We start from the raw sequence: 230,686 nt of genomic DNA, 5'->3' as shown, positions 1-230,686 counted from the left end.
TACGGTAGAGCATTAAGTGATTTTGATATCTATGATGAGACATGTTGGGAACGCTACCGATTAGGTCCTTATAAAACATCAATCAGTTCAGCACAGAATCAACGGGTAAGAGAGGCTTTGGCACAAAATCTACAATGTGCTAAACGCTTTACTGATGCGGTTTCAGGAATTAATACTGATGAACAATCCGTGCCACAAGTGTGGTATTTGAGTGATAACAATATCACGTTAAAAGCAGCTATTTATGGGAGAGAACGCTGGTATTTACAAGCCAAAGATATTAAACGTGAATTTCCACAATTAGTTACTCAAGCATTAACCGTTGGAGACGATCACTTGCCTTTAGAAGGATTATTGCAACATTGGCGCGCACCTATTGTACGTGATCGTTATCAACACCCTTGGGGAAAAAGTTTTGCCTTTATCAGCCAAGCGTCAACACATCGTGCATTAATAAATCATTCACCTAATTTAAGAAGCTTGGCATTTGATATTGCCACTGAGAGAAGGAACAAAAAATTATAAAATAAAAACCTCTTTCCTTTTATTTTGTGTAAGATACTCTTTTAAGCTGATTTTTAGGAATACTGTATGATTATAAAGTCAATCAATGGCATCATTCCATTTACAGAACAAAACATTTCAATTGATTTAGATGATAAAAAGAGTGTAGTAATTATAGGTAATAACGGCTCAGGAAAAACATCTTTATTGCAAGAAATAAATAATTACTTTGAAAGTATTTTCTCTAACAAGACTGGTAATTTTATTGAAAAAATAAAAAGAGATATTGATAACTACACTCAATGGATGAATGAAGCAGAGTCAAAAAATGACTATACTTCTTATTATAGATATAAGAAAAGTATAGATCAAGAAAATTTAAAATTAAAAGAATTTCAATTCAAAATAAATGTAGAAATAGATGATATTGATGAGATGGTTAAAGAATCTTATTACAAAAAGTTTATCTATTTCTATTTCAGAGCATCAAGACAGATAAGCATCAATGAATCTCATGGTACAAAACCCATTTCGGAAATAAAAGAATCTTGGTTGTCAGTAGATCAAAGTGCAATGTTAAATAAGTACGCAAACCAAGATTTAGAATCCTATATCATTACCTTGTATACGCAAGAAGCGCTTTATAATAAAAACAATGAACAAGAAAAGGCAAATAAATTATCATTATGGATAAGTGAATTAGAAGAAAAAATATCTATTTTAATGGAGTGTCGTGTTAATTTTGAATTTGATTATGAAAATTATAAATTGTATATAGTAAGAGACCAATATTATAGTTCATCATTTAGAGAGTTATCTTCTGGCTATTCAGCAATACTGGATATATTTACCGAAATACTATTTAGGGCAAGCCTTTACTCAATAGAACCTTCTAAAATGAAAGGTATTGTATTAATAGATGAAATAGATGCCCATTTGCATTTATCGATACAAAGAAAAGTATTACCTATGTTAATATCAACTTTTCCTAAAATACAATTTATAATTACCACACATTCACCTTTTGTACTTGGATCCAGTGATGATTTTATTATTTTTGACATAACAAAAAATATAAACATTCCATCATTAACCATGTATTCTTATGAAAATATAGTAAAAAACATACTTGATGTGGATGTTATTCCTAATACAGTGAGAGAAAAAATACAAAAATTAAAAGAACAAATTGAAGTTGGAGGTAAAGATAAAGATTTATTGAGCTCTATTTTTTCAGAATTAGAATCTTCATTAAGCATTTTAGATTCTGAATCAAAAGCAATATATTATACAGCGTTAAATATGTATATAGGTGAGTGATTATGTTTAATACAAAAAGAGATAATATCACACCTCAAGGTTGTAGAGATAAAACAAATTACAAATCACCTGAAATAATAGAAGCATTAAATAAAATGTTTCATGGAAAATGCTATATATGTGAAACTAAGAACTTACAATCACCCAGAGTGGAACACAGGGTTCCACATCGAGGTGATGATAATATAAAATATGACTGGAATAATTTATTTTTATCATGTGAACGATGTAATAGCATTAAATCTGATGATTTTGAATCAACAATAGATTGCTGTTCAGAAGATTTTATTATTTCTGATAATATTTTTATTAAATTGGAATATTGCCCGCACTGGAAAATCATCGCTAGTGAAAAACAACAGGATCCCTCTGAAGAACTATTAGAAACCATCAAATTAATCAATCTGTGTTGTAATCAAGATAACACACCTACCAGAAAATTAAGTAAACAAACACTACAAAATGATATTAATGAAAATTATTACTTATTTATGCTTCACAAAATGAAGATTATAAAAGGGAATGACCATCCGGATGAAATAAATAGATCTAAAAAATTTATTATTAATATGAGAAATCCATCATATCCATTTTCAGCAGTATGGGATGGCATGATCCAATGTGATAGTATTTTGAGTGATAAATTAGATGAAATAAGTGAGACTAGTGATAACTAGTGCTACTGAATGACTCTACACTTTTACTTTCAGCTTGTGGCTCAAGTAATACTTTTTTTGCAACAAGCATAATGCAGGTATCTCGTCGTTAAACTCTTAATTTGTGCATAAACATATGACATCACATATAAATGGAATTATCGATAGCATTCGTAAAGCTATACAATGCTCAACACAAGGTATGATTGGCCGTGAACAACTTGCTGAGTTAGTTGTTTTAGCTGCCGTTGCTCAGGAGCATTTGCTAGTTATTGGCCCTCCAGGAACCGCAAAAAGTGCTGTTGTACGTAGAGTTTCTCAAACATTGGGTGGGCGATATTTCGAATATCTTTTAGGGCGCTTTACCGAGCCTTCTGAGCTATTTGGGGCGGTTGATCTCAAAAAACTCAAAGAAGGTAAAGTTGAAACCGATATCACAGGAATGTTACCTGAAGCAGATATCGTGTTTCTTGATGAAGTCTTTCTAGGATCGACTGCGATTTTAAACACCTTATTAGGTATTTTAAATGAACGCCGATTTAAACGTGGTCATACCGATATTATTAGTCCATTAAAAGTGTGTATTGGTGCTGCTAATAGTTTGCCTGATGATCCAAACCTTGCCGCATTCTCAGATCGCTTTCTTATTCATCTTTTTATAGATCCTGCACCCAATCACCAATTAGAAGCTATGCTTGAAGGCGGATGGGCCTCAAGTTTGACTCCACTTTCAGTGCAACTCGATATTATGCGATTAGATGAACTACACCTTGCAGTGAAAAATGTCGATTTAACACAAGTCAGACCGTTAATTGCGAATGCTGTGCGTTCATTAAGAAATGCAGGAATCACGCTTTCAGATAGACGTATTGTTCGTGTTCAGCGTCTTATTGCTGCCGCAACCGTACTCAATAATCGAGAGATTGCGACAGCGCAAGATCTCTGGCCTTTACTGTATGTACTGCCTACTGAAGATGCGCAACAACAAGGACGTGAAATCTTACGACAAGAACTTTCACTTTCAATGAATTCTCGGTTATTTAGCTCCGTAGAAGAGGCAACATTACAACCTCAATCTCGTATGAACCGTTTAATTGAAAGAGCAACAGATGTTCTAAATGCACAACCTGTTTCTAAAGCGGATATTGAACTGACGTTACGAGAAATAGATGCGAATTTTTCGACAGAGATGTTAAGTGAAGAGCTTGCCACATTACGTACCCAATTAGCGATACAGTTTAGTCACTTATTATGAGCCTAACATTTCCACTGACTTGGCAACCTAATGCAACGCCCACTAAACCACAAGGGGTGTTTGCAACAGGTGTAACGGCTAAACAGCTTATTGAGCGCATTATTCATTTACCTGATGTTCAGCAACAACGGCTAAAAGTGATCACCAGTCAACATCGGCTTATTGTGTTAGGAAAACAGACTGATTTACCTTGGGCTGAAAATATAACGCTGATCGCACCGTCTACTGAAACAGCAAAATTATGGCTCCCTATACATCAACAGCTTTTATTACCTAATGGGCTGGTGGAGCAAGCCTTAGTGCAACATTTTAAACGCCAACCACTATTACTTTTACCATCACCTCAAACGGTGATCCCTTTAGATAATCAGTGGACGTTAACACCAACGCTACGGGATACACTCACCCAATTGTGTTTTGAGTGAAATATAATGTGATACAAGGATCGGTTTATCATCATGTCATTACCCACAACACAACCCACCACGTTGCCCAAAGCGCTACAACCTTGGCAAACTTGGCTTAGCTGGTTAGATCCTGAATTAATTCCTGCCTTTTCTGATCTATTACAACGTCTAAGTCGTGCATTAGGTCCTGTACAGGGAAAGCAACTCGGTGGTTTACCTGAACAAGATGGTATAGGGCAAATACAGCGTAAAGGGGATTATCAGAACCTGCTACTTAGTGAATGGTTAATGGCTGATGAAGTGCCTGATGAATTTATGAGACGTGCCATTAATGCAGAACATCTCTTTTTGGCACCAAACTATAAATCCCAACAATCTTTAAATCAGATCACCGTACTTTTTGATACGGGTATTTCGCAACTAGGTGAATGCCGCTTAGTGCATATTGCAATGCTTATTATACTGGCACAACGGGCAGAAAAAGTGGGTTGCACATTAATGTGGGGAACGTTGCAATCAATCATTCCATTAATGCCGTTAAACAGCATTAATGATCTATACGAATTATTGACACGTCGGACTTATTCGCCTGTTTTAAACGAAAATATTACACATTGGCAAAACGTTATTGCTGAAGATATAGATGTGCAAAACGGTGAGATTTGGTTAGTTACGGGCGCTCATCAACAATCTATATTAAAACAACTTATATTGAAACAGACTGCATCAAGTCATCATATCGAATTAATGGCAGATGATTGTTTCAATAAAACGATTGATGTCAAAATTCGCACGCCTCATTTTCAACGCCATATTGTATTGCCAACGCCACCTAAAGCATTAAGTTCACAATTATTGAAAGGGCAATTAAGACCGCCTTCTGTGCAAAATACACATCAACATGAACACAAAATATCACTGATGTTTTCACCCGTTATCTCATTTCATGGTAGTGCGGTTGGTGTCACTTTATTAGGTAAACCCGGATTAATGGTTATTAAAATCCCACCGCTCAATAGATTAAATCCAAACAGTTCACTTAAAAAAACGTTTGTATACCAAATATATCCTGATGGTTACACTATTTTAGCGTTACAGTGTCATGGGAAAAAGGTAGGTGCATTACTTTCCAATAACAATGGCCTCTATTTTTGGCAATTACCCAAACTCTCTTATATACCTCGACCTTCCGATGAAGAGTTCTCTGCGGGTATTGGGCGAGGTAATACGCTTACCAGTGCTTATTTATCTAATCGAGAATATACCAGTTTATTTGTTCATGATAGAGCAAGGCGGTTAGTCGCTTTCTCATCCAATATTTATGCTGAAGAAAAAAATAGCTTTAAGATTGTTGAAGAGAAAGTCCTTGGCATAGAGAAAATAGCAGACAACCTACTTGTGTATATTTATCTCAATGGCAGTAGTGAATTAGTCCAAATGGTTACTGGTGCAGACTTTTCTCGAAATAAATACCAACATCGACTCTATTTTACTCAATTTATTTCCTATCAAAGAGCTGTCTTATTTGCTTATCGCCATAAATATACTGATGGTTCTAAATCCGTATCTTGCGCCATTTCATTAGGCACTAATCGACAAAGTTGGCATGTTTATAATATGGAAATTGATGAGGTTTATGGCTATCAAATAGATTTACCTCAAGGATGGCAAGGTATAGGGCTTTTTTATCCAACACTCGATGGCTCCTCAGAAGAAGATTTAACCACCTTAAATATTTTGATGATCAGCCCAAACAAACGAAATATTGCCAATTATTCAAAAGGTGAGATAGAAATCTTATATCGTGCAGATAATCCGTTTACACGTTACTCATTTAGCCCCTCTAAAGGCCTTTTTGCTGCATTAACGGATCATGCACAAGTCGTTGTTTATGATGTATACCAAAAACAATTACGCCTAAATCTGTATACCATTGCACAAGAAGGTGATATCCAAAATGCATAATGATTATATTCGTCATCCAATGTTATTAGGATATCGTCAAATCGAAGGTTTATGGCTGCCGAATGACTGGTTTAACGAGACTCAACGGCTGACTTATTTAATAAAACATTGGCAAGCTAATTGTCGTATTTATCGATTCGAACAAGGGGATGTTCTCTGTTTTACTGAAAATAAAACGGTGAATTGCTCATCCATTGAAGGATGGCCTTTAATTCGTTACGGTCGCCTTTATAGCACAGCACCTTTAGATAATGATGAGATAAAAAAACTGCCTTATGCAGATCTTGCTTTAGTTCGTAGTGGTGTTGTAACAACGCTTCTATTTTCACAAGCTGAACCTCTATCACTTGCTAATTATCTCGATATAAAAGAGATTAATTTTGAAGAAACAGATAACTACGCCAGTCTGTATGAAATAAAACCCCAAGCCTTGTCAGAAGAGAAAAATATTAGAACGATTATAGGTGACAATATTCCACTGGCAGATGATAAACAAAAACAATTTATAAAAACGGTATTTGAAAATACTTCGTCATCGTCTCAAACACAGACACCTCGCGTAAAAACGTCATTATCACTGACTCAGAAAATCATTAATAAACTTCTGACACCTCAAAATCATGAAGCTATGCCTTATTCGCCTGAAAAAACAATTCAATTATCCCCATGGCAACGCTGGCTAAATAAACTCTCAGTAAAAAGCGGCTTAGCGTCTGTAATGAGTAAACAGCAGGCTGATTACATTAAAAAAATGATGAAAATGTTTGAAGACGGTAATGTCGATCAAGCATTGCGCCATGGTATTCCGCTTAGTCAATATCAAGAAAACCAAGAAACAACGCCTTCACCTTATTTGGGGAGATTAAAAGGGCGAAATAAACTGGAAATATCAGCCAATCAACAAGGGCGTAAAAGTCTTTATTTTGGAGATGAACTGCAAAATTATTTAAAACAACTTTATCGTCAACAGTTTATAAAGCTAGATAAAGCTGGTTGTAATGAAGAAGCACTATTTGTTCTCGCTGAATTGTTACAAGAAAAAGAAGAAGCACTGAGTTATTTAGAAAGCTTTCAGCGCTATCAACATGCTGCGGAACTGGCGCGGATGTGGGGAATGCGGCCTGATCGTATTATTCGTTTATATTGCTTAGCGGGCGATATTGATTCTGCTGTTATTTATGCTCGCCTACACAATACTTTTTCCTACGTCGTATTACAGTTACAAGAAAAACATCCTGATATTGCAGATAAAATGCGTGAAGAGTGGGCTGAATATCTGGTGGACTGTGAAGATTATTTACAAGCTATCGATGTTATCTGGCAATTAAACAATGAGGACAGCCACAATAAAGCCAAGCATTGGTTAGAAATTGCCTATCAAGCTGGTGGAGAATTAAGCCTACGCAGTCTTGTGAAATCAATATTTTTATTACCTGATACTTTCCATTTATATCAAAGTGATATTAAAAAGACATGTAACGATCCTCTTGCAACTATTCAACGCGCCATTTTAGCAAGAGAGCTATTAGCATTACCTAAGCAGACTAAATTAACAGAACAACTAATTAATCAACTTATTCGACCCATTATTGTTGATCAATATGGTGCTAATTCTGTGCTAGAAAAAAAAGAAATTAGCCAACTTATTCATAAAAGTACCAATAAACTATTAAAAACAGATATACCTCATAGTGATATTCCAGAGGCTAAACGCTATTCATTAGATGCGCAAAATCACTTTATTTCAGCGACTATTCCCGAACAAGGCCTTTACGCAATTTATGATGTGATTGCCTTAAGTGATCACCGATATCTTATTGCGTTAGGTGAATCTGGGGTGTTATTAACCGATAAAGCAGGGAAAAAAATTTGGTATAATTTAACGCCAACTTATCATATTGTTATCGCAGAAAACCACCAAAGCGCTTTATTATTAGCACCTAGAGGCGATTATTTCCAAATTAATTCATTAGCACTCACAACACAGTCCATTCAAGAGCTTGGTACATTGAAATGCACTGTTTTTACTCGTATTTTTGATGGTATTTTTTGGACTATTGCCATTAATAATACGGTACAGGTTGTTGATACTAAAGGTGACTTTAAAATCGTTTGGAATGTAGATACCTTGAATGGTGATGTTGTTGAGCTTCTGCGCCACAATGATACTGAGCATTGGCTAATTAATAGTGAACCCAAAGAACGCTGGTCGTATATTTTACCTGAACGTCGATTAACTCAACGAGAAAACCTGCCTCATCATTTAAATGAGGGATTAAAATATGATCTTATGTCTAACTCATATTATGGTGTAAAGCATGATAAATGCGTGCTCACATCAGCAAATTCACACTATACCCAACGTTTACAGCTGCCTAATACTCAATCTATTGAAGAACAGCAATCTTTTCATTTAACGTCAAGAACAGCGAAACTAATTGATTGGCAAAAAGATGAATTAACGATCTTTCGTTTATACAATAATAAAAATCACTGTAGCTTTGAATTAAAGTGGCCGACAAAATTTACACCCAGTTATCGTCATGAGTTTAACCAGTGGTATTTTTTCGATAACACAGGGCGTTTAGTGCATTTTAATTGGGATAATGGACGAGTAAATACATTGAGTTTGCTTTGAAAATAAAGACCAACCAAAAGAAGAATTTGATTTTTTATTCTTCTTTTAAAAGCGCCACAATGGTATTTCTTAACCAATTAAGCGCATTGTCATTATCACTACGTTGATGCCAGATCATCTGAAATTCTAATTCGGGAATATCAATGGGAGGGGCAAATATAGAAAATTTCTGGCGCATATCTTGAGGGATCGCTTTTTCAGCAATAGTTAATATTAAATCGGTATTTTCTAATAATTGAGGAGCAATTTGCCAATAAGGTACTGTAACCGCAATGCGGCGTTGTTGATGTATTAATTGAAGTTGATGGTCTATTTCATTGGCATCGAACGGTTTCATACTGACTAAAATATGGGGTGATAACAGCCATTCTGTTAGATTTATTGTTTTTTCGGGATACACCGTTTTATCGACCACACTGACCATTTTATCAGTAAAAATAGATTTTGAACGTAATGTATTATCGAAAATATTAAACACCCCAAATGCTAAATCTAAACTTCCTTCATTTAGCTTACTTTGCATTTCTTCTCGGCTACTGTGCCAAATTTTTAAATCAACATCAGGTGCATGAGTATGTAAATAATGAATTAACTTGGTTGAAATTAGCGTTGCACCATAATCAGACATCGCAATATTAAATCGTCTTTTACAATCCTTCGGCTGAAAGTCTTGTTGTGCAATAAGATTATCGAGTTGTTCCAATGCTTGAGTCAGCGGTTGATAAAGTGATTCCGCTTTACTGGTTAATTGATATTGCCCATTTTTTCTCACTAAAAGCGGATCTTGAAATAACTCTCTTAAGTTATTGAGAGTATGGCTTACCGTTGGCTGACTTTTATGTAATCGCTCTGCTGCACGACTCACATGGCGTTCTCGTAATAGATAAAAAAGAGTAACCAATTGATTTAAATCTAGTTTCCGTAAATTATTCATATCACGAATAGTGCCTTATAAAATTGTTCATTTCCTCAAAATAACATCATTGATTAACATCCCCTTAATTTATTTTCATCCGTAATTAATTAAGAGGTTATTATGTCAACACTTTCATTATCTGGGCTTTTACTTGCTGCTTTGGCTTTACTTGCTGGTGCAGTAGTGCCCATTCAAGCCGCCAGTAATGCTATATTAGCACGCCAATTAGGCCATCCTTTATGGGCAAGTGCAATATCGCTGTTAATCAGTATTGCGGTTTTAATTCCACTCTTATTTATTTTTAAAGTTCCTAAGCCTAATTTCAGCACTGAGCTTTTTAGTCAACCTATTTGGATCTGGTTTGGCGGTATTGCAGGTATGCTTTATTTAACGTCTGCTTTAATTCTAGTGCCTAAAATTGGTAGTACGACCTTTTTTGTGATGGTGATTGCAGGGCAACTGATTATTTCTGCTTTAATTGAACAATTTGGTTGGTTTGGTATGAGCCAAAACTCTATTCCATTGAGTAAGATCTTAGGGATTGGTTTGGTTATTTTAGGGGTTTTATGTGTCCAATTCTCACGAAAATAAGACTAAGTTATAGTGCAGATCTCTATAAACGTTGTACGCTATTAGTAATAATTTGCTGTTAAATTTACTGAGAGTCTATATATGTTGCAAAAAGATCACCAATACCACCTAACAGATCTTATATTGGCAATGAAACAAATTGAGTCGCGAGATGATAATTTTTGTTTATACGGCGAAGATGATATTGAAGATAAATTAAAAATAGGGCAGCAGTATTTTATTGCAGATTATCCTGACGTTGATGATAGCGATAACGAAATCTACCCAAATATTGTACAAATGAATCATCTCGTTTATTTATATTCTGGTCAGCAGTTTGCGGATGTTATTGATTTAGCATTAGAACAAAAACCATCTGCAACATTAGATGATTTAGTTAATGCACTTAACTATTATTCAGAGCATGATGATTTTATGGATCTTTAATTATCTTAGAGCCTCGGCCACAAGGCACAGCATTAAGTACACCTTAAGTCAGTGGTCTTTGCTATCTCGATGATGGTCACTTATCTATGTGGAGAGGATTGATAAAATGGCTAAGGTTCCCTTAAAAAATAGATTATGGTTTAACTATGTAATTTGTATAATTTTTTTTGTATTCACAAGATATATTTTGCAGATTATAACTAACTATATATTTAAAGATCCTCAACCAGGCGTGGAAATGCTGTATCTTGTAAACATTATCTTTTATGTTTTATTATTTTTTTGTGGTTGTTTAGCTGGTTATTTAATAAATAAACGAACCATTCTGCATGCTTCATTAGCTCCTGCTATCGCTATTATGTTTACTATTCCTCTTATGGGAATAAATTTAAGTAATTATACAGGACTTATCTATCTATTAATACTTGGCACTGTTATAGGTGGAATTGGAGGTGCAACAGCATTATTAGTGAAAAAACTTTGTCAATCACATCAGAAGATTTAGTTTCATCAGAAGATGTTCATAGTATCTTTCTGCTTTATTTTACAAATCGATAATTGCTCTCATTTCAACAATGAGCGAAGTGTTGTTTATTTTTTATCAATACACTCACTATAAACCAATAAAGGAGAGCACTAATGATTGCCGTGATATTTGAAGTAAAAATTAAACTAGGAAAACAGGATCGTTATTTATCTTTAGCTGCCGATTTAAAACCATTACTAACAGATGTTGAGGGGTTTATTTCAATAGAGCGTTTTCAAAGTTTATCAACCGAAGGAAAATTATTATCACTTTCTTGGTGGGAAAATGAAGAAGCTGTTTTGCAATGGAAGAAAAATATTTCACATAAAAGTGCGCAACAAGAAGGTCGAGAGTCTATTTTCGATTTCTATAAAATTAGTATTGCTTCTTTGGCCCGCGAATATTCATTTGATACAGAAAGTCTGTAATTAAATAGGCTCCCGATCTTGCTACAATAACGTTATTACACCATTCATGACATGCTACTAAAAGGCTCAATTTTTAAATGGCTAAATCTGAGATAAAATCGGAATATCAGCACACGGTAGAATCCGCAATAGCTACTGTTGGTGCAGCGATATCTGATATTTCTAGAGTCAAAATACTTTGTGCATTGATGGATGGAAGGGCGTGGACAGCTACTGAGTTGGGTGTTGTGGCTGATATTTCTGCTTCTACAGCCAGTAGCCATTTATCAAAATTACTGAATAGTGGTCTAATTTCTGTAATATCCCAAGGTAAATATCGTTATTTCCGATTAGCTAACGATGAAATTGCAAAAGTTATTGAAAAATTAATGAGCTTTTCAACTGACCATATTTCACAAGCAAAAATCACAACGCCGAAAAATCTAAGAAAAGCAAGAACTTGTTATAATCATTTAGCAGGTGAAGTGGCCGTTAATATTTATGATTCTCTTTGCCAGCAAAAATGGATAACAGAAGACGGCCGTGCTATTACAACGCTAGGTATTGAGCGATTTAAAAATATGGGTATTGAATTTCAAGCAAAGCATTCACACAATATTTGCTGTCCATGTTTGGATTGGAGTGAACGTCGTTTTCATTTGGGTGGGAAAATTGGTACTGCTTTTCTTCATTATGCAGAAGCGCAAGCGTGGTTAACACGACATCAAGGATATAGAGAAGTGACTATCAGCGAGAAAGGTTATAAAGCGTTGATGTTCTACTTTAATATAAAAAAGGAATAACGCGAATTTGAGTTATAAAACAAAAAACCGGCTTTCACTAATAATAAAAAGCCGGTAGCTTAATTAAATTAGATTATTTTAAGATTTTAACCTTACCATCTAACACCTGACCTTTGTTAATAACTTTTCCGTTTTCATCATATTGAGTAATGACGCCAATAAGAGCTCTGTTCTCCATATATCCCTGCAAATTAACGTTATTTTTAGGTGTGTTATGATAATATTTAAAAGCACCATGAGGTAAGCCATTACGCATAGCGATTTCACTGTATATGTTACCATTAGTCTGATAACTTTTTACCACACCATTAACTTCACAATTTTTCAATGGTATGACCATTTGTAGTTTACCATTTTCATAATAAGCATTAACGTAACGGTCATAACAACCTTTAGTTACCCATGACTTATATTTTAATTGCCCACCTGGATAATAACGTAAATATTCACCATCTTTTGTTCCTGGCGGTATAGCTGGCACTTTTAGTTTAGTGGTATTTTCCATCAACTTTACATTACTCAGTGACATTTCTGGATTACTACCTAAGCTAAAAAGGAAGGCAGAACAACCAGAGAGCAAGAGTGTTGAACTCAAGATCAAAGCAAGTACAATTCTCATATTCATCCTCGCACAATATAAATAAAAATAATTAATTTCCGTTTATAAATATTTATTTTCACATTAAATATATGTATCAGCGTAAAGTAGGCTAATTGAATTGAATATAGGAAATAACTGACACTAGCGTGTTTTTTTTGTGATTTTTAGGTCATTAACAATAGAATTAAACAAATCCGACTAGTAAGTTGATAACAGGCTCACACTTAAATAAATATTCTTTATTTTTATGTTTATAATATAGTTATGAAACTTATTCCTTTAATGATTAGTTATGATAAATCATAAAAATATCACCCAATATGTTAGTGAAGTATAAGAGGTAATCATATGACTAAAAATTTTGGTGTTTTTACTCTAATGCTATTTTTTTCGTTAAACGTTGGAGCCAAGCAAACTAATACATCTGATCTCGCCATCCATCAACAAAAAGAGAGCGAAAGCATAAATAAACAATTTACGGCTGATGATAGGAAAATTATTTTAGATATCCTTGCTCAAATTCTTAACGTTATGAATAAAGAAAAAGAATTAACGGAAGCAGAACCTCTATTTGGTAGATATATTCATGTTGAGCCTAAAATGGGAATTTTAAAATGGATGCGTTATAACAATAAACTTGCTTCCACAAATTTTTATAGAAAAAATAGGGAATTAGGGTGGATTTATGCCAGTTTGTCATTAGATATAAATAATTTCACTATCACAGACTTTAAGCAAAATGATTTTGACTCACTCGATTTAGCTTTTGATAGTATCTTTGAAGATACTTATGTTGCGATCAAAGCGCCCAATGGAATGCGTTTGAAAGAATTAACAAATTTACCATCTTACATTTATAGGTTTAGATTTAAATCCAATAATAAAATTAGGCTGGAATTTAGGGTATTTCCGGAAATGATGAACATGAACGAAAAATTCCCTCGAAATTTCACATCTGTTTCAATTTATAAAGAAGAATAGAGAGGGTATTACTTGTAATATTTCAACTTATAATTTATGTAATATTACTTCCCTCTAAATCTCAATTTTTCAAATTAAACGGTAAAGCCAGATCACGATGAATACCGTTTAATTATATTCTTTATTTTTTACGAGTTGATAACAACCTTAATGTCTTCAATTAGCTTATCTATTATTTGCAAGATAAAACCCCAAATATCATTAAAAAAATTACCTTTTTCAATACGTTCGGTGGAAATTAATTCTTTTGTTGCTATTTGTTTATCATCAACAAGAAATTCAGCATAGCCAACAACATCTCCTTTATTAATAGGGGCTGAAATATAGTTATCGTTAAATATAAAGTTAATTTTTATTTTATCTATATCTTTCTTTTTTATATCTATCGCAGTACCTTCGGGATAAGTCACTTGCATTTCTGTTTTATCACCGTACCAAACTCGCACAGGTATGGTATTTGTAAGATCTGGTTTATAAACAGTGTAATTATCGAACCCCCAAGACAGTAATTTATCCGCCTCATTAAATCTTGTTGCGGATGAATCTGCATCTAATACAACAGCAATATATCTAATATGATTGTTTGTGGCTGATGAAACAATATGATATTTATTATAGGATGTTGTTCCTGTTATTAATCCATCAACATCAAGTTTGCTTTGATATAAAAGTTTATTGCGATTGTACTGCTTAATTCCATTATGTGAGAACGTAGCCTCTTTATATAATTGGTAATCATTAGGCGAATCTTTAATTAATTGTTTGGCTAAATATGCCATATCTGAGGCAGAAGTGTATTGATTACCTGCATTTAATCCATGTACATTTTGAAAAATAGAATTTGTCATGCCAATATCTTTGGCGGTTTTATTCATTAATTCAACAAAGCCATCTTGACTATTGGCCATATACTTCGCGAGTGCAATTGCGGCATCATTAGCGGATTGGATCATTAATCCTTTTTTCAGAGAAGCCACATCGACCTGTTCACCAGCCTTAAGAAACATTAATGGCGAACCATTTAAAACGGGATTAGCATAAGCCCATGCTTCTTTATCTATAATAACGACATCTTCATTTTTGATATAACCTAATGATGTTGATTTTGCTACCAAATATGATGTCATTAATTTGACTAAACTTGCTGGTTCAATATGTTTTGTCCCTTCTTGTCCAACTAATATTTCTCCTGTTTCATAAGACATTAGCACCCAACTACCAGCAGAAATAATCGGCTTTTCTTCATTAGCATAAAGTGTCGTGGCAGAGATTAGGGCGATTAAAGGAATAGCAATTATAGGGGTGATTATCTTTTTATTCATAGTATTCAGTTTTTATTTAACAATGGGAAGGTTAGTGATCGAGATATTTTTAGATTTCACTGACTGACATTGGATACGTTCTCCATCATGAAACATAATCAGATGAAACTGGCTATTATCTATTTGATTAATATACATATCTCCATTTAAAAAAGGGTATAGGCTATATTTCACACCATTTATCATTTTTGTTTGCGAGCCTGGTGATACATAAAATTCATTATTATTTTTCAGTGTGCTGATTTTGTAATTAGTATGAAAAATAATAACTTCCCCTTTATTCATACAATCCAGTGTGATTTCCTTCATGGCATATGAAGCACTGCATAAAAAGCAACAAGAGAAAGATATTAATAATAGTAATATCTTATATTGGTACATTACGTATTCCTGTTTATTACTTAGAACAAATAGTGATTTCATTACTACTTGTTTATTATGAAAATATTTTTCAATAATAGATAAAATGAATCTCTATGTGAAAGTTGTTATTATGATGAAGATATAGCCTAAAATCTTCAACAGTAAATAGAGACTATCTAATATGAATAAAATTGATATCGAGTCAGTTGATTTAAATTTAATGAAAATATTTGAAGCGCTATTTGAAGAAGGTAGTGCGACAAGGGCAGCAATTAGGCTAGGTTTAACTCAATCTGCGGTTAGTGCATCATTATCAAAATTAAGAGTTATTTTTCACGATCCTCTATTTGAAAGAACAGGAAGGGGGTTAAAACCTTCGCCATACGCTAATGAGTTAGCGCCGATAATCGAGAGCGCATTAAGTCAATGTCGTTTAGTGGTAGCTTATGCTGTACCCAAAAATTATTTTGAAGGAAGAACCATTACGATTGGATTATCAGATGATTATGAAATTTCGATTGGTAAGCAGCTATTAGATACAATTAATGATGCATTACCAGGAATTCATGTTATTTATCGGCAAACACACTCGCGTGTTGTACAGGATATGCTCTTACAGCATCAAATTGATTTAGCCATAACTGCCGGCGGTATAGCATCTCATCTCATAAAAATACATCGTTTAGGCAAAGGTAATTATCTTTGCATTACAGATAAAAAAAATCCATTACCTCAAACTATTGAACAATATGCCGATTATCCTCATTTATTAGTGTCGTCTGGGGGATTTGTGGGGGTAGTGGATGAGGCACTAAAACCATTAGGACTAAAGCGAAAGATAAAGGTTTCTACGACACATTTTTCTGCTGTACCATTTTTGCTATCAGGTAATTATTTATTAACAACCATTCCATCTCATGCTGCATTAGCCATTGCTAAATTAACAGGAATGGTCGTGTTTGAACCGCCAGTTAATATGCCTTGCTACGAATTAATGATAGGTAATCGTATTGGAGGAAAACATGATGATGTTATCGATAAGATTAAAAAACTGATCATTGAAACATGTTCTACCTCTGAGTATCTAACGCTAAATATATAAAAATATTGATAAAGATCGAATGTTTGTGCTGAACAATCTATTATTCGACGCTACAACTATTACTTTGATGACTTTGTCAGAAATATATGATGAGTGAACAGGTAAGGGTACTTATCCAATGAAGCGTTTTATTCTCTTCATGGTGATAGGAGATAACCACATTTAGTAATTTTATTTACCATCAATGTTTGGGTAATAAACTAAAACATATGTCATTGTAAGCTATGTACTATAAGCGTACGATCATTGTTTTAGGTGGAAAATTTAATGAATAATGTAGATCTTTTATTTAACAGATTATCCAAATCAACTTTTCGACAAAAGTTTAAATTAGGGCCAAAAGAGCGACAATACTGTATTGATAAAGGCCCTGATACTATCGATCAACACGCTTTAGATTTTATTCAAAAACGCTTAGCTGCTGAAGAACCCAAAAATGATGGTAAGCAAACTCCAATGCGAGGACATCCTGTGTTTATTGCTCAGCATGCCACGGCGACTTGTTGTCGAGGATGTTTAAAAACCTGGCATGGTATAGAAAAACATCGTCAATTAACGGATGAAGAGCAAATATATATTGTTCAAATAATTCATCGTTGGCTAGTTAATCAAATGAATTCTTAAATTAATCAATAGAGTTAGATAATACATTTCTTAACACGTATCTGAGGCAAGAGGGTTTTAAAGCTAAATCCTTGAAAGGATCCATCTCATGATGGTTATTGGTTATTATATTCAATTTAACATAATATACATTATGCGAATCTTGGTATCTAAATACAGATAGGCTCTTAAATCTCTGTTTTGGTCTGGTTGATTATGTTGGTTCATTCTTAACTTAAGGCTTATTCGCCAATGCTTTTTCTAAGTCTTGAATATAGGTTTTCTGTCTTTTCTTCAGATACCACTTCACTAAGGGTTTTAATAAAATCTTTTTGGATATCACGACTTCAGTAAAATCCATTTCAGCAATTCCATTATCAGAAGTAAAAACACCAATCCAATGATGACCTTTGATGTTTTCATTTTCCATATCAAACTCCCATCGCTGATCTTATTCTGATAAGTGTTATTGACTGGCATTTGATGCCAAACAAAAATATAACCACACATTACTTCTATAATTACCAGCTTATTCCTTTACACAGATGTGGTCACATGGTTAACAAACTGAATCTTAACTGGCCTGAATTTTTAGAAAAATACTGGCAAAAAAAACCTGTTGTATTGAAAAATGCATTTCCTAATTTTGTCGATCCTATTACTCCAGATGAATTAGCTGGTTTGGCAATGGAGCCAGAAGTTGACAGTCGTCTTGTCAGCCTCACAGACAACAAATGGCAGGCAAGCCATGGTCCATTTGAAGATTACAGCGAATTAGGCGAAAAAGGATGGTCACTACTGGTACAGGCTGTCAACCATTGGCATATGCCGTCAGCTGAGTTGGTGAAACCATTCCGTGTGTTGCCAGAATGGCGTCTTGATGATCTAATGATCTCCTATTCAGTACCCGGAGGTGGTGTCGGACCACATATTGATAACTATGATGTTTTTATCATTCAAGGAATGGGTCGTCGTCGCTGGCGTGTAGGTGATGCCCTACCAATGCGCCAGTTCTGCCCTCATCCTGCATTACTGCATGTTGATCCATTTGAGCCCATTATTGATGTAGAAATGGCACCGGGAGATATTCTGTATATTCCACCTGGATTCCCTCACGATGGCTTCACTTTCGAAGATACCATGAACTATTCTGTCGGCTTTCGTGGACCAAATGGCCGTGATTTGCTGAGCAGTTTTGCAGATTACGCACTGGAACAAGATCTAGGTGGAATAAATTATAGCGATCCTAATCTGACAGTACGCGACAATGCAGGAAGAATGGAAGCTCACGAAGTTGAACGCCTACGCGCCATGATGATTGAAATGATCAATAAACCTGGTGATTTTGAACAATGGTTAGGTCGTTTTGCTACCACTCCACGCCATGAACTGGACATTGCCCCTGCAGAACCACCATATCAGCCAGAAGAAGTATTAAGCGCGCTGAATGATGGTGAAAAATTGATCCGACTAAGCGGACTGCGCGTCCTACATATCGAAGATAATTTCTTTGTGAATACAGAAGCTTGGGCTACCAAAGAAACAAAAGGCGCAGATGCGCTGTGTCAGTTTACGGAAGTTGGAGCAGATGAACTCGGTGAAGCATTGATGGTTCCAGCCTTCGTTGCAGAATTAACCGAATTTATCAATCAAGGATATTGGTACTTCGACGAATAAACAACGCTTACCACATATAACATAATAAAACACCTGCTTGCGGGTGTTTTATCGTCTACGCATTCCTTTTACCTTATACCTCAAGCTATTTGGTTTTAGCTTAAAGTTCCTAATATTGCTTCTTATATTCCTTTTTTTGCCAAGATATTTAGAAACTCTAGCAGAGATTAGATGGATCACCTTTCCTCAAAGAAAGCATATCCTGTTGACTTATATCAAACCAACCAAAGTTAAACGAATCGATTCATCTCATTGATGAGCTACCTCTCTTGACTTAACAATCAATGAGGTGAGAATGCACTAATACTTTAATTTATCTGAATAATAATCTGATATTGGAAGGTTTATCATGAGCTATCGTATGTTTGATTACTTGGTACCGAATGTTAACTTTTTTGGTCCTGGTGCTATCTCTGTTGTTGGCGAACGTTGCAAACTATTGGGGGGTAAAAAAGCCCTGCTGGTAACGGATAAAGGCCTAAGAGCAATAAAAGATGGCGCCGTAGATAAAACTATTGGTTATCTAAAAGAAGCGGGTATTGATGTTGTCGTATTTGATGGCACAGAGCCTAACCCAAAAGACACTAATGTGCTTGAAGGTCTTGCAATGTTCCGTAAAGAACAATGTGACATGATAATTACAGTAGGTGGCGGTAGTCCACATGACTGTGGTAAAGGTATCGGTATTGCAGCTACTCATGAAGGTGATCTTTACAATTATGCAGGTATTGAAACACTAACAAATCCACTGCCACCTATTATTGCCGTAAATACTACTGCTGGTACAGCAAGTGAAGTCACCCGCCACTGTGTTCTGACCAACACAAAAACTAAAGTCAAATTCGTTATTGTGAGCTGGCGTAATCTCCCTTCCGTTTCTATTAACGATCCTCTGTTAATGATTGGTAAACCAGCAGGACTGACTGCCGCAACCGGTATGGATGCGTTAACTCACGCAGTTGAAGCTTATATTTCTAAAGATGCAAACCCCGTCACTGACGCTTCAGCTATTCAAGCAATCCGTTTAATTTCTCGTAACTTGCGTCAAGCCGTAGCCTTGGGGACAAACCTAAAAGCTCGTGAAAATATGGCTTATGCTTCACTTTTAGCAGGAATGGCATTTAATAACGCTAACCTTGGTTACGTTCATGCAATGGCTCACCAATTAGGTGGTTTATATGATATGCCTCATGGCGTAGCTAATGCGGTGCTATTACCACATGTACTGCGTTATAACCTGATTGCTAATCCAGAAAAATTTGCTGATATTGCTGAATTTATGGGTGAAAATATCACAGGGTTATCAGTGATGGATGCAGCAGAGCGCGCTATTGCAGCTATCGCTCGCCTATCTGCGGATATTGGTATTCCGCAACATTTAGGTGAATTAGGTGTGAAAGAGTCTGATTTTCCATATATGGCAGAAATGGCACTTAAAGACGGTAATGCATTCTCTAATCCTCGTAAAGGTAATGAAAAAGAGATCATTGAGATTTTCCGTCAAGCATTCTAATTTTTCTGAAAAATACCCGTCAGCTATGTTTTCTGTTGGCGGGTTTTTTAATGATATTTTATCTGTTTCTACTAGCCTGTATATTTAACTCATTAATATATAAAAATATATGTATATTATGTTTATAATAAGAGATAAATTAACGACTGTTTTATTTTCTTTTACAGGGAAATTCAATGAGTAGAAGTGGTAAAAATTATACCAAAGAAAAAATAACACGTCATAACATATTGATAAAAAGAAAAAATCACCCTATTCGTCTTTTTGTTAAAAGTTGGGATTTTTTAGGAAAACTACTCCTTAGCCTTTTTATTTTTATCCCTTTGATTTATGCATTAAGTGATCATGGAGATAAATTTATTTTAATGATTGTTTATGCTTGCCTTTGTACTCCGTTATTTCCATTTGCTAAAAGATGCAGTGATAATATACTGCTCCACTATTTTTCAAAATATACCTTTAATGAATATATTAATAACTCAGGTGCTAGAGGTGGGATAATATTTTACATTATCCTAATTATTCCATTTATTATTCCATTGGCAATAGGCTATTTTATTTATCAGATCAAAAAATATAATTCAAAACATCACATCTAATTATAGAAACTCATGCATTTACTAAAATTATGTTTTGATAAAAACAGATGATATGAGGTAAACAATAAAAAAAGAAATACTACAGATATTTTCAGTTTTCAGGGATATATTTTCCAATCTAAGGAACAAAAACCTTCGACAAAATCGAGTAAGTCTAAAATAGTGTCTTCATCCTCAATAACTCGTAATTGATTTAAACAATCTCGCATTATATCTTGAGTCATTCCATTGTATTTATAGGATAAAAGTAATTCCCTTAATACTAGTAAATCTCGATTTAAAGCAATGCCCTTTTGTATGTCATCAACGAGAGCTTGCTGTTGCTGGTAGTATTGCTGTTTTATTTTATCCATATCTAACCTAAACCTGTCTTTTTACCCTTTTATTTTTTAAATCATTAATAATCAACAATAAATTAGCTTTATTCTGACTCTACTGGCTTTATAAATTTCAAAATGCTTTCCATTGATCTTGGTATTCTAATGGCACTAACTCTTTGTTATAAATTTTATCGTGATAAATCACGCGTCCATCATGTCTACATTGAGGCACCGTCACAACACCAGCCTCAAAAGTGGCATGGCGCCAATCTTCTTTAATTAAATCGCGTCGCCATAAGCGATAATATCGATTTGCTTGTGACTCTAATTCACTTTCTTTTAAAATAACTGTTAGTGGTGCAAATAGTTGTTGTGAAAGGTGATATTTTTCCATCAACCAACGTTTATTTCTTTTGACTAGTTTTCTTTTCATCGTTATTAGCCCTATTTCCCCTTATACTCTTCTTATCTTAAAGCAACTTATTGAAAAAGAAATGAAGATTTGCATTATGGGCCCTTCTGGCGCAGGGAAAACAACGCTATCTAAAGAACTCGCTATCGCATTATCTTTACCTGTATATCCGTTTGATGCCATTTATTGGGATATGACTGGAGATGAATTCCATAAAAATAGTGAGAATTTTATAACATCTCAAGTAAATGCTATTAGAGAAACAGATAAATGGGTCGTTGAAGGTGCTTACGACAAACGTTTATTACCCTTTCTTAATGACTGCACTGTTATTTTTAGAATAGACATTCCTTATTGGAAACGTGTTAATTACTTAATAAAGCGTTTATTTATTAATAGAATTAAGCGCCAATTACCTAAAGAAACATTAGTGAATACGTGGGAACTTCTTTGCTTTTCAAAGCAATATGATAAACGTTTAGATGCTTTCTTTAATAACCACCCTGAATTATCTTCAAAAGTGATTGTTATTAATGATATTTCTTTATGCGTAGAAATATTTAATAAGAAATTTAAAAATAAATAGATAATTAATAATGTCACATTTTTTAAATATTAATGAGTTATTTACCTATATGTGTATTTATCTATTTCAATTTATCGCTATAATTTAAAATCTTATCTTTATAAAAATATCATTACTCATTGTGTGCTTTATTTGACAAGGAAAATAAATAATGAAAAGTAATATGATGTCTTTTACTTCTGCATTATGTTGGTTAAGTTTTTGGTTTGGCTCTGTTCTTGTAGGTGCTTCATGGTTATATGCAAGATTACAAGAAAAAGTATTTTTAACTGGATTAGATAAAGGGTTTTTAGAATTAACATCACCAGATCCCACAGTGGCATTGATGTTATCGATTGGTATTATGATGGTTGCGTTAGGTTTGATTTATGTTCCTTTATATTACTCTGCCATGTTTATCGGTAATACTGTCGCTATTTTAAGCAGGAAGCCTATTAGAATTTAATACATGATAATATTAGATTTCTAACTTATTTTTTTGATTATTCCCTGTATTAAACAAAAAGAGCCTAATTTTTTACTTAGGCTCTTCTCCTTTTTTATGTGATATTCATACCACTTTAGAAGGGCTATATAATTGTTTCAATCCTTTAAAAACCCATAATAATGAATGAAAAATAAGTAATAAAATAATGGCATTAGCAAAAACAAATAAAGCCATTGATAATAACTGCATAAAATGACTATTAGATGTCATGCTCATATTTAATGAGGCTTTTGCTAATGCTGAAACACCAAAAGAAAAACTCCAAAATGGTAATGAAAACGGTTGTTTCACAAACCAAGGAATTAATCTCATCATAAATAAGAGTTGTAATAACCCATAACCTAATAACATTTTTGCGAAGAAATCGATATGGTTGTCGTTGATAGCCAAATAAGCACTACAGGCAACCAAAGCGGGTGCTAATTGAATACCAAATGATAGCCGTGATTTTTCATCCATTAATCCTTCACTACGTATTCTTTTTAAAATAGCAGGTTCTAAACTTAACCACGAAAATACGCCAGCCCCAAAAAATAAAATACCCAAATCATTAAAACCAAATGCACCACATGCCATGGCACAGATAAAGTTATTAGCGACAGTTGGTAAATATAACACTGGTGTGGTCGCCATTTTAGGATATTCACCCTTCCATTGATAACCAATCAACCAACTGGAATACCCAAGCTGGGCAATAGCTCCGATGCTAAACAGTATCAAAGAAAATAAAGGTAAATATGGGCTTAGTCCTATCGAGACTAAGACTGTCGTTGCGGGAAATAAACTAGTAAATCCACTGGCAACCGGATGTTTAATTTCATTAAGAATTGCTTGTCGATGAAATAGCCATTTACTAAGCAAAAACAGCGTAAGCATTAACCAAACCAAGCAACCCACACCAATAAATATTTCACCAATATAAGCTGGATAATTATGCTCTTTAGCTGCATAGCGCCATGCCATTCCCGTACCAATCATCCCTAATACAACACCAAAATAGCCTGATGCAAACTGTGAAGAGAGTGCTTTTAATTTATTTATCAATATCATATTGTTACGTTAACTCATGTAAATGACATAATACATTGATGCTTTATTCTGAACATCAAATAATAATAGAGATAATAAAATTTATTTTTATAAAATGCATTTAAAATATGTGTTATCAATAACAACTCATTTTAAGACTATTCCCTTTTTGTGTTCCCGAATATTCTGATGCTTGTATGAATACGATAACGATATCTTTATATTGTCCTTTATTTTGGAGTTTATAAAAATGAATATCATGCTAAAAAAGATTGGAACACTGTGTGTCGCTTCTGTTCTACTTTTTTCTCTTGCTGGCTGTTCCAGCATGACAAAACGCGACCGTAATACAGCAATTGGAGCCGGTGCAGGTGCTATTGGTGGCGCTATTTTAACTGACGGTAGTGCATTGGGTACTATTGGCGGTGGTGTTTTAGGTGGCGTTATTGGCCATCAAGTTGGTAAAAAATAACCTTTCTATCCTTATTCTCTGCTAGACTGGGTCTTCATTATTTCGGCTCAGTCTAGCAACGAGTCACAATCAGATAATCTGCATTTATTTTGGTGTGATATGAATAAATCGTTTCTCTTTCAATTAAAAAAAACTGCCGTCGTTTTATATAAGTCGTTTAGTGATTTGATTCATATCGTAGTGACCCTTATTTTGTGTTACTTCTGTTTTCTTTTATCACCCACCTTGGTAATTGCCGTAATTGGCAGTATCATTATTATTATCGCCCTATTTTTACTTAGTTTATTTGTTTTGCCGTGATGCAAGGCATTCTCTTTGTCTCCCTTATTTTTTAATCAAAAATTGACTAAATAAACACCTCTTGTTCTGTCAGTTAAAAACAAAAATACAAGTTACTATTAAAGATAAAAATCTTTCACATCATAAAAGAACCTTGTTTTTAGGCTGATTTATCACAATCCTTACTTTTAAACTTGACTCTTTTTAGTGATAGCCTTTTACTTTCAATTATTATAACTATCGAGGGTAATTAAATGATTATTTTTATCACGGGTGCTTCTGCTGGCTTTGGTGAAGCCATTGCTCGTCATTTTATCAGCCATGGACACAAAGTTATTGGTACTGCTCGCCGTTTAGATAAGCTTAACAACTTACATAAAGAATTAGGTGAGCAATTTTATCCATTACAGTTAGATGTTACAGATAAAAAAGCCGTTAGTGAGGTTTACACTCAATTACCTGAAAAATGGCGCGAAATCGATGTGTTAGTGAATAACGCTGGTTTAGCGTTAGGCTTAAACACCGCAGATAAAGCCAGTCTCGATGATTGGGATACGATGATCGAGACGAATAATAAAGGTCTTGTTCATGTTACTCGTGCCATTCTTCCTTTGATGGTGGAAAGAAACAAAGGCCATATCATTAATATTAGCTCAACCGCTGCATCCTGGCCTTATATGGGAGGTAATGTTTATGGGGCAACTAAAGCTTTTGTTAAACAATTTAGCTTAGGGTTACGAGCTGATCTACAAGGTAAAAAGGTACGTGTTACCGATATTGAACCTGGCCTTGTTGGTGGTACCGAGTTCTCATTAGTTCGTTTTAAAGGTGATAGCGACAAAGTTGAACAAACGTATGCAAATGCAAATGCGTTAACCCCAGAAGATGTTGCAGAAGCCGTGTATTGGACAGCAACATTACCTGCCCATGTTAATATTAATACCTTAGAAATGATGCCCGTTAGTCAATCATTTGCCGGGTTAAGTGTTCATCGTCAAAACTAAACGCACTGAAAACTCATTTTTTATTAAGGCATCAGCTATAATTATTAAGATATAATAGTCATTGACAGTAATAGCGACATAACTTTAGAGGATAGCAACTATGATCAATACACTAACTAAGAAACCAACGGTAAGAACCGTATTGTTCTCCTTATTTCTTGGTTTATCTGTGTCTTCTTTTTCTTCTATTGCCGCCTCTACCAATGTAACCATTAATGGTAATGGCTATGACAATGTCTTAGATAAAGAACAAGCTCGACAACTGAAAGAAGACTGGGATCAAAAGCGTGAGCTTCGGACTCAAGTCAATCAGCGAGAAAAAATTGAATTTAATAAAGTAGATAAAGCCATTGATGAGCGAGATGCTTGTCTGAAAAGTGCAAATGTCTACGCTTATTGGGAGCCTGAAACCCGCCGTTGTTTAGACAGTAATACTGGGCGCCCTGTTAATCCATAAGAAAATCGTGTAAAACAGTGATGTTTTGCGTTGTAAAACAAGGAGAATGTAATATGAAAAAATATATCTTTGCAGTAATGGCAACCCTCGTAGCATTTGCCCCTTTAGCAGCAAATGCAGGTTGTGATGAAGTCGTTGAATCTATTCAACAAAAAATCGTTAATAACGGTGTGCCCGCAGCTAACTTTACTTTAACTGTCGTTGAAAACGACCAAGTTGCACAAACAGAAGGTAAAGTGGTAGGCACTTGCGAGAATGACACTAAGAAGATCATCTATACTCGCCATTAATGTACTGCTGATAAAAACTTGTAATTAAAAAAGGGCGCAATTATTAGCGCCCTTTTCTTTATCATTCAATATGAATGAGTATCTTACTGATTTAAAATCATTTTATTTATTTTTTTCCATATTTACTTTAATTCTGTCGTTTTTTTTCATCATTATTCCAGTTTTAAGCAAAGTTCAGAAAAAACAAAAACACCCAATGAATTTACTCATCAGGCGTTTAAAAGTAACAAGTTTGGCTCCGTTAAAAAACAGGCAACTCAATCCACTTCGTTACTTATTTATATTCTCTCTTAAGCAGGTACAGCGATTTCCAACTGACTTAAATCAAGGTAACAAGAGAGATCACGTTCTTCAGGACGTAATAAATACGGGATTTCACCAATCAGCGGCGCAGGAATATGCTGAGACAGCCTTTCCACAATTTTCGCATAATAAGGTAATCCTGGATTTATTCTGTTAGCAACCCAACCGACTAATTTCAAACCATCGTTGATAATAGATTGTGCTGTTAATATTGAGTGATTAACACAGCCTGGTTGAATACCAACAACCAAAACAACTGGAATTTGTTCTTTTACCACCCAATCAGAATAAAAGGTATTATCATCGAGTAGATAACGCCAACCGCCATTACCTTCGATAACAACACACTCTGCTTTTTTACTTAAATTATCGAGCTCATTTGAAATTTTATTAAAATCAATTTCATTTTCGCTAACATAACAATTATCAAGCAAAATAGGATTAATTTCGTCGTAGCGAACTTCAACTGGCGATGAATTATGAATAATCATTGCATCACGATTACGCTCACCATCAGCCGTTTCATGTAATTCTGTTGCAATAGGCTTATAACCCACTGCCGTTGACCCGCCACGATTTAATGACTGAAGAAGTGCTCGGGTTACAACAGTTTTACCCACGTTGGTATCTGTCCCCGTAACAAAAAAGCGTGTTAACATATAATTTACTTCCGTTATGACAGATAAATCAGGTTCATAAAAAATGACAGAGATTAGAGTTTAGGGTAACACTGTTTCTGGTGGCTTGAGGTAGCTCAATTTTTTAGTTAATTGGTCGAAAATAGAGAATTCGTTAATGATCAATTGAGGTATTTACGCTTGCAAAACACTTCTGTTACGATTTTTTGCACTTCATTTAGCCTTGCATCAACTCAATTAACAAAGAACCGTTGTACAGAGCCTCTTTAACCAATGAGGCTGCTGGTAAAGTACCTTTATTTCTTAATTCTGTTTCTTCAATAATTAATGATTGGGCGTAACGAGGCATGGCCTGATTTTGAACATGACTTAAAATCAATGGAAAAAGAATAGATTTAGCTCGACAAAGTGGCGAACCAATTAATATTTTTTGTGGATTAAAGATATTAATCATCACAGAAAGAATAAAACCTAATCGCTGTGCAACTAAATGCACGACTTCAAGGGCTTGTTTATCTCCAACTAATATTGCATCACACAATGTTTCTATGGTAATAGGATATTTGTTTAGCAACGAGGTGGGATCTTCTTGTGCCAATAATTGAGCTTTTTTAATTAATTGAGGAATAGCAATTTCGGTTTCTAAACATCCTTTCGCCCCACAATAACAGCTATTTTCAGAGTCGATGACTTTAGTATGCCCAATTTCAACCGCACTGTGACTATGAGAATGTAATGTCCTCCCATTACTAATCACTCCGGCACCAACAATGTCATCAATGACAATTTGCAAAATATCTGTATTGTTTTTTGCCGCACCATATAAAGATTCAGCCATTGTCCAGGCCGTGACACTATGCTGTAAGAAAACAGAAACGCCTGTTTTTTCATGAATTTTATCAGCAAGAGGAACATCTTTAATATCATAATAAGGAGAACTATGAATAACCCCACTAATGGGATCAATAATCGCATTCATAGTAATACTGATGGCCGTCAGCCTTTCAACATGTGATTGATAGCGTTCGAAAAATTCATCAATAGCAAGTAAAAAATGAGTAAGAAAGTTATCACTGTTCTCTTTAGGAAAATCAAACGTGTCTTCAGTAACAAGTTTACTGTCTAGTTCTCTTAAACTAAAAAGTAAATTACCTTTATTGACTCGGATACAGAGAAATTGCCACCCTTGGCTTTCTAATTTTAATCCGACCGCAGGTCGGCCACGAAATCCCACATCCGGAAACTCTGTTTCATGAATAAGATGAGCTTCAACTAATTCCCGCGTAATTTTGGTAATACTCGCTGGAGCCAGTTCTGCTTTTTTTGACAGTGAAATACGGGAAATGGGGCCATGTTCATCAATCAAACGAAAGACTGTGCCAAGGTTAAACTGTTTCACGTGATCGATGTGGCTAGGTTGGTTCCCCATTGAATGTCATCCTTAATTAAGAAGCCATAATTAATTCGAGGCTCCAAATAATTCATTACCGATTATGTCGTCAATTTGTGATAATTGTACAATACTTACATAAAAAGCGTGATCAAAAACACAGATAAATCAATATTTTTGGTGATCTAAGATATTTTTTAACAACAATTGCGTTAATCGATTTGCTGCCGCGGGTATTGTGCGTTTTTTATGAGAAACTAACCAAACTTCAGAAAATGCTTGTGAATTAGCGAAGTGTAAATAATGCACACCATCGACTTTCATTCGAGTAAAAGATTTAGTCACAATTGAGATGCCTAGTCCTGCAGCAACTAACCCTAAAATCGTCATAGCTTCACCGGCTTCTTGTGCAATAGTTGGCGTAATTCCTGACAAACTTAGTAATTGAATAATTTCATCATAAAGGGCTGTACCAACATCTCTTTCAAAGAAAACAAAAGGATACTGCCCAATATCTTGAATATTAACGCCTGTTTCTTTGTAAGCAAGTAATGGATGCCCTTCATAAACAGCCAAAATAAAAGGCTCTCGAAACAATAGCTGGTGGTGTAAATTTTCGGGTAACGTGGTGTTTCGCATGATACCCAGATCAATACGCCCTGTAAGCAATGGTGATATTTGTTGCTTTGTATTCATTTGATGCATATGAATACCAACTTCAGGATAATTTTCTCTAAATTGCCTTAAACTCAACGTTACTAAATGCATAAAAGGTGTCGTTGATGTAAAACCTATAGATATTTCACCTAACTCACCTTTTTCCATTCTAGCTGCACGTGTTGCAGCTGCGTTGACCTGCGCCATAATTTGGTAAGACTCTTTTAAAAACATTTGCCCTGCTGGTGTTAGTGCAACAGAACGATTAGTTCGTTCTAAAAGCCTGGCCCCTATTTCACTTTCAAGTGCTTGTATTTGTTGGCTCAGCGGTGGTTGAGAAATATTTAATCTTTCTGCTGCTTTGCCAAAATGAAGCTCTTCCGCTACAGCAATAAAATAACGTAAATGCCTCAATTCAATATTCATATTTCTCTCACTTTAGCATTGATACTTTAAAAGTCTTATTTCTAATGATTAATATATTAGACAAAAAAATCAAATATTTCTAACATTGACATAAATCAAATTTAAGTAATGGAAGTTTAATCAATATGGATACTCACGAAATAGACAGTAAAAGTATGAGCTTAGGCACTGATATTTCAGACAATACATCATGTATAGAAAAGCCAGCTCATCGCCAATCTAACCCAAAACACTATATTCAACGTGATGATGCACTGTATATAAAAGTGACAGTGTCATTTTTTATGGTGGGTTTAGCGACATTTGCCTTACTCTATTTTGTGCAACCCATATTGCCAGTGTTATCTAACGAATTTTCTGTTAGTCCAGCAACCAGTAGTCTAGCGCTCTCACTTTCAACCGCATTAATGGCATGTGGTTTATTAATCACAGGTCCACTTTCAGACGCTTTTGGGCGTAAAAATGTCATGGTCATTGCATTATTTTGCGCTGCATTTTTTACATTATTAAGTGCAACAATGAATAGTTGGACAGGCATCTTAATTACTCGCGCCTTAGTGGGGCTTTCATTAAGTGGCGTTGCTGCGGTGGCAATGACTTATTTAAGCGAAGAGATCCACCCTGCCTACTTAGCTCTATCAATGGGGTTATATATTAGTGGTAATTCTATTGGAGGAATGAGTGGTCGTGTTATTACTGGGGTATTAAGTGATTATTACTCTTGGCGTTTATCTGTCGTTATTCTCGGTATTTTTGCCCTTTTTGCTGCGATTACTTTTTGGAAGATATTACCTGCTTCAAAGCACTTTAGACCTACCACATTAAAACCGCGCAACCTTCTTATTACCACAAAATTGCATTTTAGAGATAAAGGATTACCTCTGTTATTTATCGAAGGTGGTTTATTAATGGGCGGATTTGTCACTTTATTTAACTACATTGGCTATCGTTTATTAGATGCCCCCTATTCATTAAGCCAAACAACTGTGGGATTGATTTCCATTGTCTATTTAAGTGGCACTTATAGTGCATCAAAAGCGGGATTACTAACCACTAAATATGGCTTAGGCAAAGTATTTATTGCGGGTATCTCTATGATGTTAATAGGTATATTGATTACCTTAATTGAATCATTGCCAGTTATCTTCGTCGGTATGCTTATCTTAACAACAGGTTTCTTTGCTGCACATGCTGTCGCAAGTAGTTGGGTTGGTCGCCGTGCAAAACGAGGACGAGCTCAAGCCTCTTCACTTTATCTTTTTACTTACTATGCGGGCTCTAGCCTTGCAGGTACTCTAGGGGGATTATTCTGGGTGAGTTTCGGTTGGTTGGGTGTAGGATTATTTATAGCTCTTTTAATGTTAATTGCCTTATTAATAGCATTACACTTAAACAAAGTTGCCCAGTAAATTCATTGATAATGAATAAAGTGCAAAAGCGGATTAATACGGTTTAATGTTGTCGATTTTGCACTTCTTTCTTAAGGTATAAACTTATTCTTTAAGAAGGAACAACGATTATGCCAATTATAAAACTATCCGTTACTCTGCTATTTCTCTTTTTTACATCTCTTACGAGTGCGTTTACAGAACACTGCCCACCAACAAAACCAGATTGTGATGTTACTCATGATTCATTAGCACAACAGAGTGAAAAACAGACTGTCTTTGATTTAAAAACCATCAAATAATCCCTTTTTAGGAAAAACACCATCCTAATATGCCCTTTTTACGGTATGCTGTATAAATAAACAGTATACCGTGTTTTTGACATTTCCCTCTGCTAAGCGATGTACTTTTCACTGAATTCAATGTATTGTTTTAAATAAAGGCTAATTGTATGTTGTAACTAAATAAGGATATTAGATGAGCAAATATGATTTAATTGAACAATTTAATCTCTGTTTTAAGCAGTTAGAGAACGAGATAAATACTCTGACAGAAAAGCTACAAAAACTAACATTATTACCTTCTGCTGTTTTTGAATTACCCGATGTAACGAAAGAAGAAGAACATGATGATGTTATACACGTGACGGTGTCACCTAGTTATGATGAAGAGGCCCGCGAGATTGCCTTAAAACTAATGGCCAACCTATTTATTTATGATAATGCACCGCATATCAGCAGTAAGCGTGCTATTCGTTTACCTGGTGTGCTTTGCTTTAGTACCAGTAACAATGAATTTAAGTCAGTAAAAGAAGACGTTGAACGTATTAACTCATTAAAAAAACAGCTTTCTGATATCGTGACTAAAAAATCTGGGATTTCTAAAGAAGAACGTTTTGATTTTGTTCATAATCAGTTAAAAGGCTTAATTACGCTAAATGCTTATCGCACCCTCACCTTGTTGTCTGATCCTGATACTGTACGCTTTGGTTGGGCAAATAAAAATATTATTAAAAATTTAACGCGCAATGACGTATTGGCTCAATTAGAAAAAAGTCGTGAAGCCAATCGTGCGGTTCCGCCATATACCAGTGAACAATGGGCAGAACGTATTGATAAAGAGATAATCACCCTTTCTCAATTACCTGAAAATGCAAAATTAAAAATAAAGCGCCCTGTAAAAGTACAACCTATTGCTCGTGTTTGGTACTCGGAACTTCAAAAACAAGTACAATATGCTTGCCCATTGCCTTTATTGGCTTTCTATATTGATAAAGAGAGCGATTTTAAACCGATTATTGGCGAATTACCTGATTATGATGCCGATAACATTCAAATTCGTCATCGCCCTAAAGCTAAGAAACTACAACTGATTATTCCAAGAATGCATTTATATCTTGAAATATAATCAATTAAAAAGTTAATTAATGAGCTTAATTGAACTTCCTTTAAGAATTTGTATGAGATAATCATTAATATGAGCAAATTGATTATCTTCAATTTTCAAATCAATAGAGATCATGAGATTATTCTTTAATACAAAAATAATTTTCTCTCGTGTTAATGTAATATGTTCAAGGCTATTAATGGCTTCTATATCAGATAAATGCGTCATTAAACCGATGGAATTATCAATATCTTCTTCTTCCTCATCAAATCTTGAAAGAATGACAAAGTGCTCAGGTGAAACAGGATCATCCCCTATTCCAATAATAGTAACATCATCTTCAACGTAACAATTTACTTCGGTTGCAGTAAAAATAATTTCTTCATTCATTATTGTCGTCCCAAAACGATCTAAAAATCCCGCCATGATAGCGGGATTTAATTTCTGCATTAAATAAGTGTTATATACACTTATTTTTTCATGCTACCAACCATATCTTCTGGACGAACCCAGCTATCAAATTCTTCCGATGTGAGGTAGTTCAGTTTCAGCGCAGATTCTTTCAGCGTTAAGCCTTCTTTATGCGCTTTTTTCGCAATTTCAGCTGCTTTATCGTAGCCAATATGCGTATTTAATGCAGTCACTAGCATTAATGATTCATGCAGTAATTTATTGATACGCTCACGATTTGGTTCAATACCAATTGCACAGTGCTCATTGAAGCTACGCATACCATCAGCCAGTAAACGAACTGATTGTAAGAAGTTATCAATGATCATTGGACGATAAACGTTCAATTCAAAGTTACCTGACGCACCACCAATATTAATAGCAACGTCATTACCCATTACTTGAGCACATAACATTGTTAATGCTTCACACTGTGTTGGGTTAACTTTACCTGGCATGATGGAACTACCTGGCTCATTTTCTGGAATAGCAATTTCGCCAATACCACAACGAGGGCCTGATGCTAACCAACGCACGTCATTAGCAATCTTCATTAATGAAGAAGCCAGACCTTTTAATGCACCATGTGAATGAACTAATGCATCACAAGTTGCTAAGGCTTCAAATTTATTAGGTGCAGTGACAAATGGTTGACCTGATAATTCAGCGATACGTTTAGCCACACGAACAGCATATTCAGGATGAGTATTTAAACCTGTTCCAACGGCTGTACCACCCAGTGCTAATTCGCAAACATGAGGAACAGAGTCATCGATATGTTTGATGTTGTGCTCAAGCATAGCAGCCCAACCAGAGATCTCTTGGCCTAATGTCAGTGGTGTCGCATCTTGCAGGTGAGTACGACCAATTTTAACGATGTCATGGAAAGCTTCTGCTTTCTCTTTGAATACTTTCAGCAGTGATTTTAATTCTGGCAATAAATCCTGACGTAATGCAATAACAGCAGCGACATGCATGGCAGTTGGGAACACATCATTTGAACTTTGACTTTTATTAACATCATCATTCGGATGGATTTTGCGCTCCATGCCACGGATACCACCAAGTATCTCACTACCACGGTTAGCTAACACTTCATTCATATTCATGTTTGATTGAGTGCCAGAACCGGTCTGCCAGATTGCTAATGGGAATTCAGTTGGGTGTTTACCTGCAAGCACTTCATCTGCGGCTGCGATAATTGCATCAGCGCGCTCTTTTGGTAATAAACCTAAATCCATGTTAACACCTGCGGCTGCTTTCTTTGTGATAGCAAGCGCATGGATAAGTGCAACAGGCATTTTCTCAACTGAAATACGGAAGTGTTCAAGAGAACGCTGCGTTTGAGCTCCCCATAACTGGTCAGCTGGTACTTCGATTTGTCCCATTGAGTCTTTTTCAATGCGAGTGGCTGCCATTTCAATCTCCTTAAGTACACAGAATAATTGATTAATTCCGAATCACTTTCTAGTAAATAACTCGGATACCAGTATCATGCCATAAACAGAATAATAAATATGAGAGCTAAAGCGAGCTTATGAAATTTATAACAGAATGAAATCTGTTGATTTTTTGGGGAAAGTACGATTAGCAATCTTATTTTATTGCCAATGTTATTATTTAAGCTTTCATATTTATATCCATACTTATTATGAGCCTTTATTATTCATCATAAATAGAATCACATCACAATTAAATATTGTCTAAATCGAAAAATGAGTAAAAAAAGAGAGTTTTAATGATTATTTGAATTATCTTATAAATCATATCCATTTTGCTTTAAACTCATTATGTTAGCGAGTAACTAAGTAAGTTCTGATTGCGATTTTATTCCACTAAATCTATATTTACAGTTAATATAGGTGGCGATGTATATATGTGGATTATCTATATTTAAATTTAGTAAAATTTATCACCAATTTATCGGGTTGTTTAAGGGTTACAAAACAGCCTTTATAACGTACATCGCCAGATGTACACAGAGGATGGACTAGAATTATGAAGAAATCGCTTGTCGCTGTTGGTGTTATCGTCGCACTAGGTGTTGTTTGGACTGGTGCGTCGTGGTACATGGGCAGCAAAATTGAAAGTCGCTTACAGGAAGAAACGAAACTAGCTAATGTCCAATTAGCGCAACTTGCTAAAAATGCACAATTTGGCGCTGATATTAAACTTGAAATTCGTGACTATAAAAAAGGGGTATTCACCTCTAATGCAGACTTTGCTGTCGTGATTTCAAAAGATGCTAGTGAAGTCGTTGAAGACCAGGATAAAAAAGTAGAAGAGATTATCTTCACTACTGATATTGATCACGGCCCATTCCCTCTTTCTGATTTGGCTAAATTTAATTTAGCACCAAAATTAGCGGCCATGAATAATACGTTGGTCAACAATGATACAACTAAAGAATTATTCAAACTGACTAAAGATAAATCTCTTTTTGATATCCATACATCTTTAGCTTTTGATGGTGCAGTATCAGGTGAAGCTAAACTAAATCCTATCGATTTCGCTGAAAACGGTGGCACAGTTAAAACGACACCATTAACAATTGAATTCTCATCAGATAAAACCGCAACCAACTTCACTACCTCTGTAAAAGGTGATCAAGTTGTTGTGACTAAAGATGGCGAAGAAACTTTCACAATTAAAAATATTGCAGGTTCTGTTGCTGGAACTAAAGTTAATAACGATCAATATTTATTTAATGAGCAGTTATTAAGTTTTGCTGAAATTGCACATACCAGTAAAGACAAAGCCTCTGATTTTTCACTGAAAGATTTTTCTCTGACAACCAAAAGTGATATCAAAGATAAGCTCTTTAACATTTCTCAAACTTATTACTTTAAGTCACTGAATGTTGCAGGACTTGAATTTGGTGCAGGTAAATTCGGCTATTCAATTGATAAAGCTGATACTGATGCAATGTTGCTATTAACCAAAGTTTATAACAATTCGTTATTGCCTTGGAATAAATACCATTATGGCAACGATGATATTGTAGAAAAAGCCGTTCGTGATGTACTGGAGAAAGGCTTAGTTTTCCGTATCGATGAGGCGTCTTTAACCAATAAAAGCGGTGTAAGTAAACTAAACTTTAACTTAGACTTAAATGCATTTAACGTTAAAGTATTAGAAAGCCAAGAAAAATCACCAGCAGAATTATTTAACTATCTGTTTAAAAACATCGATTTCAATATTGATTTATCTCTTCCAATGTTAGCTGAGTTCCGTAACACCACTCAATACCTTGATGCAGCTCGTTACCAAGAAACCGCATTAACTGATGAAGAGAAAAAAGAAATTGAAACAGCAACAGCGACTGATATTGAACAGTTAAAAACTGAATTACAGCAAAATATCAATCAAATTTCTCAAGATGAGAAAGATGCATTACCTCTGATGCTACTTGCACAAGATGGTAAAGCATTAAGCCTGAAACTGAACTATGCTGCTGATAAATTTACCATGAATGGTAAAACCTATACTTTTGATGAGTTTATGGATGTTACTCAAGCTCCTCAAATGTTAGGTTTAGCAGCTATGTTATTCGGCATGGGTGCATCATCTTACGATTACGATGATTCTGATTATTCAGAAGAAGGTTATCAAGAAGAGATGACTGAAGATCCAGCGATTATCGAAGAGCAAGAAATCTTAATTCCTGAGCAACAACCAGCACAATAATTAAGTTTCTGTTAAAATAAATAAGTAAATAGAAACACCCCATTTGTCAAAACACAATGGGGTGTTTTTTCTTCGTATTTTAATTAACAATCACAATCTTTAGCTGGAAGATGACGGTTGCCCCATTCATCTTTACAGCAAGAATCAATGGTTTTATTAATTATTCCTGCAAGTGTATTTACTGTTGAAATAATAGAAGTTAATTGTTCACAAACATGACCACAGTTAGATTTTTTATCATTCGGTTTAGGAATGTTTGGTAGTGTTAAACTATCACAGAGGATCTCTTGTAACACTAGAGAGAAATTCGCAATACCTGTAGTGTAAATATAAGAGCGCCCCCCTGTCTGCTCTGCTAAACGCACATACTCTTTTGTTACACGATCTCTATCAGCCACACTTGGGAAACGATCGAGGTTCGTTGCACTATCGTCTGGCGTTCCTTGGTAGGTATATACTTTGACTTTTTCCTGTTGGGCAACGGCAATCGCTTCATCATTTTTTATCTTTGCTGCGTTGGTCAATACACCTCCGCCACCTTCCATACCTTCATCACCCAAAACAAAAACTGCACGACGAGCACCATCACGCCAATCAAAATATTTACTTAAATCAATCACTGCTCGGCATAAATCTTCTTTATTACCCGCATGATCACGTCCATCAGCTTCTTTAAAGGGTTTTCTTGCCTGTAAACGACTTTCGGGTACACCTAATGCTTTTAAGTAGTCACTCGCTGATTGATCAAATTTAGTATCATCCCATGTACCTTCAATACCTAAAAAAGTTACCCGAAGTTTTGATGGGCAATTTTCCAGCGCTTTTTGTATTGCAATATCAATATCTTTACTCAAATCTAACGACTCATCAGCCATTGAACCACTGGTATCAATTACAACAACTAGATCTAATGCAATTGCACCATCACCAGTAACGACTTGCGATCCATAAGTGAGATTATTTGCCGATGAAGGAGGTAGTATTTTAGAAACTAATTGGTGTTGTATTGCATTATTTCTCTTTCCAAGATTTAAATTTGAATTCTCATTCATATTTATACGCCTTAAGTTTTAAACAATTAGGATTTAATTAAAAATAATTATTATGCAAATAATTATTTGCTGTTAAATATATCCATCAAACAGCAATTTATTATGGCGTCAATTTTCTATTCTTTATTCCTTATTTAATAAAAGAGATATATTGTTTTTTATTTTAATGAATAAAATATAAGCATAAATAATTTTTTATATTTATAAAAACATCTCACTATCGTTTACTCAAAAGTATTAGAAATCATAAAATGAGTAACTCATTGGGTAAAGTGATAAGAAAATCAAGATTTAAACTGTTTTTTGCTTAACCTCCACTTTCAAATCTATCAGAATAATTGATAAGATATTTCAATTATCATGATAACTCTGTTTTCAGCTTAATTTTTAATGTATCAGTTATCTTGATAATACACGTCAATTGCATTGAATATTGTAGCTAATAAATAAACATCTCTCTTTTTCGTTTTCTATTTTTTAACTTAAAATTGAGAAAAAACGGCATTTTTAGTTTTAAAAATAACCAATTTAAGTTTATTCATTAGTGAATAAAATAAAAATCAGTCATAATAATCTGCAACTCATTTATATTTACCCGATTATAAGAAAATCACTATAAACGATAGATTTTCATTATTTCTATTAAAAGGAAAATAACACGTGATTGACACACAGTTGCCTTTAACCGATTTACATCGTCATTTAGATGGTAATATCCGCCCACAAACTATTTTAGATTTAGCAAAACAACACAATATTGCGCTCCCCGCTTATGAATTAGAAGCTTTGCGTCCTCATGTGCAAATTACAAAAAATGAGCCAAGTCTTGTGAGTTTCTTACAAAAATTAGATTGGGGAGTAGCAGTTTTAGCAGACTTAGATGCGTGTCATCGTGTTGCTTATGAAAACGTGGTGGATGTGGTTAATGCGGGTATTGATTACGCTGAACTGCGATTCTCTCCTTATTATATGGCAATGAAGCACCAGTTGCCTGTTGAAGGTGTCGTAGAAGCCATTGTTGATGGTGTACAAAGCGCACTGCAATCACACGATGTAGATATTCGTTTAATCGGTATTTTAAGCCGTACTTTTGGTGAAGATGCTTGCCAACAAGAATTAAATGGATTGTTGAAACATCAAGATAAAATTACTGCGCTCGATTTAGCGGGTGATGAATTAGGTTTTCCGGGTCACTTATTCCAACCTCATTTTAATCGTGCTCGTGACACAGGCTGGGATATTACAGTTCATGCCGGTGAAGCAGCAGGTGCTGAAAGTATCTGGCACGCAATTAAAGAATTAGGCGCAAGTCGTATCGGTCATGGTGTTAAGGCTATTGAAGATCCTCGTTTAATGGATTATCTCGCAGAGCATCAAATTGGTATTGAATCTTGCTTAACCTCAAACATTCAAACCAGCACTATCAATTCATTAGCAGAACATCCTCTAAAAACTTTCTTAGAGCATGGCATTATTGCATCGCTTAATACAGACGATCCTGCTGTTGAAGGCATTGAATTAAAACACGAATATAACGTTGCAGCACCAGCTGCGGGATTAACACTAGAGCAAATTCGCCAAACTCAAATTAATGGTTTAAAAATGGCGTTTATTAGCCAAGCTGAACGTGACGCATTAATTAAAAAAGTAAGCTTACGTTAATATTTAATGCTTTTTTCATCAAAACCATCTGTTAATCAGATGGTTTTTTTATATTCATAAAAAATAGATAGGATCATTAATGACGCTTAGACTAAAATTAATCTTCGTCAGAGATTATTTATCATTAAGGAAGAATTATGTGGAACATTCACCCAACAAGAGGTCATTATAAATTATTAGCTCAATACTTATCGCCGATTGATGCTTCAATTGAAGCAGGACTTCTCCAATCTGAAGGTATTGATGCTATTCTTTTAGATGAAAATATTGTTTGGAACAATCAGGTTTATGCTCAAGCAACCGGAGGTGTAAAACTGCTCGTTAATGATAAAGAATTTGAACAAGCACAAACCATACTTAATGAGCTTTACCAAGGTAAATATAATATAAACGATCAACTAGAACCGATTGATTGTGAATTAGAGACAACGGTAAAAAATAATAAAACAGATTATTTGAACATAGGTTTTGTTTTCTTAATTTACTTTGTGTTAGGTTTGCCTCTTCCGTTAAAGTCACAACCTTCTTCATTGCTAGATAAAAAAGAAAACAACAAAGATCATAGTGAATAAAAAAAGCATCGATAAATAATCAAATCGATGCCTTTTTTATATTTGGCTCATAATCAATATTTAAACAATACTATTAATTATCCATCCAACTTAAATATGTTATTTCTTTTCAGCTTCTTTAGCTTGATTAGCGTAGCGCTGTGCTAATACAGCACAAACCATTAATTGGATCTGATGGAATATCATTAATGGTAATAACATTACCCCCACCGTTGCCGCAGGAAATAACACGTTAGCCATTGGTACACCATTTGCTAAACTCTTTTTAGAACCACAAAAAACAATGGTGATCTCATCTTCTTTATTAAAACCAAGCAACCTTGCACTGTACACGTTCACAAAAATGACAATCGCTAATAAAATACAGCTCACTACAGCAATCGTTAGTAACGACCAGCCGTCAATTTTATGCCAGATCCCTTCAACAACCGCTTCACTAAACGCCACATAAACCACCAGCAAAATAGAAGAACGATCTGTTCTATTAACTAATTTCTTATGCTTATCAACCCAACGACCAATTAAAGGGCGAGATAAATGACCAATAATAAAAGGCACCATTAATTGCAGTAAAATCGACTGAATTGCTCCAGCAGTATCAAAATCATCTGCTGAGCCTTGCGTTTGCATTAAAAAACCCACCAGCACCGGTGAAAGAAAAACACCTAGAATGCTCGATGCTGATGCACTACAAATAGCTGCGGCGACATTTCCCCCTGCCACAGAAGTAAAAGCAATGGCGGATTGAACGGTTGCAGGAAGAGCACAAAGGTATAAAAAACCCATATAGACTGTTGGTGACATCCATTCAGGCACAATCACTTGTAATCCTAGCCCCAAAATAGGGAAAAGAATAAAAGTGCTAGCAAATACGGTTAAATGTAATCGCCAATGCCCAAGCCCTGCCAGTATTGCTTCTCTAGAGAGCTTTGCACCATGCAAGAAGAAAAGTAGCGCAATAGCGCCTGTTGTTAGATATTGAAACAGGACTTTAATATCCCCTTGTGCGGGTAATAGCGTTGCTAGGGTTACCACACAAATCATTATCATGAGAAAAGGATCAAGTTTTAATTTTTGCCACCAAGACATTAGATTTAGCGCTCCCTTTAGCTTATAGCGTAATAGTTTGTTTTAAACGATTTGAAATTTCGCCCGCTTCAATCAAACGCATAATGGCAGTTGCTTGTATTGGCGTAACGGGGTTTTCTTCACCCAATGTAATTGCACGATAAATTTGTTGATAATACGCAGGATAATTACCAGGGAGTGTAGCAAGCGTGGTTGTTTCTAACTCACCGGATGCTGATAATGTTGTTAATTCACCATCTTTATTATCCATTCCCCAATTATAAGTTTGATTAGGAAGATAACCGGCTTTTAAGGCATCTTCTTGAGTATCTAAACCGTATTTAACATAACTGCCTTTTGTTCCATGAATAGCAAAAATAGGTGTTGGAGATGCGACTAGCATAGAAGCATGAAGAATAACTCTAAGATTGTCATATTCTAATAACGCATGAAAGTAATCGGCATTTTTTGCATTAGGACGTAATTGAGCAATATCTGCCGTAATTGCTTTAGGCTCACCAAATAGGCAAACGGCTTGATCAAGAACATGGGGTGCTAAATCATACCAAAGTCCGCCACCAATTCCGGCATCTTCTCGCCAACGTTGACGCACGGTTGGGCGAAAGCGATCAAAATGAGCTTCATAGGCACTAATCTCACCGAGTGTTTTATCTGCTAAAAGTTTTTTAACCGTTAAGAAACCCGAATCCCAACGACGATTATGAAAAACAGAAAGTAGCTTACCGGCATTTGTTGCTTGTTGAGATAATTTTTCTGCTTCTTCCAGTGTTAGTGTAAACGGTTTATCAATAACAACATGTTTACCTTTTTCCAAAGCCTGTGAAGCTAACGAATAGTGAGTATTATTCGGTGTAGGGATAATAATTAAGTCTATTGAAGGATCATTAATAAGTGCTTGAGGAGCTGCATAAACCGTGATGTGAGGAAAATCTTGTTTGACTTTATTTTCATCAGAGCTTGAAATTGCACTGAGGTTTAAGCCTTCGGTAGTTGTAATTAAGGGAGCATGAAAGGTTTTACTTGCATAGCCATACCCGATAATCCCAACATTGAGTTTATTTGCCATAACCCTATCCTATTTTTATCTGCTTTTTTATTAATAAAAATCACTTTCACTTTTGTAGCTAAATAAATAATAACAAAGTTTGTGATAATATCTCGTTTAGTTCTATACACACGAGTAGGAATAATTAATTAATGAAATTTGATCTCAAAGCAAACACGCAGAATAACCTTTCAGGAAAGGCGCCTATAACTGGATGGCTACTTGCGCCATTGGCTTATATGATCTTATCAATTATTGGCTCTGGCTTGATGTCTGTTCTCTACGTTCTTAAATATTTTGCGGATTTTTCGATCCTCCACCAGCTTCCTTTTCATTTAATATCAAGTTGGTATCTCTCTGCGTTAACCACGTGGGTGATGTTTGGTTTTACGGTATATCTACTACGCCAGTTTTTTTATCGCGCTAAAAACTTTCCACGTTTATTTATTTTATGGTTACTTATCAACTTACTATTAGCGATCAAAAGCTTTGGCTTTGCGCCTGTAGATGACCAAACAGCGTTAAAATCTCTTCTATGGTCTGTCTTCTCGACTGTCTGCTTTGTGCCTTATATCAAGTACTCTAAACGTGTTCGTGAAACTTTCACACAAGTTCGATAACTTCGTATCTTCACCCTTGATATTATATACGCTTGTTTAGCCTCTTTATTTCAGGAGGCTTTTTGTTTCTCTGTTTAACAATTTTGGCATAACAATGACTGATTACTTGCTTCTATTCGTCGGCACCGTATTGGTGAATAACTTTGTACTCGTCAAATTCCTAGGTTTATGCCCATTTATGGGTGTATCAAAAAAATTAGAAACCGCGATCGGTATGGGATTTGCGACGACCTTTGTTATGACTCTCGCCTCTATTAGTTCATGGCTGATGGATAACTTTATTTTAGTTCCTTTGGACTTACTTTATTTACGCACACTGAGCTTTATTTTAGTTATTGCAGTAGTTGTACAATTCACTGAAATGGTTGTAAGAAAAACAAGCCCGACACTCTATCGTTTGTTGGGGATCTTCTTACCTTTAATTACCACAAACTGTGCTGTCTTAGGCGTTGCGTTATTAAATATCAATCAAGCACACACGTTTATGCAGTCGGCTGTTTATGGTTTTGGTGCAGCAGTAGGTTTTTCTCTTGTGATGGTATTATTTGCCGCCATTAGAGAAAGGTTAGCAGTGGCAAATGTCCCTGCGCCATTTAAAGGTGCATCAATTGGTTTAATTACCGCAGGTTTAATGTCTCTCGCCTTTATGGGTTTTAGTGGTTTGGTGAAACTGTAATGAATTCTTTATGGATAGCAATTGGCGTACTTGGTGCGCTAGGTCTTATCTTTGGGCTAATTTTGGGCTATTCCGCGCGTCGTTTTAAAGTGGAAGAAGATCCTATTGTTGAAAAAATAGATGCTATTTTGCCACAGAGTCAATGTGGGCAATGTGGACATCCTGGTTGTCGCCCTTATGCCGACGCGGTTGCAAACAATGGTGAGATGATTAACCGTTGTGCGCCGGGTGGCGAACAAGTGATGTTAAAAATCGCAGAACTAATGGGTGTTGAACCTCAACCGCTTGATGGTGACGAAGAAGCATTAAATCCCGTTAGAAAAGTCGCCTTAATTGATGAAGATAATTGCATAGGATGTACTAAGTGTATTCAAGCTTGCCCTGTTGATGCCATTGTAGGTGCAACACGCGCAATGCATACGGTTATTGAAGACTTATGTACTGGATGTGACTTATGCGTTCCACCTTGCCCTACTGACTGTATTACCTTAGTGCCAGTCAAAGTAACAACCTCAAATTGGAAATGGGATTTAAATACCATCCCTGTTAAAAATATTCCAGCAGAGCCTGAAGAAACACCTGAAGATGAACCGTCATTAAAGACGGAGGATAACGCTCATGTTTAATCTCTTTTCGTTATTTAAAAAAGATAAAATCTGGGATTTTAAAGGCGGTATTCATCCTCCTGAAATGAAATTACAGTCAAGTCGCACACCAATGCGTATAGCACAATTGCCTGATGAAGTAATTGTCCCTATTCATCAACACTTAGGCGTACCTGGTCAACTTTGTGTTAGCGAGGGTGAACATGTTTTAAAAGGCCAACCTTTGACTAAAGGTGTTGGCAGAACACTCCCTGTTCATGCGTCTATTTCTGGTACTGTCACTGCTATAGAGCCTTTTCCAAGTGCTCACCCTTCGGGATTACCTGAAATTGCCGTAAGAATTCAATCTGACGGTAAAGATGAATGGCGTGAACAGTTCCCGCTCACTGATTACCAATCGCAAAGCAAAGAGACTTTACTCGCTCGTATCCATGAAGCGGGTATTGCTGGATTAGGAGGCGCCGGATTCCCGACTGCTTCAAAATTAAAAGGCGGTGGTGATTTAGTTAACACACTGATTGTCAATGCAGCAGAATGTGAACCTTATATCACAGCGGATGATCGCTTAATGCAAGAGCATGCTGATGAAGTGATTGCTGGTTGTCAGGTATTAATTCACCTTCTCTGTCCTGATGAAGTGTTAATTGGTATTGAAGATAACAAACCTGAAGCTATTGAAGCATTGAAATTGGCATTAAATGCCGTCCCTGATGAGAAACGAATTTTTATTCGTGTCATTCCCACAAAATATCCCTCTGGCGGTGCTAAACAACTGACCAAGATCTTAACAGGTAAAGAAGTGCCATCAGGTGGTCGTTCATCTGATATTGGTGTTTTGATGCAAAACGTGGGTACTGTTGTTGCTATCAAGCGTGCCATTATTGATGATGAGCCTTTAATTGAACGTGTTGTCACGATCACTGGTAATGGTGCCAAAACACCGGGTAACTTCTGGGCACGTTTGGGTACCCCTATTTATTCATTGCTAAAACAAGCGGGATTTGTTGCAGGCTCTGAACAAATGGTGATTATGGGTGGGCCATTAATGGGCTTTACCTTACCTGACTTAAATGCCCCTGTTGTTAAGATAACCAACTGCCTACTTATCCCTTCAGTTGAAGAAATGGATACAGATAATCTTGAAGAGGCGTGTATCCGTTGTGGTCATTGTGTTGATGCTTGCCCTAGTGGTTTATTACCTCAACAACTTTACTGGTTTAGTAAAGGTAAAGAGCATGAGAAAGCACAACAGCATAATTTATTTGATTGTATTGAATGTGGTGCTTGTGCGTTTGTTTGCCCAAGTAATATTCCGTTAGTTCAATACTATCGCCAAGAAAAGGCTGAAATACGTGAAATTGATGCAGAAGCAAAACGAGCAGCTGAAGCTAAAGCGCGTTTTGAAGCCAAAAAATTACGCATGGAGCGTGAAAAACTTGAGCGTGAAGCAAGGCATCAACGTGCGGCGGTTAAACTTGATGATAATGAACATAATGAAGTTCAATCTGCGCTCTCTCGTGTAAAAGAAAAACAGAGTATCGGTAAAATTATTTCTGTGAAAGCAGGTGAAGAGCCAGATAACGCAGCTGCTATCGCCGCACGTAGAAAGCGTAAAGAAGAAGTCAGAGCAAAACAAGCAGCCAAATTAGCACAGCAAAAAGCATTAGAAGCCTCAAATGATAATACAGTAAGTGACAACGAAGATGCTGATCCACGCAAAGCAGCTGTTGCGGCCGCATTGGCTCGTGTGAAAGCGAAAAAAGCACAACAAGCTTCTCAAGCAACGCCAACCGTTGAAGCTCCTGTTGAAAACGCAGAAGCCGAAGATGTCGATCCACGCAAAGCAGCTGTTGCTGCCGCACTGGCTCGTGTGAAAGCCAAAAAAGCACAACAAGCTTCTCAAGCAACGCCAACCGTTGAAGCTCCTGTTGAAAAAGCAGAAGCCGAAGATGTCGATCCACGCAAAGCTGCCGTTGCGGCCGCTATTGCCAGAGCGAAAGCGAAAAAAGCACAGCAAGCTTCTCAAGCAACGCCAACCGTTGAAGCTCCTGTTGAAAAAGCAGAAGCCGAAGATGTCGATCCACGCAAAGCAGCTGTTGCGGCCGCATTGGCTCGTGTGAAAGCGAAAAAAGCACAGCAAGCTTCTCAAGCAACACCAGCCGTTGAAGCTCCTGTTGAAAAAGCAGAAGCCGAAGATGTCGATCCACGCAAAGCAGCTGTTGTGGCCGCACTGGCTCGTGTGAAAGCGAAAAAAGCACAACAAGCTTCTCAAGCAACGCCAACCGTTGAAGCTTCTGTTGAAAAAGCAGAAGCAGAAGCCGAAGATGTCGATCCACGCAAAGCTGCCGTTGCGGCCGCATTGGCTCGTGTGAAAGCGAAAAAAGCACAGCAAGCTTCTCAAGCAACACCAGCCGTTGAAGCTCCTGTTGAAAAAGCAGAAGCCGAAGATGTCGATCCACGCAAAGCTGCCGTTGCGGCCGCTATTGCCAGAGTGAAAGCGAAAAAAGCACAGCAAGCTTCTCAAACAACACCAGCCGCTGAAGCTCCTGTTGAAAAAGCAGAAGCCGAAGATGTCGATCCGCGCAAAGCAGCCGTTGCGGCCGCTATTGCCAGAGTAAAAGCGAAAAAAGAAGCCGAACAACGTCGAGCTAAAGAAGAAGTTACCTTGGATTAATCACAGATGAAATTTAGACCGATACAAAATAACAACAGTAAATTAAAAATTGCGAGTTCCCCTTTTACGCATAATCAACAATCCACCAGCCAAGTTATGCTATGGGTTACATTAGCAGCATTACCGGGGATCATCAGTCAGATCTATTTTTTTGGTTTAGGCACTATTTACCAAATTATATTAGCCATCATCGTTGCGCTTGTGGCTGAAACTGTATGCGTAAAACTCAAAAAAGAAGATCCATTACTTTACCTTAAAGATAATTCCGCACTGCTTACTGGTGTATTGCTCGCAATTAGCATTCCGCCTTTGGCACCATGGTGGATCATTGTTTTAGGTACCTTTGTTGCTGTCGTTATCGCAAAACATATTTATGGCGGTTTAGGGCAAAATCCATTTAACCCCGCAATGGTAGGTTATGTAGTTTTACTTATCTCATTCCCAGTACAAATGACATCGTGGATGCCTCCTGTTGAATTACAAGCAGTCTCTTACAATGTCATGGACAGTTTAAGTATTTTCTTTACAGGTCATACATCATCAGGCTTAACACTTGAAGATTTAAGACGCTCTGTTGATGGCATTACACAAGCTACACCTCTTGATAGTTTTAAAACTGGATTATTAACTCATTCTATTGATGAAGTGTTAGCGACACCTATTTTACAAGGTGAGTTTGCCGGCATTGGATGGCAGTGGGTGAATGTAGCTTATTTAGTAGGTGGATTAGTTCTGCTCTATAAACGCATTATTAGCTGGCATATCCCTGTTGCGATGATCTCAATGTTAGCCTTATGTTCGGTTATTAGTTGGGGGATCGATCCTACTCGTTACTCGCAACCCCTATTACAAATCTTCTCAGGGGCAACAATGTTAGGGGCTTTCTTCATAGCGACTGATCCTGTAAGTGCCTCTACAACCCCTAAAGGTCGTTTAATTTATGCGGGAATGATTGGTTTATTAGTTTGGGTTATCCGTGTTTATGGTGGATATCCAGACGCTGTTGCCTTTTCAGTATTACTTGCCAATATCGCTGTACCTTTAATCGATAGCTATACACGCCCTCGTGTTTATGGGCATTAATGTGCCAAGGAGAAAATGATGATCGATATCTTAAAACGTCATGGGCTAACATTAGCTGTCTTTGCGGCTTGTACAACAGGTTTAACCGCTGTGGTGTACCACTTAACCGCAGATACCATTGCAGAGCAAGTGGCTATAGAAAAACAAAAATTATTGGATCAGGTGATCCCTCAAGCAATGTATGACAATGAACTTTCTAAAGATTGTTATCTACTTACGGCACCGGAATTGGGAAATTCAAAACCTCATAAACTTTATGTCGCACGTTTAGAAGGTAAACCCGTTGCAGCGGCCTTAGAATCTACCGCGCCAGATGGCTATTCAGGTGCAATTGAACTTCTTGTTGGCGCTGACTTTAAAGGCAACGTTCTAGGTGTTCGTGTAACCGCACATAACGAAACTCCTGGTCTGGGTGATAAAATTGAGACACGCATTTCCGATTGGATCACAACACTGAGCCATAAATTCATTTCCAGTGAAAACGATCCACATTGGGCGGTAAAAAAAGATGGTGGCGATTTTGATCAATTTACAGGTGCGACGATCACCCCCCGCGCTGTCGTTAACTCATCAAAACGCACAGCATGGCTAATACAATCATTACCAGAGAAATTAGAAACTCTCTCTGTCTGTGAGGCGAATTAATATGAACTCCATTAAAACGCTCTTTGCTCAAGGGTTATGGACAAACAACTCAGCTCTAGTGCAATTACTTGGTCTATGCCCTTTACTGGCGGTTTCCTCTACAGCAACTAACGCGCTAGGCTTAGGACTTGCGACAACATTAGTGCTATTTTGCACCAATGTGGCAGTTTCAAGTTTACGTCGTTGGGTTCCTTCTGAAATTCGTATCCCAATTTATGTTATGATAATCGCGTCTGTCGTCAGTGCTGTGCAATTACTGATCAACGCATACGCCTATGGTTTATACCAATCGTTGGGGATCTTTATTCCATTAATAGTCACCAACTGTATTGTTATTGGCCGTGCTGAAGCCTTCGCTGCTAAAAATGAAGTCTTTCCTTCTGCCATTGATGGTTTAGCAATGGGATTAGGGGCAACAGCCGCACTCTTTGTGTTAGGCGCGATCCGTGAAGTTTTAGGTAACGGAACATTATTTGACGGTGCAGATTTACTGTTAGGTGAATGGGCTCAAGTATTAAGAATCGAAATAGTTCATTTAGATTCCCCCTTCTTACTTGCCATTTTACCGCCAGGTGCTTTTATCGGTTTAGGCTTTATGTTAGCGGGAAAATACCTTATCGATGAAAGACAGAAAAAGCGCAGCGCTTCGATAATGAAAACTTATGAAAAAGAACAAGGCTGTGGTAGTCATATCGTTAAAAATTAATTTGTGAGCATAATGAATCAAGCAAAACGTATTGAAATTCTAACTCGGTTGCGTGATAACAATCCGCAACCTACGACAGAGCTAAAATTTGACTCTCCGTTTGAACTATTGATCTCCGTGTTACTCTCTGCACAAGCGACCGATGTGAGTGTCAATAAGGCAACTGCTAAACTTTATCCAGTTGCCAACACACCACAAGCTATCCTGAATTTAGGGGTGGATGGACTTAAGAAATACATTAAAACCATTGGCCTATATAATACCAAAGCTGAAAATGTGATTAAGACCTGTCAAATCTTGGTGGATAAACATCACAGTGAGGTTCCTGAAAACAGAGAAGCCCTTGAGGCTTTGCCTGGTGTTGGTCGCAAAACTGCAAATGTTGTTTTAAATACTGCATTTGGCTGGCCAACAATTGCTGTCGATACACATATCTTTAGAGTGAGTAATCGTACAGGCTTTGCCCCTGGCAAGAATGTCAATGAAGTTGAGCAAAAACTATTAAAGGTTGTTCCGGCAGAATTTAAAGTTGATTGCCATCACTGGCTTATTCTTCATGGTCGTTATACCTGTATTGCACGAAAACCACGGTGTGGCTCTTGTATTATTGAAGATCTGTGTGAATTTAAAGAAAAAACAGATCCTGAATAAAAATTTGCCGATTTGTCTGTTTTTCTGATGCAATATTACTTGCGTCGCTACGCACAATCGAATAAAACTATTGCCCACTTTTATTATTAAAACTGCCGACTTTCCGGAAAAATATGTTTCAAGACAATCCGCTGCTTGCACAGCTAAAACAGCAACTCCATGCCCAAACACCGCGCGTGGAAGGCCTTGTAAAGGGAACAGATAAAGGCTTTGGCTTCCTTGAAGTTGATGGTCAGAAAAGCTATTTTATTCCCCCTCCGCAAATGAAAAAAGTGATGCACGGTGACCGTGTAATTGCTGCTGTTCATACCAATAACGACAAAGAATCCGTTGAACCTGAAGAATTAGTTGAGCCCTTTTTAACTCGTTTTGTCGGCCGTATTCAAAGAAAAGAGGGTGATAACCGTCTGTGGATAATACCAGACCATCCTCTACTAAAAGATGCAATTCCTTGCCGTCCAGCTCAAGGTTTAACCCATAACTTTGTCAATCAAGATTGGGCTGTTGCGGTTATGCGCCGTCACCCACTTAATAAAGGTGATAAAGGTTTTCAGGCAGAAATCACCGACTATATTACAGATAAAGACGATCACTTTGCCCCTTGGTGGGTAACCTTAATGCGTCATCAACTTGAGCGCGATGCACCAGAAATGGGCAACGAAGCACTTACATTACATGATGCATTACCTCGTGAAGATCTGACTTCTCTCTCCTTTGTCACTATTGATAGTGCATCAACAGAAGACATGGATGACGCACTCTTTATTCGTAAAGAAGAGAACGGTCAATTAACGCTATTTATCGCCATTGCCGATCCTACGGCTTATATTTTGCCGAATAGTGAATTAGATAAAATTGCGGCACAACGCGCTCTAACTAACTATCTGCCGGGCTTTAACATCCCAATGTTGCCTCGTGAGCTATCTGATAACATTTGCTCATTACGCCCTAATGAAAAGCGCCCTGCATTAGTCTGTCAAGTCAGCATTGCCCAAGATGGTGCATTACATGAAGATATTCACTTCTATTCTGCATGGGTAGAATCAAAATCCAAACTGGTTTACGACCATATTTCAGATTGGTTAGAAGGCGCTAACAGCGATTGGAAACCAGAGAATGACATCGTTCATGAACAAGTAATGTTATTAAAAGAGATGTGTGAAAAACGTCATGAATGGCGTGAGAAACATGCTCTGGTCTTTAAAGAACGCCCTGATTACCGCTTTATTCTCGATGAAGGCGGTAATGTATTAGATATCGTGGCTGAAAATCGTCGTATTGCAAATCGCATTGTCGAAGAGGCAATGATCACAGCCAATATCTGTGCAGCTAAAGTGCTGGCGAAAAACTTAGGCTTCGGTGTTTATAACGTTCACACTGGTTTTGATCCACTTTATATCGATCAAGTTGTACAAACTTTAAAAGATAATGGCATTGAAACCACTTCTGAAAGTTTGTTAACCCTTGAAGGTTTCTGCCAATTACGTCGTGAGCTAGATAACCAACCTAATCAATTCCTTGATAGCCGTATTCGTCGTTACCAAAACTTTGCTGAAATCAAATCAGAGCCAGGCCCACACTTTGGTTTAGGACTGGAAGCTTACGCAACATGGACATCACCGATCCGTAAATATAGTGATATTTTAAATCACCGTTTACTAAAAGCGATTATCAGTAAAGAGCCTGCTGAAAAGCCACAAGAAGAAGATGGTATTCGTATTGCAGAACGCCGTCGTGCTAATCGTATGGCTGAACGAGATGTGGGTGATTGGTTATATGCACGTTTCTTAAAACCTTTTGCGGGTACTGAAACACCATTTAACGCTGAAATTATCGATATTACACGTGGTGGTATTCGCGTTCGCTTAGTTGAAAATGGCGCAGTAGCCTTTATCCCGGCTCCTTTCTTACATGCTGTGCGTGATGAAATTCAATGCAGTCAAGAAACGGGTACAGTGATTGTGAAAGGTGAAAGTGCTTATAAACTCAATGATATCATTCCTGTTCGCATCGAAGATGTAAAACTTGAAACTCGTAATATCGTTGCTCGCCCTATCTAATTAGTCTGTAGTCGGTATACAATAAAGCTGATGGTTCATTTTGAGCCATCAGTTTTTTTATGCCTATTATCTTTGCTAGACATAACACTAGAAATTTAAAGGGAATAAAAAGGGAATATTTTTATGGTATTAAGGAAATAAAACACTCAGACCATAAATTTAGTAAATAACAAATGGATTGAATTAATGAAAGATAAAGTGCAGATTAGCCGTTTTTTAAGCTATATATTACGACACTCCCCTGAAAGTATTGGTTTATCACTTGATGAGCAAGGATGGGGTGAAATATCACAACTGATCTTGTTAGCGCAGAAAAAAGGCACGCAACTAACCCTTGAACTGATTAACGATGTAGTTAAAACGAATGATAAAAAGCGTTTCGCTATTTCAGAAAATGGGCTTTTTATTCGTGCCGTTCAAGGGCACTCTCTTAAGACTACGGTTGATTACCAAGCTATTACTCCTCCTAAAATACTTTATCACGGTACAGCAACTCGTTTTATCGACAGTATTTTTAATCAAGGTTTAATACCGAATGGTCGCCAATATGTTCATCTATCACAAGATTATAAAACAGCCGTGAATGTCGGCAATCGTCATGGAAAAGCCGTTGTTTTAATTGTTGATAGTGAAAAAATGTTTAGTGAAGGTTTTGAATTTTATCAGGCTGATAATGGTGTATGGTTAACGCTTTCCGTGCCTGTGAAATATCTAAAAATCGAAGAGAAAGAATAGAATGAAATATAAACAAGTAGGTGACATTGTCACCTATAATCTTGCTTATGGTGTTCTCTGTTTGACTAATACTTAATCAGGATGACCTGTGATGGTTATTTTAGTGCCCTTCTGATCTTCTTCTAACAAAATTTCGGTAAAACCACCTGCAAACTGCTGTTCTATTATTAATTTTTTGGGGTTTTCCCAATTATAGTCCACAGAAACGGCATCATTTGTGTACTCTTTTTGGATGTTATTATTCACTCTAATGACTTTTTCAAGATAAGCTTCATCGTGTTCGCTGACATATTTTTTATACGCATCAGTGATTGAAAGCCCAGTATAAATACAGTTGGTTATTGCCCCATGCTCGTAAATTTCATCCATTGTCTGCTCTGGTGAAGAACAATATTTATCATGGACAATCACTTTATCTATTTTGCTTTCTGCCAAAAGCACAGAAGAATACAACAACGTTACAATCATCAAATATGCTTTCATAAAACACCTTTAAAAAGACATCTATTAATAACAATAAAAAATGCGCTAATCTCAATAGAAAATCAGCGCACCCTTATTCATTTCATTGCTATCTAGCTAGCTAAATCAGCCACCAGCCAGTTTAACTTTCATTCCTTTGGCTTCTAATAGCGATTTAATTAAATCACGTTTGTCACCTTGGATCTCAATTAAACCGTCTTTTACACTACCACCACAGCCACATTTTTTCTTTAGTTCAGCGGCAAGTTTGGCCAGCTCTGCATCATCCAGATCGATACCTGAAACAACACAAACACCTTTACCTTTACGCCCACTAGTTTGACGCTGAATACGCACAATACCATCACCGACAGGACGTACAGGCTTTTGTTCTTCTTCTTTAATGCGACCCGCATCTGTGGAATAAACCAAACGAGAGTTATTATCCATGTTAATTACATACCTTGTATATATTCGTCATACTATTAAGATGCAGTGTATTGTCACTTAGCTACATCTTGAGTTATTTAGAGTATAGAACGATTAATTTGTTGCAACGTTTCAAGAGGATTATCACTACGTGTAATAGGACGTCCAATCACCATATAATCAACCCCTGCTGCAATGGCTTGTTCTGGCGTCATGACTCGACGCTGATCACCAACATCACTTCCTGCAGGGCGAATACCTGGTGTCACTAATAAGAAATCATCACCACAAACTTGTTTAAAACGTGTAGCTTCATGTGCAGAGCACACAACACCATCAAGGCCACAAGATTTTGTCAGCAACGCCAAGCGCTCGGCTTGTTCTGCGGGTGTTAATGTTATACCCAACTCAATCAAATCGGACTGATCCATACTCGTTAACACTGTTACTGCTGTTAAAAGTGGTGCATCTTTGCCATAGGATACAAGGCTTTCTTTAGCTGCACGCATCATGCGACTGCCACCACTTGCATGTACGTTCACCATCCATACACCTAAATCAGCCGCAGCTGCAACGGCTCTTGCAACGGTATTGGGAATATCATGAAATTTTAGATCCAAGAAAATGTCAAAACCGTCTTTTTGTAACTGCGTAACAAATTGAGGGCCAAAACGGGTAAACATCTCTTTACCAATTTTTAAACGGCAAGATGAGGGATCGATACGTTGTGCAAAATCTAATGCACTTTTTTGATCTTCATAGTCTAATGCCACAATAACGGGCGCGCAGGTGAACTCGGGCGATTTTTTATCACAATGAAATGACATTTTAGGGCCTTTATTTATAAAGAGACTATTAAAAAAGTGACATCGTCACTGACCATCTAAACCGCGAATAGGTTTAACGGTATCCCATGAACGACAGGATGGACAATGCCAATATAATGCATGAGAGGTAAAACCACATTTATGGCAACGATAATCTGGTTTGGTACGAATTTGTTCACCAACCATATAACGCAATAAAATAAGACTTTCTTTGGCTCGACCTTCTTCTGCTTCAGCTAAATGATAACGCATTAAGCGATAGAAAAGTCGCATTGTAGGATGGCGTTCTAATTGGCGGTTAATATAAAGCTGAGCAGCTTCAATACCTTCTTTGGCTTCAATGATATCTGCAAGGTAGAGTTCAGCAATAGCACCGCTATTACTATCAACACATTGGCGTAAATACGCCTCCCAACGAGAATTATCTTCTTGCGTCTGAAAACATTCAAAAAGCATAGGTAATGTTTCACTTACCATCTCTTTATCTTGCTCGATAACTTTCATCAGCACTTCAATGGCTTTTTGTTTCTCATCACGAGCAATATAAATACGACCATACATAATTGAAACACGAGCACAGAGGGGATCTGCTTGGCCTGCTTTTTGTAGAAAACTAAGTGCACTATCAAGATTATCACTACTCATTTCTTGAAGTGCCAACTCACAGTAAAAATGTGATATTTGTTCTTTTAATTCATGCTGACCTAATTTTACTAATTTTTCAGCTGTTTCGATGGCTTTGCCCCAATCACTAGTTAACTGGTAAATAGCCAGCAAAGATTGTAACGCGCTTTGGCGAAACTCTTGCTCATCAATAAGTTGCTGAAACATATTTTCAGCTCGATCGTAAACTCCCGCAGCAACATAGTCACGGCCAAGTTGTTGAACAGCTAGGAGACGTTGATCAAAAGAAAGCGCTGCACTTTCCATTAAGGATTGATGAATACGAATTGCGCGTTCAACTTCACCACGAGAACGGAAAAGATTGCCTAACGTAAGATGTGCTTCAAAAGCAGAACTATCTTCTTTAAGCATTTCAAGGAAGAGATCAACAGCTTTATCTTGTTGATCCGAAAGTAAGAAGTTAACACCCGCCACGTATTCTCGTGACAGGCGATCGGCATTCTGCTGTTTATCCTGTTGGGCGCCACGACGCCCCATATACCAGCCGTAAGCTGCCGCGACAGGTAATAACAGAAACAGCAATTCTAGCATCAGCTATCGTCCTTATTTCGTAGCAGAAGCAACCGTTGGGCGACTTTCTTGGCTTTCTTGTTTGGTTTGAGCGCTTTCAAGACGTTTAATTTTACGTTTTGCTCGGCCTAGTGATAAACGGGCGCGCAAATAGAAAACACCACTCACAATCCAACCAAGAACAAAGCCGACACCAAACAGTGTGGCTAACAAGGTAGAAATACGATATTCCCCTTGAGCAATAAGGTAATTGAATGTGACTACCTGATCGTTATTTGAGCCTAAAGTCATGGCAATGACCACGATGGCAAAAACAAGAATAACCAAAATAAAAAGTAGGACTTTTTTCACATTATTTCCTTTTTTATTCTCTTTTCTTTAGTGGACAGATAAAGGTAGCATTTTCACTGCGCACAAAGAAAGTCATTTCTTAGAATCAACTGATTTTCGTATATTTTTTCACATAAATACTGAAAAAGACATTCTGTATCTCAAAAATAAAGGCTATCGTCAGGATTTGAGTAATAAACGTCGCTCAATCACCTTAAATGCACACCAAACCAGCATAGTACTTATAAGAATACCCACAATCACATCAGATGCCCAGTGCATTCCCAACACAATACGCCCTACAGTGACATCGATTCCCCATAATAACCCGAGTGTTGCTAAAAAATAATGACCGCGCAACATAAAAAGGACAAAAACAAACAAGCCGAGTGTTGCTGCAAATAAGCTATGCCCGGATGGAAAAGCATAACCCGTTTCCGCTTTCCAATGTTTAAGTTGCCATTCGGGGATCATAGGGGAATTTGCCAATCCATTTTGGAGTAATTGTTCCCGCGCTGATCTGGGAACTTGATAAAATGCCTCTGGTGTAATGTGTAAATTGTCACTGACCCAAACAACATAAGGACGAGGTTCTTTGACTGTATTTTTAACTGCAACCTTAACTAATTGCCCAACGGCTAAGGTCGCAACAATTATCACCGCTAATTGAATAAAATTATTACGTTTTAATTTCAAAACCATAAACAGTAATGCCAAAAACACAATAATACTAATAGTTCCCCAAGGTTTCGCTGCACTATCTGCTATCCACAATGTGCTAATTCCCCCTAAAGGGTGATCAGTCGGTTGCCATTGCCAACCCAGCATTAACACTACACTAGGTATGATTAAGAGTAATATACTGCCTAATGAAATTAATCTTGTTATCTTCTTATTCAATATATCGACCCTTCTCAAATACAAACACTGTCTTTCGTTTATCTTTAAAGTTTATCAGTATAAACGATGCTCGTTTAGCAATAAATCATTATGCAATAAGGCTCAAAATCTGATAATTTGTAGTGGTGTGAATTTATAAGTGTGTGTTATCCCATTTCCTTGCCTATCAGACATGGAAACATTTCAGTGTTTTATTTCTCTTTGTTCTCGTTATAAAGTGTATAATCTTGAACGAGAGTTTCACCTGAAATTATGAGTCAAAAATAATGAAATTAAGACGTATCGCAGAAGCAAAACTACCTACTCCTTTTGGTGAGTTTTTAATGGTCGGTTTTGAAGAAATCGCAACAGGTAAAGATCACGTCGCCCTAGTCTATGGCGATATCTCAGGCTCAGAGCCTGTATTATCTCGTATTCATTCAGAATGCTTAACGGGTGATGCCTTATTTAGTTTGCGTTGTGATTGTGGTTTCCAACTTGAAGCTGCACTTTCACAAATAAGCAAAGCGGGTCGTGGTGTCTTACTTTATCATCGCCAAGAAGGCCGTAATATTGGCTTACTAAATAAAATAAGAGCTTATGCATTACAAGATAAAGGGTTAGATACTGTTGAAGCAAACCTCGAATTAGGTTTTAAAGCTGACGAACGCGATTTTACCCTTTGTGCTGACATGTATAATCTATTAGGTGTTCATGAGGTGCGGTTATTAACCAATAATCCGAAAAAAATTGAAATCATGAAAGCCGCAGGTATTAATGTTATCGAGCGAGTTCCTCTGATTGTCGGACGTAATCCAAGTAATGCACATTATCTTGATACCAAAGCCGATAAAATGGGACATCTTTTATTTAAGAAAGCGCAATAATAAAGTAACAGCACAGCATTAATAATTTTCAAATCCGAGTCTAAGTTGCTCGGATTTTTATTTAGCTCTTTTTATTCTATTACCTTGTAAATTCATTCTTTATCTATTTTTCTTTGCTTATATTTCCTTCTTTTTTACAGATCATTCGTCATTAAATTATATCATGTGAAAATTTGTCATATGCGATTCCATTGACTATCTATCTGATTCTAAGTTATTTATTAATAAATAAATTTTGATAGGAAAACATTATGCCATTACATTTTTCTGGTAGGATTTTCGGCGCGCTATTATTAGTGGGAACATTATTAACAGGCTGTGATAATAGCGATAAAAACAGCTATTCAATCAAAGTTGGTGTGATCAATGGCGCTGAACAAGATGTGGCAGAAATTGCCAAAAAAGTCGCTAAAGAAAAATATGGTTTAGAGGTTGAATTAGTAGGTTTTAGTGGCTCATTATTACCTAATGATCCCACAGCAAATAAAGAATTAGATGCGAATGTTTTTCAGCATCGTCCTTTTCTTGCTCAAGATAATCAATCTCGGGGTTATAATTTAGTGGCTGTGGGCAATACCTTTGTTTTTCCTATGGCCGGCTATTCAACAAAAATCAAACACCCTTCTGAATTAAAATCTGGCGATACCATTGCAGTTCCTAACGATCCAACCAACTTGGGCCGAGCTTTACTGTTATTAGATAAAGAAAAACTTATTGCATTAAAACCAAATAGTGGCTTGTTACCTACTGCCATCGATATTATTGATAATCCTCTTAAATTAAAAATTATGGAGTTAGAAGGCGCACAGTTACCACGAGTGTTAAACGATCCGAAAGTCACCGTTGCCATTATTAGTACCACTTACATCCAACAAATTAATTTATCTCCGACAAAAGACAGTATTTTTATTGAAGATAAAAACTCGCCTTACACCAATATTATAGTGGCAAGAGAAGACAACAAAGACGCTAATAATGTGCGTGATTTTATCAAGGCTTATCAATCCCCCGAAGTTGCAACAGCCGCCGAAACCATTTTTAATGGTGGTGCAGTTCAGGGTTGGTAAAAATTTATTAGCTTTTTTATGGCAGACGCCACTTAAGCAACCTAAAAAAACGCCCCATTTTTATAATGAGGCGTTTAGCGATATCAATAAGACCTAATTAAAGCATATTACGAATAACATAATGTAATATGCCACCATGTTGGAAATAAGCGAGTTCGGTTTGTGTATCAATACGGCAACGCGCCATAATAGTTTCAGTGCGATTATCCGCAAAAGTAATATTAACCGCGACATCTTGACCTGGTGTTAATGCATTAAGCCCAGTGATCTCAATTTTCTCATCACCTTTTAATCCTAATGTTTGACGTGTAACACCTGCTGGGAATTCTAACGGTAAAACTCCCATACCAATCAAGTTAGAACGATGAATACGCTCAAAAGAACCCGAAATCACGACACGAACACCTAATAAACGCGTTCCTTTTGCTGCCCAGTCACGGCTAGAGCCTGAACCATACTCACTTCCTGCAATGATCGCCAATGGGGTATTTTCTTGCTGGTAACGCATTGCAGCATCATAAATTGCTAACGTTTCCCCCGTTGGAATATGTTTGGTAAAACCACCTTCAATTCCCGGTACCATTTCATTACGAATACGAATATTGGCAAAGGTGCCTCGCATCATAACTTCATGGTTACCACGTCGAGAGCCGTAGGAGTTAAAATCTTTCGGTTCTACCCCATGCTCACGCAAATAACGTCCAGCGGGACTATCAGCTTTAATATTTCCAGCAGGTGAAATATGGTCAGTTGTTACCGAATCACCTAAAATTGCCAAGATACTGGCTTGGTGAATATCGTTAATTGGTGCTGGCGTTTTTGTCATTCCTTTAAAGAAAGGAGGATGACGAATATAAGTAGAATCTGCCTGCCAAGTATACACTGGCGTATTTTGTGTTTTCAGTGATTTCCACGTCTCATCTCCTTCAAACACCGCAGAGTACTCTTTATGGAACATCTCTGTTTTCACTTTTTCAACCGCATCTGCAATTGCTTTACTGTCAGGCCAAATATCTTTTAAGTAAACAGGGTTACCCTGCTTATCTTTACCTAAAGATTCTTTAGTAAGATCGATACTCATATTCCCTGACAATGCATAAGCAACCACCAGCGGAGGCGAAGCTAACCAGTTAGTTTTTACTAAAGGATGAATTCGACCTTCAAAGTTACGGTTACCTGATAATACCGCTGCAATAGTTAAATCATTGTCTTTAATTGCGCTTTCAATCGGTGCTAATAAAGGCCCAGAATTACCAATACAAGTCGTGCAACCATAACCCACAAGATTAAAACCTAAGTCATCAAGATAAGGCGTTAATCCCGCTAAATTAAGGTAATCTGTGACCACTTTAGAGCCGGGGGCTAAAGAAGATTTTACCCAAGGTTTACGCTGTAATCCCTTTTCTACCGCATTTTTAGCCAGTAACCCCGCGGCCATTAAGACATTCGGGTTTGAAGTATTAGTACAAGATGTGATCGCTGCAATCACGACAGCACCATCAGTTAACTCAAATTCAGGGTAATCATCAATTTTTACTTGAGGTAACTGCGCCAGTGGTTTCTTATTGGTTTCAAGATCTACTGCCGCTTTAAATGCATTAGGAACACTTGCTAAATTCACTCTATCTTGAGGACGTTTAGGCCCAGCTAGACTTGCTTCAACTGTTCCCATGTCAAGAGATAATGTAGAGGTGAAGATAGGCTCATCACCAGCATGACGCCATAAACCTTGCTCTTTACTATAAGCTTCAACTAAAGCGATTTCTTGCTCTTCTCGCCCAGTTAAACGCAAATAATCAAGCGTAATATTGTCTATTGGGAAAAAGCCACATGTTGCTCCGTATTCTGGCGACATATTCGCTATCGTTGCCCGATCAGCTAAAGGTAATGAGGCTAAACCATCTCCGTAAAACTCAACAAATTTTCCTACTACACCATGGGCTCGTAGCATTTGGGTGACAGTAAGTACAAGATCTGTTGCTGTAATACCTTCTCGTAGTTTGCCTGTTAGTTTAAAACCAACAACATCAGGAATAAGCATTGAAATAGGCTGACCTAACATTGCAGCTTCAGCTTCAATACCTCCAACCCCCCAGCCTAAAACACCAAGACCATTAATCATGGTGGTGTGAGAATCTGTTCCTACTAAGGTATCTGGATAAGCTACATAACGGCCATCTTTTTCTTCAGACCAGATAGCTTTACCTAAATACTCAAGGTTTACCTGATGGCAAATCCCTGTTCCTGGTGGCACAACACGAAAACGTTCAAACGATTGTTGCCCCCAACGCAAGAAAAGGTAACGTTCATAGTTACGTTCCATTTCTATTTCAACGTTTTCAGCAAATGCATTTTTACTTGCGTATTCATCAACCATCACAGAGTGATCAATAACTAAATCAACGGGCGATAATGGATTGACCTTTTCCACTTGTCCGCCTAATGATTTTACGGCTTCTCGCATTGCAGCTAAGTCAACAACAGCAGGCACACCTGTAAAGTCTTGCATTAAAACTCTTGCTGGTCGATAAGCTATTTCACGAGATGCATGGGCTGTTTTTTGCCAATCAACTAACGCCTTAATATCATCTTCAACAACCGTATCATTATCGAGATAACGTACTAAATTTTCTAACAGTACCTTCAGAGATTTAGGAAGACGGGTAATATCGCCTAATTGACGAGCAACTTCAGTAAGGCGGTAATACTCATATTCACGAGATCCAACTAAGAGCGTGGAATGGCTCTCTTTTTTCAAGTGTAACGACATAGCTCCTCCTTCTTATTTTTATACTGACAGCATGTTTAAACCATCAAAATAGGTAAGGTTATCTATTAAACATATCATATAACTCATAATTTCGCTTAAGGATCACACAATTTGTTAACGTAATGTTATGGCTATCATGGTGTTAATAAATTTTAGTCTCAAGCTTTTCATCTAATTAGGATTTAATAACGGAGGTATAACTGTGAAAGGATAATATTTATGAATAATAAACAATCTGAGTTACTAAAGAATATAATAAGTGCCGATCGTTACTTTGCTGAACCTATCAAACCTCCTTTTCCGCAAACTTTATCGATAAACTCATTACATTCTCAAAATCTAAAAGATACTGAAGGTCTGGTGCAATTTATCATCGCCTCACCAAAATTGTTTGAAGAATTCGAAATAGAAAAAATGTCACAACTTAAAAATATTCAAATTGGACTTATTTCTATCATAGCGAACCATCTGGCCGCATTAAAAAAAGAAGACAATGAAGCCTATTATCGTCCTGAACATTGGTTAGAAACGCTGAATCATCTTCCCCTTTTAGGGCACAATAAGGTGGAAACAAAAAAACTCCATAAACAGACATTTGATTTTTCTGTTGCTCAAGCTTTTATTCAGTTATTACTTGGTACAGCAATTAATGCCACTTCACCTGCTTTAGGTGAATTTATTGATTTTTTACGTACTCAAGGCCAAAAAATAGAAATTGGATTACGACAATCATTAGATAGTTATCAAACAATAACCATTGCAGGAGTGACCGAGATCCTTAATCATAATAACCATCTTATTTTTGTACCTAAGTTAAAAATCCTGAGCTTACGTTTTTCATATAAATCTGCAAAAATGCTTCTTGCTAGTTGTATTGGACGTAAATTTACTGTGTCTTTAGAGTACAGCACGATCACCTCTATCTTTGATGCTAACGCACTGGATGATCCGAAAATTAATCAACAATTTTATGATTTTTTAAATAAGTATCGTCAACTAAGCATTACAAAGTCAGACGCTTTCTTTAGTGGGGATTTTTATTTGAAATAAGTTATACGGGGTTAAGATTGATGATTACGCTTGAAGGCGGGAATTACCCGCCTTTCAGTATTACACTAATGGCAATTCAATATCTTTAAATAGCTCTTCAATTTCTTCATGTGTTCGCAATGTAACGGCTTGTTCAATTAAATTACGAGTTAAATGTGGAGCGAAACGCCACATAAAGTCATACATGTAACCACGTAAGAAACCACTGCGACGGAATGCAATTTTAGTGGTGCTATAGCTAAATTTATCACGCATATCAATCGCCACTAAATCACTGTCTAGCACAGGATCAAACGCCATACTAGCAATTACACCAATACCTAAATGTAATCTTACATACGTTTTAATGACATCAGCATCTGTTGCAGTGAAAACAATTTTAGGTTTTAAACCTACTTTGCCAAAAGCATCATCGAGATCAGAACGCCCTGTAAAACCTTGGGTATAAGTCACGATGTCGTAACAAGAAAGTTCTTTCAGTGTGACTTCTCTTTTTTGTGCTAAAGGATGATCTTTAGGAACCACCACAATACGGTTCCAACGATAACAAGGTAGCATCACTAAATCGTTATAAAGATGCAGTGACTCTGTCGCAATAGCGAAATCACTTTTACCTCTGCAAACATCTTCAGCTATTTGTGTTGGTGAACCTTGATTCATATGTAAAGAAACATCTGGGTAGCGCTCAATAAAGCCTTTTATCACAGGTGGCAATACATAACGAGCTTGAGTATGTGTTGTTGCAATAGACAGCGAACCTCTGTCTGGATAAGTATGTTCACCAGCTGCAGATCGAATGGCTTCTGTTTTCGACAATATTTCTCTAGACAGCCTAACAATCTCTTCACCTGCGGGTGTCACATGCGTTAAATGTTTACCACTACGAGAAAATATTTGTATACCTAATTCATCTTCTAACATGCGGATCTGCTTACTTATCCCCGGTTGAGATGTATACAAACGCTCTGCCGTGGTTGATACATTTAAATCGTTATTCACCACTTCAACGATATAACGCAACTGTTGTAATTTCATAGAGAGGCTATCCCTTCAACAAAAGACTTATTATTCCGTTATTCTATTTATATTCATATAACTAAAAAGAATAATAAAGATGTAATATATAACCACTATATCACTTATTTCATTTCGGTCTAACGTAATTAATAGGGTTATTTAGGTTTTGTTATATCGAATAGTTATAAGCTATAAATAAGCATAAAAAAAGCTGACTCGATGTCAGCTTTTATTTCAGAACAATAATGGCCTTAGATTATTTAATAACACCGCATGCCATTCTTGCACCACCACCGCCAAGTGCTTCTGGATTATCTGAATAGTTATCACCACCGACATGCACCATTATGGCTTTATCTTTCACTTGCTCAAGTTTAGTCAGTTTTGGCGCTAATACTGCGTAATCAGCAACACCTTTATCATTAACAACCAATCCAGGTAAATCACCTAAGTGCCCTTCTTTATTATAAGGTCCCAAGTGAACACCGGTTTTTTCCGGATCTAAATGACCCCCCGCTTTTAAAGCAGGAACAGGTTTACCCTCTTTCATATCTGGCTCACAAGAGCCATTAGCATGAATATGAAAACCATGCACACCAGGTGTTAATCCTGTCAATTTTGGCGTAAATAACAGTCCATAATCGGTTTCAGTGATAGTAACAACACCAATATCGTTACCGGCACCTGTAGGAAGTGCTTCTTTTAACGTGACATCTAATGTGGCCGCACTCGCCACTGAGGTGAAAAGTAAACCAGAGAGTAACAAAGGCATCAGTTTCATAGTATCTCCGTCTTATTATTAGCAAAGTAAAATATCAGACAAATAGAAATTAACCACTTACACTGTTTCAATGTACATTAATTAGCATATCTTCTTCATGCAAAAAAAGCGACTAACTCTCATTAGTCGCTTTTTTATTTATCACGCAATGCCAATATTATTTGGTTTTTTCAACCCATTTACCATCGACATAAAACGCAGACCAACCCGTTGCTTTGCCATCTTTTTCAGAAGAAACATATTGTTGTTTAGTTTTACGACTAAACCGCACAATAGTTGGATTTCCTTCTGGATCAGCCACAGGCGCTTCAGCTAAATAGCGCATTTTCTCTGCTAATCTGTCTTTAAAGCGAACCAATTCTTCTACTTTTGGTGCGCGCGTTTCTCTTGATTTAGGGAAGGTATTTGCGGCTAAGAATACACCCGCGGCACCATCACGTAAGACAAAATACGCATCAGATTTTTCACATGGTAACTCAGGAAGCGGTACAGGATCTTCCTTCGGTGGCGCAATTTCACCACTTTTTAAGATTTTACGGGTATTTTTACATTCATCATTAGTGCAACCCATGTATTTACCAAAACGCCCCATTTTCAGGTGCATTTCAGAGCCACATTTATCACACTCAATAACAGGCCCTTCGTAACCTTTTAAGCGGAATTCACCCTCTTCAACTTCATAACCATCACATGCAGGGTTATTACCACAAACATGTAATTTACGATGCGTGTCAATCAGGTAACTGTCCATTGCAGTACCACATTTCGGGCAACGGCGACGAGCTCGTAATGCGTTAGTTTCTGCATCTTCCCCTTCCAGAATATTCAATAATTCATCTTCAGGAATAAGGTTAATAGTCTGTTTACAACGTTCTTTGGGCGGTAATGCGTAACCTGAACATCCCAAGAATACCCCTGTTGTCGCCGTTCTAATTCCCATATGACGAGAACAAGTTGGGCACTCAATAGAAGTGATTACCATTGGATTTGGTCGCATTCCTCCTTCTTCTGGATCTTTTTCAGCAACTTCTAATTGCTGACTAAAATCAGTAAAGAATGCATCTAATACCGCTTTCCAATTTTCTTCGTTGTTTGCAACATGGTCGAGGTGATCTTCCATTTGCGCAGTGAAATCGTAATTCATTAAATCGCTAAAATTCTCTTCTAAGCGATCTGTGACAATTTCACCCATTTTTTCTGCATAAAAACGGCGGTTTTCAACTTTTACATAACCACGATCTTGAATAGTGGAAATAATAGACGCATAAGTTGAAGGACGGCCAATACCGCGTTTTTCTAATTCTTTAACTAAAGTCGCTTCGCTAAAACGTGCTGGTGGCTTAGTAAAGTGTTGAGTCGGTTCTAATTCAGCTAAAGCCAGTTTCACCCCTACATCAACAGCCGGCAACGTTTTATCTTCATCTTTATTACGCATTGCAGGCATCACTTTCGTCCAACCCGCAAAACGTAAAGTACGGCCTTTAGCACGTAATTTATAATCACCTGATTCGACAGTTAATGTCGTTGAATCATATTTTGCTGGTGTCATTTGACACGCCACAAATTGATTCCAAATTAGTTGATATAATCGTTTGGCATCGTTATCCATATCTTTTAAAGATTCTGAGATAACATTGATATCCGAAGGACGAATAGCTTCGTGCGCTTCTTGCGAATTTTCTTTGCTCGAATAAACATTTGGTTCTTTCGGCAAATACTTAGCACCAAATTGCTCGCTAATATAATCACGCGCCATTTGAATTGCATCCTGACTTAAGTTAGTCGAGTCAGTACGCATATAGGTAATATAACCAGCTTCATAAAGGCGTTGAGCTAGCATCATTGTCTTTTTCACACCAAAACTTAAACGCGTACTGGCCGCTTGTTGTAAAGTTGATGTGATAAGTGGTGCGCTTGGCTTGCTTGATGTTGGTCTATCTTCACGATCTTTTACTGTGAAGGTTGCATTTTTTAATGCATTAACCGCAACCTGCGTTTCATCAGATGAAACAGGATTGAAGGCTTTATCATTATAATGCGTGACTTCCATACGCAATGGTTGTTCATCAGGTGTTAATAATGATGCGTGTAACTGCCAATATTCTTCAGGAACAAAGGCTTTAATTTCACGTTCACGTTCAACCAATAGACGAACAGCTACAGATTGCACTCGACCCGCAGATAATCCACGAGCGACTTTTTTCCAAAGTAAAGGTGAAACCATATAGCCCACAACACGATCCATAAAACGACGTGCTTGTTGCGCGTTAACGCGGTCTATATTTAACTCACCTGGAGTTTGGAAAGCTTGTGTAATGGCATTTTTCGTGATTTCGTTAAAAACCACTCGACTAAATCTTTCATCATCACCGCCGATAACTTCGCGTAAATGCCACGCGATAGCTTCTCCTTCGCGGTCAAGGTCCGTTGCGAGATAGACATGATCAGCTTTATCAGCCAATGCTTTTAGTTCAGCCACAACCTTTTCTTTGCCGGGTAGAATTTGATAGTTCGCATTCCACCCATTATAAGGATCGATTCCCATACGGCTGACTAAGGCTGATTTCTCATCCTTTTTAACTTTTTTCACGCCTTTCGTGGCGGATGAGTTTTCGCTCTTCTGGCTGCCAGAACCACTCTTGGGCAAATCACGAATGTGACCCACGCTAGATTTAACTACGTAGTCATTGCCAAGATATTTATTGATCGTTTTGGCTTTTGCCGGGGACTCCACGATTACAAGAGCTTTACCCATAATTACCTTTACCTAATTAAACTTTGTTATGACGGTATTGTTTAATACCCTCAACTAAAAAAATGTTTAAAATCTCTTTTTTATATTGCGTTAGTTTTGCAATATATCAACCTGTTTTTATTCAAAGCTTTTGTTTGAGCTCAAAACTCATTACTTTTTTTGAGGTATTTTAATCACCTCACAGCTTTGATCGGGCAACGGGCAAATTATATTTGCTACATATAGCGTAGCTAAGCTTTTAAAAATGCCACACTCTACCTGATAAAAAGTGAGGCGCAACAAATTATTTTTCTAAGGAGCACAGATTATGTCAACACAAACTACACCTATTACAACAGAGATGCTACTTGAAAAAGCGAATAAAATCATATGCGAACATGAAGATTATTTACAAGGTATGCATGCAGATTCTGTTGAACAAAAAGGTAATGTCCTCGTATTTAAAGGTGAATTTTTTTTAGATGAGCAAGGTTTACCTACGGCAAAAAGCACTGCAGCTTTTAATATGTTTAAGCATTTAGCACATGTGCTATCAGATAAGTATCATTTAGAATAATCGCCATTAGGATTATTTCACACTTAATCTCACTATCGAGAAAGAGACGTTACTTGCCAGTTATTGTTTTTCCAATAAAAATAGCTGGCATAAAAAATCACCTTTAAAGAATAAAAATGCAAAAAGTGGAGACTGTTTATTATTCTCTTATATTTAGGATTACACTCACCTATTAATACAATCAGTAATATCAATTATTTTTATTTTGTTTTTACCGTTATATTGATACTTCCTAGAAAGAGGAAATATTTACCCTGTTGTTGTTAAGCAATATCAATTATTTCTTTGATTGCCAGTGAATACTTCACTGGCTTTTTTTTGCCTTATAGCAATACGATTTGCCAATAAAGCATCAAAATATCTGTGTGAAGAATTCAAGAAGTATTGATGAACAAGAAGGGAAAATGGCAGCGATACCAAGCTTTAGGTTTTAAATTCTCGGTATCGCTAATAAAACTTAACTTTGTGTACTCGGTTGGGTTATAGCAATGGTTTCTTACTTCTTTGAACCCAGCGCATCATCAATTTATCAACGCTTTCCATTGCACCACTTGTAACACGTTCAACCATTTTCTTTTTAAGAACATATCGAACAGAAAAGACTTCATAGTCGTTAATGTGATTAATTAACCAATCATCACTCACACCAACTTCATCAATTAAGCCTTTATTCAATGCTTCTGTGCCATACCAATATTCTCCAGTAGCGACACTATCAATATCAAGTTGAGGGCGATATTTATGTACAAAAGCTTTAAATAGCAGGTGTGTTTCATTTAAATCTTGTTTAAATTTCTCACGACCTTCTTCTGTGTTTTCACCCAATAAAGTTAATGTACGTTTATATTCACCAGCAGTATGTAACTCAACATCAATGTCGTTTTTCTTAAGCAATCGGTGAATATTAGGGATTTGAGCAACGACACCAATTGAGCCAATAATCGCAAAAGGTGCTGCGACGATTTTATCAGCCACACAGGCCATCATATACCCACCACTTGCCGCAACTTTATCGACAACTGCAGTAAGTTTAATATCTTTTTCTTTTAAACGTGTTAATTGCGCGGCTGCTAGTCCATATCCGTGAACCATGCCACCAGGGCTTTCTAAACGGAGTAAAACTTCATCACCAGTTTGGGCAACAGAAAGAATGGCACTGATCTCTTCACGTAATGCACCCACTTCATGAGCATCCATGCTACCATTGAAATCAAGAACATATAAACAAGGTTTTACAACGCCTTTCTTACCTTCTTTCGCATTGTTTTTACTTTGTTTATTTTCTTTTTTCTGCTGTTTTTTAAACGCTTTGTACCAGACCTTTAATTCAGCATCGTCCATTCTCGCTTGTTGCATTACTCGCTGTTTTTCTTCATAAGCTTCAGCAAGATCTGTCACTTTTAACGTGCCTTTTCGATTTTGCTTCTTATTTCCAATAACAATAAAAAACAACACAATAGCGATAATAGCCACGACAACTGTGGCAATCTCTGCTAAAAACAGTCCATATTGTAAAATATACTCCACAAAGACCTCTTTTTAAGGTTAATAACACTGACTAAAACCAATATGCCTAGTTTAACGAAATTCTGCTTTAGCGCTAGTCACAAAGGCATAATTATGGGTAACACCATAAAAAAATCAGCTATAAATTGTAAACAAAAAACCAGACTAAACTGGTCGCTAGACAAATAAGACGTTACACTTTATTTACTTTTTACTAGACAGGATATCAATATGTTGCAATATCAACCGGATCATAGCGTGCTAAAAGATAAAATTATTCTAGTAACTGGTGCTGGTGATGGCATAGGAAAAGAAGCCGCACTAACTTATGCGCAATATGGCGCAACACTTATCTTATTAGGCCGTACTTTATCAAAACTTGAAGATGTTCAAGAAGAAATCATTACATCAGGTGGACAACAACCCATGTTGTATCCCCTTGATTTACTTACAGCAACGGAAAACGATTTTCAGCAATTTGCTGATACACTTGTTAAACGCTTTCCTCACCTTGATGGTGTGCTACAAAATGCAGGTCTGCTAGGTGTTGTTGAACCTATCATTAATCAACCAAGTAACCTTTGGCATGATGTTATGCAAGTTAACGTCAATGCGACATTCATGCTGACCAAAGCACTGCTACCTTTAATGCTAAAAGCCCCTCATGCAAGTCTTATTCTCACCACATCCAGCGTGGGTCGCCAAGGTCGTTACGGTTGGGGTGCTTATTCTGTTTCCAAATTCGCAACAGAAGGCTTTATGCAGGTACTCAATGAAGAATATAACGACAGCACCTTACGAATTAACTGCATTAATCCTGGTGGCACTCGTACCGCAATGAGAGCCAGTGCATTTCCTGATGAAAATGCACAAAAGCTAAAAACACCTAAAGACTTGATGCCGTTATATCTCTACCTGATGAGTGATGACAGCATTGATGTGAAAGGACAATCTTTAGATGCCCAACCAGGCCGTAAAGCAGGCCCTGCTGAATAACGTAAATTCGAGGTCAAAAATGAATGATGCACAACACCAAAAACGCCAACAACGCTTAAAAGAGAAAGTAGATACCCGAATTGAGCAAGCTCAACGAGAACAAGGTATTTTGATGATCTTTACAGGTAATGGTAAAGGTAAAACGACAGCAGCGATGGGTACAGCAACACGTGCTGTTGGTCATCAAAAAAAGGTCGGTGTTGTGCAGTTTATTAAAGGAACTTGGGAAAACGGTGAACGTAATTTATTAGAGCAATTTGGTGTGCCTTTTTATGTCATGGAGACAGGCTTTACTTGGGAAACTCAAGATAAAAGTGCCGATACAACGGCTTGCTTAAATACATGGCAATATGCACTCAAACTGCTTAATAACCCAGAGTATGATTTAGTTATCCTTGATGAAATAACTTATATGATTAGCTTTAACTATTTACCATTAGATGAGGTTATTTCAGCAATTAGCTCTCGCCCTGCACACCAAAACGTTATTATTACAGGAAGAGGCTGCCATAGAAAATTAATTGAGTTAGCTGATACAGTGACAGAAATGCGTCCTATCAAACATGCTTTTGATAGTGGGATAAAAGCACAAAAAGGTATAGATTGGTAATAATTACCTATTGTCTTTTTAATCACATAAAAAGTGAATAATTATTTATATTAAAGCAGGTTCACTTAATATACCTGCACCAAATATACGCCCTGTTTCATTTATCAGTTTGAAATAAGCTTCTTTATCATCAAATATATCATTTTGTATCTGCTGACTATAAACCATAGCCATTGCCATTACATGAAAATGATATTGATTATAGTAATTTATCTTTTCACTTGGATCACGAGAAGCTAAATAGGAATTGGTTATTTTATAAATATTTTTAGCTTCTTTAAGCATCTCACTATTATTAAACGTAATATTACTTATTGTCGGTATAAAATCATCTGTTCGCGTGTTCTCATTATTTATCCAGTTATATTTATTTTGTTCCTTATGCGCTTCTAATAAAGATAGATCAGAATAAACATGAATGTCATATGGTTTTTTTGATAAAAAATCTTGAAATTCGGATTGGGAAAAACACTTAGTTAATACATTTCCCATTCTCTTATTATCCCAATCAGATAAATACGTTGTAATAGGTTTATTTAAAGGAATTTCACACTGGAAGATATTATTATCAATGAATGTGGCATCAGAGCTATTAATAGCCCCACTCACAAGCTGTCCATCAATCCAAATGGAACGAATTGTTAAGTATAAGTGTTCGTCATTTCCTTTAGGTGAAAAAGCAGAGGTAAAACTATAGTAGATATCCCTAGATGGATTAATTATCCCCCCATGATTGCCAGGATAAATCATAAAAATTTTCTTTTCTCCATCAGCATTAACTAATACATGTTTTCCATTCTCTAATTTTATTTCTTTTACTTCACCTGTATTAAGCCAAAAAGAATTTTCATCAATTTGAAAGACTAACGGTACGGTTTTATTGTTACTGATATAAAACACGCCAGATTGTGAATTTGAGTTAGCTTCTGGCTCACAACCCGTAGTAAGAGTAGTCGCACATAACATTGTTGTTAAATAAAAAAAACGATGCATATATCGCGTATACCTTATTGTAAAATATACAAACAAAATATTATTTTAATAAAAATGACTTCTTATCTTATTAATCTATGCATCATAGTTTTATTTATAGAAAAAAGAAAGCTATCAAAAAAGAGGCACCCAATGTTTATTGGCTGCCTCTTAATGAAATATGATATTTTAATTTAAAATAATAAATAATTATTCAAAAACTACTTATTATTTCCAGTTGACTGACGACGACTTGACGCTCTTTTTGCAGGTGATGTAGAGGTGCGAGCTGATATTTTAGTATGACGCTTAACCGCACGACGAATTTGATTTGCTTTAATTCGACGTTGGTCTTTTTCTACCGCTACTTTTGTTACTGTTTCATCATTTAACTCAACCAGTTGACGCAAGTAGTTAATCTGCTCTAACCCAAGCTCTACCCAGCCACCGCGTGGTAGACCTTTAGGTAAATCAATATCACCATAGCGAACACGAATAAGACGGCTTACTTGAACACCAACCGCTTCCCACATACGGCGAACTTCACGGTTACGGCCTTCTGTCAGTGAAACGTTGTACCATTGGTTAATCCCTTCACCACCACGATAAGAAACAGAGCGGAATGACGCTGGGCCATCTTCTAATTGCACACCACGAGTTAATTGACGAATTTTAGCATCATCAATTTCACCGAAAACACGAACCGCATATTCACGTTCCACTTCTCGGCTTGGGTGCATTAAACGGTTAGCTAATTCACCATCTGTTGTAAATAGCAATAATCCACTGGTATTCACATCAAGACGACCAACAGCGATCCAGCGAGCACTGTTAAGACGTGGAAGACGTTGGAAAACGGTAGGACGGCCTTGTGGATCACTACGAGTACACAGTTCACCTTCAGGTTTGTAGTACGCTAACACTCGACAAACATCTTTTTGGGCTTCGCGAATATTTAAAATACGACCATCTAAGCGGATTTTTGCTGTTGTGGTGACATCAATACGATCACCTAATTTTGCTTTTGTACCATCAATGCTGATACGTCCTTCTTGAAGGTAACCTTCAATCTCACGACGAGAGCCGTGGCCAGAACGAGCAAGGATTTTTTGTAATTTTTCAGTACGTTGCGATTTATCGCTCATGAAACAACCTCATGTGTCGCCTTCACAGGCGTCATAAAAATAGAATTAATTTTTAAAAATCAATTAAGTAAAAAATAACCCATGTTTATTAAATTCACTAATAAACACAGGTTTATTGATTCAATAGTGAACAATGTTGATGATTTTCACATCAACATTGTGATAAATAGTTTCGATAAAATAGCATGACGGTTTTAACTGCTTCTTTTGTATGCATATTAACGCATCAACGAAAACGCTCATTGACATAACCGATGTTAAAAACAAGCACCGTGATTTTTATCGCAATGTATAAATTTAACACAAGCGATAAATCCCTTCACCTTTTATCTCTTTATCTCACGATAAATTTCTTCACTATGCATCTATCGAATCGATATTTAGTTTAATCGACCAAATCATTTACTGAAATGGAGTAATATCTCCGGTACCTTCTCGGATTATCACTGGGCTATCTTCTGTTAAATCAATTACTGTTGTAGGTTTTTGACCTAAATAGCCACCATGGATCACTAAATCAACTTGTTTGCTTAATAAATCGTTGATTTCTTCAGGATCAGACTCGGCAAAATCATTACCCGGTAAAATCAGGCTAGTTGACATCAATGGCTCACCAATATTTTCTAACAATGCTAATGCAATAGGGTTAGAAGGAACACGTAAGCCAATCGTTTTACGTTTATCATTCATCAAACGCTTTGGTACATCTTTAGTCGCTTTTAAGATAAAGGTGTAATTACCTGGGGTATTATTTTTTATTAAACGAAATACCACGTTATCAACATAAGCGTAATTAGCGATTTCTGACAGATCACGACACATCAGTGTGAAATTATGGTTTTTATCTAATTGACGAATACGACAAATCCGCGTCATTGCATCTTTGTTTTCTAAACAACAGCCAATAGCATAGCCAGAATCTGTTGGATAAATCACCACTCCGCCTTTGCGTAAAATATCAGCACTTTGTTCAATTAAACGAGCCTGCGGATTATCAGGGTGAATATAAAAAAGTTGGCTCATACATCCCTCAACGAATTTCTGATGTTACTCCTGCCATAGCGACCAAACTGGTTCAACGCCACCGGGTAACCATAAATTACGCCCCAACTCTATCCACGAGCAAGGACGATGAAAATCAGAACCTAACGAAGCTTTTAACTCATAAGATTGAGCTAATGCCGCGTGTTGTTCTCGTTCTTGTGGTGGTTGTTGGCATTGTGCCACTTCGATTGCATCACCACCTTGTTGTTTAAAATAAAGTGTTAATCGTTTTAACCATTTAGAAGATAGACCATATCGACCCGGATGTGCTAACACTGCAACACCACCAGCAGCATGAATTGCTGTGACCGCGTCACCTATTGAGCACCATTGCGGGGGTACATAGCCTGTTTTTCCTTTCGCTAAATAACGTTTAAATACTTTATTAACTGAGGCAACATGTCCGTCATTCACTAAAAATCGGGCAAAGTGCCCTCTTGTTATTTGCCCACCATGCGCTAGCGCTTTAGCGCCTTCAAAAGCATTGGCAATACCTGCTTTTTCTAATCGCTCACCTATCATTATCGCACGTGTTTCACGACATTGGCTTTGTGATGAAAGGAGCGATTTCATTGCGTTATGGTCGATATCCATATTTAATCCAACAATATGGATTTCTATATTCTCCCACAAAGTCGATATTTCGACACCTGATATCAGAGTAAGAGGCAGATTTTTTTCTGCAATATAATGCTTAGCAGGTGTAATTGCCGCTGTTGTATCGTGATCCGTAATCGCTAAAACATTAATTTGACGCTCTATCGCTCTATCAACCAGTTCTTCTGGTGAAAGCTCGCCATCTGACGCGGTAGTGTGGCTGTGTAAATCATAAATCACTCTTAAATCAGATAGCCCTTCAGTCATCACGTCTCCCTTTTCACCTTAGCAAGATAATAATTTTTAAAGAGTATGCCATAAAGTACTTGACGAACCTAACGCAATCCAGTTAACTAGTACGCAACACGAGCTAGTTCACTTTCTGTTTATTTGTCGTTAGCTGTAAGGAGATCTTATGAATATCAATCAACATCTTATCGCTCTTTGGTGGCGCAACACTCTTTTATGGGCGGTTTGATCTCCTGCTTAACGTCAGTGATATCTAAAACCCGCCTACGCGGGTTTTTTTATGCTTTAAAAACAGTAAATAAAGAAAATAATATAGAGCGATAACAATGAATACATCACTTGCATTCTCATTTAATACCAAGGCAACGCCACTGCCTTATCACAGCGAACCAGCTTTGCTTTTCAATACATTATGTGAAAATCAACATTACACATTATTGCTAGAATCCGCACAAATCGACACTAAAGCAAACCTAAAAAGCTTATTAATTGTTGATAGTGCATTACGCATCAGTGCAGTAAAAAATCAAGTCACTATTGATGCACTAAGTGTTAATGGACAAGCGTTATTGCCCGCATTAAAAATCGCACTAAAAGAAAAAGCTAATTTAACGTCAGAGAGCGACAAACAGTGTGTTTTTACTTTTGCTACACCTTCACAAGAGACCGATGAAGAAAGCAAATTAAAATCGGCTAGCGTATTTGATGCGTTGCGTTTCTTTCTTGTTAATAAAGACACTAAAGATGCAAACTTTATCTTTATTGGTGGCTTATTTGCGTATGACTTAGTCTGCGGGTTTGAATCTATTCCTGAATTAGAAAGTGATTTTTCTTGCCCTGATTATTGCTTTTATTTAGCCGAACAATTAATCGTGATCGACCATCAAAATAAAGATAGTCAGTTGGTTTCCATTGCATTTACTGATGATAAAACAGAATGCCAACGTCTCGCTTTACGACAAACTGAATTAATTTCACTGGCTAAACAACCATTAAAACACCCTATTCGCCACGCTTTAACAGCGGAAGGTTCAACAATACACACCAATATGGACGATAAAGGCTATGGTGATATCGTTGAGGCAATGAAAACTTATATTCGTCGTGGTGATATTTTCCAAGTCGTACCATCACGTCGTTTTCAAATAGCTTGCCCTTCACCACTTGCCGCATATCAAGTGTTGAAACAGAAAAACCCAAGCCCGTATCTGTTTTATATGCAAGATGCTCTATTCACTGTTTTTGGTGCATCACCAGAAAGTGCACTGAAATATCAAACCAGTGATCGCCAAATTGAAATCTACCCAATTGCAGGAACTCGTCCTAGAGGACGCAATGCTGATGGTTCAATTAATGCAGATTTAGACAGCCGCATTGAGCTAGAAATGCGTACTGACACCAAAGAACTTTCAGAGCATTTAATGTTAGTTGATTTGGCGCGTAATGATTTAGCACGTATTTGCCAAGCAGGCAGCCGCTATGTTGCAGAGCTAACAAAAGTTGATCGTTATGCTTTTGTAATGCATTTAGTATCTAGAGTGGTTGGAAAATTACGTGATGACTTAGATATTTTCCATGCTTACCAAGCATGTATGAATATGGGAACACTATCAGGTGCCCCTAAAGTCAGTGCTATGCAATTAATTGCTCGTTATGAAAAAACAAAACGTGGTAGCTATGGTGGAGCCATTGGTTATTTTACTGGTACCGGTGATTTTGATACTTGCATAGTTATTCGCTCCGCTTATGTTGAAAATAATATTGCCACAATTCAAGTCGGAGCCGGAATTGTGCTCGACTCAGATCCCAAAATGGAAGCGGAAGAAACCCGCAATAAATCACAAGCTGTAATCAATGCCATTTTACAAGCTCATACAGAAATACAAATACAGGAGGCTTGCTAATGGCAACGATCTTACTTCTCGATAACATCGACTCTTTTACTTATAACCTTGTCGATCAATTACGTAGCCTTGGCAATAACGTTGTCATTTATCGCAATAGCGTCACTGCTGATTTTATTGAACAAAAACTATGCGAACTCGATAACCCGATTTTACTGTTATCCCCAGGGCCAGGTGCACCTTCACAAGCAGGCTGTATGCCTGAATTGTTGAAACGTGTACTAGGTACATTACCTGTTGTTGGTATCTGTTTAGGTCATCAAGCCATCATTGAAGCTTACGGTGGCAAAGTTTCTTCATGTGGAGAGATCTTACACGGTAAAGCGACATTGGCTGAACATGATAACAGCGAAATGTTTGTGAATTTACCTAATCCTTTACCCGTTGCTCGTTATCATTCGCTTTCAGGAGAACACGTTCCAGAACAACTTATTATTAATGCTTGGTGCGATAACACTGTTATGGCGGTGCGCCACCGTCAACATAAAACTTGTGGTTTTCAGTTTCACCCAGAATCAATTTTAACCACCAAAGGTGCACAACTCTTAGAACAAACAATCGCATGGGCATTAACTCCTAAAGGAGACAAATAAAATGGAAACTATCTTCAACAAATTATTTAGCGCACAGCAGTTAACATTAGAAGAAAGCCAAACCCTGTTTAGCGCGATTATCCGTGGTGAATTAACAGAATCACAATTAGCTGCTGTATTAATTAGCATGAAAATGCGTGGTGAACATCCACAAGAAATTGCTGGTGCTGTACGAGCATTACTTGAAAATGCACTGCCATTTCCTCGTCCTGATTACACCTTTTGCGATATTGTTGGCACTGGTGGCGACGGCGCGAACAGCATCAATATCTCAACAGCTAGCGCATTCGTAGCGGCAGAAGTCGGTATCAAAGTGGCGAAACACGGTAATCGTAGCGTATCTAGTCGCTCAGGCTCATCAGACTTACTCGCTGCTTTTGGTATTCCATTAGACAGAAGTGCGGATGATGCACGTCAATTATTAGATGAAGTGGGACTTTGCTTTTTATTCGCACCGCAGTATCACAGTGGTTTTCGTTTTGCAGCCCCAGTGCGCCAACAACTAAAAACACGCACCTTATTTAACGTATTAGGTCCCTTGATTAATCCAGCTCGCCCACCATTGGCATTAATTGGTGTTTATAGCCCTGAGTTATTAATGCCTATTGCAGACACGCTAAAAGTATTGGGTTATGAACGCGCTGCTGTGGTACACAGTGGTGGTATGGATGAAGTGTCGTTACATGCACCGACTCAAGTCGCTGAATTACGTAATGGTGAAATTACACGTTATGAACTCACACCAAGTGATTTTGGTCTTCGTCCTTGTTCAATGGCCGATTTAGAAGGTGGTACACCTGAAGTTAACCGCCAATTATTGGCAAGTTTACTGCAAGGTGAAGGAAAAAGAGCACATACCGAATCTGTCGCAGCTAATGTCGCTTTATTAATGCGTTTACATGGGCAAGAAGATTTAAAAATGAATACTGAAGTTGCTATGCACACCATTTATAGCGGTAAAGCAATAAATCGTGTCACCGCATTAGCAGCAAGAGGATAAAAACATGACTGTATTAAACGCCATTGTAAAAGATAAAGCAGAATATCTGATTGCACGTAAAGCAAGCCAACCATTATCAGAATTTGTGCATCAAATAGTGCCATCAACACGCTCGTTTTATCAGGCATTAACTCAACCTAATACTGTTTTTATTTTAGAGTGTAAAAAAGCATCGCCCTCAAAAGGATTAATTCGTGCTGATTTTGATCCCGCTACAATTGCAAAAATTTATCAGCCTTATGCTGCGGCAATTTCGGTATTAACTGATGAAAAGTATTTTCAAGGAAACTTTGATTATTTACGTCAAGTCAGTCAAGCCGTACATCAGCCCGTTTTGTGCAAAGATTTTATTATTGATGATTACCAAATCTATTTAGCACGTTTTTATCAAGCAGATGCGATTTTATTAATGCTCTCTGTCTTAGACGATGAACAATATCGCGCGCTATCAACGGTTGCTCATCAATTAAATATGGGTGTATTGACCGAAGTCAGCACAGAAGAAGAGCGTCAACGAGCAATTAAGCTTAATGCCAAAGTTATTGGTATTAATAATCGCGACTTGCGTGATCTCTCTATTGATTTAGCACGTACTCCGCAATTAAGCCAAGGTTTACCTGAAGATACCATCGTGATCAGCGAGTCAGGTATTCATACCCATCAACAGGTCCAAGAGTTAAGCCAATATGCTAATGGTTTTTTGGTAGGTAGTGCCTTAATGTCACAAGAAAATATTGACCAAGCAGTAAGAGCACTCGTTTTGGGAAAGCATAAAGTGTGCGGGTTAACTCGTACACAAGATGTAAAAGCGGTTTATCAAGCCGGTGCTTATTATGCGGGATTGATTTTCGCAGAGGAATCCCCGCGAAAAGTGACATTGTCACAAGCCCAAGAGCTGATAACACAAGCTCCCTTAGCATTTGTAGGTGTTTTTCAAAACCAGCCCATTGCACTTATTTGTGACTATGCTGAAAAACTTAATTTATCTGCCATTCAATTACATGGGCAAGAAGATGCTCAGTTTATTGAGCAACTTAGACAAAAAATTCAGCCTAGCTGTGAGATTTGGCAAGCAATAAACATGGCAATCCACAGTGATATTCCTCCTGTTTTACACGTTAATAAATATGTACTTGATAACGGCACAGGCGGTACAGGAACAACGTTTAATTGGCAAAAAATTCCAAACACAATACGTGAAAAAGCATTACTTGCAGGTGGTCTTAACAGTGAAAACTGTTTAGATGCAGTTAAAACAGGCTGTATCGGGCTTGATTTTAACTCCGGAGTAGAATCGGCTCCTGGCATAAAAGATACGCAACGTCTGAACCAAGTATTTGCACAATTACAGCGAAACTAAATTTCATAAAGATAAAATTTTAAACAGGATGACATCACAATGAGAAAACTTAACCCCTACTTTGGCGAATTTGGTGGCCAATATGTACCTGAAATCTTAATTCCTGCATTGGATCAACTCGAACAAGCTTTTATTGATGCACAAAACGATCCGTCATTTCAGCAAGAATTCCAAGATTTATTAAAAAATTATGCAGGTAGACCAACAGCATTAACCCTTTGCCGTAATTTAACAGAAGGCACGCGAACTCGTTTATATCTAAAACGTGAAGATTTACTGCATGGTGGCGCTCATAAAACTAACCAAGTATTAGGTCAAGCATTACTGGCAAAACGTATGGGGAAAACCGAAATAATTGCGGAAACGGGTGCAGGTCAACATGGTGTTGCAACTGCTTTGGCCTGCGCACTACTTAATATGAAATGTCGTATCTATATGGGTGCAAAAGACGTTGAACGTCAATCACCTAACGTCTTTCGTATGCGCTTAATGGGTGCTGAAGTTATTCCTGTTCATAGTGGCTCATCTACCCTAAAAGATGCCTGTAATGAAGCATTACGCGACTGGTCTGGTTGTTACGATCGCGCTCACTATTTACTAGGAACCGCAGCAGGCCCCCATCCTTACCCAACAATTGTACGCGAATTCCAACGTATGATTGGTGATGAAGCTAAAGCACAGATCCTAGAGCGTGAAGGCCGTCTACCCGATGCAGCTATTGCCTGTATTGGTGGTGGTTCAAATGCTATCGGGTTATTTGCTTCATTTATTCCTGAAACGTCAGTACAGCTAATTGGTGTTGAACCTGCAGGTAAAGGCATTGAAACGGGTGAACATGGCGCACCACTAAAACATGGTAAATTAGGGATCTATTTTGGGATGAAATCCCCTATTATGCAGACAGATGAAGGACAAATTGAAGAATCTTATTCAATTTCAGCAGGTCTTGACTTCCCATCTGTCGGGCCTCAGCACGCACATCTAAATAGCATTGGTCGTGCTGATTATGTTTCTGTTACAGATGATGAAGCCATAGAAGCATTTAAAGCACTCTCACGCCGAGAAGGTATTATCCCAGCATTAGAATCCTCTCATGCTCTAGCTTACGCACTTAAATTAATTGCTCAAAATCCTGATAAAGAGCAATTACTGATTGTGAACTTATCAGGCCGTGGCGATAAAGACATTTTTACTGTAAACGATATTTTAGCAGCAAGAGGAGAAATCTAATGAGCCGTTATCAAAACTGCTTTGATGCATTAGCACAAAAACAACAAGGTGCATTTGTTCCCTTTGTAACATTAGGTGATCCTTCTCCTGAGCTATCACTACAAATTATTGATGCGTTAATTGAAGGTGGTGCAGATGCTTTAGAGATTGGTATTCCTTTTTCCGATCCTCTTGCAGATGGTCCTACTATTCAAGGCGCTAATTTACGAGCCCTCAATGTTGGCGTAACCCCCACTGAGTGCTTTGCGCTATTAACCAATGTACGTAAAAAACATCCTAATATTCCTATTGGTCTATTAGTTTATGCCAACCTTGTTTTTAGTAATGGGATTGATAATTTTTATGGTAAATGCCAACAAGCTGGTGTCGATTCTGTCTTAATTGGTGATGTGCCCTTACGTGAATCAAAAGAGTTCCGAGAAGCAGCCCAGCGAGTGAATATCGATCCTATCTTTATTTGCCCGCCTAACGCTGATGATGAGCTTTTACAAGAATTAGCCATCTCAGGTAAAGGCTATACCTATTTACTCTCAAGAGCTGGCGTAACAGGAACAGATAAACGTGCTGAACAATCGCTAACACACCTTACTGACAAATTAAAAACTTATAATGCACCACCTGCATTACAAGGATTTGGTATTTCAGAGCCAAAACAAGTCAAAGAGGCTATTGCAAATGGTGCCGCGGGTGCTATTTCAGGATCAGCCGTTGTACAAATTATTGAGAAAAATCTTCATCAACCTGAAGTGATGCTTAAAGCGCTTACTCAATTTGTCAAAGAAATGAAAGCGGCTACACTCGCATAACTATCGTAATCAATCCGCTTTAGGAGAATAGTTTGCTATTTTTCTAAGCGGATTACTCTTAATTCATCATTTATTGACTCTCGCTTTTGAAAGCCCGTTTTTGGGCTTAGTCTGCATGAAATGGCGCAATCCCTCTTCTTTCTCCAGTTAAAGTAACACAATTAATACCTATAAAAATTTGGCAATATTTTATTTTTTGCACATACTTTATAAAGTGCTTTATATTTTCTTTTCAGAAATACTCAATCAATTACGCAATGTATAAGGAGTTTGATAATGAAACTATGGGCAAAAATCTCTGCTGTCATGGCGGCATTACTGATGGCATTTACGTTGTCTGCATGTTCTCCAACTGCAACGTCAGAAGGTACTGGGGGTTATTTTGATGACTCCGTGATCACCACCAAAGTTAAAACAGCACTAATCGGTGAAAAAAATCTTAATTCAACACAAATTAGCGTTGAAACTTTTAAAGGTAAAGTTCAATTAAGTGGTTTCGTTTCTTCTCAAGCGGATGCTAATCGTGCCATTGAAACAACACGCAAAGTTACAGGCGTAAAAGGCGTTATCAACTCTATGGTTGTTCGCTGATCCCTTTTTTATTCTAGTCTTTCTTTAGCTTTACGTTTAGACCACTTCGGTGGTCTTTTTTCGTTTATAAGTTTATGTTTATTTGTAGCGATTATCATAATTCAGATCAAATTTTGCAAAAAACTAAAATTAATCAAAAATAGCCTGCTTTTGTCGAGCTTTAAAAATAGCTCACAAAAAGAGCAAAACAAAAGAATTGCTAATCATTTTTCATTCAAAAACCAACCGCTTTGTTATTATCAGTGTGAGACCTTGCTAATCCTTTTTATTTCTCTATAGATTTTATCTATCCATTGATAGATAACGCACTTTTACTAAAATTAAATATAAAGATGTATTTTAAATGCATCTATAAAATACCCAATTTTATCAATTACAATGCTATTTATTATTAATAAATAGAAATAAATAATTTTTAATTTATTTATATCCAAGCATTAAGATGTATATTAAATACAACTTAGAAGATATTTAAATATAAAATGTTCCATTTTAAATACACCTTTATTTATTTAACATTATTTAAAAATGACTCTTATTTTAAGTATTAACAATAAAATGATATCTTTTGATAATCTAAAAATGAGTGTTGTCTGTGAATTTAAAACATAAAAAAGCGAAGATAATCTTCGCTTTTCATTATGAGATATTCTTTTAAAGAAAGAATAATTAGAAACGGTAGCCCACACCAAACATAAATACAAATGGGTCTAAACGTGTACTGATTGATTGTCTATCATCACCCGCTTTAAATTTAACATCCGTTTCGATATTCATCCACCAAACAGACGCATTCAACATCCAGTTTTTATCGAGGTTATAATCTAAACCAGCTTGTGCTGCAAAGCCCCATGAATCCTTGAGGTCTAAGTCAGATAAACCAGCATCTTTACCCGCTGAATTGAATTTTTCATCAAAGAAAGTAGTAAAGTTAAGACCTGCACCTAAATAAGGACGTAATTTATCTTCACCATTACCAAAGTAATATTGTGCCATTAATGTTGGTGGTAAATGTTTAACTGTCGCAATTTCACCAAAGTTTGTTAATGATACTTTGTGCTCAAAAGGAGTCGCTGCTAATAATTCAACACCAATATTATCAGTGATCATATACCCGAAAGTTAAACCTAATTGGGTATTATTATTAGCTTCAAAATGACCAATATCTAATACATTATCAGAGCCTGCATTAGGACGAACAGTTGCAGTACCTGCACGGAATAAGAAATCACCCGCTTGGTGAGCGAAAGAAATAGAAGGCGCAAGAGTTGCAGCCGCTAAAATAAGCGCAGAAAGTTTTTTCATTATTTAACCCATTCCTGTAATAAGTAAAATCTCCGCTAAAAATATAACCATTTATTGATAATTATGATCTAATACCGATCACAACTTTGGAATTATTTTTGCAGAAAGTGTTATTTCTCTTTTTATTATTTATCAATATGATTATTTATAATTGATCCACATCAAATTACCCATTAATACAATTTTTTCTTATAATTAAATTTATTATTAGTAATATTTTTTGAATAAAAAATATCCTAAAAAGACACATTTAAAAATAAGGTTATTTTTATGTTAAAATAATGTTTGGTTTAATTTAAATAATGAGTGTGCAGTGACTATCAAGATCAAGAAATAAGCTTAATAAGCGGTTTGATAGAAAATATCCCTTTTTGCTGTTGTAAAAGGTACAATAGCGCGCATTGACACAGTCTATTTTTATAGGAGCAGTTTCATGCCTACCACGGCACGCACAATCTATCGAGACAGTCTTAATTTTTATAAGAATGAACGACGTAGTATTGTTACCCTTTCCGCTATCCTTGCTGTTGTTTTAGCAATAGTTCATGTCTTAATTGGCCCTAATCCTCAAGAATACCAATTGATGATTGAATTTGTGGCTAATTTTAAAAATACACAACTTTCTTCTGCTTCTCCTGCCGAGTTAGAAGCAATGTCAAACAGTGTCGTGGGTGTTGCCAAAAAAGTATTATCACTGTATGCATTCGAAACATTACAGCAAAGCATCTTGGTTCTCACCTTATTGATGTTCGCTATGGCAATCTCTGCAGGTCATAATGTCACCTTAGGGCAAACATTTAACGCCTGCTTACCTCGCTTACCAAAAATGTTTTTACTGATTGTCCTGTGCTCTATTTTAATTAGCGCTGGTTTTATGGTGATGATTATTCCTGGCATCATTTTGCTCATTGGTTTTGCATTAGCCCCCGTTGTTTTAGTGCGCCAACAAAATATGGGAAGTGCAATACGTTTAGGTTGGAAAATTGGATTTAGTGAATCAGGATCACTTATTCCTGCATTAGGCATTTGGATCTTATTGCAGTTTGGTATTGGTTTTGTAAGTAATCTTACAATTCAACTACCTGATCTTGTCCATAATTTCTTATTCTATCTTTTGAAAAATATGGCTTCAGCGTGGATGATTATTTACCTATTTCGTTTGTTTATGTTGGTTGAAAACAAATACACAACACAACAAACTCGCTAATTTGTTCAAAGCATAGCTATCTACAAAATTTACCGATAAAAAATCCCGTGTATAAGCTAACAACTTATCACGGGATTTTACTTTGTATTCATCACCACTGGTAAAACTTAACCAAAATGCTTAATGTGTTGATGCATGGCTCTCTATTGGCACTTCTAATATCGAGTCTTCGCTATTCTCAGCTTCTTGCTTTAATGCCTCTTTTCTTGCTTCTTTTTGCTTCTCTTTAATTTGTTGTCGGCTTTGATAAAGTCGGATCACAAAATAAAGATCGGGAGCAATAATCAAATCATCTTCATTGAGTGAAATCTTATTACGTTCAATCCAACGATTTAATTCTGTTCTGCGCCCAGCTAAAACTAATTTAACGCCTTTTATTCGCAATTCTCGTATTAGTTCATCAATAGCAGCAAACACACTGACATCGTCATAGGTAAAGCTTACAGCTGCATCTACCGCTAACCATGCTGGTCGTTGAGGTGCATTATCAACAAGTTGGAGTACCCGTTTTTTAAAATAACCCACATTAAAATAAGTCAGTGGTGAATTAAACCGATACATCATTAAGCCATCAATAGGCTCAATGCCATTATCTTTATTCATTGAGTGAACCATACCCTGTTCATCAACACCCAATAATTGATCGCTTGGACGAAAAACAATACGTAAAAATTGTAACAAACCTAATAAAACGGCAAAACCGATACCATTAATTAGCCCTGCCAATAACACAGCTAATAAGGTGAATGATGCCAAGGTAAATGCTTGTTTATTACGTTTACGATAAGACCAAATATGACGAATACTTAGTAAAGACCATGAAGAAACAATCAAGACTATGCCTAATGAAGATAATGGAATATAGGCGAGAAAATCAGTCATAAATAATAGTACTAGCAGAATAACCAGTGCTGCGATAATAGAAACTAACTGCGTTTTCCCACCAACAGAGTCATTGACTGCAGTACGACTACTTGCCGCACTAACCGCAAATCCTTGAGAAAGCGCTGCCGCAATATTGGCAATACCTAACGCTTTTAACTCTTGATCTGCATCGACATCATAACCGTTCTTACTGGCAAAACTGCGGGCCGTCATCATAAAACTCACGAAGCTAATAACTGCCAAGTTTATAGATGGAACTAACAATTCTCTCAAGACACCAGGATGGAATCCCGTCATAGATACAACAGGTAAAAACAGATCAACATTTCCTGCATCTTTATCTACGATAGCAATACCAAAGCTTGCTAAATCAAATTGCCAACTTAAATACGTCATCACGACCATCGCAATTAAAGGGGCTGGCCATCGACTACGAAAATAACGAATGCCTAATAAGAGTGCTAATGTTATTGCAGACATTAACACTGTGGGTAAATGCGCATCCATTAATCGAAATGGAACTTCAATTAATTTTTCAATTAGGTGATCGGGGGAAGTATCAAAACCAAATACTTTGCTGATTTGCCCAACCATAATGGTGATCGCGACACCATTTAAAAGTCCTTGTAAAATAGGTCGAGATAGAAAATCAGTAAAAGCCCCTAACCGAAAATGGCTGGCTAAAATACACCAAAATCCCGTCATTGCCGTCATAATAATTGCAAGTTGCCATCTAGCATTCTCGTCACCAGCAGATAATGGAATAACAACGGCAGCAATAACAGCACAAGTTGCGGCATCAGGCCCTGTAATTAACTGCCGCGATGTGCCAAATAACGCATAAATAATCATCGGAAAAATACAGGCATATAATCCAACAATTGGGTTAATCCCTAATAATTCGGTATAAGCAATTGCGACTGGCAATGCAACGGCGGCAACAGAAAGCCCTGCTTTTAAGTCATAGCCAAAATAATCACGCTTATAATTAAACAATAAGCCTAATCCTGGCATCCATTTTATTATTCTTTTTCCGTTCATTGATTTCCTCTTATCAGAAATACTTTTTTATCTATGCATTCATCAAAAAGTAGCGATAATGTTGATGAGTTACTGAATCATATACTAGAGTGATATTAAAATCCCCTTTCATAACTCAAGCTTTAATTTTAATTCCCCCTAAATGCAATTATGTTGATTTTTCATTGAGTTATTTCAGAGGAAAACCGTGTTTTTTATATAAATCAGCACTTCATAATTAAAGATATGCAATTGTTTACCCATTTCCTGTCGCTTTGCATTAGAATAGCCTAGTTTATGAATTTAATTACCATAGGTTCCTATTTGTTATGAAAAATGGCTGGCTTAAGCAATTACTTGATTTCGCTCCACTATTAGTGTTTTTTATCTTCTATAAATGGCAAGATATTTTCTACGCTTCAGGTGCATTAATTGTCGCTACGTGGATTTCAGTCGGCTTGACGTGGCTTATTTTCCATAAAGTTGAAAAAGCACCACTCATTACGGCTATTGTTGTCACTATTTTTGGCTCATTAACTATCTTCTTCCATTCGGCTGATTTTATTAAATGGAAAGTCACGGCCATATATGCCATTTTTGCCGTTGTATTAATTGGTATGCAACTATTTACACCTAAAACATTAATGGAAAGAATGTTAGGTAAAGAGCTTGCCATGCCTGCGGCTAATTGGAAAAAAGTAAATATAGCTTGGGTGATTTTCTTTTTTGCTTGTGCCTTAGGTAATATCTACGTGGCATTCTCTTTACCAGAAGAGACTTGGGTTAATTTTAAAGTCTTCGGTTTAACCATTTTGACCTTTATCTTTACTATCGCCAGTGTAGTTTATATCTGGAATAATCGTTTACCAGAAGAACAAACTGAAGAAGAAGCCCCGCAAAATGGTGAAAACCTATTATCAGATGATATGACAAAACAAGCATCTAAACCGACATCACATGATGCTCATTCAAAATCTGAATAATCATTTTTATTTTATTGGGAGATGTGAACTCTAAATAACTCAAGTACAGCTAGGCGACAAATAAATGAGTTGCTACGAGTAACGCTACGGCTTGAAGTATAACGAGTAAATATCTCCTTGGTTTCAACATTAATAGATACATTATTCCCCATGACTGAACAACAATCTTTGCCTAATGGTGAGCTCGTTTTACGTACCCTTGCCATGCCTGCTGATACTAACGCCAATGGTGATATTTTCGGTGGCTGGTTAATGTCTCAAATGGACATTGGTGGTGCAATTTTAGCAAAAGAAATTGCGTTAGGTCGTGTCGTTACTGTAAGCGTAACGGGCATTACCTTTCTTAAACCTGTTGCTGTTGGCGATGTCGTCTGTTGCTACGCACGTTGCTTAAAAACAGGCAACTCTTCAATTACTGTTAATATTGAAGTCTGGGTTAAGAAAGTCGCCACAGAACCTGTCGGCCAACGCTATCGTGCAACAGAGGCTGTATTTACCTACGTTGCTGTTGACGAGAACAATTCAGCTCGTCGCTTACCTGAAGGTAAAGCGCACTTCACGCTAACAAGCACAATGGAATAAAAAGCTATTACGACAATTCGATTACGGCGAATAGCGTGAAAACATTAAAAATTAAATACTAAAAAGGCACTTATTAAAGTGCCTTTTATTTATCTGGTATCAAATAATGATATCACTTTGTTTAACCACTAATTTTATAAAAATTAGCTTGCTGATATTCCTGTCATTTTGAACTCAATCAGAACCACTTTTCCTTTATAAGGAATTTTTTCATAACGCCATTGGCGCATCGCTCTTTTTACTTCGCGCTCAAACACATTTTTAGGATCAGCTGAAATAATTTCTACATTATCAACTCTTCCATCAGCATCAACATCAAAACGAACTTTAATTGAACCTTCCATCCCCACAGCGCGTGCTCGTGGTGGATATTCAGGTAAACCTTGACGTACTGCATTAGGTACTTTGCCTTCACCGCTACTTGCCACTGCAACTGGTTTTTCGTCACCTTTATCACTTGGCTTTGCCGTCGGGTTAAGATTTTTGAGATCATTACCTTTATTAACAACTAAAGGTTGTGGTCGCTCAACAGGCGGTTTGGGTTTGTCCACTGGTTTTGGCTTAGGTTTCGGTTTTGGTTCTGGTTTTTTCTCTATTGGTTTTTCGATAACAGGCTTCACATCTGGAATAGGCTCAGGCTCTGGTTCGGGTTCAGGCTCGACAACCGGTTCAGGCTCTGGAGGTGTGACTTCTTCAACCACAGGTTCTGGTTCGCCAGCAGGCTCATCTGCAGCAAATGCTAACATTTGTATAGAGATAGGCTCAGGTGTAACTGGCTTATCTTCTACAACATACAACATCGCTGCCGCAACAAGTGAGGCATGCAGACAGAGTGATATGAATACCCAAAGCTTCCAACGCATAACTGATCTTATTTCACCTAAAGAAAAAATAATGCCCCTAGTTTAAATGCAAATAGCAATCATATTCAATAACGTTTAGCAAAATGATTGATATAAAGTGTTAAAAAGTGGAATTATGAGTTCCATTCTATGTGTTGAACAAACAAAAGCGCTCTATGTTTTTTAGAAGTATCAAGTTTACGCAGTTTATAAATTCGGAAATTACGACGAGATTGCCCTTCTAACCATCGACGACGTTTACGTAATACCTGTCTCATCATTCGCCAACGTGCAACTTCATTCCTACTGTGTCTCATGCTATCAGCACCTATTTTTTCGAATAAGTGGTGTATTATAAGACGTTCATTTTGTGATCCAAGGGGCGATTTATAATTTGCTTGAATTTCATCCATTCTTTGAGCATTTCTCACAAAGAAAAAATAAATAATGGGTTGTATCTTATCGCTTATTTAATGCTTATCTCTCAATAAAGAGATTTGACAGAGATAATAATCCTGATTTAATAACAACATTCGGCAAATAACAAAAATAATGAACTATTTTTAGTAAATTGCCTTTTGCTCATTCATGCAATTCATTTTCAACGGAAAATAGCTCTACTATGACAACATTTTATACTGTATTAAGTTGGCTAACCTTTTTCTTCTATTGGCTATTAATTGCGGGGGTCACATTTCGTGTCCTAATGCACCGACGACCTGTCACATCAACCATGACATGGTTATTAATCATTTATATCCTGCCACTAGTTGGGGTTATCGCTTATTTTGCCTTTGGTGAATTACATCTTGGTAAACGACGCGTTGAGCATGCTAAACAAATGTGGCCTTCTGTTGTTGCATGGCTTGAAGACTTAAGAAAATGCAAGCATATCTTTGCGACAAGTACGAGTGATGTTGCAACGCCTCTTTTCCAATTAACGGCTAAACGCCAGGGCATTAAAGGGGTTAAAGGTAACAAAATTGAACTTTTAACAACCTGTGAAGATTCTCTCAATTCGATTACACGTGATATTAACAATGCACGCGACAACATTGAAATGGTCTTTTATATTTGGCAATCAGGTGGTTTAGTTGATGAAGTCACCGAGGCATTAATTAGAGCGGCTAAACGTGGCGTAAAATGTAGGATCATGGTTGACTCAGCTGGTAGTTGGAATTTCTTTCGAACTAAAGGCCCTGATGTGATGAGGGCGGCAGGTATTGAGTTTGTCGAATCATTGCATGTTAATTTATTCCGTTTTTTCTTGCGCCGTATGGATTTGCGCCAGCATCGAAAAATCGTCTTAATTGATAACTATATTTCCTACACAGGAAGTATGAATATGGTTGATCCTCGTTATTTCAAACAAGATTCAGGCGTCGGTCAATGGATTGATATTATGGTAAGAATGGAAGGCCCTGTTTCAACCACTTTAGGGATGATTTATGCCTTTGATTGGGAAATGGAAACCGGAGAACGTCACTTACCACCACCGCCTGATGATAATATCATGCCTTGTGAACAAGAAAGTGGTCACACAACACAGGTTATCGCATCAGGCCCAGGATTTCCTGATGAGCTTATTCAACAATCCTTAATCACAGCTATTTATTCTGCAAGAAAAGAATTAGTACTCACAACACCTTATTTTGTACCTAGTGACGATCTTGCACATGCCATCTCAACCGCAGCAATGCGTGGTGTTGAGGTAAGTATTATAGTGCCTCGTAGTAATGACTCTTTTCTTGTGCGTTGGGCAAGTCGTGCATTTTTTACAGAAATGCTTGAAGCAGGTGTGAAAGTCTTTCAGTTTGAAGATGGCTTATTACATACCAAAAGCGTCATGGTTGATGGGCAACTCAGTATGGTAGGTTCAGTAAATCTTGATATGCGTAGTTTGTGGTTAAATTTTGAAATTACCGTTGTTATTGATGATGAAGGTTTTGGAAGTGATTTAAGCATTGTTCAGTATGATTATATTGCCCGCTCTACAGAATTAACCATGGATGAATGGGAAAAACGACCATTTTTAAATCGTGTATTAGAGCGTATCTGCTATTTCTTTAGCCCTCTGTTATAATCAGAATGGTAACAATATATTTTGCTAAATGAGCAAAAATATCATACAAACAACGCGATAATTATTGGAATAATAAACAGGCATTACCATGAATGAACCAACCTTAATTAGTGAAGATGAAGCGCTAGAACAAGCTTATGATTTATTTTTAGCTCAAGCAGTCGATAATTTGGATGTTGCAGATCAATTACTATTTAACCTGCAATTTGAAGAAAGAGGCGCAGCTGAAGTGGTTCCATTAGGTAATGATTGGCAGTTTATTGTCGGCCTTCCTGTTACACCTGCTCGCTTTAGCGAAGTGATTATTGGTCTTGCACCTGATGACGATTCCGATATTGATGATATTTTTGGTCGTGTCCTAATTAGTCGCGATCCATTACAGCCTATGTTCCATATTATTTGGAAATCTTGATATCCGCCCCCTGAAGAACGCGGTTTTACTGCGCACCTGATAATTACCTTTATCTTCACCTGCTTATGTTTTAGTAGGTGATTTTTTATGTCAGAGAGAAATAAATGAGTGATAGTCACTTTATTATTGATGCTATTTTTGCCTTAGCTTTCTTTGGAGCATTTTACTGGTATATCTGCGTAGCAGTTATTATCGTCATGCTCTATGCCACAATAAAAACACAAAAAATATTATTTCGTCTTTTGTTTATGTTCATCGCTTTAGTTTTTGCTTATTTACCCTTTATGCAATATCTTTGGTAATAATGGTATAGAAAATGAAAAACACTATATAAGCATAAGCAATATAAGCATAAGCAATTAGTACCTTTCACCTATTTTTACCTTTGATATGGGTAATTCACTCAAAGCATTTTGATGAATGAGCAATAGTTAAAAACATTGTACCTTCTCTTGTGAGCGTACTATCTTGTTTTATTGGTGGTGATTTGATCATTCTATCAATTTCAGTTGAAGAAAATTTATCACGCGCTTCATTATAAAAACACAGACACTGCTCGTTTGTTACTGTGCTATAAATATTCAATGTATCCATGCAATATTCAATAACTCTATTTTCTTGTGACTCAGAGCAAGCCGATAGGGTGAATAAAGATAAAATAATCACTAAATTTTTTTTCATAATAATTCCACTATTATATTATTTATTAATTTATGAAAAAATTATTTCATTAAATCATGAGTGTTATTACGATATAAATCAAATTTAAGTGGATAATTATTATTTATATAAGATAAATAATAATAATTTTCACTGTCTCTTCTATTTTATATCTTTAATATTTTTCTCAGTATTTATACTTACTTTTATTTAATCTTAAATGCAATAATGGAAAAGGATTTCCTTGCCCATCTACTTCAGAGCGCCCTACTTGCTCAAATCCAATATAAAGATAAAAACCAATTGCTTGAGGATTTTGCTCGTTTACATCTAACTCATCAATATGCAATGTATTTATCGCAAAAGTTGTAAGCAATTTACCACAACCATTCCCTCTAGAATTTGCATCAACAAAGAGCATTTCTAATTTATTTTCTGCCACACCCAAGATCCCATGAATAACATTATTATTGTCTATCGCAATATAGGTATTAAGCATAGGAAAATACTTTTCTACAATATTTTTTTTAAGCGAGAAAATAATATTTTCAGATAGAAATGCATGCGTAGCTCTAACCGATGACTCCCAAACTGTAATCATTTCATCATAGTGTGAAGGTTCTGCTTTTATTATAGTTAACATATAATTTCCTAATAAAAATTATTTTTTAATATGATTTATTATATCTGAATAAGAATAATTAAAAATTATAATTTTTGTGTATGTTAAGTTATAGCGATGAACTTATATTTTTCAAATAAAGGTTGATAAACATATTACCAACCCTTTTTATCAAAAAGAAAATTTATCTATTTTTTATAATTAACCGTAATAAAATTAGAATCGATAACCAAGCCCGATCACCCATGTACCAAATTCGATATTATTTAACTTTGAGTATTCGTAAGATGCATCAATAGCAAGTTTTGCAACCGGGTTATATTGTAAGCCCGCACCATAACTATTTGATATCTTATTGAAATGAATATTACCAGAGTTATTTTCACAGTTTAATTTCATGTTAATTGAGCTAATACCAATCAAACCATATAAATTTATATATTCATTAAAACGATAACTTGGGCCTATAGAGAATAAGTAATAATTATAATTTATATTCCCTTTACTATCATTAATATCAAAAGAATACTTTTCTTTATTATATGTAAATGAGCCAAACATGCCCCAATCATTCATTAATTTATAATTATATTTAACATTAATACCTTTAGGCGTATCAGTTACATTATTACTATCCATTTTTAATTGACTTTGTGCATAACCTAAAGAAAATGTATTTTTCAATGTTGCCGATGTACTAAAAGATAGTGTTGACAAAACAATCATAATCATTGAAATAAATAATTTATATTTCATTATATTTCCCGATAAATTAAATTCTACAATAAAATAAAACACCAAAATATAATTAGCATTAAAATTAATTTAGTGTTATAAAGTGAAATTCACACTTAAATAATAAATAAAAAATTGAAGAAAATAAATATATTGTTATTTATAAATTAATAATAAATATTATATTTTAACAAATAGACAAAAAATGATATTTAAACTGAAATAGAAACAAATGAAAAGTATTTAAATTTAGAATAAAGTGTTAAATGGAATGTTAATTCTAATTTTATGATGTGATTTTTAAAAGGCCACATAATGTGACCTTTTAAAAATATTATTTATCAGCTTAATATTAGAAACGATAACCGACACCTAATACCCAAGTACCGAATTTTGCATTATCAAATTTTGAATATTCATAAGATGCATCAATTGCTACGTTTGGGATTGGATTAATTTGCAAACCTAATCCATAAGCCATGGACGTTTTGCTGTATGTATCATTAACATAATAATATTTATCTTCTTGACTAACGTGACCAAGACCAATTAAACCATATGCACTAAAATAGTCATTAAAACGATAACTAGGGCCAGCCGTTAATGAAACATAGTCAATTTCACTTGAACCAATTTTTCCCCAACGACTATAATAATTATAGGTTAATTTTGTATACGTCAGTGATCCAATAACCCCCCACTCATTATCAAATTCATGGTTATACTTAAAGTTAACCCCTTTAGGATTATCATCTATTTTATCATCATTCAATTTAATTGAACTTTGAGCATAACCTAATGATAAAGTATTATCTAACGCGGCTTGTACATTAAAAGAAAGTGTAGAAATAGCTAACAACGAAGTGGATAGAAATAAATTACGATTCATTTTTATTCTCTATATAAAACAAAGGATAGAAAAAAGGAACTAAACTAGAATTTAGCTCTCTTATTAAATTGAGTTTAATACTCAATAAATTTTATTTATAAATAATACGTTATTAATTTATTTTTATAAAGAAATTATTATGGTTAAATTGATAATTAAAAGACCATCTGTCTCAACAACAAACTTACCTTATTTTTCTCTATTATTAAGGGAATATTAAGTCTATAAATTATAAAAAAACTTATTTTAAATTTTAATTAGATTTTTTATTTTCCATCTATTATTAATATTTTATTATTTATTAAAAGTAAAAAACTTAACTGCCAACTAAAGTAAATATATTTTATTATTAATACAATATGGCTTTTATTTTAAATAATTTAAATATTTATGCTACGAAGTAACCTCAAATTAAATATCACTTAACTCTCCATGGTGATTAATCGATCAATTTAATATCAAGATATTTAAGTAAATCGAGTGCTTCTATTTTAGAAAAAATTGCTTTCGTCATTTTATTTTGCCGAATATCAATATCAAAAGAATGCGAATGAGTAAAATCAACCCCTTCTAAATTTGTTTGCATAAACAAACTATTAGAAAAATCAGAACCAACCATAAGTGATCTTTGAAGCTCCGCATTTCTAAAATCCACATCATGTAATCTACACTCTTCAAAAATAGATTCGCTCAGTTTTAATCCAAAAAAGTTACATCCGCTTAAAATGCTATTTTTAAAACTGAGTTGAGAATAAAGATCGAATTTTGGCCAATGCGCTTTTGTCCAATCAATACCAACAAGTTTACATTCAACAAATTCAGTATTAGAAAATCGAGTATTAGGAAAATTAGCTAAACTTAAATTACATTGTTCAAATAAGCAATGTACAAACTTGCAATGCAATAGCTCAGCAGATAAAAAATTACACTGGTGAAATTCACATTCCTCAAAAATAACATTGCTAAGTGCCAATTCATTAATATCAAGTTTAGTAAAAGTTCTATCTAAATATTCTTGATTACTCTTTAAATTTTCCATATATGAACTCAATAGAAATGTATATTAATCTAGAGATAAAACAGGCCTAGAGTAAAGTTTATTTTATGTTTATATATTATTAGCAAGTTGCATTTTTAACCAAAAACTTTGCTGACATAAATTAAAAAATTCTTTCCGACAAGGAGAGATAATTTTGTTATTCGATTCTACAATTTCCCAAGTGATCCAATGTTCGGGACATTGAGCGTCATTATCATAGAACTCTGTTTCTATCTCTTCTGTGCATTTCAAGATGACACCATCAGGAAATAACCAGCTATGAGTTGCTCTGGTTATTTCTGCTAAGTTATCCCAAAGTTTCTGAGTACTTAAAATTTGATAATTATCTTCTTGGTTTACAATTTGAGATATATATTTCGCTAACATCATCATCTCTCTTGTTTTATTTCTTAAAATTTAGTGTATTCACTATAATTGAGACAAGGTTTATTACTTTTAATTTTCATCAAAAGCATCTGCCATAAGCAAAAATTTAGGCTCAGCTTTTTTATATGCATTGATCATCGGAACTAGCCGCTGAAAATGTTCACTAGCACAATGTGTATCAAGCGCAGCATGATCTGGCCATTGTTCAACAAAGACAAAGTGGCCTGGATCTTTTTCATCAACATATAAATTATAGCTAATACAAAGAGGCTCTTTTTTAGTCGCTTCAACAAGCTCACGATAAAGAGGTAAAACAATTTCTATCGCTTCTGTTTTAATAAAATCTTCAGCAATCACTTTTAACATCACATTTTCCTTACCGTAATTGAATAACACAAGATGCTGTATAAAAACACAGCCAAATATAGTCTAGTTGACTTAAGAGATCTAGACTTTTTACAAAAGAAAAATGCTTCTTTAAAAGAATAAAAACCGCCTTAGTTTTTCAGGCTATCCTCTTTATCTTTCTTTAAACACTCGACTTCTAACCAATGAGTAAATAGCTTTGCTTTTTGTATAAACACATTTATATCATCGATTGGGTTTATGCTTTTAGATAAAAGATAATTAATACTTTTTTGTTGATCTGGATAATTTGCTTCTACTATTTTTACAAAGTCTTCTAGTATTTCAGGCCAATATTCATCTTTTTCACTACGTAAAATATTTGTTGAGCGAATAAGTTTACGCGCTATTGCCCTTTGTAAGTGATGTTTTTCAATAGCCAACTGCCTTTCATCTATCTGTTTAATATAGCTATCTATAACTTGTACAAAATCACCATTTATTGCCAAGGCAATTTTTCTTGATGGTGAGAATGGTAAAAAATATTGAGTTAAATCATCACCAAAAATACAACGACAGTGATGTTTTAACCAATAGCCCCAACTGTATAAATTGTTAGGCGCCAATACCTCGCTTAAAACACCAATATCGAAATCAATTTTGCTGACAATAGAGTGTTGTTTTTCTAATATTGCTCTTGCATTATCTAACAGGTGAATTTCGCTTTCGTTTATTTCATGATTTAAAATTAAGCAAATATCTAAGTCTGATATTCCCTCTGTTGCGCATCCATTGGCCACACTGCCATAAACATATATGCTATGTAACCTTTCTTTTAACAATTGAGAAAGTTGCTCAGTGACATCAGTAATAACAGATTGAAATGATGATTGAAAACACTTTGTGGAAGGTAACTTTATTTTACCTACTTGAGAAATTGTCATAGCTTACCTTTATGGAAAATCTATATATAATTAAACCCTAACTCTTTCTTAGCAAGACGCAATGCATAAAAAACAAAACGATGCAGCAACCTGTTTTGAAACAATAAAAAAGGTCTGTTTCTCACACAGTAGGCAGTAAATATCAAACATTTATTCTCAATATCGATAAAAATATACGTTTAAATAATACTGATTCTCTTTATATAATAACCATTCATTAAGTAATACAGAGAAAGTAAGATTTTGGGGGTTAACGTGTGGCTTGAACAATTTGGTGTACTCAATATCTGGACATACCTTGCAGGCATGTTTTTTATTATCCTGGTTCCTGGCCCTAATACACTTTATGTGCTAAAAACAAGCGCATCAGGGGGCGTCAGGGATGGCTATCGTGCTGCATTCGGTGTCTTTTTAGGTGATGCTATTTTAATTTTTCTCGCCTTTATTGGTGTCGCATCTGTTATAAAAGCCTCTCCTGTACTCTTTACTATTGTCCGTTTTTTAGGTGCTTTTTACCTCCTTTATTTAGGAATAAAGATTATCCATGCAACTTTTTTCTCCAAAAAAGTATATTCAGAACAAACAACGACAGTACAGAAACACGTTTTCAGAAAAGCGCTTACATTAAGCATGACCAATCCTAAAGCGATTCTATTTTATATTTCATTTTTTGTTCAGTTTATAGATTTTAATTATGCACATACTGGATTATCTTATTTAATTCTTGCTTCCATGCTTGAAGCGTTTAGCTTTATTTATCTCTCTTTTCTAATATTTGGTGGTGTAGCCCTTGCCCGCTTCTTTGGCTCACGTAAAAATATTGCAAAATTAGGCAATGGTGTTATTGGGCTTTTCTTTATGGGATTCGCGACTAAACTAGCAACATTATCATCCTGATTTTTAATAACAATCCTTATTAAAGAGATGGCAATCAGAATAAGATTGCCATTTTTTAATATACGATTATTTACGTATATTTGTAAAATTCTACTCCTATTATTTTATTAAATAATATTCATTCTCATTCTATTTTAGTTTTAAAGGCTATTTTTATTTTATTATTATTTAACCTCATTTATTTAATATAAATTTGATTAATATTATTAAAACACTCCCATTATCGATATATCATAAAATACATATCCTTATAGATAGGTATTGAGATGAATAGCCAAATTGTTATTGATTCTAAAAAATGTATTGGCTGTAAGACGTGCGAAGTCGTTTGTTCAGTCGGTCACACATCAGAAAAAGATGGAAATGATTTTCTCAATAAAAAGAATTTTCATCCTAGAATACATATTATTAAATTAATGCATCAGTTTACTGCTTCTGTTTGCCATCAATGTGAAGATGCACCTTGTGCACAAGCTTGCCAAACACAAGCATTAGTACGTGGTGAAAACTTTGTTGAAACACACCCTGAAAATTGTATTGGATGTAGAGCCTGTCTTTTAGCTTGCCCTTTTGGCGCCATTGAGCTTGAGAAAAAAAACAACACCTCCCCAACTTCATTTTTAGATCTTGGCCAACATTTCCAAGTTGATATCATCAAATGTGATTTATGTAATCATAGAGAACAAGGGCCTGCCTGTGTTGAATATTGTCCTCAAGACGCCTTAATTTTAGTCTCTGATAACGATCTAACACAATTGACTGCTGAACGTAGAAAAAACTCGATTTTACGCGAAGATCTTAATATACAGGGAATATCTATTTAAAATTACAATAGCCTTATCCATTTCTATAAGGCTATTACTTCTTACTTTTTACTACCTTGAAATCGCTTAACTGTAGTTATCTATATCGAAACTACCCTGCCATCTGCTATCATTAGCGACTTATCCATTTTCTTGCCATAAATAACTTTGTTTTCCAAACCACTCATCAAATGAGTTATAAAACATTTTATTGATTTATATAGCTTTTAAATCATTCAACGTTCGAGATAGAAAACAAAGCCTTGGTTAGCAAGTTACAGAATAATCAGCAACGATATAGAACCGTAAAAATGAGCATTCCAAAAGAACAGTATAATTTCAACAAACTACAAAAACGCTTACGCCGCGATGTTGGGCAAGCTATCGCTGACTTTAATATGATAGAAGATGGCGATAAAATCATGGTCTGCCTTTCTGGTGGTAAAGATAGTTACACTCTACTTTCTATCTTAATGAATCTGCAAAAAAGTGCGCCAATTAATTTTTCACTTATTGCCGTGAATTTAGACCAAAAACAACCTGGATTTCCTGAGCATATTTTACCAGAGTATTTAAATGAGCTCGGTGTGGAATATAGAATTGTTGAAGAAAATACCTATGGAATTGTCAAAGATATTATTCCTGAAGGTAAAACAACCTGCTCTTTATGCTCTCGTTTACGTCGTGGTATTTTGTATCGTACAGCGACAGAGTTGGGTGCTACTAAGATTGCGCTAGGACATCATCGTGATGATATTTTAGAAACATTATTCTTAAATATGTTTTATGGTGGAAAACTTAAAGGTATGCCACCTAAATTAATGAGTGATGATGGTAAACAAATCGTTATTCGCCCTCTTGCTTATGCTCGTGAAAAAGATATTGAGCGTTTTGCACAAGCAAAACAGTTCCCAATTATCCCGTGTAATCTTTGTGGTTCACAGCCTAATCTACAACGTCAAGTTATTAAAGAGATGCTAAGAGATTGGGATAAGCGTTACCCTGGACGTATTGAAACTATGTTTAGAGCAACACAGAATATTGTTCCATCACACTTATGTGATACTCAATTATTTGATTTTGCTAATATCAAACATGGGGATGAAGTCATTAATGGTGGCGATTTAGCTTTTGATAAAGATGATATTCCAACCGTACCCGTGATGTTCCAAGAAGAAGATGATGAACGTCCCGACTTTAGCCAAAATAAACTCGATATTATTGAAGTGAAATAAAACACGATATCCTAATCCTAAGTCTTGTTTTCAAGGCTTAGGACTTTTATGACCAAATAATCACCAATAATAAATTTGAGCAAAAAAAAACCGATGTTAATAAACATCGGTGTAATAATGGTCAATTATTCTGTATTAAGAACTCAATATGAGAAAAACTACAATTATGGAGCACAACGTTCATCGCTCAACGTTGTATTCACCTGCGAGAGTTATAATGCCAGATGTTCTATTTTAAAAAATTGATATATCTCAAACAGGGTTAGAGAATTCTTTTTTAAATCCATTTAGTTACGATTAATTTGCTGAATTTTTACAACCATCTACTACGCTTTAACCACCAAGTAACAATCACAATCAAAACAAAGAGAGATAAACAAAAAATGGCAAAACCATAAGGGAATTCATTTCCAGGAATTCCGCCTAAATTGACACCAAATAGCCCTGTTAGAAATGTCGTTGGTAAAAATAACATCGCCATTAATGACATAGTGTAAGTACGTCTATTCATCGCATCTGCCATCATTGATGTTATTTCATCAGCGATCACCGCTGTACGAGAAATACTACTGTCCAAATCCTCTAAACGTCGAGAAAGTCTTTCTGATATTTCGAGCATTGTGACTCTATCACTATCACTCATCCATGGTAATTTTTCGATAGAAAGCCTAGAAAATACATCTCGTTGCGGAGCCATGTAGCGACGTAAAACTATTAACTGTTTTCTTAATAATGCGAGTTCACCTCTTGCTGGTATTTGTTGATCAAGGATCATATCTTCGAGTTCAATTAATTGGTCATGCAAAGTTTCAACAAATTCACCTATTTCATCAGTAACAGCATCTGCCATAGTTATAAGCCAATCACCACTGCTTTCAGGTCCACTGCCTAACTCTAAGGTATGAATAACAGAATCCACTGAATTAACTCGACGATGACGACTCGAAACAATTGTTTGGCTGTTAATATAAATTCTGAATGCGACTAGTTCATCAGGTCTATCATTAGGATTATTATTAATTGTTTGCAAATTGATGACGACACCTTCACCAATCCTTTGTGCTTTTGGTCTGATGTTCTCTGCTAATAATACATCTTTGGCAATAGGTGGAAGTGCTTCTGTTTCCTCTATCCATTTCGCACTTTGTGGCTTACGATAGTCCAAATGTATCCAATAAGGATTATCGTTTGTAGCGATTGTATCTGCTGTTATTTCTATTACTCCACCATGACCATCAAGTTGCGCGGTGTAAATTGCATCTGAATCTTGCAAAATAGAGTCATTAATTGTTTTCATTTAGTTTCCTCCGTACGCTTGCTTTAGTCGCAATAGATTAATTTATCGTCTCTTTATCTAATTATTTTTCAATGTTTTATTTTATACTTTTTTCTAGCTCACTGTATATCAACACTATTTTTGTATAATTAATCTAAAACTTCTATTTATATTCTCCACTTTAGGATTATTACACTAAATCCAATTCGGATAATTACGTTAGTATATTAATACTAGAAATATCTATAGGTAACTTACTTTATTTATAGGAAAAATTTTATCTACTGTAATTTATAATAATTAGATCCCTAGTGTATACTAAATATTATCTTATACATTTATTGCAACCTAAAAATAAGGTCATCAATATGAAAAAATTTCTCGCTATTCCTTTATTTTTGCTTTTAGCTGGATGCAATGATGCAACATCGACTGAAAGTGCTAATACTGCCTCTACTTCTGATATAACAAAAACACTTCTAGTCGATTCACAACTTTATGATTGTGTCGGTGTTGCACCAATGAAATGCATGAAGGTGAAAGAGCTCCCTTCAGGCGAATGGTCCCTTTTCTATCAGAACATTGAAGGTTTTGAATATAAAGCAGGTACTGAATACACATTAAAAGTAAATGTTACAGATATTCCTAATCCACCAGCTGATGCACCTAGCGTAAAATATACACTGGTAGAAATTGTCGATAAAAAATAATTTTTTACTTAATTTAAACTCACAATAGACCGTATTCGCTATTGTGAGTCATTTATCTATTGATATTATTCTTCTGATAGTTTCTTATTAACAAATTAATAAAACTTATTAATAAGCTATTTATGTGATCTCATTTTTTATTATGTATTAAAGATAAGTCTGCTAATTTTTTTTAAGAGTAATTTCAATCAATTAACATTGAAATTGTGTTTGAATTTACTAAAAATAGAGCTCTTCACATCAACATAGAACCTCTATAATGAATAAATTAATACTTATTTTAATTAGCTTAATTTTACCTTACTCTTCTGCATTATATGCTTACAATGAATCACATACTGTCTATAGTGGCTATATTTACGGAAAACTAAAAGGAGATACCGCCAAAGGCCCTATAATCAATTATCGTTATGAAACAGAAAATGCTTGGGGTTTATTAATTTCTCTACTCTATTTAAATTCAAATTATAAAGAACCCTTTAAAGATCCTCGTTTTATCACTCCATCAATAAAACAATATAAAACTAAAACCACAGCTCTATTAATCGGCCCTACTTATAGAATAACGCCTAAGTTTTCTGTTTATGCCCAAATGGGGCCCAATAAATTAAAGTATCAAGAAGATAAATTTCACCCTGAAATAAATACTACAGACACGCATAGAGTGGATACAACAAGTGTTATTGGTCAAATAGGCATCGATTATAACCCCATAAAAGAGGTCGCAATTAACTTTGGTTATCTTTATTCCGATACCACTGCAAATAAACGCCATATTGAATTAAATAGCATACAATTATCTTTAGGTTATCGCTTTTAACCCCCCCTTATAAACTATAATTTAATTTAACAATTTATAGATTGCTAAGAGGTGGTTTTACCTATAAAAGGCTTAAATATAACAATAAACTCATCAATTTTTATTGTCTCTAAGGAGTTATACCTATAAATAATATGAAATATAATATTTAACATCGAACACATTGCACAATTAGTCAAAACAAAGTAGCAAAAATGTATTAACATCTCTTCTGCAATGTTTATTCCTTTTGAGTCTCCTTCTGTTTTTATAACAGAGGGACTTTTTTTATACATATATTATTAATTGCTGTAACAGTTCGATACAATAAAAAGCGTGCAAATAGGGCATTAAAAATATAATTTATATCCAGACAATAAATTAACCTGCTTTATTTTGCTACGCCCCTTTTTAAAGGGGTTCTTTTTTATTTATATGCCCTCTTATTTTATACACTCCTCTATTTATTCAAGATTAAAACTGAAACGATAACTGTTTAGCTTTTTATTTATTTTTTAATAAAAAAATACCTCAAAGCAAGGGTATTAACTTTGAGGCATTATCTATTTTCTCTTATTCTTTTACGCAGCCAGAGTTCACTGATGGCTATTTTCAAGTAATCTATTCATTACTATCTTAATGCTGTAATATATAAAGTGTATGGCTATAAGCGACATCTTCAGGATTCTCAATAGGATAACCCTTCAACCAAGGTTTTATCAATCGCCCATTAGTATATTGATAAATAGGTGCTATTGGTGCATCCTCTGCGATAATTTGTTCTGCTCGGTTATATAGACTATTTCTTTCATTTGCATCAATCGCCATACCTGACAATGTCAAAATTTCATCATATTGCTTATTTTGATACTTAGGTATATTACCCGCATGTTTAGAGCCTAATAAACTTAAGAAAGTAGAAGGTTCATTATAATCACCCACCCATGATGCTCTTATCACATCAAAATCCCCTGAGTTTCGGCTGTCTATATACGTTTTCCATTCTTGATTACGTAGCTCAACTTTAACCCCTAGCTTTTTCTTCCACATAGAAGCGACTGCAATGGCAATTTTCTGATGATTTTCCGAATTATTGTATAACAATGATAATTTTAATGGATTATGAGGCCCATATCCCGCTGCCGCTAACAATATCTTGGCTTGGCTATCTAATTCATCTTGATTATATTCATCATAAATAGTTGATTCAGGGGTAAAATTAGCCGTAACATCTGGTGTAAAACGATTTGCTGGCTTTTCACCTGTGCCTAACACTTTATCGGTAATGATTTTTCTGTCTATTGCCATTGCCAATGCTTTACGTACACGAATATCTTTTGTTGGCCCTGATTGAGTATTAAAAGCATAATAATATGTTCCTAATTGATCGGGTATATAAACCTCATTAGGAATATCTTTCATTAGTTTGTGGTATAAATTTTTAGGAAATGACTCTGTTATATCGATATCACCTGCTAAATAGCGTTTAGTTGCATGTGATTCATGGTTTATCGGTACAAACGTGACTTTTGTTAATACTGTATTTTTATGATCCCAATAATAAGGATTAGGTGTTAATACAATTTTTTCATTAACCACTCTATTTGTTAAAACAAAAGCACCATTTCCAACCAAATTACCAACTTTGATCCAACCAGCACCATATTTTTCAATGCTATGGCGAGGAACTGGATATAAAGAAAAATTCGTTGTCAAACTTGGAAAATAAGAAACAGGTCGCTCTAACGTCACCTTTAACGTTTTTTCATCTATTGCTTCTACACCCAATGAGCTTGGTTTTAATTTTCCATCAATAATTTTTTGAGCATTTTCAATAGAAGCGAGCGAAGCATACCATGCAAAAGGAGAAAGATTTTTAGGATCAACTAATCGTTGCCAACTGTAAACGAAATCAGTTGCAGTGACTTTTTCTCCATTAGACCATTTCGCATTATCACGCAAAGTAAAGATCCATACACGATTATCTTCAGTACGCCAACTCTGAGCGACACCTGGAATAGCTCGTCCATGTTCATCTTCTATCGTCAATCCTTCAAATAAATCACGTTGCACCTGAGCTTCAGTTAACCCCACGGCATTAATAGGATCAAGTGACGCTGGTTCATCTTTTAAATGTCTAACCACTTCTTGTTTTTTATCGAGTATCGTTCCTGCTGGCACTACCGCCGCATTTACCTGCGATACGAGTAATCCTTGAACGACAAGTGCACATGAGATGACGAATATTTTGCGCATGTCTGTTTCGTCCTGTAATCTGTATGAGAATGAACTGCATAATTATAAGAGCCTGATAAAAAGGCACAATCACTGATTACAAATATTTTATAAATTTTTATGTTTTTCATGGTCACTATGCAAACAGTGGCAAATTTTAATAATGGTTAAGCATTAACAAGATTTTTCGTTAATAATTTAGTATTAATAACAATTAGTCTGACAACTAATAAAGGAGAACAACAATGGCACATCAAGTTACTTTACAAGGAAATGCAGTGACTCTGGCTGGTAAATTCCCAACAGTAGGTCAAAAAGCTGCTGATTTCTCTCTCGTAGGTAAAGATCTTAATGACATCTCTTTAACAAGCTTTGCAGGTAAACGTAAAGTTCTAAACATTTTCCCAAGCGTAGATACTGGAGTTTGTGCTGCGAGTGTTCGTCAATTTAATAAAGTTGCAAATGAACTAAATAACACGGTTGTTTTATGTATTTCAGCTGACTTACCTTTTGCCCAAGCGCGTTTCTGTGGCGCTGAAGGTTTAGATAATGTTGTAACATTATCTACAATGCGCGGTGCTGAATTCAAAGAAAATTACGGTGTTGCAATTACATCAGGCCCATTAGCAGGCTTAACTAGCCGCGCAGTGATTGTGTTAGATGAAAACAATACTGTTCTCTACACCCAGTTAGTTGATGAAATCACAACTGAACCAAATTATGATAATGCATTAAATGCACTAAAATAATATTCATTATAAAAAAAAAGACGAGCATTACGCTCGTCTTTTTTATGCAGAAAATCCTACAACCAAATTAACCTTCAGACTTTTCGGTCTTTTTATTTGTTAAATTATATTCTCTCAGTTTATTGGCAATCGCTGTATGAGAAATACCTAAACGTTTTGCAAGTTTCCGAGTGCTTGGATAATCACGATATAAGCGCGTTAAAATTGAAGCCTCAAAGCGTTTTGTCATTTCATCTAATGAGCCTTCTAATAAATCCACATCAAATAGAGTTTCATCTGTATGCTCAGGTAAAGTAATATCCTGAATTCGCAGAGTGTTTCCTACTAATTGCGCCATTGCTTGATAAACAGTATTTCTTAATTGGCGAACATTACCAGGCCAACCATACTGTGTTAAATAAACTGATAACTCCGGTGATATTACAGGTTTAGTTGCTTGCTGCTCAATGCAATATTGGTTAATAAAATGCATCGCTAACGGCATAATATCGGCTTTTCTTTCTCGCAACGGAGGTAGAGTTAACGTTAATACATTCAGGCGATAATAAAGATCTTCTCTAAACAACCCTTTTTGTACCAGTTCCCACAAATTTTTCTGCGTTGCACAAATAATGCGAACATTGACATTAACCTCGTGCTCCTCACCTACACGACGAAATGTCCCGTCATTTAAAAAGCGTAGAAGCTTAATTTGCATTTGAGGAGACATTTCGCCAATTTCATCAAGTAAAACGGTTCCTCTGTCGGCCTGCTCGAAGAAGCCTTTTTTTCCTTCAACAGCATTAGGGTAAGCCCCTGCCGCATAACCAAATAACTCACTTTCTACGACATCATCAGGCATTGAAGCACAATTGAGTCCCAAAAAAGGATTTCTAGCACGGGAACTAAGGAAATGACAGGCTTTAGCAAATAAATCTTTTCCTGTACCGGTATCACCTACCAATAACAGTGGCGCATCCATTTTTGCCATTTTTTTTGCACGTTCAACAAGTTGTTTCATTTGAGAACTAACAGCAATAATTTTCTCAAATTCATGATTATCACTGACAATTAATTTTGAATGATCGTGAACAACATCTCGATATTTCAATAAAATAAGCGCACCAACACAATGGTTAGATTGGTTATCATCTGCAAGTTTTATTGGTACTATTTCCATATCAAAATTTTGTTTTTTTAAATTGATTGGAATAATTTCAGCAGAAGGATCTTTTTGTTCTAACCAACGATGAATATTAAAATTAGGGATTAGTTGATTGAATGATTTTTCACTATTATCGTTAGCATCCAATTCAAACAGTTGGCGAGTTGCCGGATTTTGTAATTTTATTTGGCCTTTAATATTAATAGAAAAAACCGGAACTGGCACAGATTCAAGCAGTGTCCACATGGCTCGATGCTCTTGTTCTGATGGCATAAATGCAACTGTCCGCACATCAATAACACCATTTATTCGCCGTATTTCCGCCATTAGCGGTTGAAATATATCAAAATCAATCTGTGAAAAATTCAGGTAGATAAGACCTATTGGAAATATTTCAATTCCACGTAAGTCAATATTTTTTAATACTAGTAGATCCAATAATTCACGGGTTAACCCGATGCGATCTTCACAAGTGATCTCTAAACGCATTATAAACCTTCTTAATACTGAGTGACCCTGAACTTATTCTAGATATTATACATAAATATCAACCAAATAAAGAGCCTTGTCAGCAAAAGTTGACACCACTAGCATTTATTTTTACACAGATAAGCTTGTATTTTGATTTTAATACCTGAATTATTTATGCTTTAAAAAAATCAAATAATGAAAATGAAGAGTTTTTTATTATTTTTTTCAGCTCAAAATCAATAAGATATTCGATATCTTTTATTAAGGGGCCTAATTCCCGGCGTATTACTTTCTTAATGGTTTTACAGCCATTATCAAAACAAAAAAGAAGATACTCTAGAGCACTGATTGCCTGTTCTTTTTTATCTGTCTCTCTCAGATATTCAAAAAATTCTGATGTTTCTTTTATTTGAAATGGTTTAGATTGTTTTTGATACTGCTTTTTTTTAATTTCATCAATTGTTTCACTAAGAATAGGGATCAAAATACTCAATTGTTTATCAATATTTGAAACATTAAGAGCAGAGCTAAGATAAAGTTGGCGTCTTTTCTTCGAGAGTTTTTTTATTACTGACATCTGTATTTCTTTCATTTTTCAACCTGATTAAAAGTATTATTTGTTAACTCTTTTCCTATTTTTTATAAATAAAAAACCATCTCTATTTTTTAATAGAAATTTATCTACAAAGTAAATTTTACAAATATATTGAGATAATATTTCTGTGGTAAACTTCTTACCGTGATATTTAACGCCATTTATCACACTAAACTCAATACTATTTTCTATCAAAAAGGGAATATTTTTATAGAAATTACGAGTTTTTAACTAGAGATGCATGTATTTTCAAATAAAAACAATGGGTTATAACCTCTTTTCTTTTTGGATGTTTTTACTCTTTTTAAAGATATTTTATTTATCTAATTTCATTTGAAATAATTACACTATAATAAATAAAATATAGATAGTACTTTATAGTATGAATTTATTTGTTTAGATATAAAATATCGACACCTAAGCCACTTGCATGATTTTATACAAACTATTTTTTGCTAAATTTTTATACAAAAAAACCGTAGAAATAACTCTACGGTTTTTTATTTAAAATAACTCAACATTAGGAATTTTATTTTATTCTTTTTTCTTGCCACTAATTGTATTTTTTAATTTTCCTATAAGCTCTTTTCTAAAATCACCCAACTTAGGTTTATTATCATCGATCCAAGGCAGCGGTCGACATAATTCCATTGCCTTGAGCCCTAAACGTGCCGTTAATAAACCAGCGCCAATTCCTTGAGCTGCTCGTGTTGATAGTCGTGCGGCGAGATCTTGAGAAAGCCAATCCATCCCGACTTCTCTTACTAGTTCAGTAGCCCCTGCAAATGCAATATTGACTAATACAAGGCGAAATAATTTTAAGCGACTATAGTACCCTAGCTCTATACCATAAATTTCAGCGATACGATTAATTAAACGAATGTTACGCCAACCAATAAAAGCCATATCGACCATCGCTAGCGGACTTACTGCTATCATTAATGTTGATTCTGCAGCAGAGCGACTAATTTCAGCTCTCGCTTGTTTATCTAAAATAGGTTGAACTAATTGACTATAAAGCTCTAATACTTCCTTGTCATTATGCGTATCATGTAATGCACTCTGCCAACGAATTAGTGCAGGATGTTGTGAATGAATACCCGCTTGTTTAGCCAATTTCTCACAAAAAGGTCGACCATTACCCATCGCATGACTATAAAGTAATTCTTTTGCTCTATCTCTTTCATTTGCTCTTTGACGTAAGCGATAAATACGACGCCATTCTGTTATTACAGAGCCAATTCCTGCAATAACAATTAATCCCCCCGCACTTGCTGCACCTAATGCAATCCAATCAGAGTTTATCCAAGACTCATAAATCCATTGCCCTGTTTGAGCGATAACACTAATCCCTAAAATAGTACTTGCAACTGTGATTAAGCGTTTCCATACACTTTTTTTAGGTTTTAAAATAGATTGGATATCACCTTCTAACTGCCCTTCGTTTTCTTCATCTACTTGAGGATCAATAGGTAAAAATGCTTCATTTTCCTGAAAATCAATACCTTTTTTTAAGCTTACTTCATCTTGAAGTATGGGCTCTTTAAAATCAATTCGTGATTTTAATGGCTCATTCATTTTAATTTATCCCCTAACAAGAATTCCATTGCACTATCCATGCGAATATGAGGAACTGCGCTATCTCTTGATATTTGTTGTGGTCTAAAAGATTCGAAACTAAACCCTTGTTTTTCCCAAAATTCTTTTTCAGGCAATCGTTTAGGAACTTCACCAGGGAAATACACCAAAGGTTTGTTATCACTTAAACGAAAACCTTTTAATGCTGGAATTTTTTCACCATGGTGATCCACAATGCCACTTTCAGTTGCAGCTATAGAGGCAAGCCCCATACAATCAATGCTGATCCCTTCAAAAATAGCATTTTGTTTAGCATCTTGAATAAGTTGTTGAAGCAATGAAACTAAATTTTCGTGCTGATCAACTGTAATATGATCAGCTTTAGTCGCTGCAAATAATAACTTATCAATGCAAGGTGAAAATAAGCGTCTAAGTAAGGTTCTTTTTCCATAATGAAAACTGCGCATTAATTGTGTTAATGCTTGGCGCATATCATTAAAAACATCAGCACCTTGATTTAAAGGTTGTAGGCAATCCACTAAAACAATTTGTCTATCAAATCCTTGGAAATGATCTCGATAAAAACCTTTTACCACATGCTGGCCATAATATTCATACCGTTGCTTTAGCATGCCAATATTAGTCCGTTTATCAGCATTCTTTAATTTGGCAATATCATGCTGTTGTAAATCAGGCCAAGGAAAAAACTGCAAAACAGGCGCACCGGCTAATTCACCAGGTAAAACAAAACGCCCCGGTTGAATAAAATGAAGCCCTTCTTTTTTACATGCTAATAAATAGTCAGTGTAAGCAGAGGCAATATCCGCTAATAATGTTTCATCAGCAGGTGCAAAGGGATCGCATTTTTTAAGTTGTGTTTGCCAATTTTGTTCTGGCAATCTTCTTTGGCGATTTACCTTATTCATTTGCTCTGACCATTCAAAATAATCTTGCTCAAGCATCGGTAAATCTAATAACCATTCGCCAGGGTAATCCACAATCTCTAAATAAAGCGAAGATGTTTCTTTGATAAAACGTGTTAATGACTCATTTGAGCGATAACGTAATTGTAAACGAATTTCACTCACTCCTTTGGTTGGAACCGGCCAACTTGGAGGTGTGTGATAAAGCGATTCCATTCCTTCGTCATAAGTAAATCGGGGGATATTTAAATTATGCTGAGGAATACGTTTTACACCCAATAGTTGCTTATCTCGTGCCGCTGAAAATAACGGTAAACGCGCACCAGTATGCACATTAATAAGTTGATTAACTAAAGAAGTAATAAATGCCGTTTTACCACTTCGGCTTAATCCAGTTACCGCTAAGCGAAGGTGCCTATCAACACCACGATTAATAAAAGCTGTAAGTTCATTTTGTAGGCGTTTCATGTTTCTCCCAAGACATTTGACGCGATAGCTTATTTAAACCTGCTTTAATAACAGGCTCTGCTATCAATAGAACCAACCAACGTAACGGTTTGCTACTTACGCGTTTTATTATACTGCCAGTTATTGCGGCCGGCCCAAATAAAGTCAATAACATTAACCCAAATGTTAACCCTTTTTTGGCAAAGTAGGTGAGTTTATTTGTTTTTAGCGAGATATAAGCTTGATTGATATTCACAGCACTCTCCTCAATCAGGAATTTTGCTCATTTATAATACATTTAGTAGAAAATAGACCGACTTAACGAAAGACGCTCCTAAATCGGAGCGTCTTATCGGATTAAATGGTGAAAATATTACAGATCGCGAAAGCGTTTATTTAACTGATAGCTGGAAGAAGTAATATATCGTTCCATTTGCTGTAAACGTTTTTCACCTTGCATTAATTGATTATCAACACCGCTTAAAATTTCTTTTAAACTCTCCTGTTGCTCATCACCTTGTTGATAATTAGCAGGCGCAGGCTCCATAAAGAAACTCAAAACAAGATAAGCAACAATCGTTAAGCCAAAAAATCCAGCAAAGAGTGCAATCACCGCAATAACCCTGACAAGTAAAACAGGAATATTAAAATAATGGGCAAGGCCTGCGCATACGCCACGGATCACGCCCTCTTGTGGCAAGCGATACAATTGTTTGCTTTGTACCGTCATTATGATTGCCTCCAGTTAGGATGTTCTGCATCAAGTATTTGTTCTAGCGTCTTAATGCGTTCCTGCATTTGCTGAGCCTTATCCACCAGCGCGCTCAGTCGCTGCATTTCTTGTTGGGTTAACTGAACATTCCCTCCACCTTTCTGATTGCTGTAATGCAACCACAGCCAGATAGGGAGAACAAATAAAATAAAAATGGTCAGTGGTATTCCCAGAAATATATAGCCCATTACATATCCTTTATAAGATGGTTATTACGCTTGCTGTTACTCTTTATTGATATTGATTTTAGCTTTTAATGCCGCTAATTGCGCGCTAATTTCATCATCAGCTTTTAATTCAGCAAACTGTTGGTCTAATGATTTCTCTTTACCTAACCCGTAGCTTTGTGCTTCACCTTCCATATGATCAATACGGCGCTCAAATTGTTCAAAACGCGCCATTGCTGCATCCATTTTACCGCTGTCTAATTGACGACGAACTTGACGAGATGAATTTGCTGCTTGATGGCGAACAACTAAAGACTGTTGTTTAGCTCGAGTTTCTGTCAATTTATTTTCTAATTCACTGATTTCACCTTTCAAACGAGTCAAGGTTTCATCAATGATAATCAACTCATGTTTTAGCGTATCATTAACTGAAGCAACACGTTGTTTTTCAATTAATGCTGCACGCGCTAAATCTTCTTTGTCTTTAATCAGAGCTAGTTCAGCTTTATCTTGCCAATCTTTAATCTGTTTTTCCGCTTGTTCAATACGACGCTCTAATCCTTTCTTTTCAGCTAAAGTACGTGCAGATGTTGTACGTATCTCAACTAACATATCTTCCATTTCTTGGATCATTAGGCGGATCATTTTTTCAGGATCTTCCGCTTTATCTAATAAAGAAGCGATATTGGCATTAATAATGTCAGCAAAACGTGAAAATATACCCATGATGTCATCCTTAATAGCTATGCTAATTAGTAATGTTAAATATTTCATTAAATGGCGTCATCTAATCATAACGCCCGGCTTACTTTAGTTAATACAATTAACGTGCCAACTTTTAAAGTTCACCTAACCTATTAATAATAGTTAATTTATATTGTTCGCCTATTTTTCGAACACCTGATAAGCTGGTAAAAAATACCTTACTATGGTGAATTTAACCAATGAATGAGAATTTAGAGACAATAATCGGTGTTGATAGTCAATTTATTGATGTTTTAGAACAAACATCAGCACTTGCTCAATTAAAAAAGCCAGTATTAATTATTGGTGAACGAGGTACAGGTAAAGAGTTAATCGCTCATCGATTACACTACCTTGCGCCTTGGTGGCAAGGCCCTTTTATTTCTATCAACTGCTCTGCGCTTAATGATAACTTGCTCGATTCTGAACTTTTTGGTCATGAAGCTGGTGCTTTCACTGGTGCTAAAAATCGTCATCAAGGGCGTTTTGAACGTGCTGATGGTGGCTCTCTTTTTCTTGATGAACTGGCAACAGCACCAATGCTTGTACAAGAAAAATTATTACGAGTTATTGAATATGGTCATTTAGAGCGTGTTGGTGGCAGTCAATCTTTGCATGTGGATGTTAGGCTTATCTGTGCTACAAATGCAGATTTACCTGCAATGGCTGAAGAAGGTAAATTTCGCGCGGATTTACTGGATAGATTAGCTTTTGATGTCATCCGATTACCCCCGCTAAGGGAACGCCGAGCTGATATTATGTTACTTGCTGAAAACTTCGCGATTTCAATGTGCCAAGAATTGGGATTACCTTTTTTTCCTGGTTTTAGTGATAACGCATGCCAAATTCTTTTAGACTATTCATGGCCTGGTAATATTCGTGAGCTAAAAAATGTTGTGGAGCGTTCGGTTTATCGCCACGGAACCAGCGATAGAGAATTAGACAATATTATTATTAATCCTTTTGCAGGCTTGCAAACACCGATATCGAAACAATCACCATTAGAAAAAAAGATTTCGTCTTTTTCACCACCTGATTTACCTCTTGATTTGCGACAATGGCAAAATGAAATGGAAAAAATATTAGTGAGCAATGCGTTGAAAGAGAGTTTATATAATCAAAAAGAAGCTGCTGAAAAACTGAAATTAAGCTACGATCAATTTAGAGGATTGATTAAAAAGCACCAAACAACAACATAACACAATGATTAATAATCATTTTTATTTTACAGGGGGAGTGTTTTTAAAAAAGAGGCAAAAAAAAAGCCAGCACCCGAGCTGGCTAGTAAAAAAATACTGGAAGCAATGTGAGCAATGTCGTGCCTTCTGCGGAAAACCTCTTACCGCTGAAGGACAATACGGATGATAATCTTTATCATTAGCATTTGTAAAGCTTTTTGTTGAGAATTTTTCTCACTTTGTTTTTTTGACTATTTGGGGATAGAAAGTTTTTTAAGTTACAATAGCAAAATCGTTTCTCTAAAAGACATTATTATGCGCCCTATTTTACTTATTGGTACTCTGCTAGTTAGCTTAACAAGTGCAACTTGTATCGCAGATGTAGCACCAAAAACACAAGCGCTATCGATAAAACAAGAGCCAACTCCAATTAATCAAAATGGCTTTGTTTATTGTGTTGATGGCAGTGTGAATACCTTTAATCCACAATTATCAAGTAGTGGATTAATCATCGATCCCCTTGCCGCGCAACTTTATGATCGTCTTTTAGATGTTGACCCTTACACTTATCGTCTTATTCCTGAAATAGCCGCTCGTTGGGAATCGCTAGATAATGGCGCAACATACCGCTTTTATTTGCGTAAAAATATCTCGTTTCAACAAACATCATGGTTTACACCTACACGAAAACTCACAGCAGATGATGTGATTTTTAGTTTTGAACGGATGATCAACCCACAAAATCCTTATAATCAAGTCAATGGTGGAAAATATCCCTATTTTGATAGCTTAAGTTTTGCCGACAATATCCAATCAGTTAAAAAGTTGGGTCAATACACAGTCGAATTTAGTTTAAAAGAGCCTGATGCCTCTTTTTTATGGCATTTAGCAACACATTACGCCCCTATTCTTTCCGCTGAATATGCACAAAGCTTAGAGAAATCGGGCAACCAGACACAACTTGATTGGAAACCAGTAGGTACGGGCCCTTTCTTTCTAGATGAATATCAACCGGGACAATTTGTTCGTTTATTTAGAAATAACGACTATTGGAAAGGTCAGCCTAAAATGCAACAAGTTGTTATTGATATGGGAGCTGGAGGTACAGGCCGTATATCTAAACTATTAACAGGCGAATGTGATGTTTTAGCCTATCCTGCGGCTAGCCAATTAAAAGTTTTACGTGATGATCCTCGGTTAAGATTAACATTGCGCTCAGGTATGAATATCGCTTATTTAGCCTTTAATACTAGTAAGCCTCCACTCAATGATCTTAAAGTTCGCCAAGCTATTGCTTATGCCATAAATAATGAACGTTTAATGGAATCGATTTATTATGGTACTGCTGAAACAGCCGCATCGGTACTTCCTCGTGCATCTTGGGCTTATGATAATCGTGCAAAAATCACAGAGTACAATCCTGAGAAATCGAAACAAATACTAAAAGAGCTAGGGCTTGATGGGCTTAAATTGAACCTTTGGGTACCCAGCGCATCACAATCTTACAACCCAAGCCCATTGAAAATGGCTGAGCTCATTCAGGCAGACTTAGCTCAAGTAGGCATTCAAATGAATATTCGCCCAATTGAAGGGCGATATCAAGAAACCAGTATGATGGATAGGACTCATGATATGACATTATCTGGCTGGTCAACAGACAGTAACGATCCTGATAGTTTTTTCCGTCCTCTCTTTAGTTGTGCAGCTATTAGTTCACAAACTAACCTTAGTCATTGGTGCCTACCGAGTTTTGATGATATTTTAAAAAAAGCGCTTTATAGTCAGCAACTTGCTTCAAGAATGGATTATTATCATCAAGCACAAGATATTCTCGCTCAAGAACTACCTGTATTGCCTTTAGCTAATTCTTTACGTATGCAAGCATATCGCTATGATATTAAAGGATTACTATTAAGTACTTTCGGTAATGCGTCTTTTGCTGGTGTTTATCGAGAAGCAGAAGTGGATGAACAAAATCACAAGAAAGAGGCTATAAAATAATCTATGATTATTTATTCAATACGTCGATTGCTTTTATTACTTGTGACACTGTTCTTTTTGTCACTGGTGAGCTTTAGCCTGAGCTATTACACGCCAAATGGTCCATTAAGTGGTGCATCACTAATAGATGCCTACTTTTTCTATGCTCACAATATGACTCATTTTGATTTTGGTATTTCTTCTATTAATGGAGAACCCATTAAAGCGCAATTAATTGAGGCATTGCCAGCAACAATGGAACTTTGCACCTTAGCTTTTCTTTTTGCCTTAATTGTGGGTATTCCTGCTGGGATCATTGCTGGTGTTTGGCGTAATAAATCTGCTGATATTATTATCAGTAACTTTGCGCTCTTAGGTTTTTCTGTGCCTGTTTTTGGACTTGCCTTGTTATTAACACTTTTCTTCTCACTAAAACTGGGTTGGCTTCCTGTTTCTGGTCGTATTGATTTACTTTATAACTTACAGCCTATTACAGGTATTGCATTAGTTGATGCTTGGTTATCTAATTCACCTTATCGCCAGCAAATGATTATTAATGTATTACAACATCTGATTTTACCTGTAACAACACTTGCTATTGCACCCACAACAGAAGTTATTCGATTAATGCGCAATAGTACGGAAGAAATTATGTCAGAGAACTACGTGAAGGCAGCCGCAACTCGAGGTCTCTCACGTTTTACAATTATTCGTCGCCATATTCTTCATAATGCTTTACCCCCTATCATCCCTAAATTAGGCTTACAGTTCTCCACCATGCTTACACTTACCATGGTGACAGAAATTGTATTTAATTGGCCGGGACTCGGCCGCTGGTTAGTCACAGCAATCCGCCAACAAGATTACTCTGCGATTTCCGCAGGAGTGATGTTAGTAGGTTCAATGGTCATTGTTGTTAACGTCTTATCAGATATTGTCGGCGCTATGAGTAATCCAATGAAACACAAGGTGGGATATGCCTTTAGATAGCCAATTTTATAAAGAGAAAAAAACACCAACACCCGTAGCGGTGATTTGGCAATGTTTTTCTAAAGACGTTATCTCAATGGTAGGGTTTTATGGTGTTCTTTTTCTCTTAGTATTGAGTGTAATTGGCCCTTATATTGCGCCTTATGCTCTTGATCAACAGTTTTTCGGACATCAATTAACGCCACCATCTTGGTATCAAAACGGGAACGTTTCTTACTTTTTTGGTACAGATGACTTAGGCAGAGATGTTTTTAGTCGAATTTTAATTGGGACAAGTATGACCTTTGGTGGTGCATTTATTGTCACTTTTGCTGCGACATTAATGGGGTTAATTATTGGTTGTTTTGCGGGGATGACTCATGGTTTAAAATCCGCCATTCTTAACCATATATTAGATACCTTATTATCAATTCCATCACTACTTCTGGCCATTATTGTTGTAGCTTTTGTGGGAACAAGCCTTGGTCATGCCATGATAGCGATTTGGCTAGCATTGTTACCTCGCTTAGTCAGAATGATCTATTCTGCGGTCAATGATGAATTAAACAAAGAGTATGTCATTGCTTCTCGACTTGATGGCGCATCGAATATTTCCATTTTATGGTATACCGTATTACCTAATATTACCCCTGTATTGGTCTCTGAATTAACGCGTGCTTTTTCAATCGCTATTCTTGATATTACCGCATTGGGTTTCCTCAATTTAGGCGCTCAGCTTCCTTCTCCTGAATGGGGTGCCATGCTGGGCGATTCACTTGAGTTAATTTATGTCGCCCCATGGACTGTCTTAATTCCAGGCGCCACAATCATGATCAGCGTTTTATTGGTGAACCTATTAGGAGATGGTTTACAGCGTGCAATAAATGAGGGAGTTGAATAATGCCTTTATTAGATATACGCAATTTAACCATTGAATTTATGACGCCTGATGGGCCAGTTAAAGCCGTCGATCGTGTTTCTATTACCTTAAATGAAGGTGAAGTCAGGGGGCTTGTCGGCGAATCAGGATCAGGTAAAAGCTTAATTGCAAAAGCCATTTGTGGCGTCACTAAAGATAATATCAACGTAACTGCTGATCGTTTCCGATTTGATGATATTGATTTACTTAAATTATCCCCAAGAGCGCGACGTCGTGTCATTGGTCATAATATTTCAATGATTTTCCAAGAGCCACAATCTTGTCTTGATCCTGCGACAAAAATTGAACAGCAGTTGATACAAGCTATCCCAGGTTGGACATTTAAAGGCCATTGGTGGCAACGCTTTCATTGGCGAAAACGCCGTGCAATTGAATTATTGCACCGTGTAGGTATTAAAGATCACAAAGATATTATGCGCAGTTACCCTTATGAATTAACAGAAGGTGAATGCCAAAAAGTGATGATAGCTATCGCCATTGCTAATCAGCCTCGATTGTTGATTGCGGATGAACCGACTAACGCAATGGAACCCGCAACACAAACACAAATATTTCGTTTACTTACTCGACTTAATCAAAATAATAATATGACAATTCTTTTGATTAGCCATGATTTGCAATGGATGAGTAAATTGGCGAATAAAATTACAGTGATGTATTGTGGTCAAATGGTTGAAACTGCCTCTCCCGATGAACTATTAGTAACACCTTATCATCCTTATACTCAAGCATTGATACGCTCTATTCCTGATTTTACCAACTCATTGGCACATAAGAGCCGTTTAAATACATTGCCTGGAGCAATCCCTTCGCTTGAACATCTACCCGTAGGTTGTCGTTTAGGCCCACGTTGCCCATATGCACAACGCCAGTGTATTGAAGCCCCTCGGTTACGTTTATTTAAAAACCATGCCGTGGCTTGTCATTTCCCGTTAAATGTGGAGCCAACTGATGTTCGATAAACTGCTTGAGGTAAAGAATCTTTCAAAAACCTTTCGCTATCGCACTGGATTATTCCGGCGTCAACAATTAGAAGCTGTAAAACCAGTTAGTTTTACACTTGAGCCAAAACAAACCTTAGCCATTATTGGTGCTAATGGTTCAGGAAAATCTACATTAGCAAGAATGTTATCAGGTGTAACTGAGCCTACCGGCGGGGATATTTTTATTAATGGGCATCAACTCCATTTCGGTGATTATCCTTATCGTAGCCAACGCATTAGAATGATATTCCAAGATCCCACTAACTCATTAAATCCGCGCCAACGTATTGGTCAAACATTAGATATTCCTTTGCGTCTTAATACGGATCTGAGTGCTATTGAACGTGAAAAGCGCATTTATCAGACATTACGCCAAGTGGGCCTTTTGCCTGAACATGCCAACTATTATCCCCATATGTTTGCATCAGGTCAGCGCCAACGTATTGCGCTTGCAAGAGCATTAATTTTACAACCTCAAGTAATTATTGCTGACGAGGCTATCGCATCATTGGATATGTCCTTACGATCACAAATTATAAATTTGATGTTAGAACTGCAAGAAACTCATGATATTGCCTATATTTATGTAACACAAAACTTAGGTATGACTAAACATATTAGCGATAAGATTATTGTGATGGATAATGGTGAAGTTGTTGAACGCGGTAATACAGCTGAAGTCCTTGCTTCACCTTTACATGAAGTCACACGAAGATTGGTTGCAAGCCATTTTGGTGAAGCCTTAACAGCCGAAGCTTGGCGTCAAGATTTAACTTAAGTGTAAACAATATAGGCCTAATGTTAATTGCACATTATTTCGCCCTTTTCCCTTAACTCCTCGGAGGTGCTAGGGAAATTAAACAAATTTACAAATGTCGTGGTAGAATCAGCCACGTTTATTAACAATAAGCGTGATAACCCAACAGATAAATAAAACTGTGAATGATGTTATTATCGCGATTTACGAAAAAACAAGGATACAGCTATGGGCTTTATGACCGGCAAACGCATTCTTATTACTGGTGTTGCTAGTAAATTATCAATTGCTTATGGTATTGCCAAAGCTATGCGTGACCAAGGTGCAGAACTTGCATTTACTTACCAAAATGAAAAACTGAAACCACGCGTTGAAGAATTTGCAGCATCATTAGACTCAAATATCGTATTAGAGTGTGATGTGTCAAAAGACGAAAGCATCGATACCATGTATGCAGAACTTGCAAAAGTTTGGCCAAAATACGATGGTTTTGTTCACTCTATCGGTTTTGCACCTGCTGACCAACTAGATGGTGACTATGTTAACGCTGTTACTCGTGAAGGTTTTAAAATTGCTCACGATATTAGCGCATACAGCTTTGTTGCGATGGCAAAAGCAAGCCGTGAAATGCTAAATCCAAACTCTGCTCTATTAACTCTGACTTATTTAGGTGCTGAACGTGCAATCCCTAATTATAACGTCATGGGTCTGGCTAAAGCGTCTTTAGAAGCTAACGTACGTTACATGGCAAACGCCATGGGTCCTGAAGGTATTCGTGTTAACGGTATCTCTGCTGGCCCAATCCGTACATTAGCGGCGTCTGGTATCAAAGACTTCCGTAAAATGTTAAGCCATTGCGAATCAGTAACCCCTCTGCGTCGCACTGTAACAACCGAAGATGTAGGTAATACAGCAGCATTCTTATGCTCTGACTTATCAGGTGGTATTACTGGCGAAATCATCCACGTTGATGGTGGCTTTAGCATTGCAGCAATGAATGAATTAGAACTAAAATAACTCTATTGCCTAAATAACAAAAGCCAGCCTAAAATCATTAAGGCTGGCTTTTTTGTGAGAATAACATTCCTGCGTATATTCATTTCATCCTCCCTGTTAGATTTTTTTAAGCTTTTTCTATGTTTAATTATTTGGCTCTTTTGTTGATAAACATCCATATTTCATCTTGTTTTCACTCTTTTTGAACTTCATATTTAGAGTAATTACTTTTTAGATAAATATAACTTTTGTTTTTTAGTTAATTCCTATAATCTTCTCACTTATTACAGATAAAATAATCACATATTAATAAAAGGATTTAATGTATGAAGAAATTTAAATTTCTGTTTTATATTTTTGCCATTATCGGCGTGATTATTTTTATCGTTGCTTTATTTGTTATTAAATCAGAATTACATTTAGTAAGAAATGGCATAGAAACAACGGGTATTGTTATTGATCAAAGTATGAGTCAATCCTCTAATGAGAGAAATGTTTATCACCCTATTATTCAATTTACTACTAATGATAATAGAAAAATTACTTTTCGCTCACTAGAAGGAAGTAACCCACCTCGTTTTCATCTTGGTGAAAACATTAGTGTTATTTATCTTCAAAATGATCCTCAAAGAGCGACAATTAACAACTTTTTAGGCTTATATGGTGCAGGCACTATATTAGGTATTTTTGGCTTGGTATTTGCCTCAACGGGACTTATCCCTCTGTATTTTATAAGAAGAAAAGCCAATAGAAATCAACGATTGAAACGTGATGGTATGCCTATTAATGTAAAAATATCTGAGGTCATTATTAATAATAATATTCGAATTAATCACCGTTCTCCTTATCAAATCATTGCAGATTATCATGACACATTAAATAATCGTTTAATTCGTTATAAAAGTGGTTATATATTTTTTGATCCCACTCCTTATATTAATAAAGAACTGGTTACAGTCTATGTTGATAAGAGAAATCCCAAGATTTATTACCTTGATATTTCTTTCCTACCTTCATTTGAAGAATGATAATTAATATAAAGAATACTTATTTTCTTATAATTTCATCAATTATCTGTCTTGTTCACAGATTTACAAAAGCCTTTTTCATTCGCATCATTTGAGTTTGCTAATTTCTTAGAACGCCTTATTATCTTATGTTAATGAAGATATTTTTTGATATCCGTAAGTCATTATCACCATCTCATTGATAGGGAGCTATTCAATATGAAATTGTACTACACACCGGGTAGTTGCTCACTTTCCCCTCATATCGTTTTACGTGAAACGGGCCTAGATTTCTCTATTGAACGCATCGATTTACGTGCTAAAAAAACAGAGTCAGGTAAAGATTTTCTAACCATCAACCCTAAAGGGCAGGTTCCTGTCCTTCAATTAGATAATGGTGATATTCTGACTGAAGGCGTTGCTATTGTTCAATACCTTGCAGACTTAAAACCAGATAGAAATTTAATTGCACCACCAAAAACATTAGAACGTTATCACCAAATAGAATGGTTAAATTTTCTTGCGAGTGAAGTTCATAAAGGTTATAGCCCACTATTTTCACCAGATACTCCTGAAAGCTACCTACCAGTGGTTAAAACCAAACTCAAAAGTAAATTTGCTTATATCAATGATATCTTAAGCAAACAAAAATTTGCATGTGGTGAGTATTTTACTGTTATTGATGCTTATTTATTTACATTAAGCCAATGGGCACCGCATGTTGGCTTAGATTTAACTGATCTAACACATCTACAAGATTACTTAAAACGCATTGCACAACGCCCTAATGTACATAGCGCACTGATTACTGAGGGGTTAATTAAAGAGTAATCTCTTTTCTATTTTTTAATTTAAATAGCTCAAGTGACATATAATTACTTGAGCTATTCTCTTTTAAATGCACAGACAATAAATGTGGTTATCTAAAGTAATACACTTTCATATCTGTATCTAAAAAGTACTCAGGGAAATGACTTTACTAGGCTAATAGGATATTACATGATTAACGTTTCGACTTACTTAAAAATAAGAGATAATTTTATTAATATCAATGACTATAATGGTTTATTAAAAGATACTTTCTATATTGAAGGTGCCATAGAATTATCTATTTATAATACTAAAATAATCGATATAAGCATGTGGGATTATGTTGACCAACTATGGAGCTATCTAGTCGAAGGTTTAGTTAAAATAAATGAAAATCAAGAGTTTAAAACCAACTTTCCTGACCAGCCTATTGAAATAAAATTTCAGCCTATCAATGAAAACGTGCTCATTACCATCAATGCTAACAGTTCAAGAAAATCGTTTATTAATAAACACCTGCTTATAAAAACAATGGCATTACATGCTCAAGGATTTTTTAATAAGTTAGTAACCTTTAAAGGTATTGTTCTTAATGATTATGCTATTGATTTTCAAAATATAGAAAACTTACTAAAAAAAGAAAGTTAATATAAAAATAAAGGAAATAAAATGAATAATAATTTCGAACACTGCGAAAAAAACATTTCTTTGTTTGAAATAGAACAATTGGAGAATAATTTAAAATATAAATTTTCTAATGATTTTGTTGAACATTACCTACAATTTAATGGAGGAGTCCCTTTAAAGAGTTGGTATTATATCAATAATGATATTGAACCTCTTGAAATTGCAAAGTTTAAATCCATAAAACACTGTAACTTAACTTTAGATAGTAGTACTTCATTACTCGATAATTGTTATTATTATATGATTGAAAAAAAAGTTATTCCTCAAAACATCATCCCCTTTGCTATTGATTGGGGTGGGAATTTTTTCTGCATTAATCAAGATGATAATAGTGTGCTATTTTATGCGATAGATCTCTTTAATGATGAACTAACTCTTGAAGAAAACCATAAAAATGCTCAACTCTATTTAGCTCCTTCATTTGATGTTTTTATCAATAATCTAATGAGTGAAGATGAGATAGACGGCTTATAATACGTATAATCCATTGATATCTTACAACTGGCTCCTAAAAAAACGGAAACTATTAAGCCTCCGTTCTGGTTCTAATCAAATTTGTTTTATTGCAATTAATCTATCTGTGTTGCGCAGAATCTATGTGTTGGATGCACCATTTGATCTTGTGCAGCAACGAGTTGCAATTCGTACTCATTCATTTCTTTCGTTTTGAGCATCACTTCATAAACTGCCGCGGCAACGTGTTCTAATGCAGTTTGTAACTCAACCCCTTTGAGTAAATCCACCAGCATTAAACCACTGGTTAAATCACCGACTCCCACGGGTTGACGCTCACCAAAATCAACTAATGGGCGACTAACATGCCAACTATGTTCTGCGGTTACTAACAGCATTTCAAAGCGATCATGGCGATATCCAGCACGTGATAAGTGTTTTACTAATACAATCTTAGGGCCTTGTTTACACAATTCACGAGCAGCGTTTACGCACTCATCAACGTTGTGAAGTGCTTTACCACCACTTAATGTTTCAAGCTCTAAAAGATTAGGGGCAATAATATCGCTAATTGGTAAAGCTTCTTCACACAGCACACCTGAAACTGCAGGAGGGACAATACAACCTTTTTCAGGATGCCCCATCACAGGATCACAAAAATACCATGCGTTAGGATTGGCTTGTTTTACTTTTTTAACGATATCAACAATACGCAAACCTTGTTCAGCCGATCCCAAATAACCACTTAGTACAGCATCACATTGTGAGAGCTTGCCGATTGCGGCAATACCATCAACAATTTCTGTAATATGTTCTGCTGACATAACACATCCAGTCCATTTTTCTGGGTACTGTGTGTGGTTTGAAAATTGCACTGTATTTAAAGGCCAAACGTTCACACCCATCCGACGCATTGGAAACTCAGAAGCACTGTTACCCGCGTGACCGAAAACAACATGAGATTGAATAGAGAGTATATTTTTCATGACATAAACCGATTATTGTGAATACACACAACACCCAAGCTTTATCATCATAGGCGAGGTATATACGTTATTTATTGTTATTAAGAAAAAGGGCAACTCACCGGCTGCCCTTTACTGTCAATTATTTCCAGATAACAAGGCAGTAGTGTTTTTTACCGCGACGTAAAATAGAATAATGACCAAATAAGAAATCTTTTTCTTCAAAGACGTATTCAGGATTGTCTTGTTTTTCACCGTTAATTGAAACAGCGTTAGAGCCAATCATTGTACGAGCCTGACCACGAGAAGGAACTAATTCTGCGTTAACCAGCGCTTGTTGCAAATCACTGCCTTTTTCTAATTCAATTGTCGGCATACCGTCTTGTGCTAATTGTTCAAGATCAGCTTGTGTTAAGTCTGCAATTGCACCAGAGAATAAGCTTTCTGTAATACGTTTAGCAGCGACTAATCCCTCTTCACCGTGAACTAAACCCGTAACTAGTTCTGCTAATACACGTTGAGCACGAGGCGCTTGACCGCTATTTTTATCTTCTTCTTCAAGTGCATTAATTTCTTCAATGCTCATAAAGGTGAAGAATTTTAAGAAGCGATAAACGTCAGCATCTGCTGTATTGATCCAGAACTGATAGAATTTGTATGGGCTTGTTTTCTTAGGATCTAACCAAACCGCACCACCTTCTGTCTTACCGAATTTAGTTCCGTCAGATTTAGTAATTAATGGTACAGTCATACCAAATACTTGTTTCTGATTGAAACGGCGGGTTAAATCGATACCTGAAGTGATATTACCCCACTGATCAGAGCCACCGATTTGTAATTCAACACCTAAATGCGTATTTAATGACGCGAAGTCATAAGCTTGTAATAGGTTATAGGCGAATTCAGTAAAAGAGATACCCACATCGTCACGGTTTAAACGCTGTTTAACCGCTTCTTTGTTGATCATTTGGTTCACAGAGAAGTGTTTACCGATATCACGCAGGAATGTCAGCACATCCATTTGACCAAACCAGTCATAGTTGTTTGCTAATTCCGCACTGTTTTCACCACTGTCGAAATCTAAGAAAGGTGACACTTGTTTACGAATTTTTTCTACCCATTCGTGAACAGTATCTTGGGTATTCAGTTTGCGCTCGGTGGCTTTAAAACTAGGATCACCAATCAGACCCGTTGCACCACCCACCAACGCCACAGGCTTATGCCCGGCTAGTTGGAATCGTTTTAAACACAGCAAAGGAACCAAATGCCCCAAGTGCAGGCTATCAGCGGTAGGATCGAAGCCACAATAGAGAGCGATAGGACCTTGCTCCAAACGCTCTACTAAAGCTGCCTCATCCGTGACCTGAGCGATTAGCCCACGCTCCTGCAATTGTGTGATTAGGTTCTTGCTAGACATCAATGACTCCATCGGTTTATTGTTTTTTGTCTATTTAAAATATAAGTGAAACACAAGTGGTATAGCATAAAGCGCCACTACGTTAAGTACCAGTAGAAAAAGACTTTTTGAGACAAATTTATTAGCACCATTAAGGTGCTAATCGCTCAATATCCCATCCTTGTGGTGATTTTTGGTAAATAAAGCGATCGTGTAGACGATTTTCTCGTCCTTGCCAAAATTCAACAGATTCAAATGTCACACGATATCCACCCCAGAAACTCGGTAATGGGACTTCTCCATTTTGGAATTTCTGTTTTAATTCCATAAACTTACTTTCCAACACGCCTCTTGCAGAAATGCGAGAAGACTGTTGAGAAGCCCAAGCCGCAATTTGACTATCTTTAGGGCGACTGTGGAAGTATTTTAAAACTTCAATAGGCGAAAGTTTTTCTGCCTTCCCTAAAAAACAGACTTGTCTTTCTAAGGGATACCAAGGAAATAACAAACTCACTCTTTGGTTATGCTCTAAATGACTCGCTTTACGACTGCCCAAGTTGGTGTAAAAAACTAATCCATGTTCGTCAAAGTGCTTTAATAACACGATACGCTGGTAAGGTTGTCCATTTTCATCAACAGTTGCAACACACATTGCTGTAGGATCGCTTAAACGCGCTTCACAAGCTTGTTTTAGCCATTTCTCAAACAATACCAATGGCTGTTCAGTTAGTTCATGACGTCGTAATCCACCTTTCATATATTCACGGCGTAAATCAGCAACATCAATAAAATCAAGATCTGTCATTTTTCATTCTCTCTCTTTTGAGAAACTGCATTCAGCATATCACGCTTAACGAGGATTTGTAGGGTAAATCGCCCCTAAAACGGTTTCTCTTGATGCCCCTGTGACAGAAGGTAAATTTCCTGATTCATTGGCAATAGTTCTAGCTGCGAGCCAAGCAAATGCAAGCGCTTCCATATCATCACCACTTAAACCATATTTATCTGTAGGTGCTACTTCTGTGCCTGGTAATAATGAGGCCAAACGATGCATAATTTGCCCATTTCTAGCACCTCCACCACAGACTAAAAGACGTTCACATCCCCCGCTTAATTGTATTTGTTGCACAATACTGATAGCGGTTAATTCAACTAAAGTGGCTTGTACATCTTCAGGGAAAACATTAGGTACTCTTGCTAAGTGATAGTTTAACCATTGCGTATTAAAATATTCTCGCCCGGTACTTTTAGGTGCTGAACGAGAAAAATAAGGATCAGACAGCATATCTTTTAATAATGCAGCATTTACTTTTCCAGTTGCTGCCCATTGCCCATTATCATCATAAGGCGTTTGGTTGTGTATCCAGTTCCAGCTATCTAACAACATATTGCCAGGGCCAGTGTCATAGCCTTTTACTGCAACACCAGGCAATAATAATGAAATATTGGCAATACCCCCAATATTTAAAATAATACGTCTCTCGATAGAATGCCCTAATACTGCAAGGTGAAAAGCAGGCACTAAAGGCGCGCCTTGTCCACCATATGCAATATCACGACGACGGAAATCACCGACAGTGGTGATCCCTGTCAATGCAGCCACACGATTGTTGTCACCGATTTGCATAGTAAATGGCATATCACTTTCAGGTTCATGCCAGACCGTTTGTCCATGGCACCCTATCGCCGTAATATCGCTTGCACTCAGTTTTACTTTTGCCAGTAACTCTATAATTGCTTGAGCATATAGCTCTCCTAATTGTGCGTCTAATAAGCCTAGCTCATGTAGAGTAGTGGGTTGTCCTTGGCAAACAGCTAAAATACGTTGACGTAGAAGTTGTGGATAAGGTAAAAAATGAGTTTCTTGTTGTGCAACGAACTTATTATTGATTGCAGCTAATACAACATCAACACCATCTAAGCTTGTGCCAGACATCACGCCAATGTATCGCCCTGCTCTCATGTTCTTTTCCTTATAATCAAGATGATGCAAATTTTTAACATATAATGTTATATTCTCTTTTTTCAGAAATCTCTTCTGTTTTTACTATCGGCCTTTACTATATAGTAAGCTATATATTATTAAAATCAGTGTCGACATAAGTAAAAAATAGTCTATAACTGATACTAGACAACATTGGTATAACCTGAACAATGTACCTCAGGTTTTCTTTAGGAGTAACTATGTTTAAGCATTTACTTATTGGTCTTTTTACGATGACCGTTCTTACTGGTTGTGTGAACACAAGTTCATTATCGGGCGACACTTACACAGCAAGCCAAGCTAAACAAGCGCAAAATATTACTTATGGTACGATTGTTTCTGTTCGTGCGGTTAATATTCAGGCAGGCAGTGATGAGAATATCTTAGGTGCCATTGGTGGTGCTGTTCTTGGCGGAATGTTAGGTAACACAATTGGTGGTGGCACAGGCCGTAACCTTGCAACAGCAGCTGGTGCAATCGCAGGTGGTATGGCTGGACAACAAGCACAAGGTGCATTAAATACTACCAAAGGTGTTCAAATTGAAGTTCGTCTAGATAGCGGTAAAACTGTGGCAATCGTTCAAAAAGCAGATAATACTGTTTATAGCCAAGGTCAACGTGTTGCTGTTATTGGTAATGGAAATAATTTAACTGTATCTCCTCGATAATTCATGGATAAAAAACAGGCAACTTAATGTTGCCTGTTTTTTTATGATCTATAATAATAAATTTAAAGAGAGATTAAATATATAACCTACCTATTTATTACCCTCACGTAATAATTATTATCACAATAGTAATTAATCTTTATTTAAATAGATTATATATTGATTTTGAAATTATTAGCTATTTAGTCTATTTATATTTTTTTCCAACTTTTGAATAATACCAATTAACGTTTCAATCTCATCTCGTCGAATATCACCCAATATCTCTCGTCTTGTTTGTTCTATAACTGCATAGACTTCATTAATAAAAGGTTCAGATTCGTTTGTTAATTTTATACGTTTTGCTCTACGATCATTTGCACATGTATGTCTACATATCAGTTTTTTTTCTTCCAGTTGATCTAGTGTTCTTACTAAAGATGGTTGCTCTATACCTATAGCTTTAGCCAATTGAATTTGTGACTGCTCTGGTGGTAATTGGCTAATATTATACAAAGTGATCCAATGGGTTTGAGTTAATTTTAATGGTTTGAGACGATGATCAATTAAAGCACGCCATAATCGAACTAAACGCGCCAAATCTGCTCCTAATGTTGATTCCACTTATCTCTCCTTAATTAGTATTTTCAGTCAACTTATTGCAAAGTTTAGATATTCATTTTTAATACAACATTTACCTATTCTTTTTAATTAAAATATTTACCTTTAATAACTAATATAATTATATTCCTATTTATTAGATAAGTAATTATTTTCAATACTTGATTAATTTATTTTCTTTCTGACAACGAAAGTTCATAAAGAATAACCTTGTTATAAAAACTAATCTATATTTTTTTACATAATAACAATCATTATTTCACGATTTACCCCCCCGTAAAGAAAAATATTTTTGTTATCATGCAATTACAAATAAATAGTCATTAGAAATATTTTTAATAGATATAATTATATTAATAAAGAAAAAATAATAAACCAACTAACTATAATAAATAACAAAAATGAATTAAAACAATACTTCATTTATTTTTCAAGATTAAAAAATAAGTGGAACATTTAAAATAAATTAAGTTGTTCATTTTCTTTTTCTATTGTCGCCCCTCCTTTTTTAAATGATCTTAAATAACGCTGCTGACAAAGGCGTAATACATTTCTTTTATCTTGTGTGCTCATTGTTGACCAATTAAATCGTTCTTGCCGATTACGATAGCATCCCATGCAGTAACCTTGAGCATTCATTTCACAACGTCCAATACAAGGGCTAGGAATATCAAAAAATTCTAATTGATCTTGCATTTGATTTCCCCCCCCTGTTGTTTGTTACTATAGAGTATAGTTAATGGAGAGATTATCTGCACAATGCACTGATTGAACTGTTAAGGGTGTAGTAAAATTGAACTTTAGGGCTCTAACGCGCTATAGTACTGCGCCATCAGTTTATCTGTAAGGTTTAACATTAAAAAACACGAGAGGTTTATATGCGAGTACTTCATACCATGATTCGTGTAGGCGATTTACAACGTTCTATCGATTTTTATACCAAAGTATTAGGTATGCAACTTCTACGCACTAGCGAGAATGAGGAATATAAATACTCGTTAGCTTTTGTTGGCTATGGTGATGAGAGCACCGGTGCGGTTATTGAGTTAACCTATAACTGGGGTGTAAACAGCTATGAAATGGGAACGGCTTTTGGCCATGTTGCGCTGGGTGTTGATGATGTTGCAGCAACCTGTGAAGCTATTCGTCAAGCTGGCGGTAATGTTACCCGTGACGCAGGCCCAGTTAAAGGAGGCTCAACTATTATTGCTTTTGTTGAAGATCCTGATGGGTACAAAATCGAACTCATCGAAAATAAAAGTGCAAGTCACGCACTAGGTAACTGATTTTTATTTAAACCAGAAAGATAATCTATTTATCTTTCTGGCCTTGCTTATTATTAATTTCCGATATTTTATTTTTATCGGATAAGTACAATTTGATGCCTGAAATAAATAATCCCAATAAGCTTTGTAACCGTTTTCGAGGTTACTACCCTGTTGTTATTGATGTTGAGACAGGTGGATTTAATGCAAAAACAGATGGTTTACTTGAAATTGCAGCCATTACATTAAAAATGGATGAACAAGGTTGGTTAAAACCTGATAATACGCTACATTTTCATGTTGATCCCTTTGAAGGTGCTAATCTAGAACCTGCTGCCTTAGAATTTACAGGCATTGACCCAACAAACCCACTTCGTGGCGCAGTCAGTGAATATGAAGCCTTGCATGCAATTTTTAAAATGGTACGCAAAGGAATGAAGGATGCTGATTGTAACCGCGCTATCATTGTAGCGCACAATGCAAATTTCGATCATAGCTTTGTCATGGCTGCGGCTGAACGAACAGGGTTAAAACGAAACCCTTTTCATCCTTTTGCCACCTTTGATACAGCGGCGTTAAGTGGATTAGTTTTGGGGCAAACTATTTTAGCTAAAGCCTGTATCACTGCAGGAATACCTTTTGATAGCAAACTCGCTCATGGTGCGTTATATGATACGAATCGCACATCATTACTTTTTTGTGAGTTAGTTAATCGCTGGAAAAAGCTCGGTGGATGGCCATTACCAACACCTTAATTCTATTATTTCAATGATAACAATATGAATAACAGAAAAAAGCCAGTTCATCACTGAACTGGCTTTTCTTATTGAATACTTAATTTATTTTTATTTCTTTTAATATCAATCTGTTAAAAGAAAAAATAATAATTAGGCTTCTTCTTCACCACGATATTTATCAGCAGTCTCTTTTAGTAACTTCTGTAATTCACCGCGCTGATACATTTCTAGAATGATGTCACATCCACCGACTAATTCACCATCTACCCATAATTGTGGGAAAGTTGGCCAGTGTGCATATTTTGGTAATTCTGCACGAATATCTGGGTTTTGCAGGATATCAACATACGCAAAACGCTCACCACAAGCAGAGATAGCTTGAACTGCCTGAGCAGAAAAACCGCAACTTGGTAATTTTGGTGAACCTTTCATGTATAAAATAATTGGGTTTTCATTGATCTGGCGTTCAATTTTTTCAATAGTCGTCATTTGTAAGTCCTTACAGCCTTTTATATTCAATATGCTTTATAGGGGAAAACATGAAAGAAGAATACCACTTTATATTGGAAAGCTCTATATAAGTTTAGTTATCAATATAAAACAATAGGTTGGTGTTAAATCGCAATACTATTGACGAGAAAGTGCACGATGATGCATAGAAAATAAATCAATACGTTACAGATGTTTATGAGTGTGTTTTATCTCATTATTTCACTACCTACTACCAACACATTTACGAGCTAAAATACGAATAAAATAAAAAGCCTCAATTAAGAGGCTGAGAACATTTCGATTGAGAAAACTCTCAGTGCTCGAATCGATTAGCTTAATTATATGAATTATTATTGTATGGTTCCGTTGTCTAAAAGGATCAAGCAACCCAGAGTATTAGCAATATCAGTTATTTCACCTTTTATTTTTGCAGTTTGTCCTTTCTTAATTTTAAGAACATTTTCTTCTTCACTTGGTTTTAAAGTATATGAAGCACTAGCTTTATTATTAAATGAAATAGCAATGACTTTAGGTGGTGTTGGTTTATAGAGGTCATATCTGACTACTTCTTCCAAACTTGCAATAGTGGTCACTCTTCCTTCAAAAATAACCCACTTTCCTCTCCATTTTTTCTTAGCTGCTATCTCATTATCACTAAAGTCCTTACATATTTCTGCATAAGTCGCTTCAGTTACTGTCGATTCCATCGATGGAACTATTTGGTTCACAGCACTATTAACTGAACGAATAGCTTCATTTATTTTACACCCTGATAATAATGTGATTATAGATAGTAATAACACCGTCTTCTTCATACAAATTCCTTTATAAAGTCAAAAAAAAATAGATAAAATATAAATCCACTAAGATAAAAATCTATTTTAATTAAATAAAACAACGCCCTCGCCAACATTATGGATAAATGTATGACTCTTTCTAAATAGCTTAATATTTTGATCTAAAAGTATAGAACATGAAAAAATAGCACTATAACTTTTCGTTATCTTATTTTAAATAAGAAAAATCTTGCCACCCTAGGCTTCCATAAATAAATAAAAACAAGCTAGTCATATTCCGATTTATTATCCCTATAAAATTAATATAATTATTTTTAGCTTATAGTTTAAAAATATAATTTATTATAAAATCCAAGATTAAATATTTAATTTATTTCTTTATTTGAATTATATTTAGCTATATATTCTTTCATATTAAAAAAATAGCAAGAAAAGAAATAACAATTTTCATATCAATATCAACACATTAAATTTCATAATCTATACATTAAGATAAAACGCTACCTTCTTAAAAGGATATAATGTATATAAATGAGTTTGTTATAAACCCTGATGAGTATTAATGATGGACATGATTTTACTGTTTCTTTTAGTGGGATGTATCACTGGCTTTTTTGCTGGATTACTTGGTATTGGCGGCGGTGCAATCATTGTTCCAGTGGTCATGTATGTGGTCAGCCAGCAAGCCATCCCAACAGATATGGTGATGAAGATAGCCTTATCTACCTCATTCTCTGTTATTATATTTTCCACTGCATCTTCGGCGTATTCCCATAACAAGCATAAAGCCATTTTATGGCAACAATTTCCTTTATTATCCATTGGCACTATCATTGGTATGCTTGTGGGAACATTTCTAGTACAAAAAATGTCAAACACGATATTGCAAATCGTGTTCTGTATTTTCATGGTATATACCATCTATGGTTTATTAACTAAAAAGAAAGAAGCGGAACGCATTGAAAACGTAAAAGATCCTGTTGTTTCAAAACCTGCCTTAACAAGTGGTGGCTCTTTAATTGGTTTTATATCCAGCTTTATCGGCATTGCTGGTGGCACTATTACTATCCCTCTTTTAAGTCATTGGGGATTTAATACACGTAAATGTATTGCAACCTCTTCAATGATTGGTGTCATCATTGCTTCTATCGGCACAATCATGGGTATTGTCTACGGTTGGAATCAAACAAATATTGATGATTATTACTTGGGTTTTATCTATTTACCTGCCTTTATCGGAATAAGCATAACTAGCATACTCTTCGCACCTATCGGTGTTAAAGTTGCTTATCGCCTACCAATTCCTAGAGTTCGTCAAATATTTGCATTATTCCTATTCTTAGTCGTAGTGAAAATGATGTATACGCTTATTACAGGATAAGCGCCTGTTCTGAAAATCATATTCCGTTAAATTATTCTATAAAAACAAGCAATACTAAAATCTAACATTTCTAATAATGTTAGATTTTAGTAAGTTAGGGTATTTATAGATAAAATAAAATGAACGAATCTCATTAGGTAATCTTCACCTAATTAAAACAAATATATTTAAGTATCACGGATAGCTTATTCTTTTCTCACTTTGACTTGTAAAGCAAAAACAGGATCCGTTGTACCACACATAGTACGCCCTACTGTGGCTTTTATTTTTATCCGTACATTGCCACTTTTAGGTGCTGTTCCTTGTAAATGAGCAAAAATGATAGGACGCTCGTCTTGATGCATGACATGCTTTTGCCAATCTTCATCTGTAATAAGAGAAAGCCACTCCCCATCTTTATTTTTGATCATTAATGTCACAGTAACCCATTCAGGACTTTCCACAATATAATATGGAGCTAAACCAGAAAATACCCCAATTTCAATCTGTTGATCATAATTTTGATTAACAACAGCTTCTGGCATATAGATTTTTTCTTGTGATTCTGACGGTGTAAATAAAATACTGGTACTGCATGCAATACCATAGAACATGCTACAGCCATTTAGCACACCACAAAAAATAAGCAAAAATAGACTCTGAACTAAATTTTTTATAGAAAAATACTTAAAAATTATACTTCCATGCATGCTTTTATCACTCCATTGAAAAAATTTAAACTATTATCGGAGAATTTAAATCAACCCTTATACCATCTCAAATATCATTTTATTGTTTAGCATTAAATACCGTTCCTTGCTGCCAATCAAGGACTGAAATTCCTATTTTATTTGCTAATTTAATAACCACAGGAAGAGTTTCATCTACTTTAGAGTAAACAAAACCAATAACTGGGATTTTGGTCATAAAGTTATTAATTAAAGGCCCATCACACCACACACTATCATCTATTTCATCATCAGGTAATTCGCAAAGGCATGGATATAAATAAGAAATTTCTTGATAAAAACGCAACATTGATGGGCTTAATTCTTGAATATCTTCATCTTCATATTTTTCGAAGTATTCACACGCTTTTTCAAAATCATCCGGAATAGGAAAATCAAATAATGCAATATTATAACTCATTTTAACTCCTACACTCTATTTGCGTAAATTTAATCTACAATATCGCTACGACGATAAATGTATAAATAATAAGGCTTATGTGAATACATTATTTCTATATCCCCTTCTTTAGCCTCAATACTCTTTATATCAGAAAATACAAATATTTTATTCTCACTTAATGACTCATATTCGATTACCTCTAACTCCTTACAGTTATTTACCTCTGTTAACAATGCTTTTTTATCTTTAACTAAAGGATAAATATTTTTCATTTTCTGAGCTAAAAGATCACAGACCGAATCAATGTCATCGCCACCAAAATAGGATAGCTCTACGCCAATTAATTTACCTTTATAAAATTTTAATGCATTTCTATCAGAGTCTTTCTCAAACGGAGGCTCATTATTAAAAAAACAAGTGACAATATCTTCCTCTGTTTCACACACGCCATTTTTTATAAAAGGAATATCATCAATTGATCTTCCAAAATCTAATTTCAAAGGTTCATTACTTTTAAAACCAAAACCAGATAAAAATACTATCATGCCAATAGCTATAAATAGCTTTTTCATATTGTATATTCCTTTAGAAACAAGTTCATTACCCTATATGAGCTGTAACTACTTCTCCTGAACCACACAATGTTAATTGATTCATTAAGCTATCGTAACAGCATTAAATTGTTATTTTTTTATTTTTACCTATCTCATTATAAATGCGATTTTGCTACTTTACGTGTAAGCAAGAGGGATATACTCTTATGAGTATTACTAATCTATATGGCTTATAACTATAGATAAAATATATTTAGCTGTTATTTCAGCAGGTTTTTGTTAAAATAATTAGCAAAATAGCAACAAATTAGTGATTCATTTGCCTCATTTTATCAATTTAGATGAAATGATTTCAGGCACAAAACCCGAAATAGATAGTATAAAGGAGTACGCAATGTCTTTCGAATTACCAAAATTACCTTATGCGTTAGATGCTCTTGAGCCACATATCTCTAAAGAAACATTAGAATTCCACTATGGTAAACATCACCAAACCTATGTAACCAACTTAAACAATCTGGTTAAAGGTACTGATTTAGAAAGCAAATCTTTAGAAGAAATCATTAAATCTACTGATGGTGGCATCTTCAATAACGCGGCTCAAGTATGGAACCACACTTTCTACTGGAACTGTTTAGCACCAAATGCAGGTGGCGCACCAACAGGTAAAATTGCTGATGCTATCAACAAAGCATTTGGCTCTTTTGAAGAGTTTAAAAAGCAATTTAATGATGCAGCCGCTAAAAACTTCGGTTCTGGTTGGACTTGGTTAGTTAAAAAAGCTGACGGTTCAGTTGCCATTGTTAACACCTCTAATGCGGCAACGCCAGTTTCAGGTGCAGACAAACCTCTGTTAACTGTGGATGTATGGGAACACGCTTACTACATCGACTACCGTAATGCCCGCGTTAAATATTTAGAAGAGTTCTGGGCACTGGTTAACTGGTCATTTGTTGAAGCTAACCTAGCTTAATTGAACTTAGTGATCAAAAGTGAATGATTGTGATTCATTTTTGGTGACATAATAACAAAGGGCCTTGAGCCCTTTGTTATATTCAGATATTCGATAATTTATTATTACAATTGATCGGATATTTTATAAAGCAGTGATTAGAACAACATAGTTGAAAATAAAACAATCATAACAAGCGCTGCTACTGCTGTGCTCAAACCAAATTTCAGATCCGTATCCATCTATATCTCCCTCAATATGATTATAATACACGTTATTAACCATAACCTTGTCATGGTTAATTATTATCACATATCAAAATTTGCTAAAATAGCGACCAGTGCACAATTTATAACATTGATTAATACTTTCACTTTTGAGCTAGATCATACAAAATTCATAGCTAATCGCTAAATTATTGCCAGTGTTTGCCCTATGTATGACTATACTGGCAGTTAAACCACAAAATTAGATAAAAGAGACCAATGAAGGTCAGGAGTTTTCCACACCATGGCAACAATAAAAGACGTGGCAAAACGCGCAGGCGTATCAACCACGACTGTTTCTCATGTGATCAACAAAACACGTTTTGTTGCTGAGAACACACGGGCAGCAGTTTGGGCCGCTATAAAAGAATTAAATTATTCGCCTAGTGCCGTTGCGCGTAGTTTGAAAGTCAATCACACCAAATCTATTGGCCTGTTAGCCACGTCCAGTGAAGCTCCTTACTTTGCTGAAGTGATTGAAGCAGTTGAAAACAGTTGTTATAGCAAAGGCTATACACTGATTTTATGTAATTCACATAATAATCTTGATAAACAAAAAGCCTATTTAGCGATGCTGGCACAAAAACGCGTTGATGGGTTATTAGTGATGTGTTCTGAATATCCCGATCATCTTCTGACTCTTTTGGAAGGCTATCGTAATATTCCCATGGTTGTCATGGATTGGGGTAAGGCCCGTGGCGACTTTACAGATACTATTATCGATAACGCTTTTCATGGTGGTTATATCGCTGGCCGTTATCTTATCGAACGAGGTCATCGTGATATCGGTATTATTCCTGGACCATTAGAGCGCAACACCGGTGGTGGTCGTCTACAAGGCTTTCTAAAAGCCATGGAAGAAGCCAAAATCACAGTAAAAGATGAGTGGATTGTACAAGGTGACTTTGAACCTGAGTCAGGTTATAAAGCGATGTATCAAATGCTAAATCAAAAACAACGCCCTACTGCAGTTTTTTGTGGCGGTGATGTGATGGCAATGGGTGCAATCTGTGCTGCAGATGAGCTAGGTTTACGTGTTCCTTTTGATATTTCAATCGTAGGTTATGACAATATTCGTAATGCACGTTATTTTACCCCTGCACTAACCACAGTCCACCAGCCCAAAGAACGTTTAGGTCAAATGGCCTTATCAATGTTGCTTGATCGCATCGTTAACAAACGTGAAGATGCCCAAACAATCGAAGTACACCCTCGATTGGTTGAGCGTCGTTCAGTTGCTGATGGTCCTTTTATCGACTATCGTCGCTAATTCCTATTCAGTTATCTGATGTCTAGCGAAGCCATTCCTCATTTAAGGTTTGGCTATTTCCAAGATAATCTAACAACCACGTTAAAGCAGGCGATTCACTTTTATCAACCCACGTCAGACAGCATGGACTGTCTGGCAATGGCTGTGCAAGTTTTAAAGTAACTAGCTTTCCTTGGGCTATCAATGGCTCAGCACGATGCCAAGGTACCATTCCTACACATAATCCTGCCAACAAACACTCAAGCCCCATATCCCATGTTGGTACAACCATTCTACGTTGGTTATTTAACGCCCAAGTGTCACGCTTTGGTAAACTACGTGATGTATCCTCTAAACATAAGCTAGGATAAGGTCGCATTTCATCATCGGTTAATGGATGTTCTGCTTTAGCTAATGGGTGATCAACATGACAAACACAGCGCCAAGGCATAAAACCCATATCCCTGAAACTATAACGTTCACCAATCGGTGACGCTCTTGTTGCACCAATGGCTAAATCAACACGACCATTAACTAAGGAGTCCCACACCCCATTAAACACTTCTGGGTAGACATACAACTCAATATCAGGAAAATGGCGATAAAAATCGAGAATAAGTTGTTGTGTTCTTTCGGGTTTAACAATGCCATCAACTGCTATACTAAATTGACCACGCCACCCATTGGAAACCTGTTGACATAGGTGTCGAGTGTCATTCATTTTTTTGATAACAGATCGCGCTTCTTTGATGAAAATTTTACCCGCATCGGTTAATTCTACATCACGGTGACGGCGCTCAAATAAAGGAACGGCGAGCCATTCCTCTAATTGCCGAACAGTATAACTAACGGCGGAGGGCACTCTGTGCAATTCTTGAGCAGCGGAGCTAAAACTTCCTGTTCTTGCGACTGCATCGACAACTTCTAAAGAGTATTCTGACCACATAGAGTTTATTCCTTTGAAAATTTTTCACAGCATTAACCAAATATTCCCGTTTCACAAGTAAAATAAGTCTTAGTTACAATACATAAAATGTTCTACATCACATAGCATAGAAAATAAAATGAATACTAAAACGTCCACACAATCAAAAACACCTATGAGCTTCATGGTGTACCTAGCAGGTTTGAGTATGCTGGGTTACTTAGCAATTGATATGTACTTGCCTGCATTCGGTATGATGCAGCGTGAACTTGCTATCAGCGAAAGCGCTATCAGTAATAGCTTAAGTATCTTTTTATTTGGTTTTGCTGTTGCTCAGTTACTTTGGGGACCACTTTCTGACAAAGTTGGTCGTAAACCTATTCTTCTTATTGGATTAAGCCTTTTCTCTTTAGGCTGCCTTGGTATGTTGTGGGTTGAAAGTGCAACGGGTTTACTTGCGATGCGCTTCTTACAAGCTTTTGGTGTCTGCTCTGCGGCTGTTATTTGGCAAGCATTAGTTATTGATCGCTTCGATGAATCTCGCGCTCAACACGTTTTTGCTTTAATTATGCCACTGGTTGCATTATCACCTGCACTCGCCCCTTTAATTGGTGCATCACTATTAAATCACGGCGGCTGGCGTATGATTTTTATGCTATTAATGGCAGTAACACTTGTTTTAATGTTACCAACATTAATGCTGAAAAATATTAAACAAAAATCAGTCTCCGATGCAAACCAATCTACTGCGTCATTTATGACATTACTGAAATCCCCTCTCTATACAGGTAACGTATTAGTTTACGCTTCTTGTAGTGCAGGTTTCTTTGCTTGGTTAGCAGGTTCACCTATTATTCTTGAGAAGATGGGTTACTCACCACAGGATATCGGTTTAAGCTATATTCCACAAACTATTGCCTTTATGGTCGGTGGCTATGGTTGTCGTATTTTACTGTCAAAAATGACGGGTAAAGCATTATTACCACTGCTGTTAATTGGCTATGCTGTTAGTATGACTGCATTATACCTTGTTGCTAAATTTACTGAGCCAACATTAACCACGATCTTAATTCCGTTCTGTATTATGGCTGCAATGAATGGTGCTTCTTATCCAATCGCTGTATCTAATGCTTTATCGGCTTATCCTGAAATCAGTGGTAAAGCAGCCGCATTACAAAATGCACTACAACTGGGTCTTTGTAGTTTAGCAAGTTTTATCGTGTCTGCATTTATCAGCCAACAACCGCTTATTAACACCACAGCAATTATGGCGTTAACAGCGATCCCAATGGCGGTTGGCTACTTTATTCAGCGTAATAAATCCGTTAGCAAACACACAGTTCAAACAGCAGAATAACCGCACCTCTCCTTTTAGGAATATTCTTAAAAAGGCCATTTTATAAAAAATGGCCTTTTTCTTTTCTAGAGAAAAATAATCTACGTCTCTATACTTATCTATACGCTGTAGTGGCGTTTTATTTATTTTTCTTTCGGATTTTGAGGCATTAAACAGATTATTAGCTGATTATGTCAGATTAGTTGTCTTATTAATTCTATTCGTTCAATCCATATTGAACACAATACCATTTTAATACTGTCAATCTGTACACGTCCTTTTTTAGCTTTATGTCTCAAAACCCGCTTAGTTTACGCCGGAGAGTATATGAGTACATCTTGTGTAGAAGAAGGCCGAAAGACCTCTAATGATCCTTATAAAAGGATCGCTATAGAACTATTAACTCATGCAGATATTCGAGTAAATGGCTCTGAACCTTATGATATTCAGGTTCACAATCAAAATTTTTATAAAAGAGTATTGCAACAAGGCTCATTAGGTCTCGGTGAAAGCTATATGGACGGTTGGTGGGATTGTGAGCGACTTGATATATTCTTTCATAAAGTATTGCGTGCAGGCCTTGAAAATAAGCTTCCGCAAAACCTACGTGATATTTTCAAAATTGCAACGGCCCGTCTTTTTAATCTACAAACACAAAAACGTGCATGGATGGTTGGTAAAGAGCATTACGATCTTGGTAATGATTTATTTACATCTATGCTTGATCCTAATATGCAATATTCCTGTGGCTATTGGAAAAATGCAGATAACTTAGCACAAGCTCAAGAACACAAATTAGATCTTATTTGCCGGAAGCTAGATTTAAAACCCGGAATGACTTTATTAGATATCGGTTGTGGTTGGGGTGGGCTTGCCGCTTACGCAGCAAAACATTTTGGTGTTTCTGTCACAGGTGTCACCATTTCTGTTGAACAGCAGAAATTGGCACAGGCACGATGCCAAGGACTTGATGTTAATATTATTTTAGAAGATTATCGCGATTTACATGAACAATTTGATCGCATCGTTTCTGTTGGGATGTTTGAGCATGTTGGCCCTAAAAATTATGCAACCTACTTTAAAGTAGTTCGCCGTAACTTAAAAGAAGACGGTCTGTTTTTACTGCATACCATTGGATCTAATCGCGATAAAGTGAATGTAGATAGCTGGATAAGTAAATATATATTTCCTAATGGTTGCTTGCCGTCAATTCAAAAAATTGCACATGCCATAGATGGTAAGTTTGTAATGGAAGATTGGCACAACTTTGGTGCTGATTATGATAAAACACTGATGGCATGGTATCAGCGCTTTTTAACCTGTTGGCCAGAGATTGAATCAAATTACACACCGCGCTTTAAACGCATGTTTAGCTATTATCTAAATGCCTGTGCTGGTGCATTTAGAGCCAGAGATATTCAATTATGGCAAATCATGTTAAGCCCTAAAGGGCAAATTGGTGGTTTACAAATTCCACGTTAATTTTTATTAAAAACAAAAAAGCCAGTTTAATCAATAGACTGGCTTTCTTTTTAATCTGGCTTTAAAAGTAATAAAGCTAATAAGTCATAATGTTATTATTACTCTTCGTTTTCACTTTGCTGTGCTGCTAATAAAGCTTGTTGCTGTACTTGCTGTGCCATAACACGTTCAACTGTATCCACAATCGCTTGAGTTTGAGGATCAAGTTCAATATTCACTTTATCGCCAAGGCGTTTACGACCGAGTGTCGTTCTATCTCGTGTTTCTGGAATAAGATGAACACAGAATCGGTTATTAACCACATCACCAATAGTCAGACTAATACCATCAATACCGATAAAGCCTTTATGCAAAATATATTTCATCAACGATTTATCGAAGATGCGAAACCAAATTTGTAAATTGTTTTCTGAAGTAATAATTTTGGCAACTTCGGCGGTTGTGACAATATGGCCAGACATCACATGCCCGCCTATTTCATCACCATATTTAGCTGCGCGTTCAATATTAACTTCAGAGCCCACGTTTAATTCACCAAGGTTAGTGAGGCGTAACGTCTCTTTCACTAAATCAAAGCTAATGTGCGTACCTTCGATTTTTGTAACCGTTAAACAGCAACCATTATTTGCAACAGAGGCTCCTGTTTCTAAGTTACCGACTAACTCTTTCGGTAATTCAATGATATGGGTACGAAAATCGCCTTTATCTTCTATAGCAATAACTCGCCCTTTTCCCTGAACAATACCTGTAAACATCTTACATCTCCTTGGGTAGATAAACTGGTAAACTCAATTTAGGCTTATGCTAGTTAGAATAACATAGCTCTTATTAATACAAAGGAACAATTATCGTATTTATTCCTTGCTGAAAATTGCCGTTAAATATAACGTAAAAACACTTAATAAATTATCAAAATCCTGTGTTTAAAAAGCTAAGCATCTTTCGTTGCTAATTAAACTTTTATCATTAGAATATGCCTTCTTGAGGATCTCTTTACGCCATTTTAACAATACGGCGTTTGTTCTCTTCCTTTCCTTCCTTTTTCTTATAATAAATAAAGGTGTATGCGTGCAGAAGTACATAAAAGAAGCGCGTAGCTTACTTGCTTTAGGTATCCCCGTTATCATCGCGCAATTTTCCCAAACGGCAATGGGTGTGGTTGATACTGTTATGGCGGGTGCTGTAAATGCGACAGAAATGTCCGCAGTGGCAGTAGGCACGTCTATTTGGTTACCAACGATTTTACTGGGTCAAGGCATATTAATGGCATTGACGCCAATCGTTGCACAATTAAATGGCTCAGGACAACGAAAACATATTGCGGATCGTACACAGCAAGGTTTTTGGCTCGCGACGTTCTTATCAATCATGGTTATAGCTATACTTTATAACAGCCGATTTATTATTGAAGCACAGCATGATATTGAACCTGAATTGGCGGAAAAAGCTATTGGCTTTATCCACGCCATTATGTGGGGTGCTCCTGGCTGTCTTTATTATCAAGTTTTGCGAAGTCAATGTGAAGGGTTATCCAAAACGAAACCCGGTATGATCATTGGTTTTATTGGTTTATTAATTAACATCCCTGTTAACTACGCCTTTATTTACGGTAAATTTGGTGCGCCACAATTAGGGGGGATAGGTTGTGGTGTTGCAACTGCCTCTGTTTTCTGGGCAATGTTCTTGATGATGCGTTATTACGTGCGTAGAGCACCAACACAGCGAGATGTAATGCCAGTAAAACGGTTAGTGCCTCCGCAATTCCACACTATAAAACGTATTACTTTTTTAGGCCTACCTGTTGGCTTGGCATTATTCTTTGAAGTAACACTTTTCGCCGTTGTTGCATTATTAGTATCACCTTTGGGCGTTACTGCAGTGGCAAGCCATCAAATTGCACTGAATTTTAGCTCATTGATGTTTATGTTCCCTCTATCATTGGGTATAGCAGCAACTATCCGTGTGGGTTATAACTTGGGGCAACGTTCTACAGAACAGGCTCGTATTTCAGCGATTACAGCCCTTGCAGTTGGTTTAATACTGGCAAGCTGTACCGCCGTTTTCTCTATTATCTTTAGAGAAAAAATTGCCTTAATGTATAACGATAATATTGAAGTTGTGACATTAGCCTCTCATCTAATGTTATTCGCTGCCCTTTACCAGTTATCAGATTCAGTACAAGTTATTGGCTCAGGTGTGTTACGTGGGTATAAAGATACGCGTTCTATCTTCTTTATTACTTTTATTGCCTACTGGGTCATTGGTCTGCCTTCAGGTTATATCTTAGGGCGTACTGATTATTTTGTTGAAGCGATGGGCCCTGCCGGTTTCTGGATTGGCTTTATTCTTGGTTTAACCGCATCAGCGATTATGATGGGTTCTCGTATTTGGTGGATCCAGCGTCAATCTGATGAAGTGGTGTTATTACGCTCAGAGCGTTAAACAAAAAGGTTAATTTGGCAAGAGAATGACACAAATATCAACAAATAGCTTTAAATACGAGCAGTTGAGTATAAATTTGTGTTTTTCCTCTTGCCAGAATCAGATCATCTCGTTAATATTCGTTCCCGTTGTTACCCAGAATAGATAATGCGTCCATAGCTCAGTTGGTTAGAGCACCACCTTGACATGGTGGGGGTCGGTGGTTCGAGTCCACTTGGACGCACCATTTATTTTTCAACAACATCTCAATACAGTGCGTCCATAGCTCAGTTGGTTAGAGCACCACCTTGACATGGTGGGGGTCGGTGGTTCGAGTCCACTTGGACGCACCATTTCTCTTTTTTTCTGATTTTTACTCATCTTACCTACCCTACAAAATAATTAATTTGGCTTGCAAAAATTTATTGCGCAACAAAACGTTTAAAAAACAAGCAATCAGCACCGTATTTTGATCACATCACTTAAATTTACCTTTTTTCGATTTTCTTCATAGAAATTAACCTCTATAATACGAAACATAATTTTGTTGAAAGGTTTCAGCGTATTGATTTACGGGCATCTTTAGAAAACAGAACAAATGAATCGTGATAGACTATAATGTAAGATGTCTACCAACCTTTGATACAAAATAGTGACAAGTTTTTTATGATGTTGCTGGATCATTAACATGTTGCGCAACTTATCCATTAGAGATGAGTTTACATATTCTGTTTCGCACAGTTGATTAAAAATAGCGACATTAATCCTTATTCATCCATTACAATACAACCATTAAATAGACTGCCATGAAAAAGACAAAAATTGTTTGCACCATCGGACCAAAAACCGAATCTGAAGAAAAACTGAATCAATTACTGGACGCGGGCATGAATGTTATGCGTCTAAACTTCTCTCACGGTGACTATGAAGAGCATGGCAACCGTATCAAGAACCTGCGTAACGTTTGCGCTAAAACAGGCAAAAAAGCCGCTATTTTATTAGATACTAAAGGTCCAGAAATTCGTACCATCAAATTAGAAGGTGGTAACGATGTCGCTTTAGTTGCTGGCCAAACTTTCACTTTTACTACAGACAAATCTGTTGTTGGTAATAAAGAGTGTGTAGCTGTAACTTATGAAGGTTTCGCAAAAGATTTAACCGTTGGTAATACTGTATTAGTTGATGATGGCCTTATCGGTATGAAAGTAACAAAAGTTACTGATACTGAAGTCGTTTGTGAAGTTTTAAACAACGGTGACTTAGGTGAAAACAAAGGCGTTAACTTACCTGGCGTTTCTATCGGTTTACCTGCATTAGCAGAAAAAGATAAACAAGATCTTATCTTTGGTTGTGAACAAGGTGTTGACTTTGTTGCAGCTTCATTCATTCGTAAACGTTCTGATGTTGAAGAAATGCGTGCACACTTAAAAGCACACGGTGGCGAAAACATCATGATCATCTCAAAAATTGAGAACCAAGAAGGTTTGAATAATTTCGATGAAATTTTAGAAGCCTCTGACGGTATCATGGTTGCACGTGGTGACTTAGGTGTTGAGATCCCAGTTGAAGAAGTTATCTTTGCACAAAAGATGATGATCGAAAAATGTAACGCAGCGCGCAAAGTGGTTATCACTGCAACGCAAATGTTAGATTCAATGATCAAAAATCCACGCCCTACTCGTGCTGAAGCGGGTGACGTTGCGAATGCTATCTTAGATGGTACTGACGCAGTTATGCTGTCAGGTGAAAGTGCGAAAGGTAAATACCCAGTAGAAGCGGTAACTATCATGGCCACGATTTGTGATCGTACTGACCGCATCATGAAATCACGCCTCGAAGTAAGCCAAAAAGGTGCAAAACTGCGTGTTACTGAAGCAGTGTGTCGCGGTGCGGTTGAAATGGCTGATAACTTAGATTCACCACTTATCGTTGTTGCTACTTTCGGCGGTAAATCAGCACGTTCTATCCGTAAATATTTCCCAACAGCACCAATCTTAGCCTTAACAAACAACGAAGAAACTGCTCGTCAACTTCTGTTGGTTAAAGGTGTAACAACTCAATTAGTTAACGAAATTTCTTCTACTGATGACTTCTACCGTATCGGTAAAGAAGCCGCATTAGCGAGTGGTTTAGCTCATGCAGGCGATCGCGTTGTTATGGTAACAGGCGCATTAGTTGATAGCGGAACAACAAATACTTCATCTGTTCACGTTCTGTAATTTACATAGTACATTTATTGTACAAAACGCCACTTTTTAAGTGGCGTTTTTTATTATTCACCCATATTTTGTTTATTTCTTCTCTTTTCTTTTCCACTTCTTCTATCCTTTTAGTAAGCCTTTTATTCATATACGCTAAATAAGGATATAAAATGTCTGATGACACAATAAATACTAATGTTTTTGCTTGTACTACCCTCGCGATTAAAGATAAAAAAAATCGTATTTACCATGGTAGAACAATGGAATTCTCAACAGACAAACCCGCTTCAATCTTTGCATATTATCCTAAAGCACATACTTTCCAACAGAATGCTCCTGACGGTACGCCAGGACTAAAATATGCCGTTAAATACCCTTTTATTGCCATTACAGCGCCAATTAATTTAGAAGGGACAAAAGACGTACTTGAGGGCGTCAATGCTCAAGGCCTTTCTTTTAGCTTGAATATGCTTCCTGATTCAAAACTCGATGATATTACCCCGCAAGATTACGCAACATCAGTACCTATTGCGGCCATCGGTGAATGGGCTTTAGCACAATATGCAACCGTTGAAGAGTTAAGACAAGCCATTCCTAAGACGGCTTTTTGGTCACAAAAACTATTACTTTTACGTAATTTACCCAGCCCTTTTCATTATGCTTTTTACGATAAAACTGGAGCTTGTATTGTTGTTGAAGTTTCTGATGGTCGTTTGCATATTTATGATAATCCGACTTATTGCATGACCAATGGCCCATTATTTCCATGGCATCTTACTAACTTAAATAATTACACTCATCTTTCTAATGTTAATATTTCCACCAGCACATTGGGAAATGTTAAAGTCAAACAACCAGATAGCGGGATTGCTTTAGCTTCTTTACCAAGCTCCGATACTTCTGTCGATAGATTTATTCGTGCGGTTTACTATACAACGTATTATCACCAAGTGTCTGATCCTGATATACAACTCGTTGAATTAGCACATATCATGAACCGTTTCGATCGTCCTAAAAATTCCACAATCGATCCATTACTAGGCCATGACACGTTAAAAGCGCTTCATACAAGTGAATTTTCAGTGTGGACAACGCTCACCGATTTAGAACGAGGAATACTCTTTTTTAGAGGGTATAACAATCTTAACTTCCAAAAATTTACGCTTGAAGCATTTAAAAATGAAGCAGAACCTATTTTCATAAAAGTGAATTTAGAAGGTAATTTATAGATAAAAGCATGAGCAATAATAAAAAAGAGCAGATAATATGTTTTTCTATCAGACTTTTATGAATAAAATTCTTTTGTGAAATAACACGCATTTTTTGTACTGAATATTTGCGTTTTAGGTGTTATTTTTTCTATTGTTCAGTTAATGAGTAAGTAGAATATGGTAAATAAACCCAGCATTTTCTTATATCTGTGCCATACTTATTAATGGCTTCATATAAATGCTACTTGTTCCTTTACACAAATTAATAATAGAGGTTGTAACTATGAAAGCGAAACTTGTACTAGGTGCGGTAATTCTGGCTTCAGGCTTATTAGCAGGTTGTTCTTCTAGTAATAATGCACAGTTAGATCAAATCTCTTCTGATGTAAGTAGCCTGAATTCTCAAGTTCAACAACTAAGTAGTGATGTACAATCTGCTCGTGCTGAAGCTAAATCAGCTTATGACGAAGCCGCTCGTGCTAATCAACGTTTAGATAACCAAGTCACTACTTATAAAAAGTAATTTGACTCACCGATAAGCTCAAAAGCTTTAGGTAAGCATTAATCACAAAGCCCTAACATAGTTAGGGCTTTGATTTATATCAGATTATATTCTTTTAGATTTTCTTGAAGCTTGGAGAATTCCTCAATTTTATATTCTATTTTTTCTTTCAATGCTTTTTTATGATTATTCAATTCATCTTTGTATTTTTCATGCATATTACTAAGAAAATCAATAAATTTACTATTTTCATTGTTTACAGTACTCTTTTCATTTCCTGTTTTATATTCAATAATAAAATTATCTTTAATTAAACACTCTATTTGTGATTTCAAGTACAAATTCAACCCTGGATGAATTTTGTTTTTTATGAAGGCACTAGCTTGTTCATGTACTTCATACAATGCCGCCAACATTAAGTTGACTTGCTTATTTGGATGACCATCAGTAAACGATAGCCTATTATTCTGTTGTTTTAAAAGCTCATTCTTGACTAAACTAAATAGTTCAGTGGTATTTCCAGACAGTGAATTCTGTTTAAATCGAGAACTGATAGTGGCCTCAAGCGACAGTTTTTTTTCATTTATGGTGTCATATTTATGATTAATCGGTACGGTAATACGATTAATCAATTTTGCACATATCCAGTTTATATTTTCTTTTTTACGTTCTTCACTACCTAACAACAATGTTTTGGCACTATTTTTAATTGATATTAATAAATCGGATAGCTGGCTAAATTTGTTTTCAATACTAGAAGTAACACGTTCAAAAGTACTAACCATGTTATTTGAATCAATTTTCATAACTGCAATTTCCCTATATCAACAAAAGATATTTTTGATATTAAGGAAATAATCGTTAATTTAATGTTAAAAAATACACTTTTTATGATTTAAAATTGTTTTTATATAAATTAGCTACTCATAAAAAAACAGATGCTTATAAGCATCTGTTTTTTTCTATAACTTTATGAGATATTTAATCAATAGTCACATCCATAGGTATACCCGAGCGACGAATAAGCTCTGCATCGACTTTATTTTTATCGACTTTGCCACTTTCATACCAAGCATTAAATTGCTTCGTAAATGTAAAAGGCATGGTTTGTGGGTCGTCATCTTCATTGCGGGACAGTGGCTGATGAACTTCAATAAATTGTCTACCGTCTGCTGTTTCAGTAAATTTAATCGGTTTATTGATAATCTGAACTCGGCTTCCTTTAGGCACTACATTAAATAATGTCTCAATATCATTTGGACGTAAACGAATACAGCCTGAGCTCACTCTTAAACCGATACCAAAATCAGCGTTAGTACCATGAATAAGGTACTCCCCCCTGCTATGAGCCAATCTTAACGCATAAGCCCCCATAGGGTTTTCAGGGCCAGCAGGAACAACCGCAGGTAATGTTATTCCTTTTGCTGCATAATTTTTGCGAATATTGGCCGTTGGTGTCCAAGTGGGATCTTTTATAAGTTGAGAAATAGAAGTCACCATTTCAGGTGTTTCACGCCCTAATTGGCCAATACCGATAGGATAAACATCAACTGTACCACCTTCTTTGGGATAATAATAAAGGCGCAATTCGGCAAGATTGATAACAATACCTTTTCGTACAGTATCAGGTAGAATCATCTGCAACGGAATAGTTAATGTTTTACCGGCATCGGGTAGAAGAGGATCAATACCTGGGTTTGCTTCCATCATATTGAGCAATCCCACTTGATATTCAGACGCTATCGCTTCTAGTGAACGCTTGTCATCCGGCACAATGTAAGATTGATTATTACCAATAATACGCTGGCCATCATCAGGTAATAGGTATTCTGTAGCATAAGATAAGTGACTACTCATCCCTAATAGCGATGCACCCAAGAGAGTTAACCATTTTTTCATCGTTTATCCCGTGTGTTAGAAATAAAATAAACTGACTATTATGATGATAACATTATCATTGTTATGCTATTCATATAATTAGTCAGTTTAGATCATTAATGAGGGATCTGGTAACATTTACGCCACAGTGTATTCTGAAAAACGCCTAATAAGCGTTGTCACCATTGCATGTAAACCTTGTGTTCTAGATGGTGTTAAGTGACTTTCCAGGGCTAATGATGAGAAATAATGTTTTACATCCGTCGCTAAAGCTTGCTCAACTGTTTTACCTTGAAATAAGATAATAACCAAGGCAACTAGTCCTTTAACAATGCCTGCATCACTATCACCAGCAAGGATAAGTTGCTTACTCTCATTAAGAGAAACAGCGATCCAAACTTGGCTTTGACAACCTTCAATAAAGTTAGCTGAAATGCGTTGTTCATCTGTTAAAGGAGGAAGACGCTCACCTAGCTCCATCATATAAAGATAACGTTGTTCCCAATCCTGACAACGAGAGAAATTGCGTAATAATTTTGCTTCATCTGGCAAATTAGCAACTGCCATGAATAACCTCTTTGTTTTAATCTTTAACCTAATAGCATTTCGATACGCAATAGCGCATTAACCAGTGCATCTATATCGTTTTTATTGGTATACAACCCAAGAGATGCGCGACACATTGCTGGAACTTGATAATAATCCATAATTGGCATAGCACAATGATGCCCGGTACGGATCGCAATACCATAATTATCAAGAAAAGCCCCCACGTCATAAGCGTGATGTTTACCTAAATTAAAAGCTATCACACCTTGGCGAGAATCATTGCCATACAGCGTTAATGATTTTACTTTTTGTAGCTGCTCTTGTGCATACTTCATTATACTATTTTCATATTCCGCAATATTATTCATGCCTAAATTTGAAAGATAATCTAATGCGGCACCTAAGCCAATCATCCCCATAATGTTAGGCGTACCGGCTTCAAAACGCCAAGGCGCATCCGCATAGGTAATATCACCATTGATATGGACATGTTTTATCATTGCACCACCGCCTTCCCAAGGTGGCAATTCATCGAGTACTGCTTTTTTACCGTACAACAAACCAATCCCTGTCGGTCCATAAAGCTTATGAGCACTACAAACAAAAAAGTCACAATCAAGTTGTGAAACATTAATGGATTGATGCATTGCGCTCTGCGCACCATCAACCAAAATATGTAATTCACCACCTTGTTGAGAAGCATATTGCCGAGCATCATAAATAATTTGTGCAACAGGATTCACTGTACCTAATACATTTGATTGATGCGTAATACTAAGTAATTTTGTTCGTTCATCAATTAAACTAGGCAACTGACTTAAGTCCAGCGTACCATCTTGCAATAATGGTAAAATACGGACATGAAAACCATACTGTTTTGCCAGCATATACCACGGAACAATATTCGCATGGTGTTCCATTTCTGTGATGATGATATTATCACCATCGTTTAAGAACCGTTGGCTATAAACATTCGCAATTAGATTGATCCCTTCCGTTGTTCCTTTAACAAAAACGATCTCTTCTTCGCTATTGGCACCTAAAAAATCACAGGCTTTTTTACGGACATTTTCAACTAACGTTGTCGCATTCGCACTTAACGTATGAATGCCGCGATGAACCGCGGCATATTGTGTTAAGGCAAACTGCTTTTCATGTTCAATGACGCAAGCCGGTTTTTGAGCACTTGCGGCACTGTCGAGATAAATCAATGGTTTTCCTTTCACTTGTTGTGAAAGGATTGGAAAGTCATCTCGCGCTTTTTCAATGGAATGCGTCATAATGCCTTATTTTATACCTCTAATAAGCGCTGATTAATTCTGTCTAATACAAGCGATTTAATCACACTATTTTCTATCGATTCAGTTAACTCAGCGGCAAATGCATGAATAATCATTTTACGAGCGTCACTTAAAGTAATACCCCGTGAACGTAAATAAAACAATTGTTCATCATCAATTCTACCTACCGTGGCACCATGACTACATTTCACATCGTCGGCATAAATTTCAAGCTGTGGTTTAGTATCAATTTGCGCTTTATCACCCAACAACAGATTGTTATTAGTCATTTGACCGTCTGTTTTTAATGCTTGTGGCGTAACAGTGATCATACCGTTAAATACGGCTTTTCCTGCATCCATTGCAATACTTTTATGTAGTTGGCGACTTTGGCAATTTTTCTCACCATGAACTAACCAAGTACGAGTATCCGCAATTTCACCTGCTTTAGGTAATACAACGCTATTCATCGAAAGCTCTGTATTTTCACCTTTTAGCGCAGAACTCGTGTGATGACGGCTGAGTTTAGCACCCAATAAGAAAGCATAACTATTAACACGAGCATCACGACCTATAGTCATATCATTATGTGCAAAGTGCTGACTTTCTGCATTTTCAAAACTTAATTTTATATGGCTAAAAGAGGCATTATCACCAATCGTTGCCGTTAATCTTGCGCCTGTAAAATGACGATTTTCATTGTTACTGCTGATATAGTGCTCAATGACCTGCATTTGTGTATTAGCACCCACATCAAGATGAAAACGATAATTCGCGTTATTCACCTCTGCACCATGCTCACCTTGTGTAATATTAAGGATATAAAGCGGTTTATCCGCAATAACACCGTTTTTCAGTGTAATAAGCAAAGGATGTGGCGCTAAACTTTCAACTAAATGCAGAAAAATTTCACCATTGACGGCTTCTGGTAACTCGCTCTGGTTATCAAGTAAGGTTACTTGATAAGGGCCAAATTCTTCACTACTTTCTGTTGGCGAAAACGTACCATTCACCATCACAATACGATAGCAATCAAGCGCTAAAGCATGTTTAGCAATTAAATTTCGCACATCAAAAGGTGGCAGCTGTTGATAACTTTGGCTTAACGTCTCATCTAATGGCGTATAGTGCCAATCTTCATGACGATAAACAGGAAAACCTACTTTCTCAACTTGCAACCAATGATTGCGAGCATTGAGGTTATCGTTACCCTTACGTTGATGATATAACTCAGAAAACGTTTTTAGTGCTTGTTGATTACGTAGTTCAACTTGGCGCTGTTTTTCACGCTTTTCATTGAGGGTCAATAAGCCAGCCATAACCTTGTTCCTCCAATTTTTGCGCCAATGAAAAATCACCTGATTTAATGATTTTTCCCTGATAAAGCACGTGCACAAAATCAGGTTTAATATAATCAAGAATACGTTGGTAGTGTGTTACAACAATAAATGCACGTTTACCATCACGTAGGCTATTAACACCATTAGACACGATTTTTAATGCATCAATATCAAGTCCTGAGTCGGTCTCATCTAAAATGCATAGTTCAGGCTCTAGTGCGGCCATTTGCAAAATATCGTTACGTTTTTTCTCACCACCTGAAAATCCCACGTTAACAGAACGTGTTAACAAATCTTGAGGCATATCCAGTAATTTGATTTTATCTTCAATAAAATCTTCAAAATCAAAGCGATCTAACGGCTCTTGCCCACGATATTCTCTTACTGCATTCACTGAAGATTGTAAGAAAAACTGATTACTAACACCGGGTATTTCAACAGGATATTGAAATGCCATAAAAATACCTTCGCCTGCGCGATCTTCAGGTTCTAATTCTAATAAATCTTTATTTTTGAAAGTAATAGAACCTTCATCTACTTCATATTCTTCACGACCAGCAAGTGTTGCAGATAAGGTACTTTTACCTGAACCATTTGGCCCCATAATCGCATGAACTTCACCTGCACGAACTTGCAAATCTAGTCCTTTCAGGATTTCATTGCCTTCAACACTGACATGTAAATTTTTAATATCTAACATAATATATGCCTTCGGTATCGTTACACCCAGAATTTGATTAATACTTAACCAACGCTATGTTCTAAGCTGATTGCTAATAATTTTTGTGCTTCTACAGCAAATTCCAGCGGTAATTCTGAGAACACGTCTTTACAAAATCCGTTTACAATCATTGAGATTGCATCATCTTCACTTAATCCACGCTGACGACAATAAAACAGTTGATCTTCACCAATACGTGACGTTGTCGCTTCGTGTTCAAGCTGTGCTGAGTTATTCATTACCTCAACATATGGGAAAGTATGTGCGCCACATTGCGTACCAATTAACATGGAATCACATTGTGTAAAATTACGGGCATTTTTTGCACTAGGGAGAACTTTCACAAGTCCACGGTAACTATTTTGACTTTTACCCGCAGAAATACCTTTAGAGATAATGGTTGATTTGGTATTTTTGCCAATATGGATCATCTTAGTACCGGTATCTGCTTGTTGATTGCCATTAGTTAGAGCAACCGAGAAAAATTCAGCAGTAGAATTATCCCCTTTTAAAATCACGCTTGGGTATTTCCAAGTGATTGCAGAACCTGTTTCTGACTGTGTCCACGACATCTTGGCGTTTTCGCCTTCACAGATAGCGCGCTTAGTTACAAAGTTAAGGATGCCACCTTCACTATCGCCACCAGAGAACCAGTTTTGTACAGTAGAATATTTTACTTCAGCATCTTTATGGATAATGACTTCAACCACAGCGGCGTGAAGTTGATAACTGTCACGAACCGGCGCTGAACAACCTTCGATATAACTGACATAACTGCCTTCATCAGCGACCAGAATAGTTCGTTCAAATTGACCTGTTTGAGCCGCATTAATACGGAAATAAGTCGATAACTCCATTGGGCAACGTACCCCTTTTGGAATATAGACAAAAGTTCCATCAGACGCGACTGCGGCATTTAGTGCGGCAAAGTAGTTATCATGGCTTGATACAACGGTGCCTAAATATTGACGTACTAAATCAGGATATTCTTGAATAGCTTCGCTAAATGAGCAGAAAATAATGCCATGTTCAGCAAGCTCTTCACGATATGTTGTTGAAACTGAAACAGAGTCAAAAATCGCATCAACCGCAACCGCTTGCCCTTCTCTTACGGGGACACCCAGTTGGTTAAAGGCATCTTCAACTTCTTTAGTTAAATAATCTTGCGCAGCTTGTTTATCACTAGTTACTGCTTCATTTGCACCACCAGCACAACTACCGTTAGCACAACATGAACTGCAAGAAGGTGCAGAATAGTAGCTATAATCTTGATAATTAAGCGATGGATAATCTGCTTTTAGCCAATGCGGCTCTTCCATTTCTAACCAATGGCGATAAGCATCTAAACGAAATTCCAGCATCCACTCTGGCTCGTTTCTTTTTGCCGATATTGCACGTACAACCGCTTCATTTAATCCTTTTTCTAAGGTATCGGTTGATATATCGGTATAAAAACCTTCTTTATAGTGGTGATCGCTTAGCCATCCCTGAACTTCATCACCAATTTCAACATTGCTCTGAGACATAATCTGACTTCACTATGTTATACCCCAAAGCTCTCACCACATCCGCAGACGTTTTGAGCTTTAGGATTATTAAATTTAAACATTTGATTAAGTCCTTCACGAACATAATCAACAACAAGCCCATCGATGAATGGCATTGCTTTTAATGAAACAAACAGTTTTGCACCATTATGTTCATACACAATATCATCTTCATTTGGGCCTGTAGCGAGTTCAATAACATAACCATACCCAGTACAACCAGAGGGTTTGATATTTAAGGAAAGCCCCTGTTTTTCAGGGTTTTTCTCAACTAAATGGCAAATATGTTTTGCTGCATTATCCGTCAGTACAATGCCTTGCCAAGCTGTGTCGTTAAGAGAAAAAGTTTCAACGTTGTTTGTCATTTCTGACCTCATTTCGAAAGGAGATTGATATCTTTCCTGACACTAATGGTAATGATAACCCTTATCACTTCAACCATGTCTTTTGAAAGGATATTATGCAAATGTATGTTTTTTGTTCTATTATTGCGTTAAATTTGTTAAATTTCATTTTTAACGCTATGTAATATATCACTTTTATCTTTTTTTATAACAAAAAATAAAACTTTTAATTTTTATTATATTTCGCACAATAAGCATATAAGTTGCAATATAAATACACTTTATATGTTATCACTGAAATCGAGAGAAAAAAGCATAAAAATATGTATCTACACGATGATGTTTACTGTGCACACGTTTCATTTTTATGCTTGTTATGCGGGATAAGATAGCACCACTGATGGAATAACTTCTTATTGTATTGTGTGTTTGCTGAACTTATTTATTAATTGAAATGGTTTGAATATGTTCTCTTGTACATTCAATAATTTGTTTGTATTTCTGCTTGTTTGACTGGCTATTTATTGTACTAATAAATTGTAATTGCCAAACGCGATTTGTGCTTAGATCTGCCACTAAAACACCTTCATAGCTTACATTTTCTCTTGCCATATTCCCTTCAAAAAGAACATGTCTGCTTTCAACACTCGGAATGGTTAATGGCTTTATTGATGTAGAAATTTCATTCATACCATCAATTATCGCAATATTATCAACGATGCCTTGTGCTCCAGCATCCACATCGTAAGTCATTGCATCGGCCATTTTAAAATAAACCAGACGAACTTCTGATAAATCGCAAATAGGCTTTGACTTATAAACTATCATTTCTGTTGTAACGTCCTGAACATTATCAGGCAATATTTTAAAATAGTTTTCAGTATCTTCTCTGCTCATTGAAAATGAAGTGGGATACGCCATATTAAAACCAGAAATAGTTTGTACTGGAATATTACTTACATCATTACTCGTTTTAGAGGTAGAATTATTATCACATCCGGTGAGTAATAAACCTGCAATTAATAATGCTGCGGTGTTGAATTTTGAAATAGTTAACATTGTGAGCGTCTTTTCTTTTATTATGAAGATAATGATTATCATTAAAAATAAAATCTAAATAAAGAATAATTTCTATTTTTGTTCTCTATTTTTATTCTTTTTCTCATTATCTATAAATAAAAACGCACAAAGCGAGTATTTCACTTTGTGCATTTAATTTTTTACTTTCTTAAGAAATAACTGATGTGGTTAATCTTGAAATACATACTTGACGATCTTCATCATCAAATATTTCTATTGACCAAACTTGGTGAGAACGCCCTAAATGAATAGGTTTACATACCCCTCTCACCTTACCTTCTCTGGCTGAACGAATATGATTAGCGTTAATTTCTAAACCCACAATTTTCTGTTCACCTTCGGTACAAAGATACCCAGCAACCGATCCTAGGGTTTCAGCTAAAACAACAGAAGCACCACCATGCAGCAAACCTAGAGGTTGTTTTGTACGATGATCAACAGGCATTGTTCCTTCAAGATAATCATCGCCGAGGCACGTTAATTCAATACCTAAATGGCTCATCATATTATTTTGGCTAATATGATTAAGATGCTCGATTGTCGTTTCACGTTTCCATATCATGGCATAATCTCCAATAGCGCCTGTAGTGGGTGTTTAAGCTCAATATTATCAATACGTTTTACTTGACTACGACACGAATACCCTGTGCTTAAGCAACGCATTGTCGGCAATGTTTTTAGTGCATTACCCCATGAGAGTTGGTAAATGCCTAATGAGTTTTCATAATTGTTCAGTTCATGTCCATAAGTACCAGCCATTCCACAACATCCTGTGCTTACAAATTCGAGTTGTTGCCCATAACGTTGGAAAATTGTCTGCCACTGTTTCATGCTTTGTGGTAGTGCCGTTACTTCCGTACAATGCCCGAAAAGATACCATTTTTCAGCATCATCGCGAACAGCTATTGGTTCACTCACTAATTTATTTAACCATTCATGAACGAGTTGAACCTTAAAATCACCCCGTTTATCACCCAAAATTTCACGATATTCATCGCGATAACAAAGCACTAATGCGGGATCAACTCCCACCATTGGAATATCTAATTTTGCAACACGATTAAGCATGGTTGACGTTTTTTGTGCCGTTTTACTAAATTGTTGTAAAAAGCCTTTAATATGTTGCGCTTTTCCATTGGGTGAAAAAGGCAATAAAACAGGTTTAAACCCAATTTTTTCAATAAGTTTGATAAAATCCGCGACCACTTTTGCGTCGTAATAGCTGGTAAAAGGATCTTGCACCACCAGCACATAATGGCTTCGTTGCTTATCAGATAAACGTTCTAAATCTTCTAACGTCATATCTAGAGCGTGGTGACCTGCTAATTGTTGTTTTAATGTTGGCGATGACAGTAGCGGTAAATCTACCATTCCTATAGTATGTTTACTTAATGACTGCACCAAGGGTTGCTTCATAAAGAAATTAAAGAATCCTGGCGCTTTAGCCATGATAGGGGTTGTTAATTCAACATTCGCAACAATATGATCTTTTAATGGCCGTAAGTAGCGCTGGTGGTACAATTCAGTAAATTTAGAACGAAATGACGGTACGTCAATTTTAATCGGACACTGAGTTGAACAGGCTTTACAAGCTAAACAGCCATTCATAGCCGCTTTCACTTCATGAGAAAAGTCATATTCGCCACGTTTGGCTTTCCATGTATTACGTGTTTTTTCAATCAAACTTCTTAAGCTAGGTTTATTATTTTCTAGGCTAGATCCAAGTTGTTTTGGGTTAACACCTTGCTCTGTTAATAAACGTAACCACTCTCTTACTAGTGCAGCTCGCCCTTTAGGTGAATGAATGCGTTGCCCACTAATTTTCATAGAAGGACACATTGGACTTTTCGCATCGAAATTAAAGCAAAGCCCATTACCATTACAGTCTAAAGCTCCTTTAAAATCTTGACGAACAGATAAAGGGATGGTGCGATCAAAGGTGCCTCGTTTAATGGTATCAACTTGTTTCATAGGTTCATCAACCTCTAACGGAGGGCAGATTTTCCCAGGATTAAGCCTATTTCGAGGATCGAATACCGTTTTGATTTGACGCAGTTCATGATAGAGCGTTTCACCGAAAAATTCGGGGCTGTATTGCGCTCTAAAGCCTTTTCCATGTTCACCCCAGAGTAACCCACCATATTTGGCTGTTAACGTGACAATGTCGTCTGAGATAGATTTCATCAACAATTCTTGTTGTGGATCGCACATATCAAGTGCGGGTCTTACGTGTAATACACCTGCATCGACATGCCCAAACATGCCATAATTGAGTTGATGACTGTCAAGTAACGCTCTAAATTCGGTAATATAATCAGCAAGATGTTCTGGTGGTACACAAGTATCTTCCACAAAGGGAATGGGCTTTGCTTGCCCTTTTGCATTACCTAATAAACCCACCGCTTTTTTACGCATGGCATAAATACGGTTAATATCCGCTAAATCATCACACACTTGATAACCGATAACACCACTTTGCCCCTCTTTCATTAATGAATCTAAACGTTGACATAATGATGTAACTTGAGAATGAATTAATACTTCATCATCACCCGCAAACTCAACAATATTAAGGCCTTGCATATCTTTATCTGGTACATCTGTGATCAATTCTTTGACGGAATGCCACACAATATCTTCACGAGCAAGATTCAAGACTTTGGAATCAACAGTTTCAACAGAAAGTGCATTGGCTTTAACTAAAAAAGGCGCGTTACGCAATGCAGAGTCAAACGAATCATATTTTACGTTGACTAAACTGCGCTGTTTGGGAATTGGCGTAATATCCAACGTTGCTTCAGTAATAAAAGCCAGCGTGCCCTCTGAACCGGTTAAAATTCGGGTTAAATCAAAGCGTTTCATGTCATCACTAAAAACATGACGCAAATCATATCCCGTTAAAAAGCGGTTTAATTTAGGGAATTTTTCAAGAATAAGTTTTCGTTGTTCTTTGCAACGGGATAAAACAGTTCGATAAACCTTTCCAATAGCAGAGCTTTCTTGTGCGATATTCTCGGCTAATGCCGTATCCATGGCCCGGGTTTCAAGCAGTTCACCACCTAACAAGACAGCCCGAACACCAAGGACATGATCAGAGGTTTTACCATAAACCATAGAACCTTGCCCTGAGGCATCGGTGTTAATCATTCCACCTAATGTGGCTCGGTTACTGGTAGAAAGTTCAGGTGCGAAAAAAAAGCCATAGGGTTTTAAAAACAGATTGAGCTCATCTTTTATCACACCAGCTTCAACTTTAACCCAACGTTGTTCTGGATTTATCTCAATAATACGTTTCATATAACGAGATAAATCAACCACTATACCATCAGTCAATGCCTGCCCATTGGTTCCGGTACCTCCGCCTCTTGGTGTCAAAGAAAGCGAATGAAATTTGGGTTCATCGACTAGGCGTGCAACAATAGTTACATCAGCCGTTGAGCGAGGAAAAACCACCGCCTGTGGCAATAACTGGTAAATACTATTATCTGTTGCCATAGTGAGTCTATCAGCATAACTGCTGGAGATATCACCGGTGAAGCCATTTTTTCGAAGAGTATCAAGAAATTCTGTTGTGAGTTCACTAACTTGCGGTGCTTGCGATATACGTGGGATCATTTGTTATAGCTCTTTAATCTAATAGTCCACATTGCTTAATTTTTGATATTGAAATGTATGCTAAGAGGTACTTTGCCTCATTTTGTACTTTCAGACCGATACCTGTTCACCTTATCATACAATTCTGGCAAATTGCGTAGTGATATAAACAACGTGATATTTGCAATGCTTATTCATCTGCTTCTAGCATTTTTATTCGTGTAGGGATTTAAAACCATGGAAAAACCGCAGATCCATACAGATATACCCAAAGTTTTATTCACTGTTCTTTTTATTTCTTTTTTTATTATCGCCAGTTTTTGGATACTCAATCCCTTTATTGTGGGTTTTATTTGGGCTGGAATGATTGTTGTTGCCACATGGCCTTTACTCCTTATTATTGAAAAACGAGTAAAATATCGTTGGCTATCTACCATGATAATGATGATCTTGATATTACTGATCTTTGTTATCCCTATTATCTTGTTAATTAGTAGTGTTATTGATAATAGTGCTCCACTCATTGAGTTAGCTAAATCACCTTCGAATATTCAGCCTCCTCAATTATTATGGCTTAATGATATCCCAATGATAGGAAGCAAACTTTATGATACATGGCACTCTATTCTCGTTTCTGGTGGCAATGCGTTAATCACCAAAATTCAACCTTATGTTGGGCAAGCCGCCAACTGGTTTTTTGCTCAAGCCCTAAATATCGGTCGATTTGCTCTGCATTTAGGTGTGATGTTGTTATTTTCTGGCTTACTGTTTTTACAAGGTGAGAACGTTGTTGCTTGGTTACGTCATTTTGCTATTCGCTTAGCAGGCCAACGTGGTGATGCGGCTATTTTACTAGCATCAATGTCTATTCGTGCCGTTGCCTTGGGTGTGGTATTAACCGCCTTAATTCAAGCAATTGTCGGTGGTATTGGCCTTGCAGTATCAGGTGTTCCTTATGCCACAGTGCTTACCGTTGTCATGTTCATTTGTTGCCTTGCACAAATAGGCCCTTTATTAGTGCTAATCCCTTCTGTTCTATGGCTATTTTGGACTGGTGATACAACTTGGGGCATTGTCATGGTGATTTGGGGAGGAGCTGTGGCAACTATGGATGGTATATTACGCCCATATTTGATCAAAATGGGGGCCGATTTACCGATGGTATTAATTCTAACGGGGGTTATTGGCGGAATTTTGACATTAGGTATGATTGGATTATTTATCGGTCCTGTTGTTCTTGCTGTTGCACATAGTTTATTAAATGCATGGATAAATGAAGTACCAAAGCCTAATCCTGATCTAACTGAAACAGTAGAATTTATGAATAAAAACTTTATTGAAAAAGAATAAATAATAATGGGCATGTAAGTGTAGCTACTTACATGCTCTAAAATTAATAGACTAAAGTTTAATAAAGATTATCAATTTAAGAATGAATTATTATATTTTTATATTCAAACTTACAATTTGAAACAAATTACATTCTTTTAAACCTGTTTGTTACCAGCTAGTTATATTCACTTTGAAATAGGCTAATATTATTTTTATTGAGATAATTCTTAGAGCATAATTAACTCATTTCTCTTAATATAAATATCAACGAAACAAATGTTTCACCGAATTAATGATTTCGCCTTTCATATTAATAGATTAATTGGCGGAATTAAAGAATATAAAATATTGCTGTGTGTAGTCTTTGCCTGTCAGCCCATGATAGGCTTTTTTTTTACCTATTATTTAATAATTGTATAAAAAAAGCTCACATTATTTTGTGAGCTTTAATTTATGACCTTTATATTAATTCTATTGTGCTAATTTCACCCAAGTTTTAATTACGGTATCTGGATTTAAAGATAAACTATCAATCCCTTCTTCCATTAGCCATTGTGCGAAATCTTCATGATCAGAAGGTCCCTGTCCACAAATACCCACATATTTACCGTTACGTTTAGCCGCTTGGATTGCCATTGATAATAATGCTTTTACTGCATCATTGCGTTCATCAAATAGTGCAGAAACGACACCCGAATCTCGGTCAAGACCTAATGTTAATTGGGTCATGTCGTTAGAGCCAATAGAGAAACCATCAAAGTGTTCTAAGAATTTATCCGCTAATAAGGCATTTGATGGAATTTCACACATCATAATCACTTTTAAGCCATTCTCACCACGTTTTAAACCGTTTGCAGCCAATTCTTCAATAACTTCTTCAGCTTGGCGTACCGTACGAACAAATGGGATCATCACTTCAACATTATCTAAACCCATATCATTACGAACACGTTTTACCGCTTCACACTCAAGCGCAAAACAACGACGAAAATCATCGGATATATAACGACCTGCTCCACGGAATCCTAACATTGGGTTCTCTTCATCCGGCTCATAACGGTCACCACCAACTAAGTTGGCATATTCGTTAGATTTAAAGTCAGACAAACGAACAATCACACGTTTAGGCCAGAATGCTGCCGCCAATGTCGCAATCCCTTCTGTTAATTTACTAATGTAATATTCAACAGGAGATTCATAGCCAGCCATCATCTCATTAATTTCAGCTTTTAATGCTTCGCTTTGATCGTCATACTCTAATAATGCGCGAGGATGGACACCAATCATACGGTTGATAATAAATTCTAAACGCGCAAGACCCACGCCGTCATTTGGTAAACCAGCGAAATCAAATGCACGATCAGGGTTACCAACGTTCATCATGATTTTCAGACCAAGTTCAGGCATGTTATCGATTGCGGAGCTTTGAATAGAAAAATCCAGTTTGCCATCATAGACAAACCCCGTATCACCTTCAGCACAAGAAACTGTAACGACTTGCCCTTCTGTAATACATTCTGTGGCATCACCACAACCTACAACAGCAGGAATACCTAATTCACGTGCAATAATCGCAGCATGACATGTTCTACCACCACGATTTGTCACAATCGCAGAGGCCTTTTTCATAATAGGTTCCCAATCTGGGTCTGTCATGTCAGTAACCAGTACATCACCCGCTTCAATTCTATCCATTTCATTTAAGTTATGAATAACTTTGACTGTACCTGTACCAATTCGATGACCAATAGCACGACCTTCAATGATTACAGTGCCACTTTCATTTAACTGATAACGCTCCATCACTTGCTGGTTAGATCGAACGGTTTCAGGACGAGCCTGTACTATATACAAACGACCATTATGCCCATCTTTAGCCCACTCGATATCCATTGGACGACCGTAGTGTTGTTCAATCAATACAGCTTGTTTTGCCAATTCTTGAACTTCATTATCAGTCAAAGAGAAACGATTGCGCAGTGCTTCTGGCGTATCTTCAATACGTACTTGTTTACCGTGCTCTATACTGTCTGCGTAAACCATTTGGATCTTTTTAGAACCTAAGTTACGACGAACAATTGAAGGTAGGCCTTTTGCTAGAGTTGGCTTGTGCACATAAAATTCATCAGGGTTTACTGCTCCCTGAACAACCATTTCACCTAAACCATAAGCTGATGTAATAAAGACAACTTGATCGAAGCCTGATTCAGTATCGATGGTAAACATCACACCTGAAGAGGCAAGATCAGAACGCACCATACGCTGAACACCTGCAGATAACGCAACACCGCGGTGATCGTAGCCTTGATGGACACGATAAGAAATTGCTCGGTCATTAAATAACGAGGCAAATACGTGTTTAATCGCAACGAGAATGGCATCAATACCTTGAACGTTTAAAAACGTCTCTTGTTGGCCCGCAAAAGAAGCATCAGGCATATCTTCTGCTGTTGCTGATGAACGAACGGCAAAAGAAGCTTCTGACTCACCTTCACTTAATGTGAGATAAGCATCGCGAATATCTTTTTCAAACTGAGGCGTAAAAGGTGTATCAATTACCCACTGGCGAATTTGATTACCTGCTTGGGCCAGTTGATTAACATCGTCAACATCAACACTATCAAGCAATTCATAAATACGCTGATTGATACCACTCTGTTCCAGAAAATCATTAAACGCTTGCGCTGTGGTAGCAAACCCATTAGGAACAGAAACTCCCAGTTCCGCGAGGTTTGTGATCATTTCACCGAGGGAAGCATTTTTCCCACCAACACGATCAACGTCATTCATACCTAATTGGTTATACCAAAGTACATTGCACGGGGTGAGGCTATTGCTGGACATTGAGAACAATCCTTTTTTAAACAATTATGAGAGAGAGAAAAAAAGAAAAACCCGCTGTCAAAACGACAACTTAAATAAGCGTATCACAATGTTATAGTGAATATAGAAAGGTGAATCGATCAACCAGAAAACTTTATTTTTTTATCCTTTATAATCACTAAAAATGCTATAGATAATGTTGTTTGATTCGCTAATTCAGCTAAAAAAAGGTGAGCGTTATGATATTAAGCTTAAATTCTATTAATTGTGATAATAATGAACCCATTGATAGAACAGTCTTTTTTATCTCTGATGGTACAGCTATTACAGCAGAAGTTTTAGGCCACGCTGTACTTTCTCAATTTCCATTAAGAATGAAAAGTTATACATTGCCTTTTGTTTCTACAGTGGAAAGAGCTGAAGAAATAAAACAGAAAATCGCTGAAATTTATAAAAAGAGTGGCTCTAAGCCCCTTGTTTTTTATTCTATTATTAGCCCCGAAGTTAAACAGGTAATAAATAGTAGTGAAGGCTTTTGTCAGGATATTGTGCAATCTCTTGTATTACCGCTTGAAAAGGAGATGGGTATTCAAGCCTCACCAAAATTAAATAAAACACACGGGTTAACAGAGAAAAATCTTAGTAAATACGATGCCCGTATTGCAGCTATTGAATACACGCTTTCTCACGATGATGGAATATCATTACGTAATCTCGATCAAGCACAAGTTATCTTAATTGGCGTTTCTCGTTGTGGTAAAACACCCACCAGCCTCTATTTAGCTATGCAATTTGGTATTCAAGCAGCCAATTACCCATTTACTGCTGATGATATGGATTTTTTAAAACTCCCTACTGAATTAAAAGAGTATCAACATAAATTATTCGGTTTAACCATTGCACCAGAGCGCCTGGCTGCTATCCGAGGTGAACGTCGTGAAAATAGCCGTTATGCTTCAATTCGCCAATGCAGAATCGAATTAGCCGAAGTGGAAGCCCTTTTCAGAAAAAACAATATTCCTTATCTCAATACCACTAATTATTCTGTTGAAGAAATTTCAACTAAGGTAATTGATTCTATGGGATTAGCGAGAAGAATGTTCTAAGTCTTAACCTTATTTTTTTTATTGGTTTTTCTCTAATAACGCTGTTGAAATTAGCTGAATTTCGTTTATTGTGATCTTAATCACTGGGTAGACTTACCCTGTATATTTATTGAGATGAATTATGTTAAAGACAGACGAACTACGGACTAAGGCTTTAGACAGTCTGGTGACACCAGAAACCTTAGCAAAAGAGTTCCCCATTTCTGATGAGATAATCCAAAATATCACATCAGCACGTAAACGAATTGAAGCTATCCTTACTGGTGAAGACAAACGACTTTTAGTGATCGTGGGTCCTTGTTCTATTCATGACCCCAAAGCAGCCAAAGAATACGCCACGAAACTTAACCAGCAAAAAGAACGCTATCATGACCGCTTAGAAATTGTCATGAGAACCTACTTTGAAAAACCACGTACAGTTATTGGTTGGAAAGGCTTAATCTCTGATCCTTATCTTGATAATTCTTGCAATGTTAATGAAGGTATCCGCCTTGCAAGAAAATTATTAATTGAGATAAATACATTAGGTTTACCAACTGCAACCGAGTTTCTTGATATGGTAACTGGTCAGTATATTGCTGACTTAATTAGTTGGGGTGCTATCGGCGCAAGAACTACAGAGAGCCAGGTTCATCGTGAAATGGCATCTGCGCTTTCTTGTCCTGTGGGCTTTAAAAACGGTACGGATGGTAATACTCGTATTGCTATTGATGCAATTCGTGCTTCTCGCGTTGGTCACACTTTCTTATCACCTGACAAAAATGGCCGTATGACAATTTACCAAACTAGCGGTAATCCTTACGGACACATTATTATGCGAGGTGGTAAAAAACCAAATTATCATGCCAGCGATATTGCAGATGCTATTGATGCACTAAAACAAGTGGATTTACCTGAACATCTTATTATCGACTTTAGTCATGGTAATTGTGAAAAGATCCATCGTCGCCAATTAGAAGTGGCTCGCAATGTCAGTCAACAAATTAAAGATGGCTCACAAGCTATTGTTGGCGTGATGGCTGAAAGCTTTTTACAAGAAGGCTCACAAAAAGTCTTGCCAGAAAAACCTCTTGTTTATGGACAATCTATTACTGATCCATGTTTAAGCTGGAATGATACCGAGCAATTGCTTGAATTATTAGCACAAGCCGTTGAGAGTCGATTTTAATAAACCTATTTATTAAGGGGATAATTCTATCCCCTGCTATTTTTCTTCTCTATTCATTCTGTATTGATCTTATTTTTTAGTAAAAAGATAAGCCTCTTTTATTCCTTTGTTTTAAATTTCATCACATACCGTTTTATCACTCACAATATGACTTAAATTTACCTGTTTACGTTAAAAAAAGCTTGTCTAAATACATTTGTTAACGATAATGATTATCATAATGATAACGCTTATTACTCTTAGTGTATTATGAATAAAAAAGCTAATAATTTGGATAGTTCATTGGTTAAACAGAACTCTCATTCTTCAATAATTCAATCTATTAATAGTATTGAATTATTGGGTAAAGATGGCGTGGTTTACATTCAACATAACGGAGAGTTGTATCAACTACGTCAGACCAAATCAGGAAAACTGATCCTGACTAAATAATCATTTTTGACAATAACTCGCAAGCCACCTATCAATTCAGCTAGGCAGCCAGCTAAATAACTCCATATACAAGGACTTTTTATGGACATTTATGGTATGTGTATGCTGAAAAAACATTTCAAATATTCAGGTATAGCAACAGCTCTTTGTCTGTTGTATTCCCCTATTGCCTCTGCACACCCAGAAAAAACGAACACGGACTCTCTTACTGTTGTTGGTCATAAATATCACGAACTAGAACATAACTTCCAATCTACGATTGAAACCTCAACACCTCAGGCAAAAACAGCGTCAACAACAGGTGAAATGTTAAAAGAAGTCGCAGGTATCACTCTCTCAGGAACAGGCGTGACTAATGGTGCCAATATTCTAATGCGAGGATATGACCAAAAAGGTGTCAAAATTCTCGTTGATGGCATTCATCAACCACTCGAAAACACCATGAATAATTTAGGGGGCATATTTCTTGACCCGTCTTTAATTAAAAGTATTAATGTCAAACACGGTTCCGCCTCGACTATTCATGGTGAAGGCGCTATGGGGGGAGTTGTCGCTTTTAATACTCTCGATCCTCAATCAATATTGAAAAAGAATAAAAACTTAGGCGCTAAATTATTCAGTTCTTATTCTTCTGCTGATCGCCATTTTTCTTATGGTGGGATAATTGCAGGTCAACATAAACTATTCTCTGGTTTGATTTCTTACACTCAACGTCAGCGTGGCCCTATCTTATTGGCTGATGGGCAAAAAATGGATAACAATGAATCCATTAATAACTACTTTGCTAAAATCTATCTCTATCCTACAAATAACCAAACCTTTATTTTCTCAGCTCGCCATTATGATAATTCAGGTGAACAACGAGAAGTATTACATCGTATGGGTGGATATGGTAAAGAAGAAAGTAATCAGGTATATCGAGATACTCAGCAAAAAAATTACTCTCTAACTCATCACTATGCCCCTGAAAGTAATTCTTGGATTGATTTAACAACCTATCTTTATTACTCACAGTTTGGTATTAAGCAAACTTTTTTAACCGATGTAAAACTTACAGAATATGACCGTAAAAAAAATGAAAAAGGTGATATCGGTCTTTTCGAAGCTCGAACACAATCAACTTATGGTGGGAAATTAGAGAATTACACTAATATTACACCTCATAATAATCTTAATTTATCTGTCATTATTGGTACTGAAGTTTACCGACAGAAAATGAAACCCAACAACAAGGCTAAAAACTTCCCATTGGCAAAAATGGATTATGCCGCAACATGGTTACAGAGCACACTGTCGACACCACTATTCCCTTTATCCTTAACTGCGGGTATTCGCTATCACTATTATGAAAGTGTTCCAAATAAAGAAATTGATAGTGTCATTTATAATCATGCAGTTAGAAATGCAGATACAAGTAAACTCATGCATAAAGCAAGTTATCGAGGTACCACTGAAAATGTAAAATTAACATTTTCCGCAACACCGTGGTTACAGCTTTACACGTCATACTCGACTGCATTTAGAGCACCGACATTAAGTGAGATGTTTAATGATTCCGTTCATTTTGATATAAACCGATTGGTAAGGTCTTATTGGATACCTAATCCTTACTTAAACCCAGAAAGAAATAGGACTTGGGAATATGGAGGAAAGATCTCATTCCAACAGTTATTATCAGAAAGTGATGCACTAGAAATTAAAGTAGCTTATTTCGATACATTATCAAAAGACTATATTTCTTATGCTGAATGGATGGGAACGATTTTTGGAAGAATGAGCCTAAAAGCCTATAACATTGCGAATGTTTATATTGAAGGTACCGATATTGCTTTACGTTATACCCACTCTTGGCTCTCTGCTGGATTAAGCTATAACCGAACAAACACATTCCAACTTACAGATAGTGAAACCATCTCCCCCGTAAGACCAGAAATTCTTACCGCCTTTATACAGGTTCCTATTGCCAAAACACCTTTCTCATTAGGTTGGTCAGGACAATTTGCCAGCGCTACTGACTCTAAAAGTGGCTACAGCGGCATTGTTGCTCCACATAATAAGGGTAAAAAAGTCACTCGATTACAAGAAGTTGTTCAACAATTTCCTGGATATGCTGTTCACGATTTTTCACTCAGCTATCAATCTAAGAAAAATAAAGATCTACAAGCAACACTGATGTTGGCAAATGCTTTTAATTATGAGTATTTCTCAACACGAGGTGTGCCACAAGAAGGCAGAAATATAAAAATGTCCATCAGTTATCGCTGGTAGATGAGGAGCAATGATTTATATAACAAAGGGCTGTTTTAACAGCCCATTAAAATAACGGAGATCCATCTGCATGTCTCAGTCATCCCTATTAATTAAATTTAGTTTACTGGCTGTTGCTGTTTCTTCTGCTTGTGTGTCAGCACAAGAGAAAACACAAACTAGCGAGGAGAAAAAAACAGAAGTGCTTACCGTTTATGCGACTGGTAATGAGCGTGATAGCTTTACGTTACCCATGATGTCAACCGTTATTAAAAATAACAATGCGTTGTCAGAAACCGCAGGTAGTGCTTCTGAATTACTTCGCCATGTGCCCGGAATTTCTATTTCCGGCGCAGGTCGTACTAATGGTGAAACCATCAGTATGCGTGGATACAGTAAAAATGGAATATTGACACTTGTAGATGGTGTACGTCAAGGAACTGACACTGGCCATATTGACAGTATTTTTATTGATCCTCTTCTTATAAAGCAAGTTGAAGTAGTTCGGGGTCCTTCTGCATTATTGTATGGTAGTGGAGCACTTGGCGGTGTTATTGCTTACGATACCGTTGATGCAAGCGATCTACTTTCAAAAAACGAACAAGGCGGTGTACGTGTTATTGGTCTTGGTAATACCGCGCAACATAGCCAAGGTTTAGGTGTTACTGCTTTTGGTAAACACGATAACCTTGATGGTCTCGTGGCATTATCAGCTCGTGATAAAGGTGATATTCGTTATGGTGGGGGTTATCGTGCACAAAATGATGAAACCATTATTAACCTACTCTCCAAAGGGCGTTGGTTTATTGATGATAGCAATACATTAAGCGGACAATTCCGTTATTACCATAACAATACTAATCAGCCCAAAAACCCTCAAGTTCCCTCAAATCCTACACTTGCTAATGTAGAAACTGATCGTACTACAACACAAAAAGATGCACAGTTAACCTATCAATACAATCCTTCGGATTTACAGTGGGTTAATCTAAAAACGCAGGCTTATTACAGTGAAGTTGATATCAATGCCAAAACGATACAAAAAGGATTTGAAGGTCGAGAACAAAAAACCTATGGCATAAAACTCGAGAATCGCTCTCAAGTGGGGATGGATAGCTTTGCATCACATGGGCTTACTTATGGTGGCGAAGTGTATAAACAGAAACAATCACCAAGTCAAAATACAGAAAGCTTCCCACAAGCAGATATCCGTTTTATGTCAGGCTGGGTTCAAGATGAGGTCACTTTACGTGATTTGCCTGTCTCCTTAATTTTAGGAACCCGTTTTGATAAATATAAAAGCCAAAACGATCGTTATGATGATATTACTGCTGATAAATGGTCATCCAAAGGAGCTATCAGCATCACGCCTACTGATTGGTCAATGCTTTATACTTCTTATTCACAAGCGTTTAGAGCACCTTCTTTAGGCGAAATGTATAACGATGCTAAGCATTTTGATGCGCCATTCCCAGGAGCACCAACAAACTATTGGCGTCCTAATCCCAATTTAAAACCCGAAACCAATTCAACCACCGAATACGGATTTGGTTTTCAATTCGATGACTTATTATCTAATAATGATAATCTGAAAATTAAAGCTGCCCATTTCAATACTCGTGCAAAAGATTATATTGATGCAGATGTCGCTATTTTTCAGGGATATACACAATCAACAAATATTCCAAGAGCAACTATTTGGGGGTGGGATGTTTCTATGAGCTACCAATCCAAATTCTTTAATTGGGACTTAGCGTATAACCACACCAAAGGAAAAGATAATGCCACAAATGCCTCAATTACTTCGATTGAACCAGATACATTGACCAGTCGCTTTGATGTTCCAGTTCCAAGCACAGATTTTTCTGTGGGCTGGGTCAGTCAATTTACCAAGAAAACGGACTTTACTAAACATGACCGTTTTAATCGCCCTACCAATCACCAACAAGCAGGTTATGGCGTCAATGATTTTTACCTTCGTTATGAAGGTAACGCCTCCTTAAAGGGGCTAACAACCTCATTTGTACTGGGTAACGCATTTGATAAAACTTATTATTCTTCTGCCGGTATTCCTCAAGAAGGTCGTAATGCAAAAGTACTTGTGAGTTATCAATGGTAATTAACAATAAAATCAACGATAGATACAATAGGAGTTTCTGTGAATAAACCTCTTTATGAGAGCTACCTGCAAGCAAAAGCGGATAAAAAAGCACCTTATGCCCGTGATCTGGCAGCATACTTAAATGTAAGTGAAGCCGAATTAACACATGCACGCGTAGGACATGATGCAAAACGCTTACGTAACGATGTGCAAGAATTATTAAAAGCCTTAAGTAAAGTGGGTGAGGTCAAAGCCATTACTCGTAACGATATCGCCGTTCACGAACATCTTGGTGAATACACTAATGCACGCTTTAACGATCATGCAGGTTTGATTCTAAATCCTCGAGCAATGGATTTACGCTTTTTCTTCGCTTATTGGTCGAGCATTTTTGCACTCGCTGAAGAAACCTCAAAAGGAACTCGCTATAGCATTCAGTTTTTTGATATGCATGGCGATGCATTACATAAAGTCTATACAACTGACAATACCAATATGGATGAATGGAATGCGCTAATCCAATCATTCTTATCGGAAGAAAATCCAGCTCTAGACATTACCCCTATCGAACCTTATTCAAACACACCTGTTAGTCATGAATTGGCGGAGCAACTTGAACAACAATGGCGTTCAATGACTGATGTTCACCAATTTTTCAAACTACTAAAAGAAAATAACTTGAGTCGTCAACAAGCTTTTAAAGCTGTTGCCGATGACCTTGCTTATCAAGTTGATAACAGTGCACTGAAAACCTTATTAACCCTCGCTAAAGAAGCACAAAATGAGATCATGATTTTTGTTGGAAGCCGTGGTTGTGTGCAAATCTTTACGGGGCAGATTGACCGTTTAGTTCCTCATCAATTTGAGAATAGCGATCAAGTCTGGATTAACGTTTTCAATCCTGCATTTACACTTCATTTAATTGAAAGTGAAATCGCCGAAAGTTGGATCACTCGCAAACCAACTCAGGATGGTTTTGTCACCAGTCTTGAAATCTTTGATAGCAAAGGCCAACAGATTGCCCAGCTTTATGGACAACGTACTGAAGGCACTGCAGAGCAACAACAATGGCGCGAGCAAGTTAATACACTTGCCAAAATAGCCTAATCGGAGAATGAGTTAATGAAAAAATGGCTTCTTTTGATCCTGTGTAGCGTCATGTCGTTTGTCAGTTCCGCCAATGAACGTATTGTCACTATTGGCGGCGATATCACTGAGATCGTTTTCGCGTTAGGTTCGGGTGAACAAATTATTGCAAGAGACAGCACTAGTTTAGTCCCTGAACAAGTGAAAGCACTCCCTGATGTGGGTTATATGCGAATGCTAAACCCTGAAGGTATCTTATCGGTCAAACCAACATTAATTATAACCAGCGAACTCGCTCGCCCTTCTTTAGCACTACGCCGAATAAAAGAGGCAGGAGTCACTGTTAAAACGATTACAGGTACACATTCATTAGAAGCCATTAATGAAAAAATAGACACCATCGCCACTATTTTAAATAAACAAAAAGAAGGTGAACAGCTAAAAGAAAAACTCACCCTATCTATTAGCCAAATACCCACAACACCTATAGATAAAAAAGTCATTTATATCATGAGTCATGGTGGTGTTGTTCCTATGGCCGCTGGTCAAAATACTGCAGCAGATACCATTATTTCACTAGTTGGGGGTAAGAATGCAATGCAAGGCTTTACGAGTTATCGCCCTCTTTCTCAAGAAGGTGTCATTGCGAGCCAACCTGATATTTTGCTGGTAACTAAAGAAGGTATTAAAGGTATAGGTGGTATTGAAAAACTTTGGAATTTACCCGGTATAAAGTACACACCTGCAGGTAAAAATAAACATTATGTCGTCGTCGATGATATGGGATTGTTAGGTTTTACGCTTTCAACACCTGAAGTTATGAATCAAATTCGTCAAGCATTGGAGCAATAATGTCTCGTTTTCGTTCACCGTGGATGAGTATTTTAGTTTTACTCTTTTTGCTCACCATTGTTACATTAATTTCTGTGAATAGCGGTGCATTGGCACTCTCATTTCATACATTATGGAATAGCTCTTTTGATGATATGGAGTGGCAGGTTTGGCTTGATATACGCTTGCCTCGTGTGCTTTTGGCTATTCTTGTCGGTGGTGCATTAGCGATATCAGGTGCAATCATGCAAGGATTATTTAGAAACTCATTAGCTGACCCTGGGTTACTTGGCATAAGTAGCGGTGCGGCACTAATGGTTGCTATCGTGATTATACTACCTTTCTCTTTTTCACCTGTATTCGCATTTTACAGTCATATTGTAGCCGCCTTTGTTGGCGGCTTAATTGTGGCAATGATTATCTTCTCATTACATCAATTGAGTGATGGTAATTTAGCGCGGTTATTGCTTGCTGGGATTGCTATCAATGCACTTTGTATGTCCTTTATTGGTGTCTTAAGTTATATCAGTACAGATCAACAATTACGCCAATTTTCGCTGTGGATGATGGGGTCATTAAGCCAAATTGACTGGAAAACCTTATCCATTGCAACCCTTGTGATCATTCCAGTCAGTATTGTGGCATGTTGGCAAAGCCATAAATTAAATCTGTTACAACTTGGTGATGAAGAAGCGCACTACTTAGGGCTAAATGTAAGAAGAACCAAGTTTATTTTGTTACTACTTAGTGCCATTTTAATTGGTTGTGCGGTCGCGCTAAGTGGTGTCATTGGATTTATTGGCCTTGTGGTTCCACACCTTATTCGTATGCGTATTGGTAGTAATCATGTATGGCTATTACCTGCTACCATTTTAGGTGGTGCAACACTGTTACTCGCTGCTGATACATTATCCAGAACACTGGTATCTCCAGCAGAAATCCCTGTGGGGCTCATTACAGGATTAATTGGTGGCCCTTATTTCCTTTGGCTTATCTTACGACAACCCGCGAGAAGGATGTCATGATTCAAAAACAAAACACTTCGTTGCTCTATGGAAATAATTTGACGTATCAAATTGGTGAAAAAACTATTATTGATGATGTGTCTCTTTCACTTAATGCCGGAGAGTTAGTCACTATAATTGGACCTAATGGCGCAGGAAAATCATCATTACTACGTTTATTGACAGGTTATACGACACCAACACAAGGTGAGTGCTATTTTAAGCAAAAGACTTATTCGCAATGGAATAGCCAACAATTAGCACAAAACCGTGCTGTTATGCGCCAAAATAGCCAACTCTCATTTTCTTTTTCTGTAGAAGAAGTGGTTGCAATGGGAAGAACCCCTCATGGGCAACAACATAAAAAAATAGCTATCGAAACGGCTCTACTACAAACGGATTGTTTAAAGTTTAAAGATAGAGACTATCGTCAATTATCAGGTGGTGAACAACAACGAGTGCAACTTGCCAGAGTATTAGCTCAATTATGGCACCCTACACCACAAGAGTCGGTATTATTCCTTGATGAACCGACTTCAGCACTTGATCTTTACCATCAGCAACACAGCTTACGCTTACTAAAGCAATTAGCAAAAACACAACATCTTATGGTTTGTTGCGTTCTGCACGATCTTAATTTAGCCTCACTTTATGCCGATAGAATTCTATTATTGCATCAAGGAAAATTAGTTTGTGAAGGTACTCCACACGATGTACTGACAACAGAAAATATCCAACAGTGGTATGGCGCAGATGTGAGTGTTGATACCCATCCAGAGCATTCGTATCCACAAGTTTTTCTTCGTCCATAAGTTATCTTAGTTTTACTCAGTTGCCTTCTAGCATGGATTTTCTAGATTGTGACTGAGTTAATTTATTTTTATATGCTTATTTATTGCAAATAAAACACACTAAGTAATATCACCTTAATTGATTAATAAATCTTATTTCTAAATTTTCCTATTTAGTCAAATAAATTGACTTTAAAATACACCTTAATCACTGATTAGCTTGTAAATCACACAAAAAAACATAACAACCTAAAGAATAAATGGTATAACAGATTTATCAAAGGAAAAATAAATCAATAAATTCAACAAAGTAAAATACATTTAAAACGATTTTTTTAATCAAAAATATCTATTAAGCTCTACCTTACTTGAGATATATAGCTTTCACCTATTAATTTGATAATGATTATCAATAACAAAAAGCACTTTTTGCCTACCTGTTATTTTCCCCATGCTTAAAATAGATTATAAATAACATACGTTACTATTCTATTTACTTGGGCACTGTGTCCCCACCATTTTTGTGGGAGGTTTTATGGCTGAAAATGTCGTTAATGATATTCTAAAATGGTTAGAAACCCAGTTACAACGTAACGAAGGTATAAAAATCGATACTATTGCGAACAAAAGTGGTTATTCAAAATGGCACTTACAACGCATATTTAAAGATTTTAAAGGCTGTACATTAGGCGAATATGTCCGCAAACGTCGCTTATTAGAAGCGGCTAAATCATTACAAGAAAAAGATATGTCTATTTTAGACATCGCTTTAATGTATGGCTTTAGCTCTCAAGCAACATTTACTCGTATTTTTAAAAAACATTTTAATACTACACCGGCTAAGTTTAGAGAAAATGGCACAATGCCAGATACTCATTGTTTCATGTCATGCGAAAATCACTAATTGATTTAGCATCATGTCGATGTTACTTGCCATAAAAAACCAGCTTTAAAAAGCTGGTTTTTTACTTTATTTACAGAAAACTAAGCAATTGCCGTTATAAGCCATTCTTCAAGTTCATTAAGCTCCCCTTTATTATTAGGATAACGCTGTATAAGTTGCTGAATAAGCTCTTTTAAAGACTCAGGTGTATAACGTTTGCCAACTAGCATATCTGATAATGCTTCTAATGGTGCGGGATCTAAACTGTCAGTATAGATTTGACTTCTGATTACATTACCACGCTCAATATCAAAATGTAGTTCAACACCACCCCACTTAAAACGATTATCTAGCAAATGAGAAAATGCAGGGGCTTGTCCAAAATTCCATTCCCAACTACTTTGCTTAGCGAATGTCTCTTCAAAACTAGGTAAATCAGGTAATTTTTGCGGGGAAATAATCTCTGCATCTACTCGTTCACCATAGTATTCAAAAAAGCTTTCGGTAATAGTTTCACAAAGTTTTTCGTGAGTGATATCAGATTTCAGTTCGACCAAATTAGCCACTCGTGAGCGTACAGAGGTGATCCCTTTAGCTTGAAGTTTTTTCGGATCTGGATTGAGGTAATTGGCTAGTCTAGATAAGTTAGCATTTATTAATAATGTGCCATGATGGAAACCACGATCTTTCGTCTCTTTATAAGCCGAGCCTGAGATTTTTCTTTCACCCTCTTCTTGCGGTACGACTAAATCATTACGCCCTGATGCTGTTGCTTGTATACCTGCCTTTGATAAACCATCAAGTATAATTTGAGTTGAGATCGTTTTATTATACTCAGGCTTTCCCGCCATAAAGGTAAAACAGGTATTACCAAGATCGTGGAAAACAGCGCCACCACCACTTGAACGACGTGCTAATTTCACGCCATCTTCATCCATTTTTCGCGTATTACACTCTTTCCACGGATTTTGGGCTCGTCCAATAACTACCGTGTTATCATTACGCCACAGAAAAAGTACACGCTGATCCGCTGGCATTTGTCTAAAAATACACTCTTCAACAGCAAGGTTAAACCAAGGATCATAAGATTCGGAAATTAACAGTCGCAACTTACCTGACATGAGGAATACCTATATGAAGAAAATAAGGTATAAGATAGCATAACTCTCAATATATTAGGGTCTTAAATGGCACGAAATTACAATCGACGAGCTTGCCAGAATGTTTTTTTCCAATAGACATTATCAAGAGAAGAACGAGTAACCCCTTTACTAGTTGATGCGTGAATAAATGTGTTGTCAGTATCATAAATACCGACATGAAGTCCATTTTCACCACCACCTGTTTTGAAAAACACTAAATCCCCTGGCATTAAATCGCTTTTACTGATTTGTGTTCCATATTTGGTTTGATCGATAGTCATTCGAGGCAATTTAATATCAAAACGATCACTATACGTTTTATAGACAAACCCTGAACAATCAATACCTGAAGATGTCATTCCACCATAACTATAAGGTGTGCCATACCACTGCTCAAGTTGTGATTTGAGCTGCACTATCACCATAATAGGATCGGAAAGCTGTGTTTTTAAAGGAGGGGCTGGTGGAATGCGTTTTGACGGACTAGATGAACACCCAGCCAGCAGGATAATACAGAGCAAGAAAGGATAGAAAACGGACTTTCTCATTGCATCCACCATTATTATTACGAGAGATTTTAAAATCTATCTGCTTTTTTAAGCAAAAACAAGTTATTGAAGGTGAATGAATCAAGATTAATAGAATAAATCGCACAATAACCAACAAGATATAGGAAATAAAACCCAAACTCTGAATTTAGTGTGATGTTGACCCTTTAGGTTTCTGGCTAATCAACCAAACACCTACCATAATAAAAGCAACACCTGCAGTTTTTGTCCATGAAGGGGTTTCTTGAAACCAAGGTAATATCACAGCAAGGATATAAACAAAAACATAGCTTAAACTAATAAGTGGATAAGCTTTATTTAAAGGGATAGTGCGTAAAGTGAATAGCCAGCAAACCATAGAAAGGACATAACCGACAAGGCCAGCAAACACAATAGCGATTGGCGTTATGTTCGCCCATAGCCATGAAAAATCAAACCACTGTTTTTCTAACTGTAAATCCGGTAGCTCAGACATACCAAACTTTAATAACAATTGAGCGACAGTGACTAATAGCGCACTTCCCATCGCCCATAAATAGCCTTTCATGCTTGCAGACTCATTAATAAAATGCCAACCATAATCGATGCAATACCAATCCAATGTTTCACATTAACAGGCTCTTTATAAACAAACTGCCCAATTAATGTCACCACAATAAAATTAATACTTAACATAGGATAAGCAATACTTAGCGGAAGAATTTGTAATAGCCGTAACCAAAAAAGCATCCCCAAGCCAAGCATTGCAATGGCAACAAAAAGCCAGAAAATCGTTTTTCTGGCTTTTGTTAATGAACCACTTTGCCAGCTAACCACCGCTTGTTTTTGACATACTTGTCCTATGCAGGTCAAAAAGCTCACAATTAGCAATAAAACAAAGGACATTAATTACGCTTCTCATACGTTAAAATAGCAACTCGATGATTTGTCACAAGCTCTTCAGGTCTCGGCAATTGAGCTAACTTTTTCGGATCTTTAAACGTAATAACGACTGATACATTACCTTCTTTTCTTGCTTGCTCTAACCATTGAACAAAATTGTCAGGTTTAATTAATTTATGCTGAGAATCTGGATATTCTTCGACACCATAAGTTAACTCACCTGTTCTTTCATAAAGATAAATATCACTACGCTGTAATTCCCACGCCAACCCAGCACCAATACCCACACTGTTACTTACAATATATTTGCTCGCATTGAGTGTATCAATATTTTGACGAATAAATTCTTGAGGTAGCTTTCCATCAACACTACTGTTAGGTATTGCCTGCCCAATGCATAAACTCACGCCTAACGAGCAAGATGCCGCCCATAACCAATGTTTACCATTAAGCGTAGAGCAAAGATAACCAATAATACCCCATAAAGAGAATGCAACGATGGCTAAAACCCATTTAGACCATTCATAAGGCATATAAATAGGTTTTGAAGAAGCAAGTTGAATGACTAAGATAGCGACAACGGCAGCAACGCCAATAAAGATGTTGATATAACCGTTAATACGCAGCGCTTTCATTCTAAATTTGCGTGCGCAATCTACACCATATTTCGCCATTAGCATTGCTAGTGGTGCCATAAATGGCAACATATAAGTCGGTAGCTTACCTTTAGCAATACTAAAAAATAAAAACGGAACAACAAACCAGCACAATAAGAAAAATAGTTCTGGACGTTTACGTCTTTTCTTCCAAGCTCCCATTAATGCGCCAGGCAATAAACCAAGCCAAGGTATTACCCCTAGTAATACAATAGGGATATAGTACCAGAATGGGGAACTATGCTGAGCATCTTCACCAGAAAAACGCTGAATATGTTCAATCCAAAAGAAATAATGCCAATAATCAGGCTCTGCTTTTGCAATAGCTAACGCCCATGGCAAACTAATCAATGCAGCACTAAACACCGCAAGTAAGCCATAGAGCAACATTTGAGTAAATTGCTTTTGATAAAGAGTAATAGGTATCATCACAATGACAGGGATAGCTAAGGCTAAAAAACCCTTAGTCATAAATGCCATACCACAAGCCAAACCTAATGTTATCCACGCTAATATTCGTGTTTTTATCGTCGTCGCTTTCAGTGCCCAAAAACAGCAGACCATACTCGCAGTAACCCAAAGTGCTAACATAGGATCTAACACACTGTAAGTGCCTACGCTAAACACTAAAAACATAGATAAATAAATTAAGCTAGAAACAAAAGCAACTTGGCGGTTACGCCACATCATTCTTGCCAGTAAATAAACAAGTAATGTGCTTAATAGAATAGAAATTACTGAACCAAAACGTACAGCAAAATTTGTGTGGCCAAATATTAATTGGCTAACATTATTGATCCAATAACCTGCAACAGGTTTTTCGAAATAGCGAATGTCGAGCATATGAGGAACTATCCAGTTCCCGCTCACCACCATTTCGCGGCTAATTTCCGCATAACGGGTTTCATCTGGTTGCCATAATAACCGGCTGTTCAATGGAAATAAGTAGGTAAGAACAAAAAAAAGAGCCAAGAGGATGGCCCCGATTTTACTCGCCCGGTTATTCAACATAGTTTCGTTAGACCTCTTGTTGGCACCCTAACCAGCCTTCTCGACCTGGAAAGTCAGATCGAACAACTTTACCCATCGGAAGCGTTTCTTTATCTTGTGGTAATAAATCGCTTAACGGACAGAATTCGATGCCTTCATTTGCAATCATTGCCAGTAACTGCTCAAACTGAGCCGCTTTTGACATTCCTTCAACTTCGGTATGGATAGTATAAACAGGTATTCCACTGTCTTTTTTGATTTCATCAATAATAAATTGATTAAAATCCTCATCCTTTACCTTTGTGCCGACGACTTCATCATAAGTTGGTAATGTTACTGGAATTTGCACCGTACCGATAGAACCATTTTCTAAAATTGGCCTAAAAGGATGCGTTCCTCGGCAATCGCTATTGTAATCGAATTGAAAAGTTTCTTTAACTGTTAATACGCGCTCATCAGCACGCCACCCAGCAACTGCTGAACATTTTACAGGGTTTTCAAGTCCTTTTTCCAGTGCTTCTACACCTAAACGAACTTGTTGCATTAATTCTTCTGTTGACCAACGAGCGACTTTTGCTTGCCAACCTTGGTGATCCCATGAATGTAACCCTACTTCATGCCCTGCATTTTGGGTTTCTTTCATCAAATAACCTAGATTCTTAGCAATTTTTTTGCCTGGCCATGCCGTTCCTGCTAATAAAATATCTAATCCATACAACGATGCAGCGTTAGATCTCAGCATTTTCCATAAAAACTTTGGTTTTAAAAGGCGCCATAAATGGCGCCCCATATTATCTGGACCCACGCTAAAGAAGAAGCTGGCATGAATGTTATGTCTGGCAAATACATCCAGTAGCTGTGGAATACCTTGCTTCGTTCCTTGATAAGTATCCACATCAACTCTCAAACCAACTTTCTTCATTATCTGATCCTATTTATCGCCTAATTCTTCAACCGCACCACGTAAGAAGAAGTCTAATGTTTCCTCTACAGTTTGACGGGTTTCAATACTTGGTTTCCAATCCAATAAACGCTCTGCGTTTTTAATACTTGGCTTACGGTGTTCAACATCTTGATAGCCTTTACCATAGTAACTGCTACTTTCAATTTTCTTAAAGCCTGCAAATGGAGGAAAATGGCCTCGTAACTCATGTTTTTCAAAGCAATCTAACAGCATTTCTGCCAATTCGCGAATACTTGCTTCGTTAGTTGGGTTACCAATATTGATAATTTGGCCATCACATTTGTTATCACGGTTTTCAATAATACGGAATAATGCTTCAATACCGTCATTGATATCAGTGAAACAACGTTTTTGTTCACCACCATCAACCAATTTAATTGGCGAACCTTCAACTAAATTTAGAATTAATTGTGTAATGGCGCGAGAACTACCAATACGTGCTGAATTTAAGTTATCTAAACGAGGTCCCATCCAGTTAAACGGACGGAATAATGTAAATTTAAGACCTTCTTTAGCACCATAAGCCCAAATAACTCGGTCTAATAGCTGTTTAGATACAGAGTAAATCCAACGTTGTTTATTAATAGGACCAACAATCAGACGTGAATTATCTTCGTCAAACTCTTTGTCATCACACATACCATAAACTTCTGATGTGGATGGGAAAATAATACGTTTATTATACTTAACGCAATAACGTACAATTTTTAAGTTTTCTTCAAAGTCTAATTCAAAGACACGTAATGGATTACGGGTATATTCGATAGGCGTTGCAATAGCCACTAATGGCAGAATAACATCACATTTTTTAATGTGATATTCAATCCATTCTGTATGAATGCTCACATCACCTTCAATAAAGTGGAAACGTGGATTACCAATAAAACGTTCAATTGCAGATGAACCGATATCCATACCATAGATATCATAGTTATCATCTTTCAATAGACGCTCTGTTAAATGGTTACCAATAAAGCCATTCACACCTAAAATCAGAACACGTTTACGACGTTTAACTTGTGCCGTAGCTTTTGGTCCAACGCGAACATCTGTCACAATGCCCATTTCAGCCGCTAAACGACTTCCTTGAACATAAAGACCATTTTCACTTTGACCTGTTAACACTTCGATTGCGCCTTTTTCACACGCAATCACTAAAGGTTCTGTTGATATAACTGTACCAGGGCGTTTACCTTGATTATCTGCAACAGCACGAGAGCGCCAGATAATCATTTTACGTTCACCTAAGAAAGTAAATGCACCTGGGTATGGTTCAGTAACGGCACGCACTAAATTGTGGACTGTTCTTGCGTCTGCATTCCAGTCGATTAAGCCATCATCAGCACAACGACGACCAAAGTAAGTAGCTTGGCTTTCATCTTGTGCAGTTGTTGAATAATCACCTGATGCAATATGTGGTAATGCACTTGAGAGTAACTTATTCGCTGCTTCTCTTACTTTTTCATGTAAAATCAGAGAAGTATCATTATCTGTAATGGTAACTTTTTCTTGAGCAACAATATCACCCGCATCAGCTTTTGCTGTCATTTTATGCAGAGTAACACCTGTTTCTGTCTCACCATTCACAATAGCCCAGTTAATTGGTGCACGACCACGGTATTTTGGTAATAAAGAACCATGTAAATTAAATGCGCCTTTTGGTGCCAAATTCAGGATCTCATCACTTAACATGTGACGATAATAGAAAGAAAAAATGACATCAGGTTTCATTTCACGAATACGTTCAATCCATAATGGGTGATTGACATTTTCAGGCGCGAATACTGTCAATCCCATTTCTGCACTCACTCGAGCCACAGATGAGAAAAAATGATTTTCGTTTGGATCGTCAGTGTGGGTAAATACAGCTTGAATATCATAACCCGCTTTTTCAAGTGCTTTTAAACCAACACAGCCGATATCGTGATAGGCAAATACTATTGCTTTCATTAGTCTTTTTCCTGATCTTCGTTGGGTTTGTTAACACCAACCACTTTTTGGATAAAATACCGAGGACGCGCTCTTACATCATTATAAATCCGGCCTATATATTCACCTAATAAGCCCATTGCAACGAACTGCGCACCGATAAACATAAATAAGATTGCGAAAAGTGTGAATACACCTTCAGCGGCCCACATTGCACCGAAAATAATACGCAAAACAATGAGAAGTAATGCTAAAACAAAGCCAGAAACAGCGATCACACTGCCGACAATGCTTAATAAACGTAACGGTGCTGTAGTAAGGCAAGTTAAAAGGTCGTACATCAGATTAATTAGCTTTAAAAAGCTATATTTTGAATCACCATATTCACGCTCTGCGTGTGCGACATCAATTTCAATAGTACGACGAGCAAATGTGTTCGCAAGAATAGGAATGAAGGTACTTCTTTCGTGACACTGTAACATTGCTTCAACAATATGGCGACGATATGCACGTAGCATACATCCATAATCTCCCATAGAGCGACCTGTCGCCTTGGTTATCATGGAGTTAATCATTTTTGAAGCTGTTTTACGAAACCATGAATCTTGACGATTGCGACGACGGGTCCCCACAACATCATAACCTTCTTCTGCAGTTGTAACGAGTCTTGGGATCTCTTCAGGTGGGTTTTGTAAATCTGCATCTAATGTAATGACTAAATCACCATCAGCTTGATTGAAGCCAGCCATAATTGCAGAGTGTTGACCGTAGTTACGATTCAAAATAATTGCAATTACATGATTTTCTTCTATTGCAGCCGCTTCTTCTAACATTTTGGCTGAATTATCACTACTGCCATCATCAACCAGGATCAGCTCATACTCTTGTTTTAATTGCTTACAGCTTTTTATAGTACGCTCTAAAAGTTGAGGAAGGCTCTCTTCTTCATTATAAACGGGGATTACAACCGATACTTTTTTGATTTTATCAAATGTTGACACTTAGATATGCTCCGAAAGAATTTCATTGATCGCATCTACAACGCGAATAACATCTTCATTACTCATATCAGGAAACAATGGCAGCGAGCATAACGTTGCAGAGTTCCACTCTGATTGAGGAAGGGATAAAGCGGGATAGCGCTCACGATAATATTTTTGTGTATGCGCCGCACGGAAATGAAGTCCTGTACCAATTTCCTTTTGCTTCAATTTTTCCATAAAGGTATCACGATCGATACCGCAAATGTTTTTATCTACTCTCACCATAAATAGGTGATTAGCATGCAAATGAGGATACTCAGGAATACTCAACATCTCTAATGGTGAGTCTTTGAGTTTTTCACGATATAGTGCCACTAATTCAGCACGTTTCGCGTTCATTTCCTCTAAACGCCCTAATTGCACCACAGCAATAGCAGCGTGAATATCAGATAAATTATATTTATAGCCAGGTTCAACAACTTCAGCTTGAGGCTTACGCCCTTGAATTTGTCTATCAAAAGCATCAACACCTAAGCCATGAAATTTTAAGCAACGTACTCGATTGGCTAATTCGTCATTATCAGTAACAACCAAACCACCTTCAGCACAAGTCACGTTCTTAATAGCGTGAAAAGAGAAAATAGAGGTTCCTTTTTCACCAATCCATTCATTTTTATAGCGTGTGCCAATCGCATGTGCCGCATCTTCAATAAGAGGAATTCCCGCATCTTGTGCAACTTTTCGTAATGCATCCAGATCACAAGGCGCACCTGCATAATGAACCGGAATAATTGCCTTCGTTCTAGGAGTAATCGCCTTTTTGACATCTTCTGCACTTACCATCAAAGTATCACGATCAACATCAATCATCACCGGCTCTGCACCTAGTAACGTAATGATATTAATGGTTGACACCCATGTTTGTGATGGCGTGATAACTTCATCACCAGCGCCAATTCCCATAGCCATTAGAACAACATGCATACCCGCAGTGGCCGAGCAAATTGCAATAGCATGTTTGCTACCAAATTTTTCACAGAAGTCTTGCTCTAATTGATGGTTTTGAGGGCCTGTTGTGATCCAACCTGAACGCAATACATCTTCAACGGCTTTGATTTCTTCATCGCCAATCGCTGGGCGAGAGAAAGGAAAGAAGTGACTCATAAAAATGTAGCCTAATTAATGAATGAATAAAAACAATTATATACAAACTATTGTTCATCGACATCCGTCTTATTAAGAAAACATTAAAAAAACCTTAATAATTACTTGGGGATAATCGTCTCAATAGCCATAATATTAAAAAATTTGCCAATCAATATGATCAACATCATTGATGCATTTGATATTTGTATTAAATGTAGTTGATAATAATTTTTCATCCAATAAGAGCGCAGATGATCCAGAATCAACCAAATATCCATTTTTTATTAGCCAAACTCTGTCTGCTTTTTGATAGGAATGATTTAAATCGTGTGTACTCATAATAACAGTGCCGCCTTGTTGGCAAAATATATCAAGCCATTTGTCCAAAATCGCCAATTGTACGACATCTAGATTATTCGTTGGTTCATCAAGTAACATTAACTTTCCTTTTAAATCGTAACTTGACCATAATTGAATAAATGCGCCAGCGATCCTGATCCGTTGCCATTCTCCCCCAGACAAATGATGAATATTTTTTGATAATAAGTTATCAATCTGAAAATCACTCAACAATACATTTAGTTGCTCAACATCCATTTCAGACACTTTGTAATATAAAGCGAGATAATGAAAAACGGGCATAAATGACAAAGCCTCTAATTGTTGTATAACAATACTTTGCATTCTAGAAAGATCATCATATTTATAATGTCTTATTGAGGTTTCGTTTAGAATAATTCCACCACTAAATGAAAGCTCTCCCGCTATAGCCATTAAAAGCGTGCTTTTTCCTGCACCATTTGCGCCAATTAAGTGAATACGTTCACCATAATCCACAAGCTCTGTAAATGTATGGAGTCGATTATCAACATTCAAATTATCAAGCTTAAGTAGCGCCATATTACAAACGCCCCATCTCTTTCGTTACTAATAACCAGATAAATAGAGGAGCACCAAGTGTTGCCGTAATCACACCTATCGGAACTTCTGCACCATTTAGCATCAAGCGAGATAAAAGATCAGCAAGTAATAACAATCCACTCCCCGTGAGTGCACACGCAGGTAACAATGTTTTATAATGAGTTATGCCACTCAATCGTAATAAATGAGGCACAACAAGACCTATAAAACTAATAGCACCAGCTATCGCCACACTTAGCCCTATCAATAATCCGACAGCTAAGATAAATCCATTGCGCCATCGATTAACTGATACCCCTAATTGCTTTGCCCTAAATGAACCTAATGATAAATAATTCAAAGTATCTGCGTGTGAAATTAGGATAGCAACTATCGGAATAAGAGCCCAAAATAATGCTTGATGACGCCAATCAATCCCCCCAAAGCTCCCCATCAACCAATACATTAATTGTCTTAAATCTAAAGCTGAACTGAAATAAACTAACCAAGTCATGACAGCACTCGCCATAACACCTAATGCAACACCAATTAATAGCAGCTGAGCATTAGACAGTTTTTTTATTTGAGCAAAACACATTAACAAAATGGTAATACCTAAGGCACCTATAACTGCCACACTGCTTATTAACCAAGGATTTGAGCCAACGTGTAAAACAATCAGTAATACAATACACACACCAGCACCACTACTTACCCCCAATAATCCTGGCTCTGCCAACGGATTTTGAAATAAAGCCTGCATAATAGCGCCAGCAATGGCTAAACTTGCTCCTACCATCATGACAGCAAGTATTCTTGGTAGTCGAATTTGCCAAATAAATAATTTAGCTTCATCGGTTAACCATTGATGTGGAAATAAGGAAATTTCACCGAGAGAAAGGGAAAAAACAAAAAGTAGACACAATATTGATGCCATTAAGAATAATTTTTTTCTATCGCCAATACTTTGTTTTTTTTTAAGTTCAATAAGAGGATTATCTTTACTCATTTTATTCCCTATTAACACTACCGCTTTTTTCATCGTTTTTATTTATAAAATACCTTTAATGCAACATAACATGTTCGTATTCAATGATGAAAAGCTAATTTTAAAACACTTTAATTGGGAGTGAATAATGACAAAGAGATGTATCTATGATTACAGTATTTAACTAAATGATAAATAATAAAAAACTACGATTATTAAAAAATAAAACATCTTCTAAATTGGAGAGCCATCATAAAATTACAGATAAAAAAGCAAAAAAACGGCCTTCAATAGAAAGCCGTTTTGGGTGTTTTTAATTTTTACTCTTTTGGTGTTGCGCTTTCAACCCGGCTTTTTAACTTTTGTCCAGGGCGGAAAGTAACAACACGGCGAGCCGTAATAGGAATGTCTTCCCCTGTTTTCGGATTACGACCTGGGCGCTGATTTTTATCACGCAGGTCAAAGTTTCCGAATCCAGACAGCTTCACCTGTTCTCCATTTTCAAGAGAACGACGCACTTCCTCAAAAAAGGCTTCTACAAGGTCTTTTGCATCGCGTTTGCTAACACCAAGTTTTTCGAACAGATTTTCTGCCATTTCAGCTTTTGTAAGCGCCATAGGTCTAGTCCCTCAAGGATGCTTGGAATCGCTGTTTCAATGCTGCGACACAGTTACTTACTGTTGCAGCAATCTCATCTTCTTCCAGTGTATGCTCGATATCCTGCAAGATTATGCTAATAGCGAGGCTTTTATAGCCCTCTGCTACTCCCTTACCACAATACACGTCAAATAAGTTTATGCCAACTATTTGATTTCCGCCAACTTTCTTACATTCAGCTAAAATATCTTCTGCAGCAACATCATTCGGAACAACTACAGCGATATCTCTACGATTCGAAGGATAACGAGAAACTGCTTTTGCTTGTGGTAAACTACGATTTGCAATTGCATTCCAACGTATTTCGAATACTACCGTACGACCGTTTAAGTCAAGTTTGCGTTCAAGCTCTGGATGAACAACGCCAATACAGCCAATGTATTCATTTCTCAGATAAATCCCAGCACTTTGTCCCGGATGAAGCGCTGAATGATTAGCTGCTTTAAATGTAATTTCATCTAGCTGGCCTGTCAATTCCAGAATTGATTCAATATTACCTTTCAAATCAAAGAAATCAACAGTTTGCTTCTCTAAAGCCCAATGTTCTTCATAACGGTTGCCCGCGATCACACCAGCCAGCATCAGTTCCTGACGTATTCCATATTCTGCTTGATTATCAGGAACAAAACGCAGACCTGCTTCAAATAACCTAACTCTAGATTGTTGACGATTTTGATTATATACAGTAGTCGTTAATAATCCGGTCAGTAGAGACAATCTCATTGCTGACATATCAGCTGAAATTGGATTAGGTAGAATTAATGCGTCTTCATTTGGGTGTAATAAAGCTTGGATCTTCGGATCAACAAAGCTATAAGTAATGGCTTCTTGGAAACCATTGTCTACCAGCATTGTTTTAACGCGTTTTAATGACAAGTTCGCTTCACGATGATTAGTCATCACCAAATCAGCACGTAGTGGCACATCAGGAATATTGTTGTAACCATAAATACGAGCGACTTCTTCAATAAGATCTTCTTCGATTTGAACATCGAAACGCCATGAAGGAACGCTTGCTAACCAACCATCATTTTCAACAGTAACGTTGAAACCTAGGCGAGTTAATGAATCCAGAACTTGTGCATCATCAATAACGTGACCTAATAAACGGTCTAACTTGTTACGAGTTAATTTAACTGGTGCAATATTAGGTAAATATGCTTTATTGGTTACATCAATCACTTCACCAACTTCACCACCACAAATCTCTAACAGTAGCTTAGTTGCACGTTCCATTGCCTTGTATTGAAGCTCAGAATCAACACCACGCTCAAAACGATGAGAAGCATCAGTATGTAAACCATAACGGCGTGCACGGCCTGTGATGGATAATGGAGAGAAGAATGCGCATTCTAAAAATACATTTTTAGTTTCTTCATTAACACCTGATGATTCGCCACCAAAAATACCCGCCATACCTAATGCGTGTTTTTCATCAGCAATAACTAAAACATCATCTTTTAATGTAATTTCATTGCCATCAAGTAAAGTGAGTTTTTCACCTTCTTTACCCATACGAACAACGACAGCACCTTCAACGCGATCAAGATCGAACGCATGCAGTGGCTGACCCATTTCAAGTAGAATTAAGTTAGTAATATCAACAATTGGATCAATAGAACGAATACCACCACGGCGTAATTTTTCTTGCATCCATAAAGGTGTTTTTGCCTTCACATTCATATTAGTGAAAACACGACCTAAATATCGAGGACATGCTTCTGGCGCTTCAACACGAACAGAAAATGTCGCTGAAGAAGTTGCCGCAACCGGCGACATATCAGGTACTTGGCATTCCATTTTATTGATAACAGCGATATCACGAGCAACACCTAAAATACCTAAACAATCAGCACGGTTTGGTGTAATGCTAATTTCAATCGCATTATCATTTAATTTTAAGTATTCACGAATATCCATGCCAATAGGTGCATCGGCAGGCAATTCAATAATACCTTCATGATTTTCTGAAATAGCTAACTCAGAAAATGAGCACAGCATACCTTCTGAAGGTTCACCACGCAGTTTTGCTGCTTTAATTTTGAAATCGCCAGGTAATACAGCCCCTACTGTTGCGACTGCAACTTTTAAGCCTTGACGGCAGTTAGGTGCGCCACAAACGATATCTAATAATCTCTCACCGCCTACGTTGACTTTAGTCACACGTAATTTATCTGCGTTTGGATGTTGCCCACACTCAACAACTTCGCCAACAAACACACCGTGAAAATCACCGGCAACAGCTTCAACACCATCAACTTCAAGGCCAGCCATTGTCAACTGTTCAGAAAGTTCTTCGCTACTAATCGCTGGGTTTACCCACTCACGTAACCAAAGTTCACTGAATTTCATGAGATAATCCCACCTTATTTAAACTGTTTGAGGAAACGAAGATCGTTTTCGAAGAATGAACGTAAGTCGGTGACACCGTAACGCAACATAGTTAGACGTTCCATACCCATACCGAACGCAAAACCTGAATAAACTTCAGGATCGATACCAACATTACGTAATACATTTGGGTGAACCATACCGCAGCCCAACACTTCTAACCATTTACCATTTTTGCCCATGACATCGACTTCAGCAGAAGGCTCTGTGAATGGGAAATAGGAAGGACGGAAACGAATTTCCATATCTTCTTCAAAAAAGTTTTTCAGGAAATCGTGCAGTGTTCCTTTTAAATTGGTAAAGCTAATGTCTTTATCAACAATTAAACCTTCAATTTGGTGGAACATTGGTGTGTGAGTCTGATCGTAGTCATTACGATATACACGACCTGGTGCAATAATGCGGATAGGTGGCTGTTTATCTTGCATGGTACGAATTTGCACGCCAGATGTCTGCGTACGCAGTAAACGTTTCGCATCAAACCAGAATGTATCGTGATCAGCCCTTGCTGGATGATGTGCAGGAATATTTAACGCATCAAAATTATGATAATCATCTTCAATTTCAGGGCCTGATTCTACAGAAAACCCTAATTCGCCAAAGAAAGTTTCAATACGTTCAATTGTACGAGTTACTGGGTGTAGACCACCGTTTTCAATACGGCGACCAGGTAAAGAAACATCAATTTTCTCAGCAGATAAACGTTCGTTTAATAATGCTGATTCCATAATCTCTTTACGAGAGTTCAGCGCTTGCTGAACTTCTTGTTTAGCCTGGTTAATGACAGCCCCTGCAGCTGGACGATCTTCCGCGGGTAAGTCGCGCAGCGTGGACATCTGAAGCGTTAAATGACCTTTTTTCCCCAAGTATTCAACACGAACCGAATCCAGCGCAGCAACATCCTGTGCCTCTTCGATAGCTGCTTTAGCTTGAGCAACGAGTTCAGCGAGATGTGGCATCGTTTCCTCTTCCTTTGACCTGATGAGGTCTATTAGTTGTTATCAATGATGACGAATAAAATTGCCCTTTTTGGTTTCTAACCCAGTATTGGGATCTGAAAACAAAAAAGCCTCCATATTGGAGGCTCAGGCGCTACTTTTCGTTTCTTTTCTTACGCGCAAAAGCCCCTTAATTTAGGCGCTAAAGTAAAAAAAGAAACGGAAAAAAGCGATATTTAACATGAGTAATGTCTCTTCAAATATTAACTTATTGAATTTATATCATTAAGCCACAAATTTAGACAAAATAAAAGAGGGAGAAAACTCCCTCTTCCATTGACTTAATAATTAAGCCAGAGCACCTTTCGCTTTTTCAACTAAAGCAGCAAATGCTACTTTGTCGAATACAGCGATGTCAGCCAGAATCTTACGGTCGATTTCAATGGATGCTTTTTTCAGACCATTGATGAAACGGCTATAAGACATACCGTTCTGACGAGCTGCTGCGTTGATACGCGCAATCCACAGCTGACGGAACTGACGTTTTTTCTGACGACGGTCACGGTACGCATATTGACCAGCTTTGATAACAGCCTGGAAAGCTACACGATATACACGTGAACGTGCACCGTAATAACCTTTAGCTTGCTTTAAAATCTTCTTGTGACGAGCACGGGCAACAACGCCGCGTTTAGCACGAGCCATATTAAACTCCTAATGTCTATATTCTGTTAAAAAAATGATACTTATGCGTATGGTAAGCAAGCTACGACCAGACCTAAATCTCCTTTAGAGACCATGCCTTTTGGACGTAAATGACGTTTACGCTTAGTTGATTTTTTAGTCAGAATGTGACGGAGGTTAGCATGTTTACGCTTAAAGCCACCACCAGCAGTTTTTTTAAAGCGCTTAGCTGCGCCGCGTACTGTTTTAATCTTTGGCATTTCTATAATCCACTTCGCATTGTTAATAACATAAAATAATGAGGCGAATAGCAATCAGCCATTAAGGCTGACGCTATTACTTGAATTGCCCGACTATTTCTTCTTCGGCGCGAGCACCATGATCATCTGGCGACCTTCAATCCGGTTAGGGAATGATTCAACAGTTACCAGTTCATCCAAGTCGGTACGGATACGGTTAAGCATTTCCATACCAATTTGTTGGTGAGCCATTTCACGACCGCGAAAACGCAGTGTGACTTTGGCTTTATCGCCATCTTCAAGAAAGCGAATCAGGTTGCGTAGTTTGACCTGATAGTCACCTTCATCTGTACCAGGACGGAATTTAACTTCCTTGACCTGAATAACTTTTTGTTTCTTTTTCTGTTCTTTGAGAGTCTTACTTTTCTCATAGAGGAATTTGCCGTAGTCCATAATACGACAAACCGGCGGCTCGGCATTAGGACTAATTTCAACTAAATCAGCACCTGCTTCCTCGGCTTTCTCAAGAGCCTCTTTCAGACTAACAACTCCAATCTGTTCGCCATCCAAACCTGTTAAACGAACTTCATGAGCGCGAATCTCACCATTGATGCGATTCTGACGCGTTGATTGAATTCTTTTTCCGCCTTTAATACCTTATTCCTCCAACTGATGAAGACTTCTGCTTCTAATTTCTTGCAGAAGCTTTTCTTTAAATTCGCTAACGTCAATACTGCCAAGGTCTTTTCCTCGACGAGTACGAACCGCCACTTTGCCTGATTCAACTTCTTTATCACCACAGACAAGCATGTACGGAACACGACGTAGAGTATGTTCACGAATTTTAAAGCCAATCTTCTCATTTCTCAAGTCTGCTTTTGCACGAATTCCGGCATCTTGCAATTCTTTGACGAGTTTTTGTACATAATCAGCCTGTCCATCCGTGATATTCATCACGACAACCTGCTGTGGTGCCAACCAAGTTGGGAAGAATCCTGCGTACTCTTCTGTCAGAATACCAATAAAACGTTCTAAGGATCCTAGCACTGCTCGGTGAAGCATAACAGGTACTTTACGCTCGTTGTTTTCAGCTACATAAGACGCACCTAAACGACCTGGTAGTGAGAAGTCTAATTGTACTGTACCACACTGCCATGCACGATCTAAACAATCGTAAAGTGTAAATTCAATTTTAGGGCCGTAAAATGCCCCTTCACCCGGCTGATATTCAAATTCAATATTATTATCAGACAAGGCTTTTGCTAAGTCTGCTTCTGCAACATCCCATAATGCATCTTCACCGATACGTTTTTCTGGGCGAGTAGACAGCTTAACAACGATTTTTTCAAATCCGAAAGTAGAATATACATCATAAATCAATTTGATGCAGTCATTTACTTCACTTAAAATTTGTTCTTCAGTACAGAAGATATGTGCATCATCTTGTGTAAAGCCACGAACACGCATTAAACCATGTAATGCGCCTGACGGTTCATTACGGTGGCAACTACCGAATTCAGCCATACGTAGTGGCAAATCACGGTAAGAACGTAAACCTTGTTTAAAAATTTGTACGTGACCAGGGCAATTCATTGGTTTAATACAATATTCACGGTTTTCCGAAGAAGTAGTGAACATATTTTCTTTGTAGTTTTCCCAGTGACCTGTTTTTTCCCAAAGAACACGATCCATCATAAATGGACCTTTTACTTCTTGGTAATCATATTCTTTTAATTTACAACGTACAAATGTTTCTAACTCACGGAAAATTGTCCAACCATCATTATGCCAGAAAGCCATACCTGGTGCTTCTTCTTGCATATGATATAAATCAAGCTGTTTACCAATTTTACGGTGGTCACGTTTTGCGGCTTCTTCTAAGCGGTCTAAGTAGGCTTTTAGCTGTTTTTTATCAGCCCAAGCTGTGCCATAAATGCGTTGTAGCATTTTATTATCGCTGTTACCGCGCCAATATGCACCTGCGATTTTCTGTAACTTAAAGTTATGACAGAAACGCATGTTTGGAACATGAGGTCCACGGCACATATCAACATATTCTTGGTGATGATAAAGACCTGGTTGAGAATCTTGGCTAATATTTTCGTCAAGAATAGCAACTTTATAATCTTCACCACGGGAAACAAATGTTTCACGAGCTTCAGCCCAGCTTACGCGTTTTTTAATAACATCGTAATCTGTTTTCGCCAACTCTAGCATGCGTTTTTCTAGAGTTTCTAAATCTTCCTGCGTGAGAGAATGGTCTAAATCTACATCGTAGTAGAATCCATTTTCGATAACAGGACCAATCGCCATTTTGGTGTGTGGCCATAATTGTTTAATTGCATGTCCCAGTAAGTGGGCACAAGAGTGACGAATAATCTCAAGACCTTCATCATCTTTTGCGGTGATAATCGCCAGATTCGCATCATGTTCGATTAATTCACAAGCATCCACCAGCTCACCATTAACACGGCCTGCAATACATGCTTTCGCAAGTCCAGGACCGATATCTGCAGCGACATCCATGACAGAAACTGCATTTTCAAATTGACGTTGGCTTCCGTCAGGAAGAGTAATAATTGGCATTTAAAATCCTTATTTACAGTGGTGACCCATACGCAAGATCACATGCAAACATCATTTTTCTTTAAAGTTTAATACGTTAGTAGCATCTACTTGCTTCACTCTGCAAGTTATGTACACCATTGTGTACACATTTAGCAAAAGTACCTCAAAATGCGTTGGTGTACTGCTCTAACTCGGACGCGATAGTATCATAGTGAAAAAAAATTATATATCGTTAGTTGCATCAGCATCTTAATTCCACACCCTGCTATACTCCCCAAAAACCAAAATGGTTGTATGCATATCCACTACTGACCTAAATTTACATTAGTGGTAAAATTGCATAAATACTAAACTCAACCTTAGATTACTATGCAAAAAAAGAAATTTAGAACAGATATCAATGGAATGAGAGCAATTGCTGTCCTACTTGTTATCTTGTTTCACTTTGATAATTCACTAGCTCCAGCTGGTTTCATTGGCGTTGATATATTCTTCGTTATATCAGGCTATTTAATGACCTCTATTATTTTGACTGGTATTGAAAATAGCAGCTTTTCAATTGTTAAATTCTATTCAGCACGATGTAAAAGAATAATTCCAGCATTAATGCTTTTAATATTTATATTAGTGTTTCTATCTTATTTTTTGATAGAACCAAATGATTATAAGAAAATAGGTATTCATGCTCGTGACTCATTATTATTCATATCAAATATTACATATTTCAATGAGTCTGGGTATTTTGATGTTGAATCGATGGAGAAGTTCTTACTCCATACATGGTCATTATCTGTTGAGTGGCAATTTTATTTAATATATCCATTAATAATATTAGCAATCAGTAAGATAACGACATCAAGTAATACTAGAAAGTCTTTAGTGTTTCTTTTTTTTGTTTCACTAATATTGTCTTCAGTCATAACAAAAATAGATCCAAGCCAAGCATATTACATGATACACACAAGAGCATGGGAAATGATGGCTGGTGGATTAGCATTTGCATATCCTGTAACAAAGGTTTCAGAAAAGAATAAAAAAATATTATTCTTTTTATGCCTAATTATAATTATAATTGCTTCATATTTTTTTGATAGCAATACACCTTGGCCTAGTTTTTATGCATCAATTCCTGTAGTAGCAACAGCTATAATATTAGCTATAAATTATGAAAAAAATTTCATATTAAGTAATCCTATTTTTCAAAAAATTGGTTTATGGTCTTATTCTATTTATCTATTCCATTGGCCTTTACTTGTCATAACTAAAAAATTAAACTTAGAACTAAGTTTGATAATATACTTAACAATCACTTTCATCTTAGCTATTTCCTCATATTATTTGATAGAGAAAAGAAGACTAAAAATAGCATTTATTATTCCATTCTATATTATTATTATTATTGCTTGCCAATATATTGCTAAAGATGGAGTAACACAAAGGATAGACAAAAAAACACAAGAATATAGTAAGAATTATAAATTTTACTATAATCCGTGGGTTTTATATAGAGATAAGCAAAATGATATATTATATTTTAACGAGAATTTACCATCTAAAAAAATAATATTATCAGGTGATAGTTTTGCTTTAATGTATGTTGAAGCAATGAAAGGATATGGTGTTAAGTTTGAATTATATTCTAATGAATCATGCAACACTACAATGATTAATGATTCATATAAAGGTAGTAGAAATTGCATTACAATGAAAAATAAATTCTTAGAAAGAATAGCTAAAAATGATGATTCTCCTGTAATTATATCACAACGGTGGGATTTGTATTTAAAAGGGTTAGATAAAGTACAAATAGAAAATAAAATAAAATTATTTTTAGATAATTTAAAAAACAAAGGTCAAAATAGAAAATTCTATATTTTAGGTGATTATCATCAACCTAGTTATAATCCATACAGTTGTTTGTTAAACTCACAAGCAATGCAAAGTAATTTTTTATCTGATTTACTTCACTCTGAAAGATGTGAAAAGATGGAAAGTAAAGATAAAGATAGCTTAAGGACAGATGTTGATATTGAAGGTATTTTTGAATTATTAACATTGCAATATGATAACATTGAATTCATTTCTATGAGAGATGAACAATGTAATAAATTCAGCTGTACAATTATAGAAAATGATAACCCTATAATTATAAAACCTCACCTCACAAAGTTCGGTGCGGAAAAGTTCACTAAATTTATTATGAATAAGATAAATTACAAATAAAAAAACCACCTTCATTAAAGGTGGTATAAAACATTAAGAATAATAGGATTAGTTATGGAGCCTATTATTCTTTCTTCTCACAGATGATCGCTTTGAGTGCAATCTGCATAGAGCGCGGTAGTGATGTTGGCTTTACCTTCATCCTGTTCAGTGTTATTAAAGCACCGGAAGAGCTGCTAATCATAAATGAGTTGTTAGATATATTAGAGATAGATACCGAACCGCCACTCACCCCAAACAGAGCAGGAAATCCAGTTATTCCACCATGTGTTATTTTAATTCCATTTGTTTTATCTATCATGATATTTTCAGAGATAAATGGAGGAATGCTGGATGAGCTCAGATCTGGCGCTCTCATCAAATCACCATCTTTTGAAACGGCAAATGAAACATCCATTAAAAAAGATAAATCCACAGCAAATTCATTGTTTCCAACAGACACAATAGTAGGGAAACATTGAACACCAAAAACCTTACCGCCTTCATTCATTTCAACATCAAGACCAAGTATCCAGTTAGCCCTACTTTGCAAGTAAAGCCTGACTTTATCTTCTAACATTTCTATTCTAGAGATATTTATCGTTCTATATGAGTACCCGGTATTCGACTTATCAAGTAGTGTTAAATTTCCATCAGAGCCAACAACTAGCCGTCCATATGTGTATCTCCATATTTGATCTGGTGGTAGTAATGGAGTTCCGTACATTTCAGTTTCAAACTCTGAAGATGGGTTTTTACTAAATAGAGAATCAACAATAGCACCAGCCGATTCGTGCCCCATAACATTATAGCCATTTTGAGTATAATGCACTCCCTCGCGCAATAATCCATTGCCAATAGTAAATGTCCCACACCCAGAATAAGCCATCACCATCCAGTCATAAGATTGACACAAATAATCTTGAGCTGTTTGCATGGCATACCAACTCATTTCTTTCCTATTTTGAGGACATCCAACTCTATACAGGAAGCACTTATCCAGCCCCATATCTGAGCGCATATCTCTAATTAGTTGATCTAACTTATTTTGATATTCCTGTTTTTTGGTTCCTAATGTCATATCTGTTTCACCCTGATGAAACAAGATTGACTTATACCCTATTGATATACCATCTCTATTTGCAATAATCATTGCGGAGTTAAATGAACTAATCATCTTGTCATAGACAGTATTTGATGGTGTTAATGGTTTTGATAACTCAACAATAGAAGATTCGCCCTTGGCGCATGGTATAATTAGAACTTTCCTTCCTGTTTTTCTTATGTACTCATTAGCAAACGCAGCCCATGCATGACCAGTGCTGACATTTCCAGATGAGTATGGCAAACCCTTGGTTATTTTCTTTATTTTGTTATCTTTGTAATCAAAGAACATGGCGCCATCAAAAATATCTGGAAATCCAATAGTGTCGTGAGCGTACCCAACAGCGTTTGATTGCCCATAAACAACAAAAACATCAAAAACATCTCCGCGATTATAATATTGATGACTAACAAGAGATGATAGATTATTTAGATTGTTGAAATTCACGTCACCAATCATTAATGAACCATTCGTTGATGATAGTTCAGATCTTAGTGTTGCATCCCCAATGCTTTTCCACTTTCCTTCGCCAATTCCTCCCGCTGACTCTGGTGTTGAATCAGCGCCAACTACTTTGGGTAGTTCGCCATCCCATCTGTAGTATTCGCCATTACTTTCCCAGAGAAGAACATCGTTAGGATTGATGATGGTATTACCCGACTCAAAAGACCTCTTCGTGATATAGCCATAGTTAAGCATTGCCTGTTTTGATAAGTTATTAATACCATCTATTGTATAGTGTTTCTTATCAAAACGGTCAGTGTAAAAGTGATTATTTGAAGTAACGAACTCGTCAAATTTACCTGAGTTAAATTTAAGGTCGCTCGGAGTCTCACTCGGAACTGGATTTTGTGTTGGAATTGTAGACATGATTTTTCCCAATAAAAAAGCCAGCACTTAGGCTGGCTATGATTGAAATGAGTTTAATTAAACGTTGTAATCTTTTTTTGCAGAAAAATACTCACTTGCTGTAATGCTAAAAGTTCCGTCTGCATTAGGCTTTTTATCGCTTACAATCCACCTCATTGAGTCCATTTCAACGATATTGGATATAACGTAACGTGACGGAGATTGAACATTCATGCCGTCATAGATATTTAGTTGTATATCTGGTATGTCAGCGATAAATCCATAAGCGGTATCGCTTCTTGGTGTGGCTTTAAGCCTTTCTGTTGTGTTGCCTAGGTGATCAGTGATACAAACAAACATCTCACCATCAAAGATAACTTTTTCATTTGTTGAAAACTGATTGCCGATCCTCTCAACTATATAACCCGCCTGTTGATTCTTATCGTATGTGTCAGCAACAATAATTAAGTCACCCGGATAAACATAATCGCCATCTGCGAGAGTTTGCACACTGACACTCATACGCTGATGTATTAACCTATCCATTTCCAATAATGCTCTATCTGTCGCTTGATACTCATTGCGACAACCGTGGATAGTTATTTTGTTAGGGTTTCTAGCTGGCTTGTTAACTATTTTATTATCTTCAATACGATATTTAAGATAGGTCTTTTTGTTGGTCTTAGGGTTTACGTATTCGATTTCAACACCATCATTACCGCTCGGCATTGTCATATCATAAGAGAGTGAGAATCCGTTTCCTGTCGTGTTTGCTCTATTAAAAGTGCCAGATGGATATTGCTTTTCCTCCTCACGAGTAAATGTAAGCACGCCGTTATCCCAAAATGAAATAACACGAGCAACGTTGCATATTGTTTCTACGCGCTGACCCAGCGATACATCTTCATCATCAAACGTGTAATCAAAATATCCTAAACGCTTATCTGGAAGTGATTCATAGATTGAATACAAACCATATAAATCTATGGTGCTTTCTGGCTGCCCTGCGGTGACTAACCAAGTATGAGCGACGGCATCAGCAAATGATCGTGATGGTCTTAATGTATAATCAACGCTACGGCTATTCGTGTCGTAACTAATAACATGGCGTGTTGCTAGTGCGTTGTATTTACGCTCTCTAGCACTGGTTGGACTTTCAGTTGCTCGCACACTCACTCGAACCAGAGTGTCCTCACTATGAATTTCATTAATTCTTTCACGTACAATATGAGCTTCTTCAAGTTTCAGAATACTGTGGTCATTGCTGTTTTCTAATCTCGTTAGTTGAAACGCATATCTTCCATGCCCAGTCATCGGCTTAAATTTTTCAGTTAGATAATATGTTTTCGTCTTTGGTGCCGACGGAAAACCTCTATCAAAGGATTCCCTTGTTCCAGCTATTTCATTGTTATTCTCATCAATCTTCCAGAGCTCTATTTTTGCATTAGCACGATCACCGTCACCAAGCTGGGCGTTTAAATGCACCCATAACTCACCACCATCTAAGGGGGAAAAGAAAGGCCCTACTGTCAGGAACTGATTGTCATAGAGAATAAACTTTGATGTATTAACAATTGCATTAGGCGGTAGATTTGATAAATCACCACCAGTTAAATTAGTGAAAAAGAATTCGTAGTAATATTTTGGTGAGATAATAGCACCATCATCACTCTCTTTCGCATCAGATAGATAAGCATCAACCTTAATATCCTTTGTAACCGAACCCTGAGGAGTATCATAAGTCACATTAACAACAAGGCTTACTGATCTAGGCTTTACGATATCCATAAAATATCGAAACTCATCTTGCTTCTCTATCTTTATAGCAGCCTCACCACCTTTAATTTCACCAGAAATAACATTGTTAGCAGTGGCCTCATATTGAGGTATCTCGTCACTTTCATTCGGCCCAGGTATCTCTTGACCATCAACATCGGGAAACTCGAAACCTTCGAATATCTTTGGAATTATTTCACCCGGTTGGAATATCTGATAACTAGCACCATCAAGAGCGATCAACTCAGACTCTGAATATTTTACGTTCTCAATCGTGTAGTAACCGATACCGAAGTTCATCCACTCCGTGACCATCTTTTTATTATCAATGTATTCAAACATTGATTGCTGAATGAGATCTGGAAAGGCTCTAACTTGTCCGTGAATTTCAGGTCTAGCCTGATATGTTCTCGCTATATTAGTTTGACCAGTTAAACGGTTATTAGGACTTTCCTTTGCATTCACATCAGCGGCGCTAAATGATGGCGCTTTGGGCGCTAAGAATGAAAATATCTTAGAAACAAACTTAAACACTGGATTAAGAATGTCGCCAATAATTCCTTTCGGTTGGTCAAATATTTGAATGTGATGAAATTCACTAATAGTAAAGTCAAGGCGATCATCGTCGTTAAGCTTTACGCCGTTAACATAGATATCAACGTCATGATGAAAGCTTTGCTCTTTTAACCAATCAAAAAAAAGAGAGCCGGCTTTTATCTCGACTCTCTCTTTCGGCATTCCAGCGACACGCTGAATTTCAATTATTGGCATATTTCATAAACTCCAACTTAGTGAACTTTCTCTCAAGAATAATCAACCTATCCATTCTTACAGATCCATTTTCACCTCGACTATGTAATGCGTTTCCGTCGATAACCAAACCAATATGAGCCGGTTTTGATCCTATATAACCTATAAAGATTCCGCTATGTTCTGGTTTATTTACTTTATCCCAAAACTCAACTTCATTTTTATAACAAGTAACAAAATCAGTTTCAGACTCATAACCTGCGTCATGGTGGATCTCAACACCTAACACATGACGATAATAGAGAACAACAAGCCCCCAACAATCCATAGCGTCAAATGTGCAAGACCTGTTTTTCCAAGGCTTTCCGATAACTTTATCGATGAAATCTTGAGTTGTCATACAGCCTCCAATCCCGGCCATTCTTGTGGCTCATAAATGCGTCCGATGTTTTTATTCAATGGGTTACTCATAGATAACGTGACAGTGACACTTTCATGATCCATTGACACATCTTTCACAAATAATTTCCATCGAGTAATGGCCGTACCTTTGTCTTTCTCGTCAAATAAGCGATAAGTGGATTCTATAGGAGTCATTCTATTGAATGATTTCCATAGTTTAAGTTGCTGTTTAAAGTCTTGTGCGACACGGCTGAATTTAACGCTGGCGTCAATGATTGGCGTTCGGCTTTGCTGACTGTCTGATAGTTCAAAATTACACGGCTGATATTCAATGCCGCCTAGAACCTTTGGGAATACCTGATAAGATACAAGATAGATATCGCCAAATGACGGATGACTAAATTGCAGTGCCTCATAAAGTATTCTGTTTGGCCTTTGTGCCCGATACTCTCTTAGTGTAGGCATTACAACTCCTTATACTTTGGTAGAGTCTCAGTAACGATAATGTCAAGCCAACTTCCAAATGATGGCGGAAACTCAACAATAATATCGTCGAATTCATCATCTGAATTATAAAGTTTCTTGCTAATAACTTGACCGGTCCATGTTACAGAAGATCCATTAATACTGGTTTGTACAGGGTAGGAAACAAAATGCAATTCCTGCTCTTGCAACCCACTACCACCAAGATTAATTTTCATCCTGAACCAGCGATTGCAATTATCAAGATAGTTGGAACTGCGCAACCACTGCGCAAATGCACGCTCCTGTTGAAGTGTAAATATCCAATTCACACTCCATACAGTTTTTAAGTCATCAGTTAGCTTCTGAAATATCGGTGCTCCTACCTGTGGCTGATCTGTCAAGAAACCAGTATCTAGTGTCATGCTTTTATCAGCTTTCTGAGCCAGAGGAAGCCAATCAGGGTAATAAATAACCATATATCAACCTCTTGCTCTCGCTGTTGCCGATGTGTTTCTTGTGATGGATTGAAGCATAGGGCCTTTATTATCCATATCCATAATGAATGCCTGAATGGTTAGTGTGTTCCCATCTTGTGATGTCTGCGCATCAAACTTGTGGCCACCAGATGAATAGTCATTAAATACAACATTCACATTCATACCGCCACCCTGCATATCTTTATTGGAAATAACCTTTCCAGAATCACCGGGGATCATGTATTGGCGACCGTTGTTAGCCTTGAATATCTCAGGCTTACCACCCTCACCAACTCGATACATTGAACCAGCATCAACAGGTCCACCATTTTTACGAGCGCCAGCAATTGCTAGTGTTTGTGATAATCCAGTAGTTCCAATCAATCCTGCGTTAGCTGGCGCGGCATTAGCCCCCATTGTAGCTAGAGAAACAAACGCAGCGGCAGGAGCCCATGCAGAAGCGACAATAGCGGCTTCACCAATGGACGCGGCAGCTGCGGCAGCGCCCATTGTTTTACCAATGATGAAATTCTTCAGCATTTCAACGCCAGTTTGAACAATGGAATTAACAACACTGTTTAGTATCGTGTTACCTAGTGATCTCATTGCATCGGCAGCAGTCATGGTACCAGTCAATAATCCAGTAATGGCATTCGATGCGCTTCCAGACATTGCGTCAACGGCAGATGTAAGCATGTCAAAACCTAAGCTTTGCTGACTTAACATCTGCCACTGTGCAGCAGTTTGCTGTTCGTTGAATTGACGCTCCTGTGCTGTTCTTATCTGAAGGTATTGTGCGTCAGTGATTTGTTTAGCTGTCGTAAATTGCTCGTGTGAGATCTGTTGATTTGCATACGCCTGGTCAATGATTGCCATTTCATCAGCATAATACTTATCCATGAGTGCTAGTTTTTTAGCGTTCTCATTTTTCAATTGCTGAACAGGGTCGAACTGAGCCCTATTATCTTCAATTGGAGAAACTGAAGCCTGAGCATTTGCCTCAGCTGTTTTTTTAGAATACTCACCAGCTAGCTCAACTCTTCTTCTATGGTAATCTTCCTCAGTAACCAAATTACCTTTAAGTTGCCTTTCAAGCTGCTCGAGAGATAACTTATATTCTTGGTTTGCCTTTGCTTCTGGATTTTGAGAGAAAGCATCCTTCCTATCTTGGATTTTCTGTTTTAAATCAAATTCCTTCCCAGCCAACTCTGTTATTTTTTCAATCTGCTTCTCTGTTGCTTTACTACCAAGTTTTTGAACGGCTTCAAGAATGGCGGCTTCGCGAGCAAGTCCTTCTGTTTCCAATTTAGCAACTTCTGTCGCATTTGCTACATCAGCAATCTTCTGTTTCAGCTTTTCAGCTTCCGTGGCTTCTTTTAATGCTGCACTAGCCGCCTCTTTTGCTGTTTTTATTCCTTGTTTTTTAGCCTCAGTGTTTTCATATTCCTTAGCAGCTAAATCTTGTAGGTTTTTTATTGCTTCTTTATCAAAGACACCAGCATCTTCGGCAGCATACAATGCATTTAATTTTGCTTTTTCAGCCCCTTCTAGCTTAGATAACTCAAGGCGACGCTCCATTTGCTTAAGTAACTTGTTACCATCCTCGCCCCCATAATCTAACTCCGGTCTAAGTAGGCTAAATGCTGCCTTTGCTTTAGTTGCTCTTTCTATTGAAAATCCATAAGAGTTCCAACCAGCCGCTGCGTTTGGAAGTATTGATGCTTCACGCTGTAATAACTCAGCGCCTTGTTTCAGCGTGCCATTTAGGTCTGCCTGAATTAAAGATATTGTGCTTTTTGCTCTACTGTAATCATTTGTTGCCTTTTGTGCGTTATTTGTCGCGATAGCCAGATCATCTTGCGCAGAGGTTAATTGATTAGTTAGTGATGTGTATTTACTAGTTCCGGGAGTGGCTTTTGCGACTTGAGACTCAAGATCCTTTACTGCGCCAATTGCCTTTGAGTGTGCAATTACTGCATTAAGAAGCTCATTGTTTAACTCAGGCAGGGCTTTTCTTAACTCCGCCATTTCAGCTTCTTTTTGCACTCTAGACATTTCTTTCATTTTAGCTGTCAGCTCATCAACGCCTTCAGCTAATTTTATTGCACTTTCTCTGGCTTCTTTTGCCTGCTGATAGAAATACAACACTGCGGCACCTGCTAACATGGCAGCGCCTGCTGGCCCACCAACTAATCCAAGAGCGCCTTTAAACAGGTTCATTGATACTGACGCAGCCCTTGCAGCAGTAGCAGAATTTGCCATTGCCGCAGTTTGTGCCTGAGTTGCTTGAGTGAGAGTTAACGCAGCTTTTGAAGCTAATGATTTTTTAAGGATTAAATTATCAAGCGCTGTTGCCTCAGCCAATGTTCCTTTTGCAACATTATATTCAGCCTGCGCAAGAGCAACGGCAGATCTTGCAGATGATAAGTCAGCCTGAGCCTTTCTTACTGCCGTTGTTGCTGCATATTCAGATGCTTTCGCTGCGTTTAATGTCGCTGTTGTTTGGTTTATTGATGCCGATACATCACTGATCTTGGCTTTTATAGTCGAATATAAAGCACCTGCCATTCTCGCACCAAGAATTGCCAATGCCACATTTGCAACCATTGATACTTTTTCGAAATTGTCCGTTAATACAGCGAATCCAGCAGAAACAGAACGGGTAATTCCTAGAGTCTGGTTCATCTCGCCATAATAGGCTTTAGCTGAGTTCGTTAATTTAGTAAAACCATCAGCAATAGTGTTATCCATCGAGTCAGCAAGAGCGTTATTCTCTTCACGTGCCTTAATCATTGCATCAGCGAATAGCTTCATGGAGATACCGCCCTGCATTGCCATTTTCTTAACATCGTTTTCAGTGACTTTTACACCACCCCGCAAACGAGATAATTCTTTAGCAATATCAGCAACAACTGATGGCGTGGCATTTAAAACGGAGTGCCAATCGTTGCCTTTCAATGTACCAATAACCATAGCCCTATTAAGAGCATTCATTGCAGATTCGGTTTGTTGTGCGCCAGTTGCGTTGGCTGTGAATGCAGAAGAAAGAGACTCAATGTAGTCAACTGTTTGAGTTGTGTTATAACCCAACTCTTTCATTGAAGTGGCAGAGCCAGCATATAACTCTTGAGTTGTCTCAATAGCTTTACCGTTTCTGTTACTAACCTCTAAGAATCGTTGCTGTATTTCTGCATAGCGCTCAACGTCACCTTCAACTGAATTGAGTGCCATTTTAATACGCGCAGCCATTTGCCCCCATTCATCTACCGCGTTAATGATCGCACCAGCCGACAATGCAGAAGCTACAACACCAGCAACTTTTGATAGAGATAACATTGACTGCTCAGTGTTATTCGCTGCTCTAGATGTTCTGTTGAAGCTATCATCCATGCGATTTAAGCGTTGCTCTAATTGGCGTTGAGATGTAAGTAATTGACCGACATCCATTTGAACTTGATAAACGATTTCACCTACATCAGCCATTTTATGATCTCCAAAAATAAAAAACCCCGCCGATTGGCAGGGTTGGACTGAACTTTCTGTTAGCTATTTTGAATAAGTTGTAACTGCTACCGGATAGATAGTTGTTGGTGGCACTGTGACCCAAATACTGACATCACCTTTTTGGGTTTTAATTAATTGGCTATATTCAGTGCAGTTACCATCAATGCACTGAGCTTTTATTTCATCTATTTTTTCAATGCCTGCGCCAAATTTACTTATAAAATCCAATTCACTTAGTAAATTGTTTTTAAATTCATTCATATCGCTAGGATCATTATTGCTAGCTGTGGTTATGACTTTTATTGATTCTAGTCTGCCGTTTAAAAATATTAATTCATTACTTCTTGACCACTTATTAAATGGAGATACTGAGCCAACCTCACAATTTGTAACCTCATCTTTTGACTCGCATTTATCTTTATCAACAAATGAAATGTTTGATATTTTCTCATCCCATTTAATACCAAAGGCGCTCTCATTGCCTTTATCACCACAGCCAGCCAGCAGTAGAAATGAAAGTATAATTAACGCATTTCTCACAACACCATCCTCGTTAGTTAATTTGTTATTATGTTATATAGATGGTGATGCAAAAGAAAGCAAACTAACTCATTTACGTTTCCTGCTCACTAATCGACGCTTACCATTGATCAACTCATCATTACGCTTATCATCTTGCTTAATGATGTTGTCGTATTCTTCTTTAGTGAATCCTTTCTCATCAGGATATTTAGCTTTGAGCATCATCTGAAACTCAGTCATGGTTAACTGCTCGGCTTCATCACGGTTCATGCCAAAGTGGGCACGAGCAGAGCTGATGTAATCAATTGCCATAAACTCATCTGAGAATTCGTTTTTTCCTTCATTGCGTTGAAGTTTACGGATCTTAGCTTTACCGATAATTCCGTGAGTGAATAGCTCTTTGGCAATGACGATAATGTCATCAATTGGCATCTTGCCGTTTTTATAGACGATTCCTCGTTTACCTGATTTCCATTCACCAATAATTTCAGAACAATCATCATCACAACACGCCTGCATCACTATCATTGCAGTTTGCAGGATATTGCGGCCGTATGTTGGCTTGGTAATAGCCTTTATTAGCCATTCAGGAATTACCCTGTAACTCATTACGGCGCGTGTAATTAAATCTTGCACCTCTGTGCCATTTAATTGACCATACGCACTCACAATCTGTTTAGGCTCACCGATTCTTGTCATACTGATGAACGATGGTCTAAATAAGTAATCCTTTTTATCAGTAGAGATAACCATCTCACCGATTTCTAAAATAGGCGTCATAATCCCTCCTGAATATTATCAAGGGCACTAGAAAGCACCCTTTGTAATATTAAACAGCGGTAACGGTGACCACGCATTTTGCCGTTTTACTGCCATCTTCAGATGTGACAGTAACGTTTGCAGTGCCTTCGGCAACACCACGTACAGTGACTACATTCACAAGCTGAGTAACTGTTGCAAGGTTTGTCTTATCGCTTACAGCGGTGTAGTTTTTGTTCGTCGCATCAGTTGGGGTAAATTTGACAGTAAATGTCTTAGTTTCACCCACTTTTACAGACAGAGTAGCTGGATCTACCGCGACACTTTCAACAACAACTTCTTCTTGCAACCACTCAACGGTGTCTGAGTCATAGGCTTTCAATTCACCTGAATAAGTGGAAATTTCTTTTGTTGGAAACTCCATTGACCAAGATGTGAAAGCCATATAGCCCTGAACAACATCAGAGCCATCGCCTTTCATATCAAGTTGAACCCAATATGTTGGTTGGCGACTTGCTTTGATTTCATCAAGGATTTCTTTGGCAATATCAAACGCGGAAGTAGAACCGGTTACACCAGCTTTCTTTAATTCACCATCGAAACTAATGGTAAAGTCAGCGCCAGTAACAATTGATTCAGTTAAGCCTTTAGTGTCATCAGCATTAGATGTCACTGTCTCCATACCGAAATCGAATGACTTGCTTGTTAGTGCGCCTAAGCGCAGGAATTGATCTTGTGCTGGTACTTGGTCAGGACAGCCTTTTGCAATGCGCAGAATACCTGCGTTACCCATCACTAGGCCTTTATCATCAGGGCATTGTGCCATGTTATAACCTCTTTATTTGCAAATAAAAAAGGCCGCATAAGCGACCTGTTGAGATGTATTTAATTTAAGATGTACAGCGGAAAGAAAGTTTAAGGATAAACCGACCTTCTTCTGTCGGTATGGGTCTTGGTAGACCACCTAGGTTGTAGATTGAATTGAGTTCGCAATCTAACGAGTTATTAGCAACGTAATTTAGAATTTCATTAGCTCTTATCACTGTTGGTTCTGGGTCTTTCCATGCAGACACAAGAATAAGTGCCACGAAATCATCAGCACCCAAATCAGCAAACCTACCGCTACTATCATCCGGTTGAATAACTGCATATTGCTGGTGTCTTGTATCTTCTTCTTCGTCCCACGCAAACCTTTGAACAATGAAACCATCGAGTAAATTACCTCTGTTTAAGTAGCGCTCAAACTTCTCATGTATCATATTTGAAGCTCCCGTCTCACTGCGTCATCAATAGCCTTTCGCTCATCCTCAAAACCAAGAGATAAGAACTCTTTACGAGCACTTGAGCGCCTAAAGGTTTGCTTGATTCTAGGATCATGAACATAAACCGCATAGTTTGCTGTATATCCAACGCGACCAGTAACGCGAGTGCCGTTAACAGTGACTTCCCTGAATTGAGAGTTGATAAGCGTTGATGTGTCAATAGGTGTGTATATAGCCGCCTGAGCGCTACCAATCAGCAAAGCAGACTGAATAGCTCTCATAACTCTCTTGCCTTGTATGTCACCAACAAGCGCCCTAAGGTTTGCGTTAGCCTGAGAAATCCCTCTTACTCTTGTTGCCATATCACACCGCCGTTATCAGAGTGTAGTCATCTGCAATATGCTCGAATAAATCCTCATCACGTTTGATAAATTTGATTTCGTCAGCACCGGCAGATAGCGGATCACCTGAGTGCGTGCCGATAGCGATAAAATCACCTTTCTTCGCATCAGCATACTCAGTCCAGAACACCAGTTTGATGGTGATTTCAGAGCCTATATCAATCTTTCCGGCTTTCAGTTCACTACCATAGCCACAAAGAAAATGAACCGGATCAGAGAATACTGGCTTACCGTTTTTGTCTTTCTTTGCTTTCCATAAAGTAGCCCATGATGTATACGCCCAATTTGCAACTGAACTCATTAAGCCCCCCTGCACATACAGCCACCTTTCGCTATCCACAAGCCAGCATGAGCAGTTTGAGTCGGATCGGCTGGTATTAAATCATTAGCACAACCATACTTATCTAAACTACGCAAGAGTGATGCGGCCGCCTTCCATCTATCACCAAACGATTGATATCGAAATGAGCGTGATGCGCCGTTAGGTGCTGTTTGTGAGCTGATATACTTATCTCCTTGACCAAGCGCCATGAGTGAAAGCAGATACATCTGGATTAATATTGCGGTTGCCGATGAATAGCGTTTATCAAGACACTCTTGAATACTGCCTACCTGTTCAATAAGTGCATCGAGAATAAAATCAGGCAATTCTATTCCCTGCCCTGTCAGGTACTCTTTGGCTTGCTCTTTTGTGATCATGATTACCTCACAAAGTAAAGCCCCCTTTCGAGGGCATAAAAAAACCGCTTTCGCGGCTATTCTTCTGGAAGCAGAGCAATTAACTCATCGACCTTGGCTTTCTCATCAAACTCAATGCCTAGCTCTGTGAGTTTTTCGATTAGATCTTTCTTGGTTGGCTTTTTAGCCTGCTCAACTGATGGTGTTAATGCCGCAGCGGCTTCATCTGAAAGCAAGCGCACATTTGGCTTTAACACTGGATGCAGCTCTTCAAATTCAACTACCTGACCCTTAGCTGTGCCATACCAAGGGATAATAACTTCATACTTAGCCATAACTATCTCCTTAGCTCAGGTCGCCGCCATAAATAACGCCCGATAAGCGTTCGTCATCACGTTTGATTTGCATACCTTGCGCCGTCATTAACATGAAGTTAAAGTTTGACGTTGGTAGCCGACGCTCAAGAGGGATAATATTTGTTGGCATACCAACAAGAGGGGAAATAACATCCTTTCTGCGCTCATATGCAATAAATTCATTTCCTTTAAGCGCGAATGAACGGCGAATTTCTTTTACAGGAATGTACGCCATAATCTCGCCAAGCACGGTGCCATTAACGATTGTGTTACCACCTCCGAACGAAACCATATTAGGCTTATTCAGGTTTGACCAAACCTCATCACTAACCCACATAATGTCATAAGCAGACACCTTGTTTGCTGAAGCTTGCTTTCCAAATGCACCACTCGCACCAAAGAATTCAATTAACTGCTCTTTTGTTGCTGTGCGTAAGTCAACCGAGCCACCGCTAGGAGATGCTGTTTTTAAGTCGATTTTTACAGTGTTCCTGTGGTTTCGAATGCCCTGCATTTTCTTACCATCAACAGAAATTGACGCATCACCATCTAACGCAGAGCTAACCAATCTTTTATTGTGCTTACGCTGTTTTGCCATATGAGAATCCAAAACCAAGTCCAAGCCAACGGTTTTGAGGCCTTCACTGTGGCGCCAGTTAACGCCAAACCCAGACGTATAAATAGGGATTGGATCTCCATCTGAATCGTAACTAGTATGGTCGAATGAAAATGGTGCCTGCCCATCAATACTTACAGCCACATCGTCAGAAATATCACCGACCATGTTATACATTTTTAGCGTCTTACCAATTGGCAATACGGTTTGAACGCTTATTAAATCATCTAAGATTTCCATGCCATCAGTTTGATTGCGCAGTTGGATAACTTGATTATCTAATTCAGCCCAAAATGTTGTAGAAAATCCACCTAACTGATTAGCAGCCATAAACGCTTGGTTTGCCACTAACATCTCATTAGTCATGAATCGCTGATTCGCTTGCATCATTTGATTTTGTTGAGCGTTATGCATATTTCGAATAGCCCAAACATGATTCCAGTGATCTCGAATATGACTGTTAGTTGCTAAAGTTTCAGCATTAAAATACATAGTTTTTTCCTTTTAATTACGCAGCAGCTACAGTGCCAACACGAAATCGAACACGAATGAAATCATCAGCTTTTAGCGTTACTTCATCCTGAGAGTAGCCAATTACTGATTCCGTATCAGCGGATGCAAGAGCGCCTTTACCACTCGCGCCAAGCTTGATCGGAGAGTCTTTTTTATAAGTACCCGCAGGAACTAATACAGCCAACTCTCGACCTTCTTCTACATACTCACCAACCAGAGAATCACCAACAGGAACGCCATCACGAATAGACAACCCTTGGTGATATGCTGGATTAGCTACATAAATGCGACCGGATAATGCAGTGGCTTGAGCAAACTCATTGTCTGCGTTAATAACAACAAAAGTTCCCGGCAACGTAACTGCTTTTGCTGCACGAGTTTCCGTGATTGATTTACCGTCAAGGTTTACACGGCGATAGCGACTAGTAGCCATTATTTAGCACCTCCAAAGTATGCTGCTGGATCTGGTGCGCCAGTTTGCTCTTGTTGAGCGCCTGAGTTTCCAGCCAAACTTGCTGCGTCACCAATTTGTTTATGCATGTCGATCAGCGCCTGACCTTGCAATGAGTTTGCAACTACTTCACCGTATTTTTCGGCAACTGCTTTACGCATTTCGGTTTCTTCTGCGCGTTGGTTTGCGGTTAATGATTCTTCCAACTTTGTGTGGTTAACCTGTAACGCATCAACCTTTTCGTTAATTGGCTTTAGTTGCTCAGCGAAGTTTGCAGCCAATGCCTGAGTGATATCACCTACGAGTTCTTTCTTTTCTTCTTGAGTTAAAGGCATATCGCCCTCCGTGCTGTTATTGATTGCAGGGCTTGCCTGCGGTTTACTGAATAATGATTTAAATTTATTGGCAGCAATAACTACCCATGACTCCTGTCTAGCCACCTGAGTTCCAGAGTCATCGATTAGTATCTTTCCGCCTTCGTCCGTATAGCCAAATACCTCGGCCTTACCACCATTTTTAATAATTACGAGTTGCGAGTCTGTGAAATCAGCAACCCAAGCGTAATCATCCTTGGCAAGAACGAATTTATCTTTCACTGCTTGTTCAATTCTGTTCTCTTTTTCTCTGTAAGATTCGCCAATAAGAGCACCAGAGTTTGGTTTTAGTGAAACGGCTTGGTCTGCGTTAACCATTAAGCCGACGCCTTTATCTGGCCCCGCAGCAGGTGGCTCATCTAACAAAATTGCATCATGATCAATAGAGTGTATTTTCACCACCCATTGAGCGCCCTGCTCTTGCAGTTCTTTCGGTGCTTCTGTGCGCTCCCTGAATACTGCCACGCTTGACCAGATAGGATCTGACGACTCGCCTTTCTCCAAAGCTACCAGTTTATCCATGAGTCTCTGACCGCCAGATGACTCCATAGCTTTTTCAACATCAACCCATTTTTCTGAATAAACACGATTACCTTTTAGGCTTACGTTCCTATTCCATGCACCTACAAAACCTTGGTTAAGTCCTTCTGGAGAAAATGCAGAAACAAAATGGCCATCCACAGTTGGGTGACCTAACGGAGCGATTGTTCCTTCCATACTTTGATAGTTGGCTTGTATCTCTGACTCTGGGTAAAACTCGCCATTCATAATGACGTTTGCTGGTAGCGTGTAACTTGGGATAATAATGTGTTCACGACCGTTGTATGTTTCACGCCGAATAGATGCGCTATTAACTTTTGTCGTGACGTTTACTTGAATTGGCATCAGTTACTCCTCCGCCCATTGATAACCACGTTCTTTCATAGCCTCTTTTTCCTCTAACAGTTTATTGGTGAGAGTCTTGTTGTAAGGCTTGCCGTCTTTATCAACAAGAACGGTTACAGTTGAGCATTTACAGTTAATTGAATTGGCATCACGAGCCCACCAATCACGTTGTTCATCAGACGTAAACATTTTCCCATGCCTGGCTGCGTGATTAGGCCTTGTTGTTGGGCTCAGCGCGGAGATATGAATTTCACGAGTTTCAAGGTTAAGCATCTCCTTAGCTTCGTCCGCTTCATCTAATCGCGCCCTGCGTAATGCGCTCGTTATCTCTGTTCTTGCTATTCGATTAGCTCGACGAGCTTCAATACCAGCTTGATTAGTTAGGTTTCTCGCTACTTCGCGAGGATTTAGCCCTCTCGCGATCCCGTCAGTAAGAATCCGAGCCATGTCAGCTTTAACCTGACCGGACAGACCTTTCACCTCCTCAAATACACGAGCGCGAACTAGGGCCATTCTTAACTGGTATGGTTCGCTCATCAGTATCGTTGCAATACTTTGTTGGGTGGCTGCATAGATAGTGGATTGCTGAGTTAGATTTGCGTACTGCTGCGCTGTTCCTCTTTCGTATGCTATACTGCCATAATCCAGAAAAAGAAAGTTCCCGAACTCACCGCCATTCAAAAGCACCTCATCAACCATTAGCTCACCATCTCTCAACAGTATTGATAGATAGTTAGGGTCTAAATCGAATTGGTATTTCCTATTGACTACTGGCTCTGAGGGAATTCTATTAAGAAGCTGAATATAGCCTTTTGATATTCTTCGAATACGTTTCGCAAACTCTCTCATTGCGCCACGCTCTAGCTTATCGACTGATGTTGGATCAGCTTTCGTTCCGGGTCTTATCGCTGTCCTTATCTTCTGTATCTTCATCAGTTTCACCTAATGGCTCTTCACTATCATTTTCATAGCCAGCCGCCGTCCTAATTTCTTCGACACTAAACACTGGCTCACTAGTGGCGAGTGATGTTTGATTAATTCGGCTCATCTTCTCAGCGCTGTCGAGCTTATCTATTGATGACTGTTCGTTTAAATCATCCCAAATAACCGCTTTCTCACCGATAGGTTCTAGCACCTTGATATTAATTAGATGTTCAATGAAATCTTCTATCTCAAATGAGAGCTCGCTTTCTCTGCGTGATTGGCATCGTGCGTTGAAATACTTCTGATCTTCTGTACTGGCTCTCTCACCTGTTTGCATGCCGACAAGTATTTTTGATGGGATATCCATTGCAGCTGATGCTGTTTGGAGGTTAACCATATAGGTTGGCGTCGGATCAGATACAGCAGTAACCATAGGGCTGACGCTCGCACCCTTCGTAACAAGAACTGAGTCATTACCTGCGTTAATTTCTCTTGCTACTTCATTATAAATTTCCTGCAATCCAGCAATGTCAACACCATACATACTTGCCATTTCATCAAGGCTAGCTTCCTTTTCGTAGTTGATATTTAGCTGTCTCGCTGCGTTTTTAAGGAATGACTCACCAGAGCCCCCCTCAACCTTTTCAAGGCTTACAAATGCGTTATAGGCAGGCTCAAGGAAACCGATGGCGTCAACTGAATAGTCACCGAGAATGAAAATCCTATCCGGATGAATATTGATATTTCTAGTCCCGCCATTTGGCAGCGTCTCCGTGTACTGCCACATACTTGGCTGGCCGTAATTAGTAGAGTTAATATCCGTCACCCAATCAGTGGGCTTAATTGCGTTCGCCCATGCTGGCGTTGCTTTCTTTAGTAGCTTTGATTTCGTGACAGGCTCATGCCACTTTCCACTATCATTGATATGAAGAATTAAACCCGCATAGCGACCGACAAGTCGCTTCTGGTCTGCTTCTTTGAACGCTTTCCAAATACGTTTATTCACGTACTTTTTAAATGAAGCTTCCCAAGTTGTTTCTTTCTTGTATTTATCTGCTTTGTCACCTTCAATTACTTGAGGTGATGTTTTCCAGCAATTACCTACGAGTTTCGTTACTCCACCAAAGGCAATACCACCACGGCGAAATAGCTTATATAAATCCTCAAAGGTTAAATCTTGTTTGAATCCGTACTCACACCAAGCTGATGATCGCTTCGCATCAAGCCCCATGGTTGGATTAACCAAAGCCATACGGGCACGAGCTATCGCATCACTCACCATGTGATTGACGGCTAGTTTCATGTTTTCTTGCATTATCGCCTCAGTAATCGTTTTGGAACCAATAGGCCTGCGTTTGATTTTTGTGTGATATACCCATCCAGCCCATACCTAGACGCATCCCAACAGTGGTTATTCTTATCCTCAATAACGGGAAGAACCTCGCCAGTGATACGGTCTGTTTTGTATGAGTAGAGACGGGCTTCTTTTGCTGTTTCTTTACAGCGAGGATGAATGATTATTTGCTTGAATCCGCGTAGATGTGTAATGCCATCTTCTACGCTACCCTGCCATTTTTTAGCTGCGGATATATTGAAGCCTTGGCGTTTTAGGTAACTGATTGTTTCGGGTCGTGCGGAGTCTGCTTTAATCGGCCACTTACGAGATTCAGGTATCTTGTCGTAAAACGCTGGCATGTGGTCAAGCTCAACACCTATTCCGTATGCCTCATACTCGATGTGCAAGCAGTCGTTTAAAATGAACTGACGTAGTAATGTATTTGGGTCTTTTGCAAAACCGAAGTCAGCGCCGAATAGCAATCTGTCTGCTTTTTGCCATAAGTCATCAGGGAATGCTTGAACGACGTATTTATTCGCCAATACCTGCTTATCGGAGTTTTCAAGATAAGCCCCTTCCCATATCCATGCGTAAGTGTTTGGATCTAAGCGTGATTGATCGCTCAAACGTTCCTCTTCAAGCACTGACGGAAACCACGGATTATCGTCATAATTCATTTCAACAATCATTGAGTTATCTGGTGGGCTTTTACAGAAACGCTTATCAGTGGCGCTACCGTCACGCTCAGGGTTCCATGTTACCCATATTTCAGAACCTTCCTCACGAACAGTCGGGATCAGCTTTGACCATGCTATTTCAGATACTGATTCAGCTTCATCAATCCAAGCTATCAGTATTCTTGCCTTAGATTTGATGCTGTCTAAGTTATGACGCAAGCCAGAGAATACATACCAGACTTTGCGATTCTTGGCTCGAATGAAGTTATCACCAATTTCGTAGTAATTATCTAGCCACGGCTCTGAGCGGATAGCCTGCTTAACTTCTTCCATCGAAGAATCGGAAAGTGAGTTCATATATTCACGACCGCAGAGAATTACACCCTCCACTCCAGACTCTGCAAACATTACCCCGCGAACAGCGGTCATCTTGGCGAATGTTCTCGTTTTCCCTGATCCTCGCCCACCCTTTGAGCCTCGATATCGGTAATTACCACTGAAAACTGGAATTAATTTAGGCGGTATTTCAATCCTTGCTACCGTCATTGTTACCTCCAGCAACTAAAACTATTTTAGTCGGCGTCATCGAACCGTCAGATGATTTTAAATCAATATCCTGAGTTACTTTATCGCCATACTTTTTAGGGCTCATTCTTGCTAAAGCCCACTTTCTGGTATCTATCCTTAACCTTGCCTTAGCAACTGCCGCTGGTTCTTCTGTTACATCATCAGCAATATCAAACAACTCTTCAAACACGGCATCAGCTCTTGATTCCATTGCTTTCGCGTACTGTTCACGAAAGTCAGGATATTCTCGTAACCAACGCATGACTTTAGTTGTGTTTGGCATTCCTGGTCGCTTGCATACAGAACGCAAACTTTCACCATCGGCAATTAGAGCGCATACATCGTCCGCCACCTCTGGTAAGTAATCAGAAGGGCGACCCATTTTCTTTTCAGTCGCCATTAATCAGCCTCTTTTGGAATAATTAACTGGTTTCGTTTATATATCTCCGTCAATCAATGACATTATTGAGGATATAAACCTATATAAAACTCTATCAATGCCACTCAAAGAATGACATTTGTAGAATTTTCTAAAATGAATAATATTTACTGTTCAACCACTGGCACATATTTAATATCACTAATTTCATCAGGTGAAATGTATACCCATGAGCCATCGAGTGATGCGATACCGATTAACCCATTAGTTACACGAGGCTCTTTAGTCGTCATCATGCCTTCGTAGGTTGTACCGTCTTTCTTAGTTGCTATTACGTGATATTTTTCTGACATGAATTCGAGCCTTCTTTCAATACATCATGAAATGCCTTAGCAATAGTTTTGATTTGACGAACGTTTCCACGACCAGTAACGATGATTTTTCTAACATTTCCAGCCTGACACAAACAAGCCTTCAAGTTACCATCGGTTATATCTACCTTCGTTACAGCACCTATGGTCTTGGCGTCTATGTTGTAATTTTTCATATCCCACCCAATAAAAAAGGCCACTAGGGCCTATTCTTTCTTGCCAAATATCGACTTAAGAACCCATAGAATTACCGACAATCCAACTACAGTTCCCCAGTTGATGTTTATTGCCAAGTCGAATCCTGCTGAATCAACAAACCAGTTCCAAATATGTAGCAAGCACCATGACAAGAAGAAACTTATTGATAGAGCTACAACCATAAATATGGCTAATATTGCAAAAGATTGACCTGTTGTTAGTCCAGTTTTTTTTATTTTCATAGTGATATCCTCATGCCGCCAATCTATGCATCTCATCGAGCAATGGTTGCTTATGGTTTTTATTGAACAGACCTTTTAGTGATTCTTTCCGTTGCTTAAAATCCCACCCCATCGAGATAAACACTGTGTTAGCTCTTTGTAGTTCGGTTATTGCATGGATTTGCTGATGTGAAAGATAATCACGAATTGGGTCGGTTTTGCCAATGTCATTGTCTTTTCTGAATTTTGCAGACGATACACCAAGCACTATGCGATTAATTAAGTCAGCTTCATTACTGAAATGATAATGAGCCGGTTCTTTACCTTCTTGGATCTTGCTTTCTTTCACAGCATCGGTCATTGGCTTATATTCCATTCGAGCAATGTTGCGCTCTATTTGAACTTTAGCCTCTTTCGCTGCTTTTTCACGGAACTGAATAAAACTATCAACTAGTCTAACTTGCCCATCCCTTGCTTTCTCCCCACCAATAAATGGCATCGCGATCAGAAACCCGCGCTCAGTTAGTTCATAACAAGGGAGTTCTTTTTTCTGTTTAGTAACATAAGAGGAGGCTCTGAAATCGGAGGCTCCTAAATGTTGAGATGCAATTAACGATTCAATACTATTCATCACTCGGAAGTGATCTCTTCCAAACTCATTAGCGATGACGTCAGTTGTTACTACTGGTTGATTACCTGATTTCTTGATTAAGTGTTTCATAGTTAGTTCCTTTTAGAGATGAACCTTGCGCCCAGGAGTAACCAGCCCAAAGAGGGTTAACCAGACCACTGCTGATTATCCTCAAGGCTCATCCTGAAAGGTTCTTTGGTTTATGTGTGTCGGGCGTGACACTAAATTTGTACGCTATATATCTATTAGCGAAGAATGGAGTAAATCATTATGACTATTCGCAACCATCATCACGTATCACTACGTTACTTTGGTCACTTACGGCTTACCCGTCAGCAAGATATGGACCACCTCACTTATTTGCGAAGAAGCCATTAAAAAACCCCGCTATTGCGAGGCTCGTTATTAATCTTTGATAAATTCATCTGTAGAAATTGAGTTATGAACCTCAACGAGTTCTGCGGTGGAGCTATCTACCACAACCTTAACGTGAGGATGATAGTTTTCTGCAAGATACTTCATTATTGGTTTAACTACTGCGTCAAATTCAGATTCATTTTTTTGATTCATTTCATCACCTGTCGTTGTTGTTCAATTTCCCGTATTGCTTTCTTGTCTGAGTTACATTGCTCAATAACCGATAACAGGGAGATATTTAACATTAAGGATTCTCCCCATGTCATTTGTTCGGGTATGTATGGCAATAGACAATCAGCGGTTAGGTGTGCCGGTATCGCTATATGTTCCACTGGCACGTATTCTTTCTGAATAGTCGTGCATCCTGATAAGAGCGTCATTAGGAATAGCAGTATTGGCGCAATCATTATTGATAAGAACAGTTTTGATAACCGTTTTAACTTTTTCAGAATCCACGGCTGACCTATTCCGCTTTTCGCTATTAGTCGATGAGACATTATTGATAATCCTGAATGTGCGGTTGGCGTTTTCTGTAATGGCTTGCTGACGAGATAGCTGATTGGTTGCTGCGCTGTAATCTTTACTTAATTTGTCGTAATCATCTGTTACCCACCATAGCCAGAATGCGGATATTGCCAGTAGTCCAGCCAATACCTTAGTTAGCGTGTTCATGCTGGATATGTCTTATGGGTTAATTGGAAATGAGGGCCATCTTTAAATGTTTTCCAGTTACCGCCCCATTCGATATCGACGCCGAACTCTTTCGCCGCTTGCATCATGGCATCAGCGACTTTTTTAAAGTATGACCAATCGTTCCATGGGATCTGGTTATTTACCAGAGGAGCACAATCAACAGCGTGGCCAGTTAAGTGGCGACTATTCATTGTTTGACTTTTACCACTTGCAACTAATTGTCGTTGACGGGCTTCGTTACGCTTACCTTCAATCACCATAAAATCAATATCGGTAATTTCTAATGCTCGATGTACTACCTTAACCAAATCAGGATGAACGCCACGGAGGTTTTCTTCGCTACGTCTGCTTAATCTAAACTTACTCACTTTTCACCCCCGCCCTGCCTTTAATAATTTTACTTAACGCATCAACACCGACATACCCAATAAACACGCTAGCTAGATATGCCAACTCGTGATTAATACCAAGAAGAGTTAATAGGTCTTTTACAAACCAAGCGAAGAATGCACACATCAAGCCGTCAATAAGAGTCTTGCCCCATCCACCGCCATTGTATCGACCTCGAAGAACTGCCATTGAGCCAGCTAGAATTGCACTAATTCCCTGTTCTTTATTCATAACGATGAGGTTAAGCATTTGAGCCCATAAATCGGGGTTTTCTTTCATATGATTCATACTCACCCCCTATTTGGAGGAATTAGTTAATAGAACGCCGACTCACAGCTCTTGTGTGAATGTGAGGTGTTGTGATTGATTCTGTGGTCGGCATATACGAAAAAAGACCGCCTAAGCGATCTTCTGAATGTGAACTATCCGGTAATTCCGGATGGTTGGATTACCACAATGCAAATAAGCACTCTGGATAAATATCAATAACTTAAACTATGTTACCCTCATCAATGAAGGTAACACCCTCGAATTCGGGGGAATTAAAGTTTGAGATACCCATTGCCGAAAAATAGAGAATCATTAAACTTCCGACTCCTTTCTTTGCGCTCTTCTTCTGACAATTTATCGCGCTCGGCGTAGGGTTTAGCTTTAGCCAAGTCAGCCCTAGTTGGATATTTAGAACCCTTCGAATTCGTCATACATACAAACTCCAGATAACAAAAAACCCCGCCGAAGCGAGGTCTTGAATTCTTTTAACGTTAACGAAATGGCAATAACTCATCGTTAGAATCACGATAGCCCATCTCCGCCAAAAGATCAACTTATTTCTACTCACAAGCTAATTTATATATTCATTTTCTCTTTTTGTTACATTTTGTAGAACTTTTTCTGCATTAGCCTCTTCCTTAAAGCACTCCTGAATCAACATCTCGTAGAATGGTTTAAAGTTTCTACGCCAGGTTGTTTCTGGCAGTTCAAACAATTGTGAGCATATCTCTCGCCTAACATCTTCTGCCGGCAATCTTGAATAGCCACGACCTGAACACTTAGGGCAAGTTTTAAAAACTGGAATTCCTTGTTTTTTTGTTTCCACCTTATCCAAAGTTTCACCCCTGCCATTACATCGGCACGAGTGACTCACCTCCCCTTTCCCATTGCAGGTTTTGCAAATCACCTTAGTTTTTTCTCTAATCTCCCTGTATTTTGAATAGTCAGATGGAGTTATTTTCACTCCCATCTTCTTGTTGAATTTAATAATTTCTTTAGCTGCAAAGTGGGTGTGCTGTTTAGTGGTGAATACCTCTACCTCAATAAATCCACCGTCACAATCAGGGCATGCCTTTTTACTGGCTGCGCTTCTTGCATAATCCTGAAATGCATAATTTGCGAGTATTTGCAGAAGTGTTCCTCTATCATTCTCACTAAGCTTTCCAATAGCACTATATTTGTGAGCCTGAGTTATTGCATATTGATGAATACTCTCCACTGCTTCAGTTGGTTGATTGATCCCTTGTTTCGCCAAAAACAACTCAATCCCCATTCTCGCTTTAGAGGTCGCCAAACCAAGCGAGGCCATTACATCAGTGATTGTTAGATTATCAGTCGCTGTTGCAGATGGAGAGTCACTAAACATAATGCTTTTTGGTGAAAAATATTTTGGTAAATCTGCAAGTCTCATCTCGCCTCCGGTAATACTGTGTGATGACCATCGCCACTTACTGAGTAGACAATAGATTTCTTCCTACGCTTTGCATCGCTAGTAACCAATACTGATAAGATGCCCATAGGTAGCTGAACCACGCTAAAACTTTGCCTTTTTAGTGACTCTCTGGATAACCGTCTTGCCACAGTAATAGCAACTAGTAGGCTTTTGTATTTATCGCTCCTCATCTTTCAGCTCCTTCAACTTTGCTCGATAGTGATCACGTATCCGCTCATAATCCTCGCGCTTCCACTTTGGCAACTCATGAGAACTCATTAGGCGATCGAAACGCTCTTGACCAATTTTTTCTATTAGTCGAGGCGTGTAATTTTCGATATTTCCCGATAGATGGTTATTACATGGGGCGCATTGTTTATGGACGTTATCTTCATCAAAACGCAACTCTGGCATTGCTCTTGTCGTTCTATAATGTCCTGCGTGATACTGACCTTCGTGAAAACGACCACAACTGATACACGGGAGGTCTTTATCTCTTTCACGGATGTATGCGTTGAATGCGGTCTGTGCTTGTTTGATGAAATATGAGAGGGGTTTTACTGCTAACTTGCGGACTTTGAGTTTATCTTTTGCTTTAACTTCCTTTTCTCTTTGCTCCTTTTTAAGTTTTGCTATCGCTTTTTCTCTGTCTTTATTTCTTCGTTGTTTGGATAATTCAAATCCATGTTCTGGGCAACACCATTCAATATTGTCATATTTAGGGTGAAACCATTCTCGGCATATTTTACAGCGCCGTCGCCTTAGCTTCTGCATCTCCCTCTCCTTTCACTATTTCCATCACCTCAAGATGTGGATTTTCATTTACGCACTCATCACACACGTAAATTTCCTCATCTGTTAGCTGTCTATTGCATGACATGCAGTTCATTACGGACTCCTTTGAGTAACGAGTCTATTTTCATCAACATCGGATTACCCATGCCTGCCGTGTTTGCCTTTTTCACAAACTTCATGGGCCGAGTTTTAAACTCTCTCGCCTTCTGTCTAACTATTTTTACCTCTTCTCTATCGCCAGCATATGATTTGATTAACTGTATCGCGTTATCACAAACGACAAACTTCCACGCACTTTTATCAGACTTTCTTATTGCTCCTATCTTTTTGAGATGCATGATTGTTTCTCGACATTGGTTGATCGTTAAACCTGTCATTAAGAGAGCTGTTTTGGTGTCAAATAACTCTAAATGCCTTACGGATTTGATAATTGTGATTGCGTTTTCTATTGGAAAGTTATCTCTAGCCATAATTATTCATCCTGTTCCCTTTTCAATTTCATATACTCGCTATCTTCTGGAGTAGTTAGTATCAAACCGAACTGCGAAGCCCATGCCTCAACTCTCTGTAAGAAGTGATGCATTTCCCCTTTATCTAATTTTGAAGTGCGCTTAAGTGTCTCTCGTTGCGTTTTTTCGCCTGTTAACACATCGGTGTATTCAGTTGCCTCAAACCCCAAGTAAGTGGCCTTTAAACTTTCCTTCACCCACGATTCAGTACAGAACTCACGACCTGACTTAATCAAGTAGTCGCTAATTTCTTTGTACCAAACATGGCTTAATGAGTTTTGAGAAAGGCTTCTTTTGGGCTTGTATGGCTTGATTGTGACACTGAGTTTTTGGTGGGATTTAAGTAGTTCGATTACGTTGTTATCAAATAGCTTTTTCGTTGATTCGTGTAGACAGAAGTTCTCCATAATTACCTCGTGCATTCCAACACTTGACCGCTAATTCCATATTTTCAGCAATAGGGCCTCTTGCGCCACAGTGCTTACATTGAACAAAGGAGTTGCAGAATACCTGCATGACCTCTAGTTTTTCTGATCTGCAGTGGTGGCAAGGTTTTAGTTCACCCACTACTAACCTCCTGCTGATACTGCTCAAACCAGAAAACTACGGGCCTATCGACTAATTCAATCAACCCAAACCGCTCCGCTGTTCTGAAATTAACTGAATACAATCTAGCTCTATCTGCTTGCTGTTTAATCTCGTGTCTAAAATCCTCAATCGAATATGTTTTCTTGAATAAATTACACGGCGCACACGCTGGAACGACGTTTTCCGATTTATCATTATCAACAATAAAATCAGGCCCGCGTAGAACTGGCTCTATATGATCCGCATGCCACCCTTTTTCTGGTAACTCACAACCGCAATACTCGCACCGCCCACCAAATAGCATCCGTAACTTTTCACGCTGTTTCTTTGTCACTGTTAGCTCTCCTGTTCCATGCTGCTATGGTCTACCTATTAGCCAGTTAACCAACTTGCCTACTCTGCTTGATGGCCTAACGCCAGTGCTACCAGTGATTAACCATTGAGGAACAATGCAAATCATGAAAATTGGAATTACCCAGATATGGTTAATTCGCTGAATTAGTGTAGTTTCTCGATACTGTTTCTTTTCATAGATATCGTATTTATCTAGAATTTCACTGGCGATACTTTCCATATAATCACTGTCTGCATAATGCCCTGTGAATTTCAACAATTGGCACTTCAAGACGAAGTAATTAACTTTTCCTTTTTTGTTCTCTATCATCATTCACCCTCTGGCAATGCCAGCCACCTAACACACTTAAAACCACGTATTGGATTGTCGTAGTGATCATAAAAACCAAGATCACCACCAAAACAGTCACCAGATAAATATCTGGCAACAATTTTTTTTCCTGACTTATTTTCGATAACCAATTCTGTATGTGATACTGGCGGTTTTTCTGCTTCAAAATTAACCCAATTAGTTCCCTGCATTAGATGCTCCCCACGATCTGTTTGATTCTTGAAATTTAAACCTTTCATCACTCAACACCTCGATTAATTGCTAGCCATAAACTCACACTTGCTAACTCGCATATATGCTTTGCCCCTTGGAAAGCATTTATCCAATTTTCTTCTCAGTGGGGTAACTTTAATTTTAAGCGGGGTTTCTGAAATATTTATGAGTGGGTTATTTATCCACTGCTGGTTATCAATTAATTTATCGTAATTTTTGTAGCAGTAGTCTAAATCTGGATACGGATAATCTTTGTGAAACAATGTTCCTCTCATCTAAAAATCCTCTTGCGTGTTAAGCAACTTGCTTTCTTGTTCGGTAACTATCCCATGTAAAAGCCAACGTACAACCACCGCCGTCATTCATCCTGTCAATAACTCGCTCGCCAATGAATGTACCTAATTCCTCTCTGGTTTGGTTGCTAATTAGGATTGTTGGCTTCATCTTCTCGTAACGAGTGTTGATGATTTCAAACAGGATTAGCTTTTCTGCCTCAGAGCCGAACTGCACACCAACTTCATCAATGATTAACAAATCTGGTTTTGTGTAAATCCGAATAACTTCAAATTCTGTTTCGGTAGAATTCTTACTCCAAGTGGATTTAAACTTTCTTGCAATTCGTAATGCTGTCGTGAATAGCGCAGAATTTTGATAATCCTCAACAACACTTTTCGCTATTGCTAATGCCAGGTGATTTTTACCGGTACCGGGCTTTCCGCACATCACTAAACCACCGCCATTTTTTAGGCGATCTTCCCATTTTTTAACGTAGGCTTTGCAGACATTGAGATTGTATTGAGCATCCTTGTTCACAGCCTCGTAGTTATCCAGTGTGCAAGATTTAAAGCGCTCTGGAACATGCAGATCATCAAGCAGTTTCTCAGTGAGTTTCTTCTTGAAACGAATATCCGAATCACGCTGTTCGATCTTCAAGGCTTCTAGTTCTTCCATGAGGCAAAGTGGGCAAGGTGTTGGTCGCGATGGAATTGATATCGCGGTTTTACTTGAACGAGTTCTGGCTTGATATGCGCCATGCTTAGCGCAGGTTAATTCAACAATCGTTACTTCGGTGTTTGGTATTTCTGCTGGCGGTTTACTTAGATTTTCAAGCTGCCTTTCAATTTGCTCGATTTTGTCTGATAGGCTCATGATTTAATTCATCCATGTTGGCGCATCCGTTTTACCGTAGTCCTTGGATGCAAAATTCTCGTTTACAGCTCGCTTAGGCGGCGTGGCTTTCCATGAATTACCTGAGTTCTTGTTTTGGTAATTTAACTTCTGGCTTGCAGTGATAAACCAGTTTTTAGGCTTAGCGGCTCTGAACTCGATATCTAGTCGTTTTAGCTCATGCACCAAGTCGATGTTTGAATACAGCGATTGCCATTCAGCAAAGTCTTTGTGGTTTAGGCGGATCACCTCTCCCTCGAATGCATACTTGCTAGACATTTGGTGAATACTTGCAGATTGATTTTCTGACTCGCTAGGACAAGCCGTGTTTTCGGCTTGGGTGTTATTAGGAATCAGGTTAAGGGAATCAGGAATCAGGTTAAGGGAATCAGCAGGATTTGTTGTATGCTCTTCTGATTCTTGCACTGTGCTTGTATGGTGCTTTTCTGGTGCTCCTTTGTTTTCAGTAGGTTGCATTACTTGTTCTGGTATTTCACTAGCCGCTTCTTTTACGTGAGGGTTCTGATGTTTCTTCCAGTTATTAATCTGAATAAACTCATTTCCATCTACTGCATATCTGGTAATAAAGTTTTTACTGTGTAGTTGTGCGAGTAATTTTTCACAATCAACGTCATCGTATGGCAAAACCATTGCTTTAATTTTACGTGGCTTATCTTCTAAGCGACCTTCTCTATCTGCAATAGTCCATAAACCAACGAATAGGATTCGTGCAAATGGATCACATTCAGCAAGGTCGTCATTGGTAAAAAAGCCTGGTTTAATATTTCTTGCTCTGGCCATTAGAAAGGTACCTCCGGTTTATTTGCTAATTTATGACTATTATTTGCTTCCTCTTCATTTTTTAGATACTCATCGTATTGCTTCCCCATGGTGCTTTTTACTAGGTATGCAGTATCTTCTGTAAAATATAGAGAGTGCTGATCGGTAAATTTATTGTGTAATAGTTGAGCTGCTAATCTTATTAACCTTTCAGCAGCAGAAAGCTTGCAACCAAAAATATTCAATCCTAATGATTCGAATAGATCACCAAGCCTTAATTCATCCAAGTTATGTGTACAAATAATGTCGAATGAATCCGCTATATCAGCGATATCGTCTCCCACTCTGGCCAGGCAAACTTCGGAGCATGTATCTACAATGTCTTCAAGAGCACATTTAAAAAACTCTCTAGAATCATTAATTCTGTATTCAGATAGATACTCATGAATCTCAGACTCATCATTACTAGGACATTCAGAGTAAAAAGATGCTTCAACTTTAAATTTGTCTGGAACACCAGTTGCGGAGGATAGCTCTTTAGCTCTGTTTTCTGGCGAGATAGTTGTCATGCCAACTTTATAGATGCCTGGCATGTATTCATTGCTTAAGACATAAACCCATCCCTCAGTTCTAAAATTACTAGGTAGAGCTTCTGGAACAGGATTATCACGATTAAGCTTCATTTCACCTAAGTGACCAACGCTCATACCTGGCAACCTCCATGTCTTTGTTTCTTTGTTAATTTCATATATAATTACTCCATTAGTTAGCTGTATCAGACAAGAGAAACCTAAATTCCCCTTGTCGTAATTACTGGTTATTGATACAGTGTATTTGTACGTTAAATGGTTAAATCCATTTGTTGAGAAGCCTCACCATTCGCCGTGGTTGAGGTTTTTCTTTTTGGTGCTTTGACATGCTCAAGCATCTGAATTAACGCTCTAGCCTCATCACCTTGCAATATCACTGTGTCATCTGGTGTCTCATACCCAATAGCAACTAAAAGCCTTGCACAACGTTGTATGAAGCTTAATTGCGTTTTAGATTGTTGAGATTGCCAGCGGGATATTTGTGATTCGTGAATACCTGTCCTTTTCGCTACTTCTCTAGCGCCAGTAACAAGTATCCCTTTCATGATTTTTGATTCGATTTCTCGAAATTTGCGTTCGTTTGATAGTTCCATTTGTTAAATTCCTTCTTAGATTACTTCCCATATTGGGAACAGCAGTAATGATCCGTGGCTCATTCCATATGAGCGGATTGTTGATAATAATTTGCCGATTGAGGTCAAAAGGCATGGCGTGAGTTTTTAAAGAGCGGGTGAAGCTAAGCAACTTTTGGTGGAAATAAATCATCAATAGTGACTTTCACACCTTTTTGATTAAAGAAAACAACGAGCTTTCTACAAACGTCTAGGTCAGCTTTACGTCTACCATTTTCGTAATGACTGACATTCCCCTTTGTACATCCAAGCTCTTTGGCTAAGTCGTTTTGGGTGATTCCCAATTTTTTTCTGTATCGACTTAAATTGTTCATTAGAACCTCCTTATTACAATTAGGTTAGTATACATAAAGTATCCGATAACTCAATATTTAAGTATACATTTTGTGTGTCCACATATATGTATACATAACGTATAATCTTGGTATGAAAATGAAATGGTATGAACTAGCCAAATCCTTAATGAAGGACAAAGGCATTACTTATGATGATTTAGCTGAGCGCTTTTCGGTATCGAAGGGTGCGGTTGGTCACTGGATGACAGGTAAGAGAGAGCCGTCTCTACATGACATTGCTGGCATATTGGCATTTGTTGGTGTGAATAATGCAGTTATTAACGCTGACGGCTCAATTAGCATCGAAAAAGAAGATATTAGCCACCAACCACCAACCTACCAGTACCCTCTCTTCACGAAGGTACAAGCTGGCGCTTTCTCAACAGAATTTAACTCATACACTCAGAAAGATGCTGTGTCGTGGATACCAACAGCTAAGAAAGCCAGTGAACGTTCTTTCTGGTTAGAGGTTGAAGGTCAATCAATGACAGCACCACCAGGAGGTAAGCCAAGTTTTCCTGAAGGAATGCTAATTCTGGTTGATCCTGAAGAAGAAGTAGAGTTCGGAGATTTCTGTGTCGCCCGTTTGCTAAATGATGAGTTCACATTCAAGCGATTGATTAGAGAAGGTGGAATTGAGTATCTAGAGCCATTAAACCCACGCTATGACCTGATCCCTATTAACGGTAACTGCACAATCATAGGCAAGGTAATCAAGTCACAATGGCCTGACGACACGTTTTAGGGTGTGGTGTTTTAATTCAATAAGGAAGGTAGATGAGCAATAATGATGAAGTGAATTTCAAAGTTGAGGTTTATCAAAAAGATGACCAACTTATTGATGTAAGGGTAGACACTGAAACTCAAGAAATATGGGTTACTGAAAAAGAGATCGCCAAGCTATTCAATGTCGCCAGAAACACGATAACAGAACACATAAATAATATATATTCTGATGGAGAGCTAGACCGAAATTCAACTAGTCGGCCTCTCCGACTAGTTCGAAATGAGGGGAATCGCAAGGTTTATAGAGAAATAAACCACTACAGTATAGATATGATTAACTTCATAGTGTTTCGTGTTAATGGTCGTAGAGCCGTCGAGTTTAGACAGTGGGCCTCTGAATTAATAAAATCATATCTCCGTGATGGCTTCGTACTAAACGAAAAAGCTTTACGTGACTCCCCCGAAAAAACTAATGAACTTGCCGCAAAAATTCGAGCTATTCGAGCTGATGAGCGTCATGTTTACGACAAGCTAAAAGACTGTTTTAAGGAAAGTGCGTCCGACTATGATGGGAACTCACCAGAGGTAAGGAGTTTCTATTCAAAAATGCAGGATAAGTTTCATTATGCTATCACGGGGATGGTGAGCGCTAAATTAATTCTCGATAGAGCAAACCATGAAGATGACAATATGGGGCTTAATTCATTTTCAGGAGTTTCACCAACGCTTAAAGAGGCCAAGGTTGGCAAAAATTACCTGAAAGAAAATGAGCTTTACAGAATGCATCTACTCTCTGAGCAGTTTCTGCTACATGCTGAGTCAACCGCGTTGCAAGGAAAGAAAATGACCATGCGATCACTCAATGAGCATGTTGATAAACTTTTAGTTTTCAATGAATACGCATTGTTGCCTGATAATCCAAATGGCTATTTTTTGCGTGAAGAAGCCAACGAGCACGCAGATAGGCAGCACAAGCTATTTAAAAAGAAAAGGATTATAGAAAAAGCTGGGTATATATATGACCCAGAGCTCATGGCATTGGGAGAATTTAACTTCCTATTTGAAGACCAGGATTAAACCCCACCCAGCCCTCCCCGCGAGGGCTTTTTTGTGCCCCTCCCCCTCCAAAGAAGTGATCTGCATTCCAATCTGAGATTTATTTGAAAATAAATTATCTGAAAATACAGATAGTTGACTTTTATTTATCTCAAATGTCTACATTTAGTATTTACATGCGTCTACTTATCGTATACATTTAATCACATCAACGGCAAGCAAGATACATAAGCAAGCCATGCTCTTTAAAAATATAGCAGTACGGACAATGACATCTTGTCCAACATTTCACTGAGTGAGTTTTGGGATTGGTGAATGCTAAGGCCGATTAGTAGCTGAATGCTAGCAGGCGTGGGCAACCAGTCTAGCGGCTGGGACTGTTCACAAGTAGGAGATCGGCACCTACCACCAATCACTAAAACTTATTCAGAGGAGGCAACATGACAACTTATATTCAACCGTTAAAAACGTCACCTAAGAAAGCTGGTGAACGTAAACAAGTAGAAGTTAAGCATGTAAACAGTGATTCATATAAATCTCGCCAATACGCTAGATATGCAACTTTCAGAGCTAACAAGCTGAAAGAAGAAGAGATTTCTAAAGCTAACTCAGTGAAAGAGAAGAAAGAGCGCCCTGTTCTCTCTATCAAACCAACAAAGCATTATCCAAGTGGAGATAACTGTTGCTTACCTAATTCTAGTATTTACTCAGCTAAATATAGAAAATCAGGAACGTTATTAGAGTCTGGTGAAGTGACGGCGAGGGATTAAATCGAATTTTCCCGGCGCTTGTTTGGATTTGCGTTGATGTCATAGTAAGATTTATTCACTGGCAATAGCTAAACTACTAGGCAGATAAATGAACAAAAAAGCTACAGCATCTATACTGAAACCGCTTTTGTTGGTTTCTGTTTTCTTCTTTGTCGGATATATCATTATTCCACCCAAAAACGAAGATGA

The 230,686-nt window shown here is 37.2% G+C and carries 241 protein-coding genes, 2 tRNA genes, 2 pseudogenes and 1 other annotated feature (2 of these 246 cut by a window edge); of the genes and pseudogenes, 105 read left to right on the top strand and 140 right to left on the bottom strand.

Annotation, left to right across the window (positions count from 1 at the left end; translation table 11 throughout):
• From LW139_RS10220 to LW139_RS10190, 7 genes are all read left to right on the top strand, one after another.
• Positions 1–525, top strand: the 3' portion of a protein-coding gene (locus tag LW139_RS10220; RefSeq protein ID WP_247851157.1) for a lipase/acyltransferase domain-containing protein. 717 nt of this gene lie to the left of the window's left edge; the window shows 525 of its 1,242 coding nt (coding positions 718–1,242); the start codon falls outside the window, past its left edge; it ends in the stop codon at positions 523–525.
• A gap of 66 nt (positions 526–591) precedes the next feature.
• On the top strand, positions 592–1,824 hold the full coding sequence (locus LW139_RS10215; protein ID WP_247851156.1) for an AAA family ATPase: 1,233 nt from the start codon (positions 592–594) through the stop codon (positions 1,822–1,824).
• Positions 1,825–1,826: 2 nt separating this feature from the next.
• A complete protein-coding gene (locus tag LW139_RS10210) occupies positions 1,827–2,501 on the top strand; it encodes an HNH endonuclease (protein WP_247851155.1) in 675 nt (224 codons plus the stop codon).
• Positions 2,502–2,616: 115 nt separating this feature from the next.
• Positions 2,617–3,735, top strand: a complete 1,119-nt coding sequence (locus tag LW139_RS10205; RefSeq protein ID WP_247851154.1) for an AAA family ATPase — start codon at positions 2,617–2,619, stop codon at positions 3,733–3,735.
• Positions 3,732–4,160: a hypothetical protein gene (locus LW139_RS10200; protein WP_247851153.1), complete on the top strand. Its 429-nt coding sequence runs from the start codon at positions 3,732–3,734 to the stop codon at positions 4,158–4,160. The genes LW139_RS10205 and LW139_RS10200 overlap by 4 nt, the downstream gene beginning before the upstream one ends.
• A gap of 33 nt (positions 4,161–4,193) precedes the next feature.
• Complete coding sequence (locus LW139_RS10195) at positions 4,194–6,107, top strand: hypothetical protein (RefSeq protein WP_247851152.1); 1,914 nt, start codon at positions 4,194–4,196, stop codon at positions 6,105–6,107.
• Positions 6,100–8,745, top strand: coding sequence for a bpX6 domain-containing protein (locus LW139_RS10190; protein WP_247851151.1), 2,646 nt, complete (start codon positions 6,100–6,102; stop codon positions 8,743–8,745). Before LW139_RS10195 ends, LW139_RS10190 begins: the two co-directional genes overlap by 8 nt.
• A 34-nt stretch (positions 8,746–8,779) precedes the next feature.
• Here the strand turns inward: LW139_RS10190 and LW139_RS10185 are convergent, their stop codons facing one another.
• Positions 8,780–9,679: a LysR family transcriptional regulator gene (locus LW139_RS10185; protein ID WP_166541269.1), complete on the bottom strand. Its 900-nt coding sequence runs from the start codon at positions 9,677–9,679 to the stop codon at positions 8,780–8,782.
• 102 nt (positions 9,680–9,781) lie between these two features.
• On the opposite strand from LW139_RS10185, the gene LW139_RS10180 reads away from it, so the two are divergent.
• The 5 genes from LW139_RS10180 (at position 9,782) to LW139_RS10160 (ending at position 12,414) form a co-directional block, all read left to right on the top strand.
• Positions 9,782–10,252, top strand: a complete 471-nt coding sequence (locus LW139_RS10180) for a DMT family transporter (protein WP_166541270.1) — start codon at positions 9,782–9,784, stop codon at positions 10,250–10,252.
• Between the two features lie 81 nt (positions 10,253–10,333).
• Positions 10,334–10,678 (top strand): DUF7716 domain-containing protein, encoded by a 345-nt coding sequence (locus tag LW139_RS10175; RefSeq protein ID WP_166541271.1) that lies wholly within the window; start codon positions 10,334–10,336, stop codon positions 10,676–10,678.
• A gap of 106 nt (positions 10,679–10,784) precedes the next feature.
• Positions 10,785–11,183 carry a hypothetical protein gene (locus tag LW139_RS10170; protein WP_166541272.1) on the top strand — a complete coding sequence of 133 codons (399 nt, stop codon included), beginning with the start codon at positions 10,785–10,787 and terminating at the stop codon, positions 11,181–11,183.
• Between the two features lie 134 nt (positions 11,184–11,317).
• Positions 11,318–11,632 carry an antibiotic biosynthesis monooxygenase family protein gene (locus LW139_RS10165; RefSeq protein WP_166541273.1) on the top strand — a complete coding sequence of 105 codons (315 nt, stop codon included), beginning with the start codon at positions 11,318–11,320 and terminating at the stop codon, positions 11,630–11,632.
• A gap of 77 nt (positions 11,633–11,709) precedes the next feature.
• A complete protein-coding gene (locus LW139_RS10160; RefSeq protein WP_247851150.1) occupies positions 11,710–12,414 on the top strand; it encodes an ArsR/SmtB family transcription factor in 705 nt (234 codons plus the stop codon).
• A gap of 73 nt (positions 12,415–12,487) precedes the next feature.
• On the opposite strand, the gene LW139_RS10155 is transcribed toward LW139_RS10160, so the two are convergent.
• Complete coding sequence (locus tag LW139_RS10155) at positions 12,488–13,033, bottom strand: toxin-antitoxin system YwqK family antitoxin (protein WP_162556987.1); 546 nt, start codon at positions 13,031–13,033, stop codon at positions 12,488–12,490.
• 330 nt (positions 13,034–13,363) lie between these two features.
• Here LW139_RS10155 and LW139_RS10150 point away from each other — a divergent pair, with 330 nt between their 5' ends.
• Entirely contained in the window at positions 13,364–13,996 is a 633-nt protein-coding gene (locus LW139_RS10150) for a hypothetical protein (RefSeq protein WP_166541275.1), read from the top strand.
• A gap of 128 nt (positions 13,997–14,124) precedes the next feature.
• On the opposite strand, the gene LW139_RS10145 is transcribed toward LW139_RS10150, so the two are convergent.
• Complete coding sequence (locus LW139_RS10145) at positions 14,125–15,318, bottom strand: serine hydrolase (RefSeq protein WP_247851149.1); 1,194 nt, start codon at positions 15,316–15,318, stop codon at positions 14,125–14,127.
• Between the two features lie 12 nt (positions 15,319–15,330).
• A complete protein-coding gene (locus LW139_RS10140; protein WP_166541277.1) occupies positions 15,331–15,699 on the bottom strand; it encodes a hypothetical protein in 369 nt (122 codons plus the stop codon).
• A gap of 163 nt (positions 15,700–15,862) precedes the next feature.
• Here LW139_RS10140 and LW139_RS10135 point away from each other — a divergent pair, with 163 nt between their 5' ends.
• Together LW139_RS10135 and LW139_RS10130 are read left to right on the top strand one after the other, a co-directional pair.
• Positions 15,863–16,783: a LysR family transcriptional regulator gene (locus LW139_RS10135; protein ID WP_166541278.1), complete on the top strand. Its 921-nt coding sequence runs from the start codon at positions 15,863–15,865 to the stop codon at positions 16,781–16,783.
• Between the two features lie 267 nt (positions 16,784–17,050).
• A complete protein-coding gene (locus tag LW139_RS10130; protein WP_247851148.1) occupies positions 17,051–17,407 on the top strand; it encodes a DUF4186 domain-containing protein in 357 nt (118 codons plus the stop codon).
• Positions 17,408–17,621: 214 nt separating this feature from the next.
• Here LW139_RS10130 and LW139_RS10125 read toward each other — a convergent pair whose 3' ends face one another.
• Positions 17,622–17,816: a hypothetical protein gene (locus tag LW139_RS10125; protein ID WP_247851147.1), complete on the bottom strand. Its 195-nt coding sequence runs from the start codon at positions 17,814–17,816 to the stop codon at positions 17,622–17,624.
• Positions 17,817–17,941: 125 nt separating this feature from the next.
• Here LW139_RS10125 and LW139_RS10120 point away from each other — a divergent pair, with 125 nt between their 5' ends.
• The 3 genes from LW139_RS10120 to LW139_RS10110 all read left to right on the top strand — a co-directional run bounded on the left by LW139_RS10120 (position 17,942) and on the right by LW139_RS10110 (position 21,175).
• Positions 17,942–19,063 (top strand): cupin domain-containing protein, encoded by a 1,122-nt coding sequence (locus tag LW139_RS10120; RefSeq protein ID WP_247851146.1) that lies wholly within the window; start codon positions 17,942–17,944, stop codon positions 19,061–19,063.
• A 349-nt stretch (positions 19,064–19,412) separates the two neighbouring features.
• Positions 19,413–20,576 (top strand): 1,3-propanediol dehydrogenase, encoded by a 1,164-nt coding sequence (gene dhaT / locus LW139_RS10115; protein WP_088495650.1) that lies wholly within the window; start codon positions 19,413–19,415, stop codon positions 20,574–20,576.
• Between the two features lie 176 nt (positions 20,577–20,752).
• On the top strand, positions 20,753–21,175 hold the full coding sequence (locus tag LW139_RS10110) for a hypothetical protein (RefSeq protein WP_227336836.1): 423 nt from the start codon (positions 20,753–20,755) through the stop codon (positions 21,173–21,175).
• Positions 21,176–21,273: 98 nt separating this feature from the next.
• Here the strand turns inward: LW139_RS10110 and LW139_RS10105 are convergent, their stop codons facing one another.
• Positions 21,274–21,528 carry a hypothetical protein gene (locus LW139_RS10105; RefSeq protein ID WP_166541095.1) on the bottom strand — a complete coding sequence of 85 codons (255 nt, stop codon included), beginning with the start codon at positions 21,526–21,528 and terminating at the stop codon, positions 21,274–21,276.
• 97 nt (positions 21,529–21,625) lie between these two features.
• Entirely contained in the window at positions 21,626–21,928 is a 303-nt protein-coding gene (locus LW139_RS10100) for a hypothetical protein (RefSeq protein ID WP_247851145.1), read from the bottom strand.
• A 61-nt stretch (positions 21,929–21,989) separates the two neighbouring features.
• Here LW139_RS10100 and LW139_RS10095 point away from each other — a divergent pair, with 61 nt between their 5' ends.
• Both LW139_RS10095 and LW139_RS10090 read left to right on the top strand, forming a co-directional pair.
• Positions 21,990–22,493: an AAA family ATPase gene (locus tag LW139_RS10095; RefSeq protein ID WP_227336834.1), complete on the top strand. Its 504-nt coding sequence runs from the start codon at positions 21,990–21,992 to the stop codon at positions 22,491–22,493.
• A 151-nt stretch (positions 22,494–22,644) separates the two neighbouring features.
• A complete protein-coding gene (locus tag LW139_RS10090) occupies positions 22,645–22,938 on the top strand; it encodes a hypothetical protein (RefSeq protein ID WP_166541285.1) in 294 nt (97 codons plus the stop codon).
• A 105-nt stretch (positions 22,939–23,043) separates the two neighbouring features.
• On the opposite strand, the gene tehA is transcribed toward LW139_RS10090, so the two are convergent.
• Entirely contained in the window at positions 23,044–24,030 is a 987-nt protein-coding gene (tehA, locus tag LW139_RS10085) for a dicarboxylate transporter/tellurite-resistance protein TehA (RefSeq protein ID WP_247851144.1), read from the bottom strand.
• Between the two features lie 229 nt (positions 24,031–24,259).
• Between tehA and osmB the strand changes: the two genes are divergently transcribed.
• The 4 genes from osmB to LW139_RS10065 all read left to right on the top strand — a co-directional run bounded on the left by osmB (position 24,260) and on the right by LW139_RS10065 (position 26,511).
• Complete coding sequence (osmB, locus tag LW139_RS10080; RefSeq protein WP_166541286.1) at positions 24,260–24,481, top strand: osmotically-inducible lipoprotein OsmB; 222 nt, start codon at positions 24,260–24,262, stop codon at positions 24,479–24,481.
• A 533-nt stretch (positions 24,482–25,014) separates the two neighbouring features.
• Positions 25,015–25,764, top strand: coding sequence for a bifunctional NADP-dependent 3-hydroxy acid dehydrogenase/3-hydroxypropionate dehydrogenase YdfG (gene ydfG, locus LW139_RS10075; protein ID WP_109408296.1), 750 nt, complete (start codon positions 25,015–25,017; stop codon positions 25,762–25,764).
• Positions 25,765–25,864: 100 nt separating this feature from the next.
• Positions 25,865–26,221 (top strand): DUF1283 family protein, encoded by a 357-nt coding sequence (locus tag LW139_RS10070; RefSeq protein ID WP_109408297.1) that lies wholly within the window; start codon positions 25,865–25,867, stop codon positions 26,219–26,221.
• Between the two features lie 53 nt (positions 26,222–26,274).
• Positions 26,275–26,511, top strand: a complete 237-nt coding sequence (locus LW139_RS10065) for a DUF1161 domain-containing protein (protein WP_072068032.1) — start codon at positions 26,275–26,277, stop codon at positions 26,509–26,511.
• Positions 26,512–26,801: 290 nt separating this feature from the next.
• On the opposite strand, the gene bioD is transcribed toward LW139_RS10065, so the two are convergent.
• The 3 genes from bioD to LW139_RS10050 form a co-directional block, all read right to left on the bottom strand.
• On the bottom strand, positions 26,802–27,473 hold the full coding sequence (bioD, locus tag LW139_RS10060; RefSeq protein WP_072068031.1) for a dethiobiotin synthase: 672 nt from the start codon (positions 27,471–27,473) through the stop codon (positions 26,802–26,804).
• A 196-nt stretch (positions 27,474–27,669) separates the two neighbouring features.
• Positions 27,670–28,881: a sugar metabolism global transcriptional regulator Mlc gene (gene mlc, locus LW139_RS10055; RefSeq protein ID WP_166541288.1), complete on the bottom strand. Its 1,212-nt coding sequence runs from the start codon at positions 28,879–28,881 to the stop codon at positions 27,670–27,672.
• Between the two features lie 129 nt (positions 28,882–29,010).
• Complete coding sequence (locus LW139_RS10050; RefSeq protein WP_166541289.1) at positions 29,011–29,925, bottom strand: LysR family transcriptional regulator; 915 nt, start codon at positions 29,923–29,925, stop codon at positions 29,011–29,013.
• Between the two features lie 125 nt (positions 29,926–30,050).
• On the opposite strand from LW139_RS10050, the gene LW139_RS10045 reads away from it, so the two are divergent.
• The 3 genes from LW139_RS10045 to tus all read left to right on the top strand — a co-directional run bounded on the left by LW139_RS10045 (position 30,051) and on the right by tus (position 32,720).
• A complete protein-coding gene (locus tag LW139_RS10045; RefSeq protein ID WP_166541290.1) occupies positions 30,051–31,334 on the top strand; it encodes an MFS transporter in 1,284 nt (427 codons plus the stop codon).
• 110 nt (positions 31,335–31,444) lie between these two features.
• Positions 31,445–31,615: a hypothetical protein gene (locus LW139_RS10040; RefSeq protein ID WP_166541096.1), complete on the top strand. Its 171-nt coding sequence runs from the start codon at positions 31,445–31,447 to the stop codon at positions 31,613–31,615.
• A gap of 175 nt (positions 31,616–31,790) precedes the next feature.
• On the top strand, positions 31,791–32,720 hold the full coding sequence (gene tus, locus LW139_RS10035; protein WP_166541291.1) for a DNA replication terminus site-binding protein: 930 nt from the start codon (positions 31,791–31,793) through the stop codon (positions 32,718–32,720).
• 12 nt (positions 32,721–32,732) lie between these two features.
• On the opposite strand, the gene LW139_RS10030 is transcribed toward tus, so the two are convergent.
• Both LW139_RS10030 and fumC read right to left on the bottom strand, forming a co-directional pair.
• Positions 32,733–33,149, bottom strand: a complete 417-nt coding sequence (locus LW139_RS10030) for a hypothetical protein (protein ID WP_109408302.1) — start codon at positions 33,147–33,149, stop codon at positions 32,733–32,735.
• Positions 33,150–33,169: 20 nt separating this feature from the next.
• Positions 33,170–34,567, bottom strand: coding sequence for a class II fumarate hydratase (fumC, locus tag LW139_RS10025; protein ID WP_166541292.1), 1,398 nt, complete (start codon positions 34,565–34,567; stop codon positions 33,170–33,172).
• A gap of 580 nt (positions 34,568–35,147) precedes the next feature.
• Between fumC and LW139_RS10020 the strand changes: the two genes are divergently transcribed.
• Positions 35,148–36,836: a YdgA family protein gene (locus tag LW139_RS10020; RefSeq protein WP_166541293.1), complete on the top strand. Its 1,689-nt coding sequence runs from the start codon at positions 35,148–35,150 to the stop codon at positions 36,834–36,836.
• Positions 36,837–36,919: 83 nt separating this feature from the next.
• Here the strand turns inward: LW139_RS10020 and LW139_RS10015 are convergent, their stop codons facing one another.
• A complete protein-coding gene (locus tag LW139_RS10015; protein WP_247851143.1) occupies positions 36,920–37,888 on the bottom strand; it encodes a VWA domain-containing protein in 969 nt (322 codons plus the stop codon).
• A gap of 660 nt (positions 37,889–38,548) precedes the next feature.
• On the opposite strand from LW139_RS10015, the gene add reads away from it, so the two are divergent.
• Entirely contained in the window at positions 38,549–39,550 is a 1,002-nt protein-coding gene (gene add, locus LW139_RS10010) for an adenosine deaminase (protein ID WP_227336830.1), read from the top strand.
• 137 nt (positions 39,551–39,687) lie between these two features.
• Complete coding sequence (locus LW139_RS10005; protein WP_227336829.1) at positions 39,688–40,122, top strand: putative signal transducing protein; 435 nt, start codon at positions 39,688–39,690, stop codon at positions 40,120–40,122.
• Between the two features lie 99 nt (positions 40,123–40,221).
• Here LW139_RS10005 and LW139_RS10000 read toward each other — a convergent pair whose 3' ends face one another.
• Both LW139_RS10000 and LW139_RS09995 read right to left on the bottom strand, forming a co-directional pair.
• Entirely contained in the window at positions 40,222–41,211 is a 990-nt protein-coding gene (locus LW139_RS10000; protein ID WP_227336828.1) for a bile acid:sodium symporter family protein, read from the bottom strand.
• Positions 41,212–41,233: 22 nt separating this feature from the next.
• Entirely contained in the window at positions 41,234–42,277 is a 1,044-nt protein-coding gene (locus LW139_RS09995; RefSeq protein WP_247851142.1) for an oxidoreductase, read from the bottom strand.
• 131 nt (positions 42,278–42,408) lie between these two features.
• Between LW139_RS09995 and LW139_RS09990 the strand changes: the two genes are divergently transcribed.
• The 10 genes from LW139_RS09990 (at position 42,409) to LW139_RS09945 (ending at position 52,711) form a co-directional block, all read left to right on the top strand.
• Entirely contained in the window at positions 42,409–42,876 is a 468-nt protein-coding gene (locus LW139_RS09990) for a DUF2569 domain-containing protein (RefSeq protein ID WP_109408309.1), read from the top strand.
• Between the two features lie 94 nt (positions 42,877–42,970).
• Positions 42,971–43,552, top strand: coding sequence for an electron transport complex subunit RsxA (gene rsxA / locus LW139_RS09985; RefSeq protein ID WP_006536930.1), 582 nt, complete (start codon positions 42,971–42,973; stop codon positions 43,550–43,552).
• Positions 43,552–44,178 (top strand): electron transport complex subunit RsxB, encoded by a 627-nt coding sequence (rsxB, locus tag LW139_RS09980; protein WP_036937055.1) that lies wholly within the window; start codon positions 43,552–43,554, stop codon positions 44,176–44,178. The genes rsxA and rsxB overlap by 1 nt, the downstream gene beginning before the upstream one ends.
• Positions 44,171–46,831 (top strand): electron transport complex subunit RsxC, encoded by a 2,661-nt coding sequence (rsxC, locus tag LW139_RS09975; protein WP_247851141.1) that lies wholly within the window; start codon positions 44,171–44,173, stop codon positions 46,829–46,831. The genes rsxB and rsxC overlap by 8 nt, the downstream gene beginning before the upstream one ends.
• Before the next feature lie 6 nt (positions 46,832–46,837).
• Positions 46,838–47,914 carry an electron transport complex subunit RsxD gene (rsxD, locus tag LW139_RS09970; RefSeq protein WP_109408770.1) on the top strand — a complete coding sequence of 359 codons (1,077 nt, stop codon included), beginning with the start codon at positions 46,838–46,840 and terminating at the stop codon, positions 47,912–47,914.
• 18 nt (positions 47,915–47,932) lie between these two features.
• Complete coding sequence (gene rsxG / locus LW139_RS09965) at positions 47,933–48,559, top strand: electron transport complex subunit RsxG (protein ID WP_227336826.1); 627 nt, start codon at positions 47,933–47,935, stop codon at positions 48,557–48,559.
• A 1-nt stretch (position 48,560) separates the two neighbouring features.
• Positions 48,561–49,265: an electron transport complex subunit E gene (locus LW139_RS09960; RefSeq protein ID WP_166541301.1), complete on the top strand. Its 705-nt coding sequence runs from the start codon at positions 48,561–48,563 to the stop codon at positions 49,263–49,265.
• 12 nt (positions 49,266–49,277) lie between these two features.
• The gene (gene nth, locus LW139_RS09955) at positions 49,278–49,916 is read left to right on the top strand and encodes an endonuclease III (RefSeq protein ID WP_109408768.1); all 639 of its coding nucleotides are present in this window, start codon (positions 49,278–49,280) and stop codon (positions 49,914–49,916) included.
• A gap of 113 nt (positions 49,917–50,029) precedes the next feature.
• Positions 50,030–51,976: an exoribonuclease II gene (locus LW139_RS09950; RefSeq protein ID WP_166541302.1), complete on the top strand. Its 1,947-nt coding sequence runs from the start codon at positions 50,030–50,032 to the stop codon at positions 51,974–51,976.
• A gap of 186 nt (positions 51,977–52,162) precedes the next feature.
• The gene (locus tag LW139_RS09945; RefSeq protein WP_109408766.1) at positions 52,163–52,711 is read left to right on the top strand and encodes an RNA 2'-phosphotransferase; all 549 of its coding nucleotides are present in this window, start codon (positions 52,163–52,165) and stop codon (positions 52,709–52,711) included.
• Positions 52,712–52,783: 72 nt separating this feature from the next.
• Here the strand turns inward: LW139_RS09945 and LW139_RS09940 are convergent, their stop codons facing one another.
• The 6 genes from LW139_RS09940 to pgpB all read right to left on the bottom strand — a co-directional run bounded on the left by LW139_RS09940 (position 52,784) and on the right by pgpB (position 56,853).
• Positions 52,784–53,194, bottom strand: coding sequence for a hypothetical protein (locus LW139_RS09940; protein ID WP_166541303.1), 411 nt, complete (start codon positions 53,192–53,194; stop codon positions 52,784–52,786).
• A 105-nt stretch (positions 53,195–53,299) separates the two neighbouring features.
• Positions 53,300–53,623, bottom strand: a complete 324-nt coding sequence (gene yciH / locus LW139_RS09935; protein WP_072068012.1) for a stress response translation initiation inhibitor YciH — start codon at positions 53,621–53,623, stop codon at positions 53,300–53,302.
• Between the two features lie 77 nt (positions 53,624–53,700).
• A complete protein-coding gene (gene pyrF / locus LW139_RS09930) occupies positions 53,701–54,429 on the bottom strand; it encodes an orotidine-5'-phosphate decarboxylase (protein WP_109408764.1) in 729 nt (242 codons plus the stop codon).
• Positions 54,430–54,474: 45 nt separating this feature from the next.
• Positions 54,475–55,644 carry a lipopolysaccharide assembly protein LapB gene (gene lapB, locus LW139_RS09925; protein ID WP_166541304.1) on the bottom strand — a complete coding sequence of 390 codons (1,170 nt, stop codon included), beginning with the start codon at positions 55,642–55,644 and terminating at the stop codon, positions 54,475–54,477.
• 12 nt (positions 55,645–55,656) lie between these two features.
• Complete coding sequence (locus tag LW139_RS09920) at positions 55,657–55,974, bottom strand: LapA family protein (RefSeq protein ID WP_109408762.1); 318 nt, start codon at positions 55,972–55,974, stop codon at positions 55,657–55,659.
• Between the two features lie 159 nt (positions 55,975–56,133).
• Positions 56,134–56,853: a phosphatidylglycerophosphatase B gene (pgpB, locus tag LW139_RS09915; RefSeq protein WP_166541305.1), complete on the bottom strand. Its 720-nt coding sequence runs from the start codon at positions 56,851–56,853 to the stop codon at positions 56,134–56,136.
• A gap of 266 nt (positions 56,854–57,119) precedes the next feature.
• Here pgpB and ribA point away from each other — a divergent pair, with 266 nt between their 5' ends.
• Together ribA and LW139_RS09905 are read left to right on the top strand one after the other, a co-directional pair.
• A complete protein-coding gene (ribA, locus tag LW139_RS09910; protein ID WP_075672080.1) occupies positions 57,120–57,719 on the top strand; it encodes a GTP cyclohydrolase II in 600 nt (199 codons plus the stop codon).
• Between the two features lie 251 nt (positions 57,720–57,970).
• Positions 57,971–58,786 (top strand): MetQ/NlpA family lipoprotein, encoded by an 816-nt coding sequence (locus LW139_RS09905; RefSeq protein WP_227336823.1) that lies wholly within the window; start codon positions 57,971–57,973, stop codon positions 58,784–58,786.
• A 97-nt stretch (positions 58,787–58,883) separates the two neighbouring features.
• On the opposite strand, the gene acnA is transcribed toward LW139_RS09905, so the two are convergent.
• Entirely contained in the window at positions 58,884–61,556 is a 2,673-nt protein-coding gene (gene acnA / locus LW139_RS09900) for an aconitate hydratase AcnA (protein ID WP_247851140.1), read from the bottom strand.
• A 219-nt stretch (positions 61,557–61,775) separates the two neighbouring features.
• Here acnA and LW139_RS09895 point away from each other — a divergent pair, with 219 nt between their 5' ends.
• Positions 61,776–62,606, top strand: a complete 831-nt coding sequence (locus tag LW139_RS09895) for a hypothetical protein (RefSeq protein ID WP_166541308.1) — start codon at positions 61,776–61,778, stop codon at positions 62,604–62,606.
• A gap of 60 nt (positions 62,607–62,666) precedes the next feature.
• On the opposite strand, the gene cysB is transcribed toward LW139_RS09895, so the two are convergent.
• From cysB to topA, 3 genes are all read right to left on the bottom strand, one after another.
• Positions 62,667–63,641, bottom strand: a complete 975-nt coding sequence (cysB, locus tag LW139_RS09890; RefSeq protein ID WP_109408757.1) for an HTH-type transcriptional regulator CysB — start codon at positions 63,639–63,641, stop codon at positions 62,667–62,669.
• Between the two features lie 238 nt (positions 63,642–63,879).
• Positions 63,880–64,404: a superoxide dismutase family protein gene (sodC, locus tag LW139_RS09885; RefSeq protein ID WP_109408756.1), complete on the bottom strand. Its 525-nt coding sequence runs from the start codon at positions 64,402–64,404 to the stop codon at positions 63,880–63,882.
• Between the two features lie 157 nt (positions 64,405–64,561).
• Positions 64,562–67,159, bottom strand: coding sequence for a type I DNA topoisomerase (gene topA / locus LW139_RS09880; RefSeq protein WP_247851139.1), 2,598 nt, complete (start codon positions 67,157–67,159; stop codon positions 64,562–64,564).
• Between the two features lie 307 nt (positions 67,160–67,466).
• On the opposite strand from topA, the gene LW139_RS09875 reads away from it, so the two are divergent.
• Positions 67,467–67,715 (top strand): YciN family protein, encoded by a 249-nt coding sequence (locus tag LW139_RS09875; RefSeq protein ID WP_072068001.1) that lies wholly within the window; start codon positions 67,467–67,469, stop codon positions 67,713–67,715.
• 480 nt (positions 67,716–68,195) lie between these two features.
• On the opposite strand, the gene sohB is transcribed toward LW139_RS09875, so the two are convergent.
• Positions 68,196–69,242, bottom strand: coding sequence for a protease SohB (gene sohB, locus LW139_RS09870; RefSeq protein WP_166541310.1), 1,047 nt, complete (start codon positions 69,240–69,242; stop codon positions 68,196–68,198).
• 213 nt (positions 69,243–69,455) lie between these two features.
• On the opposite strand from sohB, the gene LW139_RS09865 reads away from it, so the two are divergent.
• Positions 69,456–70,217 (top strand): YciK family oxidoreductase, encoded by a 762-nt coding sequence (locus LW139_RS09865; protein WP_176694681.1) that lies wholly within the window; start codon positions 69,456–69,458, stop codon positions 70,215–70,217.
• A gap of 19 nt (positions 70,218–70,236) precedes the next feature.
• Positions 70,237–70,827, top strand: coding sequence for a cob(I)yrinic acid a,c-diamide adenosyltransferase (cobO, locus tag LW139_RS09860; RefSeq protein WP_109408753.1), 591 nt, complete (start codon positions 70,237–70,239; stop codon positions 70,825–70,827).
• A 45-nt stretch (positions 70,828–70,872) separates the two neighbouring features.
• Here the strand turns inward: cobO and LW139_RS09855 are convergent, their stop codons facing one another.
• The 4 genes from LW139_RS09855 to rnm all read right to left on the bottom strand — a co-directional run bounded on the left by LW139_RS09855 (position 70,873) and on the right by rnm (position 74,852).
• Positions 70,873–71,820 (bottom strand): hypothetical protein, encoded by a 948-nt coding sequence (locus LW139_RS09855; RefSeq protein ID WP_227336820.1) that lies wholly within the window; start codon positions 71,818–71,820, stop codon positions 70,873–70,875.
• 200 nt (positions 71,821–72,020) lie between these two features.
• Positions 72,021–72,944 (bottom strand): 23S rRNA pseudouridine(2605) synthase RluB, encoded by a 924-nt coding sequence (gene rluB, locus LW139_RS09850; protein ID WP_166541312.1) that lies wholly within the window; start codon positions 72,942–72,944, stop codon positions 72,021–72,023.
• Positions 72,945–73,346: 402 nt separating this feature from the next.
• A complete protein-coding gene (locus LW139_RS09845; protein ID WP_072067997.1) occupies positions 73,347–73,967 on the bottom strand; it encodes an L-threonylcarbamoyladenylate synthase in 621 nt (206 codons plus the stop codon).
• A gap of 24 nt (positions 73,968–73,991) precedes the next feature.
• Positions 73,992–74,852 (bottom strand): RNase RNM, encoded by an 861-nt coding sequence (rnm, locus tag LW139_RS09840; protein ID WP_166541313.1) that lies wholly within the window; start codon positions 74,850–74,852, stop codon positions 73,992–73,994.
• Between the two features lie 308 nt (positions 74,853–75,160).
• On the opposite strand from rnm, the gene LW139_RS09835 reads away from it, so the two are divergent.
• From LW139_RS09835 to LW139_RS09810, 6 genes and pseudogenes are all read left to right on the top strand, one after another.
• The gene (locus tag LW139_RS09835) at positions 75,161–76,738 is read left to right on the top strand and encodes an anthranilate synthase component 1 (protein ID WP_166541314.1); all 1,578 of its coding nucleotides are present in this window, start codon (positions 75,161–75,163) and stop codon (positions 76,736–76,738) included.
• Positions 76,738–78,331, top strand: a pseudogene (gene trpD / locus LW139_RS09830) (bifunctional anthranilate synthase glutamate amidotransferase component TrpG/anthranilate phosphoribosyltransferase TrpD). Before LW139_RS09835 ends, trpD begins: the two are co-directional and overlap by 1 nt.
• 4 nt (positions 78,332–78,335) lie before the next feature.
• Positions 78,336–79,691, top strand: a complete 1,356-nt coding sequence (gene trpCF / locus LW139_RS09825; protein ID WP_247851138.1) for a bifunctional indole-3-glycerol-phosphate synthase TrpC/phosphoribosylanthranilate isomerase TrpF — start codon at positions 78,336–78,338, stop codon at positions 79,689–79,691.
• Between the two features lie 39 nt (positions 79,692–79,730).
• Entirely contained in the window at positions 79,731–80,921 is a 1,191-nt protein-coding gene (gene trpB / locus LW139_RS09820; protein ID WP_036937130.1) for a tryptophan synthase subunit beta, read from the top strand.
• Entirely contained in the window at positions 80,921–81,727 is an 807-nt protein-coding gene (gene trpA / locus LW139_RS09815; RefSeq protein ID WP_247851137.1) for a tryptophan synthase subunit alpha, read from the top strand. Before trpB ends, trpA begins: the two co-directional genes overlap by 1 nt.
• Positions 81,728–82,003: 276 nt before the next feature.
• Entirely contained in the window at positions 82,004–82,318 is a 315-nt protein-coding gene (locus tag LW139_RS09810) for a BON domain-containing protein (protein ID WP_036937135.1), read from the top strand.
• Positions 82,319–82,987: 669 nt separating this feature from the next.
• Here LW139_RS09810 and ompW read toward each other — a convergent pair.
• Positions 82,988–83,623: an outer membrane protein OmpW gene (gene ompW, locus LW139_RS09805; protein WP_166541317.1), complete on the bottom strand. Its 636-nt coding sequence runs from the start codon at positions 83,621–83,623 to the stop codon at positions 82,988–82,990.
• A 433-nt stretch (positions 83,624–84,056) separates the two neighbouring features.
• Between ompW and LW139_RS09800 the strand changes: the two genes are divergently transcribed.
• The gene (locus tag LW139_RS09800; protein WP_109408744.1) at positions 84,057–84,830 is read left to right on the top strand and encodes a YciC family protein; all 774 of its coding nucleotides are present in this window, start codon (positions 84,057–84,059) and stop codon (positions 84,828–84,830) included.
• Between the two features lie 120 nt (positions 84,831–84,950).
• Here the strand turns inward: LW139_RS09800 and LW139_RS09795 are convergent, their stop codons facing one another.
• Positions 84,951–86,756 (bottom strand): SulP family inorganic anion transporter, encoded by a 1,806-nt coding sequence (locus tag LW139_RS09795; protein WP_167395482.1) that lies wholly within the window; start codon positions 86,754–86,756, stop codon positions 84,951–84,953.
• 308 nt (positions 86,757–87,064) lie between these two features.
• Between LW139_RS09795 and LW139_RS09790 the strand changes: the two are divergent.
• Positions 87,065–87,613: pseudogene (locus LW139_RS09790) on the top strand (septation protein A); the annotation flags it as partial.
• A 255-nt stretch (positions 87,614–87,868) separates the two neighbouring features.
• Positions 87,869–88,300: an acyl-CoA thioester hydrolase YciA gene (gene yciA / locus LW139_RS09785; RefSeq protein ID WP_006536988.1), complete on the top strand. Its 432-nt coding sequence runs from the start codon at positions 87,869–87,871 to the stop codon at positions 88,298–88,300.
• Positions 88,301–88,443: 143 nt separating this feature from the next.
• Here yciA and tonB read toward each other — a convergent pair whose 3' ends face one another.
• Positions 88,444–89,163 (bottom strand): TonB system transport protein TonB, encoded by a 720-nt coding sequence (tonB, locus tag LW139_RS09780; protein ID WP_109408741.1) that lies wholly within the window; start codon positions 89,161–89,163, stop codon positions 88,444–88,446.
• Positions 89,164–89,276: 113 nt separating this feature from the next.
• Positions 89,277–89,459, bottom strand: a complete 183-nt coding sequence (locus LW139_RS09775; protein WP_109408740.1) for a YciY family protein — start codon at positions 89,457–89,459, stop codon at positions 89,277–89,279.
• Positions 89,460–89,764: 305 nt separating this feature from the next.
• Here LW139_RS09775 and cls point away from each other — a divergent pair, with 305 nt between their 5' ends.
• The 3 genes from cls to LW139_RS09760 all read left to right on the top strand — a co-directional run bounded on the left by cls (position 89,765) and on the right by LW139_RS09760 (position 91,939).
• A complete protein-coding gene (gene cls, locus LW139_RS09770; RefSeq protein WP_109408739.1) occupies positions 89,765–91,225 on the top strand; it encodes a cardiolipin synthase in 1,461 nt (486 codons plus the stop codon).
• A gap of 82 nt (positions 91,226–91,307) precedes the next feature.
• On the top strand, positions 91,308–91,637 hold the full coding sequence (locus tag LW139_RS09765) for an HI1450 family dsDNA-mimic protein (RefSeq protein ID WP_409076918.1): 330 nt from the start codon (positions 91,308–91,310) through the stop codon (positions 91,635–91,637).
• Positions 91,638–91,741: 104 nt separating this feature from the next.
• Positions 91,742–91,939 carry a hypothetical protein gene (locus LW139_RS09760; RefSeq protein ID WP_109408737.1) on the top strand — a complete coding sequence of 66 codons (198 nt, stop codon included), beginning with the start codon at positions 91,742–91,744 and terminating at the stop codon, positions 91,937–91,939.
• A gap of 97 nt (positions 91,940–92,036) precedes the next feature.
• On the opposite strand, the gene LW139_RS09755 is transcribed toward LW139_RS09760, so the two are convergent.
• From LW139_RS09755 to LW139_RS09720, 8 genes are all read right to left on the bottom strand, one after another.
• Complete coding sequence (locus tag LW139_RS09755) at positions 92,037–92,318, bottom strand: hypothetical protein (protein WP_227336817.1); 282 nt, start codon at positions 92,316–92,318, stop codon at positions 92,037–92,039.
• 166 nt (positions 92,319–92,484) lie between these two features.
• Positions 92,485–92,940 (bottom strand): GNAT family N-acetyltransferase, encoded by a 456-nt coding sequence (locus LW139_RS09750; protein WP_247851136.1) that lies wholly within the window; start codon positions 92,938–92,940, stop codon positions 92,485–92,487.
• Positions 92,941–93,135: 195 nt separating this feature from the next.
• Positions 93,136–93,675 (bottom strand): Ail/Lom family outer membrane beta-barrel protein, encoded by a 540-nt coding sequence (locus tag LW139_RS09745; RefSeq protein ID WP_166541322.1) that lies wholly within the window; start codon positions 93,673–93,675, stop codon positions 93,136–93,138.
• A gap of 331 nt (positions 93,676–94,006) precedes the next feature.
• Positions 94,007–94,543, bottom strand: a complete 537-nt coding sequence (locus LW139_RS09740; protein ID WP_166541323.1) for an Ail/Lom family outer membrane beta-barrel protein — start codon at positions 94,541–94,543, stop codon at positions 94,007–94,009.
• A gap of 439 nt (positions 94,544–94,982) precedes the next feature.
• Positions 94,983–95,582, bottom strand: a complete 600-nt coding sequence (locus tag LW139_RS09735) for a pentapeptide repeat-containing protein (protein ID WP_166541324.1) — start codon at positions 95,580–95,582, stop codon at positions 94,983–94,985.
• A gap of 69 nt (positions 95,583–95,651) precedes the next feature.
• Positions 95,652–95,969: a hypothetical protein gene (locus tag LW139_RS09730; RefSeq protein WP_247851135.1), complete on the bottom strand. Its 318-nt coding sequence runs from the start codon at positions 95,967–95,969 to the stop codon at positions 95,652–95,654.
• Positions 95,970–96,038: 69 nt separating this feature from the next.
• Complete coding sequence (locus LW139_RS09725) at positions 96,039–96,335, bottom strand: putative quinol monooxygenase (protein WP_166541326.1); 297 nt, start codon at positions 96,333–96,335, stop codon at positions 96,039–96,041.
• A 131-nt stretch (positions 96,336–96,466) separates the two neighbouring features.
• Positions 96,467–97,258 carry a nucleotidyltransferase domain-containing protein gene (locus LW139_RS09720; protein WP_166541327.1) on the bottom strand — a complete coding sequence of 264 codons (792 nt, stop codon included), beginning with the start codon at positions 97,256–97,258 and terminating at the stop codon, positions 96,467–96,469.
• A gap of 306 nt (positions 97,259–97,564) precedes the next feature.
• On the opposite strand from LW139_RS09720, the gene leuE reads away from it, so the two are divergent.
• The 3 genes from leuE to ttcA all read left to right on the top strand — a co-directional run bounded on the left by leuE (position 97,565) and on the right by ttcA (position 100,193).
• Positions 97,565–98,155 carry a leucine efflux protein LeuE gene (gene leuE, locus LW139_RS09715; protein WP_243733482.1) on the top strand — a complete coding sequence of 197 codons (591 nt, stop codon included), beginning with the start codon at positions 97,565–97,567 and terminating at the stop codon, positions 98,153–98,155.
• 266 nt (positions 98,156–98,421) lie between these two features.
• A complete protein-coding gene (locus LW139_RS09710) occupies positions 98,422–98,979 on the top strand; it encodes a 4Fe-4S dicluster domain-containing protein (RefSeq protein WP_227336815.1) in 558 nt (185 codons plus the stop codon).
• Between the two features lie 290 nt (positions 98,980–99,269).
• Positions 99,270–100,193, top strand: coding sequence for a tRNA 2-thiocytidine(32) synthetase TtcA (gene ttcA, locus LW139_RS09705; RefSeq protein WP_109408727.1), 924 nt, complete (start codon positions 99,270–99,272; stop codon positions 100,191–100,193).
• A 313-nt stretch (positions 100,194–100,506) separates the two neighbouring features.
• On the opposite strand, the gene zntB is transcribed toward ttcA, so the two are convergent.
• Positions 100,507–101,490: a zinc transporter ZntB gene (zntB, locus tag LW139_RS09700; RefSeq protein WP_109408726.1), complete on the bottom strand. Its 984-nt coding sequence runs from the start codon at positions 101,488–101,490 to the stop codon at positions 100,507–100,509.
• Positions 101,491–101,837: 347 nt separating this feature from the next.
• On the opposite strand from zntB, the gene LW139_RS09695 reads away from it, so the two are divergent.
• Both LW139_RS09695 and LW139_RS09690 read left to right on the top strand, forming a co-directional pair.
• Positions 101,838–102,179 (top strand): DUF4377 domain-containing protein, encoded by a 342-nt coding sequence (locus tag LW139_RS09695; protein ID WP_166541330.1) that lies wholly within the window; start codon positions 101,838–101,840, stop codon positions 102,177–102,179.
• 259 nt (positions 102,180–102,438) lie between these two features.
• Positions 102,439–102,999 (top strand): Ail/Lom family outer membrane beta-barrel protein, encoded by a 561-nt coding sequence (locus LW139_RS09690; RefSeq protein ID WP_166541331.1) that lies wholly within the window; start codon positions 102,439–102,441, stop codon positions 102,997–102,999.
• Between the two features lie 615 nt (positions 103,000–103,614).
• On the opposite strand, the gene LW139_RS09685 is transcribed toward LW139_RS09690, so the two are convergent.
• Positions 103,615–105,234, bottom strand: coding sequence for a peptide ABC transporter substrate-binding protein (locus tag LW139_RS09685; protein WP_247851134.1), 1,620 nt, complete (start codon positions 105,232–105,234; stop codon positions 103,615–103,617).
• Positions 105,235–105,458: 224 nt separating this feature from the next.
• On the opposite strand from LW139_RS09685, the gene tpx reads away from it, so the two are divergent.
• Positions 105,459–105,962 carry a thiol peroxidase gene (gene tpx / locus LW139_RS09680; protein ID WP_166541333.1) on the top strand — a complete coding sequence of 168 codons (504 nt, stop codon included), beginning with the start codon at positions 105,459–105,461 and terminating at the stop codon, positions 105,960–105,962.
• A 67-nt stretch (positions 105,963–106,029) separates the two neighbouring features.
• On the opposite strand, the gene tyrR is transcribed toward tpx, so the two are convergent.
• From tyrR to pspA, 8 genes are all read right to left on the bottom strand, one after another.
• Positions 106,030–107,595 (bottom strand): transcriptional regulator TyrR, encoded by a 1,566-nt coding sequence (gene tyrR, locus LW139_RS09675; RefSeq protein WP_166541334.1) that lies wholly within the window; start codon positions 107,593–107,595, stop codon positions 106,030–106,032.
• Between the two features lie 154 nt (positions 107,596–107,749).
• Complete coding sequence (locus LW139_RS09670; RefSeq protein ID WP_208105249.1) at positions 107,750–108,169, bottom strand: hypothetical protein; 420 nt, start codon at positions 108,167–108,169, stop codon at positions 107,750–107,752.
• Between the two features lie 537 nt (positions 108,170–108,706).
• Entirely contained in the window at positions 108,707–109,750 is a 1,044-nt protein-coding gene (locus tag LW139_RS09665) for a YcjF family protein (RefSeq protein WP_166541335.1), read from the bottom strand.
• Entirely contained in the window at positions 109,747–111,141 is a 1,395-nt protein-coding gene (locus tag LW139_RS09660) for a YcjX family protein (protein ID WP_166541336.1), read from the bottom strand. The genes LW139_RS09665 and LW139_RS09660 overlap by 4 nt, the downstream gene beginning before the upstream one ends.
• A complete protein-coding gene (locus tag LW139_RS09655) occupies positions 111,122–111,376 on the bottom strand; it encodes a phage shock protein PspD (RefSeq protein ID WP_227336812.1) in 255 nt (84 codons plus the stop codon). Before LW139_RS09655 ends, LW139_RS09660 begins: the two co-directional genes overlap by 20 nt.
• A gap of 117 nt (positions 111,377–111,493) precedes the next feature.
• On the bottom strand, positions 111,494–111,850 hold the full coding sequence (gene pspC, locus LW139_RS09650; RefSeq protein ID WP_109408718.1) for an envelope stress response membrane protein PspC: 357 nt from the start codon (positions 111,848–111,850) through the stop codon (positions 111,494–111,496).
• Complete coding sequence (pspB, locus tag LW139_RS09645; protein WP_036937208.1) at positions 111,850–112,080, bottom strand: envelope stress response membrane protein PspB; 231 nt, start codon at positions 112,078–112,080, stop codon at positions 111,850–111,852. The genes pspC and pspB overlap by 1 nt, the downstream gene beginning before the upstream one ends.
• 36 nt (positions 112,081–112,116) lie before the next feature.
• Positions 112,117–112,785, bottom strand: a complete 669-nt coding sequence (gene pspA / locus LW139_RS09640; protein WP_072067962.1) for a phage shock protein PspA — start codon at positions 112,783–112,785, stop codon at positions 112,117–112,119.
• A 218-nt stretch (positions 112,786–113,003) separates the two neighbouring features.
• Between pspA and pspF the strand changes: the two genes are divergently transcribed.
• From pspF to LW139_RS09585, 11 genes are all read left to right on the top strand, one after another.
• A complete protein-coding gene (pspF, locus tag LW139_RS09635) occupies positions 113,004–114,002 on the top strand; it encodes a phage shock protein operon transcriptional activator (RefSeq protein WP_247851133.1) in 999 nt (332 codons plus the stop codon).
• Positions 114,003–114,296: 294 nt separating this feature from the next.
• Positions 114,297–115,982, top strand: a complete 1,686-nt coding sequence (gene sapA, locus LW139_RS09630) for an ABC transporter substrate-binding protein SapA (protein ID WP_166541339.1) — start codon at positions 114,297–114,299, stop codon at positions 115,980–115,982.
• A gap of 3 nt (positions 115,983–115,985) precedes the next feature.
• Positions 115,986–116,951, top strand: a complete 966-nt coding sequence (sapB, locus tag LW139_RS09625; RefSeq protein WP_109408715.1) for a putrescine export ABC transporter permease SapB — start codon at positions 115,986–115,988, stop codon at positions 116,949–116,951.
• Positions 116,938–117,831, top strand: coding sequence for a putrescine export ABC transporter permease SapC (gene sapC, locus LW139_RS09620; RefSeq protein WP_166541340.1), 894 nt, complete (start codon positions 116,938–116,940; stop codon positions 117,829–117,831). Before sapB ends, sapC begins: the two co-directional genes overlap by 14 nt.
• The gene (gene sapD / locus LW139_RS09615) at positions 117,831–118,832 is read left to right on the top strand and encodes a putrescine export ABC transporter ATP-binding protein SapD (RefSeq protein WP_109408714.1); all 1,002 of its coding nucleotides are present in this window, start codon (positions 117,831–117,833) and stop codon (positions 118,830–118,832) included. Before sapC ends, sapD begins: the two co-directional genes overlap by 1 nt.
• On the top strand, positions 118,822–119,631 hold the full coding sequence (gene sapF, locus LW139_RS09610; protein ID WP_072067956.1) for a putrescine export ABC transporter ATP-binding protein SapF: 810 nt from the start codon (positions 118,822–118,824) through the stop codon (positions 119,629–119,631). The genes sapD and sapF overlap by 11 nt, the downstream gene beginning before the upstream one ends.
• A 207-nt stretch (positions 119,632–119,838) precedes the next feature.
• Positions 119,839–120,627: an enoyl-ACP reductase FabI gene (gene fabI, locus LW139_RS09605; RefSeq protein WP_072067955.1), complete on the top strand. Its 789-nt coding sequence runs from the start codon at positions 119,839–119,841 to the stop codon at positions 120,625–120,627.
• Between the two features lie 305 nt (positions 120,628–120,932).
• Entirely contained in the window at positions 120,933–121,634 is a 702-nt protein-coding gene (locus LW139_RS09600) for a DUF3592 domain-containing protein (protein ID WP_166541341.1), read from the top strand.
• Positions 121,635–121,832: 198 nt separating this feature from the next.
• A complete protein-coding gene (gene gstA / locus LW139_RS09595) occupies positions 121,833–122,444 on the top strand; it encodes a glutathione transferase GstA (RefSeq protein WP_166541342.1) in 612 nt (203 codons plus the stop codon).
• A gap of 168 nt (positions 122,445–122,612) precedes the next feature.
• Positions 122,613–123,071, top strand: coding sequence for a hypothetical protein (locus LW139_RS09590; RefSeq protein ID WP_166541343.1), 459 nt, complete (start codon positions 122,613–122,615; stop codon positions 123,069–123,071).
• 21 nt (positions 123,072–123,092) lie between these two features.
• Entirely contained in the window at positions 123,093–123,584 is a 492-nt protein-coding gene (locus LW139_RS09585) for an SMI1/KNR4 family protein (protein WP_166541344.1), read from the top strand.
• Positions 123,585–123,679: 95 nt separating this feature from the next.
• Here the strand turns inward: LW139_RS09585 and pdxY are convergent, their stop codons facing one another.
• From pdxY to anmK, 4 genes are all read right to left on the bottom strand, one after another.
• Entirely contained in the window at positions 123,680–124,549 is an 870-nt protein-coding gene (gene pdxY, locus LW139_RS09580; protein WP_109408709.1) for a pyridoxal kinase PdxY, read from the bottom strand.
• A gap of 121 nt (positions 124,550–124,670) precedes the next feature.
• Positions 124,671–125,945: a tyrosine--tRNA ligase gene (gene tyrS, locus LW139_RS09575; protein ID WP_072067950.1), complete on the bottom strand. Its 1,275-nt coding sequence runs from the start codon at positions 125,943–125,945 to the stop codon at positions 124,671–124,673.
• Between the two features lie 130 nt (positions 125,946–126,075).
• Positions 126,076–126,729, bottom strand: coding sequence for a pyridoxamine 5'-phosphate oxidase (gene pdxH, locus LW139_RS09570; protein ID WP_166541345.1), 654 nt, complete (start codon positions 126,727–126,729; stop codon positions 126,076–126,078).
• Positions 126,730–126,774: 45 nt separating this feature from the next.
• Complete coding sequence (anmK, locus tag LW139_RS09565; RefSeq protein WP_166541346.1) at positions 126,775–127,887, bottom strand: anhydro-N-acetylmuramic acid kinase; 1,113 nt, start codon at positions 127,885–127,887, stop codon at positions 126,775–126,777.
• Between the two features lie 221 nt (positions 127,888–128,108).
• Between anmK and LW139_RS09560 the strand changes: the two genes are divergently transcribed.
• A complete protein-coding gene (locus LW139_RS09560; protein WP_109408706.1) occupies positions 128,109–128,576 on the top strand; it encodes a glycine zipper 2TM domain-containing protein in 468 nt (155 codons plus the stop codon).
• A gap of 174 nt (positions 128,577–128,750) precedes the next feature.
• On the opposite strand, the gene slyA is transcribed toward LW139_RS09560, so the two are convergent.
• Entirely contained in the window at positions 128,751–129,179 is a 429-nt protein-coding gene (gene slyA / locus LW139_RS09555) for a transcriptional regulator SlyA (RefSeq protein ID WP_109408705.1), read from the bottom strand.
• 453 nt (positions 129,180–129,632) lie between these two features.
• Positions 129,633–129,872, bottom strand: coding sequence for a DUF1289 domain-containing protein (locus LW139_RS09550; RefSeq protein ID WP_166541347.1), 240 nt, complete (start codon positions 129,870–129,872; stop codon positions 129,633–129,635).
• Between the two features lie 182 nt (positions 129,873–130,054).
• Between LW139_RS09550 and gloA the strand changes: the two genes are divergently transcribed.
• Complete coding sequence (gloA, locus tag LW139_RS09545; protein ID WP_036937247.1) at positions 130,055–130,462, top strand: lactoylglutathione lyase; 408 nt, start codon at positions 130,055–130,057, stop codon at positions 130,460–130,462.
• A gap of 95 nt (positions 130,463–130,557) precedes the next feature.
• Positions 130,558–131,196: a ribonuclease T gene (gene rnt, locus LW139_RS09540; RefSeq protein WP_166541348.1), complete on the top strand. Its 639-nt coding sequence runs from the start codon at positions 130,558–130,560 to the stop codon at positions 131,194–131,196.
• A gap of 132 nt (positions 131,197–131,328) precedes the next feature.
• On the opposite strand, the gene LW139_RS09535 is transcribed toward rnt, so the two are convergent.
• Positions 131,329–131,667 carry a Grx4 family monothiol glutaredoxin gene (locus LW139_RS09535; RefSeq protein WP_072070287.1) on the bottom strand — a complete coding sequence of 113 codons (339 nt, stop codon included), beginning with the start codon at positions 131,665–131,667 and terminating at the stop codon, positions 131,329–131,331.
• A 353-nt stretch (positions 131,668–132,020) separates the two neighbouring features.
• Positions 132,021–132,485, bottom strand: a complete 465-nt coding sequence (locus LW139_RS09530) for an OB-fold putative lipoprotein (RefSeq protein WP_247851132.1) — start codon at positions 132,483–132,485, stop codon at positions 132,021–132,023.
• Positions 132,486–133,029: 544 nt separating this feature from the next.
• Between LW139_RS09530 and LW139_RS09525 the strand changes: the two genes are divergently transcribed.
• Positions 133,030–133,848, top strand: a complete 819-nt coding sequence (locus LW139_RS09525) for a sulfite exporter TauE/SafE family protein (RefSeq protein ID WP_227336807.1) — start codon at positions 133,030–133,032, stop codon at positions 133,846–133,848.
• 185 nt (positions 133,849–134,033) lie between these two features.
• Here the strand turns inward: LW139_RS09525 and LW139_RS09520 are convergent, their stop codons facing one another.
• The 3 genes from LW139_RS09520 to LW139_RS09510 all read right to left on the bottom strand — a co-directional run bounded on the left by LW139_RS09520 (position 134,034) and on the right by LW139_RS09510 (position 135,530).
• Positions 134,034–134,477 carry a hypothetical protein gene (locus LW139_RS09520; RefSeq protein ID WP_166541350.1) on the bottom strand — a complete coding sequence of 148 codons (444 nt, stop codon included), beginning with the start codon at positions 134,475–134,477 and terminating at the stop codon, positions 134,034–134,036.
• A 139-nt stretch (positions 134,478–134,616) separates the two neighbouring features.
• Entirely contained in the window at positions 134,617–134,976 is a 360-nt protein-coding gene (locus tag LW139_RS09515; protein ID WP_166541351.1) for a hypothetical protein, read from the bottom strand.
• A gap of 29 nt (positions 134,977–135,005) precedes the next feature.
• On the bottom strand, positions 135,006–135,530 hold the full coding sequence (locus LW139_RS09510) for a hypothetical protein (RefSeq protein ID WP_247851131.1): 525 nt from the start codon (positions 135,528–135,530) through the stop codon (positions 135,006–135,008).
• Between the two features lie 376 nt (positions 135,531–135,906).
• Here LW139_RS09510 and sodB point away from each other — a divergent pair, with 376 nt between their 5' ends.
• On the top strand, positions 135,907–136,485 hold the full coding sequence (sodB, locus tag LW139_RS09505) for a superoxide dismutase [Fe] (protein ID WP_166541353.1): 579 nt from the start codon (positions 135,907–135,909) through the stop codon (positions 136,483–136,485).
• A 137-nt stretch (positions 136,486–136,622) separates the two neighbouring features.
• Here the strand turns inward: sodB and LW139_RS20745 are convergent, their stop codons facing one another.
• Positions 136,623–136,706 carry a YnhF family membrane protein gene (locus LW139_RS20745; protein WP_103004765.1) on the bottom strand — a complete coding sequence of 28 codons (84 nt, stop codon included), beginning with the start codon at positions 136,704–136,706 and terminating at the stop codon, positions 136,623–136,625.
• A gap of 268 nt (positions 136,707–136,974) precedes the next feature.
• Between LW139_RS20745 and purR the strand changes: the two genes are divergently transcribed.
• Positions 136,975–138,000, top strand: a complete 1,026-nt coding sequence (gene purR, locus LW139_RS09500; RefSeq protein ID WP_036937255.1) for an HTH-type transcriptional repressor PurR — start codon at positions 136,975–136,977, stop codon at positions 137,998–138,000.
• Between the two features lie 22 nt (positions 138,001–138,022).
• Here purR and punR read toward each other — a convergent pair whose 3' ends face one another.
• A complete protein-coding gene (gene punR, locus LW139_RS09495) occupies positions 138,023–138,925 on the bottom strand; it encodes a DNA-binding transcriptional activator PunR (protein ID WP_166541354.1) in 903 nt (300 codons plus the stop codon).
• A gap of 118 nt (positions 138,926–139,043) precedes the next feature.
• On the opposite strand from punR, the gene punC reads away from it, so the two are divergent.
• Positions 139,044–140,261 carry a purine nucleoside transporter PunC gene (gene punC, locus LW139_RS09490; protein WP_166541355.1) on the top strand — a complete coding sequence of 406 codons (1,218 nt, stop codon included), beginning with the start codon at positions 139,044–139,046 and terminating at the stop codon, positions 140,259–140,261.
• Between the two features lie 306 nt (positions 140,262–140,567).
• Positions 140,568–141,722 (top strand): cyclopropane fatty acyl phospholipid synthase, encoded by a 1,155-nt coding sequence (cfa, locus tag LW139_RS09485; protein WP_247851130.1) that lies wholly within the window; start codon positions 140,568–140,570, stop codon positions 141,720–141,722.
• A 98-nt stretch (positions 141,723–141,820) separates the two neighbouring features.
• Here cfa and LW139_RS09480 read toward each other — a convergent pair whose 3' ends face one another.
• Positions 141,821–142,477 (bottom strand): riboflavin synthase subunit alpha, encoded by a 657-nt coding sequence (locus tag LW139_RS09480; RefSeq protein ID WP_247851129.1) that lies wholly within the window; start codon positions 142,475–142,477, stop codon positions 141,821–141,823.
• 313 nt (positions 142,478–142,790) lie between these two features.
• Between LW139_RS09480 and LW139_RS09475 the strand changes: the two genes are divergently transcribed.
• The 6 genes from LW139_RS09475 to LW139_RS09450 all read left to right on the top strand — a co-directional run bounded on the left by LW139_RS09475 (position 142,791) and on the right by LW139_RS09450 (position 148,078).
• Positions 142,791–144,164: an MATE family efflux transporter gene (locus tag LW139_RS09475; RefSeq protein ID WP_109408696.1), complete on the top strand. Its 1,374-nt coding sequence runs from the start codon at positions 142,791–142,793 to the stop codon at positions 144,162–144,164.
• 149 nt (positions 144,165–144,313) lie between these two features.
• Positions 144,314–144,390: transfer RNA gene (locus LW139_RS09470), tRNA-Val, on the top strand.
• Between the two features lie 29 nt (positions 144,391–144,419).
• Positions 144,420–144,496 (top strand) — tRNA-Val (locus LW139_RS09465).
• A 453-nt stretch (positions 144,497–144,949) separates the two neighbouring features.
• Positions 144,950–146,362, top strand: a complete 1,413-nt coding sequence (gene pykF / locus LW139_RS09460) for a pyruvate kinase PykF (RefSeq protein ID WP_227336802.1) — start codon at positions 144,950–144,952, stop codon at positions 146,360–146,362.
• A gap of 152 nt (positions 146,363–146,514) precedes the next feature.
• A complete protein-coding gene (locus LW139_RS09455; RefSeq protein ID WP_227336801.1) occupies positions 146,515–147,573 on the top strand; it encodes a linear amide C-N hydrolase in 1,059 nt (352 codons plus the stop codon).
• Between the two features lie 265 nt (positions 147,574–147,838).
• Positions 147,839–148,078, top strand: coding sequence for a major outer membrane lipoprotein (locus LW139_RS09450; protein ID WP_036937280.1), 240 nt, complete (start codon positions 147,839–147,841; stop codon positions 148,076–148,078).
• 74 nt (positions 148,079–148,152) lie between these two features.
• Here the strand turns inward: LW139_RS09450 and LW139_RS09445 are convergent, their stop codons facing one another.
• From LW139_RS09445 to ydiJ, 11 genes are all read right to left on the bottom strand, one after another.
• Positions 148,153–148,863, bottom strand: coding sequence for a hypothetical protein (locus LW139_RS09445; protein ID WP_247851128.1), 711 nt, complete (start codon positions 148,861–148,863; stop codon positions 148,153–148,155).
• 175 nt (positions 148,864–149,038) lie between these two features.
• Positions 149,039–149,956: a L,D-transpeptidase family protein gene (locus LW139_RS09440; RefSeq protein WP_282186890.1), complete on the bottom strand. Its 918-nt coding sequence runs from the start codon at positions 149,954–149,956 to the stop codon at positions 149,039–149,041.
• A gap of 117 nt (positions 149,957–150,073) precedes the next feature.
• Positions 150,074–150,502, bottom strand: coding sequence for a cysteine desulfuration protein SufE (sufE, locus tag LW139_RS09435; RefSeq protein WP_109408691.1), 429 nt, complete (start codon positions 150,500–150,502; stop codon positions 150,074–150,076).
• A 23-nt stretch (positions 150,503–150,525) separates the two neighbouring features.
• A complete protein-coding gene (gene sufS / locus LW139_RS09430; RefSeq protein WP_166541360.1) occupies positions 150,526–151,764 on the bottom strand; it encodes a cysteine desulfurase SufS in 1,239 nt (412 codons plus the stop codon).
• Positions 151,765–151,775: 11 nt separating this feature from the next.
• Positions 151,776–153,083 (bottom strand): Fe-S cluster assembly protein SufD, encoded by a 1,308-nt coding sequence (sufD, locus tag LW139_RS09425; protein ID WP_247851127.1) that lies wholly within the window; start codon positions 153,081–153,083, stop codon positions 151,776–151,778.
• A complete protein-coding gene (sufC, locus tag LW139_RS09420; RefSeq protein WP_072070316.1) occupies positions 153,058–153,804 on the bottom strand; it encodes a Fe-S cluster assembly ATPase SufC in 747 nt (248 codons plus the stop codon). The genes sufD and sufC overlap by 26 nt, the downstream gene beginning before the upstream one ends.
• A gap of 44 nt (positions 153,805–153,848) precedes the next feature.
• Positions 153,849–155,351, bottom strand: a complete 1,503-nt coding sequence (sufB, locus tag LW139_RS09415) for a Fe-S cluster assembly protein SufB (RefSeq protein ID WP_109408688.1) — start codon at positions 155,349–155,351, stop codon at positions 153,849–153,851.
• Positions 155,352–155,368: 17 nt separating this feature from the next.
• Positions 155,369–155,737 (bottom strand): Fe-S cluster assembly scaffold SufA, encoded by a 369-nt coding sequence (sufA, locus tag LW139_RS09410; protein WP_166541362.1) that lies wholly within the window; start codon positions 155,735–155,737, stop codon positions 155,369–155,371.
• A 417-nt stretch (positions 155,738–156,154) separates the two neighbouring features.
• Positions 156,155–156,775: a hypothetical protein gene (locus LW139_RS09405; protein ID WP_247851126.1), complete on the bottom strand. Its 621-nt coding sequence runs from the start codon at positions 156,773–156,775 to the stop codon at positions 156,155–156,157.
• Between the two features lie 169 nt (positions 156,776–156,944).
• Positions 156,945–157,358: a hotdog fold thioesterase gene (locus tag LW139_RS09400; protein ID WP_247851125.1), complete on the bottom strand. Its 414-nt coding sequence runs from the start codon at positions 157,356–157,358 to the stop codon at positions 156,945–156,947.
• Positions 157,355–160,411 carry a D-2-hydroxyglutarate dehydrogenase YdiJ gene (gene ydiJ, locus LW139_RS09395; protein ID WP_247851124.1) on the bottom strand — a complete coding sequence of 1,019 codons (3,057 nt, stop codon included), beginning with the start codon at positions 160,409–160,411 and terminating at the stop codon, positions 157,355–157,357. Before ydiJ ends, LW139_RS09400 begins: the two co-directional genes overlap by 4 nt.
• A gap of 216 nt (positions 160,412–160,627) precedes the next feature.
• Here ydiJ and ydiK point away from each other — a divergent pair, with 216 nt between their 5' ends.
• A complete protein-coding gene (gene ydiK / locus LW139_RS09390; RefSeq protein ID WP_109408683.1) occupies positions 160,628–161,740 on the top strand; it encodes an AI-2E family transporter YdiK in 1,113 nt (370 codons plus the stop codon).
• Positions 161,741–162,193: 453 nt separating this feature from the next.
• Here the strand turns inward: ydiK and ppsA are convergent, their stop codons facing one another.
• The gene (ppsA, locus tag LW139_RS09385; protein ID WP_247851123.1) at positions 162,194–164,566 is read right to left on the bottom strand and encodes a phosphoenolpyruvate synthase; all 2,373 of its coding nucleotides are present in this window, start codon (positions 164,564–164,566) and stop codon (positions 162,194–162,196) included.
• A 218-nt stretch (positions 164,567–164,784) separates the two neighbouring features.
• Here ppsA and ppsR point away from each other — a divergent pair, with 218 nt between their 5' ends.
• The 10 genes from ppsR (at position 164,785) to LW139_RS09335 (ending at position 176,215) form a co-directional block, all read left to right on the top strand.
• Positions 164,785–165,651 carry a posphoenolpyruvate synthetase regulatory kinase/phosphorylase PpsR gene (gene ppsR / locus LW139_RS09380; protein WP_166541366.1) on the top strand — a complete coding sequence of 289 codons (867 nt, stop codon included), beginning with the start codon at positions 164,785–164,787 and terminating at the stop codon, positions 165,649–165,651.
• Between the two features lie 121 nt (positions 165,652–165,772).
• On the top strand, positions 165,773–166,819 hold the full coding sequence (locus LW139_RS09375) for a 3-deoxy-7-phosphoheptulonate synthase (RefSeq protein ID WP_072070331.1): 1,047 nt from the start codon (positions 165,773–165,775) through the stop codon (positions 166,817–166,819).
• 249 nt (positions 166,820–167,068) lie between these two features.
• Positions 167,069–167,251: a hemin uptake protein HemP gene (gene hemP / locus LW139_RS09370; RefSeq protein WP_166541367.1), complete on the top strand. Its 183-nt coding sequence runs from the start codon at positions 167,069–167,071 to the stop codon at positions 167,249–167,251.
• 81 nt (positions 167,252–167,332) lie between these two features.
• Positions 167,333–169,519 (top strand): TonB-dependent receptor domain-containing protein, encoded by a 2,187-nt coding sequence (locus tag LW139_RS09365; protein WP_227336796.1) that lies wholly within the window; start codon positions 167,333–167,335, stop codon positions 169,517–169,519.
• A 70-nt stretch (positions 169,520–169,589) separates the two neighbouring features.
• Positions 169,590–171,617: a TonB-dependent hemoglobin/transferrin/lactoferrin family receptor gene (locus LW139_RS09360; protein WP_247851122.1), complete on the top strand. Its 2,028-nt coding sequence runs from the start codon at positions 169,590–169,592 to the stop codon at positions 171,615–171,617.
• A 39-nt stretch (positions 171,618–171,656) separates the two neighbouring features.
• Complete coding sequence (locus LW139_RS09355; protein WP_166541370.1) at positions 171,657–172,706, top strand: hemin-degrading factor; 1,050 nt, start codon at positions 171,657–171,659, stop codon at positions 172,704–172,706.
• Between the two features lie 15 nt (positions 172,707–172,721).
• Positions 172,722–173,537, top strand: a complete 816-nt coding sequence (locus LW139_RS09350; RefSeq protein WP_166541371.1) for a heme/hemin ABC transporter substrate-binding protein — start codon at positions 172,722–172,724, stop codon at positions 173,535–173,537.
• Entirely contained in the window at positions 173,537–174,541 is a 1,005-nt protein-coding gene (locus LW139_RS09345) for a FecCD family ABC transporter permease (RefSeq protein WP_109408675.1), read from the top strand. Before LW139_RS09350 ends, LW139_RS09345 begins: the two co-directional genes overlap by 1 nt.
• On the top strand, positions 174,538–175,332 hold the full coding sequence (locus tag LW139_RS09340; RefSeq protein ID WP_109408674.1) for a heme ABC transporter ATP-binding protein: 795 nt from the start codon (positions 174,538–174,540) through the stop codon (positions 175,330–175,332). Before LW139_RS09345 ends, LW139_RS09340 begins: the two co-directional genes overlap by 4 nt.
• A gap of 514 nt (positions 175,333–175,846) precedes the next feature.
• Positions 175,847–176,215, top strand: coding sequence for a helix-turn-helix domain-containing protein (locus tag LW139_RS09335; protein WP_072070346.1), 369 nt, complete (start codon positions 175,847–175,849; stop codon positions 176,213–176,215).
• Between the two features lie 80 nt (positions 176,216–176,295).
• Here the strand turns inward: LW139_RS09335 and LW139_RS09330 are convergent, their stop codons facing one another.
• From LW139_RS09330 to thrS, 18 genes are all read right to left on the bottom strand, one after another.
• Positions 176,296–177,315: a lipoate--protein ligase A gene (locus tag LW139_RS09330; protein WP_166541373.1), complete on the bottom strand. Its 1,020-nt coding sequence runs from the start codon at positions 177,313–177,315 to the stop codon at positions 176,296–176,298.
• 77 nt (positions 177,316–177,392) lie between these two features.
• Positions 177,393–177,884 carry a C40 family peptidase gene (locus tag LW139_RS09325; protein WP_036913240.1) on the bottom strand — a complete coding sequence of 164 codons (492 nt, stop codon included), beginning with the start codon at positions 177,882–177,884 and terminating at the stop codon, positions 177,393–177,395.
• Positions 177,885–178,032: 148 nt separating this feature from the next.
• Entirely contained in the window at positions 178,033–178,431 is a 399-nt protein-coding gene (gene arnF, locus LW139_RS09320) for a 4-amino-4-deoxy-L-arabinose-phosphoundecaprenol flippase subunit ArnF (RefSeq protein WP_109408672.1), read from the bottom strand.
• Positions 178,428–178,769 carry a 4-amino-4-deoxy-L-arabinose-phosphoundecaprenol flippase subunit ArnE gene (gene arnE, locus LW139_RS09315; RefSeq protein ID WP_247851121.1) on the bottom strand — a complete coding sequence of 114 codons (342 nt, stop codon included), beginning with the start codon at positions 178,767–178,769 and terminating at the stop codon, positions 178,428–178,430. Before arnE ends, arnF begins: the two co-directional genes overlap by 4 nt.
• Positions 178,769–180,433, bottom strand: coding sequence for a lipid IV(A) 4-amino-4-deoxy-L-arabinosyltransferase (gene arnT / locus LW139_RS09310; RefSeq protein ID WP_247851120.1), 1,665 nt, complete (start codon positions 180,431–180,433; stop codon positions 178,769–178,771). The genes arnE and arnT overlap by 1 nt, the downstream gene beginning before the upstream one ends.
• A gap of 7 nt (positions 180,434–180,440) precedes the next feature.
• Positions 180,441–181,334 carry a 4-deoxy-4-formamido-L-arabinose-phosphoundecaprenol deformylase gene (arnD, locus tag LW139_RS09305; protein WP_247851119.1) on the bottom strand — a complete coding sequence of 298 codons (894 nt, stop codon included), beginning with the start codon at positions 181,332–181,334 and terminating at the stop codon, positions 180,441–180,443.
• Positions 181,335–181,343: 9 nt separating this feature from the next.
• On the bottom strand, positions 181,344–183,326 hold the full coding sequence (arnA, locus tag LW139_RS09300; protein WP_247851118.1) for a bifunctional UDP-4-amino-4-deoxy-L-arabinose formyltransferase/UDP-glucuronic acid oxidase ArnA: 1,983 nt from the start codon (positions 183,324–183,326) through the stop codon (positions 181,344–181,346).
• The gene (arnC, locus tag LW139_RS09295) at positions 183,326–184,306 is read right to left on the bottom strand and encodes an undecaprenyl-phosphate 4-deoxy-4-formamido-L-arabinose transferase (RefSeq protein WP_109408667.1); all 981 of its coding nucleotides are present in this window, start codon (positions 184,304–184,306) and stop codon (positions 183,326–183,328) included. The genes arnA and arnC overlap by 1 nt, the downstream gene beginning before the upstream one ends.
• Positions 184,307–185,452, bottom strand: a complete 1,146-nt coding sequence (gene arnB / locus LW139_RS09290; protein ID WP_247851117.1) for a UDP-4-amino-4-deoxy-L-arabinose aminotransferase — start codon at positions 185,450–185,452, stop codon at positions 184,307–184,309.
• A gap of 135 nt (positions 185,453–185,587) precedes the next feature.
• Positions 185,588–186,334, bottom strand: a complete 747-nt coding sequence (locus LW139_RS09285; RefSeq protein WP_166541378.1) for a vitamin B12 ABC transporter ATP-binding protein BtuD — start codon at positions 186,332–186,334, stop codon at positions 185,588–185,590.
• Position 186,335: 1 nt separating this feature from the next.
• The gene (gene btuC / locus LW139_RS09280) at positions 186,336–187,343 is read right to left on the bottom strand and encodes a vitamin B12 ABC transporter permease BtuC (RefSeq protein WP_166541379.1); all 1,008 of its coding nucleotides are present in this window, start codon (positions 187,341–187,343) and stop codon (positions 186,336–186,338) included.
• A gap of 299 nt (positions 187,344–187,642) precedes the next feature.
• Positions 187,643–187,939, bottom strand: a complete 297-nt coding sequence (gene ihfA / locus LW139_RS09275; protein ID WP_036937394.1) for an integration host factor subunit alpha — start codon at positions 187,937–187,939, stop codon at positions 187,643–187,645.
• A 4-nt stretch (positions 187,940–187,943) separates the two neighbouring features.
• Complete coding sequence (gene pheT, locus LW139_RS09270) at positions 187,944–190,331, bottom strand: phenylalanine--tRNA ligase subunit beta (protein WP_166541380.1); 2,388 nt, start codon at positions 190,329–190,331, stop codon at positions 187,944–187,946.
• Between the two features lie 14 nt (positions 190,332–190,345).
• A complete protein-coding gene (gene pheS, locus LW139_RS09265; RefSeq protein ID WP_072070368.1) occupies positions 190,346–191,329 on the bottom strand; it encodes a phenylalanine--tRNA ligase subunit alpha in 984 nt (327 codons plus the stop codon).
• 100 nt (positions 191,330–191,429) lie between these two features.
• Positions 191,430–191,552: a sequence feature (Phe leader region), on the bottom strand.
• A gap of 104 nt (positions 191,553–191,656) precedes the next feature.
• A complete protein-coding gene (gene rplT / locus LW139_RS09260) occupies positions 191,657–192,013 on the bottom strand; it encodes a 50S ribosomal protein L20 (RefSeq protein ID WP_036937406.1) in 357 nt (118 codons plus the stop codon).
• 41 nt (positions 192,014–192,054) lie between these two features.
• Positions 192,055–192,252 carry a 50S ribosomal protein L35 gene (gene rpmI / locus LW139_RS09255; RefSeq protein ID WP_004263702.1) on the bottom strand — a complete coding sequence of 66 codons (198 nt, stop codon included), beginning with the start codon at positions 192,250–192,252 and terminating at the stop codon, positions 192,055–192,057.
• 93 nt (positions 192,253–192,345) lie between these two features.
• Positions 192,346–192,885, bottom strand: a complete 540-nt coding sequence (gene infC, locus LW139_RS09250) for a translation initiation factor IF-3 (RefSeq protein ID WP_166541441.1) — start codon at positions 192,883–192,885, stop codon at positions 192,346–192,348.
• Between the two features lie 3 nt (positions 192,886–192,888).
• A complete protein-coding gene (thrS, locus tag LW139_RS09245; RefSeq protein WP_166541381.1) occupies positions 192,889–194,817 on the bottom strand; it encodes a threonine--tRNA ligase in 1,929 nt (642 codons plus the stop codon).
• A gap of 351 nt (positions 194,818–195,168) precedes the next feature.
• Here thrS and LW139_RS09240 point away from each other — a divergent pair, with 351 nt between their 5' ends.
• Complete coding sequence (locus LW139_RS09240; protein ID WP_247851116.1) at positions 195,169–197,022, top strand: acyltransferase family protein; 1,854 nt, start codon at positions 195,169–195,171, stop codon at positions 197,020–197,022.
• A gap of 64 nt (positions 197,023–197,086) precedes the next feature.
• Here the strand turns inward: LW139_RS09240 and LW139_RS09235 are convergent, their stop codons facing one another.
• The 43 genes from LW139_RS09235 to LW139_RS09035 form a co-directional block, all read right to left on the bottom strand.
• Positions 197,087–198,976 (bottom strand): sialate O-acetylesterase, encoded by a 1,890-nt coding sequence (locus tag LW139_RS09235; RefSeq protein WP_247851115.1) that lies wholly within the window; start codon positions 198,974–198,976, stop codon positions 197,087–197,089.
• Positions 198,977–199,033: 57 nt separating this feature from the next.
• Positions 199,034–201,502: a host specificity factor TipJ family phage tail protein gene (locus LW139_RS09230; RefSeq protein ID WP_247851114.1), complete on the bottom strand. Its 2,469-nt coding sequence runs from the start codon at positions 201,500–201,502 to the stop codon at positions 199,034–199,036.
• Positions 201,489–201,881, bottom strand: coding sequence for an NlpC/P60 family protein (locus LW139_RS09225; protein WP_247851113.1), 393 nt, complete (start codon positions 201,879–201,881; stop codon positions 201,489–201,491). The genes LW139_RS09230 and LW139_RS09225 overlap by 14 nt, the downstream gene beginning before the upstream one ends.
• On the bottom strand, positions 201,878–202,348 hold the full coding sequence (locus LW139_RS09220; RefSeq protein WP_247851112.1) for a DUF1833 family protein: 471 nt from the start codon (positions 202,346–202,348) through the stop codon (positions 201,878–201,880). The genes LW139_RS09225 and LW139_RS09220 overlap by 4 nt, the downstream gene beginning before the upstream one ends.
• The gene (locus tag LW139_RS09215) at positions 202,348–202,824 is read right to left on the bottom strand and encodes a hypothetical protein (protein WP_247851111.1); all 477 of its coding nucleotides are present in this window, start codon (positions 202,822–202,824) and stop codon (positions 202,348–202,350) included. Before LW139_RS09215 ends, LW139_RS09220 begins: the two co-directional genes overlap by 1 nt.
• 3 nt (positions 202,825–202,827) lie before the next feature.
• Entirely contained in the window at positions 202,828–206,307 is a 3,480-nt protein-coding gene (locus tag LW139_RS09210; protein WP_247851110.1) for a tape measure protein, read from the bottom strand.
• A gap of 63 nt (positions 206,308–206,370) precedes the next feature.
• Positions 206,371–206,868: a hypothetical protein gene (locus LW139_RS09205; protein WP_247851109.1), complete on the bottom strand. Its 498-nt coding sequence runs from the start codon at positions 206,866–206,868 to the stop codon at positions 206,371–206,373.
• 69 nt (positions 206,869–206,937) lie between these two features.
• Entirely contained in the window at positions 206,938–207,630 is a 693-nt protein-coding gene (locus LW139_RS09200; RefSeq protein ID WP_247851108.1) for a DUF6246 family protein, read from the bottom strand.
• A 49-nt stretch (positions 207,631–207,679) separates the two neighbouring features.
• Positions 207,680–208,435: an Ig-like domain-containing protein gene (locus LW139_RS09195; protein ID WP_247851107.1), complete on the bottom strand. Its 756-nt coding sequence runs from the start codon at positions 208,433–208,435 to the stop codon at positions 207,680–207,682.
• A gap of 64 nt (positions 208,436–208,499) precedes the next feature.
• Positions 208,500–208,868: a phage tail termination protein gene (locus LW139_RS09190; RefSeq protein ID WP_247851106.1), complete on the bottom strand. Its 369-nt coding sequence runs from the start codon at positions 208,866–208,868 to the stop codon at positions 208,500–208,502.
• The gene (locus LW139_RS09185; protein ID WP_247851105.1) at positions 208,865–209,233 is read right to left on the bottom strand and encodes an HK97 gp10 family phage protein; all 369 of its coding nucleotides are present in this window, start codon (positions 209,231–209,233) and stop codon (positions 208,865–208,867) included. The genes LW139_RS09190 and LW139_RS09185 overlap by 4 nt, the downstream gene beginning before the upstream one ends.
• Before the next feature lies 1 nt (position 209,234).
• Positions 209,235–209,573 carry a hypothetical protein gene (locus LW139_RS09180; protein WP_247851104.1) on the bottom strand — a complete coding sequence of 113 codons (339 nt, stop codon included), beginning with the start codon at positions 209,571–209,573 and terminating at the stop codon, positions 209,235–209,237.
• Entirely contained in the window at positions 209,573–209,971 is a 399-nt protein-coding gene (locus LW139_RS09175; RefSeq protein WP_247851103.1) for a DUF7370 family protein, read from the bottom strand. The genes LW139_RS09180 and LW139_RS09175 overlap by 1 nt, the downstream gene beginning before the upstream one ends.
• Before the next feature lie 56 nt (positions 209,972–210,027).
• Positions 210,028–210,285: a hypothetical protein gene (locus LW139_RS09170; protein ID WP_247851102.1), complete on the bottom strand. Its 258-nt coding sequence runs from the start codon at positions 210,283–210,285 to the stop codon at positions 210,028–210,030.
• Between the two features lie 10 nt (positions 210,286–210,295).
• Entirely contained in the window at positions 210,296–211,414 is a 1,119-nt protein-coding gene (locus LW139_RS09165; RefSeq protein WP_247851101.1) for a major capsid protein, read from the bottom strand.
• Positions 211,415–211,430: 16 nt separating this feature from the next.
• Complete coding sequence (locus LW139_RS09160; RefSeq protein ID WP_072063054.1) at positions 211,431–211,868, bottom strand: phage cement protein; 438 nt, start codon at positions 211,866–211,868, stop codon at positions 211,431–211,433.
• On the bottom strand, positions 211,868–213,145 hold the full coding sequence (locus LW139_RS09155) for a hypothetical protein (protein ID WP_247851100.1): 1,278 nt from the start codon (positions 213,143–213,145) through the stop codon (positions 211,868–211,870). Before LW139_RS09155 ends, LW139_RS09160 begins: the two co-directional genes overlap by 1 nt.
• Before the next feature lie 3 nt (positions 213,146–213,148).
• Positions 213,149–214,078 carry a phage head morphogenesis protein gene (locus tag LW139_RS09150; protein ID WP_247851099.1) on the bottom strand — a complete coding sequence of 310 codons (930 nt, stop codon included), beginning with the start codon at positions 214,076–214,078 and terminating at the stop codon, positions 213,149–213,151.
• Positions 214,029–215,384, bottom strand: a complete 1,356-nt coding sequence (locus LW139_RS09145) for an anti-CBASS protein Acb1 family protein (RefSeq protein WP_247851098.1) — start codon at positions 215,382–215,384, stop codon at positions 214,029–214,031. Before LW139_RS09145 ends, LW139_RS09150 begins: the two co-directional genes overlap by 50 nt.
• Positions 215,384–216,628, bottom strand: a complete 1,245-nt coding sequence (locus LW139_RS09140) for a PBSX family phage terminase large subunit (RefSeq protein ID WP_247851097.1) — start codon at positions 216,626–216,628, stop codon at positions 215,384–215,386. The genes LW139_RS09145 and LW139_RS09140 overlap by 1 nt, the downstream gene beginning before the upstream one ends.
• Positions 216,609–217,049: a ubiquitin carboxyl-hydrolase gene (locus LW139_RS09135; protein ID WP_247851096.1), complete on the bottom strand. Its 441-nt coding sequence runs from the start codon at positions 217,047–217,049 to the stop codon at positions 216,609–216,611. The genes LW139_RS09140 and LW139_RS09135 overlap by 20 nt, the downstream gene beginning before the upstream one ends.
• A gap of 146 nt (positions 217,050–217,195) precedes the next feature.
• Positions 217,196–217,381: a hypothetical protein gene (locus tag LW139_RS09130; RefSeq protein WP_063073743.1), complete on the bottom strand. Its 186-nt coding sequence runs from the start codon at positions 217,379–217,381 to the stop codon at positions 217,196–217,198.
• Positions 217,360–217,575: a hypothetical protein gene (locus LW139_RS09125; protein WP_247851095.1), complete on the bottom strand. Its 216-nt coding sequence runs from the start codon at positions 217,573–217,575 to the stop codon at positions 217,360–217,362. The genes LW139_RS09130 and LW139_RS09125 overlap by 22 nt, the downstream gene beginning before the upstream one ends.
• 30 nt (positions 217,576–217,605) lie before the next feature.
• Positions 217,606–217,839, bottom strand: coding sequence for a hypothetical protein (locus LW139_RS09120; protein WP_247851094.1), 234 nt, complete (start codon positions 217,837–217,839; stop codon positions 217,606–217,608).
• A gap of 10 nt (positions 217,840–217,849) precedes the next feature.
• On the bottom strand, positions 217,850–218,539 hold the full coding sequence (locus LW139_RS09115; RefSeq protein ID WP_247851093.1) for a Rha family transcriptional regulator: 690 nt from the start codon (positions 218,537–218,539) through the stop codon (positions 217,850–217,852).
• A gap of 315 nt (positions 218,540–218,854) precedes the next feature.
• The gene (locus LW139_RS09110; RefSeq protein ID WP_196572648.1) at positions 218,855–219,019 is read right to left on the bottom strand and encodes a hypothetical protein; all 165 of its coding nucleotides are present in this window, start codon (positions 219,017–219,019) and stop codon (positions 218,855–218,857) included.
• Positions 219,016–219,246: an Rz1-like lysis system protein LysC gene (gene lysC / locus LW139_RS20740; protein WP_432652206.1), complete on the bottom strand. Its 231-nt coding sequence runs from the start codon at positions 219,244–219,246 to the stop codon at positions 219,016–219,018. Before lysC ends, LW139_RS09110 begins: the two co-directional genes overlap by 4 nt.
• Entirely contained in the window at positions 219,161–219,538 is a 378-nt protein-coding gene (locus LW139_RS09105; protein ID WP_247850869.1) for a DUF2570 domain-containing protein, read from the bottom strand. The genes lysC and LW139_RS09105 overlap by 86 nt, the downstream gene beginning before the upstream one ends.
• Positions 219,535–219,927 (bottom strand): M15 family metallopeptidase, encoded by a 393-nt coding sequence (locus tag LW139_RS09100; protein WP_215941846.1) that lies wholly within the window; start codon positions 219,925–219,927, stop codon positions 219,535–219,537. Before LW139_RS09100 ends, LW139_RS09105 begins: the two co-directional genes overlap by 4 nt.
• A complete protein-coding gene (locus tag LW139_RS09095) occupies positions 219,920–220,237 on the bottom strand; it encodes a phage holin, lambda family (RefSeq protein ID WP_109409565.1) in 318 nt (105 codons plus the stop codon). Before LW139_RS09095 ends, LW139_RS09100 begins: the two co-directional genes overlap by 8 nt.
• Before the next feature lie 553 nt (positions 220,238–220,790).
• Positions 220,791–221,630 carry an antitermination protein gene (locus tag LW139_RS09090; RefSeq protein ID WP_247850867.1) on the bottom strand — a complete coding sequence of 280 codons (840 nt, stop codon included), beginning with the start codon at positions 221,628–221,630 and terminating at the stop codon, positions 220,791–220,793.
• A gap of 198 nt (positions 221,631–221,828) precedes the next feature.
• Complete coding sequence (locus LW139_RS09085) at positions 221,829–222,425, bottom strand: recombination protein NinG (protein WP_247850866.1); 597 nt, start codon at positions 222,423–222,425, stop codon at positions 221,829–221,831.
• Between the two features lie 92 nt (positions 222,426–222,517).
• Positions 222,518–222,916: a hypothetical protein gene (locus tag LW139_RS09080; protein ID WP_247850864.1), complete on the bottom strand. Its 399-nt coding sequence runs from the start codon at positions 222,914–222,916 to the stop codon at positions 222,518–222,520.
• Positions 222,917–222,918: 2 nt separating this feature from the next.
• Entirely contained in the window at positions 222,919–223,362 is a 444-nt protein-coding gene (locus LW139_RS09075) for a recombination protein NinB (protein WP_247850863.1), read from the bottom strand.
• A complete protein-coding gene (locus LW139_RS20735) occupies positions 223,319–223,471 on the bottom strand; it encodes a hypothetical protein (RefSeq protein ID WP_432652205.1) in 153 nt (50 codons plus the stop codon). Before LW139_RS20735 ends, LW139_RS09075 begins: the two co-directional genes overlap by 44 nt.
• A 43-nt stretch (positions 223,472–223,514) precedes the next feature.
• The gene (locus tag LW139_RS09070) at positions 223,515–223,847 is read right to left on the bottom strand and encodes an HNH endonuclease (protein ID WP_247851205.1); all 333 of its coding nucleotides are present in this window, start codon (positions 223,845–223,847) and stop codon (positions 223,515–223,517) included.
• Positions 223,848–223,901: 54 nt separating this feature from the next.
• On the bottom strand, positions 223,902–224,207 hold the full coding sequence (locus LW139_RS09065) for a hypothetical protein (protein ID WP_247850862.1): 306 nt from the start codon (positions 224,205–224,207) through the stop codon (positions 223,902–223,904).
• Positions 224,207–224,419, bottom strand: coding sequence for a hypothetical protein (locus LW139_RS09060; RefSeq protein ID WP_247850861.1), 213 nt, complete (start codon positions 224,417–224,419; stop codon positions 224,207–224,209). The genes LW139_RS09065 and LW139_RS09060 overlap by 1 nt, the downstream gene beginning before the upstream one ends.
• Positions 224,420–224,735: 316 nt before the next feature.
• Complete coding sequence (locus LW139_RS09055; protein WP_247850859.1) at positions 224,736–225,590, bottom strand: ATP-binding protein; 855 nt, start codon at positions 225,588–225,590, stop codon at positions 224,736–224,738.
• A gap of 3 nt (positions 225,591–225,593) precedes the next feature.
• Positions 225,594–226,409, bottom strand: a complete 816-nt coding sequence (locus tag LW139_RS09050; RefSeq protein ID WP_247850857.1) for a hypothetical protein — start codon at positions 226,407–226,409, stop codon at positions 225,594–225,596.
• Complete coding sequence (locus LW139_RS09045) at positions 226,409–227,095, bottom strand: GIY-YIG nuclease family protein (protein ID WP_247850855.1); 687 nt, start codon at positions 227,093–227,095, stop codon at positions 226,409–226,411. Before LW139_RS09045 ends, LW139_RS09050 begins: the two co-directional genes overlap by 1 nt.
• Before the next feature lie 134 nt (positions 227,096–227,229).
• Positions 227,230–227,571: a CII family transcriptional regulator gene (locus LW139_RS09040; RefSeq protein WP_036935825.1), complete on the bottom strand. Its 342-nt coding sequence runs from the start codon at positions 227,569–227,571 to the stop codon at positions 227,230–227,232.
• 143 nt (positions 227,572–227,714) lie between these two features.
• Entirely contained in the window at positions 227,715–227,924 is a 210-nt protein-coding gene (locus LW139_RS09035) for a helix-turn-helix transcriptional regulator (RefSeq protein ID WP_049257589.1), read from the bottom strand.
• A gap of 118 nt (positions 227,925–228,042) precedes the next feature.
• Between LW139_RS09035 and LW139_RS09030 the strand changes: the two genes are divergently transcribed.
• The 4 genes from LW139_RS09030 to LW139_RS09015 form a co-directional block, all read left to right on the top strand.
• Positions 228,043–228,690 carry a LexA family protein gene (locus LW139_RS09030; protein WP_247851092.1) on the top strand — a complete coding sequence of 216 codons (648 nt, stop codon included), beginning with the start codon at positions 228,043–228,045 and terminating at the stop codon, positions 228,688–228,690.
• Between the two features lie 32 nt (positions 228,691–228,722).
• Positions 228,723–229,748 carry a RhuM family protein gene (rhuM, locus tag LW139_RS09025; protein WP_247851091.1) on the top strand — a complete coding sequence of 342 codons (1,026 nt, stop codon included), beginning with the start codon at positions 228,723–228,725 and terminating at the stop codon, positions 229,746–229,748.
• 419 nt (positions 229,749–230,167) lie between these two features.
• The gene (locus LW139_RS09020; RefSeq protein ID WP_247851090.1) at positions 230,168–230,497 is read left to right on the top strand and encodes a hypothetical protein; all 330 of its coding nucleotides are present in this window, start codon (positions 230,168–230,170) and stop codon (positions 230,495–230,497) included.
• A gap of 88 nt (positions 230,498–230,585) precedes the next feature.
• Positions 230,586–230,686, top strand: the beginning of a protein-coding gene (locus LW139_RS09015) for a hypothetical protein (protein WP_247851089.1). The gene runs 568 nt beyond the window's last position; the window shows 101 of its 669 coding nt (coding positions 1–101); its start codon is at positions 230,586–230,588; its stop codon lies off the right edge, out of view.

The organism is Proteus vulgaris (genome assembly GCF_023100685.1).
Taxonomy (GTDB): domain Bacteria; phylum Pseudomonadota; class Gammaproteobacteria; order Enterobacterales; family Enterobacteriaceae; genus Proteus.
Note: the sequence above shows the minus strand (reverse complement) of the source record. Positions and strands in the feature narration are given on the sequence as shown.

Coding starts and splice junctions, on each gene's coding strand:
- LW139_RS09445 (WP_247851128.1), bottom strand. CDS start 148,863: ATGAAAATTGATTCAAATAACATGGTTAGTACTTTTGAACGTGTTACT.
- LW139_RS10100 (WP_247851145.1), bottom strand. CDS start 21,928: ATGAAAAGAAAACTAGTCAAAAGAAATAAACGTTGGTTGATGGAAAAA.
- LW139_RS09325 (WP_036913240.1), bottom strand. CDS start 177,884: ATGAGAAAGTCCGTTTTCTATCCTTTCTTGCTCTGTATTATCCTGCTG.
- LW139_RS09795 (WP_167395482.1), bottom strand. CDS start 86,756: ATGAACGGAAAAAGAATAATAAAATGGATGCCAGGATTAGGCTTATTG.
- LW139_RS09875 (WP_072068001.1), top strand. CDS start 67,467: ATGTCAACACAAACTACACCTATTACAACAGAGATGCTACTTGAAAAA.
- tehA (WP_247851144.1), bottom strand. CDS start 24,030: ATGATATTGATAAATAAATTAAAAGCACTCTCTTCACAGTTTGCATCA.
- LW139_RS09350 (WP_166541371.1), top strand. CDS start 172,722: ATGAAAAAATGGCTTCTTTTGATCCTGTGTAGCGTCATGTCGTTTGTC.
- trpB (WP_036937130.1), top strand. CDS start 79,731: ATGAGAAAACTTAACCCCTACTTTGGCGAATTTGGTGGCCAATATGTA.
- rnm (WP_166541313.1), bottom strand. CDS start 74,852: ATGACTGAAGGGCTATCTGATTTAAGAGTGATTTATGATTTACACAGC.
- cfa (WP_247851130.1), top strand. CDS start 140,568: ATGAGTACATCTTGTGTAGAAGAAGGCCGAAAGACCTCTAATGATCCT.
- LW139_RS09600 (WP_166541341.1), top strand. CDS start 120,933: ATGAAGAAATTTAAATTTCTGTTTTATATTTTTGCCATTATCGGCGTG.
- LW139_RS09730 (WP_247851135.1), bottom strand. CDS start 95,969: ATGTTAGCGAAATATATATCTCAAATTGTAAACCAAGAAGATAATTAT.
- LW139_RS09775 (WP_109408740.1), bottom strand. CDS start 89,459: ATGAGACACAGTAGGAATGAAGTTGCACGTTGGCGAATGATGAGACAG.
- LW139_RS09760 (WP_109408737.1), top strand. CDS start 91,742: ATGAGTGATAGTCACTTTATTATTGATGCTATTTTTGCCTTAGCTTTC.
- ydiJ (WP_247851124.1), bottom strand. CDS start 160,411: ATGATCCCACGTATATCGCAAGCACCGCAAGTTAGTGAACTCACAACA.
- pspF (WP_247851133.1), top strand. CDS start 113,004: ATGAATGAGAATTTAGAGACAATAATCGGTGTTGATAGTCAATTTATT.
- LW139_RS09800 (WP_109408744.1), top strand. CDS start 84,057: ATGCCTACCACGGCACGCACAATCTATCGAGACAGTCTTAATTTTTAT.
- LW139_RS09125 (WP_247851095.1), bottom strand. CDS start 217,575: ATGAAAAATTACAACATAGACGCCAAGACCATAGGTGCTGTAACGAAG.
- rluB (WP_166541312.1), bottom strand. CDS start 72,944: ATGAGCGATAAATCGCAACGTACTGAAAAATTACAAAAAATCCTTGCT.
- LW139_RS09660 (WP_166541336.1), bottom strand. CDS start 111,141: ATGAAACGCCTACAAAATGAACTTACAGCTTTTATTAATCGTGGTGTT.
- LW139_RS09440 (WP_282186890.1), bottom strand. CDS start 149,956: ATGAAAAAATGGTTAACTCTCTTGGGTGCATCGCTATTAGGGATGAGT.
- LW139_RS09065 (WP_247850862.1), bottom strand. CDS start 224,207: ATGATAGAGAACAAAAAAGGAAAAGTTAATTACTTCGTCTTGAAGTGC.
- dhaT (WP_088495650.1), top strand. CDS start 19,413: ATGAGCTATCGTATGTTTGATTACTTGGTACCGAATGTTAACTTTTTT.
- arnT (WP_247851120.1), bottom strand. CDS start 180,433: ATGTTGAATAACCGGGCGAGTAAAATCGGGGCCATCCTCTTGGCTCTT.
- LW139_RS10125 (WP_247851147.1), bottom strand. CDS start 17,816: ATGGAAAATGAAAACATCAAAGGTCATCATTGGATTGGTGTTTTTACT.
- tus (WP_166541291.1), top strand. CDS start 31,791: ATGAGCAAATATGATTTAATTGAACAATTTAATCTCTGTTTTAAGCAG.
- btuC (WP_166541379.1), bottom strand. CDS start 187,343: ATGAGTAAAGATAATCCTCTTATTGAACTTAAAAAAAAACAAAGTATT.
- LW139_RS09070 (WP_247851205.1), bottom strand. CDS start 223,847: ATGCTATTTGGTGGGCGGTGCGAGTATTGCGGTTGTGAGTTACCAGAA.
- LW139_RS09085 (WP_247850866.1), bottom strand. CDS start 222,425: ATGCAGAAGCTAAGGCGACGGCGCTGTAAAATATGCCGAGAATGGTTT.
- pykF (WP_227336802.1), top strand. CDS start 144,950: ATGAAAAAGACAAAAATTGTTTGCACCATCGGACCAAAAACCGAATCT.
- LW139_RS10090 (WP_166541285.1), top strand. CDS start 22,645: ATGAAAAGTAATATGATGTCTTTTACTTCTGCATTATGTTGGTTAAGT.
- punC (WP_166541355.1), top strand. CDS start 139,044: ATGAATACTAAAACGTCCACACAATCAAAAACACCTATGAGCTTCATG.
- LW139_RS09810 (WP_036937135.1), top strand. CDS start 82,004: ATGAAACTATGGGCAAAAATCTCTGCTGTCATGGCGGCATTACTGATG.
- LW139_RS09330 (WP_166541373.1), bottom strand. CDS start 177,315: ATGTCAGGTAAGTTGCGACTGTTAATTTCCGAATCTTATGATCCTTGG.
- LW139_RS09115 (WP_247851093.1), bottom strand. CDS start 218,539: ATGAAACACTTAATCAAGAAATCAGGTAATCAACCAGTAGTAACAACT.
- LW139_RS09750 (WP_247851136.1), bottom strand. CDS start 92,940: ATGTTAACTATAATAAAAGCAGAACCTTCACACTATGATGAAATGATT.
- zntB (WP_109408726.1), bottom strand. CDS start 101,490: ATGAAAACAATTAATGACTCTATTTTGCAAGATTCAGATGCAATTTAC.
- LW139_RS09215 (WP_247851111.1), bottom strand. CDS start 202,824: ATGGTTATTTATTACCCTGATTGGCTTCCTCTGGCTCAGAAAGCTGAT.
- LW139_RS09665 (WP_166541335.1), bottom strand. CDS start 109,750: ATGAATGAGCCATTAAAATCACGAATTGATTTTAAAGAGCCCATACTT.
- rsxG (WP_227336826.1), top strand. CDS start 47,933: ATGATCGATATCTTAAAACGTCATGGGCTAACATTAGCTGTCTTTGCG.
- fabI (WP_072067955.1), top strand. CDS start 119,839: ATGGGCTTTATGACCGGCAAACGCATTCTTATTACTGGTGTTGCTAGT.
- LW139_RS10020 (WP_166541293.1), top strand. CDS start 35,148: ATGAAGAAATCGCTTGTCGCTGTTGGTGTTATCGTCGCACTAGGTGTT.
- LW139_RS10175 (WP_166541271.1), top strand. CDS start 10,334: ATGTTGCAAAAAGATCACCAATACCACCTAACAGATCTTATATTGGCA.
- sapB (WP_109408715.1), top strand. CDS start 115,986: ATGATTATTTATTCAATACGTCGATTGCTTTTATTACTTGTGACACTG.
- LW139_RS09235 (WP_247851115.1), bottom strand. CDS start 198,976: ATGTCTACAATTCCAACACAAAATCCAGTTCCGAGTGAGACTCCGAGC.
- tyrR (WP_166541334.1), bottom strand. CDS start 107,595: ATGCGTTTAGAGATCACTTGTGAAGATCGCATCGGGTTAACCCGTGAA.
- LW139_RS09360 (WP_247851122.1), top strand. CDS start 169,590: ATGTCTCAGTCATCCCTATTAATTAAATTTAGTTTACTGGCTGTTGCT.
- LW139_RS10180 (WP_166541270.1), top strand. CDS start 9,782: ATGTCAACACTTTCATTATCTGGGCTTTTACTTGCTGCTTTGGCTTTA.
- yciA (WP_006536988.1), top strand. CDS start 87,869: ATGACTGAACAACAATCTTTGCCTAATGGTGAGCTCGTTTTACGTACC.
- LW139_RS10130 (WP_247851148.1), top strand. CDS start 17,051: ATGAATAATGTAGATCTTTTATTTAACAGATTATCCAAATCAACTTTT.
- LW139_RS10030 (WP_109408302.1), bottom strand. CDS start 33,149: ATGCAGAAATTAAATCCCGCTATCATGGCGGGATTTTTAGATCGTTTT.
- topA (WP_247851139.1), bottom strand. CDS start 67,159: ATGGGTAAAGCTCTTGTAATCGTGGAGTCCCCGGCAAAAGCCAAAACG.
- LW139_RS09950 (WP_166541302.1), top strand. CDS start 50,030: ATGTTTCAAGACAATCCGCTGCTTGCACAGCTAAAACAGCAACTCCAT.
- tpx (WP_166541333.1), top strand. CDS start 105,459: ATGGCACATCAAGTTACTTTACAAGGAAATGCAGTGACTCTGGCTGGT.
- LW139_RS09210 (WP_247851110.1), bottom strand. CDS start 206,307: ATGGCTGATGTAGGTGAAATCGTTTATCAAGTTCAAATGGATGTCGGT.
- ydfG (WP_109408296.1), top strand. CDS start 25,015: ATGATTATTTTTATCACGGGTGCTTCTGCTGGCTTTGGTGAAGCCATT.
- lapB (WP_166541304.1), bottom strand. CDS start 55,644: ATGCTAGAATTGCTGTTTCTGTTATTACCTGTCGCGGCAGCTTACGGC.
- arnE (WP_247851121.1), bottom strand. CDS start 178,769: ATGTCCTTTGTTTTATTGCTAATTGTGAGCTTTTTGACCTGCATAGGA.
- LW139_RS10210 (WP_247851155.1), top strand. CDS start 1,827: ATGTTTAATACAAAAAGAGATAATATCACACCTCAAGGTTGTAGAGAT.
- LW139_RS09095 (WP_109409565.1), bottom strand. CDS start 220,237: ATGAATCATATGAAAGAAAACCCCGATTTATGGGCTCAAATGCTTAAC.
- sufS (WP_166541360.1), bottom strand. CDS start 151,764: ATGACGCATTCCATTGAAAAAGCGCGAGATGACTTTCCAATCCTTTCA.
- LW139_RS09230 (WP_247851114.1), bottom strand. CDS start 201,502: ATGCCAATAATTGAAATTCAGCGTGTCGCTGGAATGCCGAAAGAGAGA.
- LW139_RS09155 (WP_247851100.1), bottom strand. CDS start 213,145: ATGCCAATTCAAGTAAACGTCACGACAAAAGTTAATAGCGCATCTATT.
- LW139_RS09400 (WP_247851125.1), bottom strand. CDS start 157,358: ATGATATGGAAACGTGAAACGACAATCGAGCATCTTAATCATATTAGC.
- LW139_RS09240 (WP_247851116.1), top strand. CDS start 195,169: ATGCAAAAAAAGAAATTTAGAACAGATATCAATGGAATGAGAGCAATT.
- LW139_RS09690 (WP_166541331.1), top strand. CDS start 102,439: ATGAATAAATTAATACTTATTTTAATTAGCTTAATTTTACCTTACTCT.
- LW139_RS10120 (WP_247851146.1), top strand. CDS start 17,942: ATGGTTAACAAACTGAATCTTAACTGGCCTGAATTTTTAGAAAAATAC.
- LW139_RS09185 (WP_247851105.1), bottom strand. CDS start 209,233: ATGGCAACAAGAGTAAGAGGGATTTCTCAGGCTAACGCAAACCTTAGG.
- sapC (WP_166541340.1), top strand. CDS start 116,938: ATGCCTTTAGATAGCCAATTTTATAAAGAGAAAAAAACACCAACACCC.
- LW139_RS09755 (WP_227336817.1), bottom strand. CDS start 92,318: ATGAAAAAAAATTTAGTGATTATTTTATCTTTATTCACCCTATCGGCT.
- trpA (WP_247851137.1), top strand. CDS start 80,921: ATGAGCCGTTATCAAAACTGCTTTGATGCATTAGCACAAAAACAACAA.
- rsxB (WP_036937055.1), top strand. CDS start 43,552: ATGAATTCTTTATGGATAGCAATTGGCGTACTTGGTGCGCTAGGTCTT.
- LW139_RS09045 (WP_247850855.1), bottom strand. CDS start 227,095: ATGAGCGTTGGTCACTTAGGTGAAATGAAGCTTAATCGTGATAATCCT.
- LW139_RS10105 (WP_166541095.1), bottom strand. CDS start 21,528: ATGGATAAAATAAAACAGCAATACTACCAGCAACAGCAAGCTCTCGTT.
- LW139_RS09725 (WP_166541326.1), bottom strand. CDS start 96,335: ATGTTAAAAGTGATTGCTGAAGATTTTATTAAAACAGAAGCGATAGAA.
- nth (WP_109408768.1), top strand. CDS start 49,278: ATGAATCAAGCAAAACGTATTGAAATTCTAACTCGGTTGCGTGATAAC.
- LW139_RS10185 (WP_166541269.1), bottom strand. CDS start 9,679: ATGAATAATTTACGGAAACTAGATTTAAATCAATTGGTTACTCTTTTT.
- sufD (WP_247851127.1), bottom strand. CDS start 153,083: ATGGCTGGCTTATTGACCCTCAATGAAAAGCGTGAAAAACAGCGCCAA.
- LW139_RS09535 (WP_072070287.1), bottom strand. CDS start 131,667: ATGACGACTATTGAAAAAATTGAACGCCAGATCAATGAAAACCCAATT.
- sufA (WP_166541362.1), bottom strand. CDS start 155,737: ATGACAAACAACGTTGAAACTTTTTCTCTTAACGACACAGCTTGGCAA.
- LW139_RS09455 (WP_227336801.1), top strand. CDS start 146,515: ATGTCTGATGACACAATAAATACTAATGTTTTTGCTTGTACTACCCTC.
- LW139_RS10000 (WP_227336828.1), bottom strand. CDS start 41,211: ATGTCTTGGTGGCAAAAATTAAAACTTGATCCTTTTCTCATGATAATG.
- LW139_RS09110 (WP_196572648.1), bottom strand. CDS start 219,019: ATGAATCAAAAAAATGAATCTGAATTTGACGCAGTAGTTAAACCAATA.
- LW139_RS20745 (WP_103004765.1), bottom strand. CDS start 136,706: ATGGATACGGATCTGAAATTTGGTTTGAGCACAGCAGTAGCAGCGCTT.
- LW139_RS09670 (WP_208105249.1), bottom strand. CDS start 108,169: ATGAAAGAAATACAGATGTCAGTAATAAAAAAACTCTCGAAGAAAAGA.
- hemP (WP_166541367.1), top strand. CDS start 167,069: ATGAATAAAAAAGCTAATAATTTGGATAGTTCATTGGTTAAACAGAAC.
- LW139_RS09995 (WP_247851142.1), bottom strand. CDS start 42,277: ATGGCAAATAAACTCAATGTTGGGATTATCGGGTATGGCTATGCAAGT.
- pheT (WP_166541380.1), bottom strand. CDS start 190,331: ATGAAATTCAGTGAACTTTGGTTACGTGAGTGGGTAAACCCAGCGATT.
- rsxD (WP_109408770.1), top strand. CDS start 46,838: ATGAAATTTAGACCGATACAAAATAACAACAGTAAATTAAAAATTGCG.
- LW139_RS09960 (WP_166541301.1), top strand. CDS start 48,561: ATGAACTCCATTAAAACGCTCTTTGCTCAAGGGTTATGGACAAACAAC.
- LW139_RS09720 (WP_166541327.1), bottom strand. CDS start 97,258: ATGACAATTTCTCAAGTAGGTAAAATAAAGTTACCTTCCACAAAGTGT.
- ihfA (WP_036937394.1), bottom strand. CDS start 187,939: ATGGCGCTTACAAAAGCTGAAATGGCAGAAAATCTGTTCGAAAAACTT.
- LW139_RS09510 (WP_247851131.1), bottom strand. CDS start 135,530: ATGAAAAAGCTATTTATAGCTATTGGCATGATAGTATTTTTATCTGGT.
- LW139_RS10170 (WP_166541272.1), top strand. CDS start 10,785: ATGGCTAAGGTTCCCTTAAAAAATAGATTATGGTTTAACTATGTAATT.
- LW139_RS09940 (WP_166541303.1), bottom strand. CDS start 53,194: ATGAAAGCATATTTGATGATTGTAACGTTGTTGTATTCTTCTGTGCTT.
- rnt (WP_166541348.1), top strand. CDS start 130,558: ATGCCTGAAATAAATAATCCCAATAAGCTTTGTAACCGTTTTCGAGGT.
- sapD (WP_109408714.1), top strand. CDS start 117,831: ATGCCTTTATTAGATATACGCAATTTAACCATTGAATTTATGACGCCT.
- sapF (WP_072067956.1), top strand. CDS start 118,822: ATGTTCGATAAACTGCTTGAGGTAAAGAATCTTTCAAAAACCTTTCGC.
- LW139_RS09220 (WP_247851112.1), bottom strand. CDS start 202,348: ATGCCTACACTAAGAGAGTATCGGGCACAAAGGCCAAACAGAATACTT.
- LW139_RS10005 (WP_227336829.1), top strand. CDS start 39,688: ATGTGGAACATTCACCCAACAAGAGGTCATTATAAATTATTAGCTCAA.
- rsxC (WP_247851141.1), top strand. CDS start 44,171: ATGTTTAATCTCTTTTCGTTATTTAAAAAAGATAAAATCTGGGATTTT.
- LW139_RS09585 (WP_166541344.1), top strand. CDS start 123,093: ATGAATAATAATTTCGAACACTGCGAAAAAAACATTTCTTTGTTTGAA.
- LW139_RS09165 (WP_247851101.1), bottom strand. CDS start 211,414: ATGTATTTTAATGCTGAAACTTTAGCAACTAACAGTCATATTCGAGAT.
- LW139_RS10145 (WP_247851149.1), bottom strand. CDS start 15,318: ATGAATAAAAAGATAATCACCCCTATAATTGCTATTCCTTTAATCGCC.
- LW139_RS10050 (WP_166541289.1), bottom strand. CDS start 29,925: ATGAATATTGAATTGAGGCATTTACGTTATTTTATTGCTGTAGCGGAA.
- LW139_RS10045 (WP_166541290.1), top strand. CDS start 30,051: ATGGATACTCACGAAATAGACAGTAAAAGTATGAGCTTAGGCACTGAT.
- LW139_RS10150 (WP_166541275.1), top strand. CDS start 13,364: ATGACTAAAAATTTTGGTGTTTTTACTCTAATGCTATTTTTTTCGTTA.
- tonB (WP_109408741.1), bottom strand. CDS start 89,163: ATGCGTTGGAAGCTTTGGGTATTCATATCACTCTGTCTGCATGCCTCA.
- LW139_RS09905 (WP_227336823.1), top strand. CDS start 57,971: ATGCCATTACATTTTTCTGGTAGGATTTTCGGCGCGCTATTATTAGTG.
- LW139_RS10165 (WP_166541273.1), top strand. CDS start 11,318: ATGATTGCCGTGATATTTGAAGTAAAAATTAAACTAGGAAAACAGGAT.
- rsxA (WP_006536930.1), top strand. CDS start 42,971: ATGACTGATTACTTGCTTCTATTCGTCGGCACCGTATTGGTGAATAAC.
- LW139_RS09845 (WP_072067997.1), bottom strand. CDS start 73,967: ATGAGCCAACTTTTTTATATTCACCCTGATAATCCGCAGGCTCGTTTA.
- LW139_RS10040 (WP_166541096.1), top strand. CDS start 31,445: ATGCCAATTATAAAACTATCCGTTACTCTGCTATTTCTCTTTTTTACA.
- pspB (WP_036937208.1), bottom strand. CDS start 112,080: ATGGGCTATATATTTCTGGGAATACCACTGACCATTTTTATTTTATTT.
- pspC (WP_109408718.1), bottom strand. CDS start 111,850: ATGACGGTACAAAGCAAACAATTGTATCGCTTGCCACAAGAGGGCGTG.
- ompW (WP_166541317.1), bottom strand. CDS start 83,623: ATGAAAAAACTTTCTGCGCTTATTTTAGCGGCTGCAACTCTTGCGCCT.
- ydiK (WP_109408683.1), top strand. CDS start 160,628: ATGGAAAAACCGCAGATCCATACAGATATACCCAAAGTTTTATTCACT.
- lysC (WP_432652206.1), bottom strand. CDS start 219,246: ATGACGCTCTTATCAGGATGCACGACTATTCAGAAAGAATACGTGCCA.
- gloA (WP_036937247.1), top strand. CDS start 130,055: ATGCGAGTACTTCATACCATGATTCGTGTAGGCGATTTACAACGTTCT.
- punR (WP_166541354.1), bottom strand. CDS start 138,925: ATGTGGTCAGAATACTCTTTAGAAGTTGTCGATGCAGTCGCAAGAACA.
- LW139_RS09895 (WP_166541308.1), top strand. CDS start 61,776: ATGAATAATAAACAATCTGAGTTACTAAAGAATATAATAAGTGCCGAT.
- pdxY (WP_109408709.1), bottom strand. CDS start 124,549: ATGAAAAATATACTCTCTATTCAATCTCATGTTGTTTTCGGTCACGCG.
- LW139_RS09190 (WP_247851106.1), bottom strand. CDS start 208,868: ATGATACATGAGAAGTTTGAGCGCTACTTAAACAGAGGTAATTTACTC.
- rplT (WP_036937406.1), bottom strand. CDS start 192,013: ATGGCTCGTGCTAAACGCGGCGTTGTTGCCCGTGCTCGTCACAAGAAG.
- LW139_RS09345 (WP_109408675.1), top strand. CDS start 173,537: ATGTCTCGTTTTCGTTCACCGTGGATGAGTATTTTAGTTTTACTCTTT.
- arnF (WP_109408672.1), bottom strand. CDS start 178,431: ATGAAAGGCTATTTATGGGCGATGGGAAGTGCGCTATTAGTCACTGTC.
- LW139_RS09335 (WP_072070346.1), top strand. CDS start 175,847: ATGGCTGAAAATGTCGTTAATGATATTCTAAAATGGTTAGAAACCCAG.
- LW139_RS09195 (WP_247851107.1), bottom strand. CDS start 208,435: ATGGCACAATGCCCTGATGATAAAGGCCTAGTGATGGGTAACGCAGGT.
- arnD (WP_247851119.1), bottom strand. CDS start 181,334: ATGAAGAAAGTTGGTTTGAGAGTTGATGTGGATACTTATCAAGGAACG.
- LW139_RS10110 (WP_227336836.1), top strand. CDS start 20,753: ATGAGTAGAAGTGGTAAAAATTATACCAAAGAAAAAATAACACGTCAT.
- LW139_RS10065 (WP_072068032.1), top strand. CDS start 26,275: ATGAAAAAATATATCTTTGCAGTAATGGCAACCCTCGTAGCATTTGCC.
- acnA (WP_247851140.1), bottom strand. CDS start 61,556: ATGTCGTTACACTTGAAAAAAGAGAGCCATTCCACGCTCTTAGTTGGA.
- LW139_RS09990 (WP_109408309.1), top strand. CDS start 42,409: ATGAAATTTGATCTCAAAGCAAACACGCAGAATAACCTTTCAGGAAAG.
- pyrF (WP_109408764.1), bottom strand. CDS start 54,429: ATGTCATTTCATTGTGATAAAAAATCGCCCGAGTTCACCTGCGCGCCC.
- pspA (WP_072067962.1), bottom strand. CDS start 112,785: ATGGGTATATTTTCACGTTTTGCTGACATTATTAATGCCAATATCGCT.
- LW139_RS09225 (WP_247851113.1), bottom strand. CDS start 201,881: ATGACAACTCAAGATTTCATCGATAAAGTTATCGGAAAGCCTTGGAAA.
- sufE (WP_109408691.1), bottom strand. CDS start 150,502: ATGGCAGTTGCTAATTTGCCAGATGAAGCAAAATTATTACGCAATTTC.
- LW139_RS09020 (WP_247851090.1), top strand. CDS start 230,168: ATGACAACTTATATTCAACCGTTAAAAACGTCACCTAAGAAAGCTGGT.
- LW139_RS10135 (WP_166541278.1), top strand. CDS start 15,863: ATGAATAAAATTGATATCGAGTCAGTTGATTTAAATTTAATGAAAATA.
- LW139_RS09590 (WP_166541343.1), top strand. CDS start 122,613: ATGATTAACGTTTCGACTTACTTAAAAATAAGAGATAATTTTATTAAT.
- LW139_RS09140 (WP_247851097.1), bottom strand. CDS start 216,628: ATGACGGTAGCAAGGATTGAAATACCGCCTAAATTAATTCCAGTTTTC.
- arnA (WP_247851118.1), bottom strand. CDS start 183,326: ATGAAAGCAATAGTATTTGCCTATCACGATATCGGCTGTGTTGGTTTA.
- LW139_RS09560 (WP_109408706.1), top strand. CDS start 128,109: ATGTTTAAGCATTTACTTATTGGTCTTTTTACGATGACCGTTCTTACT.
- LW139_RS09090 (WP_247850867.1), bottom strand. CDS start 221,630: ATGAGACTTGCAGATTTACCAAAATATTTTTCACCAAAAAGCATTATG.
- tyrS (WP_072067950.1), bottom strand. CDS start 125,945: ATGTCTAGCAAGAACCTAATCACACAATTGCAGGAGCGTGGGCTAATC.
- ribA (WP_075672080.1), top strand. CDS start 57,120: ATGAAATTAAGACGTATCGCAGAAGCAAAACTACCTACTCCTTTTGGT.
- yciH (WP_072068012.1), bottom strand. CDS start 53,623: ATGGATAATAACTCTCGTTTGGTTTATTCCACAGATGCGGGTCGCATT.
- LW139_RS09075 (WP_247850863.1), bottom strand. CDS start 223,362: ATGGAGAACTTCTGTCTACACGAATCAACGAAAAAGCTATTTGATAAC.
- LW139_RS09180 (WP_247851104.1), bottom strand. CDS start 209,573: ATGAGTTCAGTTGCAAATTGGGCGTATACATCATGGGCTACTTTATGG.
- LW139_RS09175 (WP_247851103.1), bottom strand. CDS start 209,971: ATGATCACAAAAGAGCAAGCCAAAGAGTACCTGACAGGGCAGGGAATA.
- LW139_RS09035 (WP_049257589.1), bottom strand. CDS start 227,924: ATGAACAATTTAAGTCGATACAGAAAAAAATTGGGAATCACCCAAAAC.
- LW139_RS20735 (WP_432652205.1), bottom strand. CDS start 223,471: ATGCAGGTATTCTGCAACTCCTTTGTTCAATGTAAGCACTGTGGCGCA.
- sufB (WP_109408688.1), bottom strand. CDS start 155,351: ATGTCTCAGAGCAATGTTGAAATTGGTGATGAAGTTCAGGGATGGCTA.
- LW139_RS09740 (WP_166541323.1), bottom strand. CDS start 94,543: ATGAATCGTAATTTATTTCTATCCACTTCGTTGTTAGCTATTTCTACA.
- trpCF (WP_247851138.1), top strand. CDS start 78,336: ATGACTGTATTAAACGCCATTGTAAAAGATAAAGCAGAATATCTGATT.
- sodB (WP_166541353.1), top strand. CDS start 135,907: ATGTCTTTCGAATTACCAAAATTACCTTATGCGTTAGATGCTCTTGAG.
- LW139_RS09480 (WP_247851129.1), bottom strand. CDS start 142,477: ATGTTTACAGGTATTGTTCAGGGAAAAGGGCGAGTTATTGCTATAGAA.
- ppsA (WP_247851123.1), bottom strand. CDS start 164,566: ATGTCCAGCAATAGCCTCACCCCGTGCAATGTACTTTGGTATAACCAA.
- LW139_RS09040 (WP_036935825.1), bottom strand. CDS start 227,571: ATGGAACTATCAAACGAACGCAAATTTCGAGAAATCGAATCAAAAATC.
- LW139_RS09710 (WP_227336815.1), top strand. CDS start 98,422: ATGAATAGCCAAATTGTTATTGATTCTAAAAAATGTATTGGCTGTAAG.
- LW139_RS09130 (WP_063073743.1), bottom strand. CDS start 217,381: ATGTCAGAAAAATATCACGTAATAGCAACTAAGAAAGACGGTACAACC.
- LW139_RS10200 (WP_247851153.1), top strand. CDS start 3,732: ATGAGCCTAACATTTCCACTGACTTGGCAACCTAATGCAACGCCCACT.
- LW139_RS10215 (WP_247851156.1), top strand. CDS start 592: ATGATTATAAAGTCAATCAATGGCATCATTCCATTTACAGAACAAAAC.
- cls (WP_109408739.1), top strand. CDS start 89,765: ATGACAACATTTTATACTGTATTAAGTTGGCTAACCTTTTTCTTCTAT.
- LW139_RS09120 (WP_247851094.1), bottom strand. CDS start 217,839: ATGAAAATAAAAAAAACTGGACTAACAACAGGTCAATCTTTTGCAATA.
- LW139_RS10140 (WP_166541277.1), bottom strand. CDS start 15,699: ATGTACCAATATAAGATATTACTATTATTAATATCTTTCTCTTGTTGC.
- LW139_RS09080 (WP_247850864.1), bottom strand. CDS start 222,916: ATGGCTAGAGATAACTTTCCAATAGAAAACGCAATCACAATTATCAAA.
- LW139_RS09525 (WP_227336807.1), top strand. CDS start 133,030: ATGATGGACATGATTTTACTGTTTCTTTTAGTGGGATGTATCACTGGC.
- LW139_RS10155 (WP_162556987.1), bottom strand. CDS start 13,033: ATGAGAATTGTACTTGCTTTGATCTTGAGTTCAACACTCTTGCTCTCT.
- LW139_RS09735 (WP_166541324.1), bottom strand. CDS start 95,582: ATGGAAAATTTAAAGAGTAATCAAGAATATTTAGATAGAACTTTTACT.
- LW139_RS09145 (WP_247851098.1), bottom strand. CDS start 215,384: ATGCAAGAAAACATGAAACTAGCCGTCAATCACATGGTGAGTGATGCG.
- LW139_RS10015 (WP_247851143.1), bottom strand. CDS start 37,888: ATGAATGAGAATTCAAATTTAAATCTTGGAAAGAGAAATAATGCAATA.
- LW139_RS09450 (WP_036937280.1), top strand. CDS start 147,839: ATGAAAGCGAAACTTGTACTAGGTGCGGTAATTCTGGCTTCAGGCTTA.
- LW139_RS09200 (WP_247851108.1), bottom strand. CDS start 207,630: ATGACGCCTATTTTAGAAATCGGTGAGATGGTTATCTCTACTGATAAA.
- sapA (WP_166541339.1), top strand. CDS start 114,297: ATGCGCCCTATTTTACTTATTGGTACTCTGCTAGTTAGCTTAACAAGT.
- osmB (WP_166541286.1), top strand. CDS start 24,260: ATGAATATCATGCTAAAAAAGATTGGAACACTGTGTGTCGCTTCTGTT.
- LW139_RS10095 (WP_227336834.1), top strand. CDS start 21,990: ATGAAGATTTGCATTATGGGCCCTTCTGGCGCAGGGAAAACAACGCTA.
- sufC (WP_072070316.1), bottom strand. CDS start 153,804: ATGTTAGATATTAAAAATTTACATGTCAGTGTTGAAGGCAATGAAATC.
- mlc (WP_166541288.1), bottom strand. CDS start 28,881: ATGGGGAACCAACCTAGCCACATCGATCACGTGAAACAGTTTAACCTT.
- leuE (WP_243733482.1), top strand. CDS start 97,565: ATGTTTTTTATTATCCTGGTTCCTGGCCCTAATACACTTTATGTGCTA.
- LW139_RS10190 (WP_247851151.1), top strand. CDS start 6,100: ATGCATAATGATTATATTCGTCATCCAATGTTATTAGGATATCGTCAA.
- LW139_RS09695 (WP_166541330.1), top strand. CDS start 101,838: ATGAAAAAATTTCTCGCTATTCCTTTATTTTTGCTTTTAGCTGGATGC.
- LW139_RS09060 (WP_247850861.1), bottom strand. CDS start 224,419: ATGCAGGGAACTAATTGGGTTAATTTTGAAGCAGAAAAACCGCCAGTA.
- purR (WP_036937255.1), top strand. CDS start 136,975: ATGGCAACAATAAAAGACGTGGCAAAACGCGCAGGCGTATCAACCACG.
- LW139_RS09150 (WP_247851099.1), bottom strand. CDS start 214,078: ATGAAGATACAGAAGATAAGGACAGCGATAAGACCCGGAACGAAAGCT.
- LW139_RS10195 (WP_247851152.1), top strand. CDS start 4,194: ATGTCATTACCCACAACACAACCCACCACGTTGCCCAAAGCGCTACAA.
- ttcA (WP_109408727.1), top strand. CDS start 99,270: ATGAGCATTCCAAAAGAACAGTATAATTTCAACAAACTACAAAAACGC.
- gstA (WP_166541342.1), top strand. CDS start 121,833: ATGAAATTGTACTACACACCGGGTAGTTGCTCACTTTCCCCTCATATC.
- LW139_RS09550 (WP_166541347.1), bottom strand. CDS start 129,872: ATGCAAGATCAATTAGAATTTTTTGATATTCCTAGCCCTTGTATTGGA.
- bioD (WP_072068031.1), bottom strand. CDS start 27,473: ATGTTAACACGCTTTTTTGTTACGGGGACAGATACCAACGTGGGTAAA.
- LW139_RS09365 (WP_227336796.1), top strand. CDS start 167,333: ATGGACATTTATGGTATGTGTATGCTGAAAAAACATTTCAAATATTCA.
- LW139_RS09055 (WP_247850859.1), bottom strand. CDS start 225,590: ATGAGCCTATCAGACAAAATCGAGCAAATTGAAAGGCAGCTTGAAAAT.
- ppsR (WP_166541366.1), top strand. CDS start 164,785: ATGATATTAAGCTTAAATTCTATTAATTGTGATAATAATGAACCCATT.
- pdxH (WP_166541345.1), bottom strand. CDS start 126,729: ATGACAGATCTTGATTTTATTGATGTTGCTGATTTACGCCGTGAATAT.
- LW139_RS09405 (WP_247851126.1), bottom strand. CDS start 156,775: ATGTTAACTATTTCAAAATTCAACACCGCAGCATTATTAATTGCAGGT.
- LW139_RS09375 (WP_072070331.1), top strand. CDS start 165,773: ATGTTAAAGACAGACGAACTACGGACTAAGGCTTTAGACAGTCTGGTG.
- fumC (WP_166541292.1), bottom strand. CDS start 34,567: ATGGCAGCCACTCGCATTGAAAAAGACTCAATGGGACAAATCGAAGTA.
- sodC (WP_109408756.1), bottom strand. CDS start 64,404: ATGAAACTGATGCCTTTGTTACTCTCTGGTTTACTTTTCACCTCAGTG.
- LW139_RS09945 (WP_109408766.1), top strand. CDS start 52,163: ATGAAAGATAAAGTGCAGATTAGCCGTTTTTTAAGCTATATATTACGA.
- LW139_RS09530 (WP_247851132.1), bottom strand. CDS start 132,485: ATGAAGAAGACGGTGTTATTACTATCTATAATCACATTATTATCAGGG.
- rpmI (WP_004263702.1), bottom strand. CDS start 192,252: ATGCCAAAGATTAAAACAGTACGCGGCGCAGCTAAGCGCTTTAAAAAA.
- arnB (WP_247851117.1), bottom strand. CDS start 185,452: ATGAGTCACTTCTTTCCTTTCTCTCGCCCAGCGATTGGCGATGAAGAA.
- LW139_RS09170 (WP_247851102.1), bottom strand. CDS start 210,285: ATGGCTAAGTATGAAGTTATTATCCCTTGGTATGGCACAGCTAAGGGT.
- LW139_RS09105 (WP_247850869.1), bottom strand. CDS start 219,538: ATGAACACGCTAACTAAGGTATTGGCTGGACTACTGGCAATATCCGCA.
- LW139_RS09050 (WP_247850857.1), bottom strand. CDS start 226,409: ATGGCCAGAGCAAGAAATATTAAACCAGGCTTTTTTACCAATGACGAC.
- LW139_RS09855 (WP_227336820.1), bottom strand. CDS start 71,820: ATGCATCGTTTTTTTTATTTAACAACAATGTTATGTGCGACTACTCTT.
- LW139_RS09835 (WP_166541314.1), top strand. CDS start 75,161: ATGAATACATCACTTGCATTCTCATTTAATACCAAGGCAACGCCACTG.
- LW139_RS09340 (WP_109408674.1), top strand. CDS start 174,538: ATGATTCAAAAACAAAACACTTCGTTGCTCTATGGAAATAATTTGACG.
- LW139_RS09685 (WP_247851134.1), bottom strand. CDS start 105,234: ATGCGCAAAATATTCGTCATCTCATGTGCACTTGTCGTTCAAGGATTA.
- LW139_RS10205 (WP_247851154.1), top strand. CDS start 2,617: ATGACATCACATATAAATGGAATTATCGATAGCATTCGTAAAGCTATA.
- LW139_RS09030 (WP_247851092.1), top strand. CDS start 228,043: ATGAAATGGTATGAACTAGCCAAATCCTTAATGAAGGACAAAGGCATT.
- LW139_RS10160 (WP_247851150.1), top strand. CDS start 11,710: ATGGCTAAATCTGAGATAAAATCGGAATATCAGCACACGGTAGAATCC.
- LW139_RS09515 (WP_166541351.1), bottom strand. CDS start 134,976: ATGAGTTATAATATTGCATTATTTGATTTTCCTATTCCGGATGATTTT.
- LW139_RS09745 (WP_166541322.1), bottom strand. CDS start 93,675: ATGAAATATAAATTATTTATTTCAATGATTATGATTGTTTTGTCAACA.
- cysB (WP_109408757.1), bottom strand. CDS start 63,641: ATGAAATTACAACAGTTGCGTTATATCGTTGAAGTGGTGAATAACGAT.
- LW139_RS09160 (WP_072063054.1), bottom strand. CDS start 211,868: ATGGCTACTAGTCGCTATCGCCGTGTAAACCTTGACGGTAAATCAATC.
- LW139_RS09135 (WP_247851096.1), bottom strand. CDS start 217,049: ATGGCGACTGAAAAGAAAATGGGTCGCCCTTCTGATTACTTACCAGAG.
- pheS (WP_072070368.1), bottom strand. CDS start 191,329: ATGCCACATCTCGCTGAACTCGTTGCTCAAGCTAAAGCAGCTATCGAA.
- thrS (WP_166541381.1), bottom strand. CDS start 194,817: ATGCCAATTATTACTCTTCCTGACGGAAGCCAACGTCAATTTGAAAAT.
- rhuM (WP_247851091.1), top strand. CDS start 228,723: ATGAGCAATAATGATGAAGTGAATTTCAAAGTTGAGGTTTATCAAAAA.
- cobO (WP_109408753.1), top strand. CDS start 70,237: ATGAATGATGCACAACACCAAAAACGCCAACAACGCTTAAAAGAGAAA.
- LW139_RS10070 (WP_109408297.1), top strand. CDS start 25,865: ATGATCAATACACTAACTAAGAAACCAACGGTAAGAACCGTATTGTTC.
- LW139_RS09285 (WP_166541378.1), bottom strand. CDS start 186,334: ATGGCGCTACTTAAGCTTGATAATTTGAATGTTGATAATCGACTCCAT.
- anmK (WP_166541346.1), bottom strand. CDS start 127,887: ATGAGAGCAGGGCGATACATTGGCGTGATGTCTGGCACAAGCTTAGAT.